The organism is Pseudomonas sp. FDAARGOS_380 (assembly GCF_002591235.1).
GTDB lineage: Bacteria > Pseudomonadota > Gammaproteobacteria > Pseudomonadales > Pseudomonadaceae > Aquipseudomonas > Aquipseudomonas salmasensis.
Genome location: NZ_CP023969.1, coordinates 115,343 through 338,986, shown reverse-complemented (window position 1 = coordinate 338,986; position 223,644 = coordinate 115,343). Strand labels below are relative to the sequence as shown.

229 protein-coding genes and 15 pseudogenes (2 of these 244 only partly in view) are annotated in these 223,644 nt (G+C 56.6%); 154 read left to right on the top strand and 90 right to left on the bottom strand.

All coding sequences use genetic code 11. The features are described 5' to 3' along the window. Nucleotides 1–445, top strand: the end of a protein-coding gene (apbC, locus tag CRN80_RS01760; protein WP_032893310.1) for an iron-sulfur cluster carrier protein ApbC. The gene continues 650 nt to the left of window position 1, outside the view; only the last 445 of its 1,095 coding nucleotides appear in the window; its start codon lies beyond the left edge, outside the window; it ends in the stop codon at nt 443–445. 522 nt (nt 446–967) lie between these two features. On the opposite strand, the gene fdxA is transcribed toward apbC, so the two are convergent. Next, a complete protein-coding gene (gene fdxA / locus CRN80_RS01755; RefSeq protein ID WP_003172109.1) occupies nt 968–1,291 on the bottom strand; it encodes a ferredoxin FdxA in 324 nt (107 codons plus the stop codon). A gap of 142 nt (nt 1,292–1,433) precedes the next feature. After that, entirely contained in the window at nt 1,434–4,013 is a 2,580-nt protein-coding gene (mutS, locus tag CRN80_RS01750; protein WP_178081031.1) for a DNA mismatch repair protein MutS, read from the bottom strand. Between the two features lie 260 nt (nt 4,014–4,273). Between mutS and CRN80_RS01745 the strand changes: the two genes are divergently transcribed. Both CRN80_RS01745 and CRN80_RS31180 read left to right on the top strand, forming a co-directional pair. Continuing rightward, complete coding sequence (locus tag CRN80_RS01745) at nt 4,274–4,903, top strand: hypothetical protein (RefSeq protein WP_098949441.1); 630 nt, start codon at nt 4,274–4,276, stop codon at nt 4,901–4,903. 33 nt (nt 4,904–4,936) lie between these two features. Next, on the top strand, nt 4,937–5,107 hold the full coding sequence (locus CRN80_RS31180) for a hypothetical protein (RefSeq protein WP_178081016.1): 171 nt from the start codon (nt 4,937–4,939) through the stop codon (nt 5,105–5,107). Between the two features lie 225 nt (nt 5,108–5,332). Here CRN80_RS31180 and CRN80_RS01735 read toward each other — a convergent pair whose 3' ends face one another. From CRN80_RS01735 to CRN80_RS01725, 3 genes are read right to left on the bottom strand one after another with little or no spacing between them, the layout of a single operon-like run. Continuing rightward, nucleotides 5,333–6,607, bottom strand: coding sequence for a site-specific integrase (locus tag CRN80_RS01735; RefSeq protein WP_098949439.1), 1,275 nt, complete (start codon nt 6,605–6,607; stop codon nt 5,333–5,335). Continuing rightward, nucleotides 6,574–6,771: a hypothetical protein gene (locus CRN80_RS01730; RefSeq protein WP_042944248.1), complete on the bottom strand. Its 198-nt coding sequence runs from the start codon at nt 6,769–6,771 to the stop codon at nt 6,574–6,576. Before CRN80_RS01730 ends, CRN80_RS01735 begins: the two co-directional genes overlap by 34 nt. Continuing rightward, nucleotides 6,768–8,510, bottom strand: a complete 1,743-nt coding sequence (locus CRN80_RS01725; RefSeq protein WP_098949438.1) for a DNA cytosine methyltransferase — start codon at nt 8,508–8,510, stop codon at nt 6,768–6,770. Before CRN80_RS01725 ends, CRN80_RS01730 begins: the two co-directional genes overlap by 4 nt. A 71-nt stretch (nt 8,511–8,581) precedes the next feature. On the opposite strand from CRN80_RS01725, the gene CRN80_RS31175 reads away from it, so the two are divergent. Continuing rightward, complete coding sequence (locus tag CRN80_RS31175) at nt 8,582–9,163, top strand: hypothetical protein (RefSeq protein WP_178081015.1); 582 nt, start codon at nt 8,582–8,584, stop codon at nt 9,161–9,163. Nucleotides 9,164–9,408: 245 nt separating this feature from the next. On the opposite strand, the gene CRN80_RS01715 is transcribed toward CRN80_RS31175, so the two are convergent. The 5 genes from CRN80_RS01715 to CRN80_RS01690 form a co-directional block, all read right to left on the bottom strand. Further along, nucleotides 9,409–9,951, bottom strand: coding sequence for a phosphohydrolase (locus CRN80_RS01715; protein ID WP_098949437.1), 543 nt, complete (start codon nt 9,949–9,951; stop codon nt 9,409–9,411). After that, a complete protein-coding gene (locus tag CRN80_RS01710; RefSeq protein WP_098949436.1) occupies nt 9,948–10,346 on the bottom strand; it encodes a hypothetical protein in 399 nt (132 codons plus the stop codon). The genes CRN80_RS01715 and CRN80_RS01710 overlap by 4 nt, the downstream gene beginning before the upstream one ends. 49 nt (nt 10,347–10,395) lie before the next feature. Next, a complete protein-coding gene (locus CRN80_RS01705; RefSeq protein WP_065929207.1) occupies nt 10,396–10,722 on the bottom strand; it encodes a pyocin activator PrtN family protein in 327 nt (108 codons plus the stop codon). Between the two features lie 155 nt (nt 10,723–10,877). Then, nucleotides 10,878–11,162 (bottom strand): phage antirepressor KilAC domain-containing protein, encoded by a 285-nt coding sequence (locus CRN80_RS01695; protein WP_098949434.1) that lies wholly within the window; start codon nt 11,160–11,162, stop codon nt 10,878–10,880. A gap of 9 nt (nt 11,163–11,171) precedes the next feature. Beyond that, nucleotides 11,172–11,753, bottom strand: a complete 582-nt coding sequence (locus CRN80_RS01690) for a hypothetical protein (RefSeq protein ID WP_098949433.1) — start codon at nt 11,751–11,753, stop codon at nt 11,172–11,174. 364 nt (nt 11,754–12,117) lie between these two features. Here CRN80_RS01690 and CRN80_RS01685 point away from each other — a divergent pair, with 364 nt between their 5' ends. Beyond that, complete coding sequence (locus CRN80_RS01685) at nt 12,118–13,503, top strand: P-loop NTPase fold protein (RefSeq protein WP_098949432.1); 1,386 nt, start codon at nt 12,118–12,120, stop codon at nt 13,501–13,503. Nucleotides 13,504–13,531: 28 nt separating this feature from the next. Here the strand turns inward: CRN80_RS01685 and CRN80_RS01680 are convergent, their stop codons facing one another. Next, a complete protein-coding gene (locus tag CRN80_RS01680) occupies nt 13,532–14,257 on the bottom strand; it encodes a LexA family transcriptional regulator (RefSeq protein ID WP_098949431.1) in 726 nt (241 codons plus the stop codon). A 78-nt stretch (nt 14,258–14,335) separates the two neighbouring features. Between CRN80_RS01680 and CRN80_RS01675 the strand changes: the two genes are divergently transcribed. The 5 genes from CRN80_RS01675 to CRN80_RS01655 all read left to right on the top strand — a co-directional run bounded on the left by CRN80_RS01675 (nt 14,336) and on the right by CRN80_RS01655 (nt 18,227). Further along, complete coding sequence (locus CRN80_RS01675; protein WP_098949430.1) at nt 14,336–14,596, top strand: hypothetical protein; 261 nt, start codon at nt 14,336–14,338, stop codon at nt 14,594–14,596. A gap of 328 nt (nt 14,597–14,924) precedes the next feature. Next, nucleotides 14,925–15,443 carry a phage regulatory CII family protein gene (locus CRN80_RS01670; protein ID WP_034127794.1) on the top strand — a complete coding sequence of 173 codons (519 nt, stop codon included), beginning with the start codon at nt 14,925–14,927 and terminating at the stop codon, nt 15,441–15,443. Beyond that, nucleotides 15,436–15,663 (top strand): TraR/DksA family transcriptional regulator, encoded by a 228-nt coding sequence (locus CRN80_RS01665; protein ID WP_098949429.1) that lies wholly within the window; start codon nt 15,436–15,438, stop codon nt 15,661–15,663. The genes CRN80_RS01670 and CRN80_RS01665 overlap by 8 nt, the downstream gene beginning before the upstream one ends. Continuing rightward, entirely contained in the window at nt 15,653–17,869 is a 2,217-nt protein-coding gene (locus tag CRN80_RS01660) for a VapE domain-containing protein (protein ID WP_098949428.1), read from the top strand. Before CRN80_RS01665 ends, CRN80_RS01660 begins: the two co-directional genes overlap by 11 nt. Further along, nucleotides 17,862–18,227: a hypothetical protein gene (locus CRN80_RS01655; protein WP_098949427.1), complete on the top strand. Its 366-nt coding sequence runs from the start codon at nt 17,862–17,864 to the stop codon at nt 18,225–18,227. Before CRN80_RS01660 ends, CRN80_RS01655 begins: the two co-directional genes overlap by 8 nt. A 538-nt stretch (nt 18,228–18,765) precedes the next feature. Here the strand turns inward: CRN80_RS01655 and CRN80_RS01650 are convergent. After that, nucleotides 18,766–19,128: a hypothetical protein gene (locus tag CRN80_RS01650; RefSeq protein WP_098949426.1), complete on the bottom strand. Its 363-nt coding sequence runs from the start codon at nt 19,126–19,128 to the stop codon at nt 18,766–18,768. Between the two features lie 92 nt (nt 19,129–19,220). Here CRN80_RS01650 and CRN80_RS01645 point away from each other — a divergent pair, with 92 nt between their 5' ends. From CRN80_RS01645 to CRN80_RS01515, 28 genes are all read left to right on the top strand, one after another. Then, entirely contained in the window at nt 19,221–19,565 is a 345-nt protein-coding gene (locus tag CRN80_RS01645; RefSeq protein ID WP_043046669.1) for a phage holin family protein, read from the top strand. Between the two features lie 205 nt (nt 19,566–19,770). Further along, nucleotides 19,771–20,376 carry a terminase small subunit gene (locus CRN80_RS01640; RefSeq protein ID WP_098949425.1) on the top strand — a complete coding sequence of 202 codons (606 nt, stop codon included), beginning with the start codon at nt 19,771–19,773 and terminating at the stop codon, nt 20,374–20,376. A 3-nt stretch (nt 20,377–20,379) separates the two neighbouring features. Further along, on the top strand, nt 20,380–22,380 hold the full coding sequence (locus CRN80_RS01635) for a phage terminase large subunit family protein (protein ID WP_073521655.1): 2,001 nt from the start codon (nt 20,380–20,382) through the stop codon (nt 22,378–22,380). A gap of 1 nt (nt 22,381) precedes the next feature. Continuing rightward, nucleotides 22,382–22,588 (top strand): phage head-tail joining protein, encoded by a 207-nt coding sequence (locus CRN80_RS01630; RefSeq protein ID WP_059397074.1) that lies wholly within the window; start codon nt 22,382–22,384, stop codon nt 22,586–22,588. Continuing rightward, on the top strand, nt 22,588–24,069 hold the full coding sequence (locus CRN80_RS01625; protein WP_098949424.1) for a phage portal protein: 1,482 nt from the start codon (nt 22,588–22,590) through the stop codon (nt 24,067–24,069). Before CRN80_RS01630 ends, CRN80_RS01625 begins: the two co-directional genes overlap by 1 nt. Beyond that, a complete protein-coding gene (locus CRN80_RS01620; RefSeq protein ID WP_098949423.1) occupies nt 24,066–25,208 on the top strand; it encodes a head maturation protease, ClpP-related in 1,143 nt (380 codons plus the stop codon). The genes CRN80_RS01625 and CRN80_RS01620 overlap by 4 nt, the downstream gene beginning before the upstream one ends. Continuing rightward, nucleotides 25,205–25,543 carry a head decoration protein gene (locus tag CRN80_RS01615; RefSeq protein WP_056783424.1) on the top strand — a complete coding sequence of 113 codons (339 nt, stop codon included), beginning with the start codon at nt 25,205–25,207 and terminating at the stop codon, nt 25,541–25,543. Before CRN80_RS01620 ends, CRN80_RS01615 begins: the two co-directional genes overlap by 4 nt. A gap of 63 nt (nt 25,544–25,606) precedes the next feature. Continuing rightward, entirely contained in the window at nt 25,607–26,602 is a 996-nt protein-coding gene (locus CRN80_RS01610; RefSeq protein WP_098949422.1) for a major capsid protein, read from the top strand. A gap of 2 nt (nt 26,603–26,604) precedes the next feature. Further along, nucleotides 26,605–26,925, top strand: coding sequence for a hypothetical protein (locus CRN80_RS01605; RefSeq protein WP_098949421.1), 321 nt, complete (start codon nt 26,605–26,607; stop codon nt 26,923–26,925). Further along, complete coding sequence (locus tag CRN80_RS01600; RefSeq protein WP_098949420.1) at nt 26,922–27,581, top strand: hypothetical protein; 660 nt, start codon at nt 26,922–26,924, stop codon at nt 27,579–27,581. Before CRN80_RS01605 ends, CRN80_RS01600 begins: the two co-directional genes overlap by 4 nt. Next, nucleotides 27,581–28,096 carry a hypothetical protein gene (locus CRN80_RS01595; protein WP_098949419.1) on the top strand — a complete coding sequence of 172 codons (516 nt, stop codon included), beginning with the start codon at nt 27,581–27,583 and terminating at the stop codon, nt 28,094–28,096. The genes CRN80_RS01600 and CRN80_RS01595 overlap by 1 nt, the downstream gene beginning before the upstream one ends. Before the next feature lie 29 nt (nt 28,097–28,125). After that, nucleotides 28,126–28,659, top strand: coding sequence for a phage baseplate assembly protein V (locus CRN80_RS01590; protein WP_056783628.1), 534 nt, complete (start codon nt 28,126–28,128; stop codon nt 28,657–28,659). Nucleotides 28,660–28,716: 57 nt separating this feature from the next. After that, nucleotides 28,717–28,986, top strand: coding sequence for a hypothetical protein (locus CRN80_RS01585; RefSeq protein WP_098949418.1), 270 nt, complete (start codon nt 28,717–28,719; stop codon nt 28,984–28,986). Nucleotides 28,987–28,991: 5 nt separating this feature from the next. Beyond that, the gene (locus CRN80_RS01580; protein WP_098949417.1) at nt 28,992–29,318 is read left to right on the top strand and encodes a GPW/gp25 family protein; all 327 of its coding nucleotides are present in this window, start codon (nt 28,992–28,994) and stop codon (nt 29,316–29,318) included. After that, nucleotides 29,315–30,196: a baseplate J/gp47 family protein gene (locus CRN80_RS01575; RefSeq protein ID WP_098949416.1), complete on the top strand. Its 882-nt coding sequence runs from the start codon at nt 29,315–29,317 to the stop codon at nt 30,194–30,196. Before CRN80_RS01580 ends, CRN80_RS01575 begins: the two co-directional genes overlap by 4 nt. 1 nt (nt 30,197) lies before the next feature. Next, on the top strand, nt 30,198–30,887 hold the full coding sequence (locus CRN80_RS01570; protein WP_098949415.1) for a phage tail protein I: 690 nt from the start codon (nt 30,198–30,200) through the stop codon (nt 30,885–30,887). Then, nucleotides 30,884–32,473, top strand: coding sequence for a phage tail protein (locus tag CRN80_RS01565; RefSeq protein ID WP_098949414.1), 1,590 nt, complete (start codon nt 30,884–30,886; stop codon nt 32,471–32,473). The genes CRN80_RS01570 and CRN80_RS01565 overlap by 4 nt, the downstream gene beginning before the upstream one ends. Continuing rightward, nucleotides 32,470–32,919, top strand: a complete 450-nt coding sequence (locus CRN80_RS30345) for a phage tail assembly chaperone (RefSeq protein WP_138183486.1) — start codon at nt 32,470–32,472, stop codon at nt 32,917–32,919. The genes CRN80_RS01565 and CRN80_RS30345 overlap by 4 nt, the downstream gene beginning before the upstream one ends. 102 nt (nt 32,920–33,021) lie before the next feature. Beyond that, nucleotides 33,022–34,188: a phage tail sheath family protein gene (locus CRN80_RS01560; RefSeq protein WP_098949413.1), complete on the top strand. Its 1,167-nt coding sequence runs from the start codon at nt 33,022–33,024 to the stop codon at nt 34,186–34,188. A gap of 12 nt (nt 34,189–34,200) precedes the next feature. After that, the gene (locus CRN80_RS01555; RefSeq protein ID WP_098949412.1) at nt 34,201–34,704 is read left to right on the top strand and encodes a phage major tail tube protein; all 504 of its coding nucleotides are present in this window, start codon (nt 34,201–34,203) and stop codon (nt 34,702–34,704) included. Between the two features lie 14 nt (nt 34,705–34,718). Next, on the top strand, nt 34,719–35,318 hold the full coding sequence (locus CRN80_RS32030; RefSeq protein WP_098949411.1) for a phage tail assembly protein: 600 nt from the start codon (nt 34,719–34,721) through the stop codon (nt 35,316–35,318). A gap of 150 nt (nt 35,319–35,468) precedes the next feature. Beyond that, nucleotides 35,469–38,579: a phage tail tape measure protein gene (locus CRN80_RS01545; protein ID WP_098949410.1), complete on the top strand. Its 3,111-nt coding sequence runs from the start codon at nt 35,469–35,471 to the stop codon at nt 38,577–38,579. Between the two features lie 9 nt (nt 38,580–38,588). After that, nucleotides 38,589–39,434, top strand: a complete 846-nt coding sequence (locus tag CRN80_RS01540) for a phage tail protein (RefSeq protein WP_098949409.1) — start codon at nt 38,589–38,591, stop codon at nt 39,432–39,434. Continuing rightward, the gene (locus CRN80_RS01535; protein ID WP_098949408.1) at nt 39,409–39,615 is read left to right on the top strand and encodes a tail protein X; all 207 of its coding nucleotides are present in this window, start codon (nt 39,409–39,411) and stop codon (nt 39,613–39,615) included. The genes CRN80_RS01540 and CRN80_RS01535 overlap by 26 nt, the downstream gene beginning before the upstream one ends. Before the next feature lie 93 nt (nt 39,616–39,708). Beyond that, nucleotides 39,709–40,755 (top strand): phage late control D family protein, encoded by a 1,047-nt coding sequence (locus tag CRN80_RS01530; protein ID WP_056783387.1) that lies wholly within the window; start codon nt 39,709–39,711, stop codon nt 40,753–40,755. 48 nt (nt 40,756–40,803) lie between these two features. Continuing rightward, nucleotides 40,804–41,367, top strand: coding sequence for a glycoside hydrolase family 19 protein (locus CRN80_RS01525; RefSeq protein ID WP_098949407.1), 564 nt, complete (start codon nt 40,804–40,806; stop codon nt 41,365–41,367). Beyond that, on the top strand, nt 41,349–41,891 hold the full coding sequence (locus CRN80_RS01520; RefSeq protein ID WP_098949406.1) for a lysis system i-spanin subunit Rz: 543 nt from the start codon (nt 41,349–41,351) through the stop codon (nt 41,889–41,891). The genes CRN80_RS01525 and CRN80_RS01520 overlap by 19 nt, the downstream gene beginning before the upstream one ends. A gap of 149 nt (nt 41,892–42,040) precedes the next feature. Beyond that, nucleotides 42,041–42,835, top strand: a complete 795-nt coding sequence (locus CRN80_RS01515) for a DNA adenine methylase (protein WP_098949405.1) — start codon at nt 42,041–42,043, stop codon at nt 42,833–42,835. A 191-nt stretch (nt 42,836–43,026) separates the two neighbouring features. Here the strand turns inward: CRN80_RS01515 and CRN80_RS01510 are convergent, their stop codons facing one another. Then, nucleotides 43,027–43,776, bottom strand: coding sequence for an SOS response-associated peptidase family protein (locus CRN80_RS01510; RefSeq protein ID WP_098949404.1), 750 nt, complete (start codon nt 43,774–43,776; stop codon nt 43,027–43,029). A 100-nt stretch (nt 43,777–43,876) separates the two neighbouring features. Between CRN80_RS01510 and CRN80_RS01505 the strand changes: the two genes are divergently transcribed. Beyond that, on the top strand, nt 43,877–44,302 hold the full coding sequence (locus tag CRN80_RS01505; protein ID WP_098949403.1) for a LexA family transcriptional regulator: 426 nt from the start codon (nt 43,877–43,879) through the stop codon (nt 44,300–44,302). Beyond that, the gene (umuC, locus tag CRN80_RS01500) at nt 44,295–45,572 is read left to right on the top strand and encodes a translesion error-prone DNA polymerase V subunit UmuC (protein WP_098949402.1); all 1,278 of its coding nucleotides are present in this window, start codon (nt 44,295–44,297) and stop codon (nt 45,570–45,572) included. The genes CRN80_RS01505 and umuC (CRN80_RS01500) overlap by 8 nt, the downstream gene beginning before the upstream one ends. Before the next feature lie 203 nt (nt 45,573–45,775). Here the strand turns inward: umuC (CRN80_RS01500) and CRN80_RS01495 are convergent, their stop codons facing one another. From CRN80_RS01495 to CRN80_RS01485, 3 genes are all read right to left on the bottom strand, one after another. Next, nucleotides 45,776–46,090, bottom strand: a complete 315-nt coding sequence (locus CRN80_RS01495; RefSeq protein WP_098949401.1) for an STAS-like domain-containing protein — start codon at nt 46,088–46,090, stop codon at nt 45,776–45,778. A 99-nt stretch (nt 46,091–46,189) separates the two neighbouring features. Next, the gene (locus CRN80_RS01490) at nt 46,190–47,170 is read right to left on the bottom strand and encodes an ATP-binding protein (protein WP_098949400.1); all 981 of its coding nucleotides are present in this window, start codon (nt 47,168–47,170) and stop codon (nt 46,190–46,192) included. Nucleotides 47,171–48,167: 997 nt separating this feature from the next. Next, on the bottom strand, nt 48,168–48,449 hold the full coding sequence (locus CRN80_RS01485; protein ID WP_032893303.1) for a DUF3077 domain-containing protein: 282 nt from the start codon (nt 48,447–48,449) through the stop codon (nt 48,168–48,170). Nucleotides 48,450–48,862: 413 nt separating this feature from the next. On the opposite strand from CRN80_RS01485, the gene CRN80_RS01480 reads away from it, so the two are divergent. After that, nucleotides 48,863–49,411, top strand: a complete 549-nt coding sequence (locus tag CRN80_RS01480; RefSeq protein ID WP_032893302.1) for a hypothetical protein — start codon at nt 48,863–48,865, stop codon at nt 49,409–49,411. 284 nt (nt 49,412–49,695) lie between these two features. Here the strand turns inward: CRN80_RS01480 and CRN80_RS01475 are convergent, their stop codons facing one another. Continuing rightward, complete coding sequence (locus CRN80_RS01475) at nt 49,696–50,067, bottom strand: hypothetical protein (RefSeq protein WP_032893301.1); 372 nt, start codon at nt 50,065–50,067, stop codon at nt 49,696–49,698. Then, nucleotides 50,060–50,548 carry a Panacea domain-containing protein gene (locus CRN80_RS01470; protein WP_003189004.1) on the bottom strand — a complete coding sequence of 163 codons (489 nt, stop codon included), beginning with the start codon at nt 50,546–50,548 and terminating at the stop codon, nt 50,060–50,062. The genes CRN80_RS01475 and CRN80_RS01470 overlap by 8 nt, the downstream gene beginning before the upstream one ends. Before the next feature lie 224 nt (nt 50,549–50,772). Here CRN80_RS01470 and CRN80_RS01465 point away from each other — a divergent pair, with 224 nt between their 5' ends. The 42 genes from CRN80_RS01465 to recX all read left to right on the top strand — a co-directional run bounded on the left by CRN80_RS01465 (nt 50,773) and on the right by recX (nt 80,823). Further along, entirely contained in the window at nt 50,773–51,516 is a 744-nt protein-coding gene (locus CRN80_RS01465) for an XRE family transcriptional regulator (protein ID WP_169855582.1), read from the top strand. 590 nt (nt 51,517–52,106) lie between these two features. Then, nucleotides 52,107–52,445, top strand: a complete 339-nt coding sequence (locus CRN80_RS01460) for a phage holin family protein (protein ID WP_003189007.1) — start codon at nt 52,107–52,109, stop codon at nt 52,443–52,445. A 23-nt stretch (nt 52,446–52,468) separates the two neighbouring features. Continuing rightward, nucleotides 52,469–52,984 carry a hypothetical protein gene (locus tag CRN80_RS01455; protein WP_032893297.1) on the top strand — a complete coding sequence of 172 codons (516 nt, stop codon included), beginning with the start codon at nt 52,469–52,471 and terminating at the stop codon, nt 52,982–52,984. A 3-nt stretch (nt 52,985–52,987) separates the two neighbouring features. Continuing rightward, on the top strand, nt 52,988–53,599 hold the full coding sequence (locus CRN80_RS01450) for a phage baseplate assembly protein V (RefSeq protein WP_032893296.1): 612 nt from the start codon (nt 52,988–52,990) through the stop codon (nt 53,597–53,599). 9 nt (nt 53,600–53,608) lie between these two features. Continuing rightward, nucleotides 53,609–53,941 carry a phage baseplate protein gene (locus tag CRN80_RS01445; protein ID WP_032893295.1) on the top strand — a complete coding sequence of 111 codons (333 nt, stop codon included), beginning with the start codon at nt 53,609–53,611 and terminating at the stop codon, nt 53,939–53,941. Beyond that, nucleotides 53,938–54,933, top strand: a complete 996-nt coding sequence (locus tag CRN80_RS01440; RefSeq protein WP_098949399.1) for a baseplate J/gp47 family protein — start codon at nt 53,938–53,940, stop codon at nt 54,931–54,933. The genes CRN80_RS01445 and CRN80_RS01440 overlap by 4 nt, the downstream gene beginning before the upstream one ends. After that, nucleotides 54,930–55,568: a phage tail protein I gene (locus CRN80_RS01435; RefSeq protein WP_056790108.1), complete on the top strand. Its 639-nt coding sequence runs from the start codon at nt 54,930–54,932 to the stop codon at nt 55,566–55,568. Before CRN80_RS01440 ends, CRN80_RS01435 begins: the two co-directional genes overlap by 4 nt. Beyond that, complete coding sequence (locus CRN80_RS01430) at nt 55,565–56,095, top strand: phage tail protein (RefSeq protein ID WP_073453118.1); 531 nt, start codon at nt 55,565–55,567, stop codon at nt 56,093–56,095. Before CRN80_RS01435 ends, CRN80_RS01430 begins: the two co-directional genes overlap by 4 nt. A gap of 47 nt (nt 56,096–56,142) precedes the next feature. Next, nucleotides 56,143–56,925: a phage tail protein gene (locus CRN80_RS01425; protein ID WP_169918534.1), complete on the top strand. Its 783-nt coding sequence runs from the start codon at nt 56,143–56,145 to the stop codon at nt 56,923–56,925. 11 nt (nt 56,926–56,936) lie between these two features. Next, the gene (locus tag CRN80_RS01420) at nt 56,937–57,239 is read left to right on the top strand and encodes a hypothetical protein (protein ID WP_098949397.1); all 303 of its coding nucleotides are present in this window, start codon (nt 56,937–56,939) and stop codon (nt 57,237–57,239) included. A gap of 87 nt (nt 57,240–57,326) precedes the next feature. After that, nucleotides 57,327–57,500, top strand: coding sequence for a hypothetical protein (locus CRN80_RS31170; RefSeq protein ID WP_003189022.1), 174 nt, complete (start codon nt 57,327–57,329; stop codon nt 57,498–57,500). Nucleotides 57,501–57,502: 2 nt separating this feature from the next. Next, entirely contained in the window at nt 57,503–58,669 is a 1,167-nt protein-coding gene (locus CRN80_RS01415; protein ID WP_032877508.1) for a tail protein, read from the top strand. Continuing rightward, complete coding sequence (locus tag CRN80_RS01410; RefSeq protein ID WP_098949396.1) at nt 58,669–59,175, top strand: phage major tail tube protein; 507 nt, start codon at nt 58,669–58,671, stop codon at nt 59,173–59,175. The genes CRN80_RS01415 and CRN80_RS01410 overlap by 1 nt, the downstream gene beginning before the upstream one ends. Before the next feature lie 181 nt (nt 59,176–59,356). Then, entirely contained in the window at nt 59,357–59,929 is a 573-nt protein-coding gene (locus CRN80_RS01405; RefSeq protein WP_098949395.1) for a phage tail assembly protein, read from the top strand. 127 nt (nt 59,930–60,056) lie between these two features. Further along, nucleotides 60,057–61,886 carry a phage tail tape measure protein gene (locus tag CRN80_RS01400; protein ID WP_098949394.1) on the top strand — a complete coding sequence of 610 codons (1,830 nt, stop codon included), beginning with the start codon at nt 60,057–60,059 and terminating at the stop codon, nt 61,884–61,886. Beyond that, complete coding sequence (locus tag CRN80_RS01395) at nt 61,886–62,269, top strand: phage tail protein (protein WP_032893284.1); 384 nt, start codon at nt 61,886–61,888, stop codon at nt 62,267–62,269. The genes CRN80_RS01400 and CRN80_RS01395 overlap by 1 nt, the downstream gene beginning before the upstream one ends. Continuing rightward, complete coding sequence (locus CRN80_RS01390; RefSeq protein WP_032893283.1) at nt 62,262–62,474, top strand: tail protein X; 213 nt, start codon at nt 62,262–62,264, stop codon at nt 62,472–62,474. Before CRN80_RS01395 ends, CRN80_RS01390 begins: the two co-directional genes overlap by 8 nt. Before the next feature lie 9 nt (nt 62,475–62,483). Further along, entirely contained in the window at nt 62,484–63,494 is a 1,011-nt protein-coding gene (locus CRN80_RS01385) for a contractile injection system protein, VgrG/Pvc8 family (RefSeq protein ID WP_032893281.1), read from the top strand. 45 nt (nt 63,495–63,539) lie between these two features. Continuing rightward, nucleotides 63,540–63,737, top strand: a complete 198-nt coding sequence (locus tag CRN80_RS01380) for a hypothetical protein (protein ID WP_236466640.1) — start codon at nt 63,540–63,542, stop codon at nt 63,735–63,737. Nucleotides 63,738–63,829: 92 nt separating this feature from the next. Further along, nucleotides 63,830–64,321 (top strand): phage tail tube protein, encoded by a 492-nt coding sequence (locus CRN80_RS01375; RefSeq protein WP_032893279.1) that lies wholly within the window; start codon nt 63,830–63,832, stop codon nt 64,319–64,321. An 8-nt stretch (nt 64,322–64,329) separates the two neighbouring features. Then, nucleotides 64,330–64,680: a phage tail assembly chaperone family protein, TAC gene (locus CRN80_RS01370; RefSeq protein ID WP_032893278.1), complete on the top strand. Its 351-nt coding sequence runs from the start codon at nt 64,330–64,332 to the stop codon at nt 64,678–64,680. Nucleotides 64,681–64,709: 29 nt separating this feature from the next. Continuing rightward, a complete protein-coding gene (locus tag CRN80_RS01365; RefSeq protein WP_032803291.1) occupies nt 64,710–64,964 on the top strand; it encodes a hypothetical protein in 255 nt (84 codons plus the stop codon). A 62-nt stretch (nt 64,965–65,026) separates the two neighbouring features. Next, nucleotides 65,027–66,187 (top strand): phage tail tape measure protein, encoded by a 1,161-nt coding sequence (locus tag CRN80_RS01360; RefSeq protein WP_098949393.1) that lies wholly within the window; start codon nt 65,027–65,029, stop codon nt 66,185–66,187. Between the two features lie 28 nt (nt 66,188–66,215). Further along, a complete protein-coding gene (locus tag CRN80_RS01355; RefSeq protein WP_032893276.1) occupies nt 66,216–66,554 on the top strand; it encodes a phage tail protein in 339 nt (112 codons plus the stop codon). 51 nt (nt 66,555–66,605) lie between these two features. Then, the gene (locus CRN80_RS01350) at nt 66,606–67,289 is read left to right on the top strand and encodes a phage minor tail protein L (protein WP_032893275.1); all 684 of its coding nucleotides are present in this window, start codon (nt 66,606–66,608) and stop codon (nt 67,287–67,289) included. A 2-nt stretch (nt 67,290–67,291) separates the two neighbouring features. Further along, nucleotides 67,292–68,065 carry a C40 family peptidase gene (locus CRN80_RS01345; RefSeq protein WP_098949392.1) on the top strand — a complete coding sequence of 258 codons (774 nt, stop codon included), beginning with the start codon at nt 67,292–67,294 and terminating at the stop codon, nt 68,063–68,065. 33 nt (nt 68,066–68,098) lie between these two features. Then, entirely contained in the window at nt 68,099–68,728 is a 630-nt protein-coding gene (locus tag CRN80_RS01340; protein ID WP_098949391.1) for a tail assembly protein, read from the top strand. Then, nucleotides 68,725–69,384, top strand: a complete 660-nt coding sequence (locus CRN80_RS01335; protein ID WP_222933209.1) for a tail assembly protein — start codon at nt 68,725–68,727, stop codon at nt 69,382–69,384. Before CRN80_RS01340 ends, CRN80_RS01335 begins: the two co-directional genes overlap by 4 nt. 59 nt (nt 69,385–69,443) lie before the next feature. Further along, nucleotides 69,444–73,268, top strand: a complete 3,825-nt coding sequence (locus CRN80_RS01330) for a phage tail protein (protein WP_098949390.1) — start codon at nt 69,444–69,446, stop codon at nt 73,266–73,268. Nucleotides 73,269–73,296: 28 nt separating this feature from the next. Next, on the top strand, nt 73,297–73,566 hold the full coding sequence (locus CRN80_RS30335; protein WP_138183485.1) for a hypothetical protein: 270 nt from the start codon (nt 73,297–73,299) through the stop codon (nt 73,564–73,566). Further along, entirely contained in the window at nt 73,566–74,276 is a 711-nt protein-coding gene (locus CRN80_RS01325) for a hypothetical protein (RefSeq protein ID WP_138183484.1), read from the top strand. Before CRN80_RS30335 ends, CRN80_RS01325 begins: the two co-directional genes overlap by 1 nt. Before the next feature lie 66 nt (nt 74,277–74,342). Beyond that, nucleotides 74,343–75,338 (top strand): pyocin knob domain-containing protein, encoded by a 996-nt coding sequence (locus CRN80_RS01320; RefSeq protein ID WP_098949389.1) that lies wholly within the window; start codon nt 74,343–74,345, stop codon nt 75,336–75,338. After that, nucleotides 75,335–75,691, top strand: a complete 357-nt coding sequence (locus CRN80_RS01315) for a hypothetical protein (protein WP_098949388.1) — start codon at nt 75,335–75,337, stop codon at nt 75,689–75,691. Before CRN80_RS01320 ends, CRN80_RS01315 begins: the two co-directional genes overlap by 4 nt. Continuing rightward, nucleotides 75,684–75,896, top strand: coding sequence for a hypothetical protein (locus tag CRN80_RS01310; RefSeq protein WP_078802601.1), 213 nt, complete (start codon nt 75,684–75,686; stop codon nt 75,894–75,896). The genes CRN80_RS01315 and CRN80_RS01310 overlap by 8 nt, the downstream gene beginning before the upstream one ends. Before the next feature lie 68 nt (nt 75,897–75,964). Continuing rightward, entirely contained in the window at nt 75,965–77,059 is a 1,095-nt protein-coding gene (locus CRN80_RS01305) for a pyocin knob domain-containing protein (protein WP_078802602.1), read from the top strand. After that, nucleotides 77,056–77,409 (top strand): hypothetical protein, encoded by a 354-nt coding sequence (locus CRN80_RS01300; RefSeq protein ID WP_098949387.1) that lies wholly within the window; start codon nt 77,056–77,058, stop codon nt 77,407–77,409. The genes CRN80_RS01305 and CRN80_RS01300 overlap by 4 nt, the downstream gene beginning before the upstream one ends. Further along, nucleotides 77,402–77,593 carry a hypothetical protein gene (locus tag CRN80_RS01295; protein ID WP_078802604.1) on the top strand — a complete coding sequence of 64 codons (192 nt, stop codon included), beginning with the start codon at nt 77,402–77,404 and terminating at the stop codon, nt 77,591–77,593. Before CRN80_RS01300 ends, CRN80_RS01295 begins: the two co-directional genes overlap by 8 nt. Next, nucleotides 77,590–78,141, top strand: a complete 552-nt coding sequence (locus CRN80_RS01290) for a glycoside hydrolase family 19 protein (RefSeq protein ID WP_098949386.1) — start codon at nt 77,590–77,592, stop codon at nt 78,139–78,141. The genes CRN80_RS01295 and CRN80_RS01290 overlap by 4 nt, the downstream gene beginning before the upstream one ends. Continuing rightward, complete coding sequence (locus CRN80_RS01285; protein ID WP_078802606.1) at nt 78,129–78,623, top strand: lysis system i-spanin subunit Rz; 495 nt, start codon at nt 78,129–78,131, stop codon at nt 78,621–78,623. The genes CRN80_RS01290 and CRN80_RS01285 overlap by 13 nt, the downstream gene beginning before the upstream one ends. 81 nt (nt 78,624–78,704) lie before the next feature. Next, nucleotides 78,705–79,205, top strand: coding sequence for a CinA family protein (locus CRN80_RS01280; protein WP_020301157.1), 501 nt, complete (start codon nt 78,705–78,707; stop codon nt 79,203–79,205). Nucleotides 79,206–79,288: 83 nt separating this feature from the next. Next, a complete protein-coding gene (gene recA / locus CRN80_RS01275; protein ID WP_003189042.1) occupies nt 79,289–80,347 on the top strand; it encodes a recombinase RecA in 1,059 nt (352 codons plus the stop codon). 8 nt (nt 80,348–80,355) lie between these two features. Further along, complete coding sequence (recX, locus tag CRN80_RS01270; RefSeq protein ID WP_003189043.1) at nt 80,356–80,823, top strand: recombination regulator RecX; 468 nt, start codon at nt 80,356–80,358, stop codon at nt 80,821–80,823. Between the two features lie 62 nt (nt 80,824–80,885). Here the strand turns inward: recX and CRN80_RS01265 are convergent, their stop codons facing one another. Then, complete coding sequence (locus CRN80_RS01265) at nt 80,886–81,998, bottom strand: TIGR00730 family Rossman fold protein (protein ID WP_098949385.1); 1,113 nt, start codon at nt 81,996–81,998, stop codon at nt 80,886–80,888. A 294-nt stretch (nt 81,999–82,292) separates the two neighbouring features. Next, nucleotides 82,293–82,727, bottom strand: a complete 435-nt coding sequence (locus CRN80_RS01260) for a PA3611 family quorum-sensing-regulated virulence factor (RefSeq protein WP_003189047.1) — start codon at nt 82,725–82,727, stop codon at nt 82,293–82,295. A gap of 178 nt (nt 82,728–82,905) precedes the next feature. Between CRN80_RS01260 and CRN80_RS01255 the strand changes: the two genes are divergently transcribed. The 3 genes from CRN80_RS01255 (at nt 82,906) to CRN80_RS01245 (ending at nt 84,965) form a co-directional block, all read left to right on the top strand. Continuing rightward, on the top strand, nt 82,906–83,625 hold the full coding sequence (locus tag CRN80_RS01255) for a tRNA-uridine aminocarboxypropyltransferase (RefSeq protein WP_098949384.1): 720 nt from the start codon (nt 82,906–82,908) through the stop codon (nt 83,623–83,625). Between the two features lie 251 nt (nt 83,626–83,876). Further along, nucleotides 83,877–84,527, top strand: coding sequence for a response regulator transcription factor ErdR (gene erdR, locus CRN80_RS01250; RefSeq protein WP_098949383.1), 651 nt, complete (start codon nt 83,877–83,879; stop codon nt 84,525–84,527). Between the two features lie 75 nt (nt 84,528–84,602). Continuing rightward, on the top strand, nt 84,603–84,965 hold the full coding sequence (locus tag CRN80_RS01245; RefSeq protein ID WP_019817716.1) for a diacylglycerol kinase: 363 nt from the start codon (nt 84,603–84,605) through the stop codon (nt 84,963–84,965). 3 nt (nt 84,966–84,968) lie between these two features. On the opposite strand, the gene CRN80_RS01240 is transcribed toward CRN80_RS01245, so the two are convergent. Then, nucleotides 84,969–85,895, bottom strand: coding sequence for a LysR family transcriptional regulator (locus CRN80_RS01240; RefSeq protein WP_003189054.1), 927 nt, complete (start codon nt 85,893–85,895; stop codon nt 84,969–84,971). Nucleotides 85,896–86,020: 125 nt separating this feature from the next. Between CRN80_RS01240 and fpr the strand changes: the two genes are divergently transcribed. Continuing rightward, nucleotides 86,021–86,800, top strand: a complete 780-nt coding sequence (gene fpr / locus CRN80_RS01235; RefSeq protein WP_003189055.1) for a ferredoxin-NADP reductase — start codon at nt 86,021–86,023, stop codon at nt 86,798–86,800. 182 nt (nt 86,801–86,982) lie between these two features. Here fpr and tsaA read toward each other — a convergent pair whose 3' ends face one another. The 7 genes from tsaA to CRN80_RS01190 form a co-directional block, all read right to left on the bottom strand. Continuing rightward, nucleotides 86,983–87,678: a tRNA (N6-threonylcarbamoyladenosine(37)-N6)-methyltransferase TrmO gene (tsaA, locus tag CRN80_RS01225; protein WP_044272215.1), complete on the bottom strand. Its 696-nt coding sequence runs from the start codon at nt 87,676–87,678 to the stop codon at nt 86,983–86,985. 3 nt (nt 87,679–87,681) lie between these two features. Further along, nucleotides 87,682–88,143 (bottom strand): DUF1456 family protein, encoded by a 462-nt coding sequence (locus CRN80_RS01220; RefSeq protein WP_005785469.1) that lies wholly within the window; start codon nt 88,141–88,143, stop codon nt 87,682–87,684. A gap of 68 nt (nt 88,144–88,211) precedes the next feature. Next, entirely contained in the window at nt 88,212–88,922 is a 711-nt protein-coding gene (locus CRN80_RS01215; protein ID WP_003189059.1) for an rRNA pseudouridine synthase, read from the bottom strand. 742 nt (nt 88,923–89,664) lie between these two features. Beyond that, nucleotides 89,665–90,135: a GNAT family N-acetyltransferase gene (locus CRN80_RS01205; RefSeq protein WP_032893246.1), complete on the bottom strand. Its 471-nt coding sequence runs from the start codon at nt 90,133–90,135 to the stop codon at nt 89,665–89,667. A 100-nt stretch (nt 90,136–90,235) separates the two neighbouring features. Further along, entirely contained in the window at nt 90,236–91,576 is a 1,341-nt protein-coding gene (gene rimO / locus CRN80_RS01200) for a 30S ribosomal protein S12 methylthiotransferase RimO (RefSeq protein WP_003231334.1), read from the bottom strand. A gap of 183 nt (nt 91,577–91,759) precedes the next feature. After that, nucleotides 91,760–92,095 (bottom strand): addiction module antidote protein, encoded by a 336-nt coding sequence (locus tag CRN80_RS01195; RefSeq protein WP_032893244.1) that lies wholly within the window; start codon nt 92,093–92,095, stop codon nt 91,760–91,762. Continuing rightward, nucleotides 92,092–92,415, bottom strand: coding sequence for a type II toxin-antitoxin system RelE/ParE family toxin (locus CRN80_RS01190; protein ID WP_098949382.1), 324 nt, complete (start codon nt 92,413–92,415; stop codon nt 92,092–92,094). Before CRN80_RS01190 ends, CRN80_RS01195 begins: the two co-directional genes overlap by 4 nt. Nucleotides 92,416–92,828: 413 nt before the next feature. Between CRN80_RS01190 and CRN80_RS01185 the strand changes: the two genes are divergently transcribed. From CRN80_RS01185 to CRN80_RS01175, 3 genes are all read left to right on the top strand, one after another. After that, entirely contained in the window at nt 92,829–94,730 is a 1,902-nt protein-coding gene (locus tag CRN80_RS01185) for a potassium transporter Kup (RefSeq protein ID WP_032893242.1), read from the top strand. 212 nt (nt 94,731–94,942) lie between these two features. Further along, on the top strand, nt 94,943–96,049 hold the full coding sequence (locus tag CRN80_RS01180; RefSeq protein ID WP_032893241.1) for an NADH:flavin oxidoreductase/NADH oxidase: 1,107 nt from the start codon (nt 94,943–94,945) through the stop codon (nt 96,047–96,049). Between the two features lie 303 nt (nt 96,050–96,352). Then, a complete protein-coding gene (locus tag CRN80_RS01175) occupies nt 96,353–96,538 on the top strand; it encodes a hypothetical protein (RefSeq protein WP_003189066.1) in 186 nt (61 codons plus the stop codon). Nucleotides 96,539–96,592: 54 nt separating this feature from the next. Here the strand turns inward: CRN80_RS01175 and CRN80_RS01170 are convergent, their stop codons facing one another. After that, nucleotides 96,593–98,218, bottom strand: a complete 1,626-nt coding sequence (locus CRN80_RS01170; protein ID WP_056790149.1) for a glucan biosynthesis protein D — start codon at nt 98,216–98,218, stop codon at nt 96,593–96,595. Nucleotides 98,219–98,522: 304 nt separating this feature from the next. Here CRN80_RS01170 and CRN80_RS01165 point away from each other — a divergent pair, with 304 nt between their 5' ends. From CRN80_RS01165 to CRN80_RS01095, 14 genes are all read left to right on the top strand, one after another. Further along, complete coding sequence (locus CRN80_RS01165; protein WP_056790152.1) at nt 98,523–99,230, top strand: tellurite resistance TerB family protein; 708 nt, start codon at nt 98,523–98,525, stop codon at nt 99,228–99,230. A 778-nt stretch (nt 99,231–100,008) separates the two neighbouring features. Further along, a complete protein-coding gene (locus CRN80_RS01155) occupies nt 100,009–101,631 on the top strand; it encodes a methyl-accepting chemotaxis protein (RefSeq protein ID WP_044272237.1) in 1,623 nt (540 codons plus the stop codon). After that, complete coding sequence (locus tag CRN80_RS01150; RefSeq protein ID WP_098949380.1) at nt 101,631–102,143, top strand: chemotaxis protein CheW; 513 nt, start codon at nt 101,631–101,633, stop codon at nt 102,141–102,143. Before CRN80_RS01155 ends, CRN80_RS01150 begins: the two co-directional genes overlap by 1 nt. After that, a complete protein-coding gene (locus CRN80_RS01145; protein ID WP_098949379.1) occupies nt 102,140–103,402 on the top strand; it encodes a protein-glutamate O-methyltransferase CheR in 1,263 nt (420 codons plus the stop codon). The genes CRN80_RS01150 and CRN80_RS01145 overlap by 4 nt, the downstream gene beginning before the upstream one ends. Then, nucleotides 103,399–104,100: a chemotaxis protein CheW gene (locus tag CRN80_RS01140; protein ID WP_044272240.1), complete on the top strand. Its 702-nt coding sequence runs from the start codon at nt 103,399–103,401 to the stop codon at nt 104,098–104,100. Before CRN80_RS01145 ends, CRN80_RS01140 begins: the two co-directional genes overlap by 4 nt. Next, complete coding sequence (locus tag CRN80_RS01135) at nt 104,097–106,376, top strand: hybrid sensor histidine kinase/response regulator (RefSeq protein WP_098949378.1); 2,280 nt, start codon at nt 104,097–104,099, stop codon at nt 106,374–106,376. The genes CRN80_RS01140 and CRN80_RS01135 overlap by 4 nt, the downstream gene beginning before the upstream one ends. Further along, nucleotides 106,373–107,383: a chemotaxis response regulator protein-glutamate methylesterase gene (locus tag CRN80_RS01130; protein WP_098949377.1), complete on the top strand. Its 1,011-nt coding sequence runs from the start codon at nt 106,373–106,375 to the stop codon at nt 107,381–107,383. Before CRN80_RS01135 ends, CRN80_RS01130 begins: the two co-directional genes overlap by 4 nt. A 52-nt stretch (nt 107,384–107,435) precedes the next feature. After that, the gene (locus CRN80_RS01125) at nt 107,436–108,437 is read left to right on the top strand and encodes a PleD family two-component system response regulator (RefSeq protein ID WP_014717198.1); all 1,002 of its coding nucleotides are present in this window, start codon (nt 107,436–107,438) and stop codon (nt 108,435–108,437) included. 289 nt (nt 108,438–108,726) lie between these two features. Continuing rightward, a protein-coding gene (prfB, locus tag CRN80_RS01120) for a peptide chain release factor 2 (protein WP_098949376.1) occupies nt 108,727–109,822 on the top strand; the annotation gives its coding sequence in 2 pieces (ribosomal slippage) (nt 108,727–108,798 and nt 108,800–109,822; 1,095 coding nt in all). 80 nt (nt 109,823–109,902) lie between these two features. Continuing rightward, complete coding sequence (gene lysS, locus CRN80_RS01115; RefSeq protein WP_003189082.1) at nt 109,903–111,405, top strand: lysine--tRNA ligase; 1,503 nt, start codon at nt 109,903–109,905, stop codon at nt 111,403–111,405. Between the two features lie 106 nt (nt 111,406–111,511). Further along, nucleotides 111,512–112,228, top strand: coding sequence for a TetR/AcrR family transcriptional regulator (locus tag CRN80_RS01110; protein ID WP_078467916.1), 717 nt, complete (start codon nt 111,512–111,514; stop codon nt 112,226–112,228). 52 nt (nt 112,229–112,280) lie between these two features. Next, entirely contained in the window at nt 112,281–113,558 is a 1,278-nt protein-coding gene (locus CRN80_RS01105) for a flavohemoglobin expression-modulating QEGLA motif protein (RefSeq protein WP_014717201.1), read from the top strand. Between the two features lie 153 nt (nt 113,559–113,711). Continuing rightward, entirely contained in the window at nt 113,712–114,617 is a 906-nt protein-coding gene (locus tag CRN80_RS01100) for an alpha/beta hydrolase (RefSeq protein ID WP_098949375.1), read from the top strand. Continuing rightward, nucleotides 114,614–114,940, top strand: a complete 327-nt coding sequence (locus CRN80_RS01095; protein WP_003189087.1) for a hypothetical protein — start codon at nt 114,614–114,616, stop codon at nt 114,938–114,940. The genes CRN80_RS01100 and CRN80_RS01095 overlap by 4 nt, the downstream gene beginning before the upstream one ends. A gap of 1,008 nt (nt 114,941–115,948) precedes the next feature. Here the strand turns inward: CRN80_RS01095 and CRN80_RS01080 are convergent. Next, nucleotides 115,949–116,191: a hypothetical protein gene (locus CRN80_RS01080; protein ID WP_098949374.1), complete on the bottom strand. Its 243-nt coding sequence runs from the start codon at nt 116,189–116,191 to the stop codon at nt 115,949–115,951. A 191-nt stretch (nt 116,192–116,382) separates the two neighbouring features. On the opposite strand from CRN80_RS01080, the gene CRN80_RS30330 reads away from it, so the two are divergent. After that, on the top strand, nt 116,383–116,760 hold the full coding sequence (locus CRN80_RS30330; protein WP_138183483.1) for a hypothetical protein: 378 nt from the start codon (nt 116,383–116,385) through the stop codon (nt 116,758–116,760). 75 nt (nt 116,761–116,835) lie between these two features. On the opposite strand, the gene CRN80_RS01070 is transcribed toward CRN80_RS30330, so the two are convergent. The 3 genes from CRN80_RS01070 to CRN80_RS01060 all read right to left on the bottom strand — a co-directional run bounded on the left by CRN80_RS01070 (nt 116,836) and on the right by CRN80_RS01060 (nt 118,731). After that, nucleotides 116,836–117,621: an OmpA family protein gene (locus CRN80_RS01070; protein WP_003189093.1), complete on the bottom strand. Its 786-nt coding sequence runs from the start codon at nt 117,619–117,621 to the stop codon at nt 116,836–116,838. 56 nt (nt 117,622–117,677) lie between these two features. Then, nucleotides 117,678–118,103, bottom strand: coding sequence for a DUF4398 domain-containing protein (locus CRN80_RS01065; RefSeq protein ID WP_003189094.1), 426 nt, complete (start codon nt 118,101–118,103; stop codon nt 117,678–117,680). A gap of 283 nt (nt 118,104–118,386) precedes the next feature. After that, the gene (locus CRN80_RS01060; RefSeq protein ID WP_032893227.1) at nt 118,387–118,731 is read right to left on the bottom strand and encodes a hypothetical protein; all 345 of its coding nucleotides are present in this window, start codon (nt 118,729–118,731) and stop codon (nt 118,387–118,389) included. 197 nt (nt 118,732–118,928) lie between these two features. On the opposite strand from CRN80_RS01060, the gene ppc reads away from it, so the two are divergent. From ppc to CRN80_RS01030, 6 genes are all read left to right on the top strand, one after another. After that, nucleotides 118,929–121,574 carry a phosphoenolpyruvate carboxylase gene (gene ppc / locus CRN80_RS01055; protein WP_098949372.1) on the top strand — a complete coding sequence of 882 codons (2,646 nt, stop codon included), beginning with the start codon at nt 118,929–118,931 and terminating at the stop codon, nt 121,572–121,574. 280 nt (nt 121,575–121,854) lie between these two features. Continuing rightward, on the top strand, nt 121,855–122,502 hold the full coding sequence (adk, locus tag CRN80_RS01050) for an adenylate kinase (protein WP_032893225.1): 648 nt from the start codon (nt 121,855–121,857) through the stop codon (nt 122,500–122,502). A gap of 90 nt (nt 122,503–122,592) precedes the next feature. After that, a complete protein-coding gene (tsaB, locus tag CRN80_RS01045) occupies nt 122,593–123,279 on the top strand; it encodes a tRNA (adenosine(37)-N6)-threonylcarbamoyltransferase complex dimerization subunit type 1 TsaB (RefSeq protein ID WP_032893224.1) in 687 nt (228 codons plus the stop codon). Nucleotides 123,280–123,439: 160 nt separating this feature from the next. Then, nucleotides 123,440–123,742, top strand: a complete 303-nt coding sequence (locus CRN80_RS01040) for a hypothetical protein (RefSeq protein ID WP_032893222.1) — start codon at nt 123,440–123,442, stop codon at nt 123,740–123,742. Continuing rightward, entirely contained in the window at nt 123,742–124,602 is an 861-nt protein-coding gene (locus tag CRN80_RS01035) for a DUF72 domain-containing protein (RefSeq protein WP_098949371.1), read from the top strand. Before CRN80_RS01040 ends, CRN80_RS01035 begins: the two co-directional genes overlap by 1 nt. A 49-nt stretch (nt 124,603–124,651) precedes the next feature. Continuing rightward, nucleotides 124,652–125,311: an extensin family protein gene (locus CRN80_RS01030; RefSeq protein ID WP_178110583.1), complete on the top strand. Its 660-nt coding sequence runs from the start codon at nt 124,652–124,654 to the stop codon at nt 125,309–125,311. A gap of 3 nt (nt 125,312–125,314) precedes the next feature. On the opposite strand, the gene CRN80_RS01025 is transcribed toward CRN80_RS01030, so the two are convergent. Then, complete coding sequence (locus tag CRN80_RS01025; protein ID WP_098949369.1) at nt 125,315–125,935, bottom strand: energy transducer TonB; 621 nt, start codon at nt 125,933–125,935, stop codon at nt 125,315–125,317. 96 nt (nt 125,936–126,031) lie between these two features. Here CRN80_RS01025 and CRN80_RS01020 point away from each other — a divergent pair, with 96 nt between their 5' ends. Continuing rightward, the gene (locus tag CRN80_RS01020; protein WP_056790197.1) at nt 126,032–126,814 is read left to right on the top strand and encodes a class I SAM-dependent methyltransferase; all 783 of its coding nucleotides are present in this window, start codon (nt 126,032–126,034) and stop codon (nt 126,812–126,814) included. A 396-nt stretch (nt 126,815–127,210) separates the two neighbouring features. Continuing rightward, nucleotides 127,211–128,512: an IS4 family transposase gene (locus tag CRN80_RS01010; protein ID WP_098952559.1), complete on the top strand. Its 1,302-nt coding sequence runs from the start codon at nt 127,211–127,213 to the stop codon at nt 128,510–128,512. A gap of 300 nt (nt 128,513–128,812) precedes the next feature. Here CRN80_RS01010 and CRN80_RS01000 read toward each other — a convergent pair whose 3' ends face one another. Beyond that, nucleotides 128,813–129,475, bottom strand: coding sequence for a TetR/AcrR family transcriptional regulator (locus tag CRN80_RS01000; protein WP_098949367.1), 663 nt, complete (start codon nt 129,473–129,475; stop codon nt 128,813–128,815). Between the two features lie 93 nt (nt 129,476–129,568). On the opposite strand from CRN80_RS01000, the gene CRN80_RS00995 reads away from it, so the two are divergent. The 3 genes from CRN80_RS00995 (at nt 129,569) to CRN80_RS00985 (ending at nt 134,124) form a co-directional block, all read left to right on the top strand. Next, nucleotides 129,569–130,669 (top strand): efflux RND transporter periplasmic adaptor subunit, encoded by a 1,101-nt coding sequence (locus tag CRN80_RS00995; RefSeq protein ID WP_098949366.1) that lies wholly within the window; start codon nt 129,569–129,571, stop codon nt 130,667–130,669. Nucleotides 130,670–130,674: 5 nt separating this feature from the next. After that, nucleotides 130,675–133,737 (top strand): efflux RND transporter permease subunit, encoded by a 3,063-nt coding sequence (locus CRN80_RS00990; protein WP_098949365.1) that lies wholly within the window; start codon nt 130,675–130,677, stop codon nt 133,735–133,737. 141 nt (nt 133,738–133,878) lie between these two features. Further along, on the top strand, nt 133,879–134,124 hold the full coding sequence (locus tag CRN80_RS00985; protein ID WP_098949364.1) for a type III secretion protein: 246 nt from the start codon (nt 133,879–133,881) through the stop codon (nt 134,122–134,124). Between the two features lie 86 nt (nt 134,125–134,210). Here the strand turns inward: CRN80_RS00985 and CRN80_RS00980 are convergent, their stop codons facing one another. The 3 genes from CRN80_RS00980 to plsB are packed head-to-tail and all read right to left on the bottom strand — an operon-like array spanning nt 134,211 to nt 137,900. Beyond that, complete coding sequence (locus tag CRN80_RS00980; protein WP_003189124.1) at nt 134,211–134,900, bottom strand: DUF4197 domain-containing protein; 690 nt, start codon at nt 134,898–134,900, stop codon at nt 134,211–134,213. 27 nt (nt 134,901–134,927) lie between these two features. Next, nucleotides 134,928–135,329, bottom strand: a complete 402-nt coding sequence (locus tag CRN80_RS00975; RefSeq protein WP_098949363.1) for a YbaY family lipoprotein — start codon at nt 135,327–135,329, stop codon at nt 134,928–134,930. Nucleotides 135,330–135,380: 51 nt separating this feature from the next. Next, nucleotides 135,381–137,900 (bottom strand): glycerol-3-phosphate 1-O-acyltransferase PlsB, encoded by a 2,520-nt coding sequence (gene plsB, locus CRN80_RS00970; protein ID WP_098949362.1) that lies wholly within the window; start codon nt 137,898–137,900, stop codon nt 135,381–135,383. A gap of 181 nt (nt 137,901–138,081) precedes the next feature. Here plsB and CRN80_RS00965 point away from each other — a divergent pair, with 181 nt between their 5' ends. After that, a complete protein-coding gene (locus CRN80_RS00965; RefSeq protein ID WP_003189131.1) occupies nt 138,082–138,291 on the top strand; it encodes a cold-shock protein in 210 nt (69 codons plus the stop codon). Between the two features lie 137 nt (nt 138,292–138,428). Here CRN80_RS00965 and CRN80_RS00960 read toward each other — a convergent pair whose 3' ends face one another. From CRN80_RS00960 to CRN80_RS00940, 4 genes are all read right to left on the bottom strand, one after another. After that, complete coding sequence (locus CRN80_RS00960) at nt 138,429–138,806, bottom strand: hypothetical protein (protein ID WP_032893208.1); 378 nt, start codon at nt 138,804–138,806, stop codon at nt 138,429–138,431. A gap of 54 nt (nt 138,807–138,860) precedes the next feature. After that, the gene (locus CRN80_RS00955; RefSeq protein WP_098949361.1) at nt 138,861–139,670 is read right to left on the bottom strand and encodes a putative RNA methyltransferase; all 810 of its coding nucleotides are present in this window, start codon (nt 139,668–139,670) and stop codon (nt 138,861–138,863) included. Next, complete coding sequence (gene dapE, locus CRN80_RS00950; RefSeq protein ID WP_098949360.1) at nt 139,670–140,821, bottom strand: succinyl-diaminopimelate desuccinylase; 1,152 nt, start codon at nt 140,819–140,821, stop codon at nt 139,670–139,672. Before dapE ends, CRN80_RS00955 begins: the two co-directional genes overlap by 1 nt. Nucleotides 140,822–141,044: 223 nt before the next feature. Further along, entirely contained in the window at nt 141,045–143,636 is a 2,592-nt protein-coding gene (locus CRN80_RS00940) for a glycosyltransferase (protein ID WP_098949359.1), read from the bottom strand. Nucleotides 143,637–143,853: 217 nt separating this feature from the next. Between CRN80_RS00940 and tcdA the strand changes: the two genes are divergently transcribed. Further along, entirely contained in the window at nt 143,854–144,663 is an 810-nt protein-coding gene (gene tcdA, locus CRN80_RS00935; protein ID WP_370874601.1) for a tRNA cyclic N6-threonylcarbamoyladenosine(37) synthase TcdA, read from the top strand. A gap of 591 nt (nt 144,664–145,254) precedes the next feature. Here the strand turns inward: tcdA and CRN80_RS00925 are convergent. From CRN80_RS00925 to CRN80_RS00910, 4 genes are all read right to left on the bottom strand, one after another. Further along, a complete protein-coding gene (locus tag CRN80_RS00925) occupies nt 145,255–145,662 on the bottom strand; it encodes a SufE family protein (RefSeq protein ID WP_032893204.1) in 408 nt (135 codons plus the stop codon). Continuing rightward, the gene (locus CRN80_RS00920) at nt 145,659–146,864 is read right to left on the bottom strand and encodes an aminotransferase class V-fold PLP-dependent enzyme (RefSeq protein WP_098949357.1); all 1,206 of its coding nucleotides are present in this window, start codon (nt 146,862–146,864) and stop codon (nt 145,659–145,661) included. Before CRN80_RS00920 ends, CRN80_RS00925 begins: the two co-directional genes overlap by 4 nt. 67 nt (nt 146,865–146,931) lie before the next feature. Then, the gene (dapD, locus tag CRN80_RS00915) at nt 146,932–147,966 is read right to left on the bottom strand and encodes a 2,3,4,5-tetrahydropyridine-2,6-dicarboxylate N-succinyltransferase (protein ID WP_032893202.1); all 1,035 of its coding nucleotides are present in this window, start codon (nt 147,964–147,966) and stop codon (nt 146,932–146,934) included. A 31-nt stretch (nt 147,967–147,997) separates the two neighbouring features. Then, a complete protein-coding gene (locus CRN80_RS00910) occupies nt 147,998–148,306 on the bottom strand; it encodes an arsenate reductase (protein WP_229999207.1) in 309 nt (102 codons plus the stop codon). Between the two features lie 226 nt (nt 148,307–148,532). Here CRN80_RS00910 and CRN80_RS00905 point away from each other — a divergent pair. Then, a pseudogene (locus CRN80_RS00905) lies at nt 148,533–149,429 on the top strand (cation:proton antiporter); the annotation flags it as partial. Nucleotides 149,430–149,961: 532 nt separating this feature from the next. Here CRN80_RS00905 and CRN80_RS00900 read toward each other — a convergent pair. After that, on the bottom strand, nt 149,962–150,456 hold the full coding sequence (locus CRN80_RS00900) for a helix-turn-helix domain-containing protein (RefSeq protein ID WP_098949356.1): 495 nt from the start codon (nt 150,454–150,456) through the stop codon (nt 149,962–149,964). Nucleotides 150,457–150,713: 257 nt separating this feature from the next. On the opposite strand from CRN80_RS00900, the gene CRN80_RS00895 reads away from it, so the two are divergent. From CRN80_RS00895 to CRN80_RS00870, 6 genes and pseudogenes are all read left to right on the top strand, one after another. After that, nucleotides 150,714–151,109 carry a hypothetical protein gene (locus CRN80_RS00895; protein WP_098949355.1) on the top strand — a complete coding sequence of 132 codons (396 nt, stop codon included), beginning with the start codon at nt 150,714–150,716 and terminating at the stop codon, nt 151,107–151,109. Nucleotides 151,110–151,156: 47 nt separating this feature from the next. Beyond that, nucleotides 151,157–151,600 (top strand): hypothetical protein, encoded by a 444-nt coding sequence (locus tag CRN80_RS00890; protein WP_098949354.1) that lies wholly within the window; start codon nt 151,157–151,159, stop codon nt 151,598–151,600. A gap of 90 nt (nt 151,601–151,690) precedes the next feature. Beyond that, the gene (locus CRN80_RS00885; RefSeq protein ID WP_098949353.1) at nt 151,691–152,074 is read left to right on the top strand and encodes a hypothetical protein; all 384 of its coding nucleotides are present in this window, start codon (nt 151,691–151,693) and stop codon (nt 152,072–152,074) included. A gap of 56 nt (nt 152,075–152,130) precedes the next feature. Further along, nucleotides 152,131–152,409: a hypothetical protein gene (locus tag CRN80_RS00880; RefSeq protein WP_098949352.1), complete on the top strand. Its 279-nt coding sequence runs from the start codon at nt 152,131–152,133 to the stop codon at nt 152,407–152,409. Between the two features lie 478 nt (nt 152,410–152,887). Then, a pseudogene (locus CRN80_RS00875) lies at nt 152,888–153,333 on the top strand (NUDIX hydrolase). A 446-nt stretch (nt 153,334–153,779) separates the two neighbouring features. After that, nucleotides 153,780–154,004 (top strand): annotated as a pseudogene (locus CRN80_RS00870) (SDR family oxidoreductase); the annotation flags it as partial. On the opposite strand, the gene CRN80_RS00865 reads toward CRN80_RS00870, so the two are convergent. The 6 genes and pseudogenes from CRN80_RS00865 to CRN80_RS00850 all read right to left on the bottom strand — a co-directional run. Next, nucleotides 153,919–154,140: a hypothetical protein gene (locus CRN80_RS00865; RefSeq protein ID WP_178081014.1), complete on the bottom strand. Its 222-nt coding sequence runs from the start codon at nt 154,138–154,140 to the stop codon at nt 153,919–153,921. The pseudogene CRN80_RS00870 and the gene CRN80_RS00865 overlap by 86 nt on opposite strands. A gap of 47 nt (nt 154,141–154,187) precedes the next feature. Continuing rightward, on the bottom strand, nt 154,188–154,907 hold the full coding sequence (locus CRN80_RS31430) for a hypothetical protein (protein ID WP_256588648.1): 720 nt from the start codon (nt 154,905–154,907) through the stop codon (nt 154,188–154,190). Nucleotides 154,908–154,961: 54 nt separating this feature from the next. Continuing rightward, a complete protein-coding gene (locus tag CRN80_RS31425; RefSeq protein WP_256588647.1) occupies nt 154,962–155,360 on the bottom strand; it encodes a DUF3800 domain-containing protein in 399 nt (132 codons plus the stop codon). A 61-nt stretch (nt 155,361–155,421) separates the two neighbouring features. After that, nucleotides 155,422–155,790, bottom strand: coding sequence for a hypothetical protein (locus CRN80_RS00855; protein WP_038443869.1), 369 nt, complete (start codon nt 155,788–155,790; stop codon nt 155,422–155,424). Between the two features lie 531 nt (nt 155,791–156,321). Then, a complete protein-coding gene (locus CRN80_RS31420) occupies nt 156,322–156,450 on the bottom strand; it encodes a hypothetical protein (protein ID WP_256588646.1) in 129 nt (42 codons plus the stop codon). A 242-nt stretch (nt 156,451–156,692) separates the two neighbouring features. Beyond that, nucleotides 156,693–157,082: pseudogene (locus CRN80_RS00850) on the bottom strand (DUF4113 domain-containing protein); the annotation flags it as partial. A gap of 25 nt (nt 157,083–157,107) precedes the next feature. On the opposite strand from CRN80_RS00850, the gene CRN80_RS00845 reads away from it, so the two are divergent. Further along, nucleotides 157,108–157,761 carry a hypothetical protein gene (locus tag CRN80_RS00845; protein ID WP_098949351.1) on the top strand — a complete coding sequence of 218 codons (654 nt, stop codon included), beginning with the start codon at nt 157,108–157,110 and terminating at the stop codon, nt 157,759–157,761. Nucleotides 157,762–157,865: 104 nt separating this feature from the next. Here the strand turns inward: CRN80_RS00845 and CRN80_RS00840 are convergent, their stop codons facing one another. From CRN80_RS00840 to CRN80_RS31415, 3 genes are all read right to left on the bottom strand, one after another. Continuing rightward, nucleotides 157,866–158,201 (bottom strand): hypothetical protein, encoded by a 336-nt coding sequence (locus CRN80_RS00840; protein ID WP_098949350.1) that lies wholly within the window; start codon nt 158,199–158,201, stop codon nt 157,866–157,868. Nucleotides 158,202–158,369: 168 nt separating this feature from the next. Beyond that, complete coding sequence (locus CRN80_RS00835; RefSeq protein WP_098952558.1) at nt 158,370–158,864, bottom strand: hypothetical protein; 495 nt, start codon at nt 158,862–158,864, stop codon at nt 158,370–158,372. A gap of 441 nt (nt 158,865–159,305) precedes the next feature. Beyond that, nucleotides 159,306–159,710, bottom strand: coding sequence for a hypothetical protein (locus CRN80_RS31415; protein WP_256588644.1), 405 nt, complete (start codon nt 159,708–159,710; stop codon nt 159,306–159,308). Between the two features lie 252 nt (nt 159,711–159,962). Here CRN80_RS31415 and CRN80_RS00820 point away from each other — a divergent pair, with 252 nt between their 5' ends. Then, on the top strand, nt 159,963–161,687 hold the full coding sequence (locus tag CRN80_RS00820) for a GGDEF domain-containing protein (protein ID WP_256588643.1): 1,725 nt from the start codon (nt 159,963–159,965) through the stop codon (nt 161,685–161,687). Nucleotides 161,688–162,125: 438 nt separating this feature from the next. Here the strand turns inward: CRN80_RS00820 and CRN80_RS00815 are convergent, their stop codons facing one another. After that, the gene (locus tag CRN80_RS00815; protein ID WP_098949349.1) at nt 162,126–163,730 is read right to left on the bottom strand and encodes an EAL domain-containing protein; all 1,605 of its coding nucleotides are present in this window, start codon (nt 163,728–163,730) and stop codon (nt 162,126–162,128) included. 922 nt (nt 163,731–164,652) lie between these two features. Between CRN80_RS00815 and CRN80_RS00810 the strand changes: the two genes are divergently transcribed. Further along, the gene (locus tag CRN80_RS00810; RefSeq protein ID WP_098949348.1) at nt 164,653–165,723 is read left to right on the top strand and encodes a zinc-dependent alcohol dehydrogenase family protein; all 1,071 of its coding nucleotides are present in this window, start codon (nt 164,653–164,655) and stop codon (nt 165,721–165,723) included. A gap of 1,505 nt (nt 165,724–167,228) precedes the next feature. On the opposite strand, the gene CRN80_RS00800 is transcribed toward CRN80_RS00810, so the two are convergent. From CRN80_RS00800 to CRN80_RS00785, 4 genes are all read right to left on the bottom strand, one after another. Beyond that, nucleotides 167,229–168,512 (bottom strand): amino acid permease, encoded by a 1,284-nt coding sequence (locus tag CRN80_RS00800; RefSeq protein ID WP_098949346.1) that lies wholly within the window; start codon nt 168,510–168,512, stop codon nt 167,229–167,231. A 127-nt stretch (nt 168,513–168,639) separates the two neighbouring features. Next, on the bottom strand, nt 168,640–169,935 hold the full coding sequence (locus tag CRN80_RS00795) for an FAD-binding oxidoreductase (RefSeq protein WP_098949345.1): 1,296 nt from the start codon (nt 169,933–169,935) through the stop codon (nt 168,640–168,642). Nucleotides 169,936–169,980: 45 nt separating this feature from the next. Next, nucleotides 169,981–170,403 carry a RidA family protein gene (locus CRN80_RS00790; protein WP_098949344.1) on the bottom strand — a complete coding sequence of 141 codons (423 nt, stop codon included), beginning with the start codon at nt 170,401–170,403 and terminating at the stop codon, nt 169,981–169,983. Between the two features lie 61 nt (nt 170,404–170,464). After that, nucleotides 170,465–171,601, bottom strand: a complete 1,137-nt coding sequence (locus CRN80_RS00785) for a tyramine oxidase subunit B (protein ID WP_098949343.1) — start codon at nt 171,599–171,601, stop codon at nt 170,465–170,467. 207 nt (nt 171,602–171,808) lie between these two features. On the opposite strand from CRN80_RS00785, the gene CRN80_RS00780 reads away from it, so the two are divergent. The 6 genes and pseudogenes from CRN80_RS00780 (at nt 171,809) to CRN80_RS00765 (ending at nt 177,226) form a co-directional block, all read left to right on the top strand. After that, nucleotides 171,809–172,669 (top strand): AraC family transcriptional regulator, encoded by an 861-nt coding sequence (locus tag CRN80_RS00780; RefSeq protein ID WP_098949342.1) that lies wholly within the window; start codon nt 171,809–171,811, stop codon nt 172,667–172,669. Between the two features lie 910 nt (nt 172,670–173,579). Next, nucleotides 173,580–173,882, top strand: a pseudogene (locus CRN80_RS00775) (histone-like nucleoid-structuring protein, MvaT/MvaU family); the annotation flags it as partial. Nucleotides 173,883–174,149: 267 nt separating this feature from the next. After that, nucleotides 174,150–175,286: pseudogene (locus CRN80_RS31965) on the top strand (PAS domain-containing protein); the annotation flags it as partial. Nucleotides 175,287–175,403: 117 nt separating this feature from the next. Further along, a pseudogene (locus CRN80_RS32025) lies at nt 175,404–175,583 on the top strand (methyl-accepting chemotaxis protein); the annotation flags it as partial. Between the two features lie 198 nt (nt 175,584–175,781). Next, nucleotides 175,782–175,904: pseudogene (locus CRN80_RS31400) on the top strand (alkene reductase); the annotation flags it as partial. A 206-nt stretch (nt 175,905–176,110) separates the two neighbouring features. Then, a complete protein-coding gene (locus CRN80_RS00765) occupies nt 176,111–177,226 on the top strand; it encodes an alcohol dehydrogenase catalytic domain-containing protein (protein WP_098949340.1) in 1,116 nt (371 codons plus the stop codon). A 39-nt stretch (nt 177,227–177,265) separates the two neighbouring features. Here CRN80_RS00765 and CRN80_RS00760 read toward each other — a convergent pair whose 3' ends face one another. Continuing rightward, nucleotides 177,266–177,766, bottom strand: coding sequence for a TetR/AcrR family transcriptional regulator (locus CRN80_RS00760; RefSeq protein ID WP_256588642.1), 501 nt, complete (start codon nt 177,764–177,766; stop codon nt 177,266–177,268). Further along, a pseudogene (locus CRN80_RS32020) lies at nt 177,767–177,982 on the bottom strand (hypothetical protein); the annotation flags it as partial. Nucleotides 177,983–178,292: 310 nt separating this feature from the next. On the opposite strand from CRN80_RS32020, the gene CRN80_RS00755 reads away from it, so the two are divergent. From CRN80_RS00755 to CRN80_RS00735, 5 genes are all read left to right on the top strand, one after another. Continuing rightward, the gene (locus CRN80_RS00755; protein ID WP_138183480.1) at nt 178,293–178,907 is read left to right on the top strand and encodes a hypothetical protein; all 615 of its coding nucleotides are present in this window, start codon (nt 178,293–178,295) and stop codon (nt 178,905–178,907) included. Beyond that, nucleotides 178,908–179,567, top strand: a complete 660-nt coding sequence (nth, locus tag CRN80_RS00750; RefSeq protein ID WP_098949337.1) for an endonuclease III — start codon at nt 178,908–178,910, stop codon at nt 179,565–179,567. A 54-nt stretch (nt 179,568–179,621) separates the two neighbouring features. Beyond that, nucleotides 179,622–180,053 carry a LexA family transcriptional regulator gene (locus tag CRN80_RS00745; RefSeq protein ID WP_098949336.1) on the top strand — a complete coding sequence of 144 codons (432 nt, stop codon included), beginning with the start codon at nt 179,622–179,624 and terminating at the stop codon, nt 180,051–180,053. After that, nucleotides 180,040–181,320: a translesion error-prone DNA polymerase V subunit UmuC gene (gene umuC, locus CRN80_RS00740; protein WP_098949335.1), complete on the top strand. Its 1,281-nt coding sequence runs from the start codon at nt 180,040–180,042 to the stop codon at nt 181,318–181,320. Before CRN80_RS00745 ends, umuC (CRN80_RS00740) begins: the two co-directional genes overlap by 14 nt. A gap of 187 nt (nt 181,321–181,507) precedes the next feature. Then, entirely contained in the window at nt 181,508–182,161 is a 654-nt protein-coding gene (locus CRN80_RS00735; protein ID WP_256588638.1) for a hypothetical protein, read from the top strand. Between the two features lie 1,008 nt (nt 182,162–183,169). Here CRN80_RS00735 and CRN80_RS00730 read toward each other — a convergent pair. Further along, nucleotides 183,170–183,610 carry a hypothetical protein gene (locus CRN80_RS00730; protein WP_098949333.1) on the bottom strand — a complete coding sequence of 147 codons (441 nt, stop codon included), beginning with the start codon at nt 183,608–183,610 and terminating at the stop codon, nt 183,170–183,172. Nucleotides 183,611–183,990: 380 nt separating this feature from the next. On the opposite strand from CRN80_RS00730, the gene CRN80_RS00725 reads away from it, so the two are divergent. Continuing rightward, on the top strand, nt 183,991–184,371 hold the full coding sequence (locus CRN80_RS00725) for a nuclear transport factor 2 family protein (RefSeq protein ID WP_178081012.1): 381 nt from the start codon (nt 183,991–183,993) through the stop codon (nt 184,369–184,371). Between the two features lie 46 nt (nt 184,372–184,417). Here the strand turns inward: CRN80_RS00725 and CRN80_RS00720 are convergent. The 6 genes and pseudogenes from CRN80_RS00720 to CRN80_RS00700 all read right to left on the bottom strand — a co-directional run bounded on the left by CRN80_RS00720 (nt 184,418) and on the right by CRN80_RS00700 (nt 189,778). Beyond that, nucleotides 184,418–185,388, bottom strand: a pseudogene (locus CRN80_RS00720) (aldo/keto reductase). Nucleotides 185,389–185,465: 77 nt separating this feature from the next. Further along, nucleotides 185,466–185,789 (bottom strand): hypothetical protein, encoded by a 324-nt coding sequence (locus tag CRN80_RS30310; RefSeq protein ID WP_138183479.1) that lies wholly within the window; start codon nt 185,787–185,789, stop codon nt 185,466–185,468. 24 nt (nt 185,790–185,813) lie between these two features. Beyond that, entirely contained in the window at nt 185,814–186,812 is a 999-nt protein-coding gene (locus tag CRN80_RS00715) for an NADP-dependent oxidoreductase (protein ID WP_098949332.1), read from the bottom strand. A 64-nt stretch (nt 186,813–186,876) separates the two neighbouring features. Then, nucleotides 186,877–187,746 carry an alpha/beta fold hydrolase gene (locus CRN80_RS00710; RefSeq protein ID WP_098952554.1) on the bottom strand — a complete coding sequence of 290 codons (870 nt, stop codon included), beginning with the start codon at nt 187,744–187,746 and terminating at the stop codon, nt 186,877–186,879. A gap of 96 nt (nt 187,747–187,842) precedes the next feature. Next, entirely contained in the window at nt 187,843–188,625 is a 783-nt protein-coding gene (locus CRN80_RS00705) for an SDR family oxidoreductase (RefSeq protein ID WP_098949331.1), read from the bottom strand. A gap of 52 nt (nt 188,626–188,677) precedes the next feature. After that, complete coding sequence (locus tag CRN80_RS00700) at nt 188,678–189,778, bottom strand: alkene reductase (RefSeq protein ID WP_098949330.1); 1,101 nt, start codon at nt 189,776–189,778, stop codon at nt 188,678–188,680. 167 nt (nt 189,779–189,945) lie between these two features. On the opposite strand from CRN80_RS00700, the gene CRN80_RS00695 reads away from it, so the two are divergent. Beyond that, a complete protein-coding gene (locus CRN80_RS00695; protein ID WP_098949329.1) occupies nt 189,946–190,548 on the top strand; it encodes a TetR/AcrR family transcriptional regulator in 603 nt (200 codons plus the stop codon). 1,027 nt (nt 190,549–191,575) lie between these two features. Here CRN80_RS00695 and CRN80_RS00690 read toward each other — a convergent pair. The 6 genes from CRN80_RS00690 to CRN80_RS00665 form a co-directional block, all read right to left on the bottom strand. Continuing rightward, nucleotides 191,576–192,871 carry a GTP-binding protein gene (locus tag CRN80_RS00690; RefSeq protein WP_098949328.1) on the bottom strand — a complete coding sequence of 432 codons (1,296 nt, stop codon included), beginning with the start codon at nt 192,869–192,871 and terminating at the stop codon, nt 191,576–191,578. Between the two features lie 109 nt (nt 192,872–192,980). Continuing rightward, nucleotides 192,981–193,853 (bottom strand): hypothetical protein, encoded by an 873-nt coding sequence (locus CRN80_RS00685; RefSeq protein ID WP_098949327.1) that lies wholly within the window; start codon nt 193,851–193,853, stop codon nt 192,981–192,983. After that, nucleotides 193,850–196,126 (bottom strand): hydantoinase B/oxoprolinase family protein, encoded by a 2,277-nt coding sequence (locus tag CRN80_RS00680; protein ID WP_098949326.1) that lies wholly within the window; start codon nt 196,124–196,126, stop codon nt 193,850–193,852. The genes CRN80_RS00685 and CRN80_RS00680 overlap by 4 nt, the downstream gene beginning before the upstream one ends. Nucleotides 196,127–196,163: 37 nt before the next feature. Then, nucleotides 196,164–198,311, bottom strand: a complete 2,148-nt coding sequence (locus CRN80_RS00675) for a hydantoinase/oxoprolinase family protein (protein ID WP_098949325.1) — start codon at nt 198,309–198,311, stop codon at nt 196,164–196,166. Nucleotides 198,312–198,352: 41 nt separating this feature from the next. Next, nucleotides 198,353–198,754, bottom strand: coding sequence for an acetone carboxylase subunit gamma (locus CRN80_RS00670; protein ID WP_178081011.1), 402 nt, complete (start codon nt 198,752–198,754; stop codon nt 198,353–198,355). A 2-nt stretch (nt 198,755–198,756) separates the two neighbouring features. Next, a complete protein-coding gene (locus CRN80_RS00665) occupies nt 198,757–200,700 on the bottom strand; it encodes a hydantoinase/oxoprolinase family protein (protein ID WP_098949324.1) in 1,944 nt (647 codons plus the stop codon). 505 nt (nt 200,701–201,205) lie between these two features. On the opposite strand from CRN80_RS00665, the gene CRN80_RS00660 reads away from it, so the two are divergent. Continuing rightward, a complete protein-coding gene (locus CRN80_RS00660) occupies nt 201,206–203,161 on the top strand; it encodes a sigma-54-dependent Fis family transcriptional regulator (protein WP_098949323.1) in 1,956 nt (651 codons plus the stop codon). A 1,277-nt stretch (nt 203,162–204,438) separates the two neighbouring features. On the opposite strand, the gene CRN80_RS00650 is transcribed toward CRN80_RS00660, so the two are convergent. Then, on the bottom strand, nt 204,439–204,744 hold the full coding sequence (locus tag CRN80_RS00650; RefSeq protein WP_098949322.1) for a superinfection immunity protein: 306 nt from the start codon (nt 204,742–204,744) through the stop codon (nt 204,439–204,441). 108 nt (nt 204,745–204,852) lie between these two features. Continuing rightward, nucleotides 204,853–205,086, bottom strand: a complete 234-nt coding sequence (locus tag CRN80_RS00645) for a DUF2388 domain-containing protein (protein ID WP_371861817.1) — start codon at nt 205,084–205,086, stop codon at nt 204,853–204,855. A gap of 15 nt (nt 205,087–205,101) precedes the next feature. Between CRN80_RS00645 and CRN80_RS32015 the strand changes: the two are divergent. From CRN80_RS32015 to CRN80_RS32005, 4 genes and pseudogenes are all read left to right on the top strand, one after another. Next, a pseudogene (locus CRN80_RS32015) lies at nt 205,102–205,316 on the top strand (transposase); the annotation flags it as partial. A 210-nt stretch (nt 205,317–205,526) separates the two neighbouring features. Then, the gene (locus tag CRN80_RS00635; protein ID WP_098949319.1) at nt 205,527–207,092 is read left to right on the top strand and encodes a PAS domain-containing methyl-accepting chemotaxis protein; all 1,566 of its coding nucleotides are present in this window, start codon (nt 205,527–205,529) and stop codon (nt 207,090–207,092) included. Nucleotides 207,093–208,182: 1,090 nt separating this feature from the next. Next, nucleotides 208,183–208,917, top strand: a pseudogene (locus CRN80_RS32010) (MCP four helix bundle domain-containing protein); the annotation flags it as partial. A gap of 42 nt (nt 208,918–208,959) precedes the next feature. Next, nucleotides 208,960–209,823, top strand: coding sequence for a methyl-accepting chemotaxis protein (locus CRN80_RS32005; RefSeq protein WP_371861816.1), 864 nt, complete (start codon nt 208,960–208,962; stop codon nt 209,821–209,823). A gap of 75 nt (nt 209,824–209,898) precedes the next feature. Here the strand turns inward: CRN80_RS32005 and CRN80_RS00625 are convergent. Continuing rightward, nucleotides 209,899–210,332: pseudogene (locus CRN80_RS00625) on the bottom strand (chloride channel protein); the annotation flags it as partial. A 20-nt stretch (nt 210,333–210,352) separates the two neighbouring features. On the opposite strand from CRN80_RS00625, the gene CRN80_RS31390 reads away from it, so the two are divergent. Then, the gene (locus tag CRN80_RS31390) at nt 210,353–210,463 is read left to right on the top strand and encodes a diguanylate cyclase (protein ID WP_098949317.1); all 111 of its coding nucleotides are present in this window, start codon (nt 210,353–210,355) and stop codon (nt 210,461–210,463) included. 212 nt (nt 210,464–210,675) lie between these two features. Beyond that, nucleotides 210,676–211,041: a histone-like nucleoid-structuring protein, MvaT/MvaU family gene (locus CRN80_RS00615; protein ID WP_098949316.1), complete on the top strand. Its 366-nt coding sequence runs from the start codon at nt 210,676–210,678 to the stop codon at nt 211,039–211,041. 97 nt (nt 211,042–211,138) lie between these two features. On the opposite strand, the pseudogene CRN80_RS00610 reads toward CRN80_RS00615, so the two are convergent. Continuing rightward, nucleotides 211,139–211,215 (bottom strand): annotated as a pseudogene (locus tag CRN80_RS00610) (DUF2256 domain-containing protein); the annotation flags it as partial. 301 nt (nt 211,216–211,516) lie between these two features. Here CRN80_RS00610 and CRN80_RS00605 point away from each other — a divergent pair. Next, nucleotides 211,517–213,157, top strand: a complete 1,641-nt coding sequence (locus CRN80_RS00605) for a methyl-accepting chemotaxis protein (RefSeq protein ID WP_098949315.1) — start codon at nt 211,517–211,519, stop codon at nt 213,155–213,157. Nucleotides 213,158–213,253: 96 nt separating this feature from the next. On the opposite strand, the gene CRN80_RS00600 is transcribed toward CRN80_RS00605, so the two are convergent. From CRN80_RS00600 to CRN80_RS00590, 3 genes and pseudogenes are all read right to left on the bottom strand, one after another. Next, on the bottom strand, nt 213,254–213,670 hold the full coding sequence (locus CRN80_RS00600) for an SH3 domain-containing protein (RefSeq protein WP_256588896.1): 417 nt from the start codon (nt 213,668–213,670) through the stop codon (nt 213,254–213,256). Nucleotides 213,671–213,852: 182 nt separating this feature from the next. Next, a pseudogene (locus CRN80_RS31385) lies at nt 213,853–214,329 on the bottom strand (hypothetical protein). Beyond that, entirely contained in the window at nt 214,326–214,535 is a 210-nt protein-coding gene (locus tag CRN80_RS00590) for a hypothetical protein (RefSeq protein ID WP_098949313.1), read from the bottom strand. The pseudogene CRN80_RS31385 and the gene CRN80_RS00590 overlap by 4 nt, the downstream one beginning before the upstream one ends. 187 nt (nt 214,536–214,722) lie before the next feature. Between CRN80_RS00590 and CRN80_RS00585 the strand changes: the two genes are divergently transcribed. From CRN80_RS00585 to CRN80_RS00575, 3 genes are all read left to right on the top strand, one after another. After that, nucleotides 214,723–214,971 carry a CsbD family protein gene (locus CRN80_RS00585; RefSeq protein ID WP_098949312.1) on the top strand — a complete coding sequence of 83 codons (249 nt, stop codon included), beginning with the start codon at nt 214,723–214,725 and terminating at the stop codon, nt 214,969–214,971. 428 nt (nt 214,972–215,399) lie between these two features. Further along, on the top strand, nt 215,400–216,278 hold the full coding sequence (gene hchA, locus CRN80_RS00580; protein ID WP_098949311.1) for a glyoxalase III HchA: 879 nt from the start codon (nt 215,400–215,402) through the stop codon (nt 216,276–216,278). After that, a complete protein-coding gene (locus CRN80_RS00575; protein ID WP_098949310.1) occupies nt 216,275–216,994 on the top strand; it encodes a PA1136 family autoinducer-binding transcriptional regulator in 720 nt (239 codons plus the stop codon). The genes hchA and CRN80_RS00575 overlap by 4 nt, the downstream gene beginning before the upstream one ends. A gap of 205 nt (nt 216,995–217,199) precedes the next feature. On the opposite strand, the gene CRN80_RS32000 is transcribed toward CRN80_RS00575, so the two are convergent. Then, nucleotides 217,200–217,718 (bottom strand): hypothetical protein, encoded by a 519-nt coding sequence (locus CRN80_RS32000; RefSeq protein ID WP_349016222.1) that lies wholly within the window; start codon nt 217,716–217,718, stop codon nt 217,200–217,202. 72 nt (nt 217,719–217,790) lie between these two features. On the opposite strand from CRN80_RS32000, the gene CRN80_RS00565 reads away from it, so the two are divergent. Beyond that, entirely contained in the window at nt 217,791–218,195 is a 405-nt protein-coding gene (locus CRN80_RS00565) for an IS3 family transposase (protein ID WP_349016224.1), read from the top strand. 217 nt (nt 218,196–218,412) lie between these two features. Here CRN80_RS00565 and CRN80_RS00560 read toward each other — a convergent pair whose 3' ends face one another. Next, complete coding sequence (locus tag CRN80_RS00560; RefSeq protein WP_098949309.1) at nt 218,413–219,258, bottom strand: AbiJ-NTD4 domain-containing protein; 846 nt, start codon at nt 219,256–219,258, stop codon at nt 218,413–218,415. Nucleotides 219,259–219,444: 186 nt separating this feature from the next. Here CRN80_RS00560 and CRN80_RS00555 point away from each other — a divergent pair, with 186 nt between their 5' ends. Beyond that, the gene (locus tag CRN80_RS00555) at nt 219,445–219,822 is read left to right on the top strand and encodes a histone-like nucleoid-structuring protein, MvaT/MvaU family (RefSeq protein ID WP_098949308.1); all 378 of its coding nucleotides are present in this window, start codon (nt 219,445–219,447) and stop codon (nt 219,820–219,822) included. 163 nt (nt 219,823–219,985) lie between these two features. Here CRN80_RS00555 and CRN80_RS00550 read toward each other — a convergent pair whose 3' ends face one another. The 5 genes from CRN80_RS00550 to CRN80_RS00540 form a co-directional block, all read right to left on the bottom strand. After that, nucleotides 219,986–221,713: a hypothetical protein gene (locus CRN80_RS00550; protein WP_098949307.1), complete on the bottom strand. Its 1,728-nt coding sequence runs from the start codon at nt 221,711–221,713 to the stop codon at nt 219,986–219,988. A 6-nt stretch (nt 221,714–221,719) separates the two neighbouring features. Beyond that, a complete protein-coding gene (locus CRN80_RS00545) occupies nt 221,720–222,253 on the bottom strand; it encodes a hypothetical protein (RefSeq protein ID WP_098949306.1) in 534 nt (177 codons plus the stop codon). Continuing rightward, nucleotides 222,246–222,782, bottom strand: a complete 537-nt coding sequence (locus CRN80_RS30300) for a hypothetical protein (RefSeq protein ID WP_138183478.1) — start codon at nt 222,780–222,782, stop codon at nt 222,246–222,248. Before CRN80_RS30300 ends, CRN80_RS00545 begins: the two co-directional genes overlap by 8 nt. 131 nt (nt 222,783–222,913) lie before the next feature. Next, nucleotides 222,914–223,120 (bottom strand): nucleotidyltransferase family protein, encoded by a 207-nt coding sequence (locus tag CRN80_RS30295; RefSeq protein ID WP_138183477.1) that lies wholly within the window; start codon nt 223,118–223,120, stop codon nt 222,914–222,916. A gap of 54 nt (nt 223,121–223,174) precedes the next feature. Beyond that, nucleotides 223,175–223,644, bottom strand: the 3' portion of a protein-coding gene (locus tag CRN80_RS00540) for a histidine phosphatase family protein (RefSeq protein WP_098949305.1). It continues 151 nt past the right edge of the window; the window shows 470 of its 621 coding nt (coding positions 152–621); the start codon falls outside the window, past its right edge — the gene reads right to left on this strand; the stop codon is at nt 223,175–223,177.

Here is a 223,644-nt window from a genome sequence, read left to right as displayed (position 1 = left end):
GCCAGGCACCGGCGATATCCAACTGACCCTGGCGCAGAAAGTCCCGGTAGCCGGTGCGGTGATTGTCACCACGCCCCAGGACCTGGCGTTGCTGGATGCCCGCAAAGGTGTGGAGATGTTCCGCAAGGTCAACATCCCAGTGCTGGGCGTTGTGGAAAACATGGCGGTGCACATCTGCTCCAACTGCGGGCATGCCGAGCATCTGTTCGGTGAGGGCGGGGGCGAGAAGCTCGCTACCCAGTATGGCGTTGAACTGCTGGCATCGTTGCCATTGGCGATAGAGATTCGCGAGCAGGCCGATGGTGGCAAACCCACCGTCGCGGCCGAGGCTGATGGGCAGATTGCGATGATCTATCAGGAGTTGGCCCGTCATGTGGGGGCGCGGATTGTATTGCAGGAAGCGGCGGCGCCGGCGATGCCGACCATTACGGTGAGCGACGATTGATTAGGCTTTAACGGATAGGCGAAAAGCCTGACGCCCAGCGGTGGTCTCGGGTTTTTCGCGAGCAAGCTCGCTCCTACAGGTGGGGGCCAATAGGGCTTGTTGCTATTTTGCGTAATGGGCGTGTAAGCATTCGCTTACTTTTTCGTAAGTGTTTGGTTTTTTTAGCGGTTGCGTACGTCTTGAAATGACGAGGCTATTATCTATCTTATTGAAAGATAACGATTATTTTCAAGAGTGAGAGCGGTAGAGTTTGTCAGACCGCTGAGGGCATCGCGTTGAACTTCCCTCGGAACGCTCTAACATCAGCCCTGTGCCCACGGATTGGCACAGCCATCAAGGAACGATGGTTTGAAGGAACGTCGCAGGATGCGATTCATCAGGATGATGAAAAGGAATACAGGGACTAGGGAAAAAATGTGGGCGGGTCATACCGCCCCTTTTTTTTGCCTGTAGAAAAGTGAATGCAGGCACCCGAACGCAAAAAAGGCCCTCAAGGGGCCTTTTTTTGTTGGGCAGCGGCGCTTAGCGCTCTAGTTGCTCAATTTTGTTGGGCTTGCCATCCCATTCAGCGGCATCCGGCATCGGATCTTTGCGCTCGGTGATGTTTGGCCACACTTCGGCCAGCTCGACGTTCAATTGAATGAATTGCTCCATGCCCGCAGGCACTTCGTCCTCGGAGAAAATCGCGACGGCCGGGCATTCTGGTTCACACAGGGCGCAGTCGATGCACTCATCCGGGTGGATAACCAGGAAATTCGGGCCTTCGTAGAAGCAGTCCACCGGACAGACTTCTACGCAGTCGGTGTACTTGCACTTGATGCAGTTGTCGGTGACGACGAAGGTCATTTCTAATTTTCTCCTCAGGCGGCGGCAGCGAAACCCCTTATGGTGGGGTTCGCGAGGTTTGAGAGCGATAGTCTGCGGACCAGGCTAAAAGCCCGCAGCATCCCAAACCGCGCGAGATTCTATCAGCTTGCAAGCGTCTGCGTTATATCCGAGTCTTCAGTGCATATAACATTTCGAGCGCTTTACGCGGCGTCAAGTCATCCAGGTCAAGCTTTGCCAACTCATCCAGCACCGGATGGGGCAGGCTGGCGAACATATCGCTCTGATGCGGCGCGGCAGGTTTCTTGCTGGCCTTGGCCGGGCTGGCGACCACGGTTTCATGGGGCAGCGCCGTGGTTTCCAGGCGGCTTAAGTGTTCACGGGCGCGGGTGATCACCTCGTTCGGCACTCCGGCCAATTGCGCTACGGCCAGGCCGTAGCTCTGGCTTGCCGGCCCTGGCAGCACATGGTGCAGGAACACGATGCGCTCGTTGTGCTCGGTGGCATTGAGATGCACGTTGGCCACCAGCGGCTCGCTTTCCGGCAGCACCGTCAGCTCGAAGTAGTGCGTGGCAAACAACGTGTACGCACGCAAATGCGCCAAGCGTTCAGCCGCCGCCCAGGCCAGGGACAGGCCGTCGAAGGTGCTGGTGCCGCGGCCCACTTCGTCCATCAGCACCAGGCTGCGCTCGGTGGCGTTGTGCAGGATGTTGGCGGTTTCGCTCATTTCCACCATAAAGGTCGAACGGCCACCGGCCAGGTCATCGCTGGAGCCGATCCGCGTGAAAATGCGGTCCACCAGCGACAATTCGCAACTGGCTGCCGGTACGAAGCTGCCGATATGCGCCAACAGCACGATCAACGCGGTCTGGCGCATGTAGGTGGATTTACCACCCATGTTCGGACCGGTGATCACCAGCATGCGGGTATCGTCGTCCAGCGACAGGTCATTGGCGACGAACGGCGTGGTCAGCACTTGCTCCACTACCGGGTGACGGCCTTGCACGATGCGCATGCACGGCTCGCTCACAAACCGTGGGCAATTGAGGTCCAGGTTCAGCGCACGTTCGGCGAGGTTGCTCAACACATCCAGCTCCGCCAGGGCGGCGGCGGTGTCTTGCAACGGCGCCAGACGGCTGATCAAGTCTTCGAGCAAAGCTTCGTAGAGCATCTTTTCCCGAGCCAGGGCGCGGCTTTTGGCCGACAGCGCCTTGTCTTCGAACGCTTTGAGCTCGGGGGTGATAAAACGCTCGGCGCCTTTGAGGGTCTGGCGACGTTGATAGTCGATAGGCGCAGACTCGGCTTGCTTGCTCGGCAACTCGATAAAGTAACCATGCACGCGGTTATAGCCGACCTTCAGGTTAGCCAGGCCCGTACGGGCTTTTTCGCGGGCTTCCAGATCGATCAGGAACTGCCCGGCGTTTTCGCTCAGGGCTTGCAGTTCATCCAGCTCACTGTCGTAACCCGTCTTCAATACACCACCGTCACGGATAATCGCCGGCGGGTTGTCGATGATGGCCTTTTCCAGCAGGGCTGCCAGTTCCGGATAGGTACCTGCGGTTTCGGCCAATTGCTGCAGGTGCGGCGTGTCCAGTTCGGTCATTGCCACTTGCAACTGCGGCAGGGCGCTGAGGGCATCACGCAGGCGTGCAAGGTCACGAGGGCGCGCATTGCGCAGGCCGATCCGCGCCAGAATCCGCTCGATATCGCCGATTTCCTTGAGCTGCGGTTGCAGCTTTTCGAAGCGATAGCCATCCAGCAGGCAGGTAATAGAGGTCTGACGCGCTTGCAGCACCGCCAGATCCCGCAACGGACGGTTCAACCAGCGCGTCAGCAGGCGGCTGCCCATGGCGGTCTGGCAACGGTCGACCACCGATTGCAGGGTGTTGTCACGCCCGCCTGACAGGTTGGTGTCCAGTTCCAGATTTCGGCGGCTGGCGCCATCGAGCACCACCGTGTCGTCCAGGCGCTCATGGCGCAGGCTGCGCAAATGCGGCAGGGCAGTGCGCTGGGTTTCCTTCGCGTAGCTGAGCAGGCAACCGGCGGCGCCGATGGCCAGGGTCAACGTCTCGCAACCGAAGCCCTTAAGGTCCTGCACCGAAAACTGCTGGCAAAGACTTTTCAGCGCCGAATCACGTTCAAAATCCCACGGCGCACGACGCTTGGTCCCACGACGTTTCTCCGCCGGCAAGTCCTTGGGCCAATCATCCGGAATCAACAACTCCACCGGATTGATACGCTCCAGCTCAGCCAGCAGGTTCTCCCAGCCCTTGATCTCCAGCACGCTGAAATTGCCACTGGTGATATCCAGCACCGACAGGCCGAACAAACGCTCATCGCCCAACACCGCCGCAATCAGGTTATCGCGACGCTCATCCAGCAACGCCTCATCACTCACCGTACCCGGCGTAATGATGCGCACCACCTGGCGTTCCACCGGCCCTTTACTCGTGGCCGGGTCGCCGATCTGCTCACAGATCACCACCGACTCGCCCAGCTTCACCAGCTTGACCAGGTAGCCTTCCAGCGAGTGATAAGGAATCCCACACATCGGAATCGACTGCCCCGCCGACTGCCCGCGCGCGGTCAGGGTGATGTCCAGCAGCTTGGCGGCCTTCTTCGCGTCTTCATAGAAGATCTCGTAGAAGTCGCCCATGCGATAGAACATCAACTGATCAGGGTGCTGGTTTTTCAGGCGCCAGTACTGCTGCATCATCGGGGTGTGGGAGGACAGATCTGAAATTGCTTTATTCATCAGTGGTTTGCGGTCTATTTTGCTCGGTTGTGGGGCGATTCTGGGGCATTTCGAAATACTTAAACTCTTGGATTGACATGGTCGGATCCACGAGGAAGCGTATCATGTGAAAGGACACCCTCTAGCGTAGGTTTTGTTTTTTCTAAAAAACTAGTTAGCTCGTTCGTCGGGTATTTTGATGTCACATTGCTAGTGCTTCGCGTCGCTGGTATTATTTCGCGCCGAAATTGATCAAGCGAGGGATAGCATTGGACGCCAATATTGGAGTAGAACTGCAGAGCGCTGAGGACACCCGCGCGAAGCTGAAGCTTGAGCTTCAAGATCAAATTTCAGCTGAGACAGTCAATCCGATCATCGACGTTCTTAACAAGGCATCTGAGGGTGACTTGATCGAGATTCATCTGCGCCACAACGCAGGTGGAAATGTGGATCGAATGGTAGCGTTGATTGAGGCGCTCGACAAAACCTCTGCTAAAGTTGAAATAACCTTCAGCCGATATGTGATGAGTGCGGCAGCTACCTTGTGGCTCTGGTTTTTTCTGCGCGAATCGCATAATGTCACGTCCCTGTACCCTAAAAAGAAGGGTGTTGTGATGTACCACAGGCCACGGCGGCAGAGAGGCGGCTACCTTTGCTTCTGTAGTGAGATGGAGGATGCCCACCCTCTAAAAGCGCCGATGCAAGAGAAGTTGAAGATTTTTGACGACCTGTTTGAGGAATTATTCGTGCGTATGTGCTCTATCTACGCTCAGCAGGAGTCGCAAGAAACGTTGGCTTTCAACCTAGTCGTTGAGGATGAAAAGCTAAGCTACCGCCATTCAATGGATCGAATGCGCGAAGCCTATTATGGGAACCAAGACTGTCTGATACCGGTCTAGAACTATCTGAAAGGAAATCGAAAGGTGGGGATGATGACTATCAAATCGCTACGTGACCTCAAGCCAATCACCGATGAGCAACGCCAAGCAAATGCCGCTAAGACTCGACAGAGTTTAGAGTCCTACAAGCGCGCGGCTAAAGATATTCAGGAAATTTGCGCCACCAATGGTTGGGTGGAGCCTGTAATCGTAGCTCACAGCTAATTATGCTTGATGGTAAAAAGGAACCCTGCATTTTTGCAGGGTTTTTTTTTGCTGTTCGTTGCGATTTTCGTTGACAAGGTGATATTGTAAAAGCATGGTGCCCTTTTTGTTTCAGTACGCTCTCCAGGCAAGCCGGGCGGCAAAGCCGCCCGGCTTGCCTGGAGAGCATGTTAGGTCTGATTTTTTTGGTTTAAAAAACCTTAAATATCAATAGGTTAAGATATTTCAAGTTATAGCTTTTTGATCTGCTTTAATGCTCCCTTCTCTTTTCTGCATTCCTGACCAAATACGCTGTAACTCAGTTTCAGATGCGTCCTCCATCCATTTTGCATACACCTCTACCAGCATTGTGAAATCTTTATGACCCATTTGTTTGGCAATAAAAGCCAGATTGCCATGAGCTGTGAGACACCAGCAGGCGTAGGTATGCCGGGTCTGGTACGGTCGACGCGCACGGATGCCTGAACGCTTCTGTATCGCCGTCCACTTGGTGTTCCAAGCTGTGGGGACATACCAGAAGTTTATGATCTTCTTGCGCGCCTGGGTGGATGGAGAAAGCAATGGGGTAACCCTTTCTTTCCGGCTCTCGTGCCTGTTCTGGAACACCTCAATGACGCGTGCAGGGTGTTCGGCAACGAGCGACAGCAACACCCGGCAGGCTTCGACAGCTGGCGGCATTAATAATACTGAGCGCGGCTTCCCGGTTTTAGGAACCTTGAACGTGCCGTTGGCGGTTATGGCGCGGGTGATGTTGATCTGCCCTGCGTCCAGGTCGATGTCTTCAACAGCCAGCGCGCATAGCTCACCTGGTCGAAGCCCGGTATACACGGCCAACGTAATCGCAGCAGAGTCCTGGGGGTGAAGGCATCCTTTATCGACCAGCAGCTGAAACTCATCACGAGTAAGCGGATCCGGCTCTTGGCCTTGCATTGCGAACCGATTGCACGCTTCTGATAATCCGGTGCGGCAATATCCATTGGTCTCGCACCAGCCCAGGAAACCGGCGAACGTCGCCAGGTAGTGATTGACGGTTGACGGCGCTCGATCTGCAATCAGCAACGTCCTCAGCAATTGAATGTCTTCGGGCAACAAAACTCCGGCGAGACGATCAATTCCAACCAAGGCAGTGCAGATGTCCAAGGCATATCTGTACTTCTCCTCGGTCATCGGCGTGATGTCGACAGCCTTCAACGGCTTGTACCGCTCCAGTAATGCCCCAAGCCTTTCGTCCTTGGCACTGCTGTAGTTGGTCGCGTGCTTTGAGTTTGGAAAGTGCCGCCCATACTCAAAGTGGCCGGTTTTGATCTCGTGAAGAATTGCCGCCCTTAAGAGGGCGGCGTGTTTGATATTGGCTTTGGTGATCGGAAGGCCGAGGGATTCGCGGCAGCGTATACGCCGCCACATGAACACGATACGCAGGTTGCCGCCGTGTATCTCAATCCCCTTGTGCTTTGCCAGTTCGGTTTCTAGGCCGCTTCCTGAGGTGCGCTCTCGGCCCACTTGTCATACTCCGTCATGTTGATTGCAATGCGGCCGTCCGGCGTCTTGCGCCAGATGCGGCCTTGGGCCCAGGTGCCGTTTTTCACTTTGTGGCGAATGGCGTCTTCGCTGTAGCCAGTTAGTTCTGAGGCGCGGCTGATCATTACCCAGCGAGGTAGGCTCATGCTGCTTCTCCCATAAGTTCGCGCTCATCTACGTCGTTGTTGGCACTGATCAGCGCCATCATCGGCCACGGCGACACCGAGTTACCCACCATAAGCACCTGCGTCTTATTGCTGAATTTCCGGCCATCATGTCCACGATCAATCACGTAGTTGTCGGGGAAGCCCTGGGCGCGGTACAGCTCGCGTGGAGTGAGCATCCGCATGCCGATATCGACAATCACGTAAGGCGTGCCCTGGATCGTCACAGTGACAAGGGCCAGGCGATCCCGTGTTGTAATGGTTGCGGCTGGGTCGCGCAGGTCGTAGGTGTTGTCGCTGCCGTAGTAGCCCATCAGGAATGCCGCAACACGCATGGCGCCGGCCTCGACCTCTGGCGCGAGCTTGTACTCGACCAGAGCATGGTGTTCAGCGCCGGCTGTAATGGTCGGTACCAGTTCGTCCATGGCCCGGCCGATGCAGTTCCTGCGAAGCGTCGACAGGTGCGCAGTGACGATCTGCTGCTGGCTGCCAGTGGTGGTGATCGCAGTAAGCGGTTTAACCGGGTGATGCCCAGGCGTCACGTTGTATCCGCCGTTGTGCTGCGCGACATAGGCCACGGCCAAGGCGAAGTGCCCACCCTTAACGCCACTGCAGATGGTGCGTAGAGGATCATCCCCTGGCATGTTGCGCTGGCTGCTGCCGTTGGCGTGTTCGGTGATGAAGGGCGCGAGTTGCGGCGTGACAAGGGCGAACCCCTGCGCACCGGTTATGGTCTTCGCCGGATCTTCCACGGACTGGCATCGCGCCAGGTCGTTGCCGGTGTGGTTGACGCTGACAATGAACGGGTTCTTGTGTTCGAGGACATAGCGCTTGGCACCCTTGCGTAGGCGCTCCATGGTGTTGTTCACCAGTGGTCGTTTGACACCTGCAGCGCGGCCTTCTTTCTTGGTGAGGAAAATGCTTGGGCATGGAAGAGACCAATCGATACAGCTGGCGGCGGTGCGGTAGGCTGACTGTCCCTTGGCTGGGTTCTTGAAGTGCGTAGGTTCCGGCCAGCGCAGTGGCTTACCGTCACGGCGAGCAATCAGGAACAAGCGCTCGCGGGTAGTGGCGGCGCCAAAGTCGCAGGCTTTGAGTTTGCCGTACATCAGGTCATAGCCCATGCACCGCAGGTTGTTTTCGAAGCGGCGCCAGGTTCGTCCTTTCCGTTTTGGATCGGGCACCAGGTACTGTTCTTGTACCGGTACCCGCTCGCCGGCAGCGGCGACTGTCATGTCACGGCGTACCACTCGGCCAGTCTTGCTGCAGCGCTTTGCGATCAGAGGTCCCCACTGGAGGATCTGCACGACGTTTTCCATCGTGATCTTGCGGGGGCTGACCTGGCCTCCCCATTTTTGAATGACCCATGACTGCGAACGGCTGGTGGTGCTGCGCGCCTGACCGCCGGCAGCGAGGCTGTGGTGGGTGCATTCAGGGCTGGCGTGCAGGTGCGCAACTGGACGGCCGCGAGTCGCCAAGCGCGGGCACACGTCGTAGACGTCGGTGATGTAATGCTCGGCGCTCGGGTGGTTGCGCTTGTGCATGCTGATGGCGTCAGGGTTGTGGTTGATGGCGATATCGACCGGTATGCCGGTGCCCATCTCTTGGCCCATGGTTGCACCGCCGCCCCCGGCGAAAAGGTCCACGCGAATCTCGCCAGCGTAGTCTAGGCCGAATTGCGTTTTAACGATTGCATTGGTAATAGCATCAACTTCCCTCATTTCGCACCTCCATAGACGAATCCTTCGAGTGGAGGCAAGCTCAGTTCTATTTTTGGAAAAGAGGGCTGGCAATGGCTGCCGATGGTTTCACGTTCAATTCCGGCAGTTTGTCCATGTGGCTTATTTCTCCCGTCGGTGCTGTAGCGGTGATAGGAACTCTTGTCTTGATTTTCAAGCAGCCGGACGCGCCTGCTTGGTTTCAAGTTATCGGTAGCTTGGCTGCCGTGGTAACCGCCCTGATCGTGGCGAACAAACAAGCTCGTGATATCGCTAAAGCAAGGCGAAACCGTGATGAAGTAGTATTCCGACTCGTCTGTGGTGTTGCTAAGCGTGCTGCTGCCGTAAGTAGCCTCTTGTTTCAAAACTTCGACACTATGCAGTCGAGCGACCGCGCTGCGCGGACTGAAATTATGACGACTGTTGAAGAGCAAACGCTGGCTATGCGCGGTATCAATCCGGTGGATTTGCCGTTGCCCGATATGGTCGAGCCGTTTCTGATTATTCGGGGTGCATTGGAAAAGAGTGTTGTAATGGCACAACTGCTCTCTGACGGTTCGGCGGTTGATGTCTTGAAGTGCGTTACGACGCTTTCGCACAATTCTCAGGCCGTCAACATGGCGGCGGTGAAACTGTCGGAGATGCGGCTTTCGTAGAAACCTATTTTTGCTTTTATACCCCAAGGCAGGCTGCGCGAGCGGGCGTGCTGGAGCGGTTAGCGTTGCATCACTGAGCGCTGCCCCGCGCAGCTTTTCGTGGGGTATAAGTGCCTCTGCAGTGGCGCTGGGAGGAGCAATAATGCCTGCTGCTGCGCAGCAGAGACTGTTTGTTTCTAGTGTGTCGCCACCATTTGCAGTGCGGAGCAAAGCGGACAAGGCGCTGGTGTTGTTCTGTTGGTTCTTCATGCCGCTTTCCTCCGGTGTTCGATAGCGAGTTGGTCCATCAGGCGCTGGTGGTAGGTGTTGCGGGCTTCTGCGGCAGACCATGGACGGATGGTTTCAACCATGGGTTCGATGCCGACCAAACAATCCCGGATAGCCGGATCGGGTGGCATGAGGTCGCGGCGTTCGGTAGCCAGCGCTATCAGGTCGGCCTTGTGGACGCAGGCGGGGAGTTCTGGTGCTATGTCGAACCGATCACAGACGCGCCACCAGATACAGTCCTCGAAGTGCTCATAGGCACTGATCCATTGCTTGAGTGGCCGCGTCATGTCGCCCAGGTACGCCTCGGGTGCGTCATGAAGTAAGGCCGCGAGTTTGTGTTCTTCCGGCACCAGCTCGGCGACGATGCAGCTGTGCTGTGCCACGCTGTAGAACTCGCGGGTGTGACCGTTGAAGCGGCACAGGTGGGCCAGTGCGTGCGAGATGTCTCGTGGGTCGATCATGTCGGCGTCGGGTTCGAGCAGGTCAAAGTGTTTGCCTGAATGGGTCAGGATCCAGTTCATGCTGCGTCTCCCAACTCGAATGGGTCCAGCTGGGCAGCCATGTTCAGCGCCTTGTCACGTAAGGTAAGTGCTTGAGTTGCCTGGCTGTCAGATCTCACCGCGCGGAAGGTGTCGGCCGCAAGGTTGAGCTTTTCGGCAATGGCTAACAGGGTGAGGCGATCCAGTGGCTGATGGTCCAATATCAGTTGCAGGCGCCGACACCGCTCGGAGATCTGCTCCAGAGCGGTAGAGCCCGCTGACTCCCCCTCGTCCATCCCTTCAATGAATCCTTGTGCGTGTCCTTCGTCGTAGCCCTGAGCCAGACCATCCGTTAAGCCGCCTCTGTAGCCGATCCAATAAAGGATCGCGAGCGCGATAACGATGGTGATCAGTGCGCAGATTTGAATTACGGTCATGTGGTGTGCTCCTGGTGGTTTTGTTGGCTGGTGGTGGCAGCCGTTGGTGTTACTGCTCTGGCTCGGTTGAATCAGTTTGTGGTCGCGGCATGTCCTCATCCGCCCTGTAAGCGCGGATATCAATCAGTGCCGCGACATGCTTGATGTGGGCATACCTCAACGCCTTGACGCTGTGATCCAGGGTGGTCACCGGCAGCTGAATACGGCCGCTGTTGATCGCCTCAGTGAAGGTCTTTTCGTTGAGGTTCTTGAAGTAATGCACGCGCAGCTTTTCCAGTGGGATAAGCACGTCGCCGAAGAGTTGGTGCAGCATCTCGACGGTTGCGCTATCTGGCGCGGGTTGCAGCCGTAGCGGTGTTTGACTGTTGTTGCTCATGGGCGGCGGCCTCCTTGCGTTTGAGTCGTGAAGGGTGGTTCCAGGCATTCAGGCAATGGCGTTTGGTCAGCTCCCTCAGATGCTCCGGCACTTCGAGGAGCGCGGCGTTGCGCTCCTCGCGTGTGTGCATAGCGACGATCTGGCGGGCGTACTCCCTAGGCCATGTCACGGTTATCTGCCGGGATGGCTGGCAGTTCGAGGCCCAACTGTTCGGCGAGCCAGCGGATGCCGGCTTGGCGGACCTTGGTCGACTGGCTGTACTGCATGCCGGCGGTTTCGTGGTACCAGTTGCTATCCTTGACTCGCAGGTAGTCTCGGTCCCGCACCGGGAAGGCCGGGAGATTGCGGTCGTTGAGCAGGCCCTTTTTACGCATTAGAGCGATCAGCTTTGGGCGTGTGAGGCCGAAGTACTTGGCGGCTTTTTCCAGGCTCCGTTCCATCTCGGCCTCCTAGGCTGCGTGCGCGGCGGGTGTCGCCACGGCAGCCAGATGGGTGATGGACTCGGCCACCATGGAGTAGATCTCCACGTCGCTGCCGTACACTGTGAAGCACTTGGTACGCGGCTTTCTGACGCCGATGCTCATGATGGTGGTGATGCCAGTGCGGGTTTTGTTGCGATGGATTGCCAGGTTGATAGGTTGCTCAAAACCCATGTCGAGGCTCAGCGCGCCGCCGGTTTGCACCAGGTCGAACACACGCTGCTTGTGTTCAATTTCGAAGACGCCGTAGCGGCGGTCAGCGTGCGGCACAGACGACGGATCGCTTGGACTCGCTGGCCCGTTGACGATCTCCTCGATGAAGTCCGCAAGCTTAAGGTGCATCTTTTTGCTGTTTGTCAGGGTCAGCGTGTGGCGTTCGCTTCCCAGCTCAACAGTGAAGTGTGTGTCGGCTTTACGGCGCTCAACTTTCAGGCGGAAGGCTAGGGCCTCACGCTGAACTTCGGCACGCAGCAGGTGGTTGAAGGTTTCGGTTAGGTTTACCTGAGCCTTAAGCAGGGTCAGGGAGCGGTTGTCGAGTTTGTACTTGCTCATGCCGCTTGCCCTCCGCCGTTTGGATTGAATGGGGCGGGCGCGTGGCGTTCTTTCAGCTTTGCTTTGGACGCGATGAATGTGCAGCCTAGGTCTTGCGCCAAGCGGCGGATTTCAAAGATGCGGGAGGGGTTCGCAGCAGCCGGGTGGACGTGCAGGGTGGCTGTGGTGTGCATAGTTTTGCCTCGCTCTGTGGTGGAAGAGTGAGACAAATATCAACTGACGGTTGTTATTTGTCAACCAGCGGTTGATTAGTGGCCTTGGGCTATATTTCTTTGGCGCGACGTCCTTGGTGAATGGTAGTGTGGTAAGAGCTGAATATTGCATTAAAGCTAATGGAACTAATTAGGTCAGGGGATTGATCGAAATGAAGCTTAAAAATACTAATATCGTAATACCCGAAGGCAATATTTTTCTTAACGACAGACTCAAACGGAAAAAAAGTGTAGATAACTTAGGTGGGTTATTAGAGAAAGTAGTTTCTCCGTTAGTTTTCTCAGTGAATGCACCGTGGGGCGCGGGTAAAACTACATTCATGAGAATGCTTCATTCATCGTTAAGTGCTTCAGAGGCGAAGTCGATTTATTTCAGCGCATGGGAAACTGACTTTGCCGTTGATCCATTGTTGGCTTTTATCGGAGAAATGAACGTCGGACTTGCTTTTTTTATCAATGGTAATCAAGAGAAAAGTAAAGCGTGGGCCAAAGCAAAGGCGGCGGGAACGCATTTGATGCGTAGAGGTATACCAGTTGGGGTGAAGCTCGCAACTGCTGGTATCCTGGATCTTGATAAAATAATTGAAGATGAAACTTCAAAGCTGACGGAAGCGCTTGCTAAGGATGTCATAGATGCTTACTCCAAAAATAAGCAAGCGATATCTGTATTCAAGGAAAATGTTGCAAAGGTTTTAAAGAGCGAAGACGGATCCATAGGGAAGATGTATATCTTTGTAGACGAGCTTGATAGGTGTCGACCTACTTATGCAATAGAATTGCTAGAGCGAATAAAACATTTGTTGGATGTCGAAGGATTGGTATTTATATTGGCTTTGGATAAACAGCAATTGGCGCACAGTGTGAAGGCAGTATATGGTGCGGATTTTGATGCGGTAGGATATCTCAAGCGGTTTATAGATGTTGAATTTACTTTGCCCCCCGCTGATACAGTTGATTTTGTAGGCGATTTGTTGACAAAGTTTGAGCTTGATAAATATTTCGATAAACGTAAAAAAGGAGAAACAGTACACGACAAGGAAAGCTTGCTTGGGATGCTGCGGACAGTAACTCGCCGAATGTCACTCAGAAGTATCGAGCAGTTGGTTGCTAAAGTTAAGCTGGTTTCTCTTTCGGTAAAAGAGAATCAATTTTTTTATCCAGAATTTGTTATATTTTTATTAGTGGTCAAAGAGAAATATAACGAAATTTACTTGGAGTTTTCGCAAGAGACTTCAAGTGGTACGGATCTAACTGCTCTTCTCGTTGAGGTAGTTCCAGGTGATGAGTTGCTTTGGACTAGGCAGTATCTAGAAGGTGTGATCATCGCAGGCAAGATGAGGGCGGCACGCACGTGGTCTGAAAATAGAATCCAAGCGTTAAAGGATATTTACAATTCTCAGCAAGCTACCGAGCATCAAAAGAATGATGTCGGTAGAATATTGGATGTAGTTGATCAATCTACTAGGATGGGTGGAAACGTGCCATTACGGACAATTTTGGATCGGATAGATATGCTTTCTGATTTTGAATTCAATTGAGATAACTATCTTGGAGTGGCTCTTTGTGTCACTCCGGGATAAAAGATCCTACTACCTTGCCGCAAATATGAGTTTCTTCAGTTATATCAATAATTGGATATTGCGGATTTATTGGTTTTAAAAACTGTCTTCCTGCATCCTCAACTAAAACCTTAAAAGTAGCTTCATTTGTTCGAGGTAGCCTAGCTATTACTCTGTCGCCCGGCTTTGTCTCGGCTTCCGGATCTACAAAAATTATGCATCCGGTTGGATAGCTTCGTCCTGGTCCAGGATTTGTCATTGAATCACCAAGTACTTTAAGAGCGTAGCCATTTTCACTTATGGTTACTGGGCATGACAACCAGTTTTCTCCATCAAATAGTTCAACACTAGCTTCACACCACGCTCCAGCTTGTACCCAGGAGATAAGTGGAACCTTGCCAAAGCGGCGAGTAATTTCTCCTATATTAGATTGCTGTAAGTTTGACAGTTTGATCAAATTGTTTTTGATTACTGAGTTTTTAGGCAGCACTCCATATTCCAACCATTCCCGTCTCACATTCAGCCAAGAGCACAATGCGACCATGCTATCTGCTTCAGCGACAGCATCGCCATTCAGCCATTTACTAATCGCTTGTGGGCTTTTGTGCACGCCTAAGCTTTTCAGTTGTCTGTGTACGTCCACCCCACGCCCCCGGGTGCGTACACCGGCATCGTTGAGTGCTTCGTGAAGGCGCGCCGTGAAAGCTGCCCGTAGCTCATTCTTATCAACCATGAGTTGATACTCTCACAGGGGTTGCGCAATAGTCAGTTGATGTTAATATCAACCGCGAGTTGATAAATGGAGGTTGCCATGTTGGACCCCGCAGATTTTCCGAACGCCATCGCGTTCGCATTTGAAGCAGTAGGCGGCATCGGAGCCGCCGCCAAGGTATGTGACAGGAGTTACCAAGCACTCAATAAATGGCGCTTGGCTGCCAGCCTTCCGCGCACCGATTACACCGGTGAAACCCACTACGCAAAACTTTTAGCGACTGCTGCAGAGCAAAAGGGCAACGCGTTTGACGCTGCCTGGTTGCTCAACGCATCGGCCCCGCAGAAAGCTGCAGAGTAGATAGAAAAAAGGCGACCCAAGGGCCGCCCAGTTCCTCCCGGCACACACCACCACAGTGCTGTCGGGTCGCGACGAAGGTAGGAGGGCACACCACATGCAAACCACCTCCCTTTATCGCGCTGCCAAGACACGGATGTCTTGGGTTGCTGCCTTTTCCACCACAGATTAGGCAGCTGTTGCGCCAGAGGTGAGCAACGGATTGTTCGCCTCGGCACGGTGCCGGTTTTGATCCCTAGATCTTGCCGGCGTTTGGGCCCTTTCAAGCCACGCGGCAAATGTATCACCACTACACGTCGCGGGGCACTGGCAACTTAGTAGGATTAATGCCATGAGCCGAGTAGCTTTAAGCTGTGTTGATCGAGCGCAAAAGGAAGTACTGACGCTCGAATTAGCCTTGTACCACGCCGCACGGGACTATCCCGGCGGTGCCGCAGCAATCGCCGCCACCACCGGCCGCAATGCCACCACGCTGCAGCACAAGTTGTCTCCCACCCATCCCTCGCACACCGTCAACATTCAGGAGTTCGGCGAGATCCTCGAACTGACCAAGGACCGCCGCATTCTCGATGCGGTGCATGCCCTTGTCGGCGACACGATCTGGCAGGAACTGGCTGAGGCGTACACCAATGACATGCCTGAGACCCTGACCACGGGTATCGCCATGTTTTTCCGGCAGGTTGCCGATTTGTCCGAAACCTGGGCCAAGCATATTGGCGACGGCAAGGTCGATGACCGTGAGCTGGCCGAGATCCGCCAGTTAGTGTTTCGCGGTATCCAGGGTTTGTTGGGCATGTACAACCGCGCCCGCTACGTCAACCAGACGACTTGTGGGGTGGAACGTGGCTGATATCGCTGACTTCGCAAATGACCTGGTGCAAGAGCGCATAGATCAGGCCGTCGCTGCACGCCTGGCGCTGATGCCCAACACGGCTCAGCATTCGCTGATGTTCTGTGACGAATGCGATGGCCCCATTCCCGAGGCCCGTCGTTTGGCACAGCCCGGTTGCACGCTCTGCATTGAGTGCAAGACCGCCGATGATCAGAGGGCTGCCCGTTATGCTCGATGATGTGATCAATCAGTTCGCGGACTATGGTCTCGAGCCCGCTCAACCCTTGGTATTCGGCAAACTCACCCGCTGCAAAACCACCCAGGACAAAGGCAAAGAAAAAAACGGCTGGTACGTCATCCACGAACACCGCACTGAAAAAAACGAGACGCTGATCTTCGGCAGCTTCGGTGACTGGCGTTCTGGCGACACCCTGAAGATCAAGGTTAAACCCGGACGTATGAGCCCCGAGGAGCGCGAGGTCATGCGCGCTCGCCAGGAGGATGCCAAGCGTAAAGCTGCCGAGATCGCGGCCAACGCATCACGCCGAGCGGCCAACCGTGCTGCCGGTCTGTTCAAGCGAATGCCCGAAAAGGGTAAGAGCGCTTATCTGGATCGAAAGCAGATCGTCGGCTTCAAGGTTCGCTATGCGCCACGTACTGGCGCATTTTTGGTGCCCATGTGCAACGTCCGTGACCAGATCGTCGGCCTGCAGGTGATCTTTCCAGCGAAGCATGAAGACACTGGGCGGGATAAGCAGTACTGGCCGCCCGGTATGTCAAAAGAGGGCGCTTTCCACCTGATCGGCCCCCACCCAGAGCCAGGCGAACCGGTGCTGGTGTGTGAGGGCTACGCCACGGGCGCAAGCTTGCACATGGCGACGTCGCTCACTGTTGCTATCGCCTTCGACGCGGGCAACCTGCTGCCTGTCTCCAAGGCCATGCGCGAGCGCTTCCCTGGCTGTCCACTTATCATCTGCCGGGACGACGACTGGAAAACCAAGCGTCCCAATGGTGGCCCCTGGAACCCCGGCGAAGAGAAAGCCAACAACGCCGCGCTGGTTGTCGGTGGTCAAGTCGTCTCCCCGGTGTTCTCCGGCGAGCGCGAGATCAAGTGGACCGACTTCAACGACTTGCACGTCGCCGAGGGGTTGGAGGCCGTCCGCCGCCAGGTGCTTGCGGTGGTCAAGCCTCCTGCAGCGGGTGGCTGGAAGGATCAACTGGCCCGCACCGAAAATGGCTCCCTGATCGCGCACATGCAAAACGTCGAGCTGATCCTGGGCAATGACGAACGCTGGGCCGGTGTCATCGGCTACAGCGTGTTCAGCTCCAAGATCGTCAAGCTGCGGTCTGCGCCCTTCGGCGGCGGTGCCGGCGACTGGGCTGACATTGACGACATGCGAGTGATGAAGTGGCTCGCGCAGCAATACAACCTGCGGGTCAAAGCCTCCCATGTGATCGAGGCGGTCAGTGTGGTTGCCCACGACCATGCCTTCCACCCGGTGCGTGAGTACTTGGAGAAGCTGGAATGGGATCGCGTGCCACGCATTGAAACCTGGCTGACCGACGTGCTGGGCGTTCAGGCCAGCGAGTACTCGGCAAAGGTCGGCAAGCGCTGGCTAATCTCGGCTGTGGCTCGGGTTATGCGCCCAGGCTGCAAGGCCGATTCTGTGATGATCCTCGAAGGCGGGCAGGGCGCCGGTAAGTCCACGGCCATGGGCGTCCTCGGCGGCGAGTGGTTCATGGACACGCCCTTTGCCCTCGGTGATAAGGACAGCTTCCAGGCGATTCGCGGCAAATGGATCGTCGAGTTGGGCGAGCTGGACAGCTTCAACAAGGCGGAAAGCACCAAGGCCAAACAGTTCTTCTCTGCTTCCACCGATACCTACCGAGAGAGCTACGGCCGCAGAACGAATGACGTGCCACGCCAGTGTGTTTTCGTGGGCACCACCAACCAAGAGGAGTACCTCAAGGACGCCACGGGCAACCGCCGCTACTGGCCGGTGTTCTGCAACAAGGTCGATCTGGAGCAACTGCGCGAGATCCGCGATCAGCTGTGGGCTGAGGCGCTGTTCTGCTTTGAAGCGGGCGATATCTGGTGGGTGAATAAGGACGAGTCCAAGATGTTCGCCGAGGCTCAAGACGAGCGTTTCGTGGTGGATGAATGGGAGGGGCCAATCCTGGCCTGGATGGAAGAGTCGCAGATCGGCGAAACCGCCACCGGCAATGAGATTCTGACCCAGGCGCTGAAACTGGACTTCGGCCATTGGGGTAAACCCGAACAGATGCGGGTCGGGGCGATCATGCACCGGCTGGGCTGGCGCAAGCGGCGTATGCCTGCTCTGCCAAAAAGCGGTGTGCGGCCATGGGCCTATGAAAAGCCTGCGGGTTGGGGGCGTGTGTCTGCGTTGCAGCAGGCGGTGATCGAGGAGCCTTGCTTTGATTAAGCGAATCGATGAGATGCTCAAACTGTGGGCGCAGGATCTGCATTCGCCTGTGCCAGACGGTGCTGGCGGGCCGAGTGGCGGCAACATGATCGCCATGCTGATGGAGTGCAAAGGGGAGTTGATACGCGGCACGCGTGGAAGTCGGGTGCTGCTGGATGAATCGGCCGACATTGAGCTGATCGTCAACAAGCACTTGCCGCCGCAGCTGTCGCTTGTCGTACGCGAGCACTACTGCAACCACGAAAGCTTCCTGTCGCAGAAGTACACCCACTGCGGATGCAGCCGGGATACCTATTACCAGCGGCTCCATGAGGCACACCTGCACATCGCCGGCATGCTGATGGGGAAGGCTGCATGATCCTCGGCATCACTCCGCGTGCCTCTGTCCTACTGTCCTGCTTTGTCCGACTGCCATTTGGCGCAGTCGGACAGGCGCAGGCCGCGCCGTTGCTGGGCTGTCCTACTGTCCAACCTTTACCCACCCCACGCACACATGAGCATAGCGGGCACGTAGTCGCGCCCATGGCGCGCACGCGTGCTTTTAGCTTTCTCTCTATACACAAGAGAAAAGTAATAAAGGTAGGACAGTAGGGCAGAGCCCTGTATTTAGGCGTCTGTAGCTGTCCTACTCCGATCTAGAATAGTGGGACAAGTAAGACAGGGCACCAGAAGCGATAGCCGATAGAATGCGTTGTCCCTGCGTCGCACCTGCGTCATACCTGTATCGCACCCATATTGCGCCATGGCATTAAAACTCCCTTGCTGCCACCGGAATCCACCTGTAAAAAGTACCCATCTTCGATAGGTGCGACCGCAAGCAGCGGGACACACCACCACACTGAACCCGGCCATTGCGCCGGGTTTTTGCGTTTATGGAGGGGGCAGAAGTGATTTTTTCAGTTCTCGGAGGGTTCGGCTTTTTCGGCTCTTTCCTTGAGCACGGTCGCTCGCCAAATTGCTGCGAACAGAGTTCCGGCGCCAAGGAATACGAAGAAATTCATGAAATACACAAAGAGTTCGATCACTTCAATTCTGCTCACTGGCCCATTCGACGTTGCAAAGGTTGCAAAACCATATGCACTTCTAGCCATTACGAATGCCACCATGACCAATACGGCTACTTTGGCGCCGAATGACCGAATCTTCCGTATCTGCATTGCCGCACTCTGTCTGCTCTCGGGGCTGGCGAACAGCCAGGCAACGATACCGCCTGAGATTACAGACGCGATTACTGTTTGAACGAAAAGCGATGTATCCACCTGATTCTCCTTGAATCGTAGTTGGGGCGAATGAGCAGACCTTATCAAAGAACCCGGTTTGAAAGCCGGCTTCTGCATTTCTGGAGTTGTGTATGACGAACGAGCAGCAAGCGCTTATTGATATGCCGATCTGGATGGTGATCGTGCTGTCCCTGGTCGGCGGCATATCCGGCGAAGCATGGCGGGCCGACAAAGCGGGGGTAAGTGGCTGGTCCTTGATTCGCCGCTTGCTCCTTCGATCCGGGGCCTGCGTGGTTTGCGGGCTTTCCACCATGATGTTGCTGCACGCTTCGGGCATGTCGGTCCTGGCGGCAGGGAGCATCGGATGCCTCACCGCGATGGCCGGCGCCGATGTTGCCATCGGGCTGTATGAACGCTGGGCCGCCAAGCGGTTGGGCGTGTGCGATGTGCCGCCCTCGGGCAGCGGTCAGGCGTGATGCTCTGGAGGCCACGGAATACGTGGCTTGTGGCGGTGCGCGTCAAAATGGTGCGCCGAAAGTCGCCGGGGACCCTGGCGGCATTCGAGGGACACGGGGCATGAAACCCGCGGGAAAGCGTTAGCGGCAGGGCTGCCAGCTTACTGAAATTCAATCCACTGAAATTGAAAGGTTTCCATTGAAAAGCCGTTGAAAAGGAGGGCTTATGACGGATCCACTGTTCCTGTCTAAAAGCGCCTTCGCGGTTCGCATCGGCAGGACGCCGAGCTACATCACTTGGCTGAAAGACAACAACCGCCTGGTGCTGTCGCCGGATGGCAAGAAGGTCGACGTGCTGGCAACAGAAGCGCTGATCCTCGAAACCGCCGACCCCAGCAAGGCTGCCGTCGCGGCTCGGCACCAACAAGACCGGCTCCAGCGTGATGTTTACAGCCAACTGTCCCCCATGGTCGAGCCGACTAACACGGCTGCGCCGCCGCAGCCTGCTGGCGCGAAGAGCGGGCAACCCGACTTCCAGAAGGCCCGCGCACACCGCGAGTACTACCTGGCCCAGCTGGCCGAAGCCGAGTTTCACAAGGTGCAGGGCTCGCTGGTGGATATGAAGGCGGTCACCACCGGGGCCTACAACGCCGGACGCATGCTGCGCGATCAGTTGCTCAGCATGCCCCCGCAATTGGCCCCAGAACTGGCGGCGATGTCCGACCCTTGGGAGATTGAGCAGCACCTGACCAAGGCGCTGCGGCAGTCCCTGGAAGAGGCCGAGCGCATGTCTTCGGCTGACCTTGAACGCGATCTGATCACTACGAGTTAACCCATGCAGACGGAAAAACCTGACGGCGCTGAGGTGTACCGTGAGGCGTATTTCCGTGGGCTGCGTCCAGACCCCAGCCTCTGGGTGGACGAGTGGGCCGACGAGTACATGCGCATCCCGCGTGATACCGGCGCCGCCGAGCCAGGGAAATATCGCACCGTGCGAACGCCCTACGCACGCGAGCCAATGCGTTGCCTGTCACCGGCTCACCCGTGCAAGCGCGTGGTCACCATGGTTGCCTCGCAACTGATGAAAACCCAGATCGCATTGAACTGGATCGGCGCGTTGATTCACATGGTGCCGTCGAACATCCTCACGCTGCTGCCCAGCCTGGGTCTGGCAAAGCGGGTGTCGTCTCGGATAGGCAAGACCATCAAGGCCACCCCGGTGCTGCGCGAACGTGTGGCGGCGAGCCGCTCGCGGGACTCGCGCAATACCATGGACACCAAGGAGTTCGAGGGAGGCTCGCTGTACGTCACCACTGCCGGCTCTGCGGCCAACTTGGCCGAGTTGTCGGCGCGCTATGTGTACGGCGATGAGATCGACCGTTGGGAGGTCGACGTAGGCGAAGAGGGCGATCCCATCGAACTGGCGGAAACGCGGGGCAGTACCTTCGGCCGCAATGCCAAGTTCTACTTCTCCAGTTCGCCGACCATCAAGGGCGCCTCGCGCATCGACGATCTGTTCGAGGGTAGCGACCAGCGTTACTACTACGTGCCGTGCCCCACCTGCGGGCACATGCAAACCTTGGAGTGGGAGCGGCTGCATTATTCCCAGGACTTCAGCGTGGTGCATTACGAGTGCGCCGGGCCTGACTGCGATGTGCTGATCGAGGAACACCACAAGGGAGACATGCTCGCCCGAGGCGAGTGGCGTGCCCATGCCAAGGGCGATGGCGAGACGGTCGGCTTCCACCTCAACGCGCTGTATTCACCGCTGGGATGGACGGGCTGGAAGTCGCTGGCGAAGCAATTCGAGAAGGCGAAAAAGGCCCAGGCCAAAGGCGACCTTGAACCCATGCAGGTGTTCTACAACACCCGCCTGGCTAAGGTGTGGGACAGCGCGCAAGAGCAGACCAAGGCATCGGTACTGATCGAGCGTGCACGCCGGGAAGGGTTCTCCCTCGGTGCGATGCCCGCCGCCGTGATGATGATCACGGGCGCCGTCGACGTACAGGCCGACCGTCTGGAGTTCATGGCAATGGGCTGGGGTGTCGGCATGGAGCGCTGGGTCATCGACCACAGGGTGATCGCGGGCGACCCTTCGGACGAGCGCACCTGGGCGGTACTGGATGAACTGCTGAAAGAGCGGTACCGGCATCCGTGTGGCGTCGGCCTGGGCATTCTCGCGGTCGCCGTCGACTCCGGCGGCCACCACACCGACGAGGTCTACCAGTTCTGCCGCGTGCGGCGCTGGCGCAACATCTTCGCCATCAAGGGCGCGAGCAAGCCCGGTAAGCCGGTGATCGCTCAACGGCCGTCCATGGTTGATGTGACCTGGAAGGGCCAGACCGAACGAGGCGGCGCCGAGCTGTGGTTTGTCGGTACCGACACCGCAAAGGACTGGATATACAACCGTTACCCGTTCGAGTCCGGCCCAGGTGCGCTGCACTTTGCCAACGACCTGCCGGACGAGTTCTTTGCCCAGTGCGTGGCCGAGCGCAAGGTCGCCAAGTACGTGCGGGGCCACAAGCGTATCGAGTGGATCAAGGGCAAGGCCGAGCGAAACGAAGCCCTCGACCTGATGGTGTATTGCCTGGCGATGGCGCATTACCTCGGCATCAACCGGTATCAGGAACACGACTGGGATCGGGTACGGAACTCGCTGGCACAGGCCGGTTTATTCGATGAAAAGGTGGTCGCTGCTGAGCGTGTAACGGTTGCCCCACAGGCTACCGCGACACCGCAAGTGGCGCCGCAACCCGTTGCCCCGGTCGCCCAACCGCGACCCGCTGCACCCCCACAACGCCGCAGTTCCACCAGCGGTTACCTGAAGAGACGCTGATATGTCGTTTACCCCGAAGCACCTCGAAGCCATCGAGCGCGCCATTGCACGCGGTGAAAAGACCGTGCGCTACAGCGACCGCACGGTGGAATACCGTTCCATCGACGAACTGCTCAAGGCTCGTGACGAGATCCGTACGTCGCTGAGTCAAGCCGCCGGGCCGCGATCTCGCGTCGTTCGGCTCATGCATGGAGGCAAAGGACTATAATGGCACGACACTATCCGACGCTGACCCGTAATGGATTCTTGCTGCCGTCGAACATCAAGGCCAGTTACGAAGGCGCGGGTGAGGGCCGACGCTCGGCCAGTTGGGAAGCCACCGACAACGGCATCAACAGCATCAACACCCCGGCCCTGCGTAACCTGCGGGCGCGTTCACGGGCGGCGGTGCGCAATGATCCGTACGCCTTCAATGTCATCGACAAGCGCGTCAGCAACCTGATCGGCACCGGCATCACCCCCAGGCCGACCACGGATGACGCGGAACTGCGCAAACTCCAGCAGCAATTGTGGGACGACTGGGTTGATGAAGCGGACGCCGATGAACTGACCGACTTCTACGGCATGCAGGCCCTGGTGGCGCGCACGGTTGAAACGGCCGGTGAGTGCTTTGTGCGGTTGCGGCCGCGCAGCCTCAGTGAGGGGTTAGCGGTGCCGCTACAACTGCAGGCGCTGGCACCTGAGTTTGTCCCACATGACAAGTTCGAGACGGCCAAAAACGGCAACGGCATCCGCGCCGGGATCGAGTTCAATCCGGCCGGCAAGCGTGTGGCGTACTGGATGTACTTGTCGCACCCACGCGATTCGTCGTCGTTAAACGTCGGTTACAACCAGCTGGTGCGGGTGCCTGCGACGCAGGTGCTGCATATCTTCGAGCCGATGGAGCCAGGGCAACTGCGCGGTGTACCACGCTTGGCCCCGGTGTTGAAACGCTTGCGAAGTCTGGACAACTACGACGACGCAGTGCTATTCCGCCAGGAGGTGGCGAACCTGTTTGCCGGCTTCATCAAGCGTCCTGCACCTGAGGCCGGGCCGCAGGCGCGCAACCCGATGACCGGGGAGCTGCTGGTCACCGACCGCGACGGCTTCACGCCCATGGTCGCCCTGGAACCCGGCACCATGCAGGAGCTGGGGCCAGGTGAAGAGGTGGAGTTCTCCAAACCGCCGGACGCCGGCAACAACTACCCGGACTTCATGCGGCAGCAGCTGATGGCAGCGGCGGCGGGTTCGGGCACGCCGTACGAGATCCTCACCGGCGACATGCGCGAGGTCAACGACCGGGCGTTGCGGGTCGTGCTCAACGAGTTCAGGCGGCGCCTGGAGCAGCTGCAATTCGGCGTGTATGTGCATCAACTGTGTCGCCCGGTGCGTGCCGCCTGGATGGACATGGCGGTGCTGTCCGGTGCCCTGGTGCTGGAGGACTACGCCCAACGTCGGCGCGAATACCTGCGCACACGCTGGGTGCCACAAGGCTGGGCCTACATCCAGCCGGTGCAGGACGTGCAGGCGCGGCGGATGGAAGTGCAGGCGGGCTTCGGTTCGCGCAGCGAGATGTGTCTGCGCAACGGCTACGACGCGGAAACCATCGACGCGGAAAACGCGGCCGACCTCGCCAGGTCCACCGATCTGGGCCTCAACTACACCACGCTTGATGCCATCGAGCCGATTGATGACAAGGAACAACCATGAGTAAAAAAGCGATCCCGCGCATTTATGACAAGGCTGGCAAGCAGGTAAAAGTCGCGGATAAAAGTTGGTACACATTCCAGGCCAGCGGTGAAGCTGAACAACAGACCATTGAGGTATTTGTATACGGTGAGATCGGCACCTGGGGTGTCAGCGCTAACCAGTTTGTTCAGGACCTGCGGGCGATGGATGACGGCGTTTCCCCGGTCGTTGTGGCGTTCAACAGCATTGGCGGCGACCTATTCGACGGCCTGGCTATTCACAACGCGCTGTCGCGCTTGGGCGAGCGCTGTACCGGGCGCATTGATGCGCTGGCGGCCAGCGCGGCCAGTGTTGCCGTGTGTGGCGCTCACCGGGTGGTGATCGCGGCCAATGCCATGTTGATGATCCACAACCCCTACACCTTTACCGGCGGTGATGCTGAGGACTTCCGGCGTGTCGCCGACGTGCTGGACCAGACACTGGAAGCGATTATTGCGGCCTACAAGTCCAAAGCGCCGGACATCGACGAGGCCGAGCTTCGGCGCATGGTTAACGCCGAAACCTGGCTGACGGCCAACGAAGCAGTCGCCTTGGGCTTGGCCGATGAAGTGGGCGACGGGCTGAAGGTGAAAGCCTGCCTCGGGCAGGGCAGCGTGTTGCAGCGCTTCCAGAACGCCCCGGCTGAATTGCTGGCTCAGTTGGACGAAGAGCCGGATGTCGAGCCGACTGATCCTGTAAATCCTGCGGATCCAGCACCCGTATTGGACGCTGCCGGATTGGCGTTGATGGTTACCAAGGGGTGTGCGGCGGCTGGCATCAGCAACCTGGTGGACCCGATACTCGCTTCGACAAAGCTGGAAAGCGAAGCGGTAGTCACTGCGGCGCTGACCAAGGCGAAAGCGCTGCACGGCCTGTGTGTCGCGGCACGATTGCCGGAACTGACCGGCGAATTTCTGGCTGCCGGTCTGGATGAAGCTGCTGTCAGGGCGCGCCTGTTCGACAAGCTGGTAAGCAGCGGTGGCGGTTTTGAAATCAACAACAGTCTGCCGCTCGACAATGATCCGGCACCCACTATCAAGGCCAAACAGGTCGACAGTCATTCAATCTGGGCAAGCCGGCAGGCGGCGCAGAACGGAACCTCGAAAGGAGTAAGAGCATGAAAACTGAATCGATGCACGCGGGCGAGTTCCTACTGTCCGAAGGCGCTGGCAACATTTCCCGCGAAGCGATCAACGTAGCGGCAGGGCCTGCCCTGGAACCGGGCCAGATCCTCGGCCTGGTCACAGCCAGCGGTGAGTTTGCGCCTTATAAAGCGACAGCTGAGGACGGCACCGAAAACGCCGTGGCGATCCTCTACGGGCCTTTAAGCGAATCCGATGTTGTCCGGCGCGGTCGTGCCATCGTGCGGCTGGCTGAGGTCAGCGAGGCGCATTTGACCGGCCTTGATCCTGCCGCCGAGAAAGCCCTGAACAACCAGCACGTGATCGTGCGCTAAGACGCTTATCCCATTTATCCATCCCGCCGAGTGCGGGATTTTTCGTTTCTGGAGTGTACCCCCATGGCCGATATCGCCATTTTTGAAGACGATGCGTTCAGCGTTTCCTCGTTGACTGCCGCAATCAATGAACAGGAATACCTGCCGGGCCGTATCAGCAGCCTCGGCCTTTTCCGCGAAGAGGGCATCAGCACGCTGACCGTGCAGATCGAGAAAGACGGCGACACTCTGGCCCTGGTGCCATCTGGTGAACGTGGTACTTCTGGCCTGGTGGTCGGTGCGAATAAGCGTCAGTTGATCCCGTTCAACACCGTGCACCTGCCGGAGCGCTTCACCATCAAGGCCGATAAGATCCAAGGCATTCGCGCCTTTGGTACCCGCAGCGAACTGCAGGCCGTGCAGGATGTAGTTAACAAGCGCCTGGCAAAGGCCCGCCGACAGCTGGATGCCACCCACGAATTCCAGCGTATGGGTGCGTTGAACGGGCAGGTGCTGGACGCCGATGGCAAGACAGTCCTGTTGGATATTTATAAATCCTTCGGCGTGAATCGCCAGAAACTGCCGATGGGCTTGAACAGCCCAGATACCGAGCTGCGCGTCAAATGCGGCGAAGCGCTGGATATGCAAGAGGAAGCCCTCGGCAGCGTCACCAGCAGCGGCTCCCGCGCGTTGTGCGGCAAGAACTTCTGGAACAAGCTGATCGTGCACAAGTCGGTCAAAGAGACCTATCTCAACACCATGCAGGCCGCGTCACTGCGTGGTGATGCACGTGAAGCTTTCGAGTTCGGCGGGATCGTCTGGGAGCGGTATCGCGGCAAGGTTGCTGGCGTTGCGTTCGTCCATGACGACAAGGCACTGCTGGTCCCCGAGGGCGTCCCTGACCTGTACATCTCGTCCTTCGCACCGGCCGACTACATGGAAACGGTCAACACCCAGGGCATCCCGTACTACAGCAAGATCGAGCCGCTGCCTTTCAACAAGGGTGTCGCCGGGGAAGCCCAGTCCAACCCGCTGCACCTTTGCACGCGGCCTCGCGCGCAGATCCTGCTGGAGATGTGATCGTGGCCTTCCGCGATCTGATCGAAGACATCGACGAAGTGGTCTTCGAAACACTGGGCGATAGCGCACGGATTGAGGGCCGCGAAGAGCCGGTGCTTGGTATGTTTGCGGCGCCCTGGTTGCAGCCGAAGCTCGGCAAGCTCAATACCGGCTTGCGTGAGCCTCGGTTTGAGATCCGCGTCAGTGATTCGGAAGGCTTGAAACGCGGGCTTTTGGTCAGCATCGACTTGCCCGCCCTGGACGGCGGCGGCGATTACGACTTGCTGCAGCTGGAGCCGAGCGGCGACGGTCTGGTCGCCTTGATCCTGAGGCTGCGCCCATGAGCATCGGTAGCTACGTCAAACCCTCGGCCGGCGGCGGGATGATCTCGATCCAGTCGTCAGCTGCAGATCTCCAGGCGTTTCAGGACTTCGCCAAGTTGGTGCCCAAGGCAGCTGCTGCGGCCCACCGACGCGCGATCAACAAGACGTTGGGCTGGTTGCGCACGCACATTGCCCGTGCAGTCAGCAGGCAGGAGCGCATTGCTGTCGCGGCAGTGCGTCAACGGTTACGCAGCTACCCAGTGTCCGGCGGGGCATCGAGCGGCAAGTTGTGGTTCGGCTTGAATGCCATCGAGTCCAGCCGGATTGGCCGGGCGCGGCAAACCGGTAGCGGAGTGTCGGTGGCGGGGCGGCGTTATCAAGGCGCGTTTCTCAAGAAGGTCTACGGCAACAAGCCAGACATTTGGATTCGCACTGCTAGCAAGCACTTCAATGCTGATGATTACCCAGACAGCACGGTATCCGCTGGTCGCGGTGCAAGTTCTGGATGGGTCGCAGAAAATGGAAATCGTTTTCCATTAGCGAAAGCCAAGGTGTCTCTGGAACAAGCCCGTCCGCACTTTGAAAGCTGGGTACAAAAGGCGGACGAGCGTCTGTTGGAGATCCTGCAGCAGGAGCTCAACTTCGAACTACAGAAATACTTGAAGAGGATCGGTTAATGGCTGACCAACCTTTTAGCCTGGACCAGCTTTACCGGGCGGTCGAGCAACACCTGGTGGGCCATCTGCCAGGGGTTCAGACGGTAAGTGCCTGGCCGGACATTCAGGATCGCATCGCTTTACCGGCGGTCTTTCTGGAGCTGGCTGAGATCGAGCCCGGTACCGATATCGGCACGGGTGAAACCACATTGGTGTGTAAGTTCGAGGCACGTATCGTCGTCGACCCGATCTATCCTCTGCATCAGCAACAGGCGGTGCAGCTGGCTACCCAACTTGCGGTCCTACTCCGAGCTCAGACCTGGGGGCTGGAAGTCGAGCCGGCAGAGTTCGTTCAGGCACTACAGGACTGGACCCAGCCAGTGTTGGATGGTTACACCGTTTGGCTGGTGGAATGGACGCAGCAGGTTTACCTCGGTCCTGAAGAGTGGCCTTGGCCCGATCAGCCGCCCGGCATGCTGTTGTTTGGCTTTAACAACGACGTCAAAGAGGACTTTGTTCCAGCGGAGGACTTGTGAGCGGCTATGCCACTGCCCAGCATGACCGCATGCTTGCGGGGGTGGTCAAGGATTGCTTTGTGGTGGCGGTCGATCTGGCTGCCTCCCCTCCGATGTGTCGGGTTTCGGACGGCGAATGGACTAGCGCCTGGGTGCGCTGGCACAGCATCGCCGCCGGCAAAGCCAGGCATTGGAGGGCTCCGTCTCTGGGTGAGCAGGGGACATTGGTCAGTGCCAGCGGTGACGTGTCACAGGGCACGTTCATTCCGGGATTGTATGGCAACGCGGGTCCGCCACCGGATAACCGGGATCATGTGGAAGTCTGGCGGTTTGATGATGGCGGCTCGCTGATTTACGACTGGCAGGCAAAGAGCTACAGCATCACCCTGCCGAGCGGTACGGTGACCATCAAAGTCGCCAGTACAGAGGTGGTCGTGACGGACAGCGCCGTGAACGTGACCACCGGCAACATCAATCTGAAAGCAGCGGTGATGATCGATGGCGCGTTACACGTCACGAAAGGCATCACCAGTGCCGGTGCGATCATCGACGCCGGTGGCAACAGCAATCACCACACGCATTAATTTCAACCCACAAACAGCCCGCCCAGTGCGGGCTTTTTCATATCTGGAGTCTGCTTTATGAGTAAGTCTAGAACTGATGGCGATTCTGCCGAGGCCACTGTGGTTCCGGGGTTGAAGCCGGCGCCGCTGGGTTTTCCCGTGACTGCTGACGCGGTTGAGCCCATCGGACCAGGGCGTGTTTTTCGCGACAAGGTTTTCACCTCGCGGACATTGATCCTACCCGGCGGCGGGACGCTTCCTGTTGTTGCTGGTCGAGTTACCGCATGTGGTGATGATCAATTTGCGTTCTTGAAAGCGCATCCAGATCTGGAGCAATTGAAGGAGTAATCACAATGATCGGAATGGATCGCCACACCGGCCAACCCATTTCCGGCATCGCACACTTGCGGCAATCGGTTCCAGACATATTGGGCACGCCGTTGGGCAGCCGGCGGCATCGGATGGCTTACGGCAGCAAGCTCCGGCGATTTGTGGATTTGCCCGTCACCGATGGCTGGAAAAGCGCCGTGCAGGCGGAGGTCGCCCGCGCACTGGGCCGCTGGGAGCCGCGTTTGAAGCTGGATCAAGTGCGCGTCATTTCCGTTATCGGCGGGCAAATTAACCTGAAGATCGTCGGGCAGTACCTAGGCGACAGCGTCACGCTGGAGGTGGCCGTATGAGTATCGTGGATCTGTCGTCGTTACCGGCGCCGACCGTGTTAGAGCCGCTGGACTTCGAAGAGGTTTTTCAGGAGGGGCTGGGCGTCTTTCGCGGATACATGGGCGGCAACTGGACTGCAGCGCTGGAGAGCGATCCGGTGCTTAAGGTGCTGGAGGTTGGCGCTTACATCAAGGTCGGCAATCGCGCCCGAGTGAATGACGCCGGCAAAGCGGTATTGCTGGCGCACGCCATACGCGGTGACCTCGATCACCTGGGGGCCAACGTCAACCTCAAACGCCTGGTCATTCAAGCAGAGGATCTACTGGCCTTTCCGCCAGTTCCTGAAGTCAAAGAAGACGACGATGCGTTCCGAGAGCGCATCCAGTTGGCCTATGAGGGACTGACCACGGCCGGCCCGCGTAACAGCTACATCCTGCATGCGCGTAACGCCTCGGGGCTGGTGGCGGATGCCACGGCCGAAAGCCCGGCGCCTTGTTACGTGACGGTAACGGTGCTGGGATTGGACGGGGAGGGTGAGGCTTCCCCGGAGCTGCTCGCCACGGTGGCAACTGCGCTGAATGACGACGATGTCCGGCCGGTGGGGGATAGGGTGACGGTTCAGAGCGCCCAGGTGATCCGCTACCAAGTCAAGGCGATCCTGCACATGACCAGCGCGGGCCCAGAAGCTGATGCCAGTTTAGCCGAGGCGAAAAGTCGACTGGCTGCATGGATCAATCCGCGCAAACGGCTCGGCGTTGAAGTTGCACGTTCCGGCGTAGACGCTCAGTTACACGTTGCCGGCGTTTCTCGGGTTGAGCTGGTCGGCTGGCAGGACTTGGCCCCGACCAAAGCTCAGGCGGCGTACTGTACGGGCTACACCGTGACGCTGGCGGCTTGAAATGAAAAGCCTTTTGCCGATCAACAGCACGCAACTTGAACGGGCCATGGAGGCTACGTTTTTCGAGAAAACGATTGTCCCGCTTCGCGACCTCTACAACGCTGATACCTGCCCGGTGCATTTGCTGCCGCATCTGGCATGGGCATGGTCGGTGGATCGCTGGGATTACCGATGGACCGAGGCGACCAAACGCGCCGCCATCAAGGCCTCTTATTACATACATGCCCACAAGGGCACCATCGGCGCGTTACGCCGTGTGGTAGAGCCTCTGGGCTACCTGATCGAGATTATCGAGTGGTTCAACATGAGGCCCGAAGGGACCCCAGGCACCTTTGCGTTAAAGGTCGGAGTGTTGGACACCGGTATCACTGAGGAAATGTATCAGGAGCTGGAGCGGCTGATTGATGACGCCAAGCCCGTCAGCCGTCACCTGACAGGGCTGGCGATTAGCCTGGAATCCACCGGGGCTATAAACATTTTTGCAAGCATATCTGACGGAGAAGTTATTGATGTTTATCCGCCGGTACTTAGTGACATCGAGGTGACAGGTTTTATCGGAAGCGGGATTCGAGAGTGTTCCATAGATGAAATAGAAGTTTATCCTCCTGCGCCTGAACCTATCTTGGTTGACTGCTATGTCGGGGTGCCTGGTCGCGAACATTCCATAGACCATTTGGACGTATACACATGATTGATGCTAATTCGAAGTTTTTCGCGTTACTGACGGCGGTTGGCGAGGCAAAGCAAGTTAAGTCAGATGCAGGGCTGCTAACTTGGAAGCTGACCCATATGGCTGTAGGGGACGCAAACGGTACTGACCCTATCCCTGATCGCTCACAGAAAACACTGATTAATGAGCGCCGCCGGGCTCCATTGAATAGCCTGGAGCCTCATCCGACTAACCCTGGGATCCTAGTAGCCGAGCAGATTATTCCAGCGGATGAAGGTGGGTTCTGGATTCGCGAATTGGGGCTTTTCGATTCTGACGGAGATTTGGTTGCCGTAGCTAATTGCGCGCCAAGTTACAAGTCGCTGCTTGCCCAAGGGTCTGGTAAAACACAAGTTATACGGATGAATTTTGTTGTTTCAAGTTCTACTAACGTTGTGTTGTTGATAGACCCGGCTGTTGTAAACGCTACTCGAAAGTATGTTGACGACTCGGTAGCGAATGCCGTCAACCGGCTTGATTTTAAACATTCGGCATTAGTCGCAACCACGGGCCCTGTGGTCCTGGCGGGCGTTCAAGCTATCGACGGTTTCGCGGTGCCAGCAGGTTCGCGGGTGCTGGTAAAAAATCAAGCGCAGGCGAAAGACAACGGCTTGTACGTCGTTGGGCCTGATAGCTGGGTGCGTTCGGTAGATGCGGACGCATCTGAGAAGGTGACGCCAGGTATGCAAGTGACCGTAGAGCGTGGAGCAGTGAATGCTGACACGTTGTGGTTTCTAACGACCGATGGAACAATCGATCTTGGTACCACTGCCCTAAGCTTTCGGAAGTTTACGGAGGGGCTGGCAGCGCTGGATTCACCAGTTTTTACTGGTGACCCGAAGGCACCTACGCCACCCCAGTTCGATAGGGATAAATCCGTTGCAACCACGGAATTTGTAGGAAATTCGCAAGGCTCCTATCGGGGGTTAGAGGTTGTTACCACGGCAACGAAAACACTGACCAATGCACATATTGGCTTCATGATGGCGTTATCGGGTAGCGGGTCAGTTTCTGTGACATTGCCACCCGCTAGCTCAGTGCCTGCCGGTGCGAGTATTAGTTTTTTTGCTGACCATGTTTACACGGCGCCCGACACTGTGCGAGCGGACGGAACTGATATTATCAACTTTGGGCTTGGTGCGTTTCTGCCCTCGATTAAAATCAATAATGGCGACTTTATAACACTTGTCAGTAATGGCGTGGGCGGTTGGTGCGCTACGAGTAGGAGTGTGAGACTCGAACAGTCTTCAGAGTTTAGGCAGTCAAAAGGTGTGAACGGTTATCGGTACTTGCCGGGCGGGATGCTTGAGTGTTGGGGGCTGTCCGCAGCAACTACTGACAAAGTAAATATAACGTTTCCTGAGCAGTTTTCTGCTGCACCTTTCATTGTTCCCTATGACAGCTCAATGGAGGGCGCGGCCGTAATGACCTTGTGGCAAAACACAGCCATAACAACGACCGGTTTTATCGCTCAGAACATGTGCTCTTTAGTGCGTGGAAGTTCGGTTGTTAATGGTGTGACAAATTCGCAATGTAACTGGCGCGCCTTTGGTTGGGTGAACAAATGAACAGCGAAAAAGAACTGGTAAGCACGGTTTATGCAAAGTGGGTTGATGAAGACGGGCGATATGCCTTTTCATCTACTGATAACGGGGGAATGGTAATTACTGGCGAGTACCGTCAAGAGCTTCTTGCCGGTGAAACGGATGGGCGTCAAATTGCGCCAGATAGAACGGGGAGGCCAGTATTGGTAGACCCGCCGCCGCCATCGCCGGAAGTTCTGGCCGAACAAGCCAGGCAATGGCGAGACGCTGAAATTGAAAGTGTTAAGTGGTTGCGCGAGCGGCACCGTGACGAAACTGATGCGCAGCGACCCACTACCTTAACGGCGAGCCAATCAGGAGAGCTGATCGACTATGTGCAGGCGCTACGTGATTGGCCTGCCAGTCGTGATTTTCCTTTGTTGGAATCTCGGCCTTCTAAGCCTGATTGGATCCGCCAGCAAACCTCATAACGCCCCGCGCTGTCGGGGCGTTTTGCATTCCGACACACGTAACACAAACACCCTCCCGGCCTCGCTTATGCGGGGCTTTTTCGTTTCTGGAGCATTAGCTTTATGAGTTTCTTTCACGGCGTTACTACGACTGATATCAAGACAGGCGCGCGCACTATTTCCTTGCCGTCGTCTTCCATCATCGGACTTTGCGACACCTTCACCCCGGGCGTCCTCGGCGGCGGTACCGCCAAGGCCGGCGAGCTCAAGTTGATCACCACCGAGCGCGAAGCTATTGCTGCCTTCGGCGCCAACTCGGCGATCACCAAGGCTTGTAAAGCGATCTACACGAAGGCCAAGGCGGTGATCGTTGCCATCGGCGTGCCGAAGCTGGAAGACGCGGCGCTGCAAACCTCGGCGATCATTGGCGGCGTTCTGGCCTCGGGTCAGCGTACCGGGCTACAAGCCTTGCTCGATGGCAAAAGCCTGTACAACGCGCAGCCTCGGCTGTTGATTGCGCCAGGTCACACTGCCACTCAGGCGGTCGCTACCGCGCTTGATAGCCTGGCGCAGAAGCTGCGGGCAATCGGCATTCTTGATGGCCCTGGCACCACGGATGAGGCGGCGATGCTTTATGCCGATAACTTTGGCAGTCGCAACCTGTTCATGGTCGATCCGGGCGTTCAGTACTGGGACACCGAGTCCAGCAAGACAGTTGATGCGCCGGCCTCGGCCTGGGCGGCGGGCTTGTTCGCTTGGACCGATGCTGAATACGGCTTCTGGGCCTCGCCGTCGAACAAGGAGTTCACCGGTATCACCGGTACGACCCGAGCTGTCGAGTACTTGGACGGCGACGAGACGTGCCGGGCCAACCTGCTGAACAACGCCAATATCGCGACGATCATTCGCGACGACGGCTATCGCTTGTGGGGTAACCGCACGCTGTCGAGCGATCCAAAGTGGGCGTTTGTCACGCGTGTTCGCACGCTGTTCATCCTTATGGATGCTGTTCAGGCCGGCCATAAATGGGCTGTTGACCGCTCGATCACCAAGACCTACGTCAAGGACGTGACGGATGGGCTGGATGCGTTCATGCGCGACCTCAAAGCCCAGGGCGCGATTATCAATTTTGAGGTGTTCCCGGACACTGAGCTGAACACTGCCAGCCAGATCGCCCAGGGCAAAGTTTATTGGCGCATCCGTTTCACCGACGTGCCGCCGGCAGAAAACCCGAATTTCCTTTTCGAAGTCACCGATCAGTGGATGACCGAAGTTCTTGAAGCAGCCTAAGGGGCCTAGTCAATGATTCCTCAAACCTTGTTTAACACGAACATGTTTGTCGACGGTGTTAATTTCGCTGGCGACGTGCCGAGCCTTACGCTGCCCAAGCTGACCACCAAGACTGACGAGTATCGCGCTGGCGGCATGGCCGGTGCGATTGAGATGGACCAAGGCCTGGAAAAAATGGAGGCGTCCTTTGTTACCAAGGGCGTGCGCCGTGAGTCGTTGAAGCACTTCGGTCTGGCCGATGGCACCGCTTTCAATGCTACGTTCCGGGGTGCCTTCAAGGGGCAGAAAGGGGCAGTCACGGCTGTGGTTGCCACCCTGCGCGGTCGCCTCAAAGAGCTCGATCTGGGTGACTGGAAAGCCGGTGACCCTGCCGAGATCAAGCACGCCGTGGCAGTCGCTTATTACAAGCTCGAAATCGACGGGCGCCTCATGTACGAAATCGACATGGTCGCCGGTGTTCAGGTGATCGACGGCAAAGACCAACTCCTTGAAGTGCGCACCGCACTCGGCCTCTAAGGGAATAGATCCAAATGAATAAAGCAACGTCTAAAGCAGTACCGGCTTGGCTATCACTCACTGCGCTTGCAGCCGTCGTAACGCTCACGCGACCTACCAATGCCAACGGCGTGCTGGTCGAAACATTGACCTTGCGGGCCCCGCTGGTACGGGAAGTGCGGGCAGCCGACCGCGCCTCTAACGGCAACGAAGAACAGCGAGAGCTGATGTTGTTTGCTGGTCTGGCAGAGGTGGGTGTTAAGGATCTTGAAGGCCTGAAGCTGGCGGATTACCGCCGTGTTCAAGCCGCTTATGCACACTTGGTGCCGGATACCGACTATTCGGAATCAATGCCGTCGTGGCTGTCGGTCAACACTGATCGCGCCCAGGTCACCCTGACCTGCCCAAGCGAAATCAATGGGGTATCGGTTGATACCTTGGCCCTGCGCTCCCCTACAGTGGGCGATGTGCGCGCGGCTAATCGTGACGCGGGCGGGGATGACGAACAGCGGGAATTGATTTTGTTTGCCGCGCTTGCCGGTGCGCCTGTCACGGACCTGGAGGGCCTGAAGCTGGTGGATTTTAACCGTCTGCAGGCCGGCTATTTTCGTTTGGACCAAGACGACGGGGTTTAACCCTCACGTCATAAAGATGGCCGCGAAACGTCTGGCGGCGGAAACAGGATTTTCCGCTGCTGAGATTTTGTCGATGCCCTTTGCAGAAATGGTGTGGTGGCTCACGGACTGAGCCGCCTTCGATAAGGCTATCCAAATGAGGGCCGTGACATGGCGAACAAAATCGCCCTCGGGCTGGTGATCGGCGGCGCCGTCAGTTCGACTGTCGGTGCTGCGTTTAAAGATGTAACGGGGCGCATCAAGCGTCTTGAGGCGGAAGGCAACAAGGCGCGTGTCCTGCAGCGCACTATCGGTGACACCATTCGCCTGCGCGACGAGTGGAAGAAAGCCCACGACAGCGGATCACAGGGCGCGACCAAGTTGTTGGGCCGGTTGAATTCCAACCTCGATAGTTTGAAAAAACAGGGAATCGAGGTCGGCCGACTGGAGAAAGCCTATCGCTCTATGGGGCAGACCGCCATCAAGGCGGAGCTCAAAGCCAAGGGGCATCAGCAGATCGATGCTGGTAAGACTGGCATGAAAAGCGCCGTCGGCGCCGCTGTCGTCGGTGTCGGCATGCTGGCTGTTCCGACCAAGGTCAGTGCGGATTTTGGGGCGATTGTTCGTGATATCGCGATCAAAGCTGGCATTGCCAACAAACCGCAAGAGCAGGAGATGTCGCAAAAGATCATTGATACGTCGCGCGACACGGGCATGGCGCGTAATGACGTGGCCGATGTGGTTAACCAATTGGTTGGCGCCGGCATGGACTTGAGCAAGGCCCTGGAATATGCGCCAGTCGCGGCCAAATTCGTCGTGGGGCAAGGGTCGAGCGGTGTTGATACAGCGAAGATGATCAACGCGCTGGGTCAGAATGCCAAGATCACAGATCCTAGGCAGATGCAGCAGGCCCTGGAAGCAATTGCCTACCAAGGGCAGGCCGGTAGCTTTGAAGCGGCCGACATGGCCAAGTGGTTTCCTGAGCTGTTGGCGAACATGGGCAGCCTCGGCATTACCGGCATGGATGCGGTTACACAGTTGGGTGCCATGCTGCAAGTGCAGATGAAATCTGCCGGCGGCGCCGATGAGGCGGCAAACAATCTCAAGAACTGGATGGGCAAAATCGGCTCTGGCGACACCGTCAAGGCGTATGCAAAGGCGGGTATTGATTACAAAGGGTCGATGCAGACCGGTTTGCAAAACGGTATGTCCACCCTTGAAACCAGTATGTCACTGGCGCAGAAGTACATTCAGGCCACGGATCCGAAGCGCGCGGCGGCGATGGCTGAGGCGACGGCGAAGATCAGCAAGGAGTCGGACCCGGAGAAAGCCAAGGCCATGATGGCCTCGCTGGAAGAGTCACTGCGCACCGGTGACCTGTTCGCTGACATGCAGGTAAAGGCTGCGCTCTCTGCCTATATGCAGAACAAGGCGCTGTACAGCCAGCTTAAAAACGATTCGCGCGATGCAACGGGCATTCTCGACAAGAACCTCAGCGAGCGACGTGAGGCGTCGTCGCAGAAGTGGGCCGAAATGGCCCAGTCAATGGATGACGCCATGCGCAGCGTTGGGGACGCCCTGCGCCCGGTCACAGACACCGTGGCGGAAGCACTGACCAAAGTCACCAGGGGCATTACCTCGCTGTCTGACAGCGCGCCAGGTGTGGTGACGGGTATCGCGGCGGTCGGGGGAGGGTTTGTCGCGCTCAAGGGGCTGCTCAGTTCGTTCAAAATCGCTAAAGGTTTGCTCAACGTCGCGCGGGGATCGTTGGGTGGCAAATCCGGCGAAGTGCAAAAGGTCTTTGTGACCAACTCCAAGGATGGCGCTGGGGGCGTAGGAAAGGGCGGCGAGGCGAAAGGTAAGGCCAGCAAGGCCCTGTCGTTAGTTGAGACTGGGCTCAAGGCAGTAGCCGCTCTCAAGGGTGAGTCGGTTGATGGTGAGGGAAAGGATGAGAGTAAGACCGGTAAGTTAGGCATCGTCGCGACTGGCCTCAAAGTGGTTTCGCTGGCTAAAGAAGCGGTATCTGGCGATGACAGCGCGGGAGGTGACGATGCTGCGTCGAATGGCGACGGCGTCCAAAAGGTCTTCGTCGTTAACTTGAATGCCATGGGGGGACCTGGGGGGCCAGGTGAAACCCGCCGACGTGGGCGCGGTTCAAGACGTAATATTCCGCGACGTCGCCCGACCTCGCTGCGTGCTCGGATGCCGGCTCCGCGTCCACCGGTACCACGGCCTGCAGCACCGACTCCGCGTCCTCCGGTGCCACGGCCTGCAGCACTGGCTCCGCGTCCGGCGTTGCCACGGCCTGCAGCACCGGCTCCGCGTCCGCCGCTGCAACGGCCAGCAGCACTTGTCCCGCGCCCAGCTGTGCCACTGCCTGCAGCGCCGGCTCCGCGTCCGCCGCTGCCTCGGCCAGCAGTACTGGTCCCGCGTCCGCCGGTGCCACTGCCTGCCACACCGGTTCCGCGTCCACCGCTGCCACGGCCTGCGGTACCGGTCCCGCGTCCGCTTATTCCACCTGTTTCTATTCCAAGCGGGGCGATAGCTAAACTGGGCGGGGTTGTGCAAGCGGTCGGTAAGATTGGTAAAGCCGCCAAGGCAATACCTGGTGGCTCGCTCATTGAGGCCGGCGCCATGGCCTTTGACACCTATGAGAATGCTAAGACCAAGGACGAAAAGGCCGAGGGTTATGGTGCTGCCGCTGGCAATCTCGCCGGCACTATGGCCGGTGCTGCTGCAGGAGCGGCTATTGGCTCGGTGGTGCCTATCATCGGCACCGCTATTGGTGGGCTGGTAGGCGCTTACTTAGGCAGCATGGGTGGTTCGGCGCTGGGCGGTGCTGCAGGTAAGTCGTGGTTCGGAGGGGAGGACGAAAAGCCCGCGCCACCGGTGACGCCGTTGCTGATGGCGCCTCGACCGGGCCCAGCCATTCCAAGCTTGGCCGCCATGGGCAAGTCATTCAACCGGGCAGACGGTTCGGGTGCATTGCTGATGGCGCCTGCACCGCAAGCGCCAATCCTGGGTGATGTAGCACGGTCTCTAGCGGTGTCGGCTCCGACCAAGCCGGCGGCTGTAGCGATCCAGCCCAAAGAGCCGGAAAAGCCTGTCCCGACCAAAGTGGAACAGCAGTTTCAGTATTCGCTGAACATGCCGGTTAACGTGCAGGGGGATGTGAAAGACCCGCAACGCCTGGCGCAAGACCTCATGCCGCACATGCGGCTAATGATGGCTGATGCGGCGAAACAAAACGCCGCAAAGCTGTACGACGAACCGCACCTGTAAGGAGGGCCTATGGCTTATATGGAACAGATGCAGTCGGGCTTCAAGTACCTGGTTGACGCCGGGGAGGCTGGTAGACGTAGTGCTGAGGGCATGCTTGGGCCCGTCAACGGTGCTATAAGGGAGATAACGGGTGCAGCGGCCGAGCTGGAAAATATCCCGTTCGTGGGACCTGCTGTCGGTGCCAAGCTCCAGCGGGTGATGCGCGGCGTGGATGCGGCACAGGCCAAGGCCGGCCAGGTGCTGGCTGTGTACAGCCGTGCGACACGGGGCGCCGCCGAAGTGCAGGAGCGAATGGGGGCGTTGAAGGAGCAGGCGGGAAAAGCTGCGACGGCGATCAACAAGGTCGCCGGAAAGGTTAATCCCTCGTTGGCAAACATCGTGCCCACCAGCGCATTTGCCGTGGATGCCACGCCGGCACCCGAAGCGGTGAAGCCATTTCCGCACCTGCTGATCATCCAGCCCAGGGATCCTAAAATTCAGCCGTACTACTTCAACTTGGATACAGCGGCCTTCGACGAATTGAGTCGCTCGACCGAATTCCGCTGGGCTTCACAGGAGCGGCTATCGCGGCGCCCGGCGCAGCAGGCCGTGGGCATGGGCGAAGAAAAGCTCACACTCAAAGGTACGATTTATCCCGGCTTCAAGGGGGGCCTCAAGCAGCTTGACACGTTACGCACCATCGGTGGGCGGCTGCAACCGCTCACTCTGACCACGGGTTATGGCGAGGTGATTGGCACCTGGTGTCTGAAGTCGATCAACGAGGAGCAGGGCGCGCTGCTGCACGGCGGTATTCCGCGTAAACAAGTATTCACTCTGGAGTTCACGCGCTATGGGGACGACATGCAGAACATCTGACGGGGACATGCTCGATGTCATATGCAATAACGTTTATGGGCACTTGAACGGCAGCGTCGAGGCAGTTCTGGATGCCAATCAGGGCTTGGGAGACGAGCCCCAGCCTTTCCGCGCTGGTGTGGTGATCCTGCTGCCGGATCTGCCAGCCCCGACCGAGGAAGGGATTAGCTTGTGGGACTGACTCCGAACGGCACCGCCTGCAGCCCGTTGCGTTAAGCGAAAAGAAACTTTGTATTCAGCCCGCCCTGTGCGGGTTTTTCTTTGGAAAAAAACCATGACCCCCACTTTTCGTATCGTTGCCGACGGTGCCGATATTACGTCCAAGATCAATGATCGACTGTTGTTACTTAGGACTTCTGACAAGCCGGGTATGGAGTCCGACGAGTTTGAATTGCGTATCGATGACCGCGACGGCCAGGTGCAGTTGCCCCGGCGAGGTAGCTCAATCGAGATTCACCTGGGCTATGCCGAAACGTCTTTGATGCGCCTAGGGCTTTACGCGGTCGACACGGTCGAAGTTTCCGGCCCGCCGGACACGATTGTGATCAAGGGTAAAGCCAGCGATATGCGCGGCAGTGGTAAGACTATCCGCAGCGGAAGCTGGGAGGATGCGCCGTTGTCGAAGATCGTGGCCGACATCGCGGCTCGAAATGGCTGGCAGGCAGGCTGTCCGGTGGCGACGAAGGTCGCTCGTGTGGATCAGCTCAACGAGTCCGACTTTAATTTCATCACGCGCCTGGCTAAGCAATACGACTGCACGGCCAAGGTCGCAGATGGCAAATTGTTGGTGATGCCACGCCAGGGAGGCCAGACAGCCAGCGGCAAAACGTTCGGGGCGATCACGCTGACCCGCAGCGATCTCAGTCGCTGGCAATTCAGCTTAGGGGATCGCAATTCGCACAAGGCCGTGGCGACTAAGCATCAGAACAAAAAGGACGGCAAATTGGCGGTGGTCACCATCGACAACGATGACGCTCCGGACGGCTTGCCGGCGGTGCACACGGATCGGCATATCTATCCGAACAAGACTGCTGCTGAATCAGCAGCCAAGGCAAGGTTAGCGGCATTCAATCGCTCGACCGCCGACGTGCGTTTCGAGATGCCTGGCCGGACTGACATTTTTGCCGAGCGCCTGATCAACGCCCAGGGCTTCAAGGTCGGGCTGGATGGCGAATACCTGGCAGATTCAGTGGAGCAGGTGTTTACCCAGTCTGGCTGGTCGACCACGGTCGAGTGCAATGCCGGCAAGCAAGGCAAATCCAAGGGTAAGAAAAAGAAGGAAACGAAGCCGCTCAAGGTCGTGAGCGTCGAGAAGCTGTAATGCAATCCACCGCCGCCTGAGTGCGGTATTTTTTTGTCCGGAGTTTTTATGACGATCACTGAACAACAGCTACAACGCATCATGCCAAACGCCCGCCGACAAGCGGGCGTTTTTGTATCTGCCCTGAACGCGGCAATGGCGCATCGGCAGATCAATACACCGAAACGCCAGGCTGCTTTCCTGGCGCAGCTTGGTCACGAGTCCGGTCAACTGCAGTATGTCCGCGAGCTGGGCGGGGACCAATACCTGAGTAAATACGATACCGGCACTCTGGCTGCCAAGCTTGGTAATACGCCAGCTGCAGATGGTGATGGTCAACGCTATCGTGGCCGAGGGTTGATCCAGATTACCGGGCACGATAACTACCTGCGCTGCAGTCTGGCACTGTTCGGCGATGAGCGATTGCTGCGCACTCCCGAGCTGCTCGAGCAGCCGCAATGGGCGGCAGAGTCGGCGGCGTGGTTCTGGTCCGTGAATGGGCTGAATGCGCTCGCGGATCAGGACCAGTTCAACACGATCACTCGCCGGATCAACGGCGGCCTTAATGGCCTGGAGGATCGGCTGCAGTTGTGGGCCAGGGCGAGGGCGGTGTTATGCGTCTCTTCGATCTGATCCCGGCGCAGTTCCGTATCGCCGCTATCAGCTTGCTGTTAGTGGTGGTGTCCGCAGGATCTGCAGCGTTGGCCTGGACTGCTCAGGACTGGCGTTATGGCAGCGTGCTGGAGCGGCAAGCCCGGCTGCAGGCGGACACCCTCAACGAAATATCCCAAGCTTCTGCTGCTCTGCAGCGTACCGAGCAGGACAAGCGCCTTGCCCTGGAGCTCCGCCTGCAGAACAAAGACGAAACCCACTACAAGGAATTGACCGATGAGCAAATCAAGCAGGCTCGTCTGCGTGATCGCCTGGCTACTGCTGATCTGCGGCTGTCGGTCGTACTCGCCGCCACCGAAACCGCCGGCAGCTGTTCAGTGCCAACCACCACCGCCACCGGCCGCGTGGTTCATGGCGCCACAAGAGCCCAACTTGACCCAGCGCATGCTCAACGAATTATCGGAGTCACCGATGCCGGCGACCGAGGATTGATCGCCCTGCGGGCCTGTCAGGCTTACGCAAAAGAAGTTTCTACACCGAAGTAAAAGGAGCGGCCGGGCAGGATGCGTCAACATCCAACCCGGCCACCTTCCCCGCAGATCGTCCCTGCAAGTCCAGCCAAGGCTCCTGCTTCGTGCACAAAGCGGAGCGAGCCTAGCACTGTTTATCCATACAGCAAAGGTCTTGCTTTTTTATGTCTACACCCATCGTCCCTTGGATGGGCGGCAAACGCCGCCTGGCCGACCGCCTTATCCCGCTCTTCCCGCCACACGAATGCTACGTTGAAGTCTTTGCCGGCGGCGCCGCGCTCTACTTCATGCGTCCCCAGGCAGCGCCTGTTGAAGTTCTTAACGACATCAATGGCGACCTGGTCACGCTGTACCGCGTCGTGCAGAACCATCTGGAAGAATTCGTCCGCCAGTTCAAATGGGCGCTCAGTTCCCGCCAGGTGTTCGAGTGGCAAAAGATGACCCGCCCGGAAACCCTCACCGACATCCAGCGCGCCGCCCGTTTCTTTTACCTGCAGCACCATGCCTTCGCGGGCAAAGTGACCGGGCAGACGTTCGGCACTGCAACGACCGGCCCAGCCATTAACCTTCTGCGGATCGAGGAAAACCTGTCTGCAGCATGGCAGCGTTTATCCGGCACTTATGTTGAAAACCTGGGCTGGCTTGAATGTGCCGAGCGCTACGACCGTGCCCATACGTTCCACTACATGGATCCACCTTACTGGCAGACCGCCGGCTATGGTGTGGATTTTCCATTTGAGAATTACGAGCGCATGGCCGACTTTATGCGGCGCTGCAAAGGCAAGGTGATGGTCAGCATCAACGATCATCCCGATATCCGGCGAGTGTTTGATGGGTTTCACTTTGAGATGGTGGACATTCGTTACAGCACCGCGAATGCGCGGCAGGGCAAGACCGAAGTCAGCGGAGAGTTGATAATCATGAACTGGGAGCCTGCAGCATTGGGAGGCCTGTTCTGATTTGAGAGGTAGATTACGCATCGCAATTTGCTATTCAAGTGAGGCGGCATGTCCATCTCGCCTGATGCTTACTCACGCTTATTAAGAGTGGTGGCGTAATGGGTTCATTGAACTAAGATGAACCCTTTAGAGCTTATTGTGATCTTTCAATTACTCATTGGTAGCAGATGGACAAGCGCATCGCAGGTCTTTCATTTCTGCTTACTCTCGGCTGGGTCACAGCCGTTATGTTCGTCATGTGGTTTTTCAGCTGATGGGTTCGGCCTTATAAGCTCTGCCCCCTGATTCCTGACGCTGCCCACTGCTTTGCCAACCGCATACCACTCAAAGTCCTCCACAGGCTGGCAACATTCCTTCGCTATTTCCTCGGCCCGGGCTGGAGTAAGGTAGGGGTCGATCCACTCCCTGGCATGCTCAGGTGTCAGCACCAACGGCTTGCGGTCGTGGATGTCCACCATGCCCTGATCACTGGCAGCGGTGATGATCACGAACCCATCGCCGTCCTGGGGATCCAGGCCAGGATGAATCTGGGCTAGTGCGCCAAAGAACATGGGCTTCTGACTCTTCAGGCGAATGAAGTAGGGCTGCTTTCTCTTCGGATCGTCAGGGTCTTTAACCCACTCATACCACCCTTCACTCGGCACCAGGGCTCGGCCATTCGGCCAAAGTTGCTTAAAAAACTTTCCCGTGGTGACCGTCTCTACACGGGCGTTAATCGGGTCGGGGCGTTTGCCCTTGGCCCAGAACGGCGCCCATCCCCATTTGACTGCATCGATATGCAGCCCGTCCTCTGCGGCGTGCAGCAACTGAACCCGTGTCGACGGAGCGACGTTGTAGCGATCAATTGGCTGAGCGTCATAGCCGCTGAATAGCTCTATTTGGGGGCTCAGTTCTTCAATGAAGATCGCCATCCCTTCGTACTGCACAAATCGTCCGCACATACGCCTTCTCCGTCTGTCGAAATCCCCTACAGAAAAATTGACCGCACGCGTCCTACAAAGTTAACTGTACATTCGTACAGTGCATGTAAAAGGTCGCATCATGAGCTTCACCATTTTAGGTCCTATCGCCGAGGCAGGCGTGAAGCTGCCTATGTGTTCGTTCCAGGTTCCGGCTGGCTTCCCTTCGCCGGCAGCGGATCATATTGAGCAGCACATCTCATTGGATGAGGTCCTGAATATCCGCGCACCGCATGTGTACCTGGTAGCCATCACCGGGGAAAGCATGCAGGGGATTGGTATCTTCGAAGGCGATCTCGCGGTGGTGGATCGTGCCATTGAGCCGGCGCACGGGCATGTGGTAGTGGCTCTGCTGAACAATGAGCCCGTCTGCAAGCGCCTATGTAAGCGCGGCCGAGAGGTAGTCCTTTTGTCAGAAAATCCCAAATACCCGGCGCGATACGTTCTCGAAGGGGATGAGCTATCAGTCTGGGGCGTGATCACCAGCACAGTGCGCAGCCATGTCTAAGCAGCAACCGACCCTTGCGCTGGTCGACTGCAACAGCTTCTATGCCAGTTGCGAGCGAGTATTCCGGCCGGACTTGGCGAAGGTGCCCATCGTGGTGCTGAGCAATAACGACGGCTGTGTCATTGCTCGCAGCTACGACGCCAAGCCATTCATCAAGATGGGCGAGCCGTATTTCCAGATCAAGCACAAGCTCAAGCAACACGGCATTGTCGCGTTCTCCTCCAACTATGCGCTGTACGGCGACATGAGCGAACGCGTCATGAGTCTGATTGAGGCGATGGTGCCGGCAGTTGAGGTGTACAGCATCGATGAGGCATTTGCCGATCTGACCGGTGTCGGTGGTTTGGATGCCTTAGGCCGGCAGATCCGCGCCCAGGTACTTCGCTGCACCGGCATACCTGTTGGTGTCGGTATTGCTCATACAAAGACCCTGGCGAAGCTGGCAAACCACACTGCGAAGCGCCTGCAATCGCAGACCGGTGGTGTGGTCAATATCACCGATCCGGTTAAGCGGGACTGGGTACTGCGTAATACGGACGTGGCGGAGGTGTGGGGCGTTGGCCGAAAGATGAAACTCCACCTCGATGCGATGGGAATCAAGTCTGCAATGGATTTGGCGAAGGCGGACCCCTGGACGCTCCGTAAGAAGTTCAGCGTTGTGATCGAGAAGACGGCCAGGGAGCTGGGCGACACGCCTTGCTTGGAGCTGGACGACCCGGATCCGCCGAAGCAGGAGATCTGCTGCAGCCGGATGTTCGGCCAGCGGCTGACGGAGCTGCCGCCTATCAAGGAAGCGGTGGCCACCTACATGATGCGAGCTTCTGAAAAGCTCCGCGCCCAGAACTCGCTGTGCAAGACGGTGCGCGTGAGCATCCGTACCGGCATGTTCAATCCAGAGGAGGCGAAGTATGCCAACGGAGTGGTGGTAGACATGCCATATCCCACCGATGACGTGCGACTGCTAACAAAGGCGGCTGTTGATGCGGTCGATCGTATTTACCGACCAGGCTTCAAATACAGTAAGGCTGAAGTGATGCTGCTCAACCTGTGTCAGCCCGGCGAGTATACCGATGATCTTTTCGCTATTTCGCAGCCTGCTGAGTCCACCCGTGTGATGACAGTGCTAGACGAGATTAATGGTCGATGGGGGAGGGGAACGCTGCGGTCTGCCAGCGTTCCCAGCAACCCTGCTTGGGCTATGCGCCGGGAGATGATGAGCCACAGTTATACAACGAGAGTGGATCATTTATGGAGAGTCCGTTGCGAGTGAGCGGATTAGCCTAGTTTAGAATGAAGCACGTACGACAAAATTATGACGAAAAAAAACAGAATGTCGCTCTGTTGACAAAATCATGACGGCAGGTACGATCAAGGCATGCGCCGCAACGCGGCGCATGCCTTGATCGTACCTATGCACAAAAACTACCTAACAAAAAACCCCGCATTTGCGGGGTTTTTTGGCGAAATAGGCTGTCAGGCTATTGCCCGTTCCTCTTTCAATTGATGTGCTCTATCGTTAATCACGAACTTGATAATCGACTTGACATCATCAGGGCAGTTCTTAAACGAAATATGCGACAGAACGGTGCGACCACGTTTAAGGATCAGCCCACCGATCAGTTCGTCCACGAAGGACTGTGTGGCATCTTTGCCCGAAAAATCGATTGCAACATTCTGGCCGGTTTCCAGGCATCGTTCGATTTCCTTTCGAAACGGCGTGGCAGATGCCCTCATACCCAGCGTGCGGATGCTTTCTGATCCTTTCGCTAAGATGATTTGAGTTTGCATGGCGCTTCCCTCGGCAATTTTATGCGTTGTACAAAATTTATCGTACGCATCAGTGAAAATATTAGCTAGATCTATCTGGTAAGTAAATTGACGCTAGGATCACTCAAAACTGATGTCGTCATCGACTGCATCCTCTACATCAGGCAGCAGCGCAGCAATTGTGATCTGCGGCAATTTGTCGCGGTTGCAGTGAAAAGAGATAGCAACCCCTTTCCAGGGAGCATTTTCCAACCGCACTGCGTCGTCCGTTTTTGTGTTCAAGCAAGCGTCTCCGCTTGCTATTACGAGAAAGCCATCAGCTGCCTGAGCAATTCTAGCTGTTGTTGTCAAACCTACACCTTGATTTTGGCTATCTCCTTCATAGCCAACCAACGGCCCCCGATTACAACTGACGCGAGCGACCAGCGCTGCACGGATAGCAGCTGAATCAGTTCGTTCCTTAAGCTGAGCGTGCCCTCGGAGGGTTGCAAGGAAGCCACAACCGTTGTCAACGATAGCTAGTCTTACGTCTCCATTTGACTGGAAGTGTTGACATGCGACCCATACCGAAGCCTGAAAATTCCCTTCTTTTTTTGCATGAGAAAGCGCATTTTCTAGGAGTTCTTTTAGCGCGTATTCAATCGGGCGCCTGTATGAGTCCATTTCTTCTTGAGTTCGCTCCTCCGCCTCTCCAACCATGGCAACTGCGAGACGCGATGCAATCTCTTCAGATTGGCCATTGACGACCTTAACCAGCTCAACACATCGATCCGGTTCACCCTGAGGGTTTCTTGCAGTCTCGACATCAATACCGTCAACGCTCAAACCTCCGAAAAACTCCATCCTGATCAGATAATCAAGTAGGTGCTGTTGCATCCAGCGCACATGAAAAGTTTTATCGATAGCTGACTCGAGAGTGGCACGGAGCAAAGCCAGACCCAACGGATCGACAAACGAAAGCGTCGATGCGTCCAGAATCACATCCCCATCACGATTGGCGATTTGTGAACAGAACTCAAAAATCAAGCCCGGCTCTGAGTCGCTTAGCGTTCGAGGGAAATAGATAACATCTTCCGTTGTGAGTACATCCTGCTCGACCACACTCAAATCCTTGAAAAATTTTGGCGACAGACTATATCGATGTGCCAGCATCCATTCAATGAGTTGCAGACTGTAAGCTCGTCTGGCCGATGAGTGGCCTCAATCATTTACGCTTATGCTGTATGAATATACAGGATTTTGCAATCAATGAATGGCTATATTTTGGCTTTCAGATTTTGAGCACCTATCCCAGTCTGCTACCAGCATTTTTTAGAGAGGTGCCTCAAGCGAGTGGGCATATTCGAGAATCTTGCGGACCCGAAGTGACGCGACCATGAACTCTGTGCGTAGTGGCGGGATGATCAAGGACTGGTTGCTTAGGAATTGCTACGGGAGCTGATGCGCTACGCCTTGTATGCAGAGCCTGCTCAACATTTGGGGAGGACTATGTCCAATACATCATCGAAGCAAGGTACAGACTGAATTGACCGAACCCCATGGGGCAAAAATGGGGCAAACCGTACGCCAATCTATGCCATTCAATGCCAATTATGCATTTATGCAACCCTGTGTGATCTAGCTGTATAGCCAGAAAACACGGGGCTGTCCTTCAAAATACCCCACATACCCCTACACAATCGGGGTGTGGGAGGACAGATCGGAGGTGTTTTTACTCATTGGGTAATAGGCAAATTCGTTGAAAGTGATGGGGCAAAGGGGGCGCGTGGTCCAGTGTCGATCAGTTTAGAAAGGCGCACGTCAAAACAAAGCAGGTCGAATGTGGGAGCTGTCGAGCTTCAGCGAGGCTGCGATGGGATCACCGCCCTGTACCGGCGGGCCGAAGCACCCGCATCGCTGAAGTTCAAAAGCTCCACACCTTGCCCAATCGTGGTCGCTTAACTGATCGGCATTGGGCGCTTGGCCCAGCATTTTTTGCGATGGGCGCAAGGTTAACATGCGAAGTCGACCCTTCGCAGGTCGCAAACGACCCGGTAGAAATAGAAGAAGGGGCGGCGCATTTATCAAAATATGCCGCCCCCTTCTTTTTATCGCCCCTTTACTGAATGTTGCCGGGCGAATCCAACACCTTCACCACATCATCAACTACCGCCTTGACCATCTCCTGCAAGTAGTGCGACGCCCACGCATAACGGTCCGTCTCCTTGGTCATCGCCGCATCTTCTGCGAGCAGCTTGGCGACATGGAGAAGATCGGAGGCGTGGTGCAGGGCTTCTTGCAGGGAAACACCGCTGTTGACGCGGAATAGAGGTTGGTCGGAGTGAAAGGAGAAGGGGGTGACGCCGAGGGTGGTTAACGCAGGCGGATTTGTAGCGGTCATCGGTAAAACTCCCATATCAAGTGAGAGCTACCACGTTCGTTATCAGGCGAATGGGGTGGCAGCTGTGCGCAGGCTGATAAACCGGAGATACAGGAACCCGGCAGACCCGAAGGTCTCCCACGCACAGCCGCCATTGCACGAAATGAGGGGCGAAAAAAAACGCCTGCAAATCGGGTTTGGTGGCGCTTGTTGCGCCTGCATCTTGACGGGTTATCAGGCCCGGTCGCTGAATTGGCAGCGACGAATGGAAGGGTAGCGTGGTGATAGGGAGGGTGCAACTGGGAAACTGTGTCCTGGAAATAAATGCGTCCGCTTTTCTCCAGTAGGCAGCATTGGAGAAACACCCCTCCTAGAACGATGTGGCAGGTAATATCATGATTCGACTAGTTTGAACTTCGCAACCTGGAAAATTTATGACGAGTACCCTGAAGTATCAGATTCTTGCTGGGCTACCGGGCGAAGGGCCTCTTCCTTTGCAGTTCAGCGCTACCGGCCAAGGGCACCATAGTGAAGGATTCGTCATCAGGTTCTCGCCAGAGGCGAAGCCTTCTTGGGTGGGGAATTTTCAGCCGGGTTTTTGCCGCTTCAGTTGCGTTCTGACGCTGGGTTCAACTTTTCATGTGATGATAGTTGCCGGTGGTCAGGGTTATATCGTGGACATTCGTAGCGGCGTTCTCTTGAAGCATTTCGGTGGCGATATCGAGTACTTGGTCAGCATTCCAGAATTAGACAGCATCCTTGTTTCAAATGGGGTGTGGCTCAGGCTTGTTAAAGGCGAGGCTGAGGTCTGGTGCTCTGAGCGCCTGTCTCTGGACGGGATTAGAAATATCCAAATCTCGCTCGCGGATGGGATCATTACAGGGGAGGGATGGTATGTAGACGATTGCTGGTATCCGTTCAAAGTCTGCATCTCCTCGGGTGAAGCTACGGGAGGAGTTTTCGAGTCGCTTGACTTCAGCTAAGTCCATTTCTGCGTTTCTGAATGATTAGCTACCGGCCGCTCTGGAAGCAGTTCGCGCCGAATCACCAAGCAGTAACACCGCCATAACTCAGCGATTCATCGTTCTGATCACTCTTTTTTTCCAGCGCCATTTTTACAACCTGTCACGTTGGGATAAGGCAGGCAGACCAGAATCATTTTACTCTTCGGTTCAAAGCCGATGCGATCAATGCCGGGAAGGTGATGATCTGGCTTTTCGCAGCATATTAATCCTTCAAAGTTGGAATGACTGCGCGGTCCAATAGGCTATTTTGACCTACGCCCACTAGCCGGAAACAACCCTCGGATCACCCCAAGAAACGCCGCAAACAGATTGATTGAAGTCGCCGTAGTGATAGCAATCAACACATTGTCCGAGAACGGCGCTTTGCCCGAGTAATACGTCGACCACCCATTCCACACCAGTAAAACCGCCCAGAAGATCACACCACAAGCGGCAAACCAAAACGCCCGACCCGCATATTTCTTGCGCAGTTGCCTTTCGGCCTTCTGGTCTTTGAGGTTCTGGTTTCTTTCATCGTCGGTGCCTATGGCTTGCTCGCCACCGGCTTGGGTGTCCTGGTCAGGCCCTGCCGCGGGGGGCAGGGTGAGTTCCAGGTTGTCGAGTTCTTCACTCACGGATGCGGCTCTTTGGGTGAATGAGTGTTGCCATGTCTTCCCAGTCGATGGCGGAACCGTCGGCGCCCTTGAGGGCCCAGGCTGTGCCGTCCTCGTGGGAGAGGTTGGACAGTTGGGTGCCAGACCACTTGCCGTATTTGTTGATGATCCGGTCAATCAAACGATGGGTGTAGGTGTCGCTCTCAGGCACTCTCGGTGTCACGAACACAATATCTTCGGCGTCGGGCTTCAGATTGCTGAGCAACGACGTCACCGGACGATTACCGTAGGATTTCAACTCATGGTAAAGCGACGGGATGACCGGACCATATTGCCAGCGGGCAAAGTGATCATCCATAAGGGGCTGATCCCGTTCGCGCAAATGCCAGGACTGCGTATAAAACAGCAGTTTTTGCAGCTTCATGGGCGTCAGGCCCGAAAGCTTGCCTTCCTTCGCACGTTCAATGAAGGCGTTAGCGACAGCTAGCGCTGAATAAGCCATGAGCACCTCCGTCGTTGCTGGCTACGTTGTCCAAGAGTTTTATACATAGGCCTTGAGTTGTCGACATGCAAGGTGTCGACCGGCAGCAATACCAAGCTGTCGGATAATAGAGCGTCGATAACTGGTTGCATATACAGTATTTTGATTCAAGTTAAGTGAAAGACGCGTGTTTAATGCATAAATATGCAAATTAGCATTTGCCAACCCCAAAAACTCCCGTCACTATCCGCGCTATGCAAAAACGCAACGTTTCTATCGTCTTAAGAGAGCTGCTGGACCGCGACCGGATCTCCCCCACGGAGCTTCACCGGCGCACTGGCGTGCCTCAATCCACACTGTCCCGGATCCTCAGCGGCAAGATCGTTGATCCGTCGGATAAACACATCTCCCGTATCGCCGAGTATTTCCGCGTGAGCACTGATTACCTGCGCGGGCGCGCGGCAGTGGGTGCTTTGCGCGATGACGGGCGTGACCCGATGCATTCGGAACTCAAGGACATAAGCCTGTGGGACGACGACACCCCCGTTAATGATGACGAGGTGTCGATCCCCTTTCTGCGCGAGGTTGAATTGGCTGCTGGATCAGGAAGATTCGTCATCGAGGAAAGCGAGAAGGCCAGCCTGCGGTTCGGCAAGCGCAGCCTGCGGCATAACGGTGTGCAGTTCGACCAGGCCAAGTGCGTGACGGTACGCGGCAACAGTATGTTGCCGGTGTTGCGCGACGGCGCCACGGTAGGGGTGAATGCCGGCAAGAGCGGCATTGGCGATATCGTCGATGGTGACTTGTATGCCATCAATCACAACGGCCAGTTGCGGGTTAAACAGCTCTACCGCCTGCCTTCCGGCATTCGCCTGCGCAGCTTCAATCGTGATGAGCACCCCGATGAGGACTACAGCTTCCAGGAGATCCAGGATGAGCAGATCAGTATCCTCGGTCATGTTTTCTGGTGGGGCATGTACGCCCGCTAACCTCCACGCGTAAGAAGAAACCCGCCCATGTGCGGGTTTTTTTTCGCCCCTAAAAAACCGGCCAAGCCCAAGCCCGCAAGGCTTCCAATGCATTAATGCATTTCCATGGTAAAAATAAATGCATCTGTGCATTGACTGTATATGCATACATGCATATTCTTCACCTCAAGCCAGCCAACAAGGCCTGGTGGAGGCGGCAAGGATGCTGCCAAGGAAGACAAGGAAGGCACGCAACATCGGCAAGGACGCCATCGAAGCGATGGCAGGGATGCCAGGCAACACCGGCAAGGATGCCGACGCTCTTTAGTTTCAACGCTTCAACAACAGGCAGCGATGAACCGGCCTTAACGGTTCAGAGGGTTGGCAACTGACCCGGGTGTGCAGCGTAAAGCACCAGAAGCAGTTATCCGGCAGACAGGGATCGTGGTCGGAAAAACATCGAGGAAAGGACCGTACCGCGCCAGTAGCGCCGAAAGTCCGAGGACAGCATTACTGAAAAGCCCGGGCGACCGGGCTTTTTGGAATGCCTACCTACCCAAGCATTTGTAAATGAAATACGGACTATTTATTGCTCAGCCAGGAGGCGTGACATGACAAATGAACAGCAAGCGTTAGCGGAAATGCCTATCTGGCTGGTGATCGTATTGGCGGTGATCGGCGGGGTCTCAGGTGAAATGTGGCGCGCCGATAAAGAAGGCGCACGTGGCTGGTCGCTGATCCGCCGATTGGCCCTGCGTTCCGGGGCGTGCATGGTCTGTGGGGTGTCGGCCCTGATGCTGTGCTACGCCGCCGGCATGTCGATCTGGACCGCCGGCGCCATTGGTTGCCTGACCGCCATGGCCGGTGCCGACGTGGCCATCGGCCTTTATGAGCGATGGGCGGCCAAGCGCATCGGGATCAACCAAGGCTCCGGCCAGGACCCGCACTAATCGTTGCAAGGACGCGACTTAAAATGACGTTTATCGAAAAGCCATCCCAACTGCCCCAAGCCATCGGCGCGGTGCTGCATGCGGCCTTCCCGGACATCAAGGTCGGCAGTCACCAGGACTTTCAAGGCGATGCTGAACAAACCGGCGTAATGGTTACGGTCGAAGGCAATGGCCCGGGCATTCGTTCTCGCGAGGGGCGCAAGGCCCACGTTCTGGCCATTTCACTCAGGGCCATGGTCGCCCCCGGTGCATTGCCGTTCGACGCCTGCGACCTGGCCAGCCAACTCATGGACCTGGTGCTGGATAACCGTTGGAACCTACCCCAGGCACAGTGCGATTTGCCGGCGAATATCGTCGCTGCGCCCGCTGTGCGCACGTCCGTGCAAACGGACTACGACACCTGGACGGTTTCCTTCACGCAAACCCTCTATCTGGGGCCGACGTTACTCGACGATCCCACAGGCCAACCGCTATTTGCCTGCACCTGGGACGTCTCCAACATCGACGACCCGGCCCAATACAAGCCACTGGCGGAGTAGCCCATGTTCGACGCGCTGTTACGCATGCAATTGGGACCGATCGTCGAACGCCTGGCCGAGATGGAGTCCCAGCTCGAGGACCTCTACCGCCGCGCCGAGAGCTTCTGCCGGATCGGTATTTGCCAGCAGGTTGATGCGGCCAGCAACACCTGCAAGGTCAGCCACGGTGACCTGCTCACCCCGGCGATCCGTTTTTTCAACCCCAGTGCCGGAGCACAAACCGAAACCCGCATTCCCACCGTGGGTGAGCAATGCCTGCTGCTCAACTACGGCGGGGGGGAGGGCGGTGTGCAATCCGTGGCCCTGTTCGGCCTTAACAGTGATCGCTTCCCGCCAGTCTCCAGCGTGGCGACGCTGACCCGGCGCCGACATCAAGACGGCACCCAAAGCGACTACGACGACGCCAGCCATACCTTCAACTGGGTCAACGGCCCGACCACCTTCAGCGGTTCCCGCGAACAGGTTGACGTCAAAGTCGGCGCCGCCAGCCTGACCCTCAGCGCCCAGGGCATCACCCTGCAAGTCGGTGGCACCAGCCTGTTGCTGGATGCCGGCGGCGCGCACTTCAGCGGCCCGGTGGTGGACCATCAAGGACGCGTCATCAGCCCCCGATAAGGACACCCCATGCTCGGAATCGATAGGAACACCGGGGCGGCCGTCGACGACTGGCTGCAATTTGTGCAGCGCGCCACCCGAGCGCTGACCACCCCTGTGGGCACTCGCCAGAAGCGCCCGTTGTACGGCTCGCTGATCCCGCAATTGCTCGGCCAAAACCTTGGTGACGACCTGTTGATCCTCGCCCAGAGCCACGCCGCGCAAGCCTTCTACAACACCCACAACGGCATCGGCGACTTCGACCCTCAGGTCATCGTCGCCACCCGCCAAGGCGCCGGCCTGCTGTTGCGGTTTGCCGGCACCTGGAAAAACCGCCAACAATCCTTCGAGGTCGTGACATGAGCATGCTGATCCCCGGCCAGAACCAACTGGCGGAACCGGCCATCATCAAGGTCGATGAGTTCGAACCGTTGCTGGCCGAATTCAAAGCGTTTGTCATCGACTACGTCGCCACCCGCGCACCGCAAAGCGCAGCCAAACTCCAGGTCAGCCTCGACAACGAAAGCGAACTGCTGACCCTGGCCCTGGAAGCCTTTTGCGTGCGTCTGCAAACCCATGAGCGCAAATACAACGCCCGCATCAAGCAGATGCTGGCGTGGTGGGCCACCGGCAGCAACCTGGACGCACGCCTGGCCGACATGGGCCTGGAACGCCAAGTACTCGACCCAGGCGACCCAGCCGCGTTCCCGCCGGTGCCGCCCACCTTGGAAAGCGACGACGACGCCCGCCTGCGTTACTACCTGGCGCCCCACGCCCCAGCGGCGGGCTCGCGCATGCAGTATCGCCGTGAAGTGTTCACCTTGGGCGAGCGCCCAGCAGTGAAAGTGCAAAGTGCGACGCCCGGTGTGGTCACGGTCACCTACACCTTCGACCCGGACGGTTACGCGGCCCAGGTCAAGGACGGCAACGCTCGGCGCACCGCACCGGGTGAAGTCATGGTCACTGTGCTTTCCAGGGAGGGCGACGGCACGCCGTCTGCCGACTTGCTTGACGGTGTACGTCGACATTTTGCACGGCCGGATGTAAGGCCGGAAACCGATCTTGTCAGCGTTCAAGGCGCACAGATTCAACCTTATAAAATTCGCGTGGTGGCCATGATCAACGCCGGCCCAGACTCGGGGCTGACCCAAGTGGCGGCGCAGAAACTGCTGCAAGACTACGCAGAGTCCTGCCACCGCCTGGAAGGGCGGGTGGACCCCAGCTGGATCGACTACGCCATCCACAGTGCTGGCGCTGCGCAACTGCACATCCTCGAACCGCTGGCGCCGATTGTCAGTACCGCGTTCCAGGCCCCGTACTGCACGGGCGTCGAGGTGGAGGTGCGCACACTATGAGTGAACCCAACGCAAGTTTGCTGCCGGCCAACAGCTCGCCGCTGGAAAAGGCCCTGGACCTGGGTTTCGGCAGATTGCTTGAGCGCGTCACCCCGCCGTTTCCGGCGCTGATGAACCCGCTGTACACCCCCAGCGAATTCCTGCCTTACCTGGCCGCCGACCGCGGCGTCAGCGAATGGGATGCCGAGGCCAGCGAAGCGGAAAAACGCCTGACCGTGGCTTTGTCCTGGCAGATCCAGCGCCAGGCAGGTACGCCCAAGGCGCTGAGCCACGCGGTGGAATCATTGGGCTTCACGCCCAATATCAGCGCCTGGTACCAGCAACGTCCGCTGGGCGTGCCTTACACCTTCGACGTGCAGGCGATCATCGGGCGCAGTTGGTCCAGCGGCGACCACAACCGGCTGATTCGCCGCATCAATGCAGCCAAAAGTGAGCGCGATCAGGCGACGATCACCATCGTGCATGAAACCGAAGGCCAGCTCGCGCTCACGCAAGTGCTCGACGCGCCTTTAAGCGACGGCGAGTTCTACCTGAACGGCGCGTTGCCGGAATTGGCGCTGGTGGCTCGGCTCAACAGTGCCGGGGTTGCCCAGCACTACACCATTAACGATTACGACCTCAGGGCGCAGCCATGACAGATGAAATCACGCGCCTGGTGCGCTTCACCTCCAAAGGTTTGGATGAAGTGCTACAGGCAAAGAACCAGGGCCTCAAAGGCGAAATCACCCACATCGGCGCCGGCACCGGCCGCTACAACCCCGACGGCACGGAAGTGGCCTTGCGTGACGAGCGTCAACGGGTGGCCATCGTCGATTACGAAGACCTGGGCGAACGCCAACTCAGGATGGCCGCGCTATTTGACGGCGACGGCGAGTATGAGATTGGCGAGTTCGGGTTTTACCTCGCCAGCGGCACCTTGCTGGCGGTGTATTCCGTGGCGGGGAAGTTGCTGACGTATAAAGCGGCGGCGGCGCGGGTGCTGCAGAAGTTTACGCTGGATGTTTCGCCGTTGCCGGCGGATAGCGTGACGATTGTGGTGGGGAGTGAGAACTTGAATCTGTTGTTGGCGGAGGAGATCGCGATTATGGCGGCGGCTTCGGTTGGCAATATGTCCCGCCACGTTGATTTGATGTTTCGGGTTATGCAGCTCGAAGCGAAGTAGTAGCACTGACAAAAGTGCTGGAAAGATTAACTGACAGGGAGTTGATGATGGGACTTGAAACGACTATCACGAAAGTTGTGGACGCATGTAATAAGCTTACGGAAACGGTTACCAACCAAATTGGGAAGATTGATGCGCGGGTAGAGGCCGCTTCAAATCAGTTTACTGCTTGGCGTAATAGTGTGCAGGCGAAGGATATTAATGGTCGTGCGCTTTATAAACAGGATATTGATCTCACTGGGTTGTCTACCGACGTATTTTACCCTGTTTGGTGGACTATGCCCGGTAACGAGGCGGGTGAAACAGAAATTACCGTCTCGCGGGTATATTATCGAGACCAGGAAAAAGCGCCCTTTGGTCAAGGGATTTATCACATCGCTGGCTTGAACTTGCAGCTTGAGGGTGTCGGATATATATGGAATGGTGATGCTAACTTTCTAGCTATTAAGCGGATCTCCCAAACTTACCGTGAAACGGTGAGAGGTGTTTCGTTTGGTATGATTTGTACAGCGCGTGCCATTACTGGGCTCAAACCTATGTACTTAGGTTTGGTCGCGGGGCAACAAACGAACGCTCCACAGTTTTCTGGGATGTACCTGAGGGGTGGGCTGAGCTATACCATCACTAAAACGTTTGATTATCCTGTTAACTACAGCAAGTTAGATACTGAAGTGATTATGAAGGATGACGTTAACGCTGATTGGGAAGTTCGTTGGGCGGTGAAACCTTATAGCTTGACTCAGGCTGACGCTGTGCTCGGCAAAGCCTTTGAAGAGAAGCGCCTGGCCTATTCCCACGATAACGACGCTCGCTATACCGCCAAGGTTTAAGGACTGATCAAATGACTTTGTTTATCGGAAAGTTGGTAACTCCTGCGGGCGACTCGTTGATCAACGTACCCGCCAGCCCGCAGACCCTCAAAGGTCTGGGCTTTAGCGATGAGGCCGCTCAGACGCTGATCGAGAACGCCGCGGCCGCAGCCGCACTCGCTAGCACTATTGCTGCCCGCCGTTCTGCCTATGTCAGCGAAGCTGACCCGATGTACCTCGAATGGCAATTCGACGGTACGGCTGAGAAGGAAAAAGAATGGCGAGCCAAAGTAGCCGAAATCAAGGCGCGCTACCCTTTGCCAGAAGAAAAGTAACCCCCACCGCGAAAGCGGTTTTTTTTCGCCTCCCCAAAGCCCCTCCCCGCAGGGGCTTTTGCATTTTCCACCCGGAGATTTCCACCCATGCCCACCCGCCAAACCTACACCGTCCTCATCCCATTCCCCATCGGCAACGGCCATTGGTCCACCGCCGGCGAGGAGCTGGAACTGCTCGACGTCGAAGCATCCGCCCTGCGCACCGCTGGCCGCCTGGAACTGACCAGCGTCCTCAACTCCACCCCCAAGAAGGCTGAATAACCATGGCAGAAGTCCTGAACTTCGAGCACAACGGCATCACTGTGAATGCCACTGAATCCCCCGAGGCCATGGGTGGCCTTGGCGATAACGTCATCGGCCTGGTCGGCACTGCACCGAATGCCCATGCGTCGATCCCGAAAAACGCGCCGTTTCGCATCAACAGCTTCACCACCCAGGCGCTGCTGGACCCTACCGGCACCGAGTCGGGCACCTTGTTCCAGGCGGTGTACCAGATCCTCAAAGTGGTCAAGGTGCCGGTCTATGTCGTGATCGTCGAAGAGGGCGCTACCCCGGCCGACACGATCAACAATGTGATCGGCGGCAACGACCCGGTCACCGGCCGAAAACTGGGCCTGGCGGCCCTGAGCAGCGTGCCAGAAGACCTGACCATCATCGGCGCTCCAGGCTTTACCGGCACCAAGGCTGTGGCCGGTGAGTTCGCCTCCTTCGGCAAACGCATCAAGGCCCGTGTGGTGCTCGATGGCAAAGACGCTTCCGTTGCCGACCAAGTGACCTACAGCGGCGAACTGGGCGGGGCCGACCTGGGCTTCGACCGTTGCCTGCTGGTGCACAACATGCCGTCGGTGTACTCCAAGGCCGCGAAGAAGAACGTGTTCCTGTCGCCATCCTCGCTGGCCATCGCCGCACTGGCCAAGGTCAAGCAGTGGGAAAGCCCGGGTAATCAGGTGACCTTCGCCGAGGACGTTTCCCGCGTGGTCGAGTACAACATCCTCGACACCTCCACCGAAGGCGACCTGCTCAACCGCTATGGCGTGAGCTACTACGCCCGCACCATCCTCGGCGGCTTCTCGCTGCTCGGTAACCGCTCCATCACCGGCAAGTTCATCAGCTACGTCGGCCTGGAAGATGCCATCAGCCGCAAGCTGGTCAAGGCCGGCCAGAAAGCCATGGCCAAGAACCTCACCAAGTCCTTCATGGACCAAGAGGTCAAGCGCATCAACGACTGGCTGCAAACCCTGGTGGCCGACGAAACCATCCCCGGCGGCAGCGTGTATCTGCACCCAGAACTGAACAGCGTCGAGAAGTACAAGAACGGCACCTGGTTCATCGTCATCGACTACGGCCGCTACGCGCCGAACGAACACATGGTTTATCAACTCAACGCCCGCGATGAAATCATCGAGCAGTTCCTGGAGGACGTTCTCTAATGTTTACCAACCGAGTCAGACAGGCCATTGCGGCCACCCTTCAAGGCCTGCCGTTGTCCGCAACCGTGGAAGAGTTCACCCCGCCGAAGATCGAGTTCGACATGGAGCCCATGTCCGGCGGGCGCTTTATCGCCGAGGAAATGGCCAAGAGCGGCAAGGTGCTCAATGCCAAGCTGGTGCTGCAAGGTGCCGGCCCGGAAATCATGCTGGCTCTGGGCGTGCGCATGGGCGACGACATTTTGCTGAACGTGCGTGAAGCCGGCCAAGACCAGGACGGCAAGACCTACTTCACCTACCACACCGTGGGCGGCAAGCTCAAATCCCTGGAGGAGGCGAAGCTGAAAATGGGCGACAAGGCCACCACCACGCTGGAGCTGTCCTGCCGCACCTACAACCGTCTGGAAAATGGCATTTCGGTGATCGACATCGATGTGCGCACCCAGAAGTTCGTGCTCAACGGCGTCGACATTCTGGGCGATGCGCGCCGCGCCGTGCTGATGCCTTAAGGGCCGGCGCAATCTGAAGCGAGCACGGTCAAGGTGGGAGCTGGCTTGCCTGCGATGCAGGCGACTCGGTATCCCTGGAGCATCGAGTGGATGCCATCGCAGGCAAGCCAGCTCCCACAGGGGCCGTGCTCAGGTTTAGATTTTTTGCACTTTTCAACACCGCTCAACAAGGAATTGCCCCATGGCCTGGATGCCTCCGTTGCACATCCTGCTGTCCCCGATCACCGCCGATACCGGTGCAATGATCGAGCAGGTTCAACTCAAGCCGTTGTTCTACGCCGCGCAGAAAGACGCGCTGGCCCGGGCCGGTGATGACGAGGACGACCAGTTCTTCGAACTGGCGAAACTCGCCACCGGCCTGTCGGAAAAAGAGCTCGACCAACTCAAGCGCCCGGACTACGTGAGCATTGCTCAGTACGTACACGAAATGTCGACCCGGCCAGCGTCGTTCTTCCTGAAGGCACAAGACGTGACGCCCCACGACCAACCCGTCCCTCTGCTCTTGCCCTTGGAAGCCGCTGGCCGAACCTTCACCGAACTGCCCCTGGAAATGCCCGCCCTGCGCGCTACCAAGGTGATGAAGAAACTCGCCACCAACAAAGAGCGCGCCGAGTTCATCACGGCCCATTGCACCGGCCTGATGATCCCCGACCTGGCCGGTTTGACCGTGCCCGACTGGACGGAACTGCAGGAGCGTATCGACGATTTTTTAAATCAACCGGCGGCCTTCTTTCGCAGCGCGACATCGAAGTAATCCTCGATGTGGTGCCGCTGATCTACTCGGTCAATGAGGCGGAGATCCTCGACTGGGACGCCGGAAAAGCATTGCGCCGCTACGACATCGCGATCACTCGCCTTGGCGTCAAACAGGAGTAAGCGGGATGCAGGACAATTATTCGCTCGCCTATGCCGTCGCCAGGAATGGCCGGGATGCGTTCGGCAGTACAGGCGGCGCACGTGACGCCGATATCCTTAGCCCTGGCGCGTTGTCGGTTGGCAGCTCTACCCCGTCAACAGATTTGGCTGACTTGTCCGGAACCGTTGCCGCACTCACCAACGCAACGCTCAAACTTGATGAGCTCGCACTGTCGCTCGGCTCATTGCGTGAGGGTGTGGATTCTCTCGACACGGCGCTGTCGTCGCTGAGGGCCATTGAGGTGCGTTCACCCAAGCTGGGTGAGCAGGCAGAATCGAAGAGGGTGTCTGAATCCGCCTCGACTACCTCAGAGAATTTGCGCCATACCCGCGAGGCCATGACGCTGGGCACCGCGCAAATAATCGACCTGGCAAGTGCGCTGCAGCATTCAGGCAGCCAACTGAAGTTTGATAAAACCGCAACGTCGGAAAAGTCGATCAAGGTGCTGCGCGAGGAGTCCAGCGAAAGCGGCAAACGTTTCTCTACGACCCTGGATGCCACGCCGGTATTGGGCGAAGCGCTTTGGCTGAAAGCCAAGGCGGGCCTGATGGACAGCGCCAGTGACGTGGCTAAAGATTCACCGGCTCTGGCTGGCGCGATTAAAACGGCTGGAGCCATTACGCCGGTGTTTTCCAGCTTTTTTTCAAGTGTGGGAGACACGATAAAAACCCGCGTTGCTGGCAACGTGGTTGATGCGACGCTGGGTAAGCTTCCCGGTGTTGGCAAGCTGTTCAAGGATGGCGGTTCTGCGAAAGATAAATCGTGCTGTTGTGCGACGGCCACTCAGCACCCCATCGAAAGTCCTCGTTCGCGCTCGCAGGGCTCGCGCGGGAAAAAGAGCCCTCGTCAGTCGAAGTCGCAAAAAAAGCAGAGCGTTCAAAACACTCAGCGCGCGCAGATCAGGCAGCAAAAACAGCCGCTAGTGCCCAAGACAGCCTCGACCAAACGATCGCCTGCCAGCAAAAAAGGCGGTGTATTTTCGAGGCTGCTAACCAGCCTCGAACGTGATGCAAAGGCATTGTTACCTGCGCCGTTCTTAGGCTTCGATGCGGGGCGGACGGCTCAAAGGTTGCAACCGCGTGCGGTCGTGGCGAACCGTCCAAGCAAGAGCAGGTCTTCAGGCCAGTCGACAGCGAGCAGAGGCCCTGGGTTGATCGAGGCAGTAGAGCGCAAGCTTATCCCCTTGCCTTCCGAAGGCCGGGTAACTGCTGCTGCGCCCCATACTCTCCATTTCAGTCGTGAGGCTTTGCCTGGCCCGCTGAAGATGCCTTCCAACCCGCTGGGAACAGTGAGCAAATTGGGAGTGGCCGGTGCTCGCCGCCTTGGCCCGATGAGGTACGCCGACACTGCTTTTGATGTGATTCAGGGCGTACGCAACGGGGATGTCAAGGCGGTCGGGACTGGCCTGAGCAGCGCCGGTGGCGCCTGGGCTGGAGCGTCCGCCGGTGCCGCGCTCGGTACCCTGGTTTTCCCCGGTGTCGGCACCGCAATCGGCGGCGCCATCGGTGGCCTGCTGGGCAGCGAGGCGGGCAGCTGGCTGGGTGACAAGGTGTTTGGCGCAAATGATCGCCTACCTGCGCCCAACGCGCTGAGCAAGGAACTCAACAGTGCCCGTACCGACAATGTCCAGGTCACGCTCTCACCGAGTATCCAGATTACCGGCGTTAACCCGGCGGATGCCCAGCAAGTGGTCAATCAAGTGATCCAGGCCCTGCAGTTCCAATGCGTGCCGATGGTCACCGATTCCCTGGGCATTCGACGCAACGCGGCATTGGCCGATCCAGGAGGTGATTGATGCGACAACAAATGGTACTGGGCGACTTTATTTTTGGTTTATCCCGAGGGTTCGCCTATTCAACACTGACCCGCAACAGCGATGGTGGCTGGAGCGACCTGGCGATTATCGCCAGCAAACCCCAGTCGCGGCAGAACGGCCAGAAGCTGGAAAAACTCACGTTCAGCGGTACAGCCATGCGCGCTATCGGCATGCAGCGCCTGGACCAATTGCGCGCTCTGCAAAATGCGCGAGCGCCTTTGCCGCTGGTGGATGGCATCGGCCGCAACTGGGGCCTGTGGCGTATCAATTCGGTAGTGGAAGCCCAAAGCAATGTGATCGATGACGGCACCGCCATGGTCATGAATTGGACCCTTGAGCTGGAGGAATTCGTCAATGCGTAGAGTGCGAAGTATTGCCGGTGACTCGGTCAACCTGTTGCTCTACCGCGAGTTGGGCCGTTGCGATGACGCCGCCGAAGAAACCCTTTGGCGCTTGAACCCCGAACTCGGCGAATACGGCCCGGTACTGCCAGCCGGTGTCTGGGTGATCGTGCCTGAGATACAAGCACGACCGGCCGCCATGCGGCCCGTTCTGGCCTGGGATTGAGGAGGCTGCATGGCACAGGAATTTACGCCGATCGTGGAGTTCTACGGCGCCAACGCGGCGCTGCTCAATCAACGCCTGATGCACTGGAGCCACACCGACGCTGCAGGCATCGAGACCGATCGACTGGAACTGACCCTTAATATCGAAGGGTTGGAAGGCTTGCCCAGCCTCAGTGGCAAGATCGGCCTGCGCGTCGGCTATCAGGAAACGGGGCTGGTGGAAAAAGGCGAGTTTGTGGTCACCCAGCGAACCCCGGTGCTGTTTCCGATGCGCCTGATGATCGTCGCCACCGCCGCGCCCTTCAGCGTGGTGGATAAAAGCGGCTACCGCCAGCGCCGTTCCGCCAGCCATGGGCCGACCACCTTGGGCGCCTTGTTTCGCCAACTGGTCAGCCGTCATGGTTTTTCACCGCGTGTGGCACCGACGTTGGACGGTATTGCGATTGAGCATATCGATCAGTCAAACGAAAGCGACATGGCCTTCATCACCCGCCTGGCCAAGCGTTACAACGCGGTCACCAAGCCGTTCAACGAGCTTTATGTGCTGGCCGAAGCGGGGCAGGCCAAATCACTCACCGGCCAGCTATTGCCCGAAGTGAAGTTATCCGTGACACGCGACAACCGCCCGGGAGAGCAGGCCTTTATCACCGCCAAACTTGATGAAAAATCACGCTCCAAATACATGGGCAGCCGCGTCAGCTGGTGGGACGCCGCCGCCGGCAAGCAGCGGGTGGTCCAGGTCGGGATCGCCCCGTTCAAGACCTTGCGCCAGCCCTGCCAGAACGAAGCCGAAGCCCGCGCCGTGGCCGAAGGCGAACTGCGCCGCGTGGGCCGTGAAGGCTTGAAGTTACAGATTGATTGCCCAGGCAACCCGTTGCTGGCGGCCGAAGGGTTGCTGGTGCTGGATGACACCTGGCCTGTGTACATGCAGGGGCGCTGGTCGATCACCAAGGTGACCCACGTTGGGGACCCTGCGACGGGATATCGCAGTTCGATCCTGGCCGGTGGCTTGGCGTCGTGATCACCACCGCTGCACGTTCACCACTGACTCGCTACAGGAACCAGGATGCCTATGAATGACGAAGAATTGGCCGCGATCAACCGTTTGATCGCCGCCCTGCAAACCCAGACCGATGGCCAGGTGGCGCTCAATGCCGCCATTCGGCTGTTGGCCCAGAGCAACCAGGCGTTGGTCGACGTGATCAAGAGCCGAGAACCGGACCCGAATGCACCGCCTTACCTGGACGGCAAACCGGCGCCCTGATCCCGTCTCGACCTGCCTTGTACGCAGCACCATAGCCGTTGCACCCCACAACCCGCCTTCGCGGGTTTTTTATTGTTCATGGAGAACACTCGATGTCGATTCTTACCCAAGGTACCCAGATTTTCGCCCTCGTTCCGCCGGTCTCCGGCACCGGGCCCTATACCGTGCTGGAAGTCGAGCACGCCACTTCGTTCGAACCGGGCGGCGCGCCGGCCGAGCAGATTGAAGACACCAGCCTCAATGCCGAAGAGCGCAGCTACAAGAAAGGTTTGCGCACCCCTGGCACAGCGAGCCTGGGCCTGAACGCCGACCCCACCAATGCCAGCCACATCCGCCTGCACCAGCTGTCGGAAGCCAAGGGCGATACCGGCGTGAAGTGGGCCGTGGGCTGGTCCGACGGCAAGGATGTACTGCCGACCGTCAACGCTAAAGGCGATGGCTTTGAACTGCCGGCGACGCGCACCTGGTTCACCTTCGACGGCTACGTGTCGGACTTCCCGTTCAACTTCGCACTGAACGCGGTCGTGACCACCACCGTCACCATCCAACGTACCGGCGCCAGCGCCTGGATCAAGAAAGCCTGAGAGACGCCATGAACCTCAAACAACTGAAAGCCAAGGGCGGCATCGTCGATGGCCAACTGGTGAAGAAGGAAATCAGCTGGACGCACCTGGACAGCAAAACTGGCAAGGAAGTGACTGACACGTTCACGTTGCACATTCGCCGCCAGTCCTTCGGCGTGATCGAGCGTCTGTTCAGTCAGGGCGAATCGGCACAGAGCCGTAACGCCAGCTACCTCGCCGCCTCAGTGTCGTTGGGTGCCGAGGGTGATGAAGCCCTGAGTTATGACGATGCCTTCGGCCTTGAGCCGTCATTGGGGTTTGTGATGCTCAATGCAGTCAATGAGGTCAATGGCACCCAGGGTGGCGGCGCAAAGAACTGACGGTCGCCGATGAGTTCTGGCACGAACTGGTGCTGAACGGAGTCGGCGGCCGCACGATCGCCGAAGCCAAGGAACGCATGACATACCACGAAGCCCTGGCCTGGGGACGCTATATCGACCGATATGGCTCCCTGCACGCCGGTAGGCGGCTGGAGGCGGGCAGCGCGTTGGTGGCGCTGCAGACCCACCGGCTGGGCGGCGGCACGGCCGAGATGATTGACTTCATGCCCCACGAGCTGCGCCGGGGTGTGTCGCTCGAACGTGCGATGAACGAGTGGCGTTAAGGACGACGCGACTTTCCTTGAAACCCGTTTCGACGGGTTTTATCCATGACCCGGAGAAACCTATGGCAACTGCTTCCCAGGGTAATCTGACGCTCAACCTCGGCAGCCTGGAGCAGGCCCTGGCGAAGGCGTCACGGATTACCGAAAACAGCATGCGCGAGATGCAGCAGAAGATCGAGGACGCCAGCAAAAAGGTCAGCGCCTCTGCCGCAGCGGCGCTACAGGTCACGTCCGGCCAGTTCAAGGGCTTTCAACGGGCCTATGACCCGGCCACGGATGCGGCGGAAAAATTTATCCAGAAAAATGCGCAACTGGTGCAAGTGCTCAAGCAGAGCCAGGGGGCGCAGAATGATTTTGTTGGCGCGTTGGATGCGCAGTCCAGTTATACCGAGCGGGTCGGGCTGAAGTTTCCAACGGGTGGGCCGTATGGGGATGCTGCCTCATCGGATCAGGAGGGGATGGCACTTCTGAGTCAAGAAAAAACCGGGCAGATTAAAAGTAATTTCGCCGATATGTCCCAGTTGCTTAATGACTGGCGCAATGGTGCCAATGCCGCGTTCGAAGAGTATTCAAACAACGCAGGTACGGCAGCCGAGCAATCGAAGGCAGTGTTCGCCAGTGCTTTTGAAAAGATGGATGCTGCGGTCCTTACATTTGCGACTACGGGTAAGTTCAACTTCTCTGATTTTGCCACCTCTGTGCTCAAAGACATGGCAGCGATGGCTGCAAAAACTGCGGCCTCTAGTGCTCTGAAGTCGTTGTTCAGTTTGGCCGGCTCGGCTATCACCAGTTGGTTGCGTCCTTCTGTTCCCGCAGGTTCTGTGCTGGGGCCAAGCGGGTATCAAAATGAACTCAATGTCTCCGGCATCAAGTATGCCAATGGAGGGGTATTTACCAACTCCATTGCAACCGGCCCCACCCTGGCCCCCATGGCCCTTTTCGGCGAAGCCGGCCCCGAAGCCATCATGCCTCTGAGCCGTGGTTCCGACGGCTCCCTGGGCGTGCGCGCATTGGGCGGCGGTCAATCAGGCAACACCAGCAGCAACCAGGTGGTGATCCAGCAAACCATCAACGTTGCCGACGGCCAAGGCTCAGGCACCGACACCAACGCCCAGAACGTCGCCCGCGCCTATGCCGGTTCCGCCCGCCAGGGCGCTGCCGAACAGATCGCCCGCGACCTCAAGCCGGGCGGGCAAATCTGGTCGGCCATCAACGGCCGCTGATCATCAACGGCTTACGCCTGGAGAAAACATGAGCACAGAAACTTTCACATGGGTGCCCAAGGTGGAGCCCGTCGGCAGCGTCGAATTTCGCCTGAAGACGGCCAAGTTCGGCGACGGCTACCAGCAAACGGCCGCGGATGGGATCAACAACAAAACTCAGTCCTGGCCACTGACGTTCGTGGGTGACGAAGCGCGCATCAAAGCGATCGTTGCTTTCCTTGATCGCCATGCTGGCGCCAAAGCGTTCAGTTGGACCGCACCACTGGCAGAGCCTGCGTTGTATCGCTGCAAGGGTTACCAGCCAACGCCCATGGGCGCCGGGCTCTACTCCCTGACGGCGACGTTCGAGCAAGCCTTCCACCCCTAGCGCCGCCTCCACCCCGCCGTAGTGCGGGGTTTTCTTTGCCCGGAGAATCATATGTCCATCACCGCAGATATCCAGACCCTGGAGCCCGGGGCCTGGGTGGAGCTTTTCGAGCTCGATGCCACTCCCCTGGGCGCCGAGCTGTACCGGTTTCACGGTTACCCCCAGGAATCATCGATCTTCTGGCAGGGCCACGAATATTCACCCTGGCCGATCCAGGCCGAAGGCTTTGAAATGTCGGGGCAGGGTACCCAACCGACGCCGACGCTGGCCGTAGGTAACGTCGGCGGTTTCATCACGGCGCTGGTGCTGTATTTCGAAGATCTGGTAGGCGCGCGGCTGATCCGCCATCGCACCTTGGGCAAGTACCTCGACGGCCAACCCGAAGCCGACCCTGAAGAGGAACTGCCGCCGGACATCTGGTACGTCGAGCGCAAAGTCGCGGAAAGCAGCGAGACGGTGAAGTTTGAACTGGCCAGTGCGCTGGACTTCAACGGCGTGCAACTGCCACGTCGACAGATCGTCGCCAACGTGTGTTGGTGGCTCAGTTGCGGCGGTTACCGCGGCCCTTATTGCGGCTACAACGGCGGGCCGGTGGCGGATGCCAATGACGTGATCGTCACCGACGCTGCCAAGGATAAATGCGGTGGGCGGCTGACTAGCTGCAAGCTGCGTTTCGGCGAGAACAACCCACTGCCCTACGGTTCATTTCCAGCGGCGGGCCTGTTGCGGAGTTGAGCATGAACAAGACCAACCTGGCGGCGATTGCCCGGCACGCCGTGGCCGCGTATCCCCATGAGTGTTGCGGCTTGCTGATTCGTGAAGGGCGCAAGCGTGTGTATGTGCCTTGTCGAAATACGGCGAGCACACCCAGCGAACACTTTCGGCTGGCGCCCGAGGACTATGCCGCCGCGGAAGAACGCGGCGAAATCCTCGCTGTAGTGCACAGCCATCCGGATTGCCCGGCGACACCCAGTGAAGCAGACCGCGTGGCGTGCGAAGCCTCCGGGTTGCCTTGGCACATCGTTGAAGTACGCACCGACGACGACGGGCAGGTGCGCACCGGTGAATGGGCCAGTTGCACGCCAAACGGCTACCAGGCGCCCCTGATCGGTCGCGCCTTCGCCCACGGCGTGCATGACTGCCTGAGCATTATCCTTGACTACTACCGCCGCGAGCTGGGCATCGAGCTGGGTGACTATCAGCGTGAAGACGGTTGGTGGGACAAGGGCGGCAACCTCTACCTGGACAACCTGCCGGCCGCTGGCTTCGTGCAGGTCAGCCAACTGCAACAGGGCGATATCGTACTGATGCAGATCCGCTCGCCAGTGCCCAACCATGCTGCGATCTACCTGGCCGACGGCGTGCTGCAAAGCGAACCCGAACATTACCCGGCGCCAGGTTCGATCCTGCACCACCTGTATGGTCGCGACAGCAAGCGCGACACCTACGGCGGCTACTGGGGTGAGGTGACAGTGAGCTATTGGCGACACGGCCTGCGGGCCAAACATTAACCACATCGGCGGATCATTCGCCAGGAGGATGCCATGCATCATGAAAAAGTCAGGACGGTGCGCCTCTACGGCAGCCTCGGCGCGAGCTTCGGGCGCGTGCATCGACTGGCGGTGAGCAACGCCTCGGAAGCGATCCATGCGCTGTGCATTCTGGTGCCGGGGTTCGAGCGCTTCCTGATGGAATCCAAGGACCGGGGCGTGACGTATTCGATTTTCCTGGGCCGCGACAACATTGGCCAGGATCGCCTCAAGGCACCTCCAGGCGCTGCGGATATCCGTATCGCACCGGTACTGGTGGGCAGTAAGCGCGCAGGGTCGATGCAAACCATTATTGGCGTTGCGCTGATTGTGGCGGCGTCGTACTTCTCTGGCGGTCTGGCCTCGGGGAGTTCCTCTGCCTTGATCGGTGCTTCATCCACCACTGGCTGGACCTTTGCCGCGAGCATGGGGATTTCCATGGCCATGGGGGGCGTCGCGCAGTTGATGTCGCCGATGGCCAAGGGCCTGGGCACCATGGACCGTCCGGAAAACCGTGCGAGTTACAGCTTCAATGGGCCGGTCAATACCAGTATTCAAGGCAGCCCGGTGGGTCTGCTTTATGGTCAGTTGACGGTAGGCAGCGCGGTAATCAGCGCGGGCATTTATGCACAGGACCAACTATGAGGAAGATTGCGGTGACTCCCAATTCCCAAACGTGTGTGCCAGCCATACAACAAACTGCTGCCGAAAAGGTGCGCACGGTTCGCCTGTATGGCGTGCTGGGTGCGCGCTTTGGCAGAGTGCATCGATTGGCGGTCAGTAGCGTTTCAGAGGCCATCCGAGCCCTGAGCATCCTCCTGCCTGGCTTTGAACGTTTCCTGATGGAATCCAAAGACAATGGGCTGACGTATTCGGTGTTCATGGGCAAGCAGAACATTCCCCAGGAGCGCCTCGGTGCCCCTGTCGGCAATGACGACATCCGCCTGGCGCCGGTGCTGATCGGCAGCAAACGCGCAGGCGCCCTGCAGACTATTGTCGGTGCGGTGCTGATCGTCGTTGGCGCGATTATCACGGGCGGCACCTTTGGTGCCGGCGCACCGTTTGGTTCGAGCCTGATCATGATGGGCGCCTCCATGGTAATGGGGGGCGTGATGCAAATGCTGTCGCCTGTACCCAAGGGCCTGGCGGCGCAAGATGGCCCCAACAACCGCGCCAGCTACAGCTTCAACGGACCGGTCAACACCAGTGCCCAGGGCAACCCGGTGGGCCTGCTTTACGGCCAACTGATCGTCGGCAGCTCAGTAATCAGCGCCGGGATCTACACCCAGGATCAACTCTAACGTTCCTGCTCTTCAACCTGCCCGCCGAGTGCGGGCTTTATTTCGCCTGAAGGAAAGCCATGACTGACCTCACTCTCGCTGGCAGCAAAGGCGGCGCGTCCAAGCCCCGTCCCTCCGTGGAGGCGCCAGACAGCCTGCAAAGTACGGCCTATGCCCGTATCCTCGATCTCGTCAGCGAAGGCGAGATTGTCGGTTTGAAAAACGATAAGCGCTCGGTGTTTCTTGACGAGACCCCGCTGGCCAACGCCGATGGCAGCCTCAACTTCAGTGGCGTGACCCTCGACACCCGCAATGGCAGCCAGGACCAGTCACACATACCTGGCTTCCCGGCGGTGGAAAACGAAAGCCCGGTGTCCGTCGAGCTGCGCAGTGATCAGCCCTGGACCAAGTCCTATTCCAACCTGCAACTGTCGGCGGTACGGGTTCGCCTGGCCGTGACGCGGCTGTCGCAGACCAACACCAGCAACGGCGACACCAACGGTTATACCGTGCAGTACGCCATTGACCTGTCCACCGACGGCGGCGCATTTACAGAGGTGCTGGCCGCCGCGTTCAGTGGCAAAACTACCACCAAGTACGAACGTTCCCACCGTGTCGACTTGCCACCTGCGAAAGTCGGCTGGACCTTGCGCGTGCGCCGTATCACGCCGAACTCCACCAGTGGCGCGATTGCCGATACCACCACCGTAGAATCGTCCACCGAGGTGATTGACGCCAAGCTGCGCTACCCGGGCTCGGCGCTGATCGGCCTGCAATTCGATGCCGCGCAATTTCAGTCGATCCCCTCGCGCTCCTTCGAACTGCGCGGGCGCATCATCAAGGTGCCAAATAACTACGACCCGCAAACCCGCACCTACAGCGGTGTATGGGACGGTACGTTCAAATCGGCCTGGACCGACAACCCGGCGTGGATCTACTACGACCTGCTATTGCACCAACGCTATGGCCTGGGCCACCTGCTCAACGCCGGTCAAGTGGATAAGTGGGAGCTTTACCGCATCGGCCAGTACTGCGACCAGCCGGTGTCCGACGGCAAGGGCGGCACCGAACCGCGCTTCACCTGCAACCTGTACCTGTCGGTGCGTGCCGATGCACTGAAGGTGCTGCAAGACTTGGCGACTACCTTCCGGGGCATGGCCTATTGGGGCGCGGGTTCCGTGATGGCGGTGGCGGATATGCCGGAAGACCCGGTGTACACCTACTCCAACGCCAACGTGATCGGCGGCCAGTTCATCTACGGCGGTTCGGCGAAAAAGACCCGCTACACCGTTGCCCTGGTCAGTTGGAACGACCCGACGGATTTCTATCGCCAGAAGGTGCAATACGTCGACGACGCCGAAGGTATCGCGCGCTATGGCATCCAGCAAACCGAAATCAGCGCCACCGGCTGCACCTCCCAGGCGCAAGCCCAGCGCATCGGCAAATGGGCATTGCTGACCAACCGCCTGGAAACCGAAAGCGTGACCTTCGCGGTCGGCCTCGACGGCACCCTGGCGCGGCCCGGCCAGATCATCCGCGTGGCCGACAACGACCGCGCCGGCCGCCGCATTGGCGGGCGTCTGCGTGCCGCCACCCTCGACACCCTGACCCTGGATGCCGAAGTCACCGCCACTGCCGGCGACACCATCACCCTGGTGATGCCCAACGGCAAGGCTGTATCCCGAGCGGTCAAATCCGTCAGCGCCGCAGGTGCGGATGAGCAGTTGGTTACGCTGCAAACCAAGCTCGACGACATGCCGCCGGCTCAATCGATCTGGGCCGTCGACTCCGCGACCCTGGCTTTGCAACAGTTCCGCGTACTGTCGATTTCCGAAGACTTTTCGGATGACGAAATCAAATACAGCCTCAGCGCGGTCAAGCACGTACCGAGCAAATTTGCCGCCATCGACAACGGCGCAAAAATCGACAGCCCACCGATCACCGTAATCCCGCCGAGCGTACAAGCGGCCCCGATCAACGTGACCGTCAGCAATGACCATTTCGTCGAGCAGGGCAGCGCGGTCAATGTCATGACCATCGAGTGGCAGCGAGTGGCCAATGCCATTGCGTACGAGGCGTACTGGCGCAAGAACGACGGTGAATGGGTCTACGCAGGCCGCACGGGCGGCGGTTCTATCGAAGTGTCCGGCATTTATGCCGGGCGTTATGTGGCCAAGGTACGGGCGATCAACGCGCTGGATATCGGCTCCCTGTATAGCGAGTCTGTAGAGACTGTACTTAACGGCAAGACCACATTGCCGCCGACCGTGGCAGCGCTGACGACGGAGTCGTTGGTGTTTGCGATCAAGGTGAAATGGCTGATTCCGCAGGGAGTGAGCACGGCGGATTTGCAGCGTACGGAAATCTGGTACGGGAAGACCTCCGACTTGGCGCAAGCGACCAAGCTCGGGGATTACGCGTTCCCGCAGACCGATTTGACCATGATGGGGCTGGCGGCGGGGGCGTCGTTGTTTTTCTGGGCGCGGCTGGTGGATCGTACGGGGAATATCGGGCCTTGGTTTCCAAACGGATCGGGCGTCAACGGGCAAGCGAGTTCGGATGCATCTCCGATCCTGGATCTGATCGCCGGGCAAATCAGCGAGACGGAACTGGGTAAGCACTTGCTCGACCGTATCGAGCTGATTGATGGATCGGGCGCGGGTTCGGTCAACGACCGATTGGACAATACCCGTAAAGAACTGCAAGCACTGGTTGATCAAGTCACGGATGCGTTGCTGTACGACGCGGCCAGGGCATATGCCAGTGGCGAGTTTGTACGCCAGGAGAATCATCTTTACCAAGCTATCCAGGCAGTACCGGCTAACAGCCCACCGCCTAACGCGGCTTATTGGCTGGACATTGGCTCCCTTGTGCAAACCAGCAATGCATTGGCGTTGCAGATCCAGCAGAACAAAACGGCGATCGAGACGGTGGACGGCAAGGTCACCAGCACTGCCCAGAAAACCGACGGGGTGTATGCCCAGGTCAACCCGAAGATGGCAGGTGATGAGCAAACCTCATTCGCGGGTGATGACGTTTCCATGGCTGGCACCTGGTCGGTGATGTCAGCGATTGTCGAGGGTGATATTGCTCAGGCGATGAAGACCGATGCGTTGGAGGTGAGGGTCAGTCAGAACCAGGCCAGTATTACCAACGTAGACAGCGCTTCTGCTTCCCGGGATGAGGCCCTTGCCCAGCGGGTTACGCGGCTGGATGCAAGGGTCAGTCAGAACCAGGCCAGTATCACCAACGTAGACAGCGCTTCAGCTTCCCGGGATGAGGCCCTTGCCCAGCGGGTTACGCAGCTGGATGCAAAGGTCAATAACAACTCGGCGTCGATTGATACGCGACTGACGACCTTGGCCACAGCGGACAAAACGCTGGCCCAAAGTATTGAGACGGTGCAGACCAAAGTTAACCAACAGTCAGTGAGTATCCAGACCAATGCCTCGGCGATTGCGGATACCAATGGGAAGTTGGCGGCGAATTGGTCAGTGCGGATGCAGGTTGCCGCAGGCGGAGGGTACAAGTTCGCCGGTATTGGGTTGGGTATCGAGAATGGTCCAGGTGGGTTGCAAAGTCAGTTTCTGATTTCGGCGGATCAGTTTGCGATTTATAACGAAAATACGCCGGGTAAACCTTCGACACCGTTCGCGGTTAGAGGTGCTGAAACATTTATCGATAGTGCATTCATTCAGAACGGCACGATCACTAACGCCAAAATTGGTCAGGTTATTCAGTCCAATGATTATCAGCCGGGTGTCAGTGGTTGGAAACTTGATAAGGCTGGTGGGTTGGAACTTAACGGCGTGGGGGGCGGTGGTCGGATGACCATCAGCAATCAGTTGGTTCAAGTATTTGATGCTAACCAAGTGTTGCGTGTTCGATTCGGGATCTGGGGTTAGTCACCCATCCACCAACAGGAGAGAGGGTATGGCAGCAGGATTTCAAGCGTTCAACGCGCAGGGCGAAGTACTGGTCGATGTAAACAGTCGGCTTGCCCGGGTAATTGGCAGAATAAGTAGCGGAACGGGAGCAGGGTCATTGGTGGTTGATGCATTCGCTCAAGGTCGCCCTTGGTATATGGTCACACTTGAGGCCGGCATCAATGTCACTGATGGGCCCCAATGCAGTATTTCGCAGAACACGTTGATGTGGAGTGCCTGTGTCAATCCAGGGATTATTACTTACGGTATTTCATGATGGCTATTGGTTTTCAAGTTCTAAACGATGACCGTAGTGTGCTACTCGACCAAAACTTTAAAACCTATGGTTTTGTGAGTAAGACAACTCAGGTGAGTACCGCCGCCAGCAGTAACCCAGCATGGGGGCAGTACTTGGATGTCTGGATACCGGATGCCGAGGAAATTGTGGCTGTACGCGCTCAGAATGAAGCTCACTCAGTGTGCTTGGCGAATGTATCGCGCAGTGGAGGCGGTTACATCCAGCGTTACGTCACGGATGGTTCAACGATCGTCAACCTGGACGTTTATCGTTTCCGGCCGGGCGTGTCTGCGGGAGGAGCCTTTGGCATGCAGATATTCAATGACCATGGCGAGTTGGTGTATGACGCGACGACGCCTCAGTTAATTGTAAGAGACGTATTGGTAGGGACGGATAATTTTGAGGCGGTGGTCGGCGATCATAATTATGAGACAGGCAAGAAATATGCAGTTGTGTTTGGAGGTCGATGTGGGCGAAGTTGGCGTACCACGCAATTTACGGGTGGTGGTGGAAACTTCAGGATTAATGAATATGCGAGCACTAACTTCTTCACTCATGGTCCAGGTAAAATAAATTTTAAGGTCAAATATTATTATTACTATGGGTATACCAAGCAGCATCAGGTGAAAGAGTTCAATTATCGAGCTGAAGCCTACAGCTACCTCGTAGTCGATGTGAGCGGGATATGACTGCAAGTGATAATAAGATAAGGAACTTGCTGAGGTTGAAATGGATTTTCAATTTGGAGGTTAAGGATGTCTCGACAAGAAATTGATCTCGGTACGCGCCCCAGCGGTGTGGGCGGTGATACACCGCGCAGCGCCATGATCAAAATCAATGCAATGACCAACGAGTTGTATAAAGGCGATGCACTGGCAAAAGCCAGTGGTTGGGGAGGGAATGTTCCCTTCGCTATGCAACCCACCGACAGCGCCGATGGCCTACCCGTGATAAATGGGCTGTTCATGTTCGGCAATGGTGGTGTCTCCCTGCCATACCCTTACGTATTCATCATTCAGGTGCTCTCGGGATCGGGGGGATATGTGCGGCAAATTGCCTATAGCCTTTTAGAGAACGTGACTTGGGAACGTCAGTTTTTGCAAGGAGCCGCTGCGGGCAAAGCCTGGACGCAGGTTATCAAGGCGGGTGATTTTGGCGTAGGCGGTGTGGTCAAGATACTCACCACCAGTGCGGACGCAGTGGCGGCCACCGGAGAGTACTACGGCAACAATATTCCCGGTCCCAATGGCCCCAACAGCTATGGCTTTTTGTCGCACAAATATTTGTCGGCTGTGTACTCCACTCAGGAGTGGGTCAACCCCGACACCACGAACACCGCGTTCAGGCGAGTCAATGCCAACGGCACGTGGACGCCATGGGCGCGTCTGTACACCGGTGCCAACGCCGAGGGCGACCCGGCATCCGGAATCGGGTTGATGAGTAAAACGGTGGTCGGTGGCTGGAACATCAGCAAGTACATCAACGGCCAAATCTGCGTTCAGGGCGTCAGCGCGGTCAGTGCGGTTCTGCCACCGAATCAGCCGACGGTGGTGACGGTTTCGTTGCCCGTGGCAATCGTTTTGGGAAGTGGCAGTGTTTACGTGAATCCGCAGCCACAAATGACTTATGAACATTTCGGTGCGGTGAACTGCTATGTCAATGGAACCAGTGCGGTGGACATCATCATTAGAAATGGCTCGACAGCTCAAAGTTTCCAAAACGCCGTGACTGTATGGGGAGCCTGGAAATGATCAGGATCAAACTGTTTCCCTTTTTGACGGATGAGCCGCTGAAGGTCTCTGTGCGCGATGAAGTGATCACGGTTAATGGCCGGGCTTTTGATCTTTCGGTCATCCCGGACGGTTATCGCATTCTGGCCAGTGCAATGGGAAGTGACTGCTTTGTCGATGCCGTCGTACGTATCGACGGCGAGCTGACACTGACGCTTAAATTGCCGGTCAAGTGGGATGATCCGCCGTCACTGCGCAACCCGGTTGAGCCTACGATCATTGAGGTGAGCTCCAATGGGCCAGTTGAAATACCCACCTCTGCAATAACTGAAGAACGTTCAGCACCCTCCCAGGAAGAGGTGATCCATGATTGATGTCAGCCAATTGCAAAAAATAAAGAGCGCCCAGGAGCTGGAGGAGGATCTCGCCCTTGATCAGGCCCATGGCTACCTCAGGGACAGTGACTGGTATGCGTTTGCGCAGATGGAGGAAGGCACCCCGATGCCTGCGGATATCAAAGCCGCTCGCAATGCGGCACGCGCCACGATCTACAGGCTTGCTGAAAAACGCCTGCCCTGAAAAATGCACAGACATCCCGTACCCGCTTTTTAACGGGTCTTTTATTGCCCAGACTATGGAGAGTCCCCATGGCACGACAGGAAATCAATATTGGTGCGGCACCCACTGGCGTCGGCGGCGACACACCGCGCAGCGCCAGTATCAAGATCAACGCAATGACCCAGGAGTTGTTCGCTCGCCAGGCTCAGTTGGGCACAGCAGCCACTCAAAACGTAGTGACCGGCAGCGATGACTTCACCCCTGGCCGGGTGTCAATGATGGGGCATGCGGGCTGGGGCGCCGAGCCCATTTCGAAACAGCCGACCGACGACGCCAATGAGTTGCCGCGTGTCAGTGGGTTGTTTCAGTTCGGTAATGGAGGGCTGAACCTGCCCAATCCTTACGTGCAGATCCTGCAAATTGCCAATTCAGGCGGCTACGTCTGGCAAACGGCGAAGGCCATGCTTGATGAGTCCGTGTATATGCGGGGGCGACGGGGTGATGGTGCCTGGTCTCCATGGCGTGCCGATATCAATTCATCGTTGTTTGCGATCGGTATAGGGCAAGGTGCCGCTGCGGGGGAACTGATGGGGTTGTCATCTGCACAATCCGCGTCTCCGAATAAAGCCAACACGGGTCTGTACAGCTATTACGGCCACCCGGATGGCGTGCCAGGCTTCGGGGCAATCAGCGTACTGTCTCAGGCTTGGGGACATGACCCACAATGGCGAGCGCAATTGTCGATGGCTGTATCGGGGGATGGTATTCACTTCCGCCAGTTCAGCGTTAACCCAGGTGCAGCTGCGCCCAACTGGCGAAGCATTCTTCATAACGGCAACGCGATATCCGGGGTGCTCAATGCTGGCCCTTCGGGCGCCTTGCCGATTAATTCGGGGCTCATCGAGCGCGGTGGTTCGCTTGATAACTGGTATTTCCGCTTTGCCGGTGGCTTGCAAATTTGCCAGCAGCGGTTTACCGGCTACACCGCTGGTGTCACGCGTAACGTCGCGTGGCTGGCGGCTTTTGCGGACACCCCTGTGGCGGTGTTCCCCAACATTTACCCGTCGGTTGACTGGGACATGTCTGCCAGGTGCTACGGCAACGTCGGTTCCTACTTCTTTATGTCCGACCGGACGCTGAACAATATCGTGACAGTGACGGCAATCGGGAGATGGCACGCATGATCATTCACCACGTTCCTTTTCGGCCTCTTGGCGCCGCGACTCCCACGACAGCCTTTGTCGAGGGTGAAACATTGATCCTGAATGACCAAAGGATTGACCTTTCGCTGATCCCTGAAGGGATGACCCTACCCATGTCCGCCATCGGACATGAGTTGTTCGCAGGGCCCGTCAGCCGTCGTAACGGCGAGATCGAGTTGACCTTGAGACTGGCCGTCAATGCGGATGCGCCAGCTTACATGTGGCAGAACGGCAGGCTCCAGGTATCGGCCGGGCCGGTTCCCTTTCCGGTCGAGCCGATTGATCTGCCCAACCACTCAGCCAAACCTGCGGAGGACTTGAGCGATGTTTGATTTGTCGAAGCTTGAAAAAAACCAGACACCCCAAGACCTCCAGGCACAAGCTGATTCGCGTGAGGCCCTTGCTTATCTGGCGTCTACCGACTGGTACAGCTTGCGGTTCCTTGAAGAGAATACGCCCATACCCGAAGCGATTCTGGCAGCCAGGGCGGTGGCCCGTGGCAAGGTCATCCCATGACGCTCACGCAACTTCAGCAAGTCTTCCCACGCGCCCGCTCTCTAGCGGGCGTTTTCATATCCTCACTCAACTTGGCAATGCGGAATCGGCAAATCAACACTCCCCAACGCGCCGCTGCCTTCCTCGCTCAAATCGGTCACGAGTCCGGTGAACTGCACTACGTGCGCGAACTGGGCAGTGATCAATACCTGAGCAAATACGACACCGGCGTCTTGGCGGCGCGCCTGGGTAACACTCCCGAAGCGGACGCAGATGGACAAAAGTATCGTGGCAGAGGGCTGATCCAGATAACTGGCCGCCGTAATTACCTTGCGTGCAGCCAGGCACTTTTCGGCGATGATCGCCTGCTGCTCCAGCCGCAACTGCTGGAACAACCGCAATGGGCCTGCGAATCCGCCGCCTGGTTCTGGCAAAGCAACGGTCTCAACGAGCTCGCCGACAAAGGCCAGTTCACCACCATCACCCGGCGCATCAATGGCGGCCTCAATGGCCTGGACGACCGTTTGCAGTTGTGGGCGCGGGCGAAGGCGGTGCTATGCGTTTCCTAGGCGCGTTTGGCTTGATCGGTGTGTGTCTGCTTATGGCGCTTGTGTGGCAGGTGCAGGCATGGCGATACGGGGCGCAGTTGGAGCTGCAATCAGTCCGACATGCACAGGCGCTCAGCCAGCAAAACCAGGCAATCCTCCACCAGCAACAGGCCGAACAGACCAAACGCCAGGCCCTTGAACAACAGCTCTCTACTAGTGACCACCAACATATTCAGGAATTGAACGATGCCCAAGGCAACCAAGCTGCTCTGCGTGACCGCCTGGCCACTGCTGATGTGCGGTTGTCAGTCCTTCTCGACACCGTCGCCAGTGGCTGCACAGTGCCTGCCGCCCCCAGCCCCGGCGGCGTGGTTCATGCAACCTCGCGAGCCCGACTTGACCCGGCGCATGCTCAGCGAATTATCCGCATCACCGACGACGGCGACAACGCCCTGATCGCCTTGCGTGCTTGCCAGGCCTACGTGCAGGCCGTCGCGCATTAGTCTCTTGATGCACTCTGTGTCTTGCATGGTCGATGGGCTCCTGTAGGGTAGGCAAACCCCCGCCCATTCCTGGAGACGACCGTGAAGGAAATCACTCAACTGGCTGCCGAACTGGGGCGCCGTTTGCAGGTGCTCAGCGCCCACGTCACCACTGCCGAGTCCTGTACCGGCGGCGGTATTGCCGAAGCCATCACGCGGATCCCGGGCAGTTCGGCCTGGTTCGAGGCGGGCTATGTCACTTATTCCAACCGACAGAAGACCCGGCAACTGAATGTGCCGGAAAAACTGTTCGCCAAAGTCGGGGCCGTCAGCCAGGAAGTGGTGGAAGCGATGGCCCGGGGCGCGCAGGAAAAAAGCCTGGCCCGATTTGCCGTGGCGGTCAGCGGTGTGGCCGGCCCCGATGGCGGCTCGCCGGACAAGCCGGTGGGCACCGTTTGGCTGGCCTTTGCCGTGGGCGACGAAGTCACGGCCGAGCTTGCGCACTTCCCCGGCAACCGCGACGAGGTCCGCCGACAAACGGTAAAAGCCGCGCTGGAGGGCTTGTTGCGACGAGCTGCAGCAGAAATAGACAATCAGGGGTAGGCGATCACCGATCTTTGTGGAACAATACTGTCTACTTATACAGGTGTTGGCCGTCAGGCCTTATTGATTACGTGAGGACTTTAATGGACGACAACAAGAAGAAAGCCTTGGCTGCGGCCCTGGGTCAGATCGAACGTCAATTCGGCAAGGGTGCCGTAATGCGTATGGGCGATCACGACCGTCAGGCGATCCCGGCTATTTCCACTGGCTCTCTGGGTCTGGACATCGCACTCGGCATTGGCGGCCTGCCAAAAGGCCGTATCGTTGAAATCTACGGTCCTGAATCTTCCGGTAAAACCACCCTGACTCTGTCGGTGATTGCCCAGGCGCAAAAGATGGGCGCCACCTGCGCGTTCGTCGACGCCGAGCACGCCCTGGATCCTGAATACGCCGGCAAGCTGGGTGTCAACGTCGATGATCTGCTGGTTTCCCAGCCGGACACCGGCGAGCAAGCCCTGGAAATCACCGACATGCTGGTGCGCTCCAACGCCATCGACGTGATCGTGGTCGACTCCGTGGCGGCCCTGGTGCCCAAGGCTGAAATCGAAGGCGAAATGGGCGACATGCACGTGGGCCTGCAAGCCCGCTTGATGTCCCAGGCGCTGCGTAAAATCACCGGTAACATCAAGAACGCCAACTGCCTGGTGATCTTCATCAACCAGATCCGTATGAAGATCGGTGTGATGTTCGGCAGCCCGGAAACCACCACTGGTGGTAACGCGCTGAAGTTCTACGCTTCGGTCCGTCTGGATATCCGCCGTACCGGCGCGGTGAAGGAAGGCGACGAGGTTGTGGGTAGCGAAACCCGCGTCAAGGTTGTGAAGAACAAGGTGGCGCCGCCATTCCGTCAGGCCGAGTTCCAGATTCTCTACGGTAAGGGTATTTACCTGAACGGCGAGATGATCGACCTGGGCGTGCTGCACGGTTTCGTCGAGAAGTCCGGTGCCTGGTATGCCTACAACGGCAGCAAGATCGGTCAGGGTAAGGCCAACTCGGCCAAGTTCCTGGCGGATAACCCGGATATCGCTGCCACGCTTGAGAAGCAGATCCGCGACAAGCTGCTGACTGCCGCGCCAGATGTAAAAGCGGCTGCCAACCGTGAGCCGGTTGAAGAAGTGGAAGAAGCCGACACTGACATCTGAAGCAAACGATGACTGTTGTATTGGATACACTCGTCGCCGTTCGGCGTACTGCGATGGACCTGCTCGCTCGCCGCGAGCATGGTCGAGTCGAGCTGACGCGCAAGTTGCGTCAGCGCGGTGCAGAGCCTGAGATGATCGAAACAGCCCTCGACCGGTTGACGGAAGAAGGGCTGTTGTCGGAAGCCCGTTACCTTGAAAGTTTTGTGTCTTACCGCGCACGCTCCGGTTATGGCCCTGCGCGGATTCGCGAAGAGTTGAGCCAACGTGGCCTGCAACGTGCCGATATCGACCTCGCGCTACGTGAGTGCGGTATCAGTTGGCAGTCGCAATTGGAGGAAACCTGGCGTCGAAAGTTTGCGGGCCACCTTCCAATTGATGCCAGGGAGCGTGCGAAGCAAGGTCGCTTCTTGAGTTATCGCGGGTTTTCGATGGACATGATCAGCCGCTTGTTGAGCGGTCGGGATATGGACGACTGAACGCCAAAAAACAAAAGGCCCACTATGAAAATAGTGGGCCTTTTTTTTCGCCTGTAAAAAAGTCACGCTGTCTCTGGCGTCATCCGTTGCTGGGCCTTGCCCTGAGCGTGCGCCCAGTTCTCCGGCAGGTTGATGTAATCCACCAACTCCCGCAGCCGCCCCTGATCGCGACCGTTGAAATTGAACACCAGGCGCGTCAAATGGCTGAACCGCGGTTCGTCATGGTCTTCGCCCGTATAGGCGAGTTGCTGAAACTCGCCACTGAGCCGCAGGCTGGCAAACGCTTGCTGCATATGGGCCAGGGCGAGCTCACTCAGGGGATGATTCATGCGCACCACAAACTCACGTTTCAACCAACGGGTGGAGTGGAAGTTGGCGTAGAACTGGTTGATTTCGTCTACCGCCTCTTCAGCGCTGTAGACCAGACGGACCAGTTTGAGGTCGGTGGGCAGGATATAGCGATTGGCTTCCAACTGGTTGCGGATGAAGTCCAGGGCGCCTTGCCAGAACCCACCGCCCGGCGCATCCAGTAGCACTACCGGCACCAGCGGGCTCTTGCCGGTCTGGATCAGGGTCAGCACTTCCAATGCCTCGTCGAGGGTGCCGAAACCGCCAGGGCACAACACCAGCGCGTCGGCTTCCTTGACGAAGAACAGCTTGCGGGTAAAGAAGAAGTGGAATGACAGCAGGTTGTCGGTGCCATCAATGGTCGGGTTGGCGTGCTGTTCAAAGGGCAGGGTGATATTGAACCCCAGGCTGTGCTCCAGGCCCGCGCCTTCGTGGGCTGCGGCCATGATGCCGCCACCGCCACCGGTGATGACCATCAGGTCGGAACGTGCCAACGCCGCACCCACCTCTCGGGCCAGCGCATACAGGGGGCTTTCCACTGGCGTACGCGCCGAGCCGAATACCGTGACTTTGCGCCGGCCCTTGAATTGTTCGAGCACCCGAAAGGCATGGTCCAGTTCACGAATGGCGCGCAGGGTGATCTTGGCGTTCCAGCGGTCACGGTCGTCCTGGGCCATGCGCAAGACAGTGAGAATCATGTCTCGATAAAGAGGGATATTCGGGCTGTTGGGGGCGATCAACTGAATTTGTGCGTCGACCTGCTGGGTGAGGTCGGTCCCGATTTCTTCAAAATGACGAAGCAGCAAATCATTCGATTCATAAGGCATTCAATTTCTCCTTCTTTACAGGGCCTGGGTCGTCGACGAAAACGTCGCCTGGGCCACGACACTGCTTGTGTCGCGGCATGCCGCAGGAGGGCAGGCCTTTTTTGCCCTGAAAATATGACAGAACAGCATTAAAAGCTGTGGTGGGCGGGCATCTGGGATGAATTGATCATGGGCCGAAAAACCCTTGGCTGGCAACCGCTTATTGGTGGCTCATTACGCAGTTTAGTCGTTGGTGGCAAACGCAGAGCAAGCGTGCGCGCCGCTGGGAAGCAGCGCGGGAGGGTCAAGCAGAGGTTACTTTTTCTTCTTCGCTGGCGCCGGGCAATCGGACTCTGCGAACTTGACCGAAGCCACCGGGCGATTGGTCTTGTTCTCGGTGATTTCATAGCGCATCACTGCGCCCTTGGCCATCAGCTCGCGATAGCCTGGGTTGGTGCACACGCTGCGCCCCAGCTGGAAATACACAGCCTTGGGGTTGGCGCGCATCTGTTCGGCACGGTCGGGCAGCACGCTGAGGTGATCAATCAGCTGCATGCCTTCAACGGTGTAGGCGACTTCCAGGGTTTTTTCATCGATTTCCCGGGGCAGGTCTTTGTTGCTTTCAGCCGCGACGCTTTGCAGCTTCTTGTTCATTTGAGCCTCCAGCAGCGAGGCCGCATGGGCGCCCATAGGCAAGACCAGCGCAAGGGCGACGGATGGGGCAACAAGGCGCAGCATGGAACGCAGCATGAAACTCTCCTGATTCGGTTACTGGTGCATAGACCAGCCACTGGGCTGTGCGTTCAGTGGCGCGCAATTATAGGTGAGCCCTTGCCACTACAGCCAGGCGTATCGCTGGTAAACTGCGGGACTTCTGTTTTTCACGAGTTTGTTCCGTGTCGATTTCCCTTTCTTCGCTGCGTGCCCGATGAGCCACGCCGTCTCCCGTTTGCGTACCCAGCGTCTGGCGCGTGCCGTCAGGCCGTTTCTCAATCGGGGTTCGCGTGCTGAGCGCTGTCCCGGCTGTCGGGTCATTCCCGAATACTGCCTATGTGCCTGGCGGCCGCAGGTAGAAGCCAAGTCCGCCATGTGCCTGTTGATGCATGACGTAGAGCCGATGAAACCCAGCAACACAGGCTGGCTGATCGCCGATGTCATACACGACACCACAGCGTTCGCCTGGTCGCGCACCGAAGTCGACCCTGAGCTGCTCAGGTTGCTGGCCGACCCGCAGTGGCAACCGTACATCGTATTCCCCGGTGAATTTGTGGCGCCGCAACGGGTGGTCAGTGAAGTGTGCGTGGAGGAGGGCAGGCGCCCGCTGTTCATTCTGCTGGACGGTACTTGGAGCGAAGCGCGCAAGATGTTTCGCAAAAGCCCCTACCTGGAACATTTACCCGTGCTGAGCCTGGCGCCCGAGCAGCTGTCGCGTTACAAGCTACGGCGCTCCAAGCGTGATGATCATTTCTGCACCGCCGAGGTGGCGGCGCTGTGCCTGGAACTGGCCGATGACCTGGCCGCCAGCGAAGTGCTGGATGCCTACCTTGATGTGTTCAGCACCCATTACCTGGCTGCCAAGTTCCAACTGCCACTGGATGCGGCGGACACCGTGCATACCCGCCTTGCACCCTACATCCCGGCGGGATAACCAGACGACGTTTGCATGATGGCACTGTAAGCCCGCAACCCGCTAAAATCCCCACGGGCGTAGTGCTTGACCCTCCAGGCTACGCTGGGCATGCTGTGCGCCGATTGGGTGCAACCGTGAATTATCGACGTCGTTTCATGTGTTTTTGACGTTGAACGGGCCCTGTGGCGATCGCTGCCTGGCCGTCGCCTTGTGTATTGGTGAACCCTGAACCCATCAGGGCTCCCATAAAAAACAGGATCATTTAACCAATGGCCACATACGAAATCCTGATTGCCGATGACCACCCGCTGTTTCGCAGCGCACTGCATCAGGCCGTAACCCTGGGCCTTGGCCCCGATGTACGTCTGGTCGAAGTGGCCAGCATTGCCGAACTGGAAACCCGCCTTACCGAAAAATCCGACTGGGACCTGGTGTTGCTCGACCTGAACATGCCGGGCGCCTACGGTTTCTCCGGGTTGGTGCTGCTGCGTGGCCAATACCCGCAAATACCGGTGGTGATGGTCTCGGCCCAGGAAGAAGCCGATGTGGTGGTGCGCTCCAAGGAGTTTGGCGCCAGCGGTTTCATTCCCAAGTCCAGCGCGATGGAAGGTATCCAGAAAGCTGTGCGTACGGTGTTGGACGGCGATGTGTCCTGGCCACCCCAGGCGTTTGAAGAAATCAATGTGTCCGATGAAGCCAAGGCCGCCCGCGATGGCCTGGCCAGCTTGACGCCCCAGCAGTTCCGGGTATTGACCATGGTCTGCGAAGGGTTGTTGAACAAGCAGATTGCCTACGAGTTGAGTGTGTCGGAAGCGACCATCAAGGCCCACGTTACGGCGATTTTCCGTAAGCTGGGCGTGCGTACGCGCACCCAGGCGGCGTTGCTGTTGCAGCAACTTGAGTCTATTTCGCAACATTAAGTTACAGCCGCTTCACGCTTTTTTGACTTTGCGTGATCTAGCTTCCCCACTTCTTTGGTTCAGTTGCCTACATCTATGTCGCCTTTCAAGGGTCAAACCGGTATCAAACGTATCTTCAACGCAGGGGGCTATTCCCTGGATGGCCTGCGTGCAGCTTTCACTGGCGAGGCGGCATTCCGCCAGTTGGTGTTGCTGAACGTCATCCTGATCCCCGTGAGCTTTTTCCTGCAGGTCAGTCGGGTTGAACGGGCGCTGCTGATTGCAGTGTGCCTGTTGGCGCTGATCGTCGAATTGCTCAACTCAGCGGTAGAAGCGGCCATTGACCGTATTTCCCTGGACCGTCACCCGCTGTCCAAGAATGCCAAGGACATGGGCAGCGCCGCGCAATTCGTGGCGCTGACCATGATCACCCTGGTATGGGCCGTCATCCTGATCTGACGATCAGGCGATACTCGGCAGCACGATCTCGTCGCTGCGCTGCACCCCAGCGGTGAAGGCGCGGCACAGTTCGAGAAACTCGCGCATCGCCGAGGTCTGGTACTTCTGCTTGTGCCAGATGAAGTAGAACTGCCGGGCCAGGTCCAGGTCCGGGGTTTCCACCGGCACCAGGCTGCCACGGCGGAACGCATCGCGCAGCGCCAGCCGCGAAATGCAGCCAATCCCCAAGCCCGACTCCACAGCCCGCTTGATCGCCTCAGTGTGTTCCAGCTCCAGGCGGATATTCAGTGCGCTGCGGTGATGACGCATGGCCTGGTCGAAGGTCAGACGCGTGCCCGAGCCCTGTTCCCGCAGGATCCAAGCTTCGTGCGTCAACTCGTCCATGGTGGCCACGCCACGCTTGGCCAAATGATGCTGAGGGGCGCAGAACACCACCAGCTCATCTTCTACCCAGGTTTGCACCTCGATATCCGGGTGGCTGCAGTCGCCTTCGATTAGACCCAGGTCAATTTCGTAGTGCGCCACCTGGTGCACGATATGCGCAGTGTTCTGCACATGCAGCTTTACCTGGCTCTCGGGGTGTTGCTGCATAAAGCTACCAATCAGCAGCGTCGCCAGGTAATTGCCAATGGTCAGCGTCGCGCCGACCGCCAGCGAGCCGAAGCCAGACTTGCCGTTGAGCAGGTCTTCGATTTCCTTGGCCTGGTCCAGCAATGCCACAGCCTGGGGCAATAGCTGGTGACCGAGGGCGTTGAGGCTCAGGCGTTTACCGGCGCGGTCGAACAATTGACAGCTGGATTGACGCTCCAGCTCGGTAATTGAGGTGCTGGCGGCGGATTGAGATAAGGCCAGAAGGCCAGCAGCACGCGAGACGCTTTCCTGCTGGGCGACGGCGACGAAAACTTGCAGTTGACGGAGAGTAAATCGCATATCGATATAACCGATAACCCTTATCTTAATAATCCAGTTAACAGATATTGTCGCCGCCATTAGAATGCTGTGCAATTGCGCATCCTTACCTTTGGCGCAGACCCATTTCCAGGAGTCCCCCGTACATGAGCAACATGAACCACGAGCGTGTCCTCAGTGTTCATCACTGGAACGACACTCTGTTCAGCTTCAAGTGCACCCGCGATCCGGGCCTGCGCTTCGAGAACGGTCAGTTCGTGATGATCGGCCTGCAACAGCCCAACGGCCGCCCGCTCATGCGCGCTTACTCCATTGCCAGCCCGAACTGGGAAGAGCATCTGGAGTTCTTCAGCATCAAGGTGCCCGATGGCCCGCTGACTTCCCAGTTGCAGCATCTGAAGGAAGGCGACGAGATCATCATCAGCAAAAAACCGACAGGCACCCTGGTGCTTGACGATTTGAAGCCGGGCAAGCATCTGTATCTGCTCAGCACCGGTACTGGCCTCGCCCCATTCATGAGCGTGATCCAGGACCCGGAGACCTACGAGCGCTTCGAAAAAGTCATCCTGTGCCACGGCGTGCGCTACGTCAACGAAGTCGCCTACCGCGAATTCATCACCGAGCACCTGCCGCAGAACGAGTTCTTCGGTGAGGCCCTGCGTGACAAGTTGATCTACTACCCGACCGTGACCCGCGAGCCGTTTGAGAACGAAGGCCGCCTGACCGACCTGATGCGCAGCGGCAAGCTGTTCAGCGACATCGGCCTGCCGCCGATCAATCCTGAGGACGACCGCGCCATGCTGTGCGGCAGCCCAAGCATGTTGGATGAGACCAGCGAAGTGTTGAACAGCTTCGGCCTCAAGGTTTCGCCACGGATGCGTGAGCCGGGTGACTACCTGATCGAGCGCGCGTTCGTCGAAAAGTGACTTCGGGTCACTTGTAGGAGCGAGCTTGCTCGCGAAGACCGTCAACGATAACGCTGGCATCTTGACTGAACGCGGTGCCTGCTCGTTTTTCGCGAGCAAGCTCGCTCCTACAGTTGAATGTGTTTGCAAAGAAAAGCCCGCGTTGCCTGTAAAGGCAGCGCGGGCTTTTGCGTTTGTGCGATTTACTGCGCCGGAACCACTTCCAGCACACAAATCATCCCCGGCTCCGGGTAGTGCCAGCGCACATCCACGTCCCAGAAGCGCACACCGTATTCACGCTCAGGGCCGGGCGTTTGGTAGGCCGGTCGCGGATCTTGCGCCAGGCACTGATCAATCAACTCTACCAACGGTTCACCAAGACGCTGGGCATGGCCTTGCGCCTGCTGCAGCGCAGCCTTGAGCCATTGCACGCCGATCAGCGCGGGCGCATCGCTGGCGATGTGGTTGGTGGCCGCATCAACGCTATCGGCATACGGCACATACGGCTTGATATCCAGCACCGGCGTGCCATCGAGCAAATCTATGCCGGAAATCCACAGCCGCCCCGGCTCCACCTTGTCCAGCTTCACCACCGACTGGCCGATGCCATTGGGACGATGGGTCGCACGGGTAGCAAACACACCCATGGAGGTATTGCCCCCCAGGCGTGGCGGGCGCACTTTCAGGCGCGGCTTGTCTTCCAGGGCTTGGTGGAACAGGAACAGCAGCCACACATGGCTGACCTGCTCCAGCCCCTGCACCGCCTCACCCTGGTCGAACGGCGCCACCAACTCCAGCACGCCGCGGGCAGCCGGTGCCAACTGCGGCTGGCGCGGGATGGCGAATTTCTCCTTGAAGCAGGAGCGCACGAAGCCGACCGGTGAGACTTGATAGCTCATGGCTTAAGCACGAACCCGCAGGGTCAAGCCCTTGAGGAAGTTGCGCAGCAACTGGTCGCCACAGGTGCGGTAGTTGGTGTGGCCGAACTTGCGGAACAGCGCGCTCAGCTCTGGCTTGGACACCGGGAACTCCGCCGCCTTGAGGATGGCATGCATGTCGTCTTCCTTCAGTTCGAAGGCCACGCGCAGCTTTTTCAGGATGATGTTGTTGGTCACCGGGGTTTCGATCGGCTGCGGCGGGCGGCTTTCGTCCTTGCCGCGCTTGAAGATCACCAGGCCATCGAGGAAGTGGGCCATGACTTCATCCGGGCAGAACACGAAGCCTTCTTCCTCGTCTTTCTTGAGGTAGGTCAGCAGGTCTTCCTTGGTCACGTCCATGCCGCCGAGCTTGATGATCTCGACCATCTTGTTGTCGCTGATGTCGAGCATGTAGCGCACGCTGCGCAGTACGTCGTTGTGAATCATGGTGGGCAATCCTGGTATTCAACGGATGACACCGCCGGAATCAGGCGGTGTCGGGAAAAGGGAACGGCTTAAAACTTTTCTTTGCCGGACAGGTAACGCCATTGACCCACCGGCACTTTGCCGATGGACACGCCGCCGATACGGATACGGCGGATGGCGATGACTTTCAGGCCAACGGCTTCGCAGAACAGCGCGATCACGCCCGGTTGCGGGTTTTTCATCGCAAAGCGCAGGCGGTTCTCGTTCTGCCAGCTGGCTTTGACGGCCGGCAGCTCTTTGCCTTTGTAGGTCAGGCCATGGTTCAGGCGGTTGAGGCCGTGGGCAACCATGTCGCCTTCGACTTCCACCACGTATTCCTGCTCGATCTTGGCGGCATCGGCGGTCAACTTGCGCAGAATCTTCCAGTCCTGGGTGAACACCAGCAGGCCACTGGCCTTGGCTTGCAGGTCGGCGCTGGCGCTCAGGCGCAGGAAGTGGCCCTTGAGCGGGCGCTTGCCGAAGCGGTGTTCTTCAGAGAGGGTATCGGCGCTGATCGAGGCCATGGCGGTTTCAGCGTCCACGCCTGCGGGGGCGTGCAGCAGGATAGTCACCGGCTCTGGCGCGGTGGCTTTGGCTTCTGGATCCAGCTCGACTTTTTCGTCAGTGACCTTGAACTGCGGCTCGTCGATCACTTCGCCGTCCACCGAGACCCAGCCGCCTTCGATAAACAGCTCAGCCTCCCGACGGGAGCAACCGACCAGTTCGATAAGGCGTTTGGAGAGGCGTATGGGGTCAGTCATGACAAGGGCCGTAACAAAAGGGGGCCACTATTGTACCTGCCTGGCGCCGGTTAATCCCGGCTCCATTTCAGCGCATGTGCCTTAACAATTATTAACTGACATGCCACGGGTCAAATGTGGAAGCTGGCTTGGCTGCGAAGGCGGCCTGGCAGTCTACCCATCGGGCGCTGGTATATGGCCATCGCAGCAGAGGTATCTACACAACTTCGGCACAACGCTAAACCTGTGGCGAGGGAGCTTGCTCCCGTGACGACCTCACAGCCAACACCCATCTACCTGGCACCCCGCGATCAAACTGTGGGAGCTGGCTTGCCTGCGAAGACGGCCTAACAGTCAACACAGTTGGACCGGGTACATATCCGTTATTTAGGTAACGGCCACTTAGGGTTACGCCCTGACGGCGTCTCACTTTTGAGAAGCGCAAAAGTAAGCAAAACGCTCTTGCCCCACCACTCGGCACCTCGCTTAGGCTCGGTGTGCCCGAACACAGGCTTGAATCCGTGGGCCGCCGCCACGCGCCATCCATGGCGCGGGGCGGCTAACCCGGCGTCCTGCCGGGTTACCCACGAATTCAAGCCTGCGTTCGGCCAGCGTGGTTTAACGGGGCGCCTGAGATCAAGATCACAAGCAGATCAAGAGCAAGAGCTACTCGCTTCGCATCGTGGTTACTGTCTGCTGCTACAGCCTACAAAGTTGTGTAGATACCTATGGTCATCACAGAAAAGCCAGCTCCGGGATGATTTCAGGCATTACGCGCCTGCTGCTGCTGGCGCAAACGCAGGTGCAACAACGGATAAGGCTGCCCAAGCCCATCATGCTCTGTGCGCCCGATCACCTCGAAGCCTTGCTTGAGGTAAAACCCCAAGGCCTGGGGGTTCTGTTCGTTGACGTCCAGTTCATCGGCATTCATGTGTTCGATCGCGTAACCCAGCAATTGCCGGCCCAGTCCCTGGCCACGGTAGTGCGGGTCGATAAACAGCATCTCCACCTTGCCCGCCGACACGCCGGCGAACCCGTTGATGCGTTGGCGCGAGTCCTTGGTGCAGATCAGCATCACCGCATCGAGGTAGCGCGTCAGCACCAGGTTTTTCAGCAACTCGATATAGCTGTCCGGGAGGAAGTGGTGGGTGGCGCGTACCGAGTCCTCCCAGATCTGCACCAGGCGCGCGTAGTCGCTGGTTTTAGGTGTGTGAATCACCGAATGCTGACGCATACCCGCTGTCCCTTGCTGTATTCGGGGTTGATGGGCAATACGATAGACCTAAAAAAGCCCCGCATCTTCTCAGAGGCGGGGCTTTTTTATCATCGGGCGATCAGTCGCGCTTTTCGGCCCACAAGTCGTACTCGTCGGCGTCGGTCACGGTGCACCACACTTTGTCACCCGGCTTCAGGCCGCTGGCATCGTCGATAAACACGTTACCGTCGATTTCAGGGGCGTCAAAGAAGCAGCGGCCCACCGCGCCTTGCTCGTCGACTTCATCGATGAGCACTTCGATTTCCTTGCCGATGCGCAGTTGCAGGCGTGCCGAGCTGATGGCCTGCTGATGCGCCATGAAGCGCTCCCAGCGGTCTTGCTTGACGTCGTCCGGCACCACGGCCAGGTCCAGCAGGTTGGCCGGAGCACCTTCCACCGGCGAGTACTGGAAGCAACCGACGCGGTCCAGCTGCGCTTCGGTCAGCCAGTCCAGCAGGTACTGGAAGTCTTCTTCGGTCTCGCCGGGGAAGCCGACGATGAAAGTGGAGCGGATGATCAGCTCCGGGCAGATCTCGCGCCAGTTCTTGATGCGTGCCAGGGTCTTGTCTTCGAACGCCGGGCGTTTCATCGCCTTGAGCACTTTCGGGCTGGCGTGCTGGAACGGGATGTCCAGGTACGGCAGGATCTTGCCGGCGGCCATCAACGGGATCAGCTCGTCCACGTGTGGGTACGGGTAAACATAATGCAGACGCACCCACACGCCCAGGCTGCTGAGGGCTTCGCACAACTCGGTCATGCGGGTTTTCACCGGCGCGCCGTTCCAGAAACCGGTGCGGTATTTCACATCGACGCCGTAGGCGCTGGTGTCTTGGGAGATCACCAGCAGCTCCTTGACGCCAGACTTGACCAGGCGCTGGGCCTCGTCGAGCACGTCACCCACCGGGCGGCTCACCAGTTTGCCGCGCATCGACGGGATGATGCAGAAGCTGCAGCTGTGGTTGCAGCCTTCGGAAATCTTCAGGTACGCGTAGTGGCGTGGGGTCAGCTTGATGCCTTGAGGCGGCACCAGGTCGATCAGCGGGTTGTGATCCTGGCGTGGCGGCACCACCTCGTGCACAGCGTTGACCACCTGCTCGTACTGCTGCGGGCCGGTCACGGCCAGCACACTGGGGTGCACGTTGCGGATATTGCCTTCTTCCACCCCCATGCAGCCGGTCACGATGACCTTGCCGTTTTCCTTGATGGCTTCGCCGATCACTTCCAGGGATTCAGCTTTGGCCGAGTCGATGAAGCCGCAGGTGTTGACCACCACCACATCGGCGTCCTGGTACGTGGACACGACGTCGTAGCCTTCCATACGCAATTGCGTGAGGATGCGCTCGGAGTCGACAAGCGCCTTCGGGCAACCCAGGGAAACAAAGCCAACCTTGGGGTTGGCTTTTGCGATGGTGGTGGACATGTCTAACCTCGGTATTGAATGACGCTGCCGGTCGTGCACGACAAGGCAACGGATGGGCGCTTGGTGCGCCTCTGATCAAAAAGTGCGCAATTCTATCGGTGGGCAACGCACTTGACCAGCTTTATGCAGGGAAATGCGACGAGTGCTGCGCCGGGTCATCCCCATAGCCACACTGGCGCGCGCTTAAGCCTGGATGTCTTGTTCTGTTCGGTGCGATACCACTTTAGACATGCCCACACCTAACGCCTGGAGGACTTTAAGCAAAGTAGAGAGCTTAGGATCGCCGCCGACGCCGATGGACCTGTAGAGGTTTGCTCGATTGAGTCCGGTGTTCTGCGACAAGCTGAGCATCCCACCACGAGCTTCCGCCACTCGACGGATAGCGACAAGGAAAGCGTCCTCGCCACCGGCTTCATCTATTTCCTCAAGCGCGACAGACAAATATTCGAGGGCAAATGCCTCGTCGTTGCGAAGCATTTCCAGAACGCTATCTTCGTGCGGGCGGGTACGAATGGTCATTTTTGCTGCACCTTGTAAGATTTCCAGAGAGCCTTGGCCTGATCGATATCGTTCTGCTGTCTGGCCTTCGAACCACCGCCCAATAGGAAAATGATTTTTCGATCCTGGACTGCGTAATACACGCGAAACCCCGGGCCGAAATCGAGCTTCATCTCAAAGACCCCATCACCCACTGGCTCGGTAATGCCAAAGTGACCAAGGGACGCCCGATCCACTCTGGTGGTGATTCTTGCTTTCGAACGCGTGTCCTGCACTGTATCCAGCCAAGCCTGGTAGATATCCACGCCGTTGATTGACAGTACGTGTTTCACTTCGTACATGAGGAATGTACCTTAAAAGAGACAGCTCGATAATTGAGTTTTTATATCGACTGCGCGCCATGCGAATGCACGATTGACCGATCAGGTAATCCGGCAAGGCGCTCCTGCTCACACCACCCAAGCAGCACGACTGAGCCGGGCCAGGAATATACGGTTGGCCGTAAATGTGATCAATGCAGGCAAAAAGGCGCCAAAGTGCTGCTGTGGCCTCTATGACTGATTGCCTAAAACGACACCCCGTTCACTTGAACGGGGAAATACGACGAGTGCTGCGCTATGCTTCGCGCCGTTGCGCACGGGTAAAGCCCTTGGGTCAATAAAACGTCTGTTACGAGAAGTAAAACAGCGCATGCTAGGGTCAGCTTAGAAGCGCTGTTTATAAAAGACCTCAGGTCAAAGGGCAGGAGTGGTTGATGGGTCAGGCAAGTAGTCAGGCAGCAGGTGCCGAGCATTCAAAAGCCAAGCCGATTGGCATGCTGGTGGCGGCGGTCGGGGTGGTTTATGGCGATATCGGGACCAGCCCGCTCTACACCCTTAAAGAGGTGTTCAACGGTGGTTATGGCGTGCAGGTCAACCATGACGGTGTTCTGGGGATCCTGGCGCTGATCTTCTGGTCGCTGATCTGGGTGGTGTCGATCAAGTACGTGCTGTTCGTGCTGCGCGCCGACAACCAGGGCGAGGGCGGGATCATGGCGCTCACCGCGTTGGCGCGGCGAGCCGCCGGCACGCGGGCCAAATTACGCGGTTTCTTGGTGGTATGTGGCCTGTGTGGCGCGGCGCTGTTCTACGGTGACAGCATGATCACCCCGGCGATTTCGGTGTTGTCGGCCATCGAAGGCTTGGAACTGGCGTTCGATGGCCTGGAAAAATGGGTGGTGCCCATTGCCCTGGTGGTGCTGGTGGCGCTGTTCCTGATCCAGAAACACGGCACCGACCGCATCGGCAAGCTGTTCGGCCCGGTGATGGTCACCTGGTTCCTGGTGTTGGGCGGCCTGGGTGTGTACGGCATCCTGCAGCAACCCGAAGTGCTCAATGCGCTGAACCCGGCGTGGGGTGTGCGCTTCTTTATGGTTCACCCGGGTATTGGCGTGGCGATCCTCGGCGCGGTGGTGCTGGCGTTGACCGGCGCTGAAGCGTTGTACGCCGACATGGGCCACTTCGGCCGCAAACCCATTGCCCGCGCTTGGTTCCTGCTGGTGCTGCCGGCGCTGGTGCTCAACTATTTCGGCCAGGGCGCGATGCTGCTGGGCGATCCGGAGGCGGCGCGCAACCCGTTCTACCTGTTGGCGCCAAGCTGGGCGCTGGTCCCATTGGTGGGCTTGTCCACCATGGCCACGGTGATTGCTTCCCAGGCGGTGATTTCCGGCGCGTTCTCGTTGACCCGCCAGGCGATCCAGTTGGGTTACATCCCACGCATGCATATCCAGCACACCTCCAGTGCCGAACAGGGCCAGATCTACATCGGTGCGGTGAACTGGTCGCTGATGGTCGGCGTGATCCTGCTGGTGCTGGGCTTTGAGTCCTCCGGTGCCCTGGCCTCGGCCTACGGTGTCGCCGTGACGGGCACCATGCTGATGACCACCATTCTGGTATCGGCGGTCATGCTGCTGCTGTGGAAATGGCCACCGGTGCTGGCCGTGCCGCTGTTGCTCTGCTGCCTGTTGGTAGACGGCCTGTTCTTTGCGGCCAACGCGCCGAAGATCCTCCAGGGCGGGGCCTTCCCGGTGTTGGCGGGGATCGTGCTGTTTGTGCTGATGACCACTTGGAAGCGCGGCAAGCAATTGCTGGTCGGCCGTCTCGACGAGGGTGGCCTGCCATTGCCGATCTTTATCAGCAGTATCCGCGTACAGCCGCCCCATCGCGTGCAGGGCACGGCGGTGTTCCTCACCGCGCGGCCCGACGCCGTGCCCCATGCGCTGTTGCACAACCTGTTGCATAACCAGGTGCTGCATGAGCAGGTGGTGCTGCTGACCGTGGTCTACGAAGACATTCCACGGGTGCCAGCGGCGCGGCGCTTCGAGGTGGATGCCTACGGCGAAGGCTTCTTCCGGGTGATCCTGCACTTCGGGTTCACCGATGAACCGGACGTACCCGAAGCGTTGAAACTGTGCCACTTGGATGATCTGGACTTCAGCCCGATGCGCACCACCTATTTCCTTAGCCGTGAAACGGTGATCGCCTCGCGCATCAAAGGCATGGCCCGTTGGCGCGAAGTGTTGTTTGCCTTCATGTTGAAAAATGCCAACGGCAACCTGCGGTTCTTCAAACTGCCGGTCAACCGTGTGATCGAGCTGGGCACCCAGGTCGAGATGTAAGGTGCTGCCTACCGGGAGCCGGCAATCGGCTCCCGCTTTCCTTTCTGAACCCTGTGCAAACGATGGTTGTCGACTAGGCTGGTAGGAGCGAGCTTGCTCGCGAAAAACGTCAACGATCACGCGTTAATCCTGGATAAACGCGACCCCTGTGAGGCCTTCGCGAGCGAGCTCGCTCCTACAAAAATGCCTATGAAGCCCAGAAGAGGTGCGCCATGAGTCAGCTGCTCGAACCTTACACCCTGCGCCAATTGACCCTGCTCAACCGCATCGCGGTTTCACCCATGTGCCAATACTCCAGCGACGATGGCCTGGCCAATGACTGGCACCTGGTGCACCTCGGCAGCCGAGCCGTGGGCGGCGCCGGGCTGATTTTTACCGAGGCCACGGCGGTGACCGCCGACGGCCGCATCACCGCCCAGGACCTGGGCCTGTGGAACGACGCCCAGATCGAACCGTTGCGCCGCATCACGCGTTTTATCGCGGCCCAGGGCGCAGTGGCCGGAATTCAGCTGGCCCATGCCGGGCGCAAGGCCAGCACTCATCGGCCATGGATCGGCAAACACGGCAGCGTCAAACCGGAGGAGGGCGGCTGGGTGCCGGTGGGGCCCTCGCCGATTGCCTTCGATCCCAATCACACGCAGCCCAAGCCACTGGACGAAGGGCAGATCCAGCAAGTGATCGCTGACTTTGTCGCCGCCGCTAAGCGCGCCTTGACCGCAGGCTTTGAAGTGGTGGAAATCCATGCCGCCCACGGGTATCTGTTGCACCAGTTCCTCTCGCCGATCAGCAACCAGCGTCAAGACCACTACGGCGGCTCTTTCGACAACCGCATTCGCCTGGTGCTGGAAGTGACCAAGGCCGTGCGAGCCGTGTGGCCTGAGGAGTTGCCGCTGTTTGTGCGCGTGTCGGCCACCGATTGGGTGGAAGACGGCTGGAACCCGGATGAGACCGTGGAATTGGCGCGCCGCCTTAAAGACCTGGGGGTGGATCTGATCGACGTGTCCTCCGGTGGCACCGCCGCCAATGCCGAGATTCCTACTGGCCCCGGCTACCAGACGCGCTTCGCCGAGCGCGTGCGCAAGGAGTCGGGCATGGCCACTGGCACCGTCGGCATGATTACCGAACCCGCCCAAGCAGAGCACATCCTGCGTACCTGCCAGGCCGACATTATCTTCCTGGCCCGCGAACTGCTGCGTGACCCCTACTGGCCACTGCACGCCGACGATGACTTGGGTGGGCGCAAGGCAACCTGGCCTGCGCAATACCAGCGGGCGACCCATCGGGACCAGCCGATTCATGAGTCGGACCTGCGGGATTGATCCTGCTCACCTCTGTGCCAAACCCACCCTGACACGGTGGGTTTTTTCTTGCGCGCGTTGTAGGCGTTGCGCAGCCGATATCGGCCACTGCGTGAGCAATCGCTGTAGGTTTTTATTACCGACGTTATTTTTTAAGTTAATACTCTAAAAAAATCCCACGAATGGTGAGATAGTTTCTACGCTAAGGGTAAGCCCGACTTCTGGCCCAGGGAGACAGGCGGCTGGTCCGCGAAGCCGTTGCGCTTCTCGGGAGTTGGGAAATGGGCACCAGGAGTATTTGACTGATATCAGGAGTAGCGGTCCATGGCCAAGTCCTATGGCGTAGCGGGTGCGGTGGCGTCTTTTCTGAGCCGCCGGATGTCCTTGCGGGGTCGAAGGTTGAGTTCAGATGAAATGGAGTTGCTGGCGCAATATCGGGCGCTGACCGAGAGTGATCAGGTGGCGATGCGCTATCTGATTGGCGCGATGAAAAGCGTGTCGCGGTTCTGAGCCAAATCCGATCATTCCCACGTTATTGCGTGGGAATGATCGTGCAGTGTGGCATTAGGTGTACTTGCGTTGCTCTGGCGCAGGCGGGAAGTACTGATACAGCCAGGTTTCACTGAGGGTGCGGTCCTGGGTGCGAATAAACAGGCGTAGCTCGACCGGCTCCACGCTGTCGCTGGTGGGGTACCAGTCGAACAGGATGCGGTAACCCTTGATGTTGTCCAGCACCAGCACGCTGAAGTCCTTCACCTCACCGTGGGAACAGGTCACCACAGGCTCGATGCCGGTGCCCGCCGGCAGGCGATCCAGGCCGCCGCCCTTGAAGTCCACGGCAAAACGCCGCGCCCATACCTTCGGATAATGCTCCCCGGGTGCCCAGCCTTCGGTAAAGCCGCCCATGCCCGAACGGGTCGCGTCGACTTGTGCCAGCGGCGTGCTCACTGGCGGCAGTGCGCTCCAGTACAGCTTGTAGCCATAGTTGAGCGAATCACCCGCGGCCACGGGCTTTTTCGGGGTCCAGAAGGCCACGATATTGTCCAGGGTTTCGCCGGTGGTGGGGATTTCCAGCAGGTCGATCGAGCCTTCGCCCCAGGCCGTGGTCGGTTCAACCCACAGGCTTGGGCGTTTGCTGTACCAGTCGACGGTGTCTTGGTAGCTGGCGAACTCATGGTCGGTCTGCACCAGGCCGAAGCCTTTGGGGTCGGTGTCGGCGAACGCGTTGAATTGCAGCTTGGCCGGGTTGTTCAGAGGCCGGCAGACCCATTCGCCGTTGCCTCGCCACATGGCCAGGCGGTCGGAGTCGTGGATTTGCGGGTGGATGGTGTCGCACATGCGGCGCTCATGGGTGCCGCAGCTGAACATACTGGTCATGGGCGCGATGCCCAGTTGTTCGATGGCGGTGCGCGCATTGATGTGCGCGTCGATCGCCATCACCACTTGGTTGGCCTGGCAGTCGATGTCGAAGCGATAGGCGCCAGTGGCGCTTGGCGAGTCGAGCAGGGCGTAGACCACAAAACGCGTGGCGTTCTTGTCCGGGGTTTCGAACCAGAACTGCGTGAAATCAGGGAATTCCTCGCGTTTTTTCGCGTAGGTATCAATCGCCAGGCCACGCGCCGAGAGGCCGTACTGGCCGGTGGAATCCACTGCGCGAAAGTAGCTGGCGCCGAGAAACGACAGCACGTCATGGCGGTCCAGTTCCGGCGCCTTGAACAGCTTGAAGCCGGAGAAACCCAGGTCGCCGGTTAATTGCTGGGTGTCCACCGTGGTTTTTTCATAGTTGAACAGCGAAGGGCGAAAGTGCACTTCGCGGGCTTCACGGGTCTTGGGGTCGACGCTGTGCATGCGCACCGGCGTCTTGAAACCCATGCCGACGTGGAAGAACTGCACGTCCAGTTGGCCGTTCAACTCCTTCCACAGTGAATGGTTACGGTCATAGCCGATGGCGTTGAAATTCTGCGGGGTCATGGTGGCCAGGGTCGGCGGCAGCACCTGCTTAGTGTCCTGGTAGCCACGGGTGGCCAATTGCTTGGCCTGGGCCTTGAGCGATTCGAAATCGAACGCCACGGCCTTGCCATCGGCAGCCCGGTTTCCTGCCCAGGCCTGCGCGGCCAGCAGGCCACTGGCCGACAAACCGGTGTAAGCCGCAATGGCCATGGATGCTTTGAGCAAATTCCTGCGGTGCATAGAGACAACCTGTCGTGAGCAAATCCCGCGCCGTTCCTGGCACGTAACGGATCAGAAATAACGGTTCGGACATGCCTTCGGCCAAACGCAACGGACAATAAACAGACGCCGGATAGCTTAAGCGGTTCGATGAGCGAGGCAAATTGATTGATGGCGGGATGATGGCGTTGCATGTGCAACAAGACATTTCCAGCATCGCAACTGAGCGTTACATCTGGAAGCACTCTAGATCACGGCTTTTTGGCACTTAGTTTTACGCTGGAGGCCTATTGGTCCTACGAACCCAAGTGTCTGGAGGCTACGAATGAATACCCGTGGATTGCTCGATCAACTGCTCAAGTCTGGCCAGGACATGTTGCAAAACAAGGCCGGCGGCCAACGCAAGTCCAATGACAAGGGCGCCCTCGGCGGCTTGCTCAACGGTGGCGGGCTCGGCAGCATGCTCGGCGGTGCCGGCGGCGGCGCCCTGGCAGCGGGAGCCATGGGCTTGCTGCTGGGTAACAAAAAAGCCCGCAAATTCGGCGGCAAGGCGCTCACCTACGGCGGCTTGGCCGCACTCGGTGTGATTGCCTACAAGGCTTACGGCAACTGGCAAGCCCAGCAGGCCAGCGCGCCCCAAGGCGAGCCGCAAACCATCGACCGCCTGCCAGCGGCCCAGGTCGAACAACACAGCCAAGGCATTCTCAAGGCACTGGTGGCCGCAGCCAAGGCTGACGGGCATGTGGATGAGCGCGAGCGCGCCTTGATCGAAGGCGAATTTACCAAGCTGGATAACGACCAGGAACTGCAACACTGGCTGCACGCCGAACTCAACAAACCCCTGGACCCCACCGACGTCGCCCGCGCCGCCAGCACCCCGGAAATGGCCGCCGAAATGTACATCGCCAGCGTGATGCTGGTAGACGAAGAAAACTTCATGGAAAAAGCCTACCTGGACGAACTGGCCCGCCAACTGAAACTTGAACCAGGCTTGAAGCTGGAGTTGGAAAAACAAGTACGGCTAAACGCCTAAATAGGGCCACACCCCAGTCAAACCTGTGGGAGCGGGCTTGCCCGCGAATGCGCTAGACCAGTCACTCTATTTCCGACTGACTCACCCCATCGCGGCATAGGTACCCACACCCTAACCACGATGCGAAGCGAGCCGCTCTTGATCTGCTCTTGATCTTGATCTCAGGCGCCCCGTTAAACCACGCTGGCCGGAATTCGCCAGGGATTTGGGGGGTAAACCGGCAGGGATGCCGGTTTAGCCGCCCCGCGCCATGGATGGCGCGTGGCGGCGGCCCCCCAAATCACTGGCGGATTACGGGCACACCGAGCCTAAGCGAGGTGCCGAGTGGTGGGGCAAGAGCCCTTTTGGTTACTTTTGGGGCTCTTTTCCAAAAGTGACCCGCTGTCAGAGCGGAACCCTAAGTGGCCGTTACCGCAGGAATGGATATGTACACAATCCAGCTGTGTTGACTGTTAGGCCGCCTTCGCAGGCAAGCCAGCTCCCACAATTGGGCCGCGGGGTGTCAGGTAGATAGCCGTAGGCTGGGAGGCCGCCATCGCAGGCAAGCCAGCTCCCACATTCAGATCGTGGGGGGCAGGTGAATAGGTGTCGGCTATCAGGCCGTCACGGGAGCAAGCTCCCTCGCCACAGGCCCCGCGTCGCACGCAAAATTGTGTAGATAGCTATGGCCAACCCAAGCACATCTGCATTCTGTGCACTGCACATCAAAAGCCTTGATAAAAGCGCGCAGCCGCTCAGCTATACTCCCCTCCATTTGAACGGCCCTCGAGGAATTACTGTGAAGAACTGGACCCTGCGCCAAAGGATTTTGGCGAGCTTTGCGGTAATTATCGCGATCATGCTCCTAATGGTCGTAGTCTCGTATTCACGCCTGCTGAAAATCGAAGTCAGCGAAAACTCAGTCCGAGACGATGCAGTGCCGGGGGTGTTTTTCAGCTCGATGATTCGCAGCGCCTGGGTCGACAGCTACCTGCAAACCCAGGAACTGGTCGGTATCCACAAGAACCAGGGCATTTCCGAGGTTGACAAGCAGGACTACAAGTCTTTCGAAGCACGGCTCGAACAGCACATGGGTAGCTATGCGGCGACGATCAATATCGATCAGGATCGCACCGAGTTCGATGCCTTCGAAAAACTGCATCAGAACTACAATCGGATTCTCGCTCAGGTCCTGGAAGCTCATCAGAGCAACAATTCAGCCGAAGCGCTGAGGTTGTTCAACGAGCAACTGACCCCCGCCTGGACCGCAGGCCGCATGAAGCTCAATGACATTATCAACGAGAACAAACAGGTCGCCGACAACGCCACCGCCGCCATCGATGATGCGGTAGCGGCCGCGAAGATCAGCATGGGCGTCTCGCTGCTGCTGGCAATTCTCGCCGCCGCGCTGTGCGGCCTGTTGCTGATGCGCGCGATCATGGCGCCGATGCAGCGCATCGTTCAAATCCTCGAAGTCATGCGCACCGGCGACCTGAGCAAGCGTCTGAACCTGGAGCGCAAGGATGAATTCAACGCGGTTGAAACCGGCTTCAACGACATGATGACCGAGCTGACTGCCCTGGTGTCCCAAGCGCAGCGCTCATCGGTACAGGTCACTACCTCGGTCACCGAGATTGCCGCGACCTCCAAGCAGCAACAGGCGACCGCGACAGAAACCGCGGCGACAACCACCGAAATCGGCGCCACATCCCGCGAAATCGCCGCCACGTCCAAAGACTTGGTCCGCACCATGACCGAAGTGTCCACCGCCGCCGACCAGGCCTCGGTGGCAGCAGGTTCCGGCCAGCAGGGCCTGGCCCGCATGGAAGAAACCATGCACTCGGTGATGGGCGCCGCCGACCTGGTCAACGCCAAGCTGGCGATACTCAATGAGAAGGCCGGCAACATCAACCAGGTGGTAGTGACCATCGTCAAGGTGGCCGACCAGACCAACCTGTTGTCCCTCAATGCTGCGATCGAGGCAGAGAAAGCCGGTGAATACGGGCGCGGCTTTGCCGTGGTTGCCACCGAAGTGCGTCGCCTGGCCGATCAGACCGCCGTGGCGACCTACGACATCGAACAGATGGTGCGCGAGATCCAGTCGGCGGTGTCGGCGGGGGTGATGGGCATGGACAAGTTTTCCGAGGAGGTGCGCCGGGGCATGTCTGAGGTGCAACAAGTGGGCGAGCAACTGTCGCAGATCATCCATCAGGTACAGGCCCTGGCGCCGCGGGTGTTGATGGTCAACGAAGGCATGCAGGCCCAGGCCACCGGCGCCGAGCAGATCAACCACGCGCTGGTGCAATTGGGCGATGCCAGCAGCCAGACCGTCGAATCCCTGCGCCAGGCCAGCTTTGCCATTGATGAACTGAGCCAGGTTGCGGTCGGTCTGCGCAGCGGCGTCTCGCGTTTCAAAGTCTGATGAGCGAGCTCGCGGCTAAACGCGGTGCCGTCCCGGCAGCGAAAAAGGCGTTGTTCCTGGTGTTTCGCATCGGCAATGAACGCTTTGCCCTCAAGGCCACCGAAGTGGCCGAGGTGCTGCCGCGCCTGGTGCTCAAACCTATCGCCCAAGCGCCCTTATGGGTGGCGGGTATCTTCGCCCATCGTGGGGTGCTGGTGCCGGTCATCGACTTGAGCGCGCTGACGTTCGGCACTTCGGCCCAGGCGCGCACCAGTACGCGCCTGGTGTTGGTCAATTACCAACCGCAGCCCTGGAGTGAAGCACGTTGGTTGGGGCTGATCCTGGAACAGGCCACCGACACTCTGCGTTGCGACCCCGCCGAGTTCCAGCCCTATGGCCTGGATAATCAGCAGGCGCCATACCTGGGGCCGGTGCGTGAGGATGCCCAGGGCTTGATGCAGTGGATTGGCGTCGCGGATCTGTTGACCGCGCCAGTGCGCGCCTTGTTGTTCTGCGCCGAGTTGAGCCTATGAGCAATGACCCGCGGTTTTTCGCGTTCTTGAAAGAACGCATCGGCCTGGACGTCGCGTCGGTGGGCGAGGCGATCATCGAACGCGCGGTGCGCCAGCGCTGCCAGTCGTCCCAGTCGCCGTCGGCGGAGGCTTACTGGCAGCACTTGCAAACCTCCCATGACGAGCAGCAGGCGCTGATCGAAGCGGTGATCGTCCCCGAGACTTGGTTTTTCCGTTATCCCGAATCCTTTGCCACCCTGGCCCGCCTGGCCCAGGTGCGCCTGGCCGAGATCAATCAGATGCGCGCCCTGCGTATTCTCAGCCTGCCGTGTTCGACCGGCGAAGAGCCCTATTCGATTGCTATGGCTTTACTTGATGCGGGTTTGGCGCCCCACCAGTTCAAAGTCCAGGGCATGGATGTCAGCCCGCTGTCGGTGGAGCGGGCGCGGCGGGGTGTGTACGGCAAGAACTCGTTTCGCGGCGCCGACCTTGAGTTTCGCGACCGCCACTTCACTGAAGACGCAGGCAGTTACCGCATCGCCGACCGAGTGCGCGAACAAGTGCGCCTGCAAGTCGGCAACTTGCTGGACCCGGCACTGCTGGCGAACGAGCCAACCTACGACTTTGTGTTCTGCCGCAACCTGCTGATCTACTTCGACCAGCCGACCCAGAAACAAGTGTTTGATGTGCTCAAGGCATTGACTCACGTGGACGGCGTGCTGTTTATCGGCCCAGCCGAGGGCAGCCTGCTGGGGCGCCACGGTATGCGCTCCATCGGCGTGCCGCAGTCCTTTGCTTTCAGTCGGCATGTAGAACCGACCCCGCCGCCAGCACCTGTGGTCAAACCGACGCCCGCGCCGCTACCGCAGCGCAGGGCGGCGCCGATACCGCTCAAGCCACGGCCGTTCAGCACGGTCAGCCCCAGCGTGCCACCGGTCAAAGGGGTGCCTACCGATGCCGGGGATTTGCTTAGCCAGATCGCAACCCTGGCCAATGAGGGCAAAAGTGCCGAAGCCCGTGCGGCCTGCGAGCGCTATTTGAGCAGTCACCCACCGGCCGCCCAGGTGTTTTATTGGCTGGGGCTGCTCAGCGATGTGGCTGGCAGTGCCCTGGAGGCGCAAGGGTATTATCGAAAAGCCCTGTATCTGGAACCGCAGCATCCCCAGGCCCTGATGCACCTGGCCGCTTTGCTCGAGTCCCAGGGCGACAGTGCCGGCGCGCGTCGTCTTCAGGCACGCGCCGCCCGTAGCGAGCGAGCTGACAGTGAGTCCAAACGATGAGTAGCCCTGACGTGCTCGACACCGCAGGCCTGGACCTGACGCTGACTGACACCCAAGCCATTGACGACTGTTGGAACCGCATCGGTATCCATGGCGACAAGTCCTGCCCGTTGTTGGCTGAGCACATCCACTGCCGCAATTGCTCGGTGTATTCGGCCGCTGCAACGCGCCTGCTTGACCGCTACGCGCTGCAACAGGACGACCATCACGCGCAGGCAACTGCCGAAGCGGATAACGAGGTGGTCACCCGTTCGCTGTTGATGTTCCGCCTCGGCGAAGAATGGCTCGGCATCGCCACCCGTTGCCTGGTGGAAGTGGCGCCGTTGCAGCCGATCCACTCGCTGCCGCACCAGCGCTCCCGGGCGCTGCTGGGCGTGGCCAATGTACGCGGGGCGCTGGTGGCATGCCTGTCACTGGTGGAACTGTTGGGCCTGGACAGCACCAGTACCGGCGCCAGCGGCGGGCGGATCATGCCGCGCATGCTCATCATCGCTGCCCAGGACGGCCCGGTCGTGGTGCCGGTGGATGAAGTAGACGGCATCCACGCCATCGATGAGCGCACCCTGCAGGCCGCGTCGGTGTCCGGCACCCAGGCCAGCGCCCGCTACACCCAAGGCGTGTTGCAGTGGAAAGGCCGCAGCCTGCGTTGGCTGGACGAAGCGCAATTGTTGTCCGCCGTGACCCGGAGCCTCGCATGACCCCCGACCAGATGCGCGATGCCTCGTTGTTGGAACTGTTCAGCCTGGAAGCGGACGCGCAGACCCAGGTGTTGAGCGCGGGCCTGCTGGCGCTGGAGCGCAACCCGACCCAGGCCGACCAGCTCGAAGCCTGCATGCGCGCCGCGCATTCACTTAAAGGGGCGGCGCGGATTGTCGGCGTGGATGCCGGGGTCAGCGTGGCCCATGTCATGGAAGATTGCCTGGTCAGCGCCCAGGAGGGCCGCCTGTACCTGCAACCTGAACATATCGACGCGTTGCTGCAAGGCACCGACCTGCTGATGCGTATCGCCACCCCGGGCAACGATGTGGGGCCGGCGGATATCGAAGCGTACGTAGCGCTGATGGAGCGCTTGCTCGACCCCTCGCAGCCGATTGCCACGCCGCTGCCAAAACCCGAGCCCCTCTCTGTGCCGCAGGTAGACGCCTTGCTGCTGGAGCCTGAGTTGGAGCCCGCGCCAGTGGTCAGTAGCGAAGCCCCGCGCCAGAACAAGCGCATGACCGAAGGCGGCGAGCGGGTGCTGCGGGTTACAGCCGAGCGCTTGAACAGCCTGTTGGACTTGTCCAGCAAATCCCTGGTGGAAACCCAGCGGCTCAAGCCGTACCTGGCCAGCCTGCAGCGGCTCAAGCGCATTCAAAGCAACAGCTTGCGTGCCCTCGACGCCCTGGATGGCCAGCTCAAATCATTGGATCTGAACCTGGAAGCCCAGGAAGCCCTGGCCGATACCCGTCGCCTGCTGAGTGAAGCCCAGGCCCTGCTGGCGGAAAAAAACGCCGAGCTGGATGAGTTCGGCTGGCAGGCCGGCCAGCGTGCCCAAGTGCTTTACGACACCGCCTTGGCCTGCCGCATGCGGCCGTTTGCCGACGTGCTGGCCGGGCAGGTGCGCATGGTGCGTGACCTCGGTCGTAGCCTGGGCAAGCAGGTGCGCCTGGAGATTGAGGGCGAAAAGACCCAGGTCGACCGTGACGTGCTGGAAAAACTCGAAGCACCGCTCACCCATTTATTGCGCAATGCGGTCGACCACGGCATCGAAACCCCTGAGCAGCGCGTGCTGGCGGGCAAACCGGCCGAAGGCTTGATTCGCCTACGCGCGTCCCATCAGGCCGGGCTGCTGGTGCTGGAGCTGAGCGATGACGGCAACGGTGTCGACCTCGAGCGCCTGCGCGGCACCATTGTCGACCGGAATTTGTCGCCGGTGGAAACGGCCCTGCGCCTGAGCGAAGAAGAACTGCTCACGTTTCTGTTCCTGCCGGGGTTCAGCCTGCGTGACAAGGTCACCGAAGTGTCCGGGCGCGGTGTGGGCCTGGACGCGGTGCAACATATGGTTCGCCAGCTGCGCGGCGCGGTGGTGCTGGAACAGACAGCAGGGCAGGGCAGCCGCTTCCACCTGGAGGTGCCGTTGACCTTGTCGGTGGTGCGCAGCCTGGTGGTGGAGGTCGGCGAAGAAGCCTATGCCTTCCCCCTGGCGCATATCGAACGCATGTGCGACCTGGCCCCCGACGATATCGTGCAGTTGGAAGGCCGCCAGCACTTCTGGCATGAGGGCCGGCACGTCGGCCTGGTTGCCGCCAGCCAGTTGCTGCAGCGCCCGCCGGGGCAGACCCCGTCAGATACCTTGAAAGTAGTGGTGATCCGCGAACGCGATGCCGTGTACGGGATTGCCGTGGAGCGTTTTATTGGCGAGCGCACCCTGGTGGTGTTGCCGCTGGATGATCGTCTGGGCAAGGTCCAGGACATTTCTGCCGGGGCCTTGCTCGATGACGGCTCGGTGGTGTTGATCGTCGACGTCGAAGACATGCTGCGCTCGGTGGATAAATTGCTCAACACCGGCCGCCTGGAGCGCATCGCCCGGCGCAGCCAGCAGGCCACCGAAGCGCCGCGCAAGCGTGTGCTGGTGGTGGACGACTCACTGACGGTGCGCGAGCTGCAACGCAAATTGTTACTCAACCGTGGTTATGAAGTTGCCGTTGCGGTCGATGGCATGGATGGCTGGAACGCATTGCGCTCCGAGGACTTCGACCTGCTTATCACGGATATTGATATGCCTCGCATGGACGGTATTGAATTGGTCACACTTTTGCGCCGTGACAGTCGCCTGCAATCGTTGCCGGTGATGGTGGTTTCTTACAAGGATCGTGAAGAAGACCGCCGCCGTGGCCTCGACGCCGGGGCCGACTATTATTTAGCCAAAGCCAGTTTCCATGACGACGCCTTGCTCGACGCCGTGGTTGAACTGATTGGAGGCGCCCGGGCATGAGGATTGCGATCGTCAATGACATGCCCCTGGCCGTAGAGGCCTTGCGCCGCGCCCTGAGTTACGAGCCCGCCCACGAGGTTGTGTGGGTGGCCAGCAATGGCCTGGAAGCGGTGCAACGTTGCGCCGAGCTGACCCCGGACCTGATCCTGATGGACTTGATCATGCCGGTGATGGACGGCGTGGAAGCTACCCGCCAGATCATGGCCGACACGCCATGCGCGATCGTGATCGTCACCGTCGACCGCCAGGCCAACGTCAGCCGTGTATTCGAAGCCATGGGCCACGGCGCCCTGGATGTGGTGGACACCCCGACGCTGGGGGTGGGCAACCCCAAGGATGCGGCGGCGCCCCTGTTGCGCAAGATCCTCAATATTGGCTGGCTGATCGGCCAGCGTGGTACCCGAGTGCGTGCCGAAACCCCGCCGCAGCGGGTTACCGGCAAGCGTCAACGGCTGGTGGCGATTGGATCTTCCGCCGGTGGGCCGGCGGCTCTGGAAGTGCTGCTCAAGGGTTTGCCCCGGGATTTTCCCGCCGCCATCGTGCTGGTGCAGCATGTGGACCAGGTGTTTGCCGCCGGCATGGCCGAGTGGTTGAGCAGCGCTTCCGGCCTGCCGGTGCGCCTGGCCTGTGAAGGCGAGCCGCCTCAACCCGGCGTGGTATTGCTGGCCGGAACCAACCACCATATTCGCTTGTTGAAAAATGGCACGCTAGCCTATACCGCAGAGCCGGTGAACGAGATTTACCGGCCCTCCATCGACGTGTTTTTCGAAAGCGTCGCCAGCTACTGGAACGGTGACGCCGTCGGCGTGTTGCTCACCGGCATGGGGCGCGACGGCGCCCAGGGCCTCAAGCTGATGCGCGAACAAGGATATTTGACCATCGCCCAGGACCAACAGAGCTCGGCGGTGTATGGCATGCCCAAAGCGGCGGCGGCGATTGATGCTGCTGTTGAAATTCGCCCACTGGATAGAATTGCGCCCCGATTGCTGGAGGTCTTTGCAAAATGAACAAGAATCTCCCGCCGTGCTGGCTTGCAGGTAGTAATTCAGGTGACTGCACATGAATGATTTACAGCTCGACGACTTCAAGACCGACGAAAACGCCGCCATGGTGTTGCTGGTCGACGACCAGGCCATGATCGGTGAAGCCGTGCGGCGTGGCCTGGCCCATGAAGAGAACATCGACTTCCACTTTTGCGCCGACCCGCACCAGGCCATTGCCCAGGCGATCCGCATCAAGCCCACGGTGATCCTGCAAGACCTGGTGATGCCGGGCCTGGACGGCCTGACCCTGGTGCGCGAATACCGCAATCACCCGGCCACCGCGAATATCCCGATCATCGTGCTGTCCACCAAGGAAGACCCGCTGATCAAAAGCGCGGCCTTTGCGGCCGGGGCCAACGATTACCTGGTCAAGCTGCCGGACAACATCGAGCTGGTGGCGCGCATCCGCTATCACTCGCGCTCCTACATGACCCTGTTGCAGCGCGACGCGGCCTACCGCGCGTTGCGCGTCAGCCAGCAACAGTTGCTGGACACCAACCTGGTGCTGCAACGCCTGATGAACTCCGACGGCCTGACCGGGCTGTCCAACCGCCGCCACTTCGACGAATACCTGGAGCTGGAATGGCGCCGCGCCATGCGCGACCAGACCCAGCTGTCGTTGCTGATGATCGACGTGGACTTCTTCAAGACCTTCAACGACAGCTTCGGCCACGTCGAGGGCGACGAAGCCCTGCGTAAAGTCGCCAACACCATCCGTGAAGCCAGCAGCCGTCCTTCGGATTTGCCGGCGCGCTACGGCGGTGAAGAGTTCGCGCTGGTCCTGCCCAACACCTCGCCGGGCGGCGCACGCCTGGTCGCGGAAAAACTGCGCATGGCGGTAGCGGCGTTGAAAATCCCGCACATCGCCCCGGCGGAAGGTGCCAGCCTGACCATCAGTATTGGGCTGTCGACGTTGACGCCGGTCCAGGGCACCGATTGCCGGCAGTTGATCATGGCGGCGGACAAGGGCTTGTACACGGCCAAGAACAATGGGCGTAATCAGGTGGGCATCGAGTAATTCCCAGCGCCGCCCAACCCCCAATGTGGAAGGGGGAAGCCTTAATACCCGTCAGTTAAGCGCAGATCCCCTGTGGGAGCGGGCTTGCTCGCGAATGCGGTGGGTCAGTCAACGCATTTAGTGACTGGTATCGCGCTTTCGCGAGCAAGCCCGCTCCCACATTTCAATCTTCATCGGTCGTGGGATCGTGTACAAACCCCCGCCTTTTCGGCCAAGCGGGCTGCCGTTTCCAGCCGTTTGCCGTTATACTCGCCGGCTTTCAAAAGTTCGCCAACGAGTGCTGCCCGCCATGGAAATCAACCCGATCCTTAACACCATCAAGGACCTGTCCGAGCGCTTCGAAACTATTCGGGGGTATCTTTGACTACGATCAAAAGCATGAGCGTCTGACCGAGGTCAATCGCGAGCTTGAAGATCCGAGTGTCTGGAACAAACCTGAATACGCCCAGGAACTGGGGCGCGAGCGCGCTGCGCTGGCACAGATCGTCGATACCCTCGACGAACTGAACACCGGCCTGGGTGATTGCCGCGACCTGCTGGACATGGCCGTCGAAGAAAACGACGAAGGCGCAGTGGGCGATGTCGTCGCCGAGCTGGCCCGTCTCGAGGAAAACCTCGCCAAGCTTGAATTCCGCCGCATGTTCAGCCATGAAATGGACCCGAACAACGCCTACCTGGATATCCAGGCCGGTTCCGGCGGCACCGAGGCCCAGGACTGGGCCAACATCCTGCTGCGCATGTACCTGCGCTGGGCTGACAAACGCGGTTTCGACGCGACCATCATGGAACTGTCCGCCGGTGAAGTGGCCGGTATCAAGGGCGCGACCGTGCATATCAAGGGCGAATACGCCTTTGGCTGGCTGCGCACCGAGATCGGCGTGCACCGCCTGGTGCGCAAGAGCCCGTTCGACTCCGGCAACCGTCGCCACACCTCATTCTCTGCGGTGTTCGTCTCGCCAGAGATCGACGACAAGGTGGAAATCGAGATCAACCCGGCCGACCTGCGAATCGACACCTACCGTTCCTCCGGTGCCGGTGGCCAGCACGTAAACACCACTGACTCGGCCGTACGTATTACCCACGTACCGACCAACACCGTGGTCAGCTGCCAGAACGAACGTTCCCAGCACGCCAACAAGGACACCGCCATGAAAATGCTGCGGGCCAAGTTGTACGAGCAGGAAATGCAGAAGCGCAACGCCGCTTCCCAGGCGCTGGAAGACACCAAGTCGGATATCGGCTGGGGTCACCAGATCCGTTCGTACGTGCTCGATGCCTCGCGGATCAAGGATCTGCGCACTAACATCGAACGCAGCGACTGCGACAAGGTACTCGACGGCGATATCGACGAATACCTGGAAGCCAGCCTGAAATCCGGCCTCTAATACCCCTGTAGGAGCGAGCTTGCTCGCGATCCCCAGCCGAAGGCTGGGGAAAACGTACCTGTGATGGAATTTCAAAAGACATGAGCGACCAACAACTCGACCCGCAAGCCCTGCAACAGGAAGAAAACTCCCTGATCGCCCTGCGCAAGGAAAAGCTTGCTGCCGAGCGCGCCAAGGGTAACGCCTTCCCCAACGACTTCCGCCGCGACAACTACTGCGATGCCTTGCAGAAGCAATACGCGGACAAGACCAAGGAAGAACTGGCAGAGGCTGCGATCCCGGTCAAGGTGGCAGGTCGCATCATGCTCAACCGTGGCTCGTTCATGGTGATCCAGGACATGACCGGTCGCATCCAGGTCTACGTCAACCGCAAGACCCTGTCCGAAGAAACCCTGGCCTCGGTGAAAACCTGGGACATGGGCGACATCATCGCCGCCGAAGGCACCCTGGCCCGTTCCGGCAAGGGCGACCTGTACGTCGAGATGACCAACGTGCGCCTGCTGACCAAGTCCCTGCGTCCGCTGCCAGACAAGCACCACGGCCTGACCGACACCGAACAGCGCTATCGCCAGCGCTACGTTGACCTGATCGTCAACGAAGACGTGCGCCAGACCTTCCGCGTGCGCTCGCAAGTCATTGCCCACATCCGCAGCTTCCTGATGCAGCGTGACTTCCTGGAAGTGGAAACCCCGATGCTGCAGACCATCCCCGGTGGTGCCGCAGCCAAGCCGTTCGAAACCCACCACAACGCGCTGGACATGGAAATGTTCCTGCGTATCGCGCCGGAGCTGTACCTCAAGCGCCTGGTGGTTGGCGGCTTCGAGAAAGTGTTCGAGATCAACCGGAACTTCCGTAACGAAGGCGTCTCGACCCGTCACAACCCAGAATTCACCATGTTGGAGTTCTACCAGGCCTACGCCGACTACGAAGACAACATGGACCTGACCGAAGAGCTGTTCCGCGAGCTGGCACAGCTGGTGCTGGGCAGCACTGACGTGCCGTACGGCGACAAGGTGTTCCACTTCGGCGAGCCGTTCGTGCGCCTGTCGGTGTTCGACTCGATCCTCAAGTACAACCCCGAGCTGACCGCTGACGACCTCAACGACATCGACAAGGCCCGTGCCATTGCCAAGAAAGCCGGCGCCAAGGTGCTGGGCTTCGAAGGCCTGGGCAAGCTGCAGGTGATGATTTTCGAAGAGCTGGTGGAGCACAAGCTGGAGCAGCCGCACTTCATTACCCAGTACCCGTTCGAAGTGTCGCCGCTGGCCCGTCGCAACGACGACAACCCGAACGTCACCGACCGTTTCGAGCTGTTCATCGGTGGCCGCGAAATCGCCAACGCCTATTCCGAGCTTAATGACGCGGAAGACCAGGCCGAGCGTTTCATGGCCCAGGTGGCCGACAAGGACGCCGGTGATGACGAAGCCATGCACTACGACGCCGACTTCGTACGGGCCCTGGAATACGGCATGCCGCCCACTGCCGGTGAAGGCATCGGTATCGATCGTCTGGTGATGTTGTTGACCAACTCGCCTTCGATCCGCGACGTGATCCTGTTCCCGCATATGCGGCCACAAGCGTAACCGTAGCGAAATCCGAAGCCGCCTTTTATAAGGCGGCTTTTTTATGTGGCCTGTACGAGTGTCAAGCAAACAGCGCCAGGTTTTGTTCTATTCAAGGATGTGTGTGGTGAACCGCGTAATGGCTCAAGAAGGTGCCGCCGGCATTGCTGCTGCCGTGGCTGAAAGCGTTCAGTACCAGGGCCGCAAGGCCAGTCGGCGGGGCAGCGAGCAACGCCGGCAAGACATTCTCGATGCGGCCATGCGTATCGTCGTGCGCGATGGCGTGCGGGCCGTGCGTCACCGGGCAGTGGCGGCAGAGGCGGGGGTGCCGCTGTCGGCCACCACCTATTACTTCAAAGACATCGACGACCTGCTCACCGACACCTTCGCCCAGTACGTGGAACGCAGCGCCGCATTCATGGGCAAGCTGTGGGTGCGTAACGAAGGCCTGTTACGCGAGATGGTCGCCTATGGCGACGGTAGCCCGGAGTCGCGCTCGCAACTGGCCGATGACATCGCACGCCTGACCGCCGACTATGTGCTGCGCCAACTGACCAACCGGCGCGAATACCTGATGGCCGAACAGGCCTTTCGCCAGGAAGCCCTGCTCAACCCACGCCTGGCCGAACTGGTACGCTCCCATCAACAGATCCTGTTGCAAGGCACCGGGCAGTTTTTCCAGGTATTGGGTTCCCGTGAGCCGCAGCAGGATGCCAAGGTGTTGACGGCTATCATCAGTCGGATGGAATATCAGGGCCTGTTGGGCGGCGCAGAGCCTCTGACCGGGGAAGAGATGCTTGAAATCCTCAAGCGCTACATGCACCTGGTATTGGCCTCGGTCTGACAGCGTTCGATAAAAGCCTGATAACGTTCAACGTTTAAAGAGGAAGCACCGGGTGGACGATTACCAGCAGACGATACGCACCTTGTCCGATCGCATTGTGCTGGCGCAAACACCGATCCGCGTCCTCGATGCGGTGAAATGGGACGAGAACATTCGCCAGGGATTCCTCAAGGCCAAGGGCAAGGCGATGCCTGCCGTAGACCGTGATTACTACCTGAACCGGCCGCTGTCGTTCGATTCCAGTGCGGTGAAGCTGGAGTTCCAGAACATCGAGCGCGACATTACCCGTCGCCTTGGGCAATTCAGTCCGGTGGGGCAGATCATGCGGCGCATGTGCCGCGAATACCGCATGGTGGTGCGCATGCTTGAAGCGCGCGGCACCGAGGACTTCGGCCTGATTTCCCAGGAGCTGTACGGCGCCGCCTCCGATGCGTTCCACGCCGGCGACCCGACCCTGGCCGACCTTGGCCTGATGCTCTCCGACTACCTGAACAACATCGACGGTCGGGGTGACCTCAAGGACGAAGCCAAGACCCTCACCGCCAAAGATGCGGTCAGCCTGCTGCAAACCCGCCTGAACAAGGTGTTTGGCGAGGCGGAAGAAACCATCCGGGTATTCGAGTCCGATGGCATTGTCGCCGACGCGGCGGCGGGCGCCGACTACATCAAGATCCGCGCCGACGCGATGTTCAACGACCGCGACGTGCGCGCCCTCGAAGTGCATGAAGGCCTGGTGCATGTGGGCACCACCCTCAACGGCCAGAACCAGCCGATCTGCACGTTCCTGTCCAAGGGCCCGCCGTCGTCCACCGTTACCCAGGAAGGCCTGGCGATCCTGATGGAAATCATCACGTTTGCCTCCTACCCCAGCCGCTTGCGCAAACTCACCAACCGTACCCGCGCCATCCATATGGTGGAGGAGGGGGCCGACTTCCTGCAGGTGTTCGAGTTCTTCCGCGAGCAAGGCTTTGAAATGGCCGAAAGCTATGGGAATGCCAGCCGGGTTTTCCGTGGTTCGGTGCCCACCGGTCTGCCATTTACCAAGGATTTGTCCTACCTCAAGGGCTTTATCATGGTCTACAACTACATTCAGCTCGCCGTACGCAAAGGCAAGCTGGAACAGGTGCCGCTGCTGTTCTGCGGCAAGACCACCCTTGAAGACATGCGTACCCTGCGCCAATTGGTCGACGAAGGCCTGGTGGTGCCGCCCAAGTATTTGCCGGAGCAGTTTCGCGACATGAACGCGCTGGCGGCCTGGATGTGCTTCTCCAACTTCCTCAACCACTTGAGCCTGGACCGGATCGAGGCGGATTACTCCAATATCCTTTAACTGACGAAACCGAATCAAAATGTGGGAGCTGGCTTGCCTGCGATAGCGGTGAGTCAGCCAGCACTCATTCAACTGATAGACCGCTATCGCAGGCAAGCCAGCTCCCACATTTGATCTCCATGGGTCTTCAGAACTTTCGCGAGGCTTCAACGGATGAGAATCCTCGGCATTTTATGCCTGCTACTCACATTGAACGGCTGCAGCGCCTTGCTGTTCTACCCCGAGCCCGGCCTGCCATTCACCCCGGAAAAAGCCCACCTGCAATACCGCGACGTCACGCTCACCACCGCAGACGGGGTGAAACTGCACGCCTGGTGGCTGCCAGCCAAAGCCGGTGTACCGCTCAAGGGCACCGTCCTGCATTTGCACGGCAACGGCGGTAACCTCGCCTGGCACCTGGGGGGCAGTTGGTGGTTGCCGGAACAGGGCTATCAAGTGCTATTGCTGGACTATCGCGGCTATGGGCTGTCGGAAGGCAAGCCATCGTTGCCGGCGGTCTACCAAGATATCGACGCCGCATTCGGCTGGATCGACAAGGCGCCTGAAACCCAGGGTCAACCGCTGATTATTCTCGGGCAAAGCCTGGGCGGTGCACTGGCGGTGCATTACCTGGCCGCCCACCCGGAGCGTCAAACCCAACTCAAAGCGCTGGTACTGGACGGCGTGCCAGCCAGTTATCGTGACGTAGGACAATTCGCCTTGAGCACTTCCTGGTTAACCTGGCCGTTGCAGGTGCCGCTGTCGTGGCTGGTGCCCGACGCCGACAGTGCGATCAATGCCATGCCCCGCGTGACCGGCGTGCCCAAGCTGCTGTTCCACAGCCTGGATGATCCCATCGTGCCGGTGGCCAATGGCATCCGCCTGTATCAGGCCGCACCGCCGCCCAGGGTGTTGCAACTGACCCGTGGCGGCCATGTGCAGACCTTTGCCGACAAAACCTGGCAGACCGTGATGCTGCGTTACCTGGACGACCCGCGGCACTTCAACGGCTTGCGCCGCCTGGGCGAAATTCCGAATTACCCTATTCCTAAAGTTGATTCATCAGAGAGCCCGCAATGAGCGAAGAACGCAACATGATCCCGCTAATTCTCACCGGTATCGGTACCATCATCGGTACCGTTGGCTGCCTGTGGTACTACGGCTACCTGCACTTCGCCAAGCCGGAAGATGCGTTGCTGCTCAGCGACTTCACCATGCTCAAGACCGTGCCGGGTGAGGATTACAAGGTCTCCCTGACCCCGGCGGCGCAAGTGGCGCAGTGCGTTGACGGCGTGTTGGTGATGTTTGATACCGAACAGAAAGGCTTGAGCGGCGTGCTGGTGAACAATAAGAAGCAGGCCGTGCGTTGCATGGGCCAGGAAACCCCGCAGTTGCAACAGTGAGCCTGGGTTTTTGCGTGGTATGAAACATACCGTTGAGTTTCCCGGTTCGGGTGGCTCCGGTGGTTCCCAAGGCGCTGGCGGGGATGAGAGTCTCGAACAACTACAGAAGCGGCTGGCAGAAAAACAGGCGGCCCAAGTGCGCAAGGCGGTGAAGGTGGCGCATCGGGCCAAGGCCAAATTCAGATTGGCGGCGCAGAAAGTCAAGGCTCGATCAACTACTGATCGGCATCCCTCCCAGAGCCCGCCTTTTAGCGGCGGTTTTTCATATCAGCGGCCCTACAGACATCATCGACGAGCCAGGATCTCGTAACGAAATTGTTTGGAACCCAATTGCGTCTAATGCCACAAAGGGCAATGTAATTACGCGAAGTGGGGGCGGGAAGGCAGTGATAAGAATTGATGCGATATGCAATATGCTGGCTATGGTCAGGGCGCATCAGGCGTTGGAGCGGGCGGATGCGCAAGAACAGGCGCGTAATCAGTTGGCAGGTTGCTCAACTGATTCCTCCCGTCATAACAAAAAGATAACGCCGCCGGATGAAGATACTGATCGCAAGATCAAGTTTCCCTAGTCAAAAAAACCACCGTTTCCGGTGGTTTTTTTTCGTTTCAATTTTATCCATCAACGATAGGCGACCTGCTTGGGATACCAACAGGCGAGCCCCTACTTGTTATCAGGATTATACCGTTGGGAACTGATAGAAGTAGGCGACCACTCTATAGCTGCCAGGAGTTTAAACCTGGGCATGTGGGAAAATCATTTGGAGTCAAGGAATGAGGTTAGATTCATTTGTCAATACAGCGCTCGTGAATACCATGGGGGTCATGTCCAATACATGGAACGCTGTCACGGGGCAGCGTATGGGTTGGCGATACCCTCAAGTGGGTAAAACCTATAACTACAATAGCTATCAATCGAGTCGGCGTCCAAACTATGCCGGTACTCAACCTTTGAATCGTGGAACCGTTCGCTACATGGGGCCGCCACCCCGTACTCAGCCGTCAACTTCACAGCCGCCTACGATCAACTACGTGACCTATGTATTCAATACTAATTATGTGACGGTCGGAGGTGTAAAGTCGGCGCAAGTGGGTGTGCATATCAATAACGGTAATAACAGCATGAATGACGGTAACTTCGCCAATTACGGCAATAACGGTAATAGCGGAAGCCACAGTGGCTATTCCAATCACGGCAGTAACGGCAATCGTCAATTGCCCTCCGGGCATAGGCTGGTCGGCAGTGGCCATGCTCGGCGTCTTCAAGGTTGAAACAAGCAATGCGACTGCGTCGCCGCGCATATTTTGACGTGGTTTTTAGAGTTTTAGTAGTGGAACTGCTCGCAGCGATTCCCCACTTAAATGGGCGACACACCAGGCAGCACGCAGCTTAGGTGTCGTAAATCCACACACTCTTATTTCAGTTTGACAGGGAAGATAAAATGACTCATCTATTTGGTTCGCGACCTGCACAGTATGTTACTTGGCATCCACGTTATGCTGAAGAGCAACCCCGCCATGCCACACCAGGTCAGCGAGTGTGGGGGAGTGGCGGCAGTAATGGCAATAACGGCAATTATGGTAACTATGGCAATAACGGTAATAGCGGCCGGTGCAGTCACTATGAAAATCATGGGCACAACGGCAATGACATGATGGGGGTGCCGGGTAACTACCGCCACTTTGAAGGCTATAGTAATCACGACAGTTACGGTAACTATGGCAACTACGGAAATAACGGCAACTCGGGCGATTCCAGCCGTTACATCAACTCTGGCCAGAATGGCAACCGCAGCACCTTCAGATACTTCAATGACTAAAGCCTGAACACGCGTTCATGGACCGTAACGAAAAAGCCCCGCCTAATAAGGCGGGGCTTTTTACCAGGCTATTGATCAGTTAGCGACGGAAGACCGTGGCTTGACCGGCTGGTTGTCGTTGGAGATGGTCACTTCAACGCGGCGGTTCATGGCGCGGCCGGAAACGCTGCCGTTATCGGCAACCGGATATTCCTTGCCATAACCCTGGGTCACGATGCGCGAGATATCCACGCCTTGCTGAGCCAGTGCACGTTGAACGGAAGCGGCGCGACGCTCAGACAGGCTCTGGTTGTACGAGTCCGAACCGGTGCTGTCGGTGTAGCCTTCGACGATCACTTTACGGTCTGGGTTATCGCGCAGGAACTGAGCCAGCTTGGTGATGTTCACCAGGCCGCTGGATTTCAGGTCGGACTTGTTGGTGGCGAACAGCACATCACCGAAAGTCACCAAGGTACCGCGATCGGTTTGCTTGGCGTTCAAGCTGTTTTGCAGTTGCTTGATTTGCGCATCACGGGCATCCAGCAGGGCGCGGGCACGTTCGTCACCGGCGTTTTTCAGCTTGGCTTCGGATTCGCGCAGAACGATGGTGTCCTTGGCCACTTCAACGCGCTGGTTGGTCAAGTAGGCCAGTTGGTCGACTTTCTTCTCGTCTTCTTTGTCGCGGTAGGCCTTGTCAGCCTTGTCCAGCCAGTCGCTGGCGTCTTTGGTTTCCAGCGCGGCCAGCTTGGTGGCTTGCGGGTTGGTTTGCAGGGACGAGAAATTGGTCCGCGCATTTTCCAGGTTCGCGTTAGGCGGGGTGGAGCAGGCCGCCAAGGCAACGCTCATCGCCAGCAGGGCAGGGATCATCAATTGTTTACGCATAGTCGTGTCGTCCTTTCAATTCGATATCAGGTGCGATGCAGTCAAGGGGCTGCGGCTTACTTCTGCATGATTGCAGCTGGGCGCATGCCTTCTTTACGCAGTTCGTCAACAGCCTTCTGGGAGTCCTTCACAGCCTGTTGAGCCTTGGCAGCCTGGGCTTTACGCTCAGCGACGCGGGCATCCCACTCGGCTTGTTCAGCCAGTTGGCGAGCCTTGTCGTAGTTCTTGTCGTGCATGGCAATCTCAGCTTCTTTGAGCTTGTCCTGGGCCGACTTCATTTCCACCGCCGCGTACTCGGTGCCGCCGGCGCTGACTGCGCTGTTGACGGCCGATTGGGTCACGGCGTACTGCTCGGTTGGAGGGTTGCCGGCGCAGCCAGCCAGAACGAAGCTGGTGCCGATTGCCAGCGCGGCCAATTTGAGCCCGCGCAGATGGTTAAACGAGGATTTGGCAGTGCTGGTGTTCATCGTCTTCAACTCCATTGGATAACTCCTGAAAAACATCAAAATCCATCGGGGCGTATCGATTTCGGGCCCGTCGATAAAGCACATGGCGTCCGTTCAAACGACCGTTCCACACGTGATGGCTACTGGCTGTGACCGGAGGCTTTTTTCAAAAGTTCAGCGGATATGGCGATTTGCCTAAAAAAATATCTGACTGACTGGTCAGTGTTTAAAAAATGGAACTTTCGCGGCGCGCGGCGGTACCTCCGGGCCTGTAAAAGGCCCGGAATACGTGGGTTTAATTGACGTCAATAAATGTTTATCAGTGCTTTTGTTCGTCAGTAGCGGCCGACAAATCGTGCAAGTGGCGACGGGATAACGTGAGAAAACGTGGTGTCGGGCCGACGTCTTCATACAGGGGGTCGCCCTCTTCATCGGTGGCAATCACCTGCTGGCCCTGGATGTAAGGAAAGCTGGTTTCCAGCTCTTCAAGGGCGGCGCCAATCAGCTCGCCGAGCAGTTCTTCAACGTGGCGCTTGGGGTACATCTCGGCAATGGCCGCCAGCCGGGCAGCGGCTTCTACATCCAGATGAATCGCGTACTCAGTCTTGGTCAAACGACCCTTGGCGGTTTCTTCCCAATGCTGGGCCAGTTCTCGAATTTTCATGGCGACCTCAATAAAGCCTGCAATCGCAGGCGGTGATGAGTGACCAGCCGCCTGCGTGAATAACGCGGCGACTCATCGTTGAGACTAGCTGCAAGCGCCAAGGTTTAAAGTCGTTTGCGTTCGGCCTTGTCAGAAACCGACGTCGGCGGCACTCTGAACCCCCTGCGCGTCCCGGATTTCTGGCTGGAGATTGGCTGATGAGTGATATCGATGCACGCTTGCGTGAGGATGTTCACCTGCTGGGTGAGCTGTTGGGCAACACCATTCGAGAGCAGTACGGCGAGGCTTTCCTCGAAAAGATCGAGCAGATCCGCAAAGGCGCCAAGGCCGACCGTCGTGGAGCCGTTTCAGAGAAAACCGCTGGCGATGAGTTGAGCGCCAGCCTCAACCAGTTGCAGGAGCAGGAGTTGCTGCCCGTGGCCCGGGCCTTCAACCAATTCCTCAACCTGGCCAACATTGCCGAGCAATATCAGTTGATTCATCGGCGCGATGAATCGCAACCTGCGCCGTTCGAATCCCGGGTCTTGCCAGAATTGCTGGCACGCCTGCAAAACGAAGGGCACAGCAATGAGTCCCTGGCCCGGCAATTGGCGCGGCTGGACATCGAACTGGTGCTCACCGCCCACCCCACCGAAGTGGCCCGCCGCACGCTGATCCAAAAGTACGACGCCATTGCCGCGCAACTGGCCTTGCAGGATCACCGTGACCTCACCACCGCCGAGCGCGAGCAGATTCGCGAGCGCTTGCAACGCTTGATCGCCGAAGCCTGGCACACCGAAGAAATCCGGCGCGTGCGCCCCACGCCGGTGGATGAAGCCAAATGGGGCTTTGCGGTGATCGAGCATTCGTTGTGGCAAGCCATCCCCAATTACCTGCGCAAGGCCGACCAGGCCCTGCACGCCGCCACCGGCCTGCGCCTGCCCCTGGAGGCTGCGCCGATTCGCTTTGCTTCGTGGATGGGCGGCGACCGTGACGGCAACCCGAACGTCACCGCGCCGGTCACCCGCGAAGTGCTGTTGCTGGCGCGCTGGATGGCGGCGGATTTGTATCTGCGCGACATTGATCAGCTGGCTTCCGAGCTGTCGATGCAACAGGCCAGCCCGGCGTTGCACGCCAAAGTCGGCGACAGCGTCGAACCCTATCGTGCCTTGCTCAAGCAACTGCGTGAACGCCTGCGCGCCACGCGCCAGTGGGCCCACACCTCGTTGACCAGCACCACCCCGGCGCCGGCCGACGTGTTGCAAAACAACCGCGACCTGCTCGACCCGCTGCAGCTGTGCTACCAGTCCCTGCACGAATGCGGCATGGGCGTGATCGCCGATGGCCCGCTGCTCGACTGCCTGCGCCGTGCCGTGACGTTCGGCCTGTTCCTGGTGCGCCTGGATGTGCGTCAGGACTCCAGCCGTCACTCGGCGGCCATGACTGAAATCACCGATTACCTGGGCCTGGGGCGTTATGAGGACTGGGATGAAGAGGCGCGTATCAGCTTCCTGACCCAGGAACTGACCAATCGTCGGCCGTTGCTGCCGGGTTACTTCAATCCGTCGGCGGACACTGCCGAGGTGCTCAATACCTGCAAGGAAATCGCCGCCGCACCGGCCGCATCACTAGGGTCGTATGTCATCTCCATGGCCGGCGCCGCCTCAGATGTGCTGGCAGTGCAACTACTGTTGAAAGAGTCGGGCGTACAACGGCCGATGCGCGTAGTGCCGTTGTTCGAGACCCTGGCCGACCTGGATAACGCAGGGCCGGTGATGGAGCGTCTGCTGCAACTGCCGGGTTACCGCGCGCGCTTGCAGGGCCCGCAGGAAGTGATGATTGGCTACTCGGACTCGGCCAAGGACGCCGGCACCACGGCCGCCGCCTGGGCGCAGTACCGTGCCCAGGAACGCCTGGTGGATATCTGCCGCGAGCAACAGGTGGAGCTGTTGTTGTTCCACGGTCGCGGCGGCACCGTTGGTCGTGGCGGCGGCCCGGCGCACGCGGCCATCCTGTCGCAGCCGCCGGGCTCGGTGGCGGGGCGTTTCCGTACCACTGAACAGGGCGAGATGATTCGCTTCAAATTCGGCCTGCCGGATATCGCCGAGCAGAACCTCAATCTCTACCTGGCTGCGGTACTGGAAGCGACCTTGTTGCCGCCGCCGCCTCCCGAGCCTGCCTGGCGGCATCTGATGGACGAATTGGCGGCAGACGGTGTCAGCGCTTACCGCGCCGTGGTGCGGGAAAATCCGCAGTTCGTCGAATACTTCCGCCAGTCCACGCCGGAGCAGGAGTTGGGCCGTTTGCCTTTGGGCAGCCGCCCGGCCAAGCGTCGTGCGGGCGGGATTGAGAGCTTGCGCGCCATCCCGTGGATCTTTGGCTGGACCCAGACACGCCTGATGCTGCCCGCCTGGCTAGGCTGGGAAGCGGCACTGAGCAAGGCGCTGGAGCGCGGTGAAGGTCAATTGCTGGGGCAGATGCGCGAGCAGTGGCCGTTCTTTCGCACGCGCATCGACATGCTGGAAATGGTGCTGGCCAAGGCCGATGCCGATATCGCCCGTCTTTATGATGAGCGCCTGGTGCAGCCGGACCTGCTGGCATTGGGTGCGCACTTACGCGACCTATTGTCGCAGGCGTGTGACGTGGTGCTTGGCCTGACCGGCCAGTCGCAGCTGCTGGCCCATAGCCCCGACACCCTGGAGTTCATCCGCCTGCGCAACACCTACCTGGACCCCTTACACCTGTTGCAGGCCGAGTTGCTGGCACGTTCGCGTCAGCAGGAGGCTGCCCAAGACAGCCCTCTGGAACAGGCGCTGCTGGTGTCCGTGGCCGGTATTGCGGCTGGTTTGCGCAACACCGGTTGAGGTTTTTTGCGTGTACTCAATGGCTTGCGGATAAACCGCGACGACCGCCCGGAAACGGGCGGTCGTCGTTTGAGGGGGTGGGTTGCGCTCAGGCACACCCCGGCGCTGACGCATGCGCGGCGCGGGTTTCTCCTACTTTTGGCGGCTTGTATGGTGAGGGCCCGCTGTGTATCTTGATCAGCCTTTGGCCGTTTGATCGGCCTAGAACCACATTTTTACGAGATTGGCCCCACGCGGCGAATCCGAGCGTCATCTCTATAAAAAATTGAGGAGCACATCGATGCGCGTCATTCTGCTGGGAGCTCCCGGGGCCGGTAAAGGTACTCAGGCAAAGTTCATCACTGAAAAATTCGGCATTCCACAAATCTCCACCGGCGACATGCTGCGTGCGGCCGTCAAGGCTGGCACCGAGCTGGGCCTGATCGCCAAGAGCGTGATGGACAGCGGCGGCCTGGTCTCCGATGACCTGATCATCAACCTGGTCAAGGAACGCATCAGCCAGGACGACTGCAAGAACGGTTTCCTGTTCGACGGCTTCCCACGCACCATTCCCCAGGCTGAAGCCCTGGTGAAGGCGGGCGTGGAGTTGGACGCCGTGGTCGAGATCGCAGTTGAAGACGAAGAGATCGTTCAGCGTATCGCTGGCCGTCGCGTTCACGAAGGCTCGGGCCGCGTGTACCACATCGTCTACAACCCGCCGAAAGTCGAAGGCAAGGACGATGTCACCGGCGAAGACCTGGTGCAGCGTAAAGACGACACCGAAGAAACCGTGCGTCATCGCCTGTCGGTCTACCATTCCCAGACCAAGCCCCTGGTGGACTTCTACCAGAAGCTGTCCGCAGCTCAAGGCAAGCCGAAATACAGCCACATCCCAGGTGTGGGCTCGGTAGAGGCCATCACCGCCAAGGTGCTGCAAGCACTGAGCTGATCCTGTGATCGGCGGCACAGACAACGGCCCGCTTGCGGGCCGTTGTTGTTTATACTGGCGCACTTTTTTCCGACTTGGACACCCACACCGATGAGCACCCTGCTGGCCCTGGACACCGCGACTGAAGCTTGCTCCGTTGCCTTGCTGCACGATGGCAAGGTTACGAGCCACTACGAGGTGATCCCGCGCCTGCACGCGCAGAAGTTGTTGCCGATGATCAAGCAACTGCTTGAAGACGCCGGTACCACCTTGGCGGCCGTGGACGCCATCGCGTTCGGCCGTGGCCCCGGTGCATTCACCGGCGTGCGCATCGCCATTGGCGTGGTGCAGGGCCTGGCCTTTGCCCTGGAGCGCCCGGTATTGCCGGTGTCCAACCTGGCGGTGCTGGCCCAGCGTGCGTTGCGTGAGCACGGTGCGTCGCAAGTGGCAGCGGCGATTGATGCGCGCATGGATGAGGTTTACTGGGGTTGCTACCGTGAGACCGCAGGCGAAATGCGCCTGGTCGGTACGGAAGCAGTGCTGGCCCCCGAAGCGGCGCAACTGCCCGCTGACGCCAGCGGCGATTGGTTCGGTGCCGGCACGGGTTGGGGTTATGGCGAACGCATCAAGGTGACGTGTGCCGAGCAGGATGCGGCGATGTTGCCCCACGCCGAAGACCTGCTGGCATTGGCGCGTTTCGCCTTCGAGCGCGGCGAGGCAGTTGCAGCGGACCAGGCAGCACCGGTGTACCTGCGCGATAAAGTCGCACAGACCAAGGCCGAGCGCGGGATTATTTGACGCCAGAAATGTGGGCATTGCGCGGTAAATTTCGCCAATCGTCAGAATTTGCCTGGGTTTTTAAACCTTTTACAAATTATGTGTTCTAGTTATCACCAGAGCATTTGCGCGCCATGGAAAGTGCCGCTAAATTGCCATCATTGATACCGAGTCTGCATGTATGCGTATAGACGGTTTTTCCTCACAGTCCTACCCCCTCAAGCGTAAGCCGCGCAAGGCGAGCGTGACGGTAGACGAATCCGTCGAGGATTCACCGGACTTCATCGAAGTACACACTGATACGCCTTCCAAAGCGCAAGGCGCCGCGAGCGCACGCATCAGCGGCGTTCCTGCCCGTCAGCAAGACATGGTCTTTCCCCGTTCCATGAGCAAAAGCGTTGCCACCGCCTTGGCCAGCTACCTGACCACTGCCGGCTTTGTCGAATGGGATATGGAAGTGCTGGGTCTCGATATCCATATCTGATGCGTTTGCCTTACTACATCGGCTGCCCGTCCTGGAGTGAAAACGCCTGGCGCGAGTACCTGTATCCGGTTGATGCACGTTCCAACGATTACCTTGGGCTCTATTCACAGGTCTTCAACGCCGTTGAAGGCAATACCACTTTTTACGCTCGCCCCTCGGCCGCCACTGTGCAGCGCTGGGCCGAAATCATGCCTGATGATTTTCGCTTCACCGCCAAATTCCCCGGCGATATCAGCCATGCTGGCGATTTGCGTGAACAGTTGCCGGCGGCAGAAAGCTTTGTCGGCTTGATGAGCCCTTTGGGTGAGCGCGTTTCACCGCTGTGGTTGCAACTCTCAAAGGGCTTTACGCCGCCACGCTTGGCGGAGCTGGCTGGATTTCTCGATGGCATCGATCGGCCGCTGGCTGTGGAAGTGCGTCATGAACAGTTCTTCGCCAAGGGTGATGCTGAGCGCAGGCTCAACCGCCTGTTGCGCGATCGCGGTGTCGAGCGCATCTGCCTCGATCCGCGTGCCCTGTTCAGCTGTACCTCTACTTCGGAGGCGGTGCTGCATGCCCAGTCCAAAAAGCCCCGGGTGCCACCGCGCCCAGCGGCATTGACGCAGTTTCCCCAGGTGCGCTTCATCGGGCATCCGGACCTTGAGGCCAATGACCCGTTCCTGATTCCATGGGTGGAAAAGATCGCCAGTTGGATTGAAGAAGGCCGCACGCCCTACATGTTCCTGCACACGTCGGACAACCGTCTGGCGGCACAGCTGGCGCTGCGTTTCCACGCCAAGCTGATGGTGCGCCTTCCAGGTTTACCGCCGCTGCCCACCTTGCATCGAGAACCCGTGGCGGAGCATCTCGGGCTACTTTGAGGATTGAGCCGTGGGTGTGGTCAAGGCGTTGAGTGTGTTGCTGTTGTTGATGGGCGCCGTTGCGCTGGCTGTCTGGCGCGGTTGGGTGCCGATGCCGGCCGAGTGGAACCCCTGGGCGCCCTTGGATGTGCGGGCCAGCCCCAACCTGTTGACGCGCTACAAGCTCAGTCGCTTGCAGGACGATCCAGCGTTGTGTGACCAGGTACTGAACACCTCCGGTCTGCGTGTGAGTCGCCAGGCTGATACATCGGCCGATGCGGCGTGCCCCTTGCGCAATGTCCTGCGTGTGCAGGGCGCTGACGTGGCGTTGAGCAGCAGTTTTCTTGCCAGTTGCCCGCTGGCGGTGGCGTTTGCGTTGTTCGAGCGCCACAGCCTGCAACCGGCGGCCCAGGCCGTGTTTGGCCAAGCGGTAAGCCGCGTCGAGCATTTGGGCAGTTTTGCCTGCCGTAATATCTACAATCGCGCCGATGGGAGGCTCAGCCAGCACGCCTCGGCCAATGCCCTGGATATCGCCGGTTTTCGCCTGGCGGATGGGCGCAGCATCAGCGTGCTCAAGGATTGGCCAGGGCAGGGCGACAGCGCGCGTTTCCTGCGTTTGGTACGCGATGGCGCCTGTGATGATTTCAACGTGGTGTTGAGCCCGGACTACAACGCCGCCCATCGCAACCATTTCCATCTGGACATGGGGCGTTGGTGGGTGTGTCGCTAAGGCTCAGGCGGCCAGGCGCAGGTTGTGGGTCACCAGCGGGCGCGCCCAGTAGTAATCGAAATCCAAGGCCTTCTGCTGCGCAAGCAGTTCTTCTTCAAGGTACGGCGTGGCGGCCGGTGGCAGCAGGTCCAGTTCGAACTCGGCAATCGGCAGGTGCAGTGGGCGTGGCTGTGGCGCCGGGCCTGGCTCGGGTAGCGGTTGGCCGGCGTTCAGCACAACGGGGCGCACCCACTCGCTCTCAAACGCTTGCTGGCGTTGCTGGGCGACTATTTCTTCTTCCGGGAACGGCGTCGCGGCCGGTGGCAGCAGCTCGGTTTCGAACTCGGCAATCGGCAGGAACAAAGGCTCCGGCGGCGCGATCTCGGTGTCTTTCACATCGCACTCACGCTGGGTGAGAATCTGCGCCAGCAGGTCGGCGCCTTCGCGGGGTTCTACCGCCGGGTCTGCCGGGGCAGGCGCGTTGGCGGCGAGCGCGTCTGGCGTTTCACCCAGCTGTTCGGCCAACGCACGGGCGAAGAAGTCCTGCCACACATGACTCACCCCGGCCAGCGCTTGGGTATTGCGCAGGCCGTAATGGTTGTGGGTCGGCAGTACACCGATGGAAAGGGGAAGAATGTCTGACATTTTTCTCGGTCGACGCTCAGCTCTGGCAAAATACCTGACTGTGATTTTTATCGGCCGTTGTTTGCCGATCCTTAATATTTTTGAGCGTGGCGATTGATGAACGAACAACCAGCGGCCAGCCGCATCCAGGTCCAAGCCTTGGCTGACAGCTTCCAGGCCCGCGCTGAACAGTGGGCTTCGCTGCTGGGGTTGCCTCTGCAGGTGGCCGATGCGGATTTTTCCCTGCAAGTGGGGGAGCACGGTTTGCAGTTGCAACAGCTTGGGCCCGATGCGCCGGGGCCGGTGCGGGTCGACTTTGTCGAAGGCGGCGCGGCGCATCGGCGGTTGTATGGCGGCGGCAGCGGGCAGATGATCGCCAAGGCGGTGGGCATCGCCCAGGGCGTGCGCCCACGGGTGCTGGACGCCACGGCCGGGTTGGGCAAGGACGCGTTCGTGCTGGCCAGTCTCGGGTGTGAGATGAGCCTGATCGAGCGCCAGCCGTTGATCGGCGCCTTGCTCGAAGATGGCCTGGCCCGCGCTGCCGAGGATTTTGAGGTGGCGCCGATTGTGGCGCGCATGAAGTTGCTCAAGGGCAACTCCATCGACGTGATGCTCAATTGGCAGGGGGAGCCGCCTCAGGTGATCTACCTGGACCCGATGTTTCCGCACCGTGAGAAAACTGCGCTGGTGAAGAAGGAAATGCGCCTGTTTCGGCCGTTGGTAGGGGATGATCCGGATGCACCGGCGTTGCTCGCGGCGGCTCTGGCGCTGGCCAGCCATCGTGTGGTGGTCAAGCGGCCGCGCAAGGCACCCTGTATTGAGGGGCCGAAGCCGAGCCATGCGTTGGATGGCAAGTCCAGCCGCTACGATATTTATCCCAAGAAGGCGCTTAAGGCGTAAGCGGCAGTATTCATCTTGCGGGTGCGGCGAGATCCAATTGTGGAGCTGGCTTGCCTGCTATGGCAGCCTCCCAGCCGACACCTATCCACCTGACACCCCACGATCAACCTGTGGGAGCTGGCTTGCCTGCGATGGCGGCCTCCCAGCCGACACCTATCCACCTGACACCCCGCAATCAAATTGTGGGAGCGGGCTTGCTCGCGAAGGCGGCCTGGCTGTCAACACAGTTGGATTGTGTACATATCCATTGCTGCGGTAACGGCCGCCTAGGGTTCCGCTCTGACAGCCATCCCTTTCAAGGTCTTCGGTAAAATCCCCTGAAATTTCATTCAGGGATCCCAAACGATGTGGGCCGATGTTCTAGCGCGTTTCGAGAAAAAAGCACCTGCCAGCGTCATGGCCAAATTGGCGCTGGAACAAGCTATTGCCCCTGAGTGGGTCGATCAGGTCTTCGAAGAACATCGGCAACGGCAGTATTCTCGTGAACTACTGTTCTCGACCATAATCAAGCTGATGTCCCTTGTTTCATTGGGCTTGAAGCCATCCCTGCACGCCGCCGCGCGGCAACTGGAAGATCTCCCTGTCAGCTTGGCGGCGCTCTACGACAAAATCAGTCGTACTGAACCCGCGCTATTGCGCGCTCTGGTCACCGGTAGTGCGCAACGACTGACTCCAACCATCAAAGAACTGGGTTGCACGACGATGCTGCCGGACTGGCAGGTTCGCGTGGTAGATGGCAATCACCTGGCATCCACTGAGAAGCGTCTGGGGGCTTTACGCCAGGAGCGAGGTGCGGCTCGTCCCGGTTTTTCGGTAGTGGTCTACGATCCTGATCTCGATCAGGTCATCGACCTTCAGGCATGTGAGGATGCCTACGCCAGTGAGCGTGTTTGCGTGTTGCCTCTGTTGGCTAATGCTGAACCTGGCCAGGTGTGGCTGGCTGACCGACTCTACTGCACGCTTCCGGTAATGGAAGCTTGTGAGCAGGTCCAGACGTCCTTTGTCATTCGCCAGCAAGCCAAACATCCACGCCTGATTCAAGAGGGTGAGTGGCAAGAACCCGTGCCTGTGGAAACAGGCTCTGTGCGTGAGCAGATCATCCAGGTCAGAGGCGGTTACCAATGTCGGCGCGTCGAACTGACGCTTCATTCGCCAACAGACTCGGGTGACAGCAGCTTGATGTTCTGGAGCAACCTGCCTGAAAGCGTCAGCGCTGAGCAGATCGCGCAACTCTATCGCCGCCGCTGGAGCATTGAAGGTATGTTCCAGCGACTGGAAGCGATCCTGGAAAGTGAAATCGAAACTCTCGGCAGCCCAAAGGCCGCCTTGCTCGGGTTCACTACGGCAGTGTTGGCCTACAACGTCCTGGCCGTACTCAAGCGAAGCGTGGAGCAAGCCCATCGGGAGACCCAGCCTGATGGCTGGGAAGCCTCGATCTATCACTTGGCGGTCCAGGTCAGGAGTGGTTATGAGGGAATGCAGATTGCACTTCCCTCGGAATATCTTCCCGCCATCCCTGTGGAAAAGTTGGCCCAGCGTTTGTTGGAGCTGGCCAGAAACATCCAACCCAAACAAGTTGCGAAAAGTCCCCGCGGCCCCAAGGTGCCTAAACCCAAGACATGGGTGCAAGGCAAGGCGGTGAATGCGCATGTTTCAACGGACAGGGTAATCAAGGCTGCCAAAACGAAAAGACCTTGAAAGGGCTGGCTCTGACAGCGGCTCACTTTTGAAAAGCGCAAAAGTAAGCAAAACGCTCTTGCCCCACCACTCGGCACCTCGCTCACGCTCGGTGTGCCCGAACGCAGGCTTGAATCCGTGGGCCGCCGCCACGCGCCATCCATGGCGCGGGGCGGCTAACCCGGCGTCCTGCCGGGTTACCCACGAATTCAAGCCTGCGTTCGGCCAGCGTGGTTTAACGGGGCGCCTGAGATCAAGATCACAAGCAGATCAAGAGCAAGATCAAGAGCAAGATCAAGAGCGGCTCGCTTCGCATCGTGGTTACCGTAGGTCGCTACCGCCAACGCTGTTGTGTCGATAGGCCCGCATAAACAACCTCACCACGTCCTGCACATGCTCTTCGGCCTCTTGCGCACTCAATTGCCCGCCACACCCGTACAACAAACGAAAGTTCGCCGTGCCTTTGAGCAGGCAAAAGAAGTGTTCGGCGGCCTTCAACGGTGTGTCGATGCTCAGGGCGCCGCTCTGGTGAATCTTGCCGAGCAGGCGCTCCATGCCTTGCAGCATGCGCATGGGGCCGGCGTTGAAGAAGATCTGGGAGAGTTTCACGTCCTGATTGCCGGTGGTCATCATCAGGCGATGCAGGTTTACCGACTCTTCGCTGTTGATCAGTCGATGAAAGCCGCGGGCGATGTTGAGCAGCACCGTCTCGACGGGCATGCCTTCGGGGAGTTCGAAGTACATCACCGGCAATTGCTCTTCGCATTTGGCCACTACCGCAGCGGTGAACAGCGTCTCCTTGTCGGTGAAGTGGCTGTAGACCGTGAGTTTCGATACGCCGGCCGCCAGGGCGACGGCGTCCATGCTGGTGTTTGCATAGCCCTTGCCCAAGAACAGCGATTTTGCCGACTCGAGGATTGCCTGGCGTTTTGCCATGTCCTTGGGACGCCCGGGGCTTGCGGTGTTCAGAGGATTGTCGGACATTTTCACCTTTAATACTGGACTGGTGAGTTTGGTATTAATAACATACCGGCCAGTATAATTATTCCAAGCTCTATTTGCGAAAGGTCCTTCAGCATGCGCAGCGCTTTCCTGCCCCTTGCTTTGCCTGTCAGCCTGGTCTTCCTGTTGGCCGCTTGCGGCCATGAAGAAGCGGCCCAGACCACCGTACGTCCGGCCATGGTGGTGCAACCGCAGCCTTCGGCACAGGCGATGGACAGCTACCCCGGTGAGGTGCGTGCGCGTTATGAGCCGGACCTGGCCTTTCGCATCGGCGGCAAAGTCAGCAAGCGCCTGGTGGAGGAGGGCGAGCGGGTCAAGGCCAACCAGCCGCTGGCCGAACTCGACCCTCAGGACGTGCGCCTGCAATTGGAAGCCACCCGTGCCCAAGTGGCCGCCGCAGAGGCCAACCTGAGCCTGGTACGTGCGGAGCGGGATCGCTACAAGACCTTGATGGACCGTCAGATGGTCAGTCGGTCGCAGTACGACAATTCCGAAAACCTCTACCGAGCCGGTGAAGCACGCCTGAAGCAGATCAAGGCCGAGTTCGATGTGTCGAGCAACCAGGCCGGCTATGCCGTGCTGCGCGCGCCTCAGGACGGTGTGGTCGCCAAGCGTGCCGTCGAGGTGGGGCAAGTGGTCTCCGCTGGCCAGACTGTGTTCACCCTGGCCACCGATGGCGAGCGTGAAGTCTTGATCAGCCTGCCCGAGCAGGGCTTTGGCCGCTTCAAGATCGGCCAGCCGGTGTCGGTGGAGTTGTGGAGCCAGCCAGAGCAACGCTTCGCCGGGCGCATTCGTGAACTGTCTCCTGCCGCCGACCCCAAGTCTCGCACCTTCGCCGCGCGCGTCGCCTTCACCGGCGGCAAAGTGCCCGCCGAACTGGGCCAAAGCGCACGGGTTTTCATCCAGGCCGAGGGTGTCATTCCCCTGTCGGTACCGCTGTCTGCCCTGAGTGCCGAGAACGGTGCGTCCTACGTTTGGCGTGTAAAACCGGACAACACCCTTGAACGCACCCCTGTGCGCATTGGTGCGTTTGGCGAAAACACCGTGCCGGTACTCGAAGGCTTGGCCGCCACCGATTGGGTGGTGGCCGCAGGCGTGCATGTGCTCCATGAGGGCCAGTCAGTGCGCCCGGTGGATCGCTCCAACCGTGTAGTGAATCTGGCGGCCAAGGAGTAGTCCCCATGGGTTTCAATCTTTCCGAATGGGCGTTGCGTAATCGCCAGATCGTACTGTTCCTGATGATCCTGCTGGCCGTGGTTGGCACCTTGTCCTACACCAAGCTGGGGCAAAGCGAAGACCCGCCCTTTACCTTCAAGGCCATGGTGATCAAGACCAACTGGCCCGGGGCCACGGCCCAGGAGGTTTCGCGCCAGGTCACCGAGCGCATCGAGAAAAAACTCATGGAGACCGGTGAGTATGAGCGCATCGTGTCGTTCTCGCGGCCCGGTGAATCCCAGGTCACCTTTATTGCCCGTGATTCGATGCGTTCGGCGCAGATTCCCGAGCTGTGGTACCAGGTGCGCAAGAAAATCAGCGACATCCGCCACACCTTGCCGCCGGATATCCAGGGGCCGTTTTTCAACGACGAGTTCGGCACCACCTTCGGCAATATCTACGCCCTGAGCGGCGACGGCTTTGACTATGCGGTGCTCAAGGACTACGCCGACCGTATCCAGATCCAGCTGCAACGGGTGCCGGATGTAGGCAAGGTCGAGCTGCTCGGCTTGCAGGACGAGAAGATCTGGATCGAGCTGTCCAACCTCAAGCTCGCCACCCTCGGCTTGCCTTTGGCCGCGGTACAGCAGGCGTTGCAGGAACAAAATGCGGTGTCCACCGCCGGCTTCTTTGAAACCCCCACCGAGCGCGTGCAACTGCGCGTTTCAGGCAATTTCAAGACGGTGGAGGAGATCCGCAACTTTCCGATCCGCGTGGGTGATCGCACCTTCCGCATCGGTGACGTGGCTGACATTCACCGAGGCTTCAACGACCCACCGGCACCGCGCATGCGCTACATGGGCGCAGATGCCATCGGCTTGGCCGTGGCCATGCGCGACGGTGGCGACATCCTCGTATTGGGCAAGGCCCTTGAAGCGCAATTCGCACGCCTGCAAAAGAACCTTCCGGCAGGGATGGAACTGCGCAAAGTGTCGGACCAACCGGCAGCGGTAAAGACCAGCGTCGGCGAATTCGTCCAGGTGCTGGCTGAAGCGTTGGCGATTGTTTTGCTGGTGAGTTTTTTCTCCCTCGGCGTGCGTACCGGCATGGTCGTCGCCCTGGCGATCCCGCTGGTATTGGCGATGACCTTTGCCACCATGTATTACCTGGGCATCGGCCTGCACAAGATTTCCCTTGGCGCCTTGGTCCTGGCCCTGGGCTTGCTGGTAGATGACGCGATCATCGCCGTGGAAATGATGGCGATCAAAATGGAGCAGGGCTACGACCGCCTCAAAGCCGCGAGTTTCGCCTGGACCAGCACCGCATTCCCCATGCTCACCGGCACCCTGATCACGGCGGCGGGCTTCTTGCCGATTGCCACCGCGCAATCGAGCACCGGCGAATACACCCGCTCGATTTTCCAGGTCGTGACCATCGCACTGCTGGCCTCCTGGGTGGCGGCCGTGGTGTTTGTGCCGTACCTGGGAGAAAAACTCCTGCCCGACCTGGCGAAGATTCACGCCGCCAAGCACGGCACCGACGGTCCAGATCCTTACGGCACACCTTTCTATCAGCGTGTAAGACGTTGGGTGGAGTGGTGCGTGCGGCGGCGTAAAACCGTGATCGTGCTGACTTTGCTGCTGTTTATCGGCTCGGTTGCGTTGTTCCGCTTCGTGCCGCAACAGTTTTTCCCGGCTTCCGGTCGCCTGGAATTGATGGTCGACCTGAAACTGGCCGAAGGCGCTTCCCTGAGCAACACCGACGAGCAGGTCAAGCGCCTGGAAGCGTTGCTCAAGGAGCATGCTGGCATCAATAACTATGTCGCCTACGCGGGCACTGGTTCGCCGCGGTTTTACCTGCCCCTGGACCAGCAATTGCCCGCTGCCAGCTTCGCCCAGTTTGTGGTGCTGGCTGACACTATCGAGGAGCGCGAAAGCCTGCGCACCTGGCTGATCGAAACCCTCAATGAGCAGTTCCCCGAACTGCGTTCGCGGGTCACGCGCTTGGAGAACGGCCCGCCCGTAGGCTACCCGGTGCAGTTTCGCGTGACGGGCGAGCACATCGAAGAAGTCCGTGCCCTGGCGCGCAAAGTGGCGGCCAAGGTTCGCGAAAATACCCATGTGGTCAACGTGCATTTGGACTGGGAAGAACCGAGCAAAATCGTGTACCTGAATATCGACCAGGACCGTGCACGCGCCCTGGGTGTGAGCACCGCCAACCTGTCGAAATTCCTGCAGAGTTCCCTGACCGGTTCCAGCGTCAGCCAGTACCGGGAGGACAACGAATTGATCGAGATCCTCCTGCGCGGCACCGTGCATGAGCGTAGCGAACTGTCGCGCCTGCCGAGCCTTGCCGTGCCCACCGACAATGGTAAAAGCGTGGCGCTGTCGCAAATTGCCACCCTCGAATATGGATTCGAAGAGGGCATCATCTGGCATCGCAATCGCTTGCCCACGGTGACTGTGCGGGCCGATATCTATGGCAAGGAACAGCCGGCGACCCTCGTGCAGCAGATCCTGCCGACGCTTGCCGATGTGCGTGCCGAACTGCCGGACGGCTACCTCTTGGAAGTGGGCGGTACGGTGGAAGATTCTGCCCGTGGGCAAAACTCGGTGAAGGCCGGCGTGCCGCTGTTTATCGTGGTAGTGCTGACCTTGCTGATGCTGCAACTGCGCAGCTTCTCGCGCACGGCGATGGTCTTTCTCACCGCGCCTTTGGGGCTGATCGGCGTGACCTTGTTCCTGCTGGTGTTCCGCCAACCCTTCGGTTTCGTCGCCATGCTCGGCACCATCGCGCTGTCCGGGATGATCATGCGCAACTCGGTGATTCTGGTGGACCAGATCGAACAAGACATCAAGGCTGGCCTGGCACCTTGGCAGGCAATTATCGAAGCCACGGTGCGACGCTTTCGCCCGATTGTGCTGACGGCGTTGGCTGCGGTGTTGGCGATGATTCCGTTGTCACGCAGTGTGTTCTTCGGGCCCATGGCCGTGGCGATCATGGGCGGGTTGATCGTAGCGACGGCGTTGACGCTGTTGTTCCTGCCGGCGTTGTACGCAGCGTGGTTCAGGATCAAGAAGGAGGAGTAGATCAGTGAGCGTTTTTGGCAGGCCCGGTGGGAACCATTTTTCAAGGCTTGCCACAGAGGGTTACCTGTTCGCAGGTACGTTATCCGGTGGTTTTTATCACCGGGATAACGTTTCCAGAACGTTCATAGAGGCAAAATAGATATGCTCCTACAAGCATTGGGTAACTTTTACTCGGGGATCGGCATGATGCTGGGCGGCGGTCAGATGGGTGGCGCTTGCGCCAAACATTCCCATAATGACTCCGTCAGTCGGCGTGAGCTTTCCGACGCGCTCAAATCGTTCAAATACGATTTTCCCCAGCCGACCAGTCATATCACGATTAACAACAGTGTTGCCAACGCGAACAACAACGCGAATAGCAACGCAAACACCCAAATCGGCCGCTGAATGCGCTGATGTCTGCTATTGGGCCATTGCAAACACTCTGCATCCGCGGAGTGTTTGCTGCGTAAGGCTCAGTGACTGCCGAGGGCTTACAGCGCCCCAAACACCTTCTTGGCCAAGCTGGTGGCCGCCGCCGCTGGGTTCTTGCGGATGGTTTCTTCCTGCTGCGCGATCATCTTGAACAGGCCATCCAGCGCTTGCTCGGTCACGTAGTTCTCGACGTTGGCGCTCTTGGCATCCACTGCGCCAAAGGCCGCGGCCTTGCCGGCCAGGGCGTTGTACTGCTGGGCTACGCCGACTTTGTCGGTGGCAGCCTTGACGATAGGCAGGAACTTGGCGCGAATTTCTTCACGGCTGCTTTTGTTCAGGTACTGGGTGGCGGAGTCCTGGCCACCGCTGAGAATGCCCTTGGCGTCGGTCACGCTCATGTTCTTCACGGCGTTGACCAGAATTGGCTGGGCCTGGGTCACGGCGGTTTCTGCGGCCTTGTTCATGCTGGTTTCCAGTTGCGTAACCTGGTCACCCATACCGAACATTTTCAGCTTGTCGGCGACTTTGCCGAGTTTGCCCGGCAGGCCGATCTTCACGTCCGGGTTGTTGCTGAAACCACCGGGCGTCCCGAGTTGTTTCACAGCAATCTGTGCACCTTGGGTCAAGGCATCCTTGAGGCCGCCGCTGGCGTCGCCCTGGGACAGGCTGCCAAGGTCCAGGGCCATGGCATTGGCGCCGAACAGCAAGCCAGCACACAGGGCGGTGAGGCGAAGAGATTTGCGGAGCATGGGCGCTTCCTTATGAAGTGGGAATGATCAGTGTGCAGCCGCATCTAGGCGCAGGCGCAGCGGTTGTGGGTCCTGGCCATTGAGCTGCACGGTGTGCCGCTCGGTGGTGATAAACAGTAGCTTGCCGTCCAGCTCGATGCGAGCGCTGACCGAGTAGGTGTGGCCCGGTTTGACCTGGGCCGGGTCGTAGCTCAGGTGAAACGGCAGCGGCACCTGGCCTTTGACCGGGCCTTTCTGTTCGGCGAGGGTCACGGCTGGGGCGTCCATCAGGGACACGTCCTGCAGGCTGACACTCAAGGTGGCGGCTGGCGGCAGGGCGATGCGTTGCAGGTAGAACACTTCGCCGTCCAGGCTGGCCTTAGGGGGTGGAGTCATCGAGTGGCAGGCTCCGAGCAGGGCGGTCAGGCCCAGGAGGATGAGTTTTTTCACGGTGCGGCTCCTTTTCAACGGCGCCGGAATCCGCCCGGCGCCTCATTCAATCTAGCGGTTTTCTTCAGGGTTGGCGGCAACCGGTTCGGCGGCGGCCTCGGCTGCACCGTCCACACGGTGCAAGGCGACCTGGCGGATCGACAGGCGAATATCCGCCGGCAACACACGTTTGGCCGCGCCTTCGGCCAGTTCGCCGAGCAGGTCGTGATAACCCAGCTTGCCGGCTTCATCGCGGCGCAGCACATCTTGCTCCAGCAACGTCTGAATAAAATGTCGGAAAAGACTCTTGTCGAAGAACTCCGGAGCGTTGAGGCCGTGCAGGATCGACAGGCGCTGGGCCATGATCGTGCACAGGTCTTCCAGCTCCTCGGCGCTGATGCTGTTCTGGCCGCTGTTGAGCAGCAGCGAGATCGCCATGTAGAAGCGTTGCAGGGTCTGGGCGATGCTCTTGGACAGCAACGTCAGCAGCACAAAGTGCCGCGAACTCGGCGCCGGGCGCAGGTACACGGCGTTTTCGAAGCGCAGCAGGCCTTGTTCGACGAAGGCGTCCAGCCATTGGTCGACCACGCTGTCCAAGTCTTCCCGCGACCAACGGATAAACAGCTCCGATTGCAGGTACGGGTAGAGCGCGTGGGTGTAGCGCAGGATCTGTTCGCGGGTCATGCGCGAGCTGCTCTGGAAGAAGCTCGCCAGCAAGGCCGGCAGGGCGAAGATGTGCAGCACGTTGTTGCGGTAATAGGTCATCAGGACAGCATTCTGCTCATCCAGGTAAACGATTTTACCCAGGGCATCGCTCTGCTCCGACAACAGGTTCATGTCCTTGACGTGCTTGATCAGCGCCAGACCATCGCCTTCCGGCAGGGTGGTGTGGGGCGAGTAGGGCACGCGGCGCAACAGCGCCAGATACAGGTCCAACTGGCGGGCCATGGCTTGTTCATCCAGGGCCAGGCGGGTGGTGGACAGCAGCGCCAGCGCCACCAGGTTCACCGGGTTCACCGCAGCGGCTTCGTTCAAGTGGCGCGCCACCTGTTCGCCGAGGCGATTGGTGGTCTCGTTGAGCCAGGCCGGTTTGTAGTTCGGCCCCAGCTCCTGGGCGCGCCAGCCCGGTTGTTCGGCGTCGAGGAATTCTGCCAGTTTGATCGGCTCGCCGAAGTTGACTGCCACTTGGCCGAAGCGCTGCTTGAGCGCGCCGACCACTTTGAAGATGTCGAAGATCGACTCTTTCTTCTTGCTCGCGCCACGCAGTTCGCCCAGGTAAGTGCGGCCTTCGAGCACGCGCTCATAACCGATATACACCGGCACGAACACGATGGGCATGCGCGAGGAGCGCAGGAAGCTGCGCAAGGTGATCGCCAGCATGCCGGTTTTCGGTTGCAGCATGCGCCCGGTGCGCGAGCGGCCGCCTTCGACGAAGTACTCCACCGGGAAACCCTTGGTAAACAGGGTGTGCAGGTATTCGTTGAACACCGAGGTGTACAACGGGTTGCCCTTGAAAGTACGGCGCATGAAAAACGCACCGCCACGGCGCAGCAGGCTGCCGATCACCGGCATGTTGAGGTTGATGCCGGCGGCGATGTGCGGCGGGGTCAGGCCGTTCTTGAACAGCAGGTAGGACAGCAGCAGGTAGTCGATATGGCTGCGGTGGCAAGGCACGTAGATCACCTCGTAGCCCTGGGCCACCTTTTGCACGCCTTCGATGTTATTGACCTTGATGCCGTCGTAGATCTTGTTCCAGAACCAGCTCAATACCACTTCCAGGAAGCGGATCGCGGTGTAGGTGTAGTCCGAGGCAATCTCGTTGCCATAGCGCAGGGCCAGGGCCTTGGCTTTTTCCGGGGCGATCTTTTCGCGTTCGGCTTCATCCGCAATGGCTTGGCGCACCAGCGGCATATTCACCAGGCCCTTGACCAGATTACGCCGGTGGGACAGGTCGGGGCCGATCACCGCCGTCTTCAGGTTACGAAAGTGCACACGCAAGATGCGCTGGGCCATGCGCACGGTACGTTCGTGACCTTTATTGTGCTCGATCAATTCACGCAGGTTGATAGGCGCGGAGAATTGCACGCGGGTCTTGCGCCCCAGGATCAGGATGCTCAACAACCGGCGTAGACGCCCGGTGACTGCCCAGCTGTCGGCGAATAACAGCTTCCACGGGCTGGACTCGCTTTCGGGGGATTGGCCCCAGAACACGCTGACCGGAATGATTTGTGCATTCTCTTCGGCGTGTTCGGTGAGGGTATTGACCAGGCGCGTCAAGGTTGGGGGTGCGCCGCGCTTGTCTTGGCGACCGAGCCAATCCGGGTCGGGCGTGAGGTAGAAGAACGCCGCGGGCTCCATCAAGGGCCCTACCGACACCGGCAGCACGGGGCGCGGCAGGCCGGCCTTGGTGCACTCGGCATCGACCACCGCCAACTCGGTGAGGGAAGGTGATTGCAGGACGTAGAAAACCGGCCGGCTGCGGTCCAGGTTAAGGGTGAGGGACGACTGGTTGATCGTCTCTGAGCGAACCCAGAGGTACAACAGTCGGCGCAAGGTGCCAAACACCAGACGGCGGAACGGGGAGCGGGTCATAGGCGAACTGCTTCAAGTGGAAAAAACCGAGCAGGCGCTCGGGCGGGTAGTGTGCCGTATTCGCCGAAAATCGGCAAAAAAGCAGCGATGTAAAGTTGAGTTGATGGTTTTTGAGCCTGTCTTATACTCGGCAGTTCAATGCGAGCGACTCAACAATAAAAAAACCAGTGGGAGTGAACAGATGACAACGCGTGAAACCGGCAATGTGAAATGGTTCAACGATGCAAAGGGCTACGGCTTTATCCAGCGTGAAGATGGCAAGGATGTGTTTGTGCACTACCGCGCCATTCGCGGTGAAGGCCACCGCTCGTTGGCCGAAGGCCAGCAGGTGGAGTACGCCGTGGTGACCGGCGAGAAGGGCTTGCAGGCTGAGGATGTGGTGGGCCTGTAACCCCTTTGTTTTGCTAACCCAATCAACTGTGGGAGCTGGCTTGCCTGCGATGCAGACACCTTGGTCTATCAGTCAGACCACAGTGATGCTATCGCAGGCAAGCCAGCTCCCACATTGAGTGGGTTAGCGATCCGCTGTCAGGCAGTTTTCCAGGTGATCTCTTCTTCGCCATCTGCGCTGATGCGAATCCAGCGATCAGCGCTTTCTTCACCCTCTTCTTCAACCCAGGTACCCGGCGCGCAACGCACTTCGACGTTCAGCGCGGCAAACGCGGCGCGGGCGCAGGCGATGTCGTCGTCCCACGGGGTCTGGTCGCTTTCCAGGAACAGGCTGTTCCATTTGCCCACCGCTTTGGGCAGCCAGGTAACCGGCACGTTGCCGGCCTTGCACTTGTAGGTCTGGCCTTTCTGGACCCAGTCGGTGCACGGGCCCAGGGCGGCGCCCAGCCAGGCGGCGATGGCCTTGTGATCGACGTCGGCGTCCTTCAGGTAAATCTCAATATCAGGTTGGCGCATGGATGTTCCTCGTTGCGGGATTCGAAAATCCATTCGCGGATGGGTGAAAGTCGGTCATTGAAGCACGAAATAATCGTAGCGCATCGACACCGTGACCTGCAGCGGCTCAGCCGCTTCAATCACCTCGTGGCGGCGCTCGGCACTGGCCCGCCAACCGTGGGGCGTCATCGCCAGCAGGTTGGCGCGGTCCTGGGCTTCGGTCAGGCTCAGGGTGAACTCCAGGGTTTCACTGTGCGCCAGGTGCATGCCATCCGGCACCAGGGCCAGGTGTTTGTCGTCGGTGTATTCGCGCACTTCGTCGTACAAGCGCTCGCGCAGTTCCATCAAGTGGCCGCGGGTGGGGCCGACTTTCATCAAGCCGCCGCCGGGGCTGAGCAGGCGCCTGGCCTCTTGCCAGTCCAACGGGCTGAACACGCTGGCGAGGAACTGACAACTGGCGTCGGCCAATGGCACGCGGGCCATGCTGGCGATCAACCAGGTCAGCGCCGGGTTGCGTTTGCACGCGCGCTTGACCGCTTCCTTGGAGATATCCAGCGCGTAGCCATCGGCATCGGGCAGGGCCTGGGCGATTTGCGCGGTGTAGTAACCCTCGCCACAGCCAATGTCCACCCAGCGCTGCGGTGCACGCTCGGCGGCCAGTTCGGCCAGGCGCTTGGCCACTGGCGCGTAGTGCCCGGCGTTGAGGAAGTCGCGGCGCGCCTCGACCATGGCCAGGTTATCGCCTGGGTCGCGGCTGTTCTTGTGCTGCACCGGCAACAGGTTCAGGTAACCCTGGCGTGCGCGGTCGAAGCGGTGCCCGGTCGGGCACGCCACGCCGTTGTCCACGGTATTGAGCGGTGCGCTGCAAATGGGGCAGGCAAGCATCAGGCGAGCAACTTGATCAAGGTCTGGTAGTAGATTTCGGTCAGCACATCGAGGTCACTGGCCAGGATGCGTTCGTTGACCTGATGGATCGTCGCGTTGACCGGGCCCAGTTCGACCACCTGGGTGCCCAGCGTCGCAATGAAGCGGCCATCGGAGGTGCCGCCGCTGGTGGACGCCTTGGTTTCACGCCCGGTGATCGCCAGGATGCTGGCCGATACCGCATCCAGCAGAGCGCCCGGCTCGGTGAGGAACGGCAGGCCCGACAGTGCCCACTCCACATGCCAGTCCAGGCCGTGCTTGTCGAGAATGGCTGCGACCCGTTGTTGCAGCCCCTCGACGGTGGATTCGGTGGAAAAACGGAAGTTGAACACCGCCGTCAGGTCGCCGGGGATCACGTTGGTGGCGCCGGTACCGGAGTTGAGGTTGGAAATCTGAAAGCTGGTCGGCGGGAAGAAGGTGTTGCCGTCATCCCAATGTTCGGCAGCGAGTTCGGCCAGGGCCGGGGCGGCCAGGTGGATCGGGTTCTTCGCCAGGTGCGGGTAAGCCACGTGGCCCTGTACACCGCGCACGGTCAAGGTGGCGCCGAGGGAACCACGGCGGCCGTTCTTGACCACGTCGCCCACCAGGCTGGTGCTCGACGGTTCGCCGACGATGCACCAGTCCAGGCGCTCCTTGCGTGCGGCCAGGCGTTCGATCACGGCCTTGGTGCCATGGTGCGCCGGGCCTTCTTCGTCGCTGGTGATCAGGAAGGCGACCGAACCCTTGTGGTCCGGGTAGTCCGTGACGAAACGTTCCGCTGCCACCAGCATCGCCGCCAGGCTGCCTTTCATGTCCGCCGCGCCACGGCCACAGAGCATGCCGTTGTCATCGATCAACGCATCGAACGGGTCGTTCTGCCAAGCCTGTACCGGGCCAGTCGGCACCACATCGGTGTGACCGGCAAAGCACAGCACCGGGCCTTCGTGCTTGCCGTGGGTGGCCCAGAAGTTATCCACGTCTTCAATGCGCATCGGTTCAAGCGCAAAACCGGCGTCGCCCAGGCGCTGCATCATCAGCTTCTGGCAATCGGCATCGATGGGCGTGACCGATGGGCGACGGATCAGGTCGATGGCCAGTTGAAGGGTCGGCGAAAGGTCGGCATGGGCCGTCATGGGGGAACTCCGGAAATCGAGGCGGCGACGTTCTAACTGTAGGAGCGAGCTCGCTCGCGAAAAACCCAAGGGCACCGCGTGCATTCAGGATGCCCGCGTTATCGTTAACGATTTTCGCGAGCAAGCTCGCTCCTACAGTGATGGGTGTAAGGCACGCAAAAGGGCCGTTATCTTATAGCAAAACGGCGGCCAAGGGCCGCCGTTTAGTGCATTGCGTGACTTTTTACGCCGCCGGTGCGGCCTCGGGCGCCGCCGAAGGTTTGGGCAGCGACGACAAGAACGCCATGATCAGCGCCGCCACATACGGCAGCGACTGCACCAGCAACATCACCACCCAGAAGCGAATGTCATTGCTCGGCAGGCCTTGCACCAGGTAGATCCCCAGCGCCGCGCCCCACAGCAGCAGCATGATGAACATTTCTTCGCGGGCTTCGGAAATCGCCACCCAGAAGCCGTGGTTATCCGCGTTTTTCGGTGTGCGAAAGAACGGAATACTGCTGGTGAAGAAGCCGTACAACACCGCCTTGGCGATGGTGTGAGACAACGCCAACCCGGCCAGCGCCGCGCAGAACGCATCTTTCAAGTTCACACCTACCGCACGGCGGTAGAGGAAAATGATCTTGCCGACTTTGAACACAAACAACGCCAACGGCGGGATCGCGAAAATCAGCAACGGCGGGTCGACCCGGGTCGGCACGATGATCATCGCGGCGGACCACAACAGGGCGCCGACGGTAAAGAAGATGTTCATGCCATCGGCCACCCACGGCAACCAACCCGCGAGGAAGTGATAGCGTTGGCCGCGGGTCAGTTCGGTGTCCTTGCCGCGCAACAGGCTGGCGGTGTGGCGCTTGATGATCTGGATCGCGCCATAGGCCCAGCGGAAACGCTGTTTCTTGAAGTCGATAAAGGTATCCGGCATCAAACCCTTGCCGTAGCTGTCGTGGTAGTACGCCGCCGACAAGCCTTTTTCGAACACGCGCAGGCCCAACTCGGCGTCTTCACAGATGCACCAGTCGGCCCAGCCCAGCTCTTCGAGCACCGAGCGGCGGGTCATGGTCATGGTGCCGTGCTGGATGATCGCGTCACGGTCGTTACGGGTGACCATGCCGATATGGAAGAAGCCTTTGTATTCGGCGTAGCAGAGCTTCTTGAAGGTGCTTTCGTTCTGGTCGCGGTAATCCTGAGGCGACTGCACCACGGCGATTTTCGGGTCGGCGAAGTGCGGCACCATATGCTTGAGCCAGTTCGGTGATACGCAGTAGTCCGAGTCGATCACCGCAATCACTTCGGCGTCCTTGGCGGTGTGCGGGATCAGGTAGTTCAGCGCGCCGCCCTTGAAACCGGCCAGGGGCGCGACGTGGAAGAACTTGAAGCGCGGGCCCAAGGTTTCGCAGTAGTCGCGCACCGGCTCCCACACCGCCGGGTCCTTGGTGTTGTTGTCGATGATCAGGACTTCGTAGTCCGGATAATCGAGGGCGGCGAGGGCGTCGAGGGTCTGTTTGACCATTTCCGGCGGCTCGTTGTAGCACGGCACATGGATCGACACTTTTGGACGGTAGTCCGAGTCGCCTTCCACGGGCAGGAATTCACGCCGACGCTTGTGGGTCCACACTGCTTCTGCCAGTTCGTGGGCTTCGGTCAGCAACACGATAAACACGCCCAGGGCGCCGAGTGCCAGCAACACGCCCACTGTCACGCTGAACCAAGTGCTGTATTGCTGGCTGTAGTCGTAGCCGATCCACACCAGCACCGACCCGCACAGAAACGCAATAAAGGTCAGGAAGGTACGACCCCGCTGGCGCAGGGCCGAGCCATCGATCATCAACAGGGTCAGGGACAGCAGCGCAAGCACCACCGAACCGATGGCCAGTACCCGCCATTGCGGAATCGCCACCACCGGGCCGTCAAAATTGAATTTCTGCTGGCGCGCAGCGTTGAATACACCCCAATACGCACCCGCCGACCCTTCGTCGCTGACCTTCCACGGCTGGTCGAAGGCCTCGATCACGAAGTAGTTGTAACCCTGGCGGTTGAGCTTGTTTACCAGCGTACGCAGGTAAATCGCCTGGTCGGCCGGCGACGATTCATTGCCACCGCGCATACGGCCATTGCTCGGCCAGCCCACTTCCGACAGCAGCAGGGGTTTTTTCGGGAAGGCTTTTTTCAAATCCTTGGCGCGGTCGAGGACGTACTGGCCGGCCTTGTCCATCGGGATGTATTCCCAGAACGGCAGGATGTGCGCGGCGATCAGGTCGACGTGCTTGGCCAGTTGCGGGTTCTTTTCCCAGATGTGCCATTGCTCGGAGGTGGTCACCGGCACTTTCACGGCAGCGCGCACACGATCGAGCAGCACGATCAGGGCTTCGGGGGTGATTTCTTCCCGGAACAACGCTTCGTTACCCACCACTACGCGTACGACACTGCGCGAGGTGTTGGCGATCTCGATAGCGCGCTGGATCTCCCGCTCGTTACGTTCCAGGTCCGGGCTGATCCAGATCCCCAGGGTCACGCGCAGGCCGAACTCTTCGGCCAGCTTGGGAATATCCCCCAGGGGGCCGTCCACCGAGTAGGTACGGATGTTGTCCGTCAGCTTGCTCATGATCGCAAGGTCCTGACGCATCTGTTCGTCGGTAGGGTACTGGTCTTTCTGCGGGTACTGGCCCTGCTGGAACGGCGAGTAGGAAAAACCGGAGATCTGATCGGGCCAGTTGGGAGCGGTGACCGGGCGGTTGATCAGCGCCCAGAAACCGGTGAACAGCGCGGCAATTGCCAGCACCACCACCAGGTTGAGTCCAAATTTACGCGATGCCATGGTTATGTCGGGTTCCAAAGGGTGCGGAACGAAAGAGGTGTCGGCCTACGCCGAACGGCGCGCATCCTACACCGGCCCTTCCCTGAGCGTACAGCAGACAGAGAAAAGCCGGACGTTAGTCTGCGAAAGTCCGCTTAAGTTCTTTACTTGTAGCTGCAAGCGTCGAACTTGTCGCGGCGTAGCCCTATAATGCGCGCCGGTTTTTGGGGTAATGATGATGAGTACAGAAGATCCGCGGTTTGCAGGCGTCGCCCGCTTGTACGGCCTTGAGGGCCTGGAGCGCTTGAAAGCCGCCCATGTGGCGATTGTCGGCGTCGGCGGCGTAGGTTCCTGGGCGGCGGAAGCGATTGCCCGTTGTGGGGTGGGCGAGATTTCGCTGTTTGACCTGGACGATGTCTGCGTCAGCAACAGCAACCGCCAGTTGCATGCCCTGGACAGCACCGTGGGCAAGCCCAAGGTCGAAGTGATGGCCGAGCGCCTGCGCGGTATCAATCCTGAGTGCACCGTGCACGCGGTTGCAGATTTCGTCACCCGCGACACCATGGCCGAGTACATCACCCCGACTATCGACTGCGTGATCGACTGCATCGACGCGGTCAACGCCAAGGCGGCGCTGATTGCCTGGTGCAAGCGCCGCAAGATCCAGATTATCACCACTGGCGGTGCCGGCGGGCAGATTGACCCCACGCTGATCCAGGTGTGCGACCTGAACCGCACCTTCAATGACCCGCTGGCCTCGAAAGTGCGCTCTACCTTGCGCCGCGATTATGGCTTCTCGCGTACCGTGACCCGTCATTACAGCGTGCCGTGCGTGTTTTCCACCGAGCAGCTGCGCTATCCCAAGCCTGATGGCAGCATCTGTTTGCAGAAGAGTTTTGTCGGTGATGGTGTGAAGCTGGACTGCGCGGGAGGGTTTGGCGCGGTGATGATGGTCACGGCCACGTTCGGCATGGTGGCGGCGACCAAGGCGGTCGATAAGATTGTGGCGGGAGTGCGTCGTCCCTCAGAGCGCATCAAGCCGACCTAGATCTCACCACTCGACAGAGATCCAAACTGTGGGAGCTGGCTTGCCTGCGATGGCGGCCCGCCAGCCAACGCATCTCTATCTGACACCCCGCGATCCAAATGTGGGAGCTGGCTTGCCTGCGATGACGGCCTCCCAGCCGACATCTATCCACCTGACACCCCACAATCCAACTGTGGGAGCGGGCTTGCTCGCGAAGGCGGCCTTGCAGTCAACACAGTTGGATTGTGTACATATCCATTGCTGCGGTAACGGCCACTTAGGGTTCCGCCCTGACGGCGGCTCACTTTTGAAAAGCGCAAAAGTAAGCAAAACGCTCTTGCCCCACCACTCGGCACCTCGCTTAGGCTCGGTGTGCCCGTAATCCGCCAGTGATTTGGGGGGCCGCCGCCACGCGCCATCCATGGCGCGGGGCGGCTAAACCGGCATCCCTGCCGGTTTACCCCCCAAATCACTGTCGAATTCCGGCCAGCGTGGTTTAACGGGGCGCCTGAGATCAAAAGCAGATCAAGATCAAGAGCGGCTCGCTTCGCATCGTGGTTACCGTCGGCTACATATGGCCATCGCAGGTAAGCCAGGCTTCCACATTAATTTCTATGTACGCGTCAGGTCTCGCATGCGTTGCAGTACGGCATTCAAACCATTACTGCGCGACGGCGATAGCTGGCGCGACAAGCCCAGTTGATTAAACCAGTCAGGCAGGTCAACCGCGTGCAATTCATCTGCCGACAACCCATTGACCCGCGCCAGCAGCAACGCCACCAACCCACGAATCATCCGCGCCTCGCTGCTCGCAGCAAACTGCCAATGGCCGTCCTGCAAACGCCCCACCAGCCACACCAGGCTTTCGCAACCGTGCACCAGGTTGGCGTCGACCTTTTCCTCATCAGCCAGGGCGGGCAAGCGTTCACCCCATTGCATCAGCATCCGCGCGCGCTGTTCCCAACTGCCTACGGCCTGGAAAGCTTCCAGTGCGGCGTGTGCCTCCAGCGGCAAGCTCATCGCAGCATGTCCAGCGCCTGGTCCAGCGCTTCAAAAAAGCGCTCCAGGTCGTCGGAATCGTTGTAGAGCGCCAGGGACACCCGGATTGCGCCTGACAGATTCATCGCCTTCAACAGCGGCATTGCGCAGTGATGACCGGCACGTACGGCAATGCCTTGCTCGGTCAGCAGGTGGGCGAGGTCGGCGTTGTGCACGCCCTCTACCACAAAACTCACCAGCGCCACCTGCGGCGAGCCCAGCACGCGCACGCCATTGCGAGCCTTAAGCCCACGCAGCAGGTAGTCATGCAGGGCGGCTTCGTGGGCGGTCACCGCCGAAGCATCCAGCGAACCCAGGTAATCCAGGCTCGCGCCCAGGCCGATCACGCTGGCAATGGGTGGAGTGCCGGCTTCGAAACCCAGTGGTGCAGGACGGAAGCTGGCGCTGTGGTAGTCGGCCTGTTGCACCATCTCGCCGCCGAACTGCCAGTGGCGCAGGTGATGCAGCGCTTCATTACGGCCATACAGCACGCCGACGCCGTCCGGGCCATAGAGTTTGTGGCTGGAAAATACGTAGAAGTCGCAGCCCAGGGCCTGCACGTCGTGGCGGCCATGGACGATGCCTTGGGCGCCGTCCACCACCCTGAGGGCACCGTGTGCCTGGGCCAGCGTCAGCAAGGCTTGCAGCGGCTGCCAGGCACCGAGCACATTGGACAACTGGCTCACCGCCAGCAGGCGTGTGCGTGGGCCAATCAAGCTGGCGGCGGCGTCCAGGTCGATCACGCCGTCAGCGTCCAGAGGCAAGACCACCAGCGTGAGTGCGCGGCGTTTGGCCAATTGCTGCCAGGGCAGCAAGTTGGCGTGGTGTTCCAGGGCGCTGATGGCAATCTCATCGCCCGCATTGAATAAGTGCTCCAGGCCATAGGCCAGGAGGTTCAGCGCAGAGGTTGCGCCGTGGGTAAACACGACCTGCCCGCTGTCACCTGCGTTCAACCACTGCGCGACTTTGCTGCGGCTGTCTTCAAAGGCCTGGGTCGCATGGGCCCCAGGCAAATGCTGGGCACGGTGCACATTGGCTGCGCCATTGGCGTAGTAATGACTGATGGCATCCAGCAGGGCTTGGGGTTTTTGCGTGGTGGCGGCGCTGTCCAGATAGGTCTGGTCTTGCCGTTGCAGGGTGGCGATGGCCGGGAAGTCGGCGCGCCAGGGGGAGGGCACAAGCATGGTGATCAAGACTCGTATAAGCGAGCCGCCCCGAAGGTGCGGCCCGCTAGTGGCATCGAGTGGCTGCTTAGTTGTGAGCGTGCAGCGCTTCGTTCAGTTCGATGGCCGATTTGTGGGTTTTGCACTCCACGGCACCGGTCTCGGAGTTACGACGGAACAGCAGGTCTGGCTGGCCAGCCAACTCGCGTGCCTTGACCACCTTGACCAGTTGGTTCTGCTCATCCAGCAGGGCAACCTTGGTGCCGGCGGTGATGTACAGGCCCGACTCCACGGTGTTGCGGTCGCCCAATGGGATACCGGTACCGGCGTTGGCGCCGATCAGGCAGCCTTCGCCCACCTTGATCACGATATTGCCGCCGCCCGACAGGGTGCCCATGGTGGAGCAACCGCCGCCCAGGTCCGAGCCCTTGCCGACGAATACGCCCGCCGAGACGCGGCCTTCGATCATGCCCGGGCCTTCGGTGCCGGCGTTGAAGTTGACGAAACCTTCGTGCATCACGGTGGTGCCTTCGCCCACGTACGCGCCCAGGCGGATACGTGCCGCGTCAGCGATACGCACGCCAGCCGGTACGACGTAGTCGGTCATTTTCGGGAACTTGTCCACCGAGAACACTTCCAGCAGGTCGCCACGCAGGCGCGCTTCCAGTTGGCGCTCGGCCAGTTCGTTGATGTCGATGGCGCCCTGGCTGGTCCAGGCCACGTTCGGCAACTGCGGGAACACACCGGCCAGGCTCAGGCCGTGGGGCTTGACCAGGCGATGGGACAACAGGTGCAGCTTGAGGTAAGCCTCAGGCGTGGAGGTCAGTGCGGCGTCTTCGGCCAGCAGGGTCGCGACCAGCGGCGTGTGGCTTTCAGCAAGGCGGCTGAGCAGAGCGGCCTGGGCGGTATCGACGCCTTTGAGCGCGTCGGCCAGTTGCAGGGCCTGGCTCACGGTGAAGGTGATCGCCTGGTTGCCTTCGGTGTAACCGAGGATCGGTGCGATGGCGGCAACGATTTCAGCCGACGGGTTGAGCAAGGGTTGTGCGTAAAACACTTCCAGCCAAGCACCTTGGCGGTTCTGAGTGCCGACGCCGAAGCCCAGGCTGAACAGGGAATTGGACATGCTGTTACCTCTACAAAAATGGAAGGCTGGCCTACTTGAGGGCCGCCGAATAACTATCTGGCTTGAAGCCAATCAGGGTTCTGTCACCGAGATCGAGCACCGGGCGCTTGATCATCGAGGGTTGTGCGAGCATCAATTCAATGGCTTTCGACTGATCGAGATCGGCTTTGCGTTCGTCTTCGAGTTTGCGAAAGGTGGTGCCCGCACGGTTCAAAACCACCTGCCAACCGTGCTCATTGCACCATTGGGTCAAGTGTTCGCGGTCGATACCGGCCGTTTTGTAGTCATGGAACTCATAACTCACCCCGTGCTCATCGAGCCAGGTGCGCGCCTTTTTCATGGTGTCGCAGGCTTTAATGCCGAAAAGGTGCAAGGTTTTGCTTGAAGCACTCAAGGAATTGCCCCCCTTTGGACCTATGAAAATCAAAGATCGAGGATTATGCCACGACCAGCGGGTTTCGGCGCCGCTCGTCAACAGCGTGCGACTTTTGTGCAAAAGCCGGTGCGCAGCCTAGGCGAGTAACATAGCCAGGTAATATGGCACTTCAACGGCCAGTTGTTGCCTGATGTGTCGTTGCAAGTCGATTGTCCGGGAAACCCGCGTTATGCAAACCGCCTACACCGTTCTTATCCTGCTGATGCTGGTCAGCTTTTCGCGCCTGGTCGGGCGCATCATCCCACTGCCGTTGCCCCTGGTGCAGATCGCCGCCGGCGCCTTGCTGGCGTGGCCCACGTTGGGGCTGCATGTGGCGCTGGACCCGGAGCTGTTCCTGTTTCTGTTCCTGCCGCCGCTGCTGTTTTCCGATGGTTGGCGCATGCCCAAGCGCGAGTTGTGGCGCCTGCGTGGCCCGATCCTGACGTTGGCGGTGGGGCTGGTGCTGTTTACCGTGGTGGGCGCCGGCTATTTCATTCATTGGTTATTGCCAACCATCCCGTTGCCGGTGGCCTTCGCCCTGGCGGCGGTTTTATCCCCGACGGACGCCGTGGCGGTTTCGGCCATTTCCCAGAACCGTTTGCCCAAGCCGCTGATGCACATGCTCCAGGGTGAGGCCTTGATGAATGACGCGTCGGGCCTGGTGACGTTCAAATTTGCCCTGGCCGCAGCGTTGACCGGGGTTTTTTCCCTGGCGGATGCCAGCCTGACGTTCGTGTTGGTGGCGGTGGGTGGGCTGGCGATCGGCGTGGCGTTGAGCTGGCTGGTCGGCCGCCTGCGCGCCTGGATGATCGCGCGCGGCTGGGATGACCCGGCGACCCATGTGGTGTTCATGTTGTTGCTGCCTTTTGCTGCGTACGTACTGGCTGAGCGCCTGGGCGCGTCCGGCATCCTCTCGGCGGTGGCAGCGGGCATGATGCAAAGCTGGCTCGACCTGCTGCCGCGCCAGACCAGCACGCGCTTGCTCAACCGCAGCGTATGGTCGTTACTGGAGTTTGCCTTCAACGCATTGCTGGTTTTTTTATTTCTTTCATGTAAACGTCACTTGCGGGCGCGTTACAGGCGTATTGATTCCAACGTTCTATCCGTTTAATCCAAGAAATAAGGGGTTTTAGGCGATTGTGTCGTTCGCTGGCACGCATCCATCATGGTGTCTTTTCATAAAAATGTAAACGCTGGATTTTTGACGCGATTTAGTCGGAAAAATGTAAACCTTGTGGCCGGTTTGCAAACTTATGAAGCCACAACCTTCCTTCAAAGAATGTAAACGGCGTCGGTTCTATTGGGGTTGACGGTTTACATTTGCACCGTAGATCCCTAGAGATTTTTACCTGATTTTCTCCGCCGCAGGTGCTTAGGCTGCCGCACGCGAAGCTACTGCGAGAGAATCAGCGACAGGGGGGCAAGATGAGTAACCACAACTGAGACGTGAGTTTGCCGTGCTTCACATGTTGGCACTCTACATTTTTCAGCGTCGCATGGTTATGTAAATGGCAACGATGTACTTCCACGATCCGCGAATCACTTTCAGTGCGCTAATTCTCAACCAGCACTGTTCTCTATTAATCCGCTCCAGATTCAGTAGCATTAATCCTCTTCCAGTATCGATGGACAGTCGATAGAGCTAGGCCGGTCTCGCGAGCAATCTGCGATTGATTCATCCCTGCCACCTTGAGCTCGCGAACGACGCTCTCCCCCTTTCTATTCTGAGGCTTGCCTGGCTTACGGTGGGCGACCTCCCCGTCAGGAAGCTGCTCAGCAAGAACTCTCAGTCCACCTTCTTTCTCAAAAGCGCGGAGCTGCTTTAGAGCGGTCTCCATTAGAGCCGGATAGGGGGTATTTAGCCGTTTGGATAGGCATAGAGCGAGGAGGGCTAGCGGGTCTATTCGAAGGCCCTCAGCAAGGCTCTCGAACTTTTCAAGAGTGATGCTTGTTTCGCCACGCTCTAGCGCGCTGAGCTTGGATTTCGCCGAGGCGTCGGAAAGGTCTTCGTGTCGAAGCTGACGCTGCAGGCGCAGGGCTCTAATTGCGCCTGCGAGAGCGATTCTAAGTTGCATGGCTCACTCAAAAGTCAGGATATAGCCACACAGGAGGGTTTCCGTTAAATATCAAAATGAGGTAGTATTGCGCATACTTTGATTTGAGGGCAGAACACAGCGGCCCTTCCGATCTATCTGCAGAGTCGTTTTAGGCAATTTTTGGAAATTACTGGTGAGCGGTGAGCCGTCACTGGAGGGCAGCGGGCCGACCGTCCAATAAGTCTCAAACCTCCTGCAGTCGGTTTATCACTGGTCATCAATTCAAGAGGCTTCAAATGGTCACGAGTTTCGATGAAGGACTTTTTGGTGACAGCGGAGCTCCTCTGGTTGGCTCGGAACTGAGTCTTGAAGGCGCGATGTCTGCAGCCAGAAAGCGCTACAAATGGATGCCTCTCTGCGCCGTAGAAGAATGGACAATCCTAGACGCCATCGTCACCGACGACGAGCGAGCCAAAGTAGCCGCCGCAGGCTGCCAACCAATCTTCATGTTTGCCCACAAAGTTGTGGACGACGAGCAGCGCCGTTTCGAGCCGGGACATTGGGTGCGCTCAAGTATGGGTACTGCGTTAAACGAAGGTTTTCTGTTCGAAACTCGGAATAGCGTCTATGTGCTCCTCGGGCCGGGTCATCGCAAAGCAGCAACCATCAAAGAGATCTTCTCTCTATTTTGAATTAACCAACCGGGCTGCTTTGCGTCCGCAGAAAACTGAGGCACCTGATGTTCAGAACACAAGACTCAGACCTAATCGGCGTTCCCGGCATTTTTGGTGAAGGCCTTGCGCATTGGCATAGCGTGTCACGGGTGCTCAGAACTCACTGGTATCACCTCACTGTTCGCTTGACTGACCAAGCTCGCAGCACTGAATTCGTTGACATGATTGAGGGGGAGCACAGGTTGCAAAGCATGCTCGTCACCCAGAGCGCTGAACGAGAGATAATTGATGTTCAGGTCACGACCCCCGCATGGATGAACAAAGGTGCCGGGTGGGACATGGAGCGCGTAACTAAAGTATCCCTCGGCTACGACAGTGATTTTGAGGTTTGCCTGATAGAGGTTGAGAGAGGAGCTATCTACCACAACTCGCACCGTCCAGACTTTCAAATCGATTCGCTGACAGACCTTCGCCCGATCTTTCTCTCGAGCATGATTAGATCAGGCTGAAAACTACCAAAGATCTTGCACGATACCAACGCGTTTGGTTCCGTGCGGAGTTCCCGATAACGACTTGCGGAAAAGCACCGGAGCGCAGTGATGCTCGACACCATAGATGTAAATTTCCACGGAAAACGCCACACGGATTTCGATCTCAAACGAATTATTAAAGCCCAGGAGCAAGGATTTGATGTGCCGGTGACCGCTTACCTTTGTGGTGTTTCCATCAGGTCGCGCGCAGGCATCGGTGTTGTTTTTGGCCACAAGCGTAAAAATCAGTACGGTCGGTTCGGTGATGGTCATCTGATCAGGACATCCGATGTGCTTAAGATCGAAAGAGAAGGTCGGTTTTGGGTAATGACTACGGTAAATAGCCGGTACGTGCTCGCAACATTCCAGCGTGAGAACGGGCGTGCGAGCCTGCGCGACTTTCTGCGCATCGCAAAGGGACAGCACCATTTCACGCCACGGATACTTCAGTAACGGTCTGTTCGTTTTTGCCGTGAGCGAGGCCTCCTTAAAAACCTTGAGAAGTCTTCATGATCGTGAAAGCCGGGGAAGTCATCTGCGTAGCATCAGGTGTGTTTGAGCAATACGACCGCGCCGGGCCATTTGTCGCAACGCAGGACTTCGACTTGGATTTATTTGTTGAAAAGGTGATGCCGCCGACTGCGGAACGATGGGAGATATCTGGTCTGATGAGAGACATCCCAAGACTGCTTCTGGAGCAAGGATTCATCATAAAAATGCCTTGTAAGAGGATTTACCTAGGCGCTTGGGGTGAATTCGAAATTAGGGAAGAGAAAGACGATGTCTGACCTTGCTCGTCATTACGTATGCGGTCATGGGCTGCACCAACGTTTGAATTCCTTCGCAGAATTATCAGGCCGGTTTGCGAATAATTATGAGCGACGACAAACGCATTGTTTGTAACTGGTAGGTAGCTGAAGACGGTAGCGGTGACATCATCATCAACATTCCACCAGAGATAGCTGACGCCCTGAAGCTTCAGGTTGGCGATGTGCTGAACATTGAGATGGTCAATGGATTGATTACGCTCTAGCCGAATCGGATCGGAGCAGTAGAGACTGACGCGTATCGCCGGGACAGCTGTTTTCTAAACCCCTGTAGATGCTGTAACAGATTGCTGCAGTGCAGAATTGCGCTATCAGGGAGGATTAACGCTTAAAGTTCCACGTTCACAGATTTAGTATCATGCCCCGCCATCTGACGGCCACTGAGCCCTAGGCTGAGAGGCAGTACCGACTGCTCTATCAACACCAGGGATTTTTACTCCTGCCAGACCCACGCATTCGCCCACTCGCGCTTTGCATCTTTAATCATCACGGAAAAATACTGGTCAACCAGTTCCATGACGCTGCTGGAGGGCAGACTCTTCTTCGCCCTGTTGGTGGAGGTATTGAGTTTGCTGAACGGAGTATCGATGCCATTGCCCGAGAGGTACAGGAGGAGCTCGCCTTTCGATCAGCGACGTCCGATTGATTGGCACCTTAGAAAGTATTTTCATCTACGAGGGTAAGACTGGACACGAGATAGTCCAGATCTACGATGCAAGATTTGACGACGTAACGGTCTATGACAAACCTTGGCCAGACGGCTGTGAGCGTGACGGTGCATCGTTCAGAGCCTCGTGGCATAACAGCTCCAGTTTCACTGCTACTTCCCGATTAGTCCCTGAGGGGCTATCTGATCTACTCATTAGAGCCTCGCTGTTGGTCTGAATCCGACGAAAGAAATACGCTCCTAACTACCAAATCGCAAAGGGGACTTATGAACGACGTGCTCTTACCAATCTTGCGGCGAAATTATCCCAAGATTTTTTCGAGCCCAGATCTTCGGGAAATTCGATGCTATCCAGGATGGCTGGATTTGCTCAACGACCTGTGTAATCAACTACAGACATACTTGGATGCTAATCCCAGCAAACCTCCGATAATCGTGAGCCAGGTTAAGGAAAAATTCGGCGGCTTACGATTTTACATATCTGGCGGCGATGAGTTTTGTCAGGCGATTGTGGATGCTGCGGAGGAGGCGTCGTTGACCCTTTGCGAGGTCTGCGGGCGTCCAGGAGCGCTGGTCGGGGAGAGGTGGGTCTGCGTCCGTTGTCCTCAGCATCTTGAATGGACGCCGGAAGCCACAAGCTAGGGGATCCCCTATGCGGTAACCTGCGCTTAATCACATGACCCGCTTGCTCGCGGTGTCACTTGGGCCAGACATTCGCTTAAACGCTGTGTCACCCGGCTTGGTCGATACGCCTCTGATCGCAGAGTGGACAGGTGCCCAAGAGTTGTGGCGAACTCGCTCACCTATGCGCAGTGCTGCGAGTCCAGATCAAGCCCCTCCTCAATGGCGTCTTGTTGTCCAACCGAGGGGCCGGCATTCACCAAAGTAGCTGCGCGCAGGGACATCCAATTAGCGCGATCACGCCCGTCTAGATCAATTTCACGAGCTTTTTGCAATGCAAGCTTGGGATCAGTATCCACCAAGGAACTGAGGTGTGATGAGAGCTTCGAAAATACGCTCGACATGTCTGGTATCTCCTTTCAAGTGAACGATTCAGCGATGCAGGCATGTCTCACTCATCCGCCAATACCTCAAGCGTGGCGAGCAGCTTGGCTAGCTCAGTAAGGTTGGCCGCAGTGACGATGTCATATTCTCCTCGACTGCTCAGCCGATACACATCTCGCGCCTTTTTGACGCGTTCGAGAAGAGGGACGACGATGCCGGATGCCCGCTCTAGGAAGTCGTTGATGTCTGCACGCGTCTGGGGAATTTTGTAACCCTTCGCCGCACTTGTGATGATGACGTCCGCATCCCGAAGCTTGGCTATGCCACTGGATCGAATTCTCTGGCCGTTGACCTCTCCCAATCCGCTGTCTTTTAGATGGGCCATGATCTCCGTAGTCAGCACATAATCCTTGGTGACGAATTCGCTTTGAAATCTTAAGAACCGCAGGATACTCAATTGAAGGCGCTCATCCTCATCAGGGTGTTCGCCTGCCCGCTCGCTAAAACGATCAGCCTGGCGGAGAGCTTCTTGGTGTACTTGGTAGTCTGCATACCCAGATTCATCCGTCGGCGGTGGCAGAAGAGACTGGTACTTGGATGGCCACTCAAGCATTCCAAGAGTCAGGCTGCGAAGGATTTTCTTGTAGGCAAGAACTGCTTCTTCCGATGCTTTCTCTTCGTAGATCTGAGCGACCGAGCCAGCAAAAAAGTCTGCAACCTGAACCAAAACGTTGTCCTTGCTGGCCATTGTCTGGAAAGCATCCTTATCGCCAAATAGGTCGTCCACGAATCGTTCTGCAACGTAGCTTTTGAGGCTCTCCTGAAATTCCTGGCCACCATGCTAGTCTACGATCATCTGGAGGTCAGGGTATACGCGGAACAAACGTTCATAGAGCAACCCGTTTACGTATTTTATGAACGAGGTTTTGATACGGAGACCGCCGTCTTTGTGAATTCGCGACTTATCAACGACGGTGAAATAGAGCTTGAATCGCAGCTCAGCTAGCTCGTTGAGGATTCGGGCACGGCGATTTGAATCTTTGGGTTTCAGATTGCTGGATTTGATCTCGCCAGTTTGAAAATGACGCATGCGGAGTGCTTCAGCTTGGGCATAAGCAGCTTCCAGGTCTTTCTCTGCCACCAGAATGGAGCACACGATGAAGAAGCCCGAGCTTCCTCCCTTTGACGTATCAAGGTCGGAATTCCCGGACTCATCCACGAAGGCATATGTTCTGTCCATGAGCTTGCTCCATCAACGACGTGCTGAGCGCAGTGGGTCGCCCAGTGGCAACGTGGCGAATTTAGTTCGTCGCAGTGGTAGTGCCTGGAGCGGGGCCTTCGCTGAACGTGTAGTTGATGACCACATCATTTCGGATCAAGACGTCGAGAGTTTTCTGAGTGCCCGTGGTCGTCACCTTCATGGTGACCACGTAGCTCTGGGCATGGGCTGAGCCATTGGTGTAGGTGTAGATCCACTTTTCGTCGGTCTCGCTGACAGCACTCTTGGCGTAGGGCTCACCAAACAGGGACTTCAACTCAGTAGTCGTCGTTTTGCCTTTGGTGATGCTCGCTACACTGGCCGACGGAAAGTCTCGTCCTGCGGTGTAGTGGGACGTAGCGCAACCGCCAAGTGCGACACAGATTCCCATTACTGCGATGAGCTTTTTCATATCCTTCCTTGATCGTAGAAAGCTCCAAATCTAGCTGGCATCGAGGCTAAAAGCCATCGTCTCCTTGATCGCCTGTGCTCGCTCTCGCCGACAGGGCACCACACACATAAATAAATGCACTCGAGGCCGGGCAGACCATAAAAACTCCGAACCATTGAACTCTAAATCGTGGGAGCAAGGGTGCCTTCATCTAAGAACGATACTTTCGGTTAGCAACCGGCTGGTTTTCGTTTATGAGCATGTCTGCGACGGCTATATACGGCCAAAAGCGGTCACTTAGCTTCTTCGCGAAACAGGAGCAGTTCAACCGTATTGAAAAATACTGTACGCACTCAACCAGGAGGGTATCTCGATGAGCCAGTGTAATTCAACTCTCAGGCAGTGCCGCAATGATGCTATTCAATATGTCGTTGTAGCGATCATAGAAAGGGCACTGATCGTCAGATAAAGCGAAATTACAGACTATGCATTCACACCCAACAAGCTTCAATGACAAAAGCTACCATTAAAGTAGCTTCTACCAGCGACAAGCTATTTTTTTGTAGACTTGCTAGGCTTCAAGTCAGGATTGTTACTTGGCGTATCTTTATTGTCACGACGACGCTTATCAACTTCGCCGGTTGATTTGGCAATCGGTTTTGGGCCTGGTTTAAGCGCCATGAAATCTCTCCTTGATGTTAATTTTATTTTAGTTGCTGCGGCATCATCCTATTGGTACGGACGGATACTTTCAATAGGCAAGAGATACTTGATTTTAAGTATGTGAAAACTCGAATTAGCTTTGGCTCATCTACTGGAGTCTACCGACAGGTAACGTGTTGATCTTACGTTCATTGGCGACATCTTGCAGGTAGCACTGCACCTCCAGAATCATTCGAGCATCGCCAGACCGAACCTGTCTGCTACCTAGCCTTTACCGTCCACAACTGATCAACCTTCGTCGTATAGCTCTGACTCATCAACTCGCGGCGCATTGCCCAACCAGGGGCCGCAGGAACACTGGCTAAACGGACAACTCCCTTACCCCAACGGCTGTTGATCTCGTCCAGAACGCTCATGACCTTGTCCGCCATCGCAGGCTGCGAGTGCGCGAATAGGTCATCTGTGAATTCCCCTCGCGGTCGAAGATCCATCAGCAAAACCTCTGCTTTGCTGTACTTGAAGCCTGGTCGGAAGAGGCGATTGACCGCTTCGGTTGCAGCCTTGGTCATGAGTCGCACATCGTTTTTCGGGTAATGTAGGGGGCATGTGGTGGGATTATTCGCCCCAAAGACTTGGACGCCATTGGCGTAGCCTGGCATAAATTAAGGACAAAATATGTTCAGCAAATCTCAGATCATTACCATCCCAGTCCTGATCTCATCGGTACTTTTACTCACCGGCTGCCCGCCATCAGCGTCGTTCACCCAGTGGAAACGCGCTTCGACCACTGTTGAGGGTGTCAAAGCCGCAATGACAGAGTGTGGCGACCCGGTAGGTAGTTCGATAACCCACTTGCCAATAAACGAGCAAGTGCTGCAATTCCAGTGTATGCAGCGTCTTGGCTTTATTCGCAAGGACGGCTTTGAATACTGTGAAATAATGAAGAATATGCCAGCCTGCGTCGAAGAAAGGCAGGGGCGTCCTCTCAGTTTGTCGCAGCTCGAAGCGTTGCCGTTTGTAGAAGATGAAGCATTTCACCCAATCAAGCCTAATTCTGGTCGGGATGAACGTATGCAGGTCTCATGGCGTAAAGCGGGAGCATCACGTCATTTCGAATTCGAGGTAGCCAATGATAGTGAAGCCCTGCCGGTGATGTATGCGTGCGGCTATGCGAAACCACTTGGGTCGAATCTGGACGTCGCTAGCATAGGGCGCACTGCAGAAGTGCAGCGTTGCATGATTGATCACGGCTTTGAGCCCAAAAATAAAATTATGGTGGTTTGCCAGACTTACCCACAAGTGACGGGCTGTTCGTCGACAACGCCGTAGAGTTGATTCAGATAGAGAGCAGAGTGAAGAGGGGGCTTGTTCGTGAGAGATAAATATCTTCCTAAGTGAACGACGTGATAACTCATTAGCCCAGCTACCCTTTTCTACATCGATTTAACCGATACCACTTCCACGTACTTGTACTTCTTCCTCGCAGCCTTCACAGCCTCCTGCTCAGCAAGCAACGAGCTCAACGTATCAGCCTCGTGAATCAACTCGATCATTTTCCCTTCAAATTCGTTTCCAACACGTAACGTGACCCTCAGCCTAGGCGTAAATGATTTCGCCGCTTTCTTCTTGGCTGCTGGAGCAACCACCGGCTTTGTGAACACAACCTCTGGCACAGGTTCCAGAACTGGAGGAGCAGAAATCTGCACCTCAGGCTGAACCGTACCAAACAAGGCACGACGCATTTCTTCTTCGGTTAAATCAGAGTTCATAGAACATCTCAAAGTGGGCGGTAATCAGCTCGACGAATTCTACTAGGATGGCGGCTCCAGCGTGTCCTCTGGGAGCAAGTATGGTCACTGTGAATTCGGGCTACGTGGTCAACATTTCAACGTGGTAGTGGGCTAGATAGCGTTAAAAATGATGCAACGTAAGCTAGGCTATTGAGGGCTTAAGGGTTCATCGCAATGGTTGTCTGGCTTCGTCTTCGACAACTGAGTGAACTGCTCCAATGCGTTTTGGAAATCCTCCAATGCAAAGCTTACCGGCTTGCTCTCGGCGATCCATTTTGTCGAGATTCCAACTTCCAGTTTGTCCGAAATACTTCGACCGAAGCGCCGCCAGTGTACGGTGTCAGCCTCGATTACCTGCTCAGTGACCAAGACGATACAGTCGAAATTCATGTCATCGCTACAGACCAGCAACGGCACGATTGTGGAGCTTCCATCCTCCGCCGGGATGATGCGACGGTTCGCAAGAGCGTCTTCGTATTCGTCGATAAGCCAGATCAGAGAAAGACCAAGCCTTGCGACGTCTGACCATTCGAGATGAGTGGACAGCCATTGCTCAATGCCAATGCCGTCAATCATTAACCATGCGCAAGCGCTCCTGGCGAATCCAGGTCGGTAGTAAGCGGCGCTGATAACTTGGTGCATGGCGAAGTCCTTTAGTGCAGTGCTGCTGTGAGGATACTCCAGTGGTATCACGCCTAGGCGCCAGTAGATCACTACTCTCGGACGCTTGAAGGGAAGCTTATATTGCACCTGGACGGACGGGCAGCTTTCAACCTTGGCGCGACGATGAGGTCGGATTGTGAGTATCTTTCCCCGTCGGGCTTCCCTCACAAGCTGCTCCTTGGATTTTAATCAGGTACGATCCCGACGACTCATCAACAATCGAGATCGTGTCATGCAAGATGGCTGCTGGCACTTCCATCTCTTCGGTGCCAATTTCGCCACTGAAGTCGAGGCGCACAAATACGTGTTTGAACAGTGGGGGATAGAGCCCCTGAAACCGGGAGCGAAGCCGAGTACGTTTCGTGGGGAGACCGCAATCCTACCTGGCGAATAGCGGAAGATCTTGGGTTCAACATGGATTCAGATTTCGTTGAGCTCGCCAGTACACCAGAAGACGTCGCCAGTGCTGGCAGTACCGAGGACGTAGATAGTGGAATTCAACAGAGTCTTGAAAAAGTCTGGACGAAGGGCCGGTTCCTCCGCCGCCAGTCCGAGTGATTTTTCGAGGTTGTTTTCTTGCAGGGTATCCATGATGCCCATCGGCAGTTCCATCAAAACAGACAAAAAGTGAGCGGCAAAGAGCGCGCAGTTTTTCATGCCTTTGTGAAAACAGGAAGAACAGGAGGCTAATAAATTCAAAGCATACGCAGAGACACTCTGGACGGTATTGCAAGGAGAGCACCTCCACATCAGTGCTGTATGAAGCCAAATGCGGTTCGCCTCTAAGGGCTGCTTCTGGCGGATTCTGTTGAAAAAGTCGGCCATGGTTTCCGCAGTAGAAAAGTACGCGCTTGAGATTTAAATCTTTACATTGAGCAGAGGATTCCGAGCTCAGATTTCGCTTAGCGGCGCGCAAAAAAGAGTTTTCTGCGATTGGCGTTTGCTTCCCTGCAACAGACAGCTACCGGCCGACTCTGTTGAAAAAGTCGGTTCTTCCAGACTGCCCGCATACCAACCATGCCGTAAGCGAGGATAACGGGCGATTTGGTTATCGTGGTGCAAGATTGCTGGCCGCGCATGAGTGATGTCACAATGATGCACCTCGCCTGCATGCTCAACAATAACCGCGATTCACGGACTATCACCATGCCCAGCCTCTGTTGCTGTTCTAACACGCCAGGCGCGCCGGAGAGACTTCTCCTTGTTCGACTGCGTCGACTGCTTTGTTTTGTGCTGGTCTGGGGTCAGGCTGCGTGGGCGGTTCCTGGCGCTCAACAGAATGGCGCCGAACAGGTGATTGATGTACAGCTACGTTGGAAACATCAGTTCCAGTTCGCGGGCTACTATGCAGCCATCGCAAAGGGCTATTACCGCGAAGAAGGACTGGACGTGCGCTTGCACGAAGGTGGCCCCAGTGTCACACCAGTCGAAGAAGTGCTCTCTGGGCGTGCCCAATATGGCGAAGCCAATAGTGAATTGCTCTACGCACGCCTGCATGGAAAGCCCTTGGTAGCGCTGGCGGTGATTTTTCAGCATTCGCCTTCCGTGCTCGTGGCTCGCACAGACCAAGGTATTCGCACTGTGCACGATCTGATCAGCAAGCCGCTGATGTTGATGGATGCACAGACCGATGCTGATTTTCTGGCGATGTTCCGTAGCGAGGGTATACCCCTCGAAAAACTGCAACTTCTACCCAGCAGCTTTCAAATTGGGGATCTAGCCAGCGGTAAGGTGGCGGCGTTCAACTCGTACCTGACCAACGAGCCCTTCTACCTGCAAGAGCGGGGCGTTGATTACAACATCATCTCGCCCGCCAGTTATGGGATCGACTTCTACAGCGACATCCTGTTCACCAGCCAGGCCGAGATTGACGAAAATCCACAGCGGGTCGAGGCCTTCCGCCGCGCTACCTTGCGCGGCTGGCGTTACGCGATGGATAACCCCGAGCAAATCATAGACCTGCTGCTCAATCAGTATTCGGTGAAGAAAAGTCGCGCCCACTTGCAATTCGAAGCTGAGGCCATGCGTCCGCTGGTGGTATCTGACCTGATAGAGATCGGTCATATGAACCCAGGGCGTTGGCAACGAATGGCTGAAACCTTTCTCGAACTGGGTATGGTCGACAATATCGCCGGTCTGGAAAACTTCATTTACGATCCAAACCCGCCTCAACTGGTCGAGCGGCTGCGCAAGACCATTGTGCTGATCAGTATTGGCTGTGTGCTTGTCTTTATGTTTGCTCTGGTTCTTTTAAATGCCCAGCGCCATCTGCGCAACGAGATCAAGTTGCGCAAACTCGCCGAAGAGGAAGTACACAAACTGGCCTTCTATGACAGCCTGACTGGCTTACCCAATCGCAATAGTTTTATTCCCTTTGCAAGTCAGAAGTTGCTGGCCGCAAAGATCCGTGGAGAACATCTAGCCCTGTGCTATATCGACTTGAATCATTTCAAGCAGATCAATGATCGTTTTGGCCACCAGGCAGGCGATGCCATCCTGATCCACGTAGCCACGGCTATCAAATCCAGTATTCGCGAGTTTGAAATAGCCGCGCGCATGGGAGGTGACGAATTCGTAGTGCTGCTCGACGGCGCGCATCACAGTGGCGATATCCAGCGCATCACCCATGAAATCTGCAAGTCCGTCGACCTGCCCATTCCATGGAAAAACAGCCAGATCAAGGTCAGCGCCAGCCTAGGGGTGGCGTGGTATCCGGAAGATGGCGAAGGTCTGGACGATCTGATTTTCAAAGCCGACACCGCCATGTTCCAAAGCAAAGCCGGTATCGCTGTGCAGGCTTGAAGCTGCTTGCGTGGCGCCCCTCCGAAAAGACTTGGTAGTTAGAAACCAGTGCGCCACTGCGGTTTGCGTGTGTGTCGTCCTTCGCATGACGCTTCTAGTCAGCGCCGTGACTGACCCGGATTAAGCTGAATGATCTATGTAATTGAACGGGGATCACAGGTTGCGCAACGGCACCCAGTTATGCGGCAACAACTCGGCGATTTCACTTGCACGCTGCGTTAGCAGGTAACTGTTATCCCTACCGCTTACTCTGAGGTACGGAAAAACGGTTTGGAAAGGTGCTGCTCGAATGAAAATAGATGAGTTAAATGCTGGAAAAGTATGTTCATCTGACCGAGCTGGTTTTTTTGAGCCTCGGGCCACGAGCGCATCCAAAATCGATGTCCACTACAGACCGTCCCTGGAGCAAAAATGCAACAAGTGGCTGCGTAGCTTACCTTAAAGATGAAAATGGTCATCCTTAGGCTGAGTATCACCTTGAGCCAGCCCCCGGCGGTTGCACAGGAAGTTCCTAAAATCGTTGATAGGCATGGGCTTGGCAAAAAACCAGCCTTGGGCAAAGTGAACCCCAGCATCCACCAAGACGTCACGTTGCTCCTTAGTCTCGACCCCCTCAGCAATCATCTGTAATCCCTGAGAGCGGCCAATCTCTATGATGTTGAACAGCAGCGGCTTGCTAACGCGATTGCTGCCTATCTCGCTCACAAACGCTTTATCAATCTTCAAAAAGTCGAGATCGTAAGTAGACAGATACGACAGGCTCGAATTACCCATCCCAAAATCGTCGATTGCAATTTTAAAGCCATTCGCACGGATCGACTCCAACACTTTTTTAGCCTTGTCGGGCACGATCAAACCACGCTCGGTGACCTCGATCATGATGTTTTTAGGACGGGCGGCTGTCACGCGGATGAGCTCGAGAAGTTGTTGTTCGATCTCCTTGGAATGTATGTCTTCGGCTGAAACGTTGATGGCTATATGAGCGCTTGGGCAGTCTTTGAAGAGCTGCGTCGCGTCCTCGCGCACAATTTCAATGACTCGTTCGGTAATTTTCTTCATTAGTCCCTTGGATTCTGCGGCTGGGATGAAAATATCCGGACTAATGATACCTCTTTCGGGCTGATTCCAGCGAAGGAGAGCCTCAGCCCCAACACATCCGCCTGTCCCCAAGTTCATGACTGGTTGATAAAGCAGAAAAAATTCTCCCTTCTTGAGGCCGTCTAGGATCTGAGATCTGAATGACAGTCTTTGACGTGCAAATGCGCAGAGCAGAATGGCACCACCTACACCTGCCAAGATGCCTGCTACTAAATAAGTCGGTATGGCTGCAAGAACCATCTGATTGACACGCGCCTTGGGCATTGCCGCTAAGACCGAAGAGTCGCCATCACTGCTGAGTTTGATAGTGACCAAATAGTCAGTATCAAAAAATGACGTCGGTTGCCCAATGTAGTTGATCAGCCACTCGGACTTGAACGTACCTCTTGAGCGCACCACGTTTTGGTTGACGTTGCGAAAGTGGGTGATAGAAACATCAGGTTTGTCATCCTCGACATCGAGAACAAGACTTGGGGTGATGATCGCGGCATATCCATCTCGCTCGTTGATAACAAAGGTTGTGTCAGGGGCATTAGGTAAAATCAATCGATTCCAGCGTCGGCCTCCGGTACCGGTTGTGTGGCTGGCAGGCCCCAGATGTATGGGGGCGGTGGATAGATACAGCGCAGAACACAGCACGTCGTCGCCCTTGATGTACGCGAGGTCTTTCAGATAACTAGCATTGAGCAAAAGGCGTCGCATCAGGGCAACGTGGTCAGGCGAACAGGGCGCCAAGCCTGCTGTACGTTGGGCAGTTACTACCTCATCGACTTGCGATTGGGTGGTTACAGAGCGACGAATGACCTCATCCGCAACATCGCTCAAATCATCGCGCGCTCTTTCAGTGCCACTGCGGACAGCGAAATAGGCAGAAAACGCGATAACTGAAATGGCATAGATTATCGCGCCTAGCGCCGCCCAGTTTCGCAGATACTTTCTACGCATTTAGGTGCTATCCGATGTGCTGTCAATGACTGCAATTCTATACCAACAGAATTGTTATTTTGAGTCATAAATCTCTAGAGAAATCAATGGGTCGTGCCACACCTGTGTGCGCAGGCACGACTAAAAAGGGCGTTATGGTTCAGTCGGTCGAGAGATGTGACTAAAGCCTCACGAACACCTCAAGCATCTAAAGTCAAGCCCTCCAAGGGGGCGACCCAAAGGATGCTTGAGTTTGGGCACCAGTAAGGAGTCGATTTTGTGGAATGCCCGCAGCAGGTCATAAATAACGCACTGACTCGGCTAAGCGCCATAGGGCGAAGACTTTCACGTCTGGCTCTGTCAGCTAGCCGAAGGGTGAAGCGCCTTTCGGCTAGCTCGACTTGCTGGATCGCTGGGCAGAGGCAAGCGAGTTGCTGCGATCATGAACCTGATCCAGTCAGAATGAATCAATGGACATGACCAGTGTGCTTATCTCAAAAAACGTGCTTGCGCGGCTGCTGACGCAGCGAGCAACTGAGATTGAGTAACTGCTGCCGCATCAATGAATGCTTGTCTGATCTATGCGAGGTTGTTCGCTGGCCGCTCCCGATTTTCTACTTTCAGTCAAACGCTGAACATTGAGCAAGATTTGTAGGGCAGACGCCTACGGTGAAACGGCGTGTGTCCGTGCAGATTTCGTGCAGGAAAAACGCACGGCCTGTCCGATTATTTGATAAGAAGCCCTGGCGCGAAATCAAAAAAAGCCTGTTAAAACAACTTGAGAGACTACTTGCGCTTTTTTATGTGTTTTAGTTATATCGAGGGATAGAGGCCGTCGCTCTCGCCACATAATCGGCTTAGCGGTTTTAAGCGGGAGTAGTTTGACAATCGTTTTGATTTGACCCTATAAAACACGCTCACATTCTTTATTTGGGTTTTTTCCATGAAAGCGATGGTTTATTACGGTGAAGGCGACATTCGTTTGGAAGAGCGCGAAAAGCCAAAATTGCTTGCACCCACTGATGCGATAATCCGCATGACGAAAACCACCATTTGCGGTACGGATCTTGGCATATGGAAAGGTAAAAATCCCGAGATTGAGCAAGCGGCAAAAGATAAAACAGGAAGCTTTAATGGTCGCATTTTGGGTCACGAAGGCATCGGCGTCGTTGAAGAAATAGGCGATGCCGTAGGTAAATTCAAAAAAGGCGACAAGGTCATTATCTCCTGCGTGAGCCGGTGCGGCATTTGTGAGAACTGCCAAAAGCAACTATACGCCCACTGTCGCAATGGCGGCGGGTGGATCATGGGCTACATGATCGACGGCACTCAGGCAGAATTTGTGCGCACTCCCTTTGCAGACAATTCGCTGTACCTCCTGCCAGAAGCCCTCAACGAAGATGTTGCCGTTTTACTTTCTGACGCCCTACCAACCGCACATGAAATCGGTGTGCAATACGGCAATGTTCAGCCGGGCGATACCATCGCCGTCATTGGCGCTGGGCCCGTTGGCATGGGTTGTGTACTCACCGCTCAGCTGTATTCCCCTTCTAGCATCATTGTCATCGACATGGATGACAACCGTTTGGCCATGGCTCGCGAACTTGGCGCAACTCACACTATTAACTCCGCCCAGGAAGATGCTATCGCCCGCGTGCTAGAGATTACCGAAGGTCGCGGAGTGGATTGCGCGATTGAGGCTGTTGGCCTAGAAGCCACTTGGAATATTTGCCAACACGTCGTCAAAGAAGGTGGACACATTGCGAATGTGGGTGTGCATGGCAAGCCCGTGCAATTTGCGTTGGAGAAGCTCTGGATCAAGAATCTCACCATCACAACCGGCCTCGTAAACGCCAACACCACCAGCATGCTCCTCAAAACTTGCTGCTCCGGCAAACTACCGATGGAAAAGCTCGCCACTCATAGCTTTGGATTTTCCGAGCTGCCCAAGGCCTATGATGTGTTTAAACATGCCGCAGATGAAAAGGCCATGAAAGTCATGATTGACTTCTAAGAGTTCATCCGCAGCAAATAGGTTAACGGTGGATCCAAGCCGCATTGTGTGCGGTGTGGATCTAACCGTGGCGAAACTTATCGAGCCGCCGGTTCCTGCGCGTGGCAAGAAGATTTACGCGCGCCGGACGGGTACCGTTTGCCCACTTGAACCAATGCGACTCGTGTCCGAGACCCTCTTCTACGTGCTGCTCACCGGCCACTACGATTCGTCATCAACTGAGCCCGCGTGATCGAAGAACGGCCCCCCCCCCAGGACAGCCGCTGGATGCAGCTGTGGGGGTCTAAATGCTCAAAGAGACCCACTGTCAATTCGACGCGCAAGATCATTATGGTCTCGCGCGCGATGTCCAAAAGCTCAGTCAGCTGACTTTACTAAAGTCAGCCTGCACCCACTGGTTAGTGTCAATTGCCCTCGTTCAGCTCGCTTCGGGTGCCGGCTTTCCTAATTGCATTCGGGCGTTACTGCGAGCCTAGTGAAGGATCTACTCTGTGCAGCCTGCCAACCTTGAATAGTTTGGGCTTAGTCGCGCCTAACATCTCGAGTAGTCTAGGTGTATGGAACCACTCGCCAATCACGACATAGCAGTGCTCACAGTCGCTCAGGGCCATTTCACAATCAGGTCTGATGCCGCTCTGTAGAGATTCACCATGGACAGCCGACGCCCTCCATTGAAAATCCACGCTGAGTAAGTAGTTCAATGACGTCCATGCCCCCAAGTCGCCTAAGAAAACGTCCTGCAAATTATGATCTCAAGTGGATCATCAAAGCTTTGGGGCAAGGCTTCGATGAAGTGGCCACATCTGACCTATTATGAGTTTCCATTTGGTCGCGCGCTGGCATCGTTCTAATGCTCTCACAGGATCCAAGCAGGTATTCAGACAGTACATGCAAGCGTTTTAGGTGCCTGGCAGGAAGCCGGAGAATTACCAGTGATATCATCATCAACGTCACCAAGGCGGATTGTTGATGTGCTCGCGCTTCACGTTGCTGGCGTGCTGATCATTGGTGACGACGGATTGGTAGCGCTCAATTTGAAGCGAAGCGGAGCAGTTAAGGCTGACATGTAGGGCAGAGACAGGTCTGCGCCCGGGCATCATGCCTTGCGTGATTAAGCCGGCTGCCATTTACGCGGCAGCAACTGATCGATTTCATTCGCCTTTGTGCCGTCAGGCGCTAAAGAACAACCATAAGATGCGCGTGCGGATAATCACCATTCAGGCGCGCTGACTCAGCACATCCCTAAGATCAAATAGCTAGGCGCAGTGCGGCTTTGCCGCACCGAACAGGCAACCTTTTGGGCCAGCGCATCTCCTGTACCCGCATGTATGTCTGTGGGGTCGGATCGTATACCGATGGAGTACATGCGGATCATTGGGCAAGGCCTCTGATAACTCGATCGTAACCATCCGGATCAGAGGCTGGCCATTTCACGGTACTTGATTTATCGCCATGGGCTAGCGAGATGAGCACTATCTTTTCCGTTGCGCGCTTGGGTGCGGCTTTTACGGGTAGCGGAGCGAAGCACTATGATTCTTTCGGGCTTCAAGGTGGTACACGATGATCGCGGCAAATAGTGTAATGATGGCGAAAATCGTCATCAGGTCGGTACTGAAACAAGCATAGAAAATAGTAGCGGACAACCCCAGAGTGGCATAGCCGCATGCAACGCCACCTTTGGCAGTGTACCCACGATGCTTCGCGCCTTCTTTATGGTGCAGGCGTAGATAGGCCAGCGTGGTGACCGCATAGGCGCCAGTGAAAAGCACGACCATGGCGAGCAGTATGCTTTCAGCCGGGGCGAAGGAGATACCAAAACCCATTACCATGACCAGCCAGAGCGCCCTTGCCGGGATCCCTCTCTCCGTACTCTGCGCGAACATAGCAGGGAAAAACTGGTTGCGGGATAGGTCGAAGAGCTGACGAGATGCCGAATAAGACAAAGAGAAGAAGCTTGCAATCAGCCCAAATATTGCACCTAAACCGATCACCGTATGCAGCCCGGAAAAACCTCCGACATCTAAAGCGGCAAGCAATGGATCTCCTGCGCTTTTGAGTACCTCCACACCAGCAAGACTTGGAGCACCAAGCAATACGCCGGCGGCGGTGATGACTAGCACAACGATTGCTAACATCAACCCCCTAGGGATATCCCTAACAGGGTTGCGGGCCTCTTCCGAGGCAGTGACAGCCTGCTCGACTCCTACGAACATCCACAGCGCGTAAGGTAGTGCCTGAACCACGCCACTAAATGAAAGCACTGAGCCATCATCAGCTAGTTTTCGTAAGTCCAGGTGCGTCAGGCTGACTCCTGAGAAAATCAGCAATGTCATAACCGCGATCAAACCGGCGATTAGGATCACCCACATGGACTCTTTTGTTCCATACAAGTGCAGACACAGCACACCCGAAAACAGCAAAACCTTTATGAGCGTGCCGTCGAGTCCAAGCAGAGATTGTCCATATGCGCTGATAAACTCGCTGACAATGCCCGTACCCGCTATCAATGCGATGGCCATTGAAACATTTATTAGTCCGCCGGGAAGCCTTCCGAAAGCCAGCGTGGAAAATTTGGCAAGTCCCCCTGCACTGGGCCAGGTGCTGCCCATTTCTGATACAAGCTGCAGAAAACCGATGTAGAAGGCAAACATCACCACCGTGCCGACCAACATATTTTTCCAGCCATAGCTAAGTCCCAGATTCCACCCTGAAAATTGCCCAGCGATCACGATTGAAACCCCCAGCATAGCGATCATCGGCCAGCCAAGTTTATGTTGAGATCCCGACATGAAGCCTCCAAATGCGCGCCCACGTAGCGGAACGCTACGTGGGGCTAAAAATGAATTAAAGTGCTGGCAGGCAATAAGTAGCTTTGTGGGCAGTACGAGTTATTTTATGTGCACAGTGTTGGAGTTTTTATGCGAAGCGGCTGTATCGATATGGTGTTGGATCGACTATGGGCGACGTATTGGTTATCAAGTCTGCAGCAAGATAACCTGCAGCCGGCGATGTGCCGAAGCCGTGACCGGAAAAACCAGTGGCAAGGGTCAGGCCAGGTATCGCTGAAATCGGACTAATCACCGGATTGCTATCTGGAGTTACGTCGATCACCCCAGCCCAGCTTTGTTCTATTTGAGCTTGCGCAAATGCGGGCCAGGCCCCGATCAGGTTGCGCATGGCCTCCTGGTTTAAAGACTCGTTTACCTTAGGACTCATCGTCCGCACTTTTTCAAATGGCGAAACAGCACTGGGTGACCATCGGCGGGCCAAGCGCAGATCATCTAAGAAGTAGCGATTTAGCCCCACGCGCAAGTAGCCTCTTGAAGACCTGAGTTGCGGCAAAAAACGTCGACCGGTAAGAAGATGATCAAGCGTCAGAGGGGCGTCCAATGCGCCTCTCTGCATGATGATGTAACCACCATCGATATGCTTACGAAATGAAAAGTCCGGCGCACCTACTGCGATTTCAGTTGGGCCCTGCATGGCCTTGGTTTTCAGGACAGAAGCCACAAGCGGCAGCGTTGGCAGGTCTAAGCCTAGATTGCCCATAAACCGCCGTGACCATAAGCCGGCTGCGAGCAACACATGCTCGCATCGAATCTCTCCGCGTTCGGTGATAACACCGCTGACTCGGCCAGCCGACTTCACTATTGACCGCACGGCGCAACGTTCAATGATGATGGCCCCCCTCGCCATTGCGCCTCTCGCAATAGCGCTGCCCGCTAGTGTTGGCTCAGCTCGCGCATCAGATGGTGTATATACCGCTCCTGCCCAAGATCCGATTCCACCTGGGACTAACTTAGCCAGTTGCTCGCCACTTAAGATTCGAGTGTCCAAATCGAACGCCTTAACCGACTCTAGCCATCGCTCATGGGTCGACAATTGCTCAGCAGTACGCGCAGCGAACATGATGCCTTTGCGCCGAAAGCCCACATCATGGCCAGTACGCTGTGGCATCTCCTCCCACAATCGCTCAGCGGCGAGCGCCAATGGCATATCTTCAGCCAGACGGCTGGTCTTGCGCACCCAGCCTAGGTTCCGGGAAGACTGCTCTCCCAATAACGTGCCCTTTTCAAGAACTACAACAGGGATGTTCCGTTCGGCGAGACTCAGTGCCGCGCTAAGCCCGACAATTCCTCCACCAATCACTACAACCATCGTGGAGTGCGGAAGCTCTGAGTGTGTTTCAACTGGTGAAATCAAGGGCGACATATCGCTCCCCTTTATTCCAAATAATATTATCGAAGAGAGGGAGTGCTACCTGTTGATTCGACGAAGATCGGCTTCCATCCTGGATGCTCCTCTGTAGGCCGTAACCTCGATCTCGATTTTGTAAATGTCTGCTCCGAGGGGGGGGCAAGTAACAGTCATGGCAGGATCAACCCCTCTGAAGGTTGCGCCGATTACGTCCAGCGCCAATGGAATATCTTCAGGGTTTTGAATATATACGCGGGAGACAACGACGTCTGCGATGCAAGAGCCAACCGCTTGCAAGGCTGCTTCTAGGTTTTCAAAAACTTGAAGGGCTTGCTCTACGAAATCTTCCGGGATCTGCCGCGTTACCGGGTGACGCCCAGCTGTGTTCGAGACATAAACCCAATTATCGACTGCAACTGCCCGTGAATAGCTGGCCTTTTCCTCGAAGGCCGAACCAGATTTCAGCTTAATCAATTTGCTCATTTCACTGTGCTCGCATAATCGAAGAAAGAGTGCACCGGGGACACCCCTGTGCAAGGGACGCTCAGCGTAGCGCCGGCGTTTCCCAAAGGTTCAGCTTTACTCCGATGCCGCGTTCCAGAGCGTTGCGATACACCACTGTTCCCCATGCAACATCTTCTACGGGCATGCCACCGACGGACATTATGATGATTTCATCATCGTGGACGCGGCCAGGGGTGACGCCAGCGACTATCTTGCCAATGTCTTCCAGTTCATCGCGGGTCATCTTGCCGTCTGCAATCATGTCCATGAAGTACACGCCAATGATAGGAATGTGGTTGTGTGCAGGTTTGGGCATCTCTTCATACCAAGCGTCGTACAGCCCAGTGTTATCGAGCACCTTACGCACATCATTACGCTCCAGACCTTCGTCGATACGACACAGGGCGGGCATCACGAGGAAAGCGCCTGGCTTGACCCACTCGCGCTTCACCTCAGGGTATTTGGATGCGTCTCCAAACTCTCCTGAGTTGCAATAGGTCACGATGTCGGAGTCTCTAACCACTTCTTCAATGGACTCAACGATGCTGACGGTGGTGATCTGCGGATAAGTGGCATGTACCCATGTGATGAAGTCGTCGATGCTCTTCTGCCCCCGGCCCTTAACCTTGATGGTATCGATAAGTGGACAGGTGGCCATGAAAGCGGCTATCGACGTTTTGCCCATTACTCCTGGGCCGAGCAAACCGATGGTTTTGGAGTCCTTGCGGGCTAGATGCCGAGCGCCGACGCCGGGGACTGCGCCGGTGCGATAGGCCGACAGCAAATTTGCAGACATGTGAGCCAAAGGCGCGCCAGTGTCTGCGTCGTTGAGTGTAAACATCAAAATGGATCGTGGCAGACCTTTCTCTTTGTTCTCAATGTTGGAACCGTACCACTTTACGCCAGCGGTACCGAAGGTGCCTCCCAGATAAGCAGGCATAGCCATCATCCGGCGCTCGATTGTTGGCTTGGGCATGTTCGGAAACGGCGAGTTTTCGGGAAAGGTAATCATTGCGCCATGGGAGTCATTGTTGGCCCCGGCCATGCGGTAGTCGCCGGCATAGAGCAGGCCGAACATTTCTTCCATCGTATCAACGCACTGCAACATGTCCGTGACCCCGGCGCGAATCATGTCTTGCTCAGACAAATAGATAAAATCGATCTTGGTTTTGCTCATGAAAGCTCTCCTGCTTCGCTTGAAATCGCCCTATAGGCATTCGGGGCGCTTGGCCGAAGGCATCGACCTAGGCGCTTGTGGCCTATTAAGAAATGGAGAGGGCGGGCTTGTATTGAAGATTTCCGACACGCATGCGGGCTCGGCTTCCTCGAATACGGATTGGCATCGTTTGTGCTTTTGCCAACATATGAGCAAGGGGGTCAACGCATGCACACGCAGCGCGCAGTTTCAAATTTCTGCCTTGAGCAGCCATGGTTCGTTTTCAATGCTACGCAGCGTTATTGTGTCGCTGAGTCTATTGATCCACGGATTTCCCACTTTTACAGCTTTGTCGTTGACCGTTCCGACTCGAGAGCACTGGCGATACCTGATGGTTGCGTAGATATTATATTTGACTGTGACGGGAACAATCCTAGTGCCCGGGTGTGCGGAAGTCCGGCTAAAGTTCGGCAGTTCGATCTGCAGCAGGGTCATAGATATTTTGGCGTGCGCTTCTGTTCGGGATACACACCTACGTTTCTTACGATGTCGGCCTGTGAACTCAGAGACCAAGAGTTTGAATTGAGCCACGCGATGAACGGGGCTGAGGAATTTCTTGAGCTGATGGTTATCCATCAGTCATTCGATAAACTGTGCAACGGCGTGGATAGTTACCTCAGGGACTGTCTGCGCCTCCCTGCTGCGGGCCTAACCGAATGCTTGCTGACGATGATAAAGCAGCACCGAGGTTGTCTTGCGATGAGCGATCTTGAGCGAAGATTTTCTTGCACTGGACGCACGATTCAACGCCAGTTCAAAGAATGCACGGGAATGTCACCAAAATCATTCAGCCGGATCGTCCGGTGCTACGAAGCGCTGAAGCTGCTTGAAAAGCAGAAATCCAGCACCTTGGATATCGCTTTGGAGTTAGGCTTCAGCGATCAATCGCATTTCCAGAGAGAATTCAAAGAGTTAGTGAGCATTACACCTCTTGACTACGTCAAACGTGCCGAGGTCAGCGAGTATCTGGCGTGCATCGAACTTGCAGGAGCCAATCGCTCGCTGAGTCGCCCTGTCAGGGTGCAATAAATGACAATTTGAACATTAGTGGTGCGGCCCGCTTTCCTTCATCACGCCAGACCACCTCAATATCGCCAATGCGATCATGTCCGCGAGAGGCACCCGAGTCAGAGCGCTCGAATCCAAACCGATTGTTTTTAGTTGCTCGCCACCTGTACGGGAAAAACGTATTCCAAAAGACAACGGCAAGGAACGCATCACAGGAATTGTCTGGTATGGGAAGTTCAGCTATCGATTGTAGAGCGCGTTGCAATCGCGTCTGCTCAAATGGATGAAGACCAAGTACACAATCTTTACACGTCAAGCGAAGCGTTGACTGTGTCTAATTTGGAGTGAGAATCTGGAGCTGTTCGCGCGTTGGTATTGATTACATGAGTAGAGTGTTTGGCCAAGAGTCGTATGACGCGAGATTTTCACGTACGGTTATGCGAGCAGCCGAGGGGTGAAACTCCCTTTGGCTGCTCGACTTGCAGGCTTACTGCGAAGCGGAGGACACGCAGTTGCGATCATGAGCGTGATCCATTCTGCGAGGCGCGATGGGCATGATTCTTATGCGTGTCCTAAGAGTGTTCATACCAGGCTGTCGAAGAAGAGGGTGAGTGAGGTCGATCAGGTGCTGCTTTAGTGGCAACCGATTTAATCACACAAGACGTAATACCCGGATGCATACTGTTCTCGTCCTACTCGTACGTAACAACCATTCTCAGATGGATATCTTCAAGCCCTGACCAACACTTGAACCAGGGGAGTCGGAATGATGGTGCTACGCCTTTTCATCATGTCGCCAAGGTCAGCCTTGACGTCCCCGGTCTCCTGCCGGTCTGCCTGTTCCATCGCCCCTGTTTCTTGGAAAGCTACGTTTAATCCAGCCACATTGAGCCGAAACTTAATCCAAGAGAGCCTGGATGTAGGTGATGAGGTGACCAAAACTGCTTCATCAAAACTCGTAGGAACTCGAAAGTCCCGTCTCGCTGAATGCCGAAAGCTCGAACAACAGCTCGCTGCCCAGCTCGCCGAGCTTGATGCCATGAAAAATGACTCTGGTTTGAAGGTCGAAATGGCGTTGGAGACCAAACTTCGTGGGTTGCTTGGTGAGTATGGCTATAGCTTACGTGACGTGATCAGTTTGCTAGACCCCGCTGCTGCTCAACGTAGCAATTCAGAACCCTCCTCAGCTTCGCCGAAGAGAGTTACTCGCAAGGCACGCGAGCTGAAGGCCTACATAGTACGCATGACTCATGACTAAAGCCTGGAGGGCTTCTTCGTGTGCTTCTGAGCCATTGCTGCCGCATCCTTGGTCGAAACCCCACCACTAGCACACCATCTTCAGACGGCATTATGGGGCGTACAAGATAGTTGGGTTCAGGGTCACCTGTTATCACCACCATGCAGATTAGTGTAGCGATTTCCTGAGCCAGGCTTCAGGTTCTCTGCAATCGTAATCAGTTGTCCCGTCGGTCTGCCAAACCTGACCGTCCTGACTAGCTCTATGTGGCATGACGCACGACGGACTTTTGCGGAGATGAACCCCCTACCAATCGTCTTAAATTTACATTTTCTAACGATTCTTCCTGAAGGTTTTGGGGGAGGCTGCCGATGTAAATTGAAAGGAGCCACAGATGAGGGCCCTAAACCAATTGAGTATTTCTCGATGTCGAAATCGTTCTTTGGGCGCCGTGATCGCGCAGCGCTAAGCCAGCTGATTTCATCCATTCTTGAAGGGGGCGACCCGCAAGTCTCAGGTTGCGCTGAAGCGCCGAGAGTTCTCGAAGCTTGGAAAGTCTTAAAGGATGACGAAGCCAAAGTAGCGGCACATGTCTCCGCCCTAGAGGCCGAACTTGAATCTGCGCGCTTGCTCTTGAGAGAGGCTTCTGAGAGTGCTGCTGCTCAAGAGATTAGATTTGATCTTGTCAACCGGGCCTCTAGCGAAGGCTTGTGGGACATGGAGGTCATTGCTGGAGATCCAGTAAATCCCAAAAACAGGTTCTGGTGGTCATCCCAGTTTCGAAGTCTCTTGGGGTTTAACGACGAGCGTGACTTCCCAAATGTACTTGCGAGTTGGGCTGATCGCTTACATCCGGATGACAAACAGGCAACGCTGGATGCTTTTGCAAAGCATCTCAATGACAAGTCAGGTCAGACGCCCTACAAGGTCAAAAATCGACTAGCTATGAAAGACGGAAGCTATCGATGGTTTTACGCCCAGGGTGAAACTTTGCGTAACGACCGTGGGATGCCTGTTCGCGTTGCCGGCTCGGTACGTGATATTCACGAAGAGCTTGAAAGGGATCAGATCCATGACGTGATCATCACACGGTTCGAGCTAGCGCGTGAGATGCTCTCAGATGGCCTCTGGGATATGGAGGTTATCGCTGGGGATCCCGTCAACCCTAAAAATATTTTTTGGTGGTCACCGCAATTCAGGAAATTACTCGGCTTCGCCACCGCCGAGGAGTTTCCGGATGTTCTCGATAGCTGGGCATTCAGATTGCATCCTGAAGACAAAGCGCGAACTCTGAACGCGTTTGGCGCTCATTTAACTGACCGGTCAGGGAAAACACCTTTCGACTTAGAGTACCGACTGAAGATGAAAAGTGGTGAGTACCGGTGGTTCAAAGCCCGAGGTCAGACACGACGAGATGCCTCGGGTGCACCGCTGAGAATTGTGGGGGCACTGGTCGATGTAAACCTGCAGCACGAGCAGGATGCGTTGCGTCAGGCGGAGTCCATCCACCAACGCGAACTAGAGGAAAACCTCGCTAATCTCTCACAAATTGTCAGCACAATCCAAAGTATTGCCAGCCAAACTAACCTGCTTGCGCTAAACGCTGCCATTGAAGCAGCGAGAGCCGGTGAGGCGGGCAGAGGTTTTGCGGTCGTTGCAGATGAGGTTCGCAAGCTTGCGACTAGGACGACAGAAGCAACTCAGCAAGCGGCCAGCATGATGGGCAAATAACTCAGTTGTGTGACCAATCTATCGCAAGGACGCGTCTGGTTACTGAAGTGGAATCAGCGGCCAGGGTGTCGCTAGAAACCATTTGAACTCGTACCGCGCTCCAGGTCTGTAAATGACGGTACCTATTCGTGCCGTTGTTATTACGGGTTTCTAGGGGGGGGCGCAATGCCAACACTTTTCGATCCAATTAAGCTCGGTAGCATTTCTTGCAAGAATAGAATCTCCATGGCACCTCTCACACGAAGGCGAGCCACTCGCACGCACATTTCTAATGACCTCATGGCCGACACTCTCGACACCACGCCGTCTCACTGCTAAATCGGTCGTAGGCCTTGATCCGGGGCGAGTGAAAGGGTGGAGCGCGTTGTGAGAAAGTCCAAATTAAAGATCCGTTGAACTCCTAACGTCACCTGATGCTCCATCAATAGTACGAGTCAGTACCTTTATTTCATGCAGTCTTTCAGCGTGAATCAGATGATGCACAGGAGATCCAAATGACACCTACTGAAATGCGTGCCGCCCGGCTGCATGACACCGGCAAGCCCATGGAAATTGAAAGCGTGCCCGTTCCGGAAATTCGCCCCACGGAGGTGCTGGTTAAGGTTGTCGCGTGTGGTGTGGTGCAAAACCTGCAAAACGTGATCGCGGAATGGGACGAAGTGGCACCCGAGCTGCCGCTGCCGAGACTTCCCGCTATCTTTGGCTTGGACGCAACTGGCGTGATCGAATCGGTCGGGTCACAAGTGTATGGCTTCAAACCTGGAGACCGAGTCTACGTAAACCCAGGCCGGTACTGCGGCTCGTGCAGGGCCTGCCAAGTGGGGGAGCCCGTTTCGTGCGACAGCTTCGTTCTAAACGGCTACTTCGGCTTGGGCAAAAATGGCGCGCAGATGTTCGAGGATTATCCCTATGGTGGTCTGTGCGAATACATGCCCGCACCGCAGTACAGCCTTGTTCGACTGCCTGATGCAGTGGATTTCGAAACTGCAACTCGCTTGGGCTATCTGGGGACGGCATATCGCGGTTTGATCCGAGCCAATGCAGGCCCCGGCAAAACTCTTCTCATCAACGGCATCACAGGCACGCTGGGACTGGGCGCAGTGGCCTTGGCCCTGGCGCTTGGTGTGAAAAAAATCCTTGGCACAGCTCGAAACTCGGATTTGTTCCAGAAGGTTCGCGATATGGGGCCTTTAGGGAGAATCGAGATACTTGAGTCTGGTTCGGAGTCCGTGAAAGAGTGGAGCCTGCGAGTGACTGACGGTGAAGGTGTCGACATCGTGCTGGATGCTTTGGCTCCAGGAGCGCCTGCCGAGCCTTTGGTGGAGGGTTTCAAAAGTCTGAATCGAGGCGGTAGGTTAGTAGATGTTGGCGCTGTCCAAGGCGACGTTCCCTTGGACTTGTTCTGGGCGCTTTCAAATGACATCACAATCATCGGATCAAGCTGGTTCACAACGCACCAGAGCCAGACGATGGTTGATATGGCCGGCGCAGGACTCTTGGATCTTGGATTTTACGAGCACAAGGTCTATCCCCTTGAGCAAGTGAACGAAGCTGTTGACGATACCAGCAGTCGCTACGGTGGGTTCACAAACTACGTGATCAAGATGTAATGATTGCCCTGGTTGCCAACCCCTTCATGGGGCTGGCAGCTAAATCGGATTGTCGAAAACTGATTGGCCGACATCCTTCGACAACATCCCGGCAACCTGAGCAACGTCTTTTGAGATTCGCTGGTTAAGAATCCCAAGATCGTCACCGAAAAACGCATGGAAGTAGAGAGGATGAAGTGCCAGCTCCACAAATCGTCTACCTATTGCCAAAGCAAGCTCAGCGCTCAAAGGCTCCTCACCGTTAGTCAACGCGTCCGCAACACTTTGAACACACGCCCCGAAGCCCATTCGAAACGCCTCTTTAGCGATTTCTGGAAAACGATCAGTTTCGGCCAAGGTAATACGCATGATTGAAATGACGTAAGGGGTGAGTGTGGCTTGTGCCAAAGCTGTACCCACCTGCACTAATTTTCTTTCCAGGTTGCCTTCGGCAGGCCCTGTGTCCATGTCTTGAAGAAACGTCTCTACGCACTTGCGCACCACAGCTTCAAACAGCGCCTCCTTGGTTGCATATCGGCTGTACAGCGTGGTCTTGCCCACGTGAGCTTGCTCTGCGACTTGGTCAAGAGTGGCACGTCCGAATCCGTGCTCCAAAAAAATGGCTGTGGCTGCATCAAGAATTCTCCGTTCGACCTCACCCGCCTGGTCAGCGCGCGGACGACCTGGTCTTGGGCGGGGCGAGGGAGGGGGGGGGGTGGCGCGATCTTGTTTCAAACCATCTGTCCGTCTTAAGAAGTGAGTTGCACAGTGTGCCATTTACTGACTGCACTGGGTTGTTAAGGGGCTGACCGATACCGATTAATCAGCGAATCACAAACGAAACGACGAAAGGAATCGGAGGCGCATGGATTTTAATGGTACGATAGCGTACTATTAATTCGCCTGGAAGCCTGCGCCCCTCATTCGGATGCTGCAGCAGCTTCACAAACGCGCTGAGGCTTGACCAGTCAGCGCTTGCAGACTCGACTCGGATTGGAAGCTGAGCGGTATTGCAACGGCAAATGAAGGTCACGACCGGCCTAAATTGCGCGCCTGGATGATGTCTGCAATCACAGAGAGAGATCGTATGTCGACTTCGTTGTATCAACAGTGGTGTGTGGCCCGGCTGAACGCTCTGCGCTTGCTCAACCATAAGGTGACGGCTCAGGCCGAGGCACTAATGAGCGAAGACGGTAATATCCAAGCTGGCGTGCGCCTGGAGGCTGCGATCATCTTCCAGGTCTTCTGCCGACATCCACGAACCCTCGCTTCGCTGGTACGAGAACTGTCAGCGTCTGCAGATATTGGTCTCACGGGCGACTCCACTTGCTGCACGTCGGTTGCTGATCTCACGTTCGCACAGGCTGACCAACAGCCAATTAGCTCTCTTTCAGGGCTGTGTGACCTTCGCGCAATGATTGCTTCCGCTCAGTTTTCTTACGACGAGCTGGGTAGCGCGGTCGGCGTTTTAGGGCTGTCAAACCAAAGGGACGATCTGCATTGGCTGCGCGACGAGTGTGCTGCTCACAATCGTCGCCTTGAAACGTTTGTCATCTCCTACCAGGTACAGCTTGTAGCGCCAATAGACCCTATTCAACAGTTTCCTCGTGAACCGGCAAAACCGCTGATACATCCATATGTCCCTGGGCAGATGGCTTCCTTCCGTGCTGCCGCCGACAAGTCTGTCCAGGAGGCCTGTTAGATGCTCGCAAAAAGTGAAATCTCATCTATCTACAAGTCTCTAAGTAACGCCTACCCGACGTTCGATCAGAGTGACGATGAATGGATGACCAATGGGCTGTCCAGCACGCCATTCCGAAGCATTGTCTCTGCTGCACTGTCGACCATGACGACTACCAAAAGAGTGGTGGCTGCGTGCGTGCCTCTGTACAAGAAGGTGGCGACGTTTGAGGAACTTCTGGCGCTGGATGATGAAGAGCTTCGAAGCATCATCAAGCCTGTCGCGCACTACAACAAAAAGACCAAAAGCCTGAAGATGATGTGCAAGCAAATCATCGACAGACACGGCGGCAAGCTTCCAGACACAAAAGAGGAATTGCTCCAACTGCAAGGCATTGGTCTCAAGTGCTCCAGTCTGATCATGAACTTCATCTTCGACACCCCATTAATTGCCGTCGATACGCACATCCATCGCCTGCTAAACCGTTTAGGGATTGTTGACACCACTTCAACGGATGTCACCACCAAGGTGATCAACGAAGTCACCCCTTCCAAATACAAAAAGCACGCTCACGAATGGCTAATTCAGCATGGGATGAAGGTTTGTGTTGCACGCAGCCCTCATTGCGATGACTGCATCATTTCCAGCCACTGCGCGTACTTTTCTGAACACTACGCTTAGTTCGGGCTGTGACGCTGGGTAACCTAGAACGCATAGAACCACTGGAGGTACAGAATGAGTGTGACTGCTGTTGGTGCCTTACTGGCGCAAGGGTTGCCCATCCCGGTTTTTTCCGCAACTGCCTCCGCTGGATTTCCGTCTCCTGCTACTGATCACATTGAAAAACACATCTCACTCGACGAGCTTTTCAACATTCGAGCACCTCATGTTTTCCTGGTCAAGATTGACGGGGACAGCATGCAGAAAGCCGGGATTTTCAGCGGCGACTTTGTGATCGTTGATCGCAGCAGGGAAGCCGTTGACGGCGACATAGTCGTTGCGTCGCTCAACGCTGAGCCTGTATGCAAGAGGCTCAGACTTGAAGGTCGACGGCTGAGTCTGGCGCCGGAGAACGACAGCTACCCCACGAGAACGCTGTCCGATGAGGATGAATTGATGATCTGGGGTGTGGTGCAATACAGCGTGCGTGATCATGGCCGGAACTGACGAAATGTTTGCTTTAATCGACTGCAACAGCTTTTACGCGAGCTGCGAGAGAGTGTTTAGGCCGGATCTTGCCAAGGTACCGATTGTTGTTTTGTCTAACAACGACGGTTGTGTGATCGCCCGTTCCTATGACGCTAAGCCCTTTGTCAAAATGGGCGCGCCTTACTTCCAAATTAAAGACTATCTCGATGAAACCGGCATCGCGACGTTCAGCAGCAACTACACCTTGTACGGCGACCTCAGCGAGCGGGTCATGACCATCATTGAGTCCATGGTGCCCAGGCTTGAGATCTACAGTATTGACGAAGCGTTCGCCGACCTCACCGGGATGCCTGGAGATCTGTCTGAGCTAGGAATGAAAATTCAGAAAGCGGTAGGACAGGGTACCGGCATTCCTGTGGGAGTTGGCATCGCCCCGACCAGAACGCTGGCCAAACTGGCTAACCACGTCGCCAAGCAGTACATGGAGAGGACAAAAGGCGTCGTCAATCTCTGCGACCCCAAGACCCTACAATGGGTGTTGCACAAGAGTCCAGTGGGCGAGGTCTGGGGCATAGGCAGAAAGCTTCGTACTCAACTTGAGGAAATGGGCATCCACACGGCACTCGACCTTTCGAAAGCTGACCCGAGGCTGCTCAGGAAAAAATTCAGCGTTGTGCTGGAAAAAACCGCTCGTGAACTTGGGGGAGTTTCTTGTCTCGACTCCCTGGAGGCAGACGCCGCAAAGCACGAAATCTGTTGCAGCCGCAGCTTCGGAGCGCGGCTGACGGAAGTTGAGCCGATAAAGGAAGCTGTTGCGACCTACGTGCAGCGCGCGGCGGAGAAGCTCAGGCTTCAGGATTCGCTATGCAAGACTATGAGAGTGAATATCAGAACCGGATTCTTTAACCCCAACGAGGTTAAATATTCCAATGGCGCGACTGTTGATCTCCCTTATCCCACCAACGACGTCAGGTTGTTGGTTCGCTACGCGACAGAGGCTGTGGGGCGGATTTTCAGGCCGGGAATAAGGTTCAGTAAGGCAGAGGTGCATCTGTTGGATTTACGCAAATCCAACGAATTCACTGACGACTTGTTCAGTGAAGTACAGCCCTTGGCGACGTCAAAGGTCATGGGGGTTTTGGATGACATCAACCAGCGCTGGGGCAAAGGAACATTGCGGCCTGCAAGCGTGCCCACCGACCCGGAGTGGGCCATGAAAAGCGAGATGCGCAGCCAGAGATATACAACACAAATCAGTGAGCTGTGGACAGTTAAGTGCAATTAGACCTAGCGACTCAGCGAGGGATGTCCAAAGATTTTTAACGTGAGTGCACAGGTTGAAAGACAGGCAAACGTACTACGTTGGATGGGATGTGGGGGGCTGGAATTGTGACAAGAATCCAGCAAGCCGGGATGCATTGGTGATTCTTGACTCAGCCAGAGAACTGGCCGGTGTTCCTTGGAGGGGTAATTTGCGCAACACCCTCAACGAAGCAACCAGCTCCGAGATGCTGGCCACCAAGATCCTTGAATTGTGCCAAGTGAAAATCGATCACGAAAATTCGTGCAGGTTGCTGTTCGCGATTGATACGCCGCTTGGATTCTCCAAGGCATTTGCTGACCTGATTGTTTCAAGGGTTGCTGCCGGTCAAATTCTTTCCTCATCAGCAAATCCCTATCTTCACAGGGAAACAGAGCGGTTTCTGTTTGAAAGAGGGCTATCACCTTTGTCTCCCATCAAGGACATGATTGGAAGTCAGGCGACCAAGGGTATTCACTTTCTGGCCCTGTTCGCACCAGATATCGAGAGGTGCGGGCTCTGGACAGATGGCCGTTATATCCATGCCATTGAGGCTTACCCTTCCGCATGCAAACGATCAGCCTGCATTGGTGGGATGCGTCGGCCTTTCTACGAAGATTCTGGTGGCAGTGTCCCAATTGAAAAGCTCAAGGCCGGCCCTGAGTTTTATCACTTGGATCTGGAAGACGCACTGACATGTGCTTTGATAGGTTGGTCATTTCAAAATAAACCAGATTTACTCGCGCATCCGACGCCAACCATCGATCCTTCCGAAGGTTGGATTTTTGTGCCCCGTGATGGACTGAGAAATTTGGAGCACGTTTAACTGTCTTTGCAACTCTCGCGTAGTAGACATCGGCAGATTTACAAACCCGAGGTCGCGTTGATAGTTAGCGCCCTGAGATGTTGATCACCCTCGAGCATTAGCTCCAGGTTTTGATTTAAGGCGTCAAACGAAAATCGAATTTGGTCAGTGTTCCGGTCTTCGCTCGAGACCATAACCTGAAAAGCTCGGCATAGACCAAAATACGGAGGCCTTACCGGGCCTCCGTTTACGTTGCCATTACCCTAAGCAACGATCCGTGCGTGAGACTTATCCGCCTCATACCCTGATAGCCTCAAAGGCTAACCAGGAATCACACTGCTTAGTACCCGTCCGGCCAAGTCACCTAAATGGGTGTCCGGTTTCATTAGACCACTACAGTTGGGCTCTATCGTCGATTTGATAAGTTCAGCGTCGGAGAGCGACGGATTTAGCCATAGTAAGGACGCGCTTGCAGAGGTACGTTGGCAACACCTTGCTTGAAGAAAGGATACCGAATCGATCTTTCCGAGCCTAAGATCTGTAACGCATAACCTTAGGGCTTTCAGGTGTAGGTGCTAAGGGCGGGCAGTTCCGCTCTATGACGCAAGACGTGATGCCCGGACGCATATTAACGAATTTGCCCAGGCTGAAGCCTATGGCGTGCAGCCTCGGTCAGCTGCGGAAGAGTTTTCTGACATCATCGAGTGGGCTATTGCTATGCCAGGAGCATCAGCACGATGCCTAGCAGCTGATATCGCCGCAGCCTATCAGGGCAAGTACCAGTTTCGAATTGAGGATCTGGAGTCTTGTGATGTAGAAACCAAGGCGCATCGAGCCCACTTGGTTTTTCATAACGAAGACATTCGGATGCTTTCAGCGAAGGTCACTATGGCTTTGCGAGAGCGTACCGGACGCTAATCGAGATCTAGCAAAAAGGTATGACCCAGGTGGTTGAGTGAAAGATCAGGTGTTGCACTAATTTTTAGCGACCAGCCTTCAAAAGCTCCATATTCAGCTTAAATGACAATTTTAATTTCTAAATAGATTCGAGTTTATGCCTTGATTCAATTCTTCGAGCAACTGGCTTTTACCTGCATCAACATATATTTTGATACGAACGATGTAGTTGCGATGCGGAATAATTCCCGTAACGTATGGAGATTTAATGGCGTATGCGGCAGCGCCATTATAGGTATAAGTAGTCAACGCCGAGAGCAAGCCTTCCTGTACGAGTGGTCTAGCATTATCAGCAGGATTCTCGAACGTAGCAACAATGTAAGCTCCATCAGGAATGGTCTTTTTACGCAGAAGATTTATTCCGTAGAAGTATTTCTGATCTTTCATCACGACGGAGAAACCACCGCCTAAAACATCAAAGTAGTTGCCTTTTTCCGCTTTGGGAGCCGACGCAGGAAAATGGGAACAGGCGGACAAAAACAAAACGATGAAAAACATTGCAACTTTATTCATGATATAAATCCTATTGTATTCTGAATTACGACCAATTGACCGGAACCTGGATCACCAGCACATTCTCGCTATTCACCACCAAACTCTCACTGTAGGCATTACAAGCGTCCCCTTATCCCCTATCTCTCGTAAGCGAAGCCTCGAGTCGAAAGGTTGGTCACCGCATAAAAGCGCCCAGCATCTGGCAGATGCTCATGACGATCGGAGCTTGCCAACACCCACACAGGGAAAATATGATCTGAAGGACGTGCTAACTCGCCTACCAAGATTACGGTCGAAGGACATCAGCCAGTTGCTGCCATCAGTGTGTACTGATCTAGCTTATACGATATATTGTCCTCTGTGAAGCACATGTAAATCACACTTGGTAGTTCAGGGAAATGGATATTCGTCTAGAAATTTTAGCATTTGAACAGTTGTTGCTAGAGCCGGAAACGAGAAAAAATGATCGGCTGCTTGAACAGCTGCTTGCCGAAGAGTTCGTTGAATTTGGAGCTGTCGGCAAAAGCTGGACAAAAGCGGAGGTGATCGCTGGACTTAAATCCCAGATTTTTATCAAAAGAACAATCGAGGATTTCAAACTGTGTGTGCTTGCAGATAGTGTCGCGTTAGCATATGCCGTCATCAAAATGCTAATGGCGATGAGTCTTTATCACTGCGTAGCTCCGTTTGGGAAACCTACAAAGATGGTTGGCACATGGTGTTTCACCAAGGCACGAGGGTCTCCGACTAGATGTCGGTACCAACGCCAATGCACATGAGGCGGTACCTCACACATATGAATCGGTTCTTTTGCTGATACGGCGCTCAACCTAAGTAGAGGTGTATTGGCCGTACGCTTACACTGCTTACCGCATCCAGCTTGCAAAGCTGTTCATGTGTGAGGTTTACGGACAACGCACCCAGGTTGTCGGTAAGTTGCTGCTTGGAGCGCGGCCCGATGATTGGAATAGAACCGTGTGTGCTAGCCCACGCAATGGCAACTTGGCCAGCACTGCCGACGATTTCACTTGCAATTTCCAGAACCGCATCCAAGATCAGGCTGCGCTGAGGGGAATTTTCAGCTTGAAATACTTTTCCATCGAAACCTCCGGCGCGACTTTTTTCACCTTGTCGATATTTGCCGGTCAGCATGCCACCCCTAAGGGAGACCACGTCACGATGCCAAGGCCCACAGCATAAGAGGCCTGGAAAAGGTCAGTTTCAGGCTCACGGTGTACGAGGCTGTGTTCGAATTGAGCCGCTGCAATAGGTAGCGCATGGGTGAGCTCGGCTAACGTGACCGCTCGGGAAAGTCGCCACGCCGGAAAGTTAGATAGACCGGCGTACAGAATTTTCCCTGCGCGTGCCAAATCTTCGAAGCCTCTGACGATTTCTTCCACCGGAGTTGCACCATCTGGGTGATGTGCCCAGTAAATGTCGATCCGGTCGGTTTTAAGACGTCTTAGGCTCGCTTCTACCGAGGTCACTAAGGCACAACGGCTGTTACCTGTAGCAAGCCTATTCGCGTTAGCTGCAGCACCGTTGGTGAATTTCGTGGCTAGCACGAAATCGTCGCGTCGTCCTTCAAGCAGAGTTCCCAGCAACTCCTCAGACTGACCGAATTGATAGATATCCGCGGTATCGACGAAGTTGCCACCGGCCTCTGCGTAGGCGCTGAAGATCGCCGCACTGGGGGCGGGATCTGCACCATAGCCCCAGCCAGTGCCGAAGTTGCCTGTGCCGAGTGCGAGTTCTGAAATACGCAGTCCGGTATTGCCGAACGCTTTGTAGTTCATAGCTGTGTCCGCTTGGGATGTTGATTTAATTGAGCCAACAAACGCAGCGGCTGCTGCCACCGGGGAAAACTGTGCTATCACGGATCGAGCATCAAACCACGCCAAACAATGTTGGCAGAATTGTTGACGGTATTGGATTCAGGCTTTTTTCGAGTGTCTCCATTTTGTACAAACGGTGCGCTCGCAATCTGTCCGCTTAATTCCCTCAAGCGTTTCTCAACAGCATTTGCCGTTTGCCTTAGCACTTTGGCATCTTCGCCAGACAAGACAGGGGCTTCAGCGGAAAGACCGCTTACTGCAATTTCTGCGAGCCTATCTCGAGTGGCGCGTCCTTCCGAAGGTAGATTTTCATCTGGCGATCCCACGACTGAAGCCGATGTTTCGACGTTTCTGCGGCCCATTTCTGGCTCCTCACCAAACACGAGTTACGCTACGGTAATCACTACTTTCCCTTTGGATCTTCCCTGTTCGACATATGTAAGTGCGTCAGCGATAGACGCGAACGGGTAGACTTTGTCGATAACCGGTGTGATGGCGCCCGACTCAACCAAAGAAGTAATTTCTTTCAGTTGTGCGCCGTTGGCGCGCATAAAAACGAATGAGTATTTGACCCTAGCTGCGTGTGATGCTTTTCGGATCCCGAAACTAAGCAAGCGCAGGATCTGCTTGACCGGCCAAGACAAACCTTGCGCATCGCCAAACTCGGGCGTAGGTGGCCCGGAGATGGATACGAGCAGACCGCCCGGCTTGAGGCACTTGACCGACTTTTTGAGAACAGCCAAATCCAAGCCATTGAGGACAACATCATAGTCGTTAAGGACGGTCTCGAAATCCTGTTTGTTGTAGTCAATAACGATGTCGGCCCCAAGTGCTTTTACCCACTCAACATTTGACGTGCTTGTCGTAGTCGCAACGAAAGCGCCGAGATGTTTGGCAAGCTGAATGGCAACGCTACCCACGCCTCCTGCCCCTGCGTGGATGAGCACATTTTGGCCTTTCTTAACCTGGGCAGTTTCAACCAGAACTTGCCATGCCGTCAGCGCGACTAAAGGCAGCGATGCCGCTTGCTCCATGCTGACGTTGCGAGGTTTCATGGCTAAAGCGACCTGGTTAACAGAAATAAGCTCAGCAAATGTTCCGATGCGATCTTGAGGGGGACGCGCATAGACTTCGTCACCAGGTCTGAACAGGCGGACATCTGATCCAACGTGAACCACAACGCCGGCAAAATCATTTCCCAATATCAAAGGAAAGGTGTACGGGAGAATCTGTTTGAATTCTCCTGTTCTGATCTTCAAATCCAGTGGATTGATGCTTGTAGCGTGTATTTGAACGAGAACGTCGTTGGCGCCGACTTTTGGTTCAGGTAACTCACCGATACTTCCACTGCTCTTGCCGTATTGGTTGATATAAAAAGCTTTCATGATTGGTCAACTCTTAGTAGCCGAGAGCGGGGAGGTTGGTGGCTGCCCCAGTGTTGGGGGGCTTTCAAGTGCTCAGGAATGTCATCGCCATGGGAACGAAGTCAGCGTGATGCTGGAAAATTCCTCCATGTCCGGCGTCTTCATAAATGATCAGTTGAGCGTTGGGGATGCGGCTTGCCAGCTCAGTCGAGTTGACAGTGGGCACCATGATGTCGCTGTCGCCGTTGGCAATAAGAGTTGGAACCTGTATGCGACTGAGATCTTGAGGCGCCTGGCGACCCCAAGCAGTTATTGCCCTCAGTTGTCGCATGAACGCTGATGGGGTGGGGCCTTTATCGCGTTCTTTTTTTCTCTCCGTCAGCCGTTTTAGAAAAGCGCGCGCCGCACTCTGACCGTTAGCCGATGGGGTGAAAAAAAGGTAAAACTTTGGATCGCGCATTGTCACTAGGCCCTTCAGCATTAACGGCCAAGCCACAGACCACACTTTGTCGATGCCCTGGCCACCAGCAGGCCCGGTTCCGGTCAAAATGAGTTTTCGCACAATCTCAGGCGCTTTTAGCGCGATGTCTTGCGCTACAAATCCACCGAGTGAGAAACCCAATAGATCGACTTTCTGGAATCCCAGAGTGCGTATAACCGCAATCGCGTCGTTTGCCATTTCGCTAACAGTTAAAGGTGCGGTTCCACCAGAGCCGCCGATTCCGCGATAGTCAATGGCAATGACCCGATGCTTCTTAGCTAGACCGTCAACGATTCGAGGATCGAAGTTATCCAGGACGGCGCCCCAATGGTTCAATAGAACGAGCGGCGATCCGTCTCTCGGGCCCAAGTCCCGGTAGGCAAATGTTGTTCCTTCTACATTGACCCACAGGTTGGCGGATTGGACGAACAGCCCCTGCGGCCCAGGATGATTATTTGTGGATTGAGCGGTCATTTGCGCACCGTGTCCGTTGGTGAGAAAAGAACAATGTGCAGCTAACGCTCTGCCTTTAGGGCACTGTGTGAGCGTTTGCTGCATCACGGTCACGCCTTATTTTTTATAGCGCTTGGCAACTTCGGCTTGGCGGATATCTGCCAACAAACCCTGGCGGGCAGTCTGTAGAACATCCCAGTGGGCCTCGTCTTGTACAGGTGGTATGGTCACTGGTTCTCGGCGATCAAAACCAACCATCGCGGCATCAACTAGGTCTCCGACTTCCATTATTTCGCTAATGGCATTGATGTCGTAGCCTCCGCGCTCCCAGATTTCGGTACGGGTCGCGGCTGGCAGTACGGCCTGGATATACACGCCTTTGGGGGAGAGTTCGAGGCTCAAGCCTTGTGAGAGAAAAAGCACAAACGCCTTGGTTGCGCCGTAGACCGACATTCCATATTCCGGTGCCAGTCCTACGACCGAGCCAATATTGACAATCGCTCCACTGCCAGCTTGTGACAGGCGAGGGGCTATGGCGCTGGTGAGTCGTACTAGCGCAGTCGTGTTGAGTGCGACTAGGTTGGCAACGCTGTCAGTGGATTGCTCAGTGAAGCTACCGGATAGAGCGGCGCCCGCGTTGTTCACAAGAATGCTGATACTGGCGTCGTCGCGAAGGCGAGTTTCGACAGTCGTCAAATCGGAAGTTTGAGTCAGGTCAGCCTGGATCACGTCAACGGTAACACCGTGTTGCGCGCGCAGACGGGAAGCCAAAGCGTCCAAGCGGTGTTTGTCACGGGCGACCAGCACCAGGTTGTGCCCGCGTCCTGCGAAACGCTCCGCGTAGGTTGCACCGATTCCGGTGGAGGCGCCGGTAATCAAAACGGTTCCAGGGATGCTCATAATAGGATGCTCTTTAATTGATGTCGGTTAACGATTCAGTCGCGATTACTGCTCAGCCTTGCTTGGAACTGGACTCGGCAAGTGTCGGGTAGTCGATGTAGCCAGTCGCACCGCCGCCGTAGATAGTCGCGGGGTCGAATGCGGACAACTTAGCGTCGGTCTTGAGCCGCTCTACCAGATCAGGGTTGCCAATGAACGGACGACCGAAGGCGATCAAATCCGCTTTGTCATCGTTGAGTTGGGAGGTCGCGAGATTCAGGTCATAGCCGTTGTTGGCGATGTAGGTTTTTTTGAAGCGATGGCGCAGGGAGCCAAAATCAAAAGGCGCGACGTCGCGCGGCCCGCCAGTTGCACCCTCTACCACGTGGATGTAAACCAGGCCCAAGTCATCGAGCTGGTCAACGACGTAGTCAAATTGTGGTTGCGGGTCACTGCTTGAAATACCGTTGGCTGGTGACACTGGAGAAAGACGAATACCTGTTCTGTCGGCACCAATTTCTTCTACCACAGCGGCAGCGACTTCGAGCAGCAAGCGAGCACGGTTTTCAATGGATCCACCATAGGCATCTGTGCGCACGTTGGAGCCGTCTTTGAGGAATTGATCCAGCAAATAACCGTTTGCACCATGGATCTCTACGCCATCAAAACCAGCTGCAATCGCATTTGCCGCTGCAACCCGAAAGTCATTCACGATCCCTGGCAGTTCGCTGGCATCAAGGGCTCGGGGTTCGGAGGCGTCCTCGAAGCTGTTGTTGACGAAAACCTTCGTCGCGGCTCCCAGGGAAGAGGGCGCCACTGGCGCGGAGCCATTGGGCTGAAGGTCAACGTGGGAAACGCGCCCTACGTGCCAAAGCTGCATGAAGATGTGCCCGCCTTTCGCGTGAACGGCTTGTGTGACTGCGCGCCATCCTTCTATCTGCTCCTGCGTGTAAATCCCTGGCGTGTCCTGATACCCCTGACCTTGCTGCGAGATTTGAGTGGCCTCGGAAATCAGGAGGCCGGCAGAGGCCCTCTGGCCGTAATAGATCGCAGCAAGTTCACTTGGGACGAAACCCGATCCTGCGCGGTTTCTCGTGAGCGGTGCCATCACGACTCTGTTGGAGAGTGTGAGTGAGCCAAGTGTGTAGGGCTCAAACAAGGTCTTGTCGTTCATATAGATTCCATGCTCGTTGATCAATGACGGCCATCTGCTCCCTCGCGGCAAAGATACGCTGCAGGGGCTTTTATGATGTCGACCATAATCAAAGGTGTCAACAGTTTTGATTATGGTCGACATCAGAGTATAGTAAGGCCAACATTAGTTAGGCTAAGGGGGGCGCAATGAAGATCACCAAAACGCAATCACTCGCCAACCGGGCTCACATTGTGGACACAGCTTCAGAACTGTTTCGTGAGCGTGGATACGATGGTGTCGGTGTGGCGGAGCTGATGGCCACTGCTGGCTTTACTCAAGGCGGCTTTTACAAGCACTTCGGTTCCAAGGCTGATCTGATGGCTGAAGCTGCTGAAAATAGCCTTTCGCAATCGCTCGCCCGTACCTCCGACCTCGATGTGGCGGGTTTCGTAAACATGTACGTATCTAGGGATCATCGAGACGGTCGAGGCGAGGGTTGTACGATGGCGGCACTTTGTGGTGACGCTGCGCGTCAGTCAGATGACTTGAAGGCAACCTTTGCCACGGGTATAGAGAGCACGCTGGCTGCGCTCGAGGAAAAGTACCTAGAGGGTCTGGATGTGCCGAAGCAGGATGCTCGAGCGAAAGCGATTGACCTGCTAGCGCATGCAATAGGAGCTGTCATGTTGTCGCGGGCATGTCCGGATGACTCTCCTCTTGCAGATGAAATACTGGAAGTTTGCCGAACCCAGCTATTGACGTCGTTATCGGTCAAGGACGGCAGCCAGGATCGCAGCCGCAACAAGTGAATTGGACGCTTTAGCCTTTGTTTCCTCCAGAAGTGATGTAGTACCTACGACCCCTGGGGCCTATACAGACGTTTCCAGAAGAGCAGGGCAAGATGATCCGTAACTTTGAGCTACCCTAGGAATTTTCTGAGCGCATGTCGCGCTGTACGGACTGGTCACGCTTTAGAAGCGGCGTCGCAGTTCGCCGCGTCGCACACGCTTTTGAACGATAACCATTTATCTGGCTAGCCATCCAAGCTGATGCGAGCCCAATCATTCTTCTTTTCGCATACCTGTACCTTCTCGCCGCGTCTCACGTTGGAGATTACCCTGCAACCCAGCTTGTCACGCAGATTCAACCTATCCGCGTTTACGAACTGATTGACTGGTAGGGTCTGTGCTGGCTGGGTTGCTGGTAACGGAGCAGAAACTAACATACTCCGGGTGGTCTGTTGGCTAAGCGGGGCCGGAGTTGGAGGCGTGTCTTTTCCCCCACGGCCCAAAGGACTGCGAATAGAATCAGAAGCGAGATGAACCGTGACTCAGATTTTACACGCGCATCCTTTGCCTTCGTTTAGCTTGCTCCCGACGGTCGCTTTCCATAGTGCAGTAGTGACGTGACTGATAGCTTAGCCAAGCCTCCACTTTGCGCAGCCTGCCTACCTTAAAGATTGTTGGCTTTGCCGTGTCTATTATCTCGAGTAGTCTTTATTTCTCTAATGGGGATGGGCACCACGTGGCAATGATCTGAGCGTCAAGAGCAAACCTGACAACAACATCTGCAGCAGTTATATGGTGATCCGCGCTATATAGCTGTCGACCGCCTGCAGCCAAGCCACGCTTCGTCGCCCAGTGAAGTCAAAGATGCTCTTGCTGCCGATAAAACTGGTGGTGTGAATTGCCCCGGATTAACTAAACCTTGCACGCTCATTGACCCCATAGGGTTGAAGTCGATACCCGGTGCTGCTCTCATTAATTCACTCGATTTCTCCAGCAGCTTAAGTGGGTTTGATTAGGGCAAAGAACGTGCTCTAACGTGAGGCAGAGATTACTTCAGTTGAGCTGATTGGATGAACCAACCACTATGCTGCAGCTTTCGGTTGTCCATGAGAGGAACTCTTTGGGAAAACCAACAGCGTGTCGGAATGGTTAAGTCTGCCGAGCTTTTCCGTAATGCTGATCGATCTCCTGGTAAATTGGATAAATCGTCGCAAAGAGACTCGATTTGATCCTTTTGTAAACCACGGGTAATAAACACCAGCCGGCTATACCCATCTGCGAATTCACCTTCTGTAGGCCAAGCGGGCAATCTTACGAGCGGATAAGCGATGTCTTGTACACATTGCACGACCAGTGGTCTGGAGTCATCAGCTGCTAACATCAAGCCCTTAACTCGCAGCAGGTGTTTACGGTATTTGCGCAGTATGTGCCCCATCACGAGTGAGAATCCGAACCAGGGGACTTCCTGGGTAAAGCGAACGACAAAACTTTGGGTTTCACTGGTGTGATGCACACTGGAATTGTATGTGCTGGAGCGCCAAATGCTTCTGTCGTTTTGCTCTGTAACGGCTTTGCCATCGTTGCTGACTTGTCTCAGACTCACCTCTGCTCCCTGCGTGAACTGAGTGCTCGCCATCCAGGTCGGGAGGCTTATTTTCTGCCGGTGCGCGTGCCCATACAGGCCATTGCCGGCCAATAGATCGAGGGGAGCCTGGCCTCTGCGCACAAGCGTTTGTGCAGCATGGGCATTGAGTTGTGAAAGGCTGGCTTGCAATTGCTCCACGGCCTGGGTTCCCGCCAGGTCGCACTTGGTTATCAAGAGACGATCCGCGGCTACGATTTGTCGCGTGGTTTCAGAGTAGTCTTGAAGCTGCTCCTGTCCATGGGTTGCGGAAACCGTCGTGAGAACGCCATCGCACAGGTAACGGGCGCTGACAAAAGCATCCTCCATCAAGGTATAAATAACCGGCACTGGGTCTGCCAGGCCGGTGGTTTCGATAATGACGCGGGTGATAGGTGCAATGTATTGGCGGGCACTTCTCTCGGACAAAGACTTGAGTGCACCAACCAAATCTCCTCGGGTGCGACAGCACAGACAGCCTGAATCCAGCAGCACAATCTGATCATTGATATGGTCAACCAAGTGATGATCAATACCGACATCACCAAACTCATTGACCAAAAGTGCCACGCCCGACATGCCGGGCTGGCTGGCCCAGTGGTTCAACAGTGTGGTCTTGCCCGAACCGAGGAAGCCCGTCAGGACAGTGACAGGAATACGGTCTACTGCGGCTTTTTTGAGGGCGTCGGTGGCGTGAGAAAGTTCAGGCGTCGAGGTCTTCATGATTGGATGAGTCTCCATGAGTTTGATTTTTTTGTTATAGATGGGCGTCTCCACGAACCCTAAACTGCCGGGTTCGGGGAGAGCACCACTTAACGTTGCATCAACCTACTCAGGCGCGTCTGCGCAGTAACTCCAAGGTTTCCAATACAGTCTCGGGATGAAGCCCGGGATTAACTGATGCAAAGTAAAACTCGCCGTCGGTCAGAGGATTGGGAACGCTGTGAGTGAACTCGGCGCTGATATCCCTACCCCGGGACAACGATCCAGTGTTGGCTCTTGCCTCTGTAATCACGGTGTCGAACTCATCCAGCCCGCTATCAGGTACCGAGGTACCTGGAGGCAAGCGCAGACCAAGCGACCAACCATAGTGCCGCACCACGTTGACGACAGAACTGTAGCGCTGCAGGTCGGCGGCGCTGAAGGCAGAATCACCCGCAGCTTCCTCCAATAACACTCCGCTTACAGGGGTGGTGGACACTGCCCGCAGCAGATCGGCCAGATACATGCTGGCATCCTCTACGATGTCAGCATCCGGTGTTTCGTCAGGTTGGTCGGCCAACCAATTGGCATGGCGCAACCAATGCCGTGGTGAAGGCATGGCAATCACCAGTGGCACCCGCCCCCGCAACTGAGAGTCCACCGCACCGATGACTTCAGCGAGCAATGCCTTGGGCTCCTCCTCACTTAACAAGGCACGCAACGCTGTCGTCGGACGGCGCCGCTTGGGAAGGCGGCTTTCTAATCCACCATTACGGGCTATCCATGAATCGAACAGCTCGCCTACTTCCAAAACTGCGACATCCGTTTTAAGCAAACCGTGGGCCTGTGAAAACCAGGCGAGAAAACTCGCCGAGCTAGTCCAGACATCGGCGTCTGCGCTACCTTGCAACAGACGCCGGGTATAGGCTGAGGATTTAAGCCATATACGTATGGCTCCGTTGCCTGCCGGTAGAGGCAAATGCTCGGCAAATGGCGTACTCATCTTTTTTCATCCATTAATGCTCCTGCTGCTGCAAGCCGGTTTTCCAGTTCTTCGATACGTACATCTTTTGGATGACGCATGTAGTTAGGCATGGGCTCGTTGGCATGGCGGGTTTTGTCCGGAGTGCCCATGTAGAGTGTTTCGGTGTCGTCACCCCAGCAACCGAAGAATGGAAGATGAGCAGGCGGCTTCGGTTTGTTCCAGGACTTGATGAACTCCGCGTAAGGGATGCCACGGGAGAGCCGGTCTTTGCGTTCGTTGTCGCGCAGCGTCCGAGTCGCCTGATGGTCGATAATGAGGGTGTCTGGAGCAATTTTGACCTTGTACAAACGCTCAGCCACACCATGTGAGATCAGCTCTTCTTCTAGGTCTTTAACGACCAAAGCCGGATCGCGTTCCAGCAAGTCGCCGTAACCCGCACCGGCCCCTTGAGAAATCATGAACAGCTCACCGCGATTGGAAATCTCAAAACCCATGCCCATGTGATGGGTGGTGTAAGTGGCTCCATCAAATGACTGATCGTTCATGATCTCCTCGATGGAGTGCTTGAATTTTTCCGGTTCATTGAGCAGCACATCGTAGACATCCACGCCCTTGACCTTGGACAGCGGATAAGTGCCACAGGCATATCCCCCAAACAGGCCTTGGAGCGGGGGAACCTTGGCACCTTGAGCCGTGGTCATGAAGCCCCATTCTTCACTATCTTTGGTCGCCACAATCATGGTGTAGCCCTGGCCGCCACGAAATTTGCCCGGGGCGATAGCGTCGCGGGTCATTTTCTTGGAGACCAGTTGCAGGAACGGTACGTCCTCTTCGTTCAGTTCTTGCTCGCCGACATCCGCCATGGTGGCGAAGATTGGCTGCAAGCCCGGTTCGCCATCCATGTCCACGCGTGCACCACCGCCCATGCCGTTGAGGTCAGCACACAGGTTGCCAAGCGTTTCTCCATGCTGGCTGACACCGCCCCAAATGAAGGTGTTGATCATATTGAAGCTGGGCGCATGGACTTTGGTGTATTTTTCCGGGCAGCTATAGAGGAATTTGGCGACGGCGTGTTGGCCGGCGGTGAATCCGGTGAATATGGACATCAAACTCTGCGAGTTGGGTGCGTTGTAAGACGAGTTAAGGATGGAGAAGGGGTCTGTGATCACTTCGATAGGCGCAAAGGCCGCTTGCCCGCGGGGTAGATCGGGCCAGATGTAGCACATTACCAACTGCGAGAGCATGCCCTTAAGTCCGGCGAGGACGGTGTTAGTAGGGCGGTTGGTAAATTCCGGTGCAGAGCCACGGAAGTCGAAGATAAGCCTGTCGCCCTTTTTGGTCAGTTGGCAATTGATTTTGGCGATGCAGTTTTCACGCAGCGTGGAGTCTTGAACGATGAACGTGCGCACGGTCATGTCAGGCCATTCGCTGATACGACGTTTGACCTCGGTGCGCACGTTTTCCATGGTCAAGCGCAGGGTGGCAATCAGGGCATCCGGGCCATCGGTTTTGAGGACATCCTCAATTCGCTGCTTAATGCGCAGGCAGCCATAGAGTTTGACTTTCATGTCCTCGTACTGGAGCTTGGGCTCGCGTACCGAGTTTTGCAGGAATGTCAGCAAGTCGCGTTTGATCTGGTAGTTTTCCACTACCTTGAACGGGCTCATTTTCAGCCCTTCATCGCTAGGGCTTTCTGCCATAGACGGCATCCCCCCGGGTTCGATCGCACCGTTTTCGCCTTCATGAACCGTGGCGGCTACCCAGCAAACCAGTTTTCCTTCGTGGAAAATCGGAAGGATCATGCTCTGGTCGGTGTTGTGTACGTTGCCATAGCGTGAGTCATTGTGAATGAAGCCATCGCCGTCGCGGACACCCACAGTAGGTTCGTTGATCCAGTTCTTGATGATGAACTTAATCGGATGGTGCACCAAGGCTGAAAACAGCAGCACGCCGCCAGCACTGGCGATTGCTAGATCCCCCGATGCTGAGTAGACGCCGGTGATGACATCGCCCCATTTTGCACCCGGGGCGGCACCCATCTGTTCGACCATCTCATAGCCTTCGTCACAACCCGATTGCAGGCGGTCACGAATCTTCGCGATTGTGTGGGTGTCATTTTGTTTGTGGATGCTGATGTCTTCTTGTTCCGAACGCTCCATCAAGTCATGGTTGTTCATGATCTCCGGATCCGGGGCGAGGAATAGCGTCGTGTCCTCAAGGAATTTCTTGATCAGCGCAGCATCTTCTGGACTGGGAGCCTGGCCGGGTGTTTTGATCGAAATATCGTTCATGTCTGGATCCTTTCTCGAGTTTTTTAAATTCAATTGATCAATGGGTGGATTGATCGCGAAGAAACCAAGAGGCGTTCTGCAGTGCCGCGACGAAGTTCCATCCAGGGTTAACCAGGAAGGTGGTGACTTCAGAGGCCACAATCGCCGGCCCACGTATTTGCACTCCAGGATCAATATCTGAACGATTCCAGACCGGTGTATCAAAGGCCTCCTTGTGGCCTGCGAAGTAGCATTGGCGAGTAGACGAAGGTGCTGGTGGTTGTTTGCGCTGCTCTAATGGCACTGGCTTGATGTTGCCAAACTGCACTGTCTCATGGTGCACATAAGCAGCCACTCGGATGGTGTTAATGCGGATACCGGCTTCTGGGGCTTGTGATCCTTCTCCGAATCGGCTGCCATAGTCAGTGGAAAACTGGGCTATGAGGGCCAATACATCGGCAGGGCCATGCACCGAGTGCTGGGGAATGACTGCCGTTGTCTGGACTAACTGGTTGCCGTAGCGCATGTCCAGTTCCAGGTTGTGACGGATGTCCTCGCGCTCGATGCCTTGGCGCAAGAGGTCTTGAGTGCCGCGTTCCTTGAGCGCCGCCACGATATCGTTGAATCGGTCGTAGTCGTCGAACAAGTGACGCGTGTTGGAGTCGTACAGCACCATGTACAGAGACTTTTCGTGGATATGTAGCTGGTGAATATTGCCCGCACCTACGGCTGAGAACACCGAGCTGAATGGCGGAGCAAGGATCCTGTCAATGTTGAGGTTCTGCGCAATGCTGCAGCAGTGCAACGGGCCGTTGCCCCCATAGGCCAGCATGGTGAAGTCTTTGGGGTCGTAGCCTCGAGCACGCAGTTCCGTGAACAGGCCGTTAGCCATGTTGTCGTCGACTTTCTCGCGGATGAGCAAGGCTGCCTCGATCACATCGCAGTCCAAATCTTCGCAGATGGTGTCTTCGATGGCCGTCACGGCCCGTCGCGCATTGAGGGGAATGGAACCTCCTGCATAATTTTCTGCGCTGAGGTAGCCGAGTACCAAGTCGGCGTCCGTCACCGTTGGCTTCAAACCGCCACGGTCGTAGCAGGCAGGGCCAGGGTCAGATCCCGCTGACTCGGGCCCACATTTAACGGTGCTGTACATGCTGTCAAAGCTCGCGACCGAGCCGCCGCCTGCACCCAAGGTCACCAGATGCACCATAGGTACCGAGACCATCCAGCGGTCGATGACGGGGTTGAAGTCGTAGTGCTTGATGCCCCCATCGACCACAATACCGATGTCGTAGCTCGTACCACCCATGTCAGTCGCAACGACGTTTCCGAGCCCCGCCTGCATGGCCAGATGCTCTGAGGCGGCGATACCCGATACCGGGCCAGAGTGGATAGTTTGCAATGCGTCGGTGGAGTTAAGCTGGGCCATGCCGCCCGAGTTATGAATCACCAACATCGGCTGTTCGTATTGGTGCGTACGCAGGTTTTGCTCCAGCGTCGAAAGCGCGTGGTACATGGTGGAGTGAAGATATCCGTCGATGATAGCCGAGGCTGAGCGTACGTATTCACCCTTACGACCCGATACCTGGTGCGACAGGATGATTGGGATAGCTCCCAGCAAATGGGAGGGATATTCCTCCTGCAGAATCTCTTCGATACGTTGCTCGTGTTCCGGGTTAACCACGGAATTGAGTAGTGAGACGACAATGATCTGTGCGCCTCTATTCACCAGTTCGCGGATCTGCAAGCGAACATTGTCTTCATCAAGGGCCATGACGAGCTTGCCCTCGAAATCCAGCCGCTCGCGAACGCCTCGAATCATGCTAGGTAGCACCAGTGGATCAGGTCGACTGGCGTTGGGTATGTCCGTTTGGCCGAGGATGTCCAGCCCCTCGCCATAGCCGCGACCACGGCTCAGAGGGACAGTTGCCTCATAGCCGCAGGTCACCAGCATGCCGATTTTGGGGCCCTTGTGTTCGATCAAAGCGTTGGTGCCCAGGGTGGTCGCATAGCGAACCGAATCCACGCTCGAGAGGACATCGGCCAATTCCAAGTTAAGCGTCTTGCAGCCTTTGCCCAGTGCTTGATTGAAACCCAGTGCGAGGTTGTGATGGGTGGTCAGTGCTTTGGTTTCGATGTATTTGCCATCCCAAACCACGAAGCAATCGGTGAATGTCCCACCAATATCGACAGAAACTCGTCTCATATCATTTCCCTTTTTCTTGTAATTGAGTGGAAGTGAATTGCTTAGTGTTTGTGGTCGTCTGAGCGCTGGATTACAGCAGGGCCGACGCTTACTTCGAGAACTTCAGGACGGCTCGCCCACTGTGCGCGCAAGGCAGGCAGATCAGGCTGCATGTCATGCAGAGGAGGGTGACCAGGAGGGACATACTCGGTTTCTACCTGGGTACCGCATTTGGCACAGTAATACTCAAGAATGCGTACCCATTCCGGATCGGGGCTGAACGTGTATCGATATTTTTCCGGTGCCAGGATAGGTGGGTGGATATCCCGTGGATCACGGTCATATACCAGCATGCCTTCCTTGTATCCCTTATGGGCTGTACCGATGACGTGGTCGCAAACCCGACATTCCCATTGCTCCGCATCCAGGTCTAGGCGCAGGTATTCGGTCATTAATACTTTCATGTTCATGCCTCCCTGTTCAGTAAGATGTCTTGGTGGTCGCTGATGACAAACGTCCAACCGTCGAGCACCTTGCAGGTGAAGAAGTCCTCTTCGATGATCGCGGGCCCTTGGGCAAAATCGCCGACTTTCAAATCAGCTAATCGATAAACCGGAACATCAACGCGACCATTATTGCGAGTCAGAACATTACGAGTCGTACTGGAGAGGGCGGCAGTTGTAGGAACGAATCGAACCGACTGATTTGCGTCTTGACGCAATTGTTTGACAGCAGTGACTTCAAGTTCGGCGATGTGAGCCTCAGTCAGTGCAGATTGATAACCCGACTCACTTTGTAGTGGGAAAATGAGTTCCTGGCCTTTGGTATCGGTTATAACAAGGCGTGATTTGATGACGTAGTCGTCGGCTTGAAAGCCTTCAGCGAACATATCGCGCCCGGCCTTCAGACTCAGCTCTGCCAATGCGTCTTCAACATGGTCGTGGCTACGTTGGTCAGCGTCCAGCACCACGCTGTAACGATGGGAGATATCACAGGTGCCGATGCCGAACGCACTGAACACTGCTGCCATGTAAGGAACTGCTACACGATTGATGCCGGCGTTCTCGGCCACGCCACAAGCATTGAGAGGGCCTGCTCCACCAAAAGCAAGCAGTACGGTTTCCCGGCTGACTTGGGTTACGCGCAGTATCTCACTGGCAATCTTGGCCTCATATGCGCGCTCCATCTCCCTCAGGGCAGCGTCCGGCTCCAGGCCCAGAGGAGAAGCGATATGGATGGAGATAGCGGTCGCCGCGCGATCCAGATCCAGTTGCATGCCTCCACCAAAGTAGGATTTTGGATCAAACAAACCCGAGAGCAAGCTGGCATCGGTAATAGTTGCTTGCGTGCCGCCTCGACCAAAAGCCGCAGGCCCAGGTACAGCCCCGACACTGTCAGGGCCGATAACGATTTTGTTATCGACCACTTTGAAAATCGAACTACCACCAGCACCGGCGCTGGTGATTTCACTCAGAGGGAATGAAACACTGATACCTTCAACCCGACCTCGCCGCACTTCGGACACGCTTCCCTCTATGCATTGGCCGATGTCAGTGGTGGTACCGCCGACATCTATAGCAACAACGTCACTCATCCCATAACGGATCGCAAAGGATTTCATACCCTCCATGCCGCCACGGGGCCCGGAGCTGTAGGTTTTCACGGCGACAGTTTTGGCAACACGGGACGCATCGCCGTCGTTGCGAAATATCAGCAGTGGATTTTTCGTGTTGAAGCCCCGGAGCCGATTTTCCGCATTGAACAGAAACTGCTCCATTGCAGGGTGCAGAAAGGAGTTAATCAGGGCTGTCCAAGTGCGGCGTACAGGATCCGCATCCATGCTCAGGTCACTGCCATAGAGCGTAGGGACAGCGCCAAGTAGATGGCGGGGGTATTTGCGCAGCACGACTTTGCGGAAAATATTCTCCAACGCTTCGAAGTTCTTGTCAGAAAAACTGACGACGATGCGGTTGGCGCCCGCGGCGGTGAGAGTGTTAATGGATTTTACAATTTCCATCTCCGCATGTTCGATGCCCAGTGTTGAGGTGTCCAGCAAACTGACGCGTTGGCCCACCAAGGCATCGTACAAGTCAACATCATGCTGTTTTATCAGTTCTGAGAGTTCACTGTCGTTGAGACTGGTGATCAACCCGAGCTTAGGGCCCTTTCTCTCGCATATTGCATTAGTGCCTTGAGTTGTGGAGTAGCGGATCAGGTCTACTTCCTCAAGCAGCCGCCGTACATCGGGCTCCCCATAAAGCACGCCGGAGGCTTTTTTCAGGCCTTCGAAAAAACAGTTGCTTAGATCATAGGGAGTGGTGAGTACCTTGGTCTTTTTGACGTCGGTATCGGTGAGTATGCAGATGTCGGTGAGTGTTCCACCGTTATCAATATTAATTTGTAATGTCACGGGTCTATGTCCTTTTGTTTGTTATCGGTCGAATGGTGTTGTTATGCACCATCCTCCGTATTGCCGTTGCCGGCTTAGGCTCTTGAGCGTGTGACGCTTCACTGCATGTGAGCAGCTTCTTTGCGGCTGCGAAGTAAGAGAGAGCAAACGGCATGCCATAACGTCGATGATATTTAGTCAATTGATTTCTATGGTATTAATTATTGACTCTAAGTTTTCTTTGGGCGGGTTGATGGGTAAACCGTTTGATTCTCGGACGGATGAGTGGATGATTTTCGTTCGATTTCAAGGGGAGGCAAATCTGGATGTCGTTCGGGCTTTGAATAAACCAATACGACGCCGCTGATCTTCTTCATCTGTGTGTGGGGGTGCGCGCGTGCGGGTGAAGGGGTACAGTTAAGACGCACCTCTATGAGGTGCGTGGTTTGAATGGGCGTATTGTACTTTTAGCTCTCGCCCTGAAAACCAGACAGGGACATCAATAATAAGAATAGAGGGTGTGTCTATGAATGCTCCGTACCTGGAATTCGTCTACCCGAGACCAGAACACGACGGTCAGGTATTGGCCGCTTGGGAGAGCGTCCTCAATGGCGCTGAAACACCTGCTTCGGTCTTGCGCTATCCAGTGGGCGACTCCTGGAGGCGCTGCCTGGACAAAAACGTCAACCCTACGCTTCGACACGCGCCGGAACCGGTAAATCGGGCGCAACTCGAGACCATACGCGACAGTCAGGCGCGCCTACTGGACGTCAGTACAGAAGCCATGGCGGTGGCCAATCAATTTCTTGCCCAAACCGGAACGATCATTGTATTGGCCGATAGCAGCGGCATGATTATCGAAACAGGCGGTGACCTGCAGACCCTCAAAAGCGCGGAACACATTCATCTGCTTCCTGGCAGTCCGTGGAGCGAAGATATCTGTGGGACTAATGCGATTGGCACCGCGCTGATGCTGCAACGTCCTGTACAGGTACATGCCGGTGAGCATTTTTGTGAAGGAATCCAGCGATGGACTTGTTCTGCCACAGTGATCCGCGACCCGTCTGATGGCCATATTCTTGGGGTACTGAACGTTTCGGGAGAGTCTCAGACCTACAACCGCCATACGCTGGCGTTGGCCGTCAGCACAGCTGAGCGGATTGAATTGGCCTTGGCCAACCAAAAAGCCGAAACCGGCTATCGGCTGCTGGATGCGTCATTGGATCTGTGGCGGGATAGAGGCGATTGCATCATGTTGTTTGATGAAAAAGGCTTCCTGATAAAGGCAAATACCCATGCCTATGGTGCGTTGGTTGCTCGAGGCGTAGATATCAGTTTCACTCGTGATTTTCGACTGACTTCACTCTGCCTGGATGATAAAGGACGATTGACAGATGTCTTGCCACAGTGGCTGTCAGTCGACTGGCTGCAGCCGGTTGTTGCACAAGGTTTGCGTTTGGGAACATTACTCCGTATCCCCTGTAAATCCCTTGGCCGGCCTGGTGTTGACAGAACGGCCGACCATAGAGAAATGGAAACACTGGTCGGATTTGACCAGATCACCGGCAAGAGTCCGGCGCTGGTCGAAGCTCTTCGCAAAGCCAGGCAATTGGCCTGCTCCAATGTACCGATATTGCTGCAGGGAGAAACCGGGGTGGGCAAGGAGGCCTTCGCCCAAGGCATTCATTATTCCGGCGTGGGTAAAAATGGCCCGTTTGTTTCCATCAATTGTGGAAGTCTCTCCAAGGATTTGCTCTCCAGTGAATTATTTGGCTACGCCGAAGGCGCATTTACCGGGGCTCGTCGTGGAGGTATGAAGGGCAAGATAGAGGCGGCAAACGGGGGCACTCTGTTCTTGGATGAAATAGGTGAAATGCCCTTGGACTTGCAGAGTTATCTGCTGCGAGCACTGGAGGAGGGGGAAATATATCGACTGGGCGAGACAGAACCGCGCAAGGTCAACTTTAGATTAGTTGCAGCGACACACCGTGATTTACGTGAGGATGTTACAAATCAACGCTTCCGAGGCGATTTGTTCTATCGGATAGCAGTGACAAGTGTTGGAATTCCCCCATTGCGTGATCGCAAGGAAGATATTCCAAGGTTGGTGGAGCACCTGCTAACCAGCTTGGCCCATCGACACGGTATTCCAGTACCCTTAGTGGAAGACGAAGTGCTGGGCTATCTAGTTGCTTATTTGTGGCCGGGTAACGTCCGGGAATTACGTAACGTGATTGAGGGCATGTTGCTGATGGGCGGGGAAGTCTTGAGGCGTTCTGATTTGCCCTCCTATGTGCACGAAGTCGCGATTGTGCGCAGCGACAGACCCGTTGGTAGCTTGAGGGAAAGCGAGTGTCAGGTCATTGCCAGCACAATTGAGCGTTATCGAGGCAATCTTACTCTGGTCGCCAAAGAGCTTGGCATAGCTAAAAGCACTCTTTACTTGCGCATGAAGCGTTACGGAATTAACCGTCAAGCGTAAGGCTACTTTTCCCGCATTAACATCAGGCACAATGGGGCTCAAATCCCCATTGAAACCGGATCCACAATTAACTGATCGCAGCTTCTGCTGCCAACACCGCACTGTTGCTCAAGCGTTTAGCACCGGCGCTTTTAGTTCTGTGCGGGGCTATTGCCCAACTCTGCCATCGGAGGGGGCTGCTACCAATTCGACCCCCTATCAAGTGATGACGGGGTTCGCTATCGAGGCTAAAGAGGAGTCGTCCCGCTTGTCGGAAATGCCTGCTGACGCTGACAATGCTGAGTACGCAGCTCGCTCAGGGCTACTTGAACTGAACGGCTTTCCGCAGTGGCTTCCAAGTTTATCTGGTTGTACTCGCGTCTTATCCAAGGTCTGCGTCCGGGCATCACTCCTTGCGTGATAGAACTGGCTGTCATTTATGCTTGAGCATGCTCGATTTCACTCGCCCACTACGTCGACAGGCGCGTGAGATCATCCTTTAGATCGGCGTAAATGACTTGGTCGGACGCACACAGACAAACACTTGATTCGATCCCTCCATCATTTGCTTCTTGCGTCATAGTCAATGGTGGAACTACTGCCACTCTCAAATCTAAAGGGCTAACCGCCTTTATCGTCCTCGGAGAATTTTTAATTAATGGCCAATATGCATTTTGAATGCCGAGGGAATATTCCAGGAGCGACCCATGGGTGAGAGTTCGTGGAAGCCAAGTGGGACGGTCACGACTGCGTAATGCTCGAAGGTGTCCTCTACGACCTGTCGATCTTTCAAAGCAGCTGCGCCACTAAAACGCCAATCAACCTCAAAACCTTCATCAGCCAGCAGTTTGGTAAGGGTAAGGGAGCACTGGCTTGCCGGTATGCATGGAGTTTTGTCCAAATTTTTCTCAATGGGGTGTGTCCGGCCAAGTCATCTACTCAGCCCCGGAAAAACCAAGTTAGCTCCCGCCAATTACCACGAATATAGGTATTGGGAGCGCTAGCTCCAACCAATTGTACGTCCAACACATTTGGGTTGTATTCCCGTTACTGGCTTAAGACACCTAATTCTTGGTGTGCCAGTCAAAGAGTTTTTTTCGGATATTGAAAGCAAGATCGAACAACGGGAGTTTCTTTTAGAAGTTATCCACAGCGATGATGCTGATGAGCTACGGCGGCTGGTCGCGTTTGTAGGGAAGGTTCGTAAGTTACAGAAGAGGCCCTAACGTAAAACTTCTATCACGCTGCGGCTCAAGCAAGCCAATAATTAGATCTAATCTTGCATGACAACAGCATATTCAAATTTTGTCGTCATCAAGCGGTAAAACTTTGGCCATATAAAACGCTAAAATCCAACCCAAGCCCGTCCAACCTGCGAGAAAGTTCAGTTTGAAAGTCGATGCTCGTGCCTTGGACTTAGTCCTGATAGAACATATCGCTGGAAAAAAGTACAAGGCCATAGTGCTGGATGTGAAAACCATCCTGGCAATTATCGCAACTGCGCCATCTCCTTCTTTGCACAGATAGCTGACAGCACACACCGGAATCAATATTGCCAGCCCGAAAACCTTCATTAAAACGCCCTCTGAGGTAGGTGTCATCATGCCAATGAAGGCACGATGAGATCGTTCTGTGGGGGGGCTAGATCGAATACGGTAAGGGATCTATCGCCTGATAGGCAGTTATAGGCAGTTACAGAGCTCTATGAGGCCTCAGAAAGACGCAGCTATCGCCTGTGCAAGCTGCTGGTCGGACATCAGCGGAGAGCTGTAAGTAGCCCTGTAGAAGCGTGACGCCTGTTCAAACTGCGAGCCACGAATTTCGCCATCTGAGCCAATGAATGCAAGTGCATCAGGTTTGGCTGGCTTGAAATTTTTCGTGGCCAGCATCGTCAGCGCTGTCGTTCCTGAAAGAAGGACGGTTGGAGCCATTGTTATCATCATCAGTTAGGCCGCTAGAGTTTTGCCCTGCAACCCTTGGCCGATCGATTGCTTGAATTACTGCATCAACGCCTGATTTTGCATGCCGAAGAAACCCCGGTGCAGCAAATGGATCCCGGCAAGGGAGAAACCAACCGGGCCTATCTGTGGTGTTATCGCAGCACCGACCCTGGATGAGAGGTCAGGCGTTGCCATGTTCGACTATCAGTACCGGACGCAGTGGTGAGTATCTTCGTCACAGAATTTTCGAGTCCGCGAAGCATCCCAATACCGACCTGCATGCTGAATCAACCTGTAAGTTAAGTCGATGATTTTATTGAGGTGTGAATACTCGCGTTGCCGGACTTGTCATTTTTTACGACACGCAATGAGTGTGGCGCGCATTACTGACTCACATTTTCCACATTGTTGCCGATGCTTTACCTATAGGAATAGGAGCAATACCGATGAGAAACAATCAACCGGTCACGCAGCGCGAGGTTGTTCTCGGGCTTCAGCAAAAACTCATCTCCACAACGGACGCACGAGGTGTCATAACGTACTGCAATGATGCGTTCGTCGATATAAGCGGTTTCGAGAAAGCGGGCCTGATCGGCGCGCCCCAAAATATCGTTCGTCACCCTGATGTACCTCCTGCCGTATTCGCCCATATGTGGGGCGCGCTAAAGCAAGGCAAGCCATGGATGGGCATCGTCAAGAATCGTTCGAAAAACGGAGATCACTACTGGGTCAATGCCTATGTCACCCCGATTTTCGACGGTGTCCAGATCGTAGGCTACGAATCGGTCAGGGTGAAGCCGACCGCTGAACAGATTCGTCGCGCGGAAACGCTGTACAAACGCATCAGTCTCGGGAAATCAGCCATACCATACCGTGATAGATGGCAACCGGCTCTGCTCGCTTCGTTGCCGACTGTTGTCATGGGTTTAGTAGGCACGCTGTGTGGCGCGATGCTCGGCATTCCTGAAGCTATGATGCTAGCTGTCGCAATATCAGTACCTATAGGCCTGCTAGTGTCGCATCGACAAAACCAAGGGGCGTTGCGTCTGCTGGGAATGTCGGAAGCTTCAACCTCCGATTCGCTGCTGGCGAAGATGTACAGCGACGAACGCGGCCCTCAGGCGCGCCTTGAAACTGCGTTCGTCAGCCAGGCTTCCCGACTCAAGACCTGTCTCACTCGATTGCACGACGCGGCTGAACAATTGAACGAGTTGGCCGGCAGATCCGATAGCCTTGCTGCGGACAGCTTCCGAGGACTCGAACGCCAGCGCGTCGAGACCGAGCAAGTATCAGCCGCTGTCAATCAGATGGCAGCCACAACGCAAGAAGTCGCCAGCCACGTTCAACGCACTGCTGACGCCACCCAGGAAGCCAGTGTGCTCACTGGGCGCGGACGCGAGGTGGCTCGAGACACCCGCGAAGCTATCCAATTGCTCTCGACGGTGGTGGGTGAAACCGAGCTAACAGTCGCTCAATTAGCCAAGGACAGTGATGAAATTGGCACAGTGGTCGACGTGATCAAAGGCATTGCCGATCAGACAAACTTGCTGGCGCTGAACGCGGCCATTGAAGCCGCTCGGGCGGGCGACATGGGCAGAGGTTTCGCGGTAGTCGCCGATGAGGTGCGTCAACTGGCTCAACGTACAACTGAATCAACCGCACAAATCCATAGCCTGATCTCAAAGTTGCAGGTCTCGTCTAACAACGCTGTAAAGATCATGGCGAGCGGACACCGCAGGGCCGAAGAAGGTGTGGCATGGGTGCTTGAAGCGGACAAAGCCCTGGTGGGTATCAGTGAAGCCGTAGCGAATATCACTGACATGACTACCCAGATTGCCGCTGCGACTGAAGAGCAAACTGCGGTTGCTGAGGAAATCAGCCGCAACATCAACACAATCGTGGATCTTGCCGATCAGACGTCTGAGCAAGCAAGGCATTCGGCTGAGCTAAGCAGCGAGTTGACTCAGACAGCCAAGATTCAATATTCGTTGGTTGAGCGGTTCAACCGTTAGTTCATCAGAGTGAAAGCGCAGACGTCACATAAGAGTTTTGCTACTTATAAAAGGCGGCGTAAATTTAAAGTCGAATTTGACTAAATACTCCGTAATATTAGGTTTTGGTTTCTTTCGATGCTCGGCGAGCAAGTGGTCAAGCGTTTTTTAACTGAAATCGGCAGTTCTTCGTCGCGGACGCAGACATATTCTGTCGACTAGCCCAAGTATCGGCAAGGCGTACCTAGCGAAGTTTTAGCTCTTGGGCAAAGGCCTCTGCTGCAATCTTGGGAAGTATGCCGATGCCTAGGCGTAGTTCGGCTAACTAGGCCAGCTATGCATGATCTCTTTCTCAGAGAGTCATCAGATTTAGAGCGAAGATTCTCTATCTGCTCTCTTGCTCGATATTTAGAAATTTTGAGAAATTGATAGCCAACTTGAGCGCTCCGCTTGCGTAGATTACTCAGCGCTTCCAACGTACTTCGTCTTAACAATGATATGCGCCCAATGATGACGGCTGCAGTTGATGCCGTGGAGCGTACTCTCCGATCTGGTTTAAATACACAACGCAGAACTGCTTCTCGTAAACCTCTTCCAGAAGGGTGAGTACACCGATGATCTCTTTTTCAACTCCAAATCTAAGTCCACCGAGGACGTTATGGGCGCATTGTATGCGATCAATAGACGATGGGGCAGGGGGCCGTCTCCATACATCCTGATTAGTGTGTGCGGAGAGAGATAGTGAGCCAAAGTTTCGCGACCTGTGTTGATGATTTTTTGACATTGTACTGCCGACAACTAGCAACACTACGAGCTATCAGACGGTACTGAGAGTAAAACTAAATCACGGTTATGTTTGATGAGTGCTATGAGAGGTGTTTAGGCAGTGGCGTTTCTAGAATACATATTTCAAACTACAGCATTAAGAGGTCGAAATGCGAATTATTATTAAAGGCAATATTTCCAAGATTTATATACAGAGCTGACTTTGTCTATGAGGCACCAGGAGCAAAAAATAATATTAAATAAAAAAAATTATTAGCCGATAAATTTTCTGATCAATGGCACGCCTCTAGGTTAACCAGATCTCCCACTATGAAGAGAAAACTCTATGATTTGGTTCCTGAATCTACGCCTTGCGGCAAAGCTGTCGATATCGTTTTTGGTATGCGCATTGATAACTGTCGCGATCGGGTTCGTCGGGATGAGCGGTAACTCCAGGTTAGGCGACACAATCGCATCCATATTCGGCAACAATGTAACATCAATTAACAAGGTAAATGAGTCGCTTCAACAAGTAATTTATCACAATAGAGATCTGTACCTGCTGCTGGCACAAAAGGCTGGTAATGCAAGTGAAGCGGAACTCGCAACCACTCAAAAAGCATTATCTGATCGTAAGCGTGCGGTAGAGAGTTCATTCGCAATTTATCGTAGCACCCCTCTACGTGAAGACGAAAAAGTGCTGGGTGATAAATTTGAAACTGATTGGCCTTCCTACATAAAGGCGGCCGAGCAGTTCTCCAATACCTTGAACTCGGGGGATTTGCCAGGAGCGAGGTCGCTTCTGACAGGAGATGTAAGTAGTAAGTACGGTTTCGCTGAAAAGGAAATGCTGGGGATCATAGCATCTAATATTGATCAAGCAGACGATATGAAACGTGAGAGTGACGTACTCATTCAGAGCTCTAAGCTCACGTTGATTGCGGGCATGGTGATTGCTTTCGTTCTGGCAATGGGCTTGGGTCTTCTAATCACACGCCTTATTACGCGCCCCCTGTCTTACGCAGTAGCGGCTGCAGAGCTCATTGCCGCCGGTGATCTTACACAACGTATCGACGCAGGTAGCCAAGACGAAACCGGTCAGTTGCTTTCCTCCTTGGGTGGAATGCAGGCTAGCCTTAGAAATACAATCCAAAATATATCGAGTGCTTCAGATCGGCTTGCATCGGCAGCAGAAGAGCTAAGCGTCGTGACGGACGAAAGCACACGAGGCCTCACTCAGCAGAACAGCGAAATCGAGCAGGCAGCCACTGCTGTCAACGAGATGACAGCAGCTGTCGATGAAGTCGCTCGCAACGCTGTTACTACAGCAGAAATATCGCAACGCACGAATCAAGATGCCATGGCTGGTAAGAGCAAGGTTGGAGAGGCAGTTCTAGCAATTGAAGACATGGTTGGCGAAATAAATTCGTCTAGCTCGCAAGTTCAAGAGTTGGCTCATCAGACGAAAGAGATTAGCAAGGTACTTGAGGTGATTCGGTCGATTGCTGACCAAACCAATCTGCTGGCCTTGAATGCCGCCATTGAAGCGGCTCGAGCTGGGGAGCAAGGTCGCGGCTTTGCGGTGGTGGCTGACGAGGTGAGAGCCTTGGCTCATCGCACCCAGTCCTCCACTGTCGAAATTGAGGGGATGATTAATAGCGCGCAAACAAGCGCTACCTCAGTAGTACAAACCATGAGTAAGAGTCAGCGCCAGGCAGATAACACACGTCAGTTGGCGCAGGCTGCAGGCGTTGCGCTGGAATCGATCACTGAAGGCGTCGCTGCAATTACAGAGCGGAATCTGGTGATCGCAAGCGCCTCGGAAGAACAGGCACAGGTTGCTCGTGAGGTAGATCGTAATCTCGTGAACATTCAAAGCTTATCAGCTCAAACTGCTACAGGAGCACATCAGACCAATGCTTCGAGCCACGAACTATCGAGGCTTGCAGTGTCCTTCAATCAGCTGGTAGCCCAATTTAAGCTTTAGATCCGGATGAAAAGTACGTTTTACTGGCGCGCCTTTTAACTTACGTTACGCAGCACGATGCCCCGGTAAAGCCCATCAGACCTGATTCTTTGGCGTGGCATTGGGCTCTCCGGTCTGGAGAACGCTCCCTGCCAATTGCTCGTACAACTCATGCACCATTCTTGAGCTCACGGCCTTGGCAATCAAGGCTAGCGCGATGAGGCTGATCACCATAATGTGACTTTAAATCATCTCCATCACAATAGTGGCGGAGATGATTGGAGACTGAGTGACCGCAGCCAGAAAACCCATCACACAGAGTGCGATAGTTGGCTGCGCGGCCAGTTGGAACAGCTCTGCGGCATCCGCGCCGACAGCGGCTCCTACCGCCAGTGAAGGGGCAAAAATCCCGCCAGGGATACCCAAAAATATGTCACTACGGTCGCCAAGAAACGCGTAATTGGTGCGTGCCAGGGCAGGACAACACCGGATGCGATGACCTGGGAGGTAATGCCGTAGCAACTACCGAATTACATTCTGCCACTTCGCTATGGACGATATCGATCACTTCAAACAGATCAACGACAGGTATGGCCATCTGGCGGGAGATGCCACAAAAAATCAGTGTGCGCGACAACTGGCCCCACAAAACAACCTGTGATGCCTTTTCCCCCTGCGCGATCAATTGCGCTGTGTTCACCTTTGATCTCCTCACACTCTCAGCACTCTATTGTTAAGTATCAACCGCACGCATGCTCATTGGTTCATTCTTGAGGTGGATACACGAGCAGCTTTCTAAATATTGATACTTCTGCTTCATTCGAGTGTCTATTCTGTAGTAACGTGACTATACTAAACCCTCAGGAAATTCCCATGTCCAAACTAGCAGAATTCCGCCAGCTTGAGAAACACCTCGCCGAGCAACTTCAAGCTCTCGAAGCTCTTAAGGGCGACGCCGGTCTCAAAAAAGAAATTGAATTTGAAACGAAGCTTCACGATTTGCTCGCAAAATATGGCTACAGCCTGAAAGATGTGATCAACCTGCTTGATCCACAGGCTAGTCATCGCGCTCCAGTTACTGCGCCAAAAACCGGCACACGTAAAGCCCGCAAAGTGAAGGTTTATAAGAACCCACACACCGGTGAAACCATTGAGACGAAAGGCGGTAACCACAGAGGCTTGAAACAGTGGAAAAGTGATCACGGCGCTGCGACAGTAGAGTCTTGGCTCGTCAAGTAATCTCTGGTGAGTACAAAGGGCCTATTGATGGCCCTTTTTTTGGCTCAACTTATGTTGCGCCGGCAGCGCTCCGGCAATAACGAACCTCCTTCCATCAGCGCGCCCATTTCTTCCTCCACGTAAAGGGAAGGCCGCAGGTAAAGCAGGTTTTACTGGAAGCTCACTCTTTTTCAAAGTTGCTCGCCTTCAACTGGCTTACTGGTACCCCCATGGCGATGCCCGTTGGCTTTGCGACCTCCCTCGTTGCATCCGACTGCCGTAGCCGCGCAGAAACGCCCCAGGCAACTCGCGAGGCCCACTGCAGAGCATACGCAACATTTTGATAGCAATACGCTATCATATCGGTGCGTATTACTTACTAGATGACCTTACTCAGTCTACGTATCGTCAAGGCATCAAGCGTGATGGGCTGGTAGCACCGTTCGCGTCTTCCAAATCAACAGAGGCCTGTACAGGTCATGTTTCCGAGATATATATGAAGAAAACGCTTTCGTTGGCCACACGCATAGGGCTTAGTTTCGCGGCCATCCTGGCGCTGCTCATATTGATAACCGCCATTGGCATTCACCGCGTTGCGTTCATTGACTCCACCTTGGGCGACGTAAGCGAAAATGCCTCAAAAGTGCAGCGCTATGCAATTAATTTCCGAGGCAGTGTCCATAACCGCGCCATCGCTATTCGGGATGCGGTGCTGGTGAAGACTGATACAGATTTGGCAAAACACCTATCGGAGGTCACAGCCTTGGAAAAGGCCTACTCCGATTCGGCGGCTCCAATGGATCAGTTGTTCAAGGACGCAAGCGTAACAGTCGAGGAGGTTCGATTACTGAACGCTATCAAGGACATCGAACAACAAACCCTTAACTCCACCAGGGTGGTAATCTCCCTGCGCCAAGCGGGTGACATCCCAGGAGCTCAGGCGCTGCTGATGCGTCAAACGTCTTTGGATTACAGTGAGTGGCTGAAACGCGTCAATGCACTGATCGACTACGAGGAAGTATCAATCAAGGCAAAGCTGGGAGCAGTGCAGGCAACCGCAAGCCAGTTCAGTACGCTGATGCTTATCGCGACAGGTATTGCTTTGCTGCTGAGCATCACGTTGTCGGCTGTAATTATTCGCTTCGTTAAATCCACGCTGGGTGCCGAGCCCACAGATGTTGCATTGGCCATCGAGCGACTGGCAGCTGGTGATCTGAATCAGACGATTTCCACAGATTATCCCGGCAGTGTGATGGGCGTCCTGAAAGACGCGCTAGGACATCTCGGAGAGACTATTCAGCAAGTACGTAAGGCGGCCCAAGAGGTCAATCACTCGTCCACCCAGTTGTCTGCCGCATCATCGGCTAACAATGAGCAGACCAGCTTACAAACCCGCGAAGCGGAGCAGGTAGCCGCAGCCATGATGCAAATGGCCGCGACGGTTAATGAGGTATCTGGATATGCCGCGCAGGCCGCTGATGCCTCCCGGTTGGCTGATACTGAAGTGGGAAGTGGGAACAAATTGGTTGCAAGCACCACGCTTGCCATTGAACAGTTGGCAGTAACTCTCGAGCAAACCACTGCTACCGTGAACCAGGTGTCCAAACACAGTGAAAATATCGCGTCAGTGATCGACGTAATCAACTCTATCGCCTCACAAACCAATTTGCTTGCCTTGAACGCTGCCATTGAGGCAGCGAGAGCTGGAGAGCACGGGCGTGGGTTTGCGGTGGTAGCTGACGAAGTGCGTTCTTTGGCCAATCGTACACAGCAGTCGACCGAGGAAATTCGGGAGATGATCAGTACGCTTCAATGGGGTACCGAAACGGCATCCCAAACTATGCGCGATAGTTGCGAGCTAGCGAGCCAAACGGTCACACAAACCCGCAGCGCGCAGAATGCATTGGCAAGGATCAGCGAGCAGGTTGCCGCAATCAGTCATATGAACGCCCAGATCGCGAGCGCCTCCGTGCAGCAGAGTAGCGTGACCGATGAGGTTGCTGAAAATATTAACCGCATTCATGGCTCGACTGTTGAGTCTGCCAACGGCGCGCGCCAAGTGGCGGCAGCTAGCATCGAGCTATCAGGTTTGGCGGATCGTCTTACCGCTAAAGTGGCGTTCTTCTCTGCGGCTTAGTGGATTCAGGACAGCTTTTCACAGCCGCACTGACGTTTATGTTCGACTGCTGGGCTACTCATCAGGATGTTTCGACAAGAAGTAATAAATATCCCATCAAACCCCATAGCGCTTGTTTCCCCCTGAGGTAATGCAGTATCTACCGCCCCTAGGCCCTATACAAACGGTGCCGGACGAACAAGGGCAGGAGGATCCATGACTCGGCGCTTGCCGAGGAACAGGCAGAGGAGCAGGTCTCGCCTGACGGACTGGTTCCGGTTTGGTAGCGGCGTAGCAGTTCGCCCCGTCGCACAGGCTTTTGGACGATATCCATTTAGCTGGCTGGCCATCCAAGCTGACGCGAACCCAGCCATTCTTCTTTTCGTATACCTGTACCTTCTCCCCGCGTTTCAGGGTGGAGATGACCTTGCCACCAGGCTGATTACGCAAATTCAATTTATCAGCGTTTACGAACTGATCGACTGCTGGAGGTCGTGCTGGCCGGTTTGCTGGTAATGGGGCAGAGACTGGCATGCTCGGCGTGGCCTGTTGGTTAAGCGGGGCGAGAACTGGAGGCGAGTCTTTTTTTCCCATTGCCCAAAGGACAGCGCAGAGAATCAGAAGCGGGATAAACAAAGACTGAGCTTTTTTGCGCATATCCTTTGCCCTCGTTCAGCTCGCTCCAGGCGGCTGCTTTCCAAAGTGCGGTAGTGACGTTACTTCGAGCTTAGCCAAACCTCCACTTTGTGCAGCCTGCAAACTTTGAAGAGCTTCGGCTTTGCCGCTTCTAGGATCTTGAGTAGTCGTTGTTTCTCTGACGGGGAAGGAAATCAGTCATCAATCTCGACATTGCAGTGAGCAGAGTCGCTAAGTGCCCATTTCACGATCATGTCCGCAGCAGCCCTGTAGTGATCAGCCATGTACTGCCGCCGTCCCTCAACAGCACAGCCACGGTCAGCTAGCTGATCGGTGACGTCGGCGATCCCCAGGTCTCCAAAGTATCCGGTGGTGTTAGGATAATGAATGCCTGCCAGTGACACCTTGGCCACACCTTATTCTCGCTCAAAATACGACAGAAAATGCCATCCACCCGTGGTGCTCCATGCGTGCGGAAAATTGATCGCAGCTTTTCCAGTGATGTAGTGCTCGTGTGAGACACGTTTGAGATCAAAATCAAATAGTGGCTGCCTCATGGGAGCTTGCTGAGACGCGCCAAGCCCTGTTTTAGGTGGCCCGCGTTCTCGCCGATTGCCTCCAGGGCGCCCCGGACGTTATCTCCTACGTCCGCATGACCGTGCGCTTCTACGTTGAGGGTCAACTCCATTATTGCTGCCTCCAAGACGAACTGGTTTTGATACATCCTTTCCAGCACATCCGGCAGCGAGTATTCCTTTGGCATTGACGTGTTCTCCTTAGGGGACGCTCAGCATAGCGCAGCACAAGAAATGGTAGGTGTCTTGCGGATGAATCCAGAGGTTCATCAACTTTGAACTAATCATTGAGCGCATCTCCCTAACTCTGTGCAGGTTGCCTCAAGCCCAGGCTTCTCCTGGGCTACCCAATTACAGACGAAGGTTTTGTTAATCATGAAGAGCGAACAGGTCGAAGGTGTTGTAGAGAAGGTTGCAGGCAAAGCTCAGAGCGCCGTAGGCAAAATGCTGGGTGATTCAAAGATTGAAGCTGAAGGTGCTGGACGCCAAGCTGCAGGTCAGCTGACACAAACCTACGGCGATGCACTGGACAGCGTGTCTACGTTCGTCAAAGAGAAGCCAGTTGCTGCACTGGCAATCGGTGCTGTTGCTCTACTCGTGCTCAAGAGGTTGCTGAGTCGCTGAACATCAGTAACTTGAGTTAAGTTTCCCTCGTACTCTCTGGCGTTCCGTAGCTAGAAGTACGAGGGCGTTAAGTCTACGGCCTTTCGAGCTGTCATCAGCTCCCTTTATGAACTCATCGCTAGCAGCCATTACCATCAAAAACCGGTCACCTGCGTAGTTCTTTTGTCGCTTAGTGAAAGCCCTGAATACACTCAATCTTTCACTTAGATCGAACTGAGGGGTCAGAGGTTGCGAGCCCGATTCGCCAAAGTGATTACGTTCGCCAATCGCAATGGCCTAACCTCAGCCTAAATAGCCTATTCATTAGATTTGATCCTCGACGAGAACGTCGGATGACGGATCGGGTTTTTAGGGGAATTCCCTCATTGCAAGCTCTACGTCGCGCTACTAGGATTGCATTCAATATTTGGCCCAATCGAGGACAGACCATGGCTACATCGCAGAGTGACGACAAACGCCCAGCGCCAGATCATGCAGAGGACAACGCCTTTTTCCCATCGCCATATTCGCTAAGCCAGTTCACTTCCCCGAAATCTGATCTCAGTGGTGCTGACTATCCCAACGCTTACAAAGGTGGGCGATGGAAGATCCTACTGATTGGCGCGGATGAGCGATATTTGCTGACAGACAACGGCACGATGTTTTCCACGGGCAACCATCCTGTTGAAACCTTGCTGCCTATGTATCACCTCGATAAAGCAGGCTTTGCTTTCGATGTCGCGACGCTGTCTGGCAACCCGGTGAAATTTGAGTTTTGGGCCATGCCTTCAGAAGATACTGAGGTGAAGGATTTCTACGCTAAATACCGCGAGCAGTTCAAAAGCCCTCTGAAGCTGGCTGACGTGATAGAAACAGCGTTGGGTGATGACTCGGACTACATAGGCGTCTTTATACCTGGTGGTCACGGGGCTCTGATTGGGTTGCCGGAAAGCACTGAAGTGAAACGTGTCCTGCAATGGGCCGTCGCTAACGACAAGTTCGTGATTTCCCTATGTCACGGCCCAGCAGCGCTGCTAGCGGCGGGCCTTGGGGAGTCTAAGTCCTCCTATATTTTCAACGGCTACAAGATGTGCGCTTTTCCCGACTCTCTTGACGCGAAGACACCTGAAATCGGCTACATGCCTGGCCATTTGACCTGGAAGTTTGGCGAGCAGTTAAAGGCGCTGGGGGTCGAGATTATCAATGAGGGGATTTCCGGGGCTACTTTCAAAGACCGAAAATTGCTAACCGGTGACAGCCCTCTGGCGGGGAATAACTTGGGTAAATTAGCGGCGGGCGCTCTTCTGAAGGAGGTTGAGCCGACTTGAATAACGCGCCTGTAGAGGCAACGTTGCTCGCCGCTCTCGAAATTGAAGCGGCGCGCGATCTCGGCACAATCCAAGATGTCGTCCGTCGGATTGCTAGGCCCTATGGGTATGATCGTTTTGTACTCTTTTCGGCTTCTTCCGCAAGCGAAGAGGTTGTCGAACGCCTTTATTGGGTCGAGGGGGATTGGTTTGGCGAAGGCCAAGGGGTTGATGCTGAGACGTACGTAAGACGCTGCCCGGTTACTCGTCATATTCTGAGTGCTCGTGAAGCCTTTTTCTGGAAGAAACAGCACCTGCATGGCGAAGACTGCTATCAGGTCATACGCTCACCTAGCGGGCCGGGTCTACAGGGATTGCAGGTTCCCGTATTCGGGCCGTTGGGGCTTGAAGGTGCCATGAGCTTTGGCGGTGAAGGGATAAATGGATCGGCGCGAGTACGGCTTGGATTAAGTATCGTCGCTACGGCGGCTTTTTTCTCCGCTCGACGTTTACTCGAGGCACCAGTGGGTGAGGTGGTTAACAGCCTTTCACGGCGAGAGCGTGAGGTTCTGGCTTGGATATCGGCAGGACGCCGGCAAGCGGATATAGCTGCAACTCTTGGCTTGTCTGAGCGTACTGTTGAGAATCACCTGCGCTTGGCCCGCCGACGTCTTGGAGTCGCAACAACTGCACAAGCGGTCAGGTTAGCGATTCGAACAGGTCAAATCGAAGGTTAAGACCGGAACCGTAGGCGGCGAATATCCTGTGTTGTCTCAATCACGATAAATGTTGACCCGGCAATCCTGGTGGAAAAGTGAAGTGCGATCATTGGCAAGCGGAGCGCGCAGGCGGGAGGATGAAAGCCCGCAGGGCCAAGACTCGGCAACTCGAGGCTTGGTTAACGACAGCCGCCCTCGTAGAGGCCCGCTCGACCTTGGCTCCCTAGAGCGCCTTTAGGAGACGTTCAAGCGTCTGATGCTCCCATGTGCTGAGTAACGCAATGGGATCTGTTCCAAATCGATCCCCTGCGCCAAACGACCATCGGAGTCCTTCTGGACTCACGCATTCTTCGCAGTGGTCGAGCGTGTCATTGTCGTTGTAGATCGATATATGCCAACCCTCGACGCTCACCACGAAATGGCCCGCATAAATCTCACCCCAAGACGCCTGACTCACCTTGGTCATCGTCCGTCGCTCGAAGGTGACCTCTCGCAATACCTGGCATACCTCTCTCGCCGAGAGTTCACCCGCATTGCGTTCGCTAACGCTACCTACCTGGGATGAACGCGCTACCGCTCTGGCCTCTTTCAGCCTTTGCTCAGCATACATAGCTGAGTCATCATCTAGCAGCAGCGGATATCCTGCAGCCGAGAGAGCTTCGGCGAGCTCTTCAATGAGTAGACGCTCGGGATCACGGGCCGCTTGGTAGGCCCTGCCTGGTACGCGTCGAGTTGTGTCCATTCGCGGCTCTCCAGAAGGCCTATGACTAAGAGCGACTAAATTACTTTTAGAACGATAACAGAACGCTTTGAATTGCGATTCTACGCTGCGAATCATGAGGACGGTATGCGTTACGATCTATGCTTCACAGAGGTGCAAACACCAAGCAAACCGAAGCAAGAGGTGATGGTTCATTCCGACCAAGGCAGCCAGTACAGCAGCTACGATTGGCGCAGCTTTTTGAAGGCAAACAATTTGGTTGCCAGCATGAGTCGCCCAGGCAACTGTCATGACAACGCCGTGGCCGAGAGCTTTTTCCAGCTTCTGAAACGGGAACGGATCAAGCGGAGAATTTACACCACAAGGGAAGATGCTCGGAGTGATGTGTTCGATTACATCGAGATGTTCTACAACGCAAAGCGCCGACATGGTTTCAACAATCAGCTGTCACCGGTAGAGTATGAAAAGCGTTACGCAATTAGCTTGCAAGGTGCCTAGAAAACCTGGGGCTATTCAGGTGAGGCTTGGATGAGTCACTGCCCGCAACTGCCAGTGTCAGCAAAAAACAACTGGCTGGAACCTCAGGCATTCTCCTAAGCAATCCTCGTATCACTATAGGCGTTGAATGGATGCTTAGTTAATCAGTCTTGGTGGGGGGGCGTGCATTACCTGCGTGTATCCAGGCAGACAGACCTCTCTGGAAATGCGTAAGCATCTAAAATGCATCCAACTTTGTGTCTCCTTGGTTCGACTCACCCAACTGGGCATTCTTAATCAAATAGGTGCCTAGAGACGCACAAAGCCCAACGATGAGCTCTGCTTCATTGAACGAAGGTTCTCGTCCTTCTCGTATGTGACGACCATTTTCAGATGCATACCCCCAAGCCTTGACCACTGCTTGATCGAGCGGCGCTGGAATGATGGTGCCGTTCCTTTTCATGATGTCGCCAAGGTTAGCCTTTACGTCCCCAGTCACTTGACGGGCGACGCACTCTAGCGATGCCATGGCGTGCTGAATGGCGCCTGTTGGATCTGGATTCGGACGGCGTGAAAGGTCACCTATAGCTTCGTGTAACTCTTTGCTGGCGGTGACATGGCCATAGTCATGCTCAGTTTTTCGCGCATGGCGCACAATGACTTCAAATGACTCGGGCCCACGGATCTCAACACGGCCATCTGCTACCTGCCACCCGATGCCGTTCTCGACGAAATATTCATTCAGTTCCGTGTGGAAATGCTCGTAGACGTCAGAGCTGTAGTTACGCTCACCTAAATCATGCTGAATCCGCTCGATTACGTCGTAAACCTTGTACCACTTGCACTCCCTCAATAGCTCGTTGACCTCCCAGTCAACATTGGGGAAATCACTCCAATTGTTCTGGTCGGGCTGTTTTTTTAACGCCTTGCACAGGATGGCTCGCAAATCTTTCGGCTTCAATCCGCAGTCGTAGCAGAGCTGAACCAAGTAGCCTCGCAGCTCCTCAGGCGCGTCTTCCCTGACTGTAATCTCGGCTTCAGCAGCGTTGGCGAATCCATTGCGCTTAGAAAATGAGTCCTTCATAGACAACTACTCCATCGTACCTGTGTACTGGCAAGCTACGTTCAATCCCGTTCTCTGTCCATCAAGCTAGTCGCTTTGGCTGAAGCACAATCTAGAGTGCCTGGACGTAGGTGATGAGAGGTGACCAGAACAGGATCATCACCTACCATGTGACGTATTGCGCCATCAAAACCCATAGGAACTCGAATGTCCCGTCTCGCTGAATACCGAAAACTCGAACTAGAGCTCGCTGCCCAGCTCGCCGAGCTGGATGCCATGAAAAATGACTCTGGCTTGAAAGCAGAAATGGAGTTTGAGACCAAACTGCGTGGCTTGCTTGCTGAGTACGGCTACAGCTTGCGTGACGTGATCAGCCTGCTGGATCCTACAGCTGCGAAACGTGGGAAATCCGCCCCTTTGGCTGCGCCTTCAGAGAAAGGTACTCGCAAGGCTCGCGAGCTGAAAGTCTACAAGAACCCGCATTCGGGTGAAATTGTCGAGACCAAGGGTGGGAATCACAAGCTGCTGAAGGCTTGGAAAGCTGAGCATGGTTCGGATGTCGTGGAGTCGTGGCTCTCCAAGTGAGTCACAGTTAGCACGAGCAAAGGCCCTCCATGAGGGCCTTTTGTTTTTGCGAGAATCATTCTGCGCTAGGATGTATGGATGAGACGACGGCGGCATCAACTCGGATGGCAAATGTCGGGCTGGGCATTATGCCGGCTGCCCAGTTCAGAGATTTTGAGCAAGATCAATCTTGTGATGTCGTAGCCTCGTGCCATGCTCGGACTACCTCCACTGCAAAATCTCCAGCGTTGTAAGTCGCTGTTTTTTGAGCAACTTGTTTAGAGTCGCGGCCATCCATCGTACTTGATTGAGGTTCGCCTGTGTCCGCTACTCCCTTGATCCACAATGATTGACTACCTTCAGGCACACCTCTGTAAAAACCGAAGCTTTCCATATCGAACGCGATGACGTCTGAGAATGCCTTTGTAATAGCCTGGATCAAGGGAGCATCCGGATCCTCAATTTTCACACTCGCGCTAGCCACAGCTTTGTCGACAACTGTCTCGTAGTCTCGGTCGGTCGTGGCTACAATTCGAGCAATTCGTTGGAAGCCATTAGCGGCGATACCAAAATGAGGCCTGTGTTGAGTCTCACCATTTTTGAAGCGCTCGTGATCAAAGCCAACCACTTCAGAAGGAATTACAACGGTACCGATTTTCAAACTACGACCAGGCATACCCATGCACATGCCGACCATCAATATTAGATCAGGGTTAAGTGCGTGAGACAATGCAGCGACCCCTCCGGATGCTTCAACATTGCCCTGTTGAGCCAGCGTAGCAACGTACCACTCAGATCCGTTTTTGGGGTCGGTGAATTTGGACGCTGCGTAGCGCTTATCCTGACCAATAAATCTTGTTTTGGGCTCGCACTCAAACAAATCGGCGAACTTGACCGTCAGAGCTTTAAGCTCTACCTGCGCAGCAGCTATGCACAGTATCTTTAGAGGTTTAGTAGATGATTGGACTTCAAGGGGCGGGACTGCAGATATAGTCATAATGGGCTGATTTGGTAAGTAGATTGTGGCGTTGGCCGGAGTGATAACCGGAGGTGTGGTGATCGGTAATGCGGAATTTTGCCAGCCTACAGCGTCGATGATTGATCCGAGTGAAAACGGAGAACATGTTGAGAACTCTTTCAACTTATCCTTTTCCAGCAGCAGCCGTTGTAAACTAGGATATGACAGGTTCGTACCATAAGACGGAAGCTCGAACGTGCTTGAAAGATATCTCAGATCGGTTATAAAACCTGCACCTAGCCCCCGTGCGTAGCTGTCGAAGTACCCTTGATTTATGACATCGCGAATCCTAGCTCTTACCAGACTTGGCGCACCTGCCAAATCCAAGATTTCGTAAACGTGCTCTGGGATGAAGGCTAACCGCCCTAGCTCATTCGGTACTATGTCGAGACGCTTCTCTAGGCTAGAGGATAATTCAGGCGCGGCATCATGCAGGCGCCGGATCAAGCTTTGATCATCAACTGTGGATCGCCAATGGTCAATAATATCTTTAGTCGCGCTACGCTCACGGCGAATATACGTAGGGAGTTTTTCGAGTGCGTATTGCGCCTTGTACCAGATATGCTGGTCGCTACCTGGCCGATAAAAACCTTCATCTTGTCGCTCAAGCACATAATCTTCTAAGCTAGTTGAACTTCCTAGTAGGACTATCATCCCCAGGCCTATAAGTTCCTCGAACTCACTAAGGATGACACGGCAAAAACCAGACTCAAAATAAGAGGCTGCTGGAATGTACACTGTCTCAGAAGTGGCGACTGCCATTCTTGTGGCAATTCGCATCTCGCGCTGAAAGTGAGGATTTAACGACATCTTTCCTTTTTCTTCGAGAAAGTGCACATCAAAGAAATGAAGGAATAAGCTTTTTAGACGCACTGAGTTCATGAAGGCTGACATGTGGCATCACTCAAAAAGTTTCAGTTGTCTGCTAGGGCTCCGTGTCGCCTCCATGTAGTCTTCGATAAGAGTATCTAAACGACCTTTGAGTGGTATGGCCTGCCATGCGGAAAGTTCATCGAGATACGCGTGTGGTATGCTTTGTATCAAGTAGATCTTTTTGAACTGTGCAAATGCGACTGCAATTTCCGCGAAAGTGTTAGGGCCGACGTAGTTAAGTATTCCATGGCGATCAAGATTTACAGCGAGGACGCCCCATGTCTCTGGGTGGCGGACTTGCCTGATATGCTTGTGTGAAACTTCGCGCTTGAACTGCTCAAGATCTTGCAGCGAATACTGATTTAAAGCATCCTTTTCTGCTTCAGGAACAATTGTAGGAATACCTGCGTTATTAAGGACTTCGGCATAAGCGCAGAGTTCAGAGTAAACACTCATACTCCCGATCAGCACAATTTGGCGCTTCCTTATTTTAGTGCGTCTAATTTTAATGACGCGTACACCTTTTCTGCTTTTCGCCAAATTAATTGTGATTTCAGTCATCGACAAAATCTCCATTTATAAGGCGAGTCTCGAGAATTCCTTCCTCGTTGTTGACACCAGAGAAAAGCCATTCAGGGCTCCAATCGTCTTGCTCAAGCAATGCGCTGAGGCGAGCGACGTCCACGACGAAGGCATCTGGGATGTGCACAGGGAAATCTCCTGGACGTTCGCTGAAATAGATTGGCCGCTTCGATTGCAGGATGCGCCCTACCTCATAACACGTTGTTCTACCAATGTACCCGTAGGGAAGCACTGCATATACTAGGTCGGAGCGCAGTATGCGATGAAGCGCTAGAGACTGGATAGCTGCGTCTGAGCAAGCTTGAGGATCTGTATGAAATCGCACGAAATCAATGCCTTCTTCTACGATTTCAGCGCTTTCCGGAGAATTGACGTGGAGGCCAATATTTCGGAAGATTTCGCAAGTTCTTTGAATTTCGCGGTTATGCTGCTTGAAGCTGCCAATTACCGAAATCGTTCTCGTCATTCTAGCGATTCGCACAATCCGTGTGGGGCGCACATTATCCATCGTTTGGAGCGCTTGTGGAACAACTAGCCATCTCCCCAGCAAGCTCACTGTGCATTTGGCAGCAGACCTTGTTCGAGTTTTCCCCAATCAGGTTCTAGGTGTGAAGGCGCGTTCACATCATTCTTCTAGGGTCATGACGTCAACGTCCGTTGAGACAGGAGCGAATCACGCCCGTGCAAATAATCCCAAATCGAAATGCGCACGAACCCTGCTCCTATCCAACAGTCTGGCAACTCGAGAGAGCATACCGTTTCAAGCAGTCGCGACCGAACGGGGCCACTCGAAGTGACCGCTTTGACTTTCCATGCCGAGCTCACTTGTTTACGCGAGGAAGGCATTTATATAGCGCTGAGACCTTCTATGCCCGAGGCATCTACAACTAGCGTTAAGATTTAACTACTGACCACTTTCCAAGTTGCGTCGTCTGGATGCAGGGTTAGCAGGTAGCCACGACAATTGGGTACATGATTAGTGATTTCATAGTCCCGCCATTCCGCCATAGCTCGACCATCAATTTGCTGCGGCTTGCGCTCGATCAACCACGCCACTGCATTGATGAATTGCCCGTGTGAGAACACAGCCAAATCGTCGCCAGGATGCGCTGCAAGCTTATGCAGAAACGCCTGAGCTCTAGATACAAAGTCCAAGAACGACTCGGCGCCTTCACCGTCTCCGAATGCAGGGTCTGATTTAGACCAATATGCGTCTACCCACTCCCGCCGTTGAGCAACTGTCGTGTTCGCACATCGCGCAGGCTCAAGGTACGTGAATTCGTGAATGGGCCAGATTTCAAACGGGACGGAAGAGAACAAAGCCACGGTCGCCGTCGCTGTTGCGCGGGCTCTGGAGAACGGCGAGGCAA

Excerpts from the sequence above, each read along its gene's own strand:
- fdxA (WP_003172109.1), bottom strand. The coding sequence starts at position 1,291 with ATGACCTTCGTCGTCACCGACAACTGCATCAAGTGCAAGTACACCGAC.
- CRN80_RS31180 (WP_178081016.1), top strand. The coding sequence starts at position 4,937 with ATGACTATCAAATCGCTACGTGACCTCAAGCCAATCACCGATGAGCAA.
- CRN80_RS01730 (WP_042944248.1), bottom strand. The coding sequence starts at position 6,771 with ATGAGCCTACCTCGCTGGGTAATGATCAGCCGCGCCTCAGAACTAACT.
- CRN80_RS01725 (WP_098949438.1), bottom strand. The coding sequence starts at position 8,510 with ATGAGGGAAGTTGATGCTATTACCAATGCAATCGTTAAAACGCAATTC.
- CRN80_RS31175 (WP_178081015.1), top strand. The coding sequence starts at position 8,582 with ATGGCTGCCGATGGTTTCACGTTCAATTCCGGCAGTTTGTCCATGTGG.
- CRN80_RS01715 (WP_098949437.1), bottom strand. The coding sequence starts at position 9,951 with ATGAACTGGATCCTGACCCATTCAGGCAAACACTTTGACCTGCTCGAA.
- CRN80_RS01710 (WP_098949436.1), bottom strand. The coding sequence starts at position 10,346 with ATGACCGTAATTCAAATCTGCGCACTGATCACCATCGTTATCGCGCTC.
- CRN80_RS01705 (WP_065929207.1), bottom strand. The coding sequence starts at position 10,722 with ATGAGCAACAACAGTCAAACACCGCTACGGCTGCAACCCGCGCCAGAT.
- CRN80_RS01695 (WP_098949434.1), bottom strand. The coding sequence starts at position 11,162 with ATGGAACGGAGCCTGGAAAAAGCCGCCAAGTACTTCGGCCTCACACGC.
- CRN80_RS01690 (WP_098949433.1), bottom strand. The coding sequence starts at position 11,753 with ATGAGCAAGTACAAACTCGACAACCGCTCCCTGACCCTGCTTAAGGCT.
- CRN80_RS01685 (WP_098949432.1), top strand. The coding sequence starts at position 12,118 with ATGAAGCTTAAAAATACTAATATCGTAATACCCGAAGGCAATATTTTT.
- CRN80_RS01680 (WP_098949431.1), bottom strand. The coding sequence starts at position 14,257 with ATGGTTGATAAGAATGAGCTACGGGCAGCTTTCACGGCGCGCCTTCAC.
- CRN80_RS01675 (WP_098949430.1), top strand. The coding sequence starts at position 14,336 with ATGTTGGACCCCGCAGATTTTCCGAACGCCATCGCGTTCGCATTTGAA.
- CRN80_RS01670 (WP_034127794.1), top strand. The coding sequence starts at position 14,925 with ATGAGCCGAGTAGCTTTAAGCTGTGTTGATCGAGCGCAAAAGGAAGTA.
- CRN80_RS01660 (WP_098949428.1), top strand. The coding sequence starts at position 15,653 with ATGCTCGATGATGTGATCAATCAGTTCGCGGACTATGGTCTCGAGCCC.
- CRN80_RS01645 (WP_043046669.1), top strand. The coding sequence starts at position 19,221 with ATGACGAACGAGCAGCAAGCGCTTATTGATATGCCGATCTGGATGGTG.
- CRN80_RS01640 (WP_098949425.1), top strand. The coding sequence starts at position 19,771 with ATGACGGATCCACTGTTCCTGTCTAAAAGCGCCTTCGCGGTTCGCATC.
- CRN80_RS01635 (WP_073521655.1), top strand. The coding sequence starts at position 20,380 with ATGCAGACGGAAAAACCTGACGGCGCTGAGGTGTACCGTGAGGCGTAT.
- CRN80_RS01630 (WP_059397074.1), top strand. The coding sequence starts at position 22,382 with ATGTCGTTTACCCCGAAGCACCTCGAAGCCATCGAGCGCGCCATTGCA.
- CRN80_RS01625 (WP_098949424.1), top strand. The coding sequence starts at position 22,588 with ATGGCACGACACTATCCGACGCTGACCCGTAATGGATTCTTGCTGCCG.
- CRN80_RS01620 (WP_098949423.1), top strand. The coding sequence starts at position 24,066 with ATGAGTAAAAAAGCGATCCCGCGCATTTATGACAAGGCTGGCAAGCAG.
- CRN80_RS01615 (WP_056783424.1), top strand. The coding sequence starts at position 25,205 with ATGAAAACTGAATCGATGCACGCGGGCGAGTTCCTACTGTCCGAAGGC.
- CRN80_RS01610 (WP_098949422.1), top strand. The coding sequence starts at position 25,607 with ATGGCCGATATCGCCATTTTTGAAGACGATGCGTTCAGCGTTTCCTCG.
- CRN80_RS01600 (WP_098949420.1), top strand. The coding sequence starts at position 26,922 with ATGAGCATCGGTAGCTACGTCAAACCCTCGGCCGGCGGCGGGATGATC.
- CRN80_RS01595 (WP_098949419.1), top strand. The coding sequence starts at position 27,581 with ATGGCTGACCAACCTTTTAGCCTGGACCAGCTTTACCGGGCGGTCGAG.
- CRN80_RS01590 (WP_056783628.1), top strand. The coding sequence starts at position 28,126 with ATGCTTGCGGGGGTGGTCAAGGATTGCTTTGTGGTGGCGGTCGATCTG.
- CRN80_RS01585 (WP_098949418.1), top strand. The coding sequence starts at position 28,717 with ATGAGTAAGTCTAGAACTGATGGCGATTCTGCCGAGGCCACTGTGGTT.
- CRN80_RS01580 (WP_098949417.1), top strand. The coding sequence starts at position 28,992 with ATGATCGGAATGGATCGCCACACCGGCCAACCCATTTCCGGCATCGCA.
- CRN80_RS01575 (WP_098949416.1), top strand. The coding sequence starts at position 29,315 with ATGAGTATCGTGGATCTGTCGTCGTTACCGGCGCCGACCGTGTTAGAG.
- CRN80_RS01570 (WP_098949415.1), top strand. The coding sequence starts at position 30,198 with ATGAAAAGCCTTTTGCCGATCAACAGCACGCAACTTGAACGGGCCATG.
- CRN80_RS01565 (WP_098949414.1), top strand. The coding sequence starts at position 30,884 with ATGATTGATGCTAATTCGAAGTTTTTCGCGTTACTGACGGCGGTTGGC.
- CRN80_RS30345 (WP_138183486.1), top strand. The coding sequence starts at position 32,470 with ATGAACAGCGAAAAAGAACTGGTAAGCACGGTTTATGCAAAGTGGGTT.
- CRN80_RS01560 (WP_098949413.1), top strand. The coding sequence starts at position 33,022 with ATGAGTTTCTTTCACGGCGTTACTACGACTGATATCAAGACAGGCGCG.
- CRN80_RS01555 (WP_098949412.1), top strand. The coding sequence starts at position 34,201 with ATGATTCCTCAAACCTTGTTTAACACGAACATGTTTGTCGACGGTGTT.
- CRN80_RS32030 (WP_098949411.1), top strand. The coding sequence starts at position 34,719 with ATGAATAAAGCAACGTCTAAAGCAGTACCGGCTTGGCTATCACTCACT.
- CRN80_RS01545 (WP_098949410.1), top strand. The coding sequence starts at position 35,469 with ATGGCGAACAAAATCGCCCTCGGGCTGGTGATCGGCGGCGCCGTCAGT.
- CRN80_RS01540 (WP_098949409.1), top strand. The coding sequence starts at position 38,589 with ATGGCTTATATGGAACAGATGCAGTCGGGCTTCAAGTACCTGGTTGAC.
- CRN80_RS01535 (WP_098949408.1), top strand. The coding sequence starts at position 39,409 with ATGGGGACGACATGCAGAACATCTGACGGGGACATGCTCGATGTCATA.
- CRN80_RS01530 (WP_056783387.1), top strand. The coding sequence starts at position 39,709 with ATGACCCCCACTTTTCGTATCGTTGCCGACGGTGCCGATATTACGTCC.
- CRN80_RS01525 (WP_098949407.1), top strand. The coding sequence starts at position 40,804 with ATGACGATCACTGAACAACAGCTACAACGCATCATGCCAAACGCCCGC.
- CRN80_RS01520 (WP_098949406.1), top strand. The coding sequence starts at position 41,349 with ATGCGTCTCTTCGATCTGATCCCGGCGCAGTTCCGTATCGCCGCTATC.
- CRN80_RS01515 (WP_098949405.1), top strand. The coding sequence starts at position 42,041 with ATGTCTACACCCATCGTCCCTTGGATGGGCGGCAAACGCCGCCTGGCC.
- CRN80_RS01510 (WP_098949404.1), bottom strand. The coding sequence starts at position 43,776 with ATGTGCGGACGATTTGTGCAGTACGAAGGGATGGCGATCTTCATTGAA.
- CRN80_RS01505 (WP_098949403.1), top strand. The coding sequence starts at position 43,877 with ATGAGCTTCACCATTTTAGGTCCTATCGCCGAGGCAGGCGTGAAGCTG.
- umuC (WP_098949402.1), top strand. The coding sequence starts at position 44,295 with ATGTCTAAGCAGCAACCGACCCTTGCGCTGGTCGACTGCAACAGCTTC.
- CRN80_RS01495 (WP_098949401.1), bottom strand. The coding sequence starts at position 46,090 with ATGCAAACTCAAATCATCTTAGCGAAAGGATCAGAAAGCATCCGCACG.
- CRN80_RS01485 (WP_032893303.1), bottom strand. The coding sequence starts at position 48,449 with ATGACCGCTACAAATCCGCCTGCGTTAACCACCCTCGGCGTCACCCCC.
- CRN80_RS01480 (WP_032893302.1), top strand. The coding sequence starts at position 48,863 with ATGACGAGTACCCTGAAGTATCAGATTCTTGCTGGGCTACCGGGCGAA.
- CRN80_RS01470 (WP_003189004.1), bottom strand. The coding sequence starts at position 50,548 with ATGGCTTATTCAGCGCTAGCTGTCGCTAACGCCTTCATTGAACGTGCG.
- CRN80_RS01460 (WP_003189007.1), top strand. The coding sequence starts at position 52,107 with ATGACAAATGAACAGCAAGCGTTAGCGGAAATGCCTATCTGGCTGGTG.
- CRN80_RS01455 (WP_032893297.1), top strand. The coding sequence starts at position 52,469 with ATGACGTTTATCGAAAAGCCATCCCAACTGCCCCAAGCCATCGGCGCG.
- CRN80_RS01450 (WP_032893296.1), top strand. The coding sequence starts at position 52,988 with ATGTTCGACGCGCTGTTACGCATGCAATTGGGACCGATCGTCGAACGC.
- CRN80_RS01445 (WP_032893295.1), top strand. The coding sequence starts at position 53,609 with ATGCTCGGAATCGATAGGAACACCGGGGCGGCCGTCGACGACTGGCTG.
- CRN80_RS01440 (WP_098949399.1), top strand. The coding sequence starts at position 53,938 with ATGAGCATGCTGATCCCCGGCCAGAACCAACTGGCGGAACCGGCCATC.
- CRN80_RS01435 (WP_056790108.1), top strand. The coding sequence starts at position 54,930 with ATGAGTGAACCCAACGCAAGTTTGCTGCCGGCCAACAGCTCGCCGCTG.
- CRN80_RS01430 (WP_073453118.1), top strand. The coding sequence starts at position 55,565 with ATGACAGATGAAATCACGCGCCTGGTGCGCTTCACCTCCAAAGGTTTG.
- CRN80_RS01425 (WP_169918534.1), top strand. The coding sequence starts at position 56,143 with ATGGGACTTGAAACGACTATCACGAAAGTTGTGGACGCATGTAATAAG.
- CRN80_RS01420 (WP_098949397.1), top strand. The coding sequence starts at position 56,937 with ATGACTTTGTTTATCGGAAAGTTGGTAACTCCTGCGGGCGACTCGTTG.
- CRN80_RS31170 (WP_003189022.1), top strand. The coding sequence starts at position 57,327 with ATGCCCACCCGCCAAACCTACACCGTCCTCATCCCATTCCCCATCGGC.
- CRN80_RS01415 (WP_032877508.1), top strand. The coding sequence starts at position 57,503 with ATGGCAGAAGTCCTGAACTTCGAGCACAACGGCATCACTGTGAATGCC.
- CRN80_RS01410 (WP_098949396.1), top strand. The coding sequence starts at position 58,669 with ATGTTTACCAACCGAGTCAGACAGGCCATTGCGGCCACCCTTCAAGGC.
- CRN80_RS01405 (WP_098949395.1), top strand. The coding sequence starts at position 59,357 with ATGGCCTGGATGCCTCCGTTGCACATCCTGCTGTCCCCGATCACCGCC.
- CRN80_RS01400 (WP_098949394.1), top strand. The coding sequence starts at position 60,057 with ATGCAGGACAATTATTCGCTCGCCTATGCCGTCGCCAGGAATGGCCGG.
- CRN80_RS01395 (WP_032893284.1), top strand. The coding sequence starts at position 61,886 with ATGCGACAACAAATGGTACTGGGCGACTTTATTTTTGGTTTATCCCGA.
- CRN80_RS01390 (WP_032893283.1), top strand. The coding sequence starts at position 62,262 with ATGCGTAGAGTGCGAAGTATTGCCGGTGACTCGGTCAACCTGTTGCTC.
- CRN80_RS01385 (WP_032893281.1), top strand. The coding sequence starts at position 62,484 with ATGGCACAGGAATTTACGCCGATCGTGGAGTTCTACGGCGCCAACGCG.
- CRN80_RS01380 (WP_236466640.1), top strand. The coding sequence starts at position 63,540 with ATGCCTATGAATGACGAAGAATTGGCCGCGATCAACCGTTTGATCGCC.
- CRN80_RS01375 (WP_032893279.1), top strand. The coding sequence starts at position 63,830 with ATGTCGATTCTTACCCAAGGTACCCAGATTTTCGCCCTCGTTCCGCCG.
- CRN80_RS01370 (WP_032893278.1), top strand. The coding sequence starts at position 64,330 with ATGAACCTCAAACAACTGAAAGCCAAGGGCGGCATCGTCGATGGCCAA.
- CRN80_RS01360 (WP_098949393.1), top strand. The coding sequence starts at position 65,027 with ATGGCAACTGCTTCCCAGGGTAATCTGACGCTCAACCTCGGCAGCCTG.
- CRN80_RS01355 (WP_032893276.1), top strand. The coding sequence starts at position 66,216 with ATGAGCACAGAAACTTTCACATGGGTGCCCAAGGTGGAGCCCGTCGGC.
- CRN80_RS01350 (WP_032893275.1), top strand. The coding sequence starts at position 66,606 with ATGTCCATCACCGCAGATATCCAGACCCTGGAGCCCGGGGCCTGGGTG.
- CRN80_RS01345 (WP_098949392.1), top strand. The coding sequence starts at position 67,292 with ATGAACAAGACCAACCTGGCGGCGATTGCCCGGCACGCCGTGGCCGCG.
- CRN80_RS01340 (WP_098949391.1), top strand. The coding sequence starts at position 68,099 with ATGCATCATGAAAAAGTCAGGACGGTGCGCCTCTACGGCAGCCTCGGC.
- CRN80_RS01335 (WP_222933209.1), top strand. The coding sequence starts at position 68,725 with ATGAGGAAGATTGCGGTGACTCCCAATTCCCAAACGTGTGTGCCAGCC.
- CRN80_RS01330 (WP_098949390.1), top strand. The coding sequence starts at position 69,444 with ATGACTGACCTCACTCTCGCTGGCAGCAAAGGCGGCGCGTCCAAGCCC.
- CRN80_RS30335 (WP_138183485.1), top strand. The coding sequence starts at position 73,297 with ATGGCAGCAGGATTTCAAGCGTTCAACGCGCAGGGCGAAGTACTGGTC.
- CRN80_RS01325 (WP_138183484.1), top strand. The coding sequence starts at position 73,566 with ATGGCTATTGGTTTTCAAGTTCTAAACGATGACCGTAGTGTGCTACTC.
- CRN80_RS01320 (WP_098949389.1), top strand. The coding sequence starts at position 74,343 with ATGTCTCGACAAGAAATTGATCTCGGTACGCGCCCCAGCGGTGTGGGC.
- CRN80_RS01315 (WP_098949388.1), top strand. The coding sequence starts at position 75,335 with ATGATCAGGATCAAACTGTTTCCCTTTTTGACGGATGAGCCGCTGAAG.
- CRN80_RS01310 (WP_078802601.1), top strand. The coding sequence starts at position 75,684 with ATGATTGATGTCAGCCAATTGCAAAAAATAAAGAGCGCCCAGGAGCTG.
- CRN80_RS01305 (WP_078802602.1), top strand. The coding sequence starts at position 75,965 with ATGGCACGACAGGAAATCAATATTGGTGCGGCACCCACTGGCGTCGGC.
- CRN80_RS01300 (WP_098949387.1), top strand. The coding sequence starts at position 77,056 with ATGATCATTCACCACGTTCCTTTTCGGCCTCTTGGCGCCGCGACTCCC.
- CRN80_RS01295 (WP_078802604.1), top strand. The coding sequence starts at position 77,402 with ATGTTTGATTTGTCGAAGCTTGAAAAAAACCAGACACCCCAAGACCTC.
- CRN80_RS01290 (WP_098949386.1), top strand. The coding sequence starts at position 77,590 with ATGACGCTCACGCAACTTCAGCAAGTCTTCCCACGCGCCCGCTCTCTA.
- CRN80_RS01285 (WP_078802606.1), top strand. The coding sequence starts at position 78,129 with ATGCGTTTCCTAGGCGCGTTTGGCTTGATCGGTGTGTGTCTGCTTATG.
- recA (WP_003189042.1), top strand. The coding sequence starts at position 79,289 with ATGGACGACAACAAGAAGAAAGCCTTGGCTGCGGCCCTGGGTCAGATC.
- recX (WP_003189043.1), top strand. The coding sequence starts at position 80,356 with ATGACTGTTGTATTGGATACACTCGTCGCCGTTCGGCGTACTGCGATG.
- CRN80_RS01265 (WP_098949385.1), bottom strand. The coding sequence starts at position 81,998 with ATGCCTTATGAATCGAATGATTTGCTGCTTCGTCATTTTGAAGAAATC.
- CRN80_RS01260 (WP_003189047.1), bottom strand. The coding sequence starts at position 82,727 with ATGCTGCGTTCCATGCTGCGCCTTGTTGCCCCATCCGTCGCCCTTGCG.
- CRN80_RS01255 (WP_098949384.1), top strand. The coding sequence starts at position 82,906 with ATGAGCCACGCCGTCTCCCGTTTGCGTACCCAGCGTCTGGCGCGTGCC.
- erdR (WP_098949383.1), top strand. The coding sequence starts at position 83,877 with ATGGCCACATACGAAATCCTGATTGCCGATGACCACCCGCTGTTTCGC.
- CRN80_RS01245 (WP_019817716.1), top strand. The coding sequence starts at position 84,603 with ATGTCGCCTTTCAAGGGTCAAACCGGTATCAAACGTATCTTCAACGCA.
- CRN80_RS01240 (WP_003189054.1), bottom strand. The coding sequence starts at position 85,895 with ATGCGATTTACTCTCCGTCAACTGCAAGTTTTCGTCGCCGTCGCCCAG.
- fpr (WP_003189055.1), top strand. The coding sequence starts at position 86,021 with ATGAGCAACATGAACCACGAGCGTGTCCTCAGTGTTCATCACTGGAAC.
- tsaA (WP_044272215.1), bottom strand. The coding sequence starts at position 87,678 with ATGAGCTATCAAGTCTCACCGGTCGGCTTCGTGCGCTCCTGCTTCAAG.
- CRN80_RS01220 (WP_005785469.1), bottom strand. The coding sequence starts at position 88,143 with ATGATTCACAACGACGTACTGCGCAGCGTGCGCTACATGCTCGACATC.
- CRN80_RS01215 (WP_003189059.1), bottom strand. The coding sequence starts at position 88,922 with ATGACTGACCCCATACGCCTCTCCAAACGCCTTATCGAACTGGTCGGT.
- CRN80_RS01205 (WP_032893246.1), bottom strand. The coding sequence starts at position 90,135 with ATGCGTCAGCATTCGGTGATTCACACACCTAAAACCAGCGACTACGCG.
- rimO (WP_003231334.1), bottom strand. The coding sequence starts at position 91,576 with ATGTCCACCACCATCGCAAAAGCCAACCCCAAGGTTGGCTTTGTTTCC.
- CRN80_RS01195 (WP_032893244.1), bottom strand. The coding sequence starts at position 92,095 with ATGACCATTCGTACCCGCCCGCACGAAGATAGCGTTCTGGAAATGCTT.
- CRN80_RS01190 (WP_098949382.1), bottom strand. The coding sequence starts at position 92,415 with ATGTACGAAGTGAAACACGTACTGTCAATCAACGGCGTGGATATCTAC.
- CRN80_RS01185 (WP_032893242.1), top strand. The coding sequence starts at position 92,829 with ATGGGTCAGGCAAGTAGTCAGGCAGCAGGTGCCGAGCATTCAAAAGCC.
- CRN80_RS01180 (WP_032893241.1), top strand. The coding sequence starts at position 94,943 with ATGAGTCAGCTGCTCGAACCTTACACCCTGCGCCAATTGACCCTGCTC.
- CRN80_RS01175 (WP_003189066.1), top strand. The coding sequence starts at position 96,353 with ATGGCCAAGTCCTATGGCGTAGCGGGTGCGGTGGCGTCTTTTCTGAGC.
- CRN80_RS01170 (WP_056790149.1), bottom strand. The coding sequence starts at position 98,218 with ATGCACCGCAGGAATTTGCTCAAAGCATCCATGGCCATTGCGGCTTAC.
- CRN80_RS01165 (WP_056790152.1), top strand. The coding sequence starts at position 98,523 with ATGAATACCCGTGGATTGCTCGATCAACTGCTCAAGTCTGGCCAGGAC.
- CRN80_RS01150 (WP_098949380.1), top strand. The coding sequence starts at position 101,631 with ATGAGCGAGCTCGCGGCTAAACGCGGTGCCGTCCCGGCAGCGAAAAAG.
- CRN80_RS01145 (WP_098949379.1), top strand. The coding sequence starts at position 102,140 with ATGAGCAATGACCCGCGGTTTTTCGCGTTCTTGAAAGAACGCATCGGC.
- CRN80_RS01140 (WP_044272240.1), top strand. The coding sequence starts at position 103,399 with ATGAGTAGCCCTGACGTGCTCGACACCGCAGGCCTGGACCTGACGCTG.
- CRN80_RS01135 (WP_098949378.1), top strand. The coding sequence starts at position 104,097 with ATGACCCCCGACCAGATGCGCGATGCCTCGTTGTTGGAACTGTTCAGC.
- CRN80_RS01130 (WP_098949377.1), top strand. The coding sequence starts at position 106,373 with ATGAGGATTGCGATCGTCAATGACATGCCCCTGGCCGTAGAGGCCTTG.
- CRN80_RS01125 (WP_014717198.1), top strand. The coding sequence starts at position 107,436 with ATGAATGATTTACAGCTCGACGACTTCAAGACCGACGAAAACGCCGCC.
- lysS (WP_003189082.1), top strand. The coding sequence starts at position 109,903 with ATGAGCGACCAACAACTCGACCCGCAAGCCCTGCAACAGGAAGAAAAC.
- CRN80_RS01100 (WP_098949375.1), top strand. The coding sequence starts at position 113,712 with ATGAGAATCCTCGGCATTTTATGCCTGCTACTCACATTGAACGGCTGC.
- CRN80_RS01095 (WP_003189087.1), top strand. The coding sequence starts at position 114,614 with ATGAGCGAAGAACGCAACATGATCCCGCTAATTCTCACCGGTATCGGT.
- CRN80_RS01080 (WP_098949374.1), bottom strand. The coding sequence starts at position 116,191 with ATGGCCACTGCCGACCAGCCTATGCCCGGAGGGCAATTGACGATTGCC.
- CRN80_RS30330 (WP_138183483.1), top strand. The coding sequence starts at position 116,383 with ATGACTCATCTATTTGGTTCGCGACCTGCACAGTATGTTACTTGGCAT.
- CRN80_RS01070 (WP_003189093.1), bottom strand. The coding sequence starts at position 117,621 with ATGCGTAAACAATTGATGATCCCTGCCCTGCTGGCGATGAGCGTTGCC.
- CRN80_RS01065 (WP_003189094.1), bottom strand. The coding sequence starts at position 118,103 with ATGGAGTTGAAGACGATGAACACCAGCACTGCCAAATCCTCGTTTAAC.
- CRN80_RS01060 (WP_032893227.1), bottom strand. The coding sequence starts at position 118,731 with ATGAAAATTCGAGAACTGGCCCAGCATTGGGAAGAAACCGCCAAGGGT.
- ppc (WP_098949372.1), top strand. The coding sequence starts at position 118,929 with ATGAGTGATATCGATGCACGCTTGCGTGAGGATGTTCACCTGCTGGGT.
- adk (WP_032893225.1), top strand. The coding sequence starts at position 121,855 with ATGCGCGTCATTCTGCTGGGAGCTCCCGGGGCCGGTAAAGGTACTCAG.
- tsaB (WP_032893224.1), top strand. The coding sequence starts at position 122,593 with ATGAGCACCCTGCTGGCCCTGGACACCGCGACTGAAGCTTGCTCCGTT.
- CRN80_RS01040 (WP_032893222.1), top strand. The coding sequence starts at position 123,440 with ATGCGTATAGACGGTTTTTCCTCACAGTCCTACCCCCTCAAGCGTAAG.
- CRN80_RS01035 (WP_098949371.1), top strand. The coding sequence starts at position 123,742 with ATGCGTTTGCCTTACTACATCGGCTGCCCGTCCTGGAGTGAAAACGCC.
- CRN80_RS01030 (WP_178110583.1), top strand. The coding sequence starts at position 124,652 with ATGGGCGCCGTTGCGCTGGCTGTCTGGCGCGGTTGGGTGCCGATGCCG.
- CRN80_RS01025 (WP_098949369.1), bottom strand. The coding sequence starts at position 125,935 with ATGTCAGACATTCTTCCCCTTTCCATCGGTGTACTGCCGACCCACAAC.
- CRN80_RS01020 (WP_056790197.1), top strand. The coding sequence starts at position 126,032 with ATGAACGAACAACCAGCGGCCAGCCGCATCCAGGTCCAAGCCTTGGCT.
- CRN80_RS01010 (WP_098952559.1), top strand. The coding sequence starts at position 127,211 with ATGGCCAAATTGGCGCTGGAACAAGCTATTGCCCCTGAGTGGGTCGAT.
- CRN80_RS01000 (WP_098949367.1), bottom strand. The coding sequence starts at position 129,475 with ATGTCCGACAATCCTCTGAACACCGCAAGCCCCGGGCGTCCCAAGGAC.
- CRN80_RS00995 (WP_098949366.1), top strand. The coding sequence starts at position 129,569 with ATGCGCAGCGCTTTCCTGCCCCTTGCTTTGCCTGTCAGCCTGGTCTTC.
- CRN80_RS00990 (WP_098949365.1), top strand. The coding sequence starts at position 130,675 with ATGGGTTTCAATCTTTCCGAATGGGCGTTGCGTAATCGCCAGATCGTA.
- CRN80_RS00985 (WP_098949364.1), top strand. The coding sequence starts at position 133,879 with ATGCTCCTACAAGCATTGGGTAACTTTTACTCGGGGATCGGCATGATG.
- CRN80_RS00980 (WP_003189124.1), bottom strand. The coding sequence starts at position 134,900 with ATGCTCCGCAAATCTCTTCGCCTCACCGCCCTGTGTGCTGGCTTGCTG.
- plsB (WP_098949362.1), bottom strand. The coding sequence starts at position 137,900 with ATGACCCGCTCCCCGTTCCGCCGTCTGGTGTTTGGCACCTTGCGCCGA.
- CRN80_RS00965 (WP_003189131.1), top strand. The coding sequence starts at position 138,082 with ATGACAACGCGTGAAACCGGCAATGTGAAATGGTTCAACGATGCAAAG.
- CRN80_RS00960 (WP_032893208.1), bottom strand. The coding sequence starts at position 138,806 with ATGCGCCAACCTGATATTGAGATTTACCTGAAGGACGCCGACGTCGAT.
- CRN80_RS00955 (WP_098949361.1), bottom strand. The coding sequence starts at position 139,670 with ATGCTTGCCTGCCCCATTTGCAGCGCACCGCTCAATACCGTGGACAAC.
- dapE (WP_098949360.1), bottom strand. The coding sequence starts at position 140,821 with ATGACGGCCCATGCCGACCTTTCGCCGACCCTTCAACTGGCCATCGAC.
- CRN80_RS00940 (WP_098949359.1), bottom strand. The coding sequence starts at position 143,636 with ATGGCATCGCGTAAATTTGGACTCAACCTGGTGGTGGTGCTGGCAATT.
- tcdA (WP_370874601.1), top strand. The coding sequence starts at position 143,854 with ATGAGTACAGAAGATCCGCGGTTTGCAGGCGTCGCCCGCTTGTACGGC.
- CRN80_RS00925 (WP_032893204.1), bottom strand. The coding sequence starts at position 145,662 with ATGAGCTTGCCGCTGGAGGCACACGCCGCACTGGAAGCTTTCCAGGCC.
- CRN80_RS00920 (WP_098949357.1), bottom strand. The coding sequence starts at position 146,864 with ATGCTTGTGCCCTCCCCCTGGCGCGCCGACTTCCCGGCCATCGCCACC.
- dapD (WP_032893202.1), bottom strand. The coding sequence starts at position 147,966 with ATGTCCAATTCCCTGTTCAGCCTGGGCTTCGGCGTCGGCACTCAGAAC.
- CRN80_RS00910 (WP_229999207.1), bottom strand. The coding sequence starts at position 148,306 with ATGAAAAAGGCGCGCACCTGGCTCGATGAGCACGGGGTGAGTTATGAG.
- CRN80_RS00900 (WP_098949356.1), bottom strand. The coding sequence starts at position 150,456 with ATGCAACTTAGAATCGCTCTCGCAGGCGCAATTAGAGCCCTGCGCCTG.
- CRN80_RS00895 (WP_098949355.1), top strand. The coding sequence starts at position 150,714 with ATGGTCACGAGTTTCGATGAAGGACTTTTTGGTGACAGCGGAGCTCCT.
- CRN80_RS00890 (WP_098949354.1), top strand. The coding sequence starts at position 151,157 with ATGTTCAGAACACAAGACTCAGACCTAATCGGCGTTCCCGGCATTTTT.
- CRN80_RS00885 (WP_098949353.1), top strand. The coding sequence starts at position 151,691 with ATGCTCGACACCATAGATGTAAATTTCCACGGAAAACGCCACACGGAT.
- CRN80_RS00880 (WP_098949352.1), top strand. The coding sequence starts at position 152,131 with ATGATCGTGAAAGCCGGGGAAGTCATCTGCGTAGCATCAGGTGTGTTT.
- CRN80_RS00865 (WP_178081014.1), bottom strand. The coding sequence starts at position 154,140 with ATGTCGAGCGTATTTTCGAAGCTCTCATCACACCTCAGTTCCTTGGTG.
- CRN80_RS31425 (WP_256588647.1), bottom strand. The coding sequence starts at position 155,360 with ATGGACAGAACATATGCCTTCGTGGATGAGTCCGGGAATTCCGACCTT.
- CRN80_RS00855 (WP_038443869.1), bottom strand. The coding sequence starts at position 155,790 with ATGAAAAAGCTCATCGCAGTAATGGGAATCTGTGTCGCACTTGGCGGT.
- CRN80_RS31420 (WP_256588646.1), bottom strand. The coding sequence starts at position 156,450 with ATGGCGCTTAAACCAGGCCCAAAACCGATTGCCAAATCAACCGGCGAA.
- CRN80_RS00845 (WP_098949351.1), top strand. The coding sequence starts at position 157,108 with ATGTTCAGCAAATCTCAGATCATTACCATCCCAGTCCTGATCTCATCG.
- CRN80_RS00840 (WP_098949350.1), bottom strand. The coding sequence starts at position 158,201 with ATGAACTCTGATTTAACCGAAGAAGAAATGCGTCGTGCCTTGTTTGGT.
- CRN80_RS00835 (WP_098952558.1), bottom strand. The coding sequence starts at position 158,864 with ATGCACCAAGTTATCAGCGCCGCTTACTACCGACCTGGATTCGCCAGG.
- CRN80_RS31415 (WP_256588644.1), bottom strand. The coding sequence starts at position 159,710 with ATGGCCGACTTTTTCAACAGAATCCGCCAGAAGCAGCCCTTAGAGGCG.
- CRN80_RS00820 (WP_256588643.1), top strand. The coding sequence starts at position 159,963 with ATGAGTGATGTCACAATGATGCACCTCGCCTGCATGCTCAACAATAAC.
- CRN80_RS00815 (WP_098949349.1), bottom strand. The coding sequence starts at position 163,730 with ATGCGTAGAAAGTATCTGCGAAACTGGGCGGCGCTAGGCGCGATAATC.
- CRN80_RS00810 (WP_098949348.1), top strand. The coding sequence starts at position 164,653 with ATGAAAGCGATGGTTTATTACGGTGAAGGCGACATTCGTTTGGAAGAG.
- CRN80_RS00800 (WP_098949346.1), bottom strand. The coding sequence starts at position 168,512 with ATGTCGGGATCTCAACATAAACTTGGCTGGCCGATGATCGCTATGCTG.
- CRN80_RS00795 (WP_098949345.1), bottom strand. The coding sequence starts at position 169,935 with ATGTCGCCCTTGATTTCACCAGTTGAAACACACTCAGAGCTTCCGCAC.
- CRN80_RS00790 (WP_098949344.1), bottom strand. The coding sequence starts at position 170,403 with ATGAGCAAATTGATTAAGCTGAAATCTGGTTCGGCCTTCGAGGAAAAG.
- CRN80_RS00785 (WP_098949343.1), bottom strand. The coding sequence starts at position 171,601 with ATGAGCAAAACCAAGATCGATTTTATCTATTTGTCTGAGCAAGACATG.
- CRN80_RS00780 (WP_098949342.1), top strand. The coding sequence starts at position 171,809 with ATGCACACGCAGCGCGCAGTTTCAAATTTCTGCCTTGAGCAGCCATGG.
- CRN80_RS00765 (WP_098949340.1), top strand. The coding sequence starts at position 176,111 with ATGACACCTACTGAAATGCGTGCCGCCCGGCTGCATGACACCGGCAAG.
- CRN80_RS00755 (WP_138183480.1), top strand. The coding sequence starts at position 178,293 with ATGTCGACTTCGTTGTATCAACAGTGGTGTGTGGCCCGGCTGAACGCT.
- nth (WP_098949337.1), top strand. The coding sequence starts at position 178,908 with ATGCTCGCAAAAAGTGAAATCTCATCTATCTACAAGTCTCTAAGTAAC.
- CRN80_RS00745 (WP_098949336.1), top strand. The coding sequence starts at position 179,622 with ATGAGTGTGACTGCTGTTGGTGCCTTACTGGCGCAAGGGTTGCCCATC.
- umuC (WP_098949335.1), top strand. The coding sequence starts at position 180,040 with ATGGCCGGAACTGACGAAATGTTTGCTTTAATCGACTGCAACAGCTTT.
- CRN80_RS00730 (WP_098949333.1), bottom strand. The coding sequence starts at position 183,610 with ATGAATAAAGTTGCAATGTTTTTCATCGTTTTGTTTTTGTCCGCCTGT.
- CRN80_RS00725 (WP_178081012.1), top strand. The coding sequence starts at position 183,991 with ATGGATATTCGTCTAGAAATTTTAGCATTTGAACAGTTGTTGCTAGAG.
- CRN80_RS30310 (WP_138183479.1), bottom strand. The coding sequence starts at position 185,789 with ATGGGCCGCAGAAACGTCGAAACATCGGCTTCAGTCGTGGGATCGCCA.
- CRN80_RS00715 (WP_098949332.1), bottom strand. The coding sequence starts at position 186,812 with ATGAAAGCTTTTTATATCAACCAATACGGCAAGAGCAGTGGAAGTATC.
- CRN80_RS00710 (WP_098952554.1), bottom strand. The coding sequence starts at position 187,746 with ATGACCGCTCAATCCACAAATAATCATCCTGGGCCGCAGGGGCTGTTC.
- CRN80_RS00705 (WP_098949331.1), bottom strand. The coding sequence starts at position 188,625 with ATGAGCATCCCTGGAACCGTTTTGATTACCGGCGCCTCCACCGGAATC.
- CRN80_RS00700 (WP_098949330.1), bottom strand. The coding sequence starts at position 189,778 with ATGAACGACAAGACCTTGTTTGAGCCCTACACACTTGGCTCACTCACA.
- CRN80_RS00695 (WP_098949329.1), top strand. The coding sequence starts at position 189,946 with ATGAAGATCACCAAAACGCAATCACTCGCCAACCGGGCTCACATTGTG.
- CRN80_RS00690 (WP_098949328.1), bottom strand. The coding sequence starts at position 192,871 with ATGAAGACCTCGACGCCTGAACTTTCTCACGCCACCGACGCCCTCAAA.
- CRN80_RS00685 (WP_098949327.1), bottom strand. The coding sequence starts at position 193,853 with ATGAGTACGCCATTTGCCGAGCATTTGCCTCTACCGGCAGGCAACGGA.
- CRN80_RS00680 (WP_098949326.1), bottom strand. The coding sequence starts at position 196,126 with ATGAACGATATTTCGATCAAAACACCCGGCCAGGCTCCCAGTCCAGAA.
- CRN80_RS00675 (WP_098949325.1), bottom strand. The coding sequence starts at position 198,311 with ATGAGACGAGTTTCTGTCGATATTGGTGGGACATTCACCGATTGCTTC.
- CRN80_RS00670 (WP_178081011.1), bottom strand. The coding sequence starts at position 198,754 with ATGAAAGTATTAATGACCGAATACCTGCGCCTAGACCTGGATGCGGAG.
- CRN80_RS00660 (WP_098949323.1), top strand. The coding sequence starts at position 201,206 with ATGAATGCTCCGTACCTGGAATTCGTCTACCCGAGACCAGAACACGAC.
- CRN80_RS00650 (WP_098949322.1), bottom strand. The coding sequence starts at position 204,744 with ATGATGACACCTACCTCAGAGGGCGTTTTAATGAAGGTTTTCGGGCTG.
- CRN80_RS00635 (WP_098949319.1), top strand. The coding sequence starts at position 205,527 with ATGAGAAACAATCAACCGGTCACGCAGCGCGAGGTTGTTCTCGGGCTT.
- CRN80_RS32005 (WP_371861816.1), top strand. The coding sequence starts at position 208,960 with ATGCAGGCTAGCCTTAGAAATACAATCCAAAATATATCGAGTGCTTCA.
- CRN80_RS31390 (WP_098949317.1), top strand. The coding sequence starts at position 210,353 with ATGGACGATATCGATCACTTCAAACAGATCAACGACAGGTATGGCCAT.
- CRN80_RS00615 (WP_098949316.1), top strand. The coding sequence starts at position 210,676 with ATGTCCAAACTAGCAGAATTCCGCCAGCTTGAGAAACACCTCGCCGAG.
- CRN80_RS00605 (WP_098949315.1), top strand. The coding sequence starts at position 211,517 with ATGAAGAAAACGCTTTCGTTGGCCACACGCATAGGGCTTAGTTTCGCG.
- CRN80_RS00600 (WP_256588896.1), bottom strand. The coding sequence starts at position 213,670 with ATGCCAGTCTCTGCCCCATTACCAGCAAACCGGCCAGCACGACCTCCA.
- CRN80_RS00590 (WP_098949313.1), bottom strand. The coding sequence starts at position 214,535 with ATGCCAAAGGAATACTCGCTGCCGGATGTGCTGGAAAGGATGTATCAA.
- CRN80_RS00585 (WP_098949312.1), top strand. The coding sequence starts at position 214,723 with ATGAAGAGCGAACAGGTCGAAGGTGTTGTAGAGAAGGTTGCAGGCAAA.
- hchA (WP_098949311.1), top strand. The coding sequence starts at position 215,400 with ATGGCTACATCGCAGAGTGACGACAAACGCCCAGCGCCAGATCATGCA.
- CRN80_RS32000 (WP_349016222.1), bottom strand. The coding sequence starts at position 217,718 with ATGGACACAACTCGACGCGTACCAGGCAGGGCCTACCAAGCGGCCCGT.
- CRN80_RS00560 (WP_098949309.1), bottom strand. The coding sequence starts at position 219,258 with ATGAAGGACTCATTTTCTAAGCGCAATGGATTCGCCAACGCTGCTGAA.
- CRN80_RS00555 (WP_098949308.1), top strand. The coding sequence starts at position 219,445 with ATGTCCCGTCTCGCTGAATACCGAAAACTCGAACTAGAGCTCGCTGCC.
- CRN80_RS00550 (WP_098949307.1), bottom strand. The coding sequence starts at position 221,713 with ATGTCAGCCTTCATGAACTCAGTGCGTCTAAAAAGCTTATTCCTTCAT.
- CRN80_RS00545 (WP_098949306.1), bottom strand. The coding sequence starts at position 222,253 with ATGACTGAAATCACAATTAATTTGGCGAAAAGCAGAAAAGGTGTACGC.
- CRN80_RS30300 (WP_138183478.1), bottom strand. The coding sequence starts at position 222,782 with ATGGATAATGTGCGCCCCACACGGATTGTGCGAATCGCTAGAATGACG.
- CRN80_RS30295 (WP_138183477.1), bottom strand. The coding sequence starts at position 223,120 with ATGCCTTCCTCGCGTAAACAAGTGAGCTCGGCATGGAAAGTCAAAGCG.